Consider the following 224,778-nt stretch of genomic DNA (forward strand, 5'->3'; position numbering starts at 1 on the left):
GAGTTCCGCGCCGACGCCTATGTGCCGGCCTATGTGCGTCGCTATCCGTTCGTCTTCGCCGACGACAAGCAGAACCAGCGCCTGATCCTGTGCATCGACCGCGGCGCGTCGATCGTCGCCGAAGGCGGCCAGAACCCGCTGTTCGTCGACGGCCAGCCCAGCGACTACACGAACATGGCGATGGAGTTCTGCAACAACTTCGAGCAGGAGCGCCAGCGCACCGAGGGCTTCGTCGCCCTGGTCAAGGATCTGGACCTGCTGGACGTCCGCGAAGCCCACTTCACGCCGCGCAATCCCGACGGCACGCCGGGTCAGCCGCAGAAGCTGGCCGAATACTATGCGGTGTCGGAAGACAAGCTGCGCGCCCTGCCCGCCGAGAAGCTGGTCGAGCTGCGCGACAACGGCGCACTGGGCCAGATCTACGCCCACCTGGTGTCGTTGGTCGGTTGGGATCGCCTGATCGCCATGGCCGTGATGCGCCAGGCCCAGGCCCCGACCTCGGTCAACTAAGACCCAGTCTGTCGAAGATCGATCAACGCCCCGCCGGTTCGCCGGCGGGGCGTTTGTCGTTTCAGCGGCGCGAGAACAGCGCCCGGGTCAGGCAGGAAAAGACCAGACGCCCGGCCTCGTCCAGAAGGTCATGCGAGGCGATGACGATGCCCTTGGCGTCGCCGACCGGATCCTTGCCCATCACCGTCATGCGACCCCGCAGGAGTTCGCCCGCCGGCGGATTGCGCATATAGCGCAGCCCATCGACGGCTAAGACCTTGGTCTGGGCCCAGCCGCCGGATTTGTCGGCCGCAAGACGGCTCCACAGCACATAGACCATGGCGTCCGGCGCGCCGTAGGCCACGTCCCAGCCCGGCGAGAACCGCTCGATAAAGACGTCCAGCGCCCCCTGATCGACCGCACAGGCGCCGAGCGGCACGACCTGCCCCACCTCCAGGTCTTCGAAATGGATGTGCAGCGGATCGCTCATGCGCAGACCTTGGGTTCAGGCGGGTTCTTCGGAAACGCGAACCAGCAGCTTGCCGTCGTGATCGCCCGTGAACAAGCGATTCAACGATCCCACCGCGCCTTCCAGCCCGTCGTCGACGTGAACCTTCCACTTCACCCGGCCGTCCGCCAGCCACGGGCCCATCTCCGCCACCATTTCGCGGGCGCGCGGGGCGTAGTCCAGGACCAGGAAGCCCTGGACGTGCAGGCGATGGGTGATGATGCGCGCGAAGTTCGGCGAAGGCGGCGCCTTGGTCGCATTGTAGGAGGACACCAGGCCGCAGACCGCCATCCGGCCGTGGACCTTCAGCCGGTTGAACACCGCGATCATGATGTCGCCGCCGACATTCTCGAAGTTCAGATCGACGCCGTCGGGGGCCAGACGGTCCAGCGCCTTGCCGACATCCTCGTTCTTGTAATCGATGGCCGCGTCGAAGCCGAGTTCGTCGGTCAGCCAGGCGCACTTCTGCGGGCCGCCCGCGACGCCGATGACGCGACACCCGCGCTGTTTGGCGATCTGCCCTGCGATGGAGCCGACCGCGCCGGCGGCCGCCGAGATGACGATGGTCTCGCCTTCCTTGGCCTTCAACACATCGGTGACGCCGAAATAGGCGGTCAGGCCGGTCATGCCGAGCACGGACATATTGGCCGTCAACGGCAGGCCGGGCGCACGGTGGACCGGGCGAAGACCGCTTTCCTGCACGACCGCATAGTCGGCCCAGCCCCCCGAGGTCGGCATGACGACATCGCCGGCCTTGAAGCGGCTGGATCGCGAGGCTTCGACCACGCCCAGCGTCAGGCCGCGCATGACCTCGCCCAGGCCGACCGGCGGCAGATACCCCTCGGAATCGTTCATCCAGGTGCGATTGGTCGGGTCCAGCGACAGATAGACGGTGCGGACCAGCACCTCGGTCTCCTTCAGATCAGGGATGGCCGTATCGACCAGTTCCAGATCTCCGGGCTGGATCAGGCCTTTGGGGCGCTGGCGCAGCACCCATTGACGGTTCGTCTTGCCGCTTGTCGAAGCCATTGGCGTCTCTCCGTGCGTTTTCTTTGACCACCATCTTGGCCGCGACGGCGGCCTCGGTCGAGATGCGCGCCAAGAAAAAAGCGACCCTTGCGGATCGCTTTGAAGTAGCATCATCGAGAATGAGGCGCGGAGGCGGCATGATCAGCTTTCGCAGATCAAGTCGGGGGGCGTCGCCGCCTCCACGAACCGATAACGACGGCGTCTGAAACCGGTTCCCGACCTTGATCGCTTTTTTTGCGCTTTCGTACTTTGGCCCACCAATGCTGGCGCAAACCAAAGAAAAGGCCTCGATCCCGAGGGACCGAGGCCGATCTTGGCGCCGGACAAAGACCGCGTTTTTAAGCGGCTTCCTTCTGGCGTGACGGGTGGAAGAACAGCGCCTGGCTGATCGCCGCCTTCACCGTTTCCGGCTGGAAGGGCTTGGTGATCAGGAAGGTTGGCTCGGGACGTTCGCCGGTCAGCAGGCGTTCCGGGAAGGCGGTGATGAAGATCACCGGCACGTCCATGGTCTTCAGGATATCCTTGACCGCATCGATGCCCGACGAGCCGTCGGCCAACTGGATGTCGGCCAGAACCAGACCCGGCTTGTGGCGGGCGACGGCGTCGATCGCCTCGTCGTGCGTCGTCGCGGTGCCCGTGACGCGGTGGCCCAGTTCCGTCACCAGGCTTTGGATGTCGGCCGAGATGATGGCCTCGTCCTCGATGACCAGAACATCGGTAGCCAGTTCGGCGTCGATGTCGGCCTGGGCGTCGGCGATCAGACGCTCCACGTCGCGCGGATCGGCGGACAGGATTTGCGCAGCTTCCGAAGGGGTGAAGCCTTCAAGGGCGGTCAGCAGGAACGCCTGACGCGAGCGCGGCGCGATACGCAGCAGACGCTGCGAGGCGTCGCTGCCCGTGGTTTCCAGCGTGCCGGTTTCCAGCTGCGCGCCGGTCGAGGACCAGATGGCGTGGAAGACATGATAAAGGGCAACCCGCGGCGTCATATCGGCCGACAGTTGCTGCTCGCCGGCCGCCAGGGCCTCCAGAGCGACACGGACATAGTTGTCGCCCGTGGATTGATCGCCGGTCAGGGCGCGTGCGTAACGGCGCACATAAGGAAGATGCGGCGCGAGTCTGGCCAGAAGGCTCATTCAGATAGTCCCCGACAAATCATAGCCCAATCCCGCGGGGGAAGGGCGCTGTAGGCGGATTAAACGTCGCATTCGCACCACGGTTCCGCCGCTGCGAACAAGCTTTAGCATTAAAAGCCGTTCATGCAGGAACCCTGCAGGTCTGATGACGTTTGAGACCGACATCTTCTCATGATGACAGTTGGGTGGGCTTGGCTCTGTCTATGATCGATTCTCCAGACTCCTCTCGTGCCAAAGGCGACCCAAAGGGGGAGGCAGGGCTTGAAGAAGCTCGTCTTCGCCAGCAGGCTATCGGCGTCAAGCTGCGGCATATGTTCGACGAGGTCGTCAACGAACCCGTGCCCGATGAGTTTCTCGACATTCTAAAACGCGCCGACGCCAAGGCTTCGGACGACGCCGCATGAGCACCTCACGCCTGGGGGCCGCTCCCAAACCCGCCTCGGCCGATGACGAGGGCTTCAAGCGCGAACTGGTGCTGCTGATCCCGCATTTGCGCGCCTTCGCCCGGACCTTGACCGGCGACCCGACCGCGGCCGACGATCTGGCGCAGGACGCCATGATGAAGGCCTGGGACGCGCGCGCCAGCTATCAGATGGGCACGAACATGAAGGCCTGGACCTTCATGATCCTGCGCAATCAGTTCTATTCCGAAAAGCGCCGCTCGTGGCGTCAGTCGCAGCTGGATCAGGAAGCGGCTGAACGGACACTGGTCGCCGTGGACGATCCCGAGGCGCCCGTTGCTCTGGACGAGTTGCGTCAAGCCTTGAAGACCCTGCCCGAAGAGCAGCGCGAGGCCCTGATCCTGGTTGGCGCCGGCGGCTTCGCCTATGAAGAAGCGGCCGAAATCTGCGGTTGTGCGGTGGGCACGGTGAAGAGCCGCGTCAGCCGCGCACGCCGGGCCTTGCAAGCCACCTTGGAGCGGGGCGGTTACGGCCGTGACGGCAAGGCGGCAGGCGACGCCATGCGCACGATCCTGGGCGAGGCCGACAGGCTGGCCGGCGCCCGGAGCTGATCTGCGGTGAACGAGACGACCAGGGAGACCTCACGGTCGCGGCTCGGTCGCACGTGGCGCACGGATCGCTTTCAGGGCATCCGCTTTCGGCTGGGCGCGGCCATGGCCATGGCCTTGTTGCCGATCTTCGTGCTCAGTCTGATCCAGACCCAGGCGGACTTCCAAAGACAGGCCGACGACCGGCAGGTGGATCTTCAACTGGCGGCCGAACGTAGCGCCTCCAGCGCCAAGGCGCAGTTGGATAGCGCGCAGGTGCTGTTGCGCGCGCTCAGCCCCGATGCGGTCGGCCCCTATTGCGCGCCGCGCCTCACGGCGCTGGTCGGACGTCTGGAAGGCTATGAAGGTCTCTATCGCATCAGCCCGACGGGTGAGGCGGTCTGTGCCTCGGGCCGAACAGACGGCGTGAGATCCGGAGTCGCGCCCGCCGCACAGGCGACGTGGTTCCAGCGGCTGCGCAATGGCGAAGAACTGGTCGTCATGCGCGCCCCCGACGGCGCGGGCTATGAAGGCGCGCTGATCGTGGCCACCCGCGCTGAGCGACCGATGGGCCGGTTCGACGGCGCCATGGTCGCCGTGATCCCCTTCTCCGCCCTGCAGCCCGATGTCACCGATCCCGCCCTGCCCTCGGGTGCACAAGCGGCCCTGACCGACGGCGCCGGGCGCATTCTGACGGCCAGTGATCCGGACGTGTTCAAACTGTCGGCCGGAGACGACATCGCCGGCTGGGTGGCCCGCGCGCGCGACCAGGGATCGGCGGTGTTCGAGGCCAAGGATTCGCAGAACCGCCGCCGCGACTATGCGGGCGCGGCCCTTGCCGGCGGCGACCTTTACGCCCTGCTGTCGGCCCCGGCGCCCGGGTGGCTGTCCTGGGCGCGGCTCAACCCGATCGGCACCCTGCTATTGCCGCTGGGGGCGTGGCTAACAGCCTTCGCGGCGGTCATGCTGCTGTCTGAGCGCATCTTTATCCGCTGGTTGGATTATCTGGAGCGGGTCGCGGGCATTTACGCCAAGGGCCGGTTCTCGGTGCGTCCGCTGCAGGCGATGAATGCCCCGTCCGAGATCCGCACCATGGCGCGCACTCTGGATGAGATGGCCGAAGCCATCACCGTGCGTGACCGTGAACTGACTGACGCCCTGACGGAAAAAGACGCGCTGATGCGCGAAATCCATCACCGGGTGAAGAACAACCTTCAGATCATCTCGTCCCTGCTGTCGATGCAGCAGCGCGCCCTGACCGATGCGCCGGCTAAGGCGGCGCTGGGTGATACGCGCCAGCGCATCTCGGCCTTGGCCCTGATCTATCGCACCCTGTATCAGAGCAACGACATTCGCCATGCCGATGCGCGCGAGTTCCTGAACGAACTTGTGGGGCAACTGGTCGCCAGCGAGGCCGGGCGCGGACCGGTGGTCATCAGCTCGGTGGACGCCGATTCCCTGCACGTCGATCCCGACAAGCTGGCGCCCCTGGCGCTGTGGCTGGTCGAGGCGGTGACAAACGCCCAGAAGCACGCCTTCGCCGGCAGCGGCGGGGAGCTGAAGGTGCGCTTCCGCGTCCAAGGCGAGAAATCGGTTCTGGAAGTCGAGGACGACGGCCCCGGCGCCCAGGCCGGGGCCGAGGTCGGGGTGGGCCGCACCCTGATGAGCGCCTTCGCCAAACAGCTGCGCGGCGAGACCGAGTTCGTGACCCCGCCGGGAAGTGGGACCATCGCCCGCATGACCTTCGCCACCCCGGAAGCGCTCGCGCCCGTCGATCCGGCGGACAAGACGCCCGGAACCGCAGCGCTGGCGTCGCGTTGATGAGGCGAGACCGGCGGAGTTTCACCCCGGCCAACCCTGGAGCTTCCCCTATGCGCAAGATTTTCGTTCTGGTCGCCGCCGCCGCCGCCCTGACCACCGCCGCCTGCAACACCGTTGAAGGCGTGGGCCGCGACACCCAGGCCGCCGGCCAGGCCGTGACCGGCGCCGCCCAAGACGCCAAGAACTAATCGACGGCCGCAGCCCAGGCTGCAGCATTCGACCGGCAAGGCCCCGCATCGTCGGGGCCTTGTTCGTTTCAGGACCGCGACAGGAGCCATCCCGTGAACCACACCGCCCGCGACACCGGCCTTAAACTCTTGCGCCAGCACGCCCTGATCGCCGGCAAGGCCATTCCGGCCAACGACGGCGGCATCGCCGTCGATGATCCGGCGACAGGCGATGTGATCGGCCATGTCCCCGATCTGGGCGCCGCCGAAACCGAACAGGCCATCGCGGCGGCGAACGAGACGTTCAAGACCTGGTCGCGATCCGATCCGCACGCGCGTGCGGCCTTCCTGCGCAAATGGGCGGCGCTGATCGACGACAATCTTGAGGGTCTGGGCGCCCTGATGGCGCTGGAAAACGGCAAGCCGTTCGAGGAGGCCAAGGGCGAGGTCACCTATGCCAACGGCTTCCTGAAATGGTTCGCGGGTCAGGCCGAACGGTTGATCGGCGAGACCCAGGACAGTCCGCTGGGCCATCTGATCCTGACCTATCGAGAGGCGGTCGGGCCATGCGCCCTGATCACGCCCTGGAACTTCCCCGCCGCTATGCTGACGCGAAAGCTGGGGCCGGCGTTCGCGGCAGGCTGCACCGCCGTGGTCAAGCCGGCCAGCCAGACGCCCTTCACCGCCATCGCCCTGGCCGAACTGGCCTATGAAGCCGGCCTGCCGAAAGGCGCCCTGTCGATCGTCACCGGGGATGCCGCCACGATCGGCAAGGCGCTGACCGATAGCCCGGACATTCGCAAACTGTCCTTCACCGGTTCGACCGGCGTGGGCCGCAAGCTGGCCGAGCAATGCGCCGAAACGCTGAAGCGGGTGTCGATGGAGCTGGGCGGCGCGGCGCCCCTGATCGTCTTCGCCGACGCCGATTTGGATCTGGCGGTCGACGAAACCATCAAGGGCAAGTTCAGGAACTCGGGCCAGACCTGCGTCTGTCCGAACCGCGTCTATGTGGAGCGGTCGGTCGCCGAAACCTATGCCGAGAAACTGGCCGCCGAGGTGGCCAAGATCGTGGTCGGTCCCGCCTTCGACGACGGCGTGAAGGTCGGGCCGCTGATCGAGGACAAGGCCATCGACAAGGTCGAAAAACATGTGGCGGCGATCAAGGCCGACGGCGGCCGGGTCTTGACCGGCGGGTCGCGTCACGATCTGGGCGGCCGCTTCTTCCAGCCGACCGTGACCCTGGGCGGCGACGACGCCCTGTTCCGCGAGGAAGAGACGTTCGGCCCCATGATCCCCGTCTTCGCCTTCGACACCGAGGACGAGGCGCTGGAGAAGGCCAACGCCAGCGACTATGGCTTGGCCTCCTATCTGTTCACGCGCGATCTGGACCGCGCCATGCGATTCAGCCGGCGGATCGAGGCGGGGATGTGCGGGGTCAACACCGGACTGATCTCCACCGCCGTCGCGCCGTTCGGCGGGGTCAAGCAGTCGGGCTATGGCCGCGAAGGCTCGATCCACGGCATCGACGAATATGTGGATATCAAGACGGTGACGCTGGCGCTGAAATAGCGCCGGGTCGCCGTGCAAGGAAGGGCTGCTTGCTCTGCAACCGAAGTGGGCTAAGGTGCAACGATGTTGACCGCACTTCTCGCCGCCATGCTGGCCCAGACCGCTCCGGCTCCATCGTCGCCTCCCGTCGTCTGGGCCGAGCCCCCGAGGGTGGAAACGCCGCCCAAGGCGCTTGAAGCAGGGGCTTCGGGTTCGGTCGTGCTGCGATGCGTCTTCATGGAGAACGGCGCAGCCACGAACTGCGTCGTCGTTTCCGAAACACCTGCGGGCATGGGCTTTGGTCGCGAAGCCATCCGCGGCATCAGATCGGCGCGCGCTCAGCCAGGCCAGACCGGACCACGTGAAGTTAGACTGAACTTCTCCACGCGCTGATCCTGAGGTCACGCCTGTAATTCGCCGCGCTTCTGCGGCATAAGCCCGCGATGAAGTTCCTCGACCAGGCCAAGATCTATATCCGCTCCGGCAACGGCGGCGCGGGCTCCGTGTCGTTTCGACGCGAGAAATTCATCCCGAACGGCGGGCCGGACGGCGGCGACGGCGGCAAGGGCGGGGATGTCTGGATCGAGGCGGTCGACGGTCTGAACACCCTGATCGACTATCGCTATCAGCAGCATTTCAAGGCCCAGACCGGCCACCACGGCCAGGGGCGCCAGATGCACGGCGGCAAGGGCGAGGACGTGCATCTGAAGGTGCCCGTCGGCACCCAGGTGCTGGACGAGGACAAGGAAACGGTTCTGCTGGACATGGATACGCCAGGCAAGATGGAGCTGCTGCTGAAGGGCGGCAACGGCGGCTGGGGCAATGTACGCTTCAAGGGACCGACCAATCAGGCGCCGACCTACGCCAATCCTGGTCAGGAAGGGCAAGAGCGCTGGATCTGGCTGCGGCTGAAGCTGATCGCCGACATCGGTCTGGCGGGCCTGCCCAATGCCGGCAAGTCGACCTTCCTGTCGGCCGCAAGCGCCGCCAAGCCCAAGATCGCCGACTATCCGTTCACCACCCTGGCCCCGAACCTGGGGATGGTGGACCTGTCGCCGTCCGAGCGTTTCGTCATCGCCGACATTCCCGGTCTGATCGAGGGCGCCAGCGAAGGCGCGGGACTGGGCACGCGCTTCCTTGGTCACGTCGAACGCTCGGCCAGCCTGATCCACCTGATCGACGGCACCCAGGACGACGTGGTCGAGGCCTACCGTATCATTCGGGGGGAGCTTGAAGCCTATGGCGAGGGTCTGGCGGACAAGGCCGAGATCCTGGCCCTGAACAAGATCGACGCCCTGACGCCCGAGGCGCGCGAGGAGAAGGCCGCTGAACTGGAGGCCGTAGCCGGTCGCCGTCCCATGCTGGTGTCCGGCGTGTCGGGCGAGGGTGTGCCCGCCCTGCTGCGCGCCGCCTGGGCCGAGGTGAAGAAGACGCGCGGCGCCTTGGCCGGCGACAGCGACGCGGACCAGATCAGCGGCTGGCAGCCCTGATCAGGCCTCCGCTGCGGGTTCCGGTTTGGGTTTGCGGCGGGTCGATTTGGGCCTGTCGGTCGTCTTGCCCTCGTTCGCATAGGGCTCGCCGTCGCCCGACAGCAGGATCGCCATCCACCGCGAGCCCTTGAACTCGGCCAGGATCGCCATGGCCATGACCGCCAGCGGCGTCGACAGGAACATGCCGACCACGCCCCACAGCTTGCCCCAGAAGGCCAGGGCAAGCAGCACCACGACCGGGTCGATGTTCTGGTTGTCGCCCTGCATGCGCGGCTGGATGAAGTTGCCGACGACGAACAGGATGACCTGCAACCCCACCAGCAGGATGGCGGCGGGCCAGTAACTTTCGAACTGGACCAGGGCGAACAGCGGCGGCGCAAGGCCCGCGACGGCCCCGCCCAGCACGGGGATGAAGCCGACGATGAAGATGACGAAGGTCCAGAACTCGGCATTCTGAAGCCCGACCGCCCGCATCAGAATCCAGGCGACGACGCAGATCATCGCGCCGGTCACCGACTGCACCCAGATATAGCCCTCGACCCCGCCGCGCACGCGCTGGAACACCGCGACCGCCTCGTCGCGCTGGGCCTCGGACGGGAACATGGCGATGATCTTGCGCCGGAACCCAACCTGAGAGGCCAGGAGAAAGCCCAGATAGATCAGGACGAAAAAGGCGCCCGAGGCGATGCCCTGCACCTGGAAAGCCATGGAGGTCAGCCAGCCGCGCACATCGACGCCGTTGATCAAATCCTGCGCCGTGGGCGGATTGGCCAGACGCACCAGCCCATAGGCGTCGCGAATTATCTGATCGATGCGCGGGCCGATGTTCTGGGACACGCCGGACGCCTCGCCGAAGAAGCCCGCCGCCCCGTTCACGATGATGGCGATGGAGGCGAAGAAGGCCAGCACCACCAGCGTCAGGGCCGCGATCCCGGCCATGCGGCTGTTCAACGGCGTGCGCGCCTCGACCGACCGCTTCACCCCATCGATCATGATCAAGAGAAAGATGGCCATCGCCAGCGGCGTCAGAATGTCCCGCAGCCAGTAGATCGCCGCCCCGGCCGCCACCGTGGCGATGACGCCGAGAGCATTGCGAGCGGCGACCGAGGACGGCGTGGCGATGGGGTTTTTCATGACCGTGTTGTCGAACCGCCCGCCGTCGCCGTCAATCGCTGTTCCGAGCGCGCGGGGAACGCGCTAGACCTTTGCCGGAGCCCCATCGGAGACCCCAATGCCCGACGCCCTGCCCGGCCTGTTCCTCGGCCAGTCCGACGCCGCCCAGCCGGAAAACCTGTTGTTCAACCGCGCCAACCGCCACGGCGTCGTCGCCGGCGCGACCGGGACAGGCAAGACGGTCACGCTGCAGATCATGGCCCAGGGCTTTTCCGACGCCGGGGTGCCGGTCTTCTGCGCCGATGTGAAGGGCGACCTGTCGGGCATCTCCCAGGTGGGTGCGCCGAATGAGAAGCTGATCGCCCGCGCAGCCGAGATGGGCCTGACCCTGACGCCGCGCGCCGCCCCCACCGTCTTCTGGGACCTGTACGGGCAGAAGGGACATCCGATCCGCACCACCGTGTCGGAAATCGGCCCGGTGCTGATGGCGCGGATGCTGAACCTGAACGACGTGCAGGAGGGCGTGCTGACCGTCGTCTTCCACGTCGCGGACAAGGAAGGTCTGCTGCTGCTGGACCTCGACGATCTGAGAAGCCTGCTGGTCTATGTCGGTGAGAACGCCGAGCGGATCGGGCGCGAGGTCGGCAACGTCGCCCCCGCCTCCATCGCCGCCATCCAGCGCGCGCTGTTGCAGGTCGAGCAGCAGGGCGGCGACGCCTTCTTCGGCGAACCGGCGCTGAAGCTGGAAGACATGATCCGCGTCGGCCTGGACGGCCGGGGCCAGGTCAATGTGCTGGATTCGACCCGGCTGATGAACAGTCCGCGCCTGTATGCGGCCTTCCTGCTGTGGCTGCTGTCGGAGCTGTTCGAGCAGCTTCCCGAGGTGGGCGATCCGGAAAAGCCGCGCCTGGTCTTCTTCTTCGACGAGGCGCACTTGCTGTTCAACGACGCCCCGCGCGCCCTTTTGGAAAAGGTCGAACAGGTCGTGCGCCTGATCCGGTCAAAAGGCGTCGGGGTCTATTTCGTGACGCAAAATCCGGCCGATATCCCCGACAGCGTCTTGGCCCAGCTGGGCAACCGCATCCAGCACGCGCTTCGCGCCTATACACCGTCCGAGCAGAAGGGGCTGAAGGCCGCCTCGCAGAGTTTCCGAGCCAACGCCGCCTTCGACACGGCCGAGGCCATTCAGGGTCTGGGCGTGGGCGAGGCCCTGGTGTCCGTGCTGGACGAAAAGGGCGCGCCGACCATCGTGGCCCGCACCAAGATCCGCCCGCCGGCCTCGCGCCTGGGTCCCGCGACCGATACTGAGCGCGCCGCCGTCATGGCCGCCAGCCCGGTGCGGGGCCTTTACGAGCAGGTGCTGAACCGCAAATCCGCCGCCGAAATCCTGGCCAATCGCCACAGCGCCGCCGATCAGGCTGAAGTTCAGGCCAAGGCGCAGGCCGAGGCCGACAAGGCCGCCGCCATCCAGGCCAAGGCCGATCAGAAGGCCGCCGAAGCGCGGGCGAAGGCTCAGGCTCAAGCCGAAGCGCGGGCGTCGCGCGAGGCCGCGAAGCCTGCGCGTCGATCCACCCGCGAAACCCCGGTCGAGGCCCTGACCAAATCGGTCCTGCGCACGGCCGGGTCGACCCTGACCCGCGAGCTGATGCGCGGTCTGCTGGGCGGGTTGAAGCGGCGCTAGGTTCCGCTCGGGTCTTGCAACGGGGCGGGGGCGAGCGCATCTCCCGCCCATGTTCATCCAGACCGAACCCACGCCCAATCCGAACGTGCTGAAGTTCCTGCCCGGCCGCGATGTCTCGCCGACCGTCGCGCTGGAATACCGCACCATCGACGAGGCGACGGCCTCTCCGCTGGCTGAGGCCTTGTTCGAGCTGGAAGGCGTCGACGGCGTCTTCTTCGGCGCGGACTACGTTTCCGTCACCCGTCAGCCCCAGGGGCCGGAATGGTCGGAGATGAAGGCGCCGATCCTGGGCGTCGTCATGGATCACTTCGTCTCGGGTCAGGCGCTGACGCGCGGCGCCGGCGGCGAAAACGACGGCCATGCCGAGGACGACAGCGAGATCGTCGCCGAGATCAAGGCCCTGCTGGACAGCCGCATCCGACCCGCCGTAGCCCAGGACGGCGGCGACATCCTGTTCGATTCCTTTGACGAGGCGACCGGCGTGCTGAACCTGCGGATGCGCGGCGCCTGCGCCGGCTGCCCGTCGTCGTCGGCGACCTTGAAGGCCGGGGTCGAGCAGATGATGCGCCACTATGTGCCCGAGGTGACGCGGGTCGAGCAGACCCTCTGATCCGGACGCGGTGGCGGTTCTGCAACGCGCCGCCTAGAAGACGCCCATGAGACTTCTGGTGATCGATACGGCGCTCGGCGCCTGCACGGCGGCGGTGTTCGAGGACGATCGCGCGCTCGCCGTGCGCTTCGAGCCGATGACCAAGGGACATCAGGAACGGATCGGCAGCCTGGTGCGCGACGTCATGGCCGAGGCGGGCGGCGGTTTCGACAGCCTGGACCGGATCGGCGTCACGGTCGGACCGGGCTCGTTCACCGGTCTGCGCGTCGGTCTGGCCTTTGCTCAGGGTCTGGGCGCGGCGCTGGATCGGCCGGTCGTCGGTCTGTCGGCGCTGGACGCGCTCGCCGCCTCGCTCGCCAATCACGACGGCCCCATCGCGGCCCTGATCGATGCGCGGCGCGGTCAGGTTTATGCGCGCCTCTTCGCCGACGGTGGGCCGCTTGGCCCCGATGAAGCGTTGTCGGTGGAAGAGGCCGCGCGGCGGATCGCCGACATCGGACCGGGCGTCGCCTTGGTCGGCAATGGCGCAGCGGTCGTGACGCAGGCCTTTCCCCACCTGACCTTCGCGCATCTGGACGACCGGGTTGCGCCGTCGCCGGAAGCGCTGGCGCACCTGGCCGCCGTCGCCGATCCTGCGACCCAGCCGCCCCGTCCGCTCTATCTGCGCGCGCCCGACGCCACGCCGCCCAGCCGCCTGCCGGGTCAGCCACGCCAGCTCGCGTCATGACGGCGGCGGACCCCGCCTCACTCGCCGCCCTGCACGCCCAAGCCTTTGCCGCGCCGTGGGGCGCCGACACCTTCGCCGATCTGTTGTCGCAGCCAGGCGTGCTGGCGGTCAGCGAGTCCGACGGCTTCATCCTGATCCGGACCGTGGTCGACGAAGCGGAAATCCTGACCCTGGCCGTGGCGCCATCCGCGCGCCGCCACGGACTGGGGCGACGTCTGGTCGAGGCGGCGGCCGTCGCTGCGGTCCAGGCCGGCGCGACGCGGCTGTTCCTGGAGGTCGCCGACGACAATATCGCCGCGCGCGGCCTTTATGAGCGAACCGGTTTCGACCCGATCGGTCGCCGCAAAGCCTATTATGCGGGGGCCGACGGATCGCGGACCGATGCGGTGGTGATGAGTCGCGACCTCTGTGCGCCTGACGCCAACCTGACGCTTCCCTGATGCGATCCAAGCCCCTATTCTAGGCGCATGGACCGGATCGAAAAACTCTGCGCCGAGCGCGGCATGCGTATGACCGAACAGCGCCGGGTGATCGCCCGGGTGCTGTCCAACGCCGCGGACCACCCGGATGTCGAGGAGCTGTATCGCCGCGCCTCGGCCATCGATCCGCACATCTCCATCGCCACCGTCTATCGCACCGTGCGCCTGTTCGAAGAGGCGGGCGTGGTCGAGAAGCATGATTTCGGCGACGGCCGCAGCCGCTATGAAGAGGCCGGCGACGATCACCACGACCACCTGATCGACACCAAGTCGGGTGAGGTGATCGAATTCTTCGACGCCGAGATCGAGCGGCTGAAGAACGAGATCGCGGAGCGGCTGGGCTTCCAGCTGATCGGCCACAAGCTGGAGCTTTACGGTGTGGCCATCGAAGGCGCAGAGCCGTCCAAGCGCGAAGGTCTGATCTTCACCCGCCACGCGGCGCGCGTCGATCCCGCCGATGTGGATGCGGGCTGACGCTCGGCTTGTCGCGACGCTTGCGGGCGATCATAAGCCCACGATGACCGAGACCCTGGTTCCTCAAGTCGAGACGGCGCCCGAAAAGCGTCTGTTCATCAAGACCTACGGCTGTCAGATGAACGTCTATGACTCCGAGCGCATGGCCGATGTGCTGCGCCCGCTGGGTTATGGCGTCACCGACGACGTGAAGGCCGCCGACTTCGTCATCCTGAACACCTGCCACATCCGCGAAAAGGCGGCCGAGAAGATCTATTCCGAGCTCGGCAAGCTGCGCGAGATGCGCGACATCCGGCGCGAGACCGGCGGAGACCTGACCATCGCCGTCGCCGGCTGCGTCGCCCAGGCCGAGGGCGAGGAGATCATGCGTCGCCAGCCGGCCGTCGATATCGTCGTCGGTCCCCAGGCCTATCACCAGTTGCCCGAGCTTCTGACCCGCACGGCGCGGGCGCGGGGCGAGCGGATCGGCGCCGACTTCGCTCCCGACGACAAGTTCGACGCCCTGCCTGCGGCCCGCTTCACCGAGGGGCCGACCGCCTTCCTGACGGTGCAGGAGGGTTGCGACAAGTTCTGCACCTTCTGCGTCGTGCCCTATACGCGCGGCGCGGAGTGGTCGCGGCCGATGGCGGCGGTGCTGGAAGAGGCGCGGCAGTTGGCGGATCGAGGCGTGCGCGAGGTCACCCTGCTGGGCCAGAACGTCAACGCCTATGACGGCGAGCGGCCGGACGGGCGCAAGGCGACCCTGGCCGAACTGGCCTATGCCTTGGCCGAGATCCCCGGCCTGGACCGCATCCGCTATACGACCAGCCATCCCAACGACATGGCCGATGAGTTGATCGCCGCGCATGGCGATCTGGACGCCCTGATGCCCTATCTGCACCTTCCGGTTCAGGCGGGGTCGGATCGGATTTTGCGGGCGATGAACCGCAAACACGGGCGTCAGAAATATTTCGACCTGATCGACCGAATCCGCGCCGCGCGGCCGGATATCGCCATCGCGGGCGATTTCATTGTCGGCTTCCCGGGTGAGACGGATCGGGAGTTCGAGGACACGCTGGATCTGGTGCGGCGTGTGAACTACGCGGGGGCGTTCGCCTTCGCCTATTCGTCGCGGCCGGGCACGCCGGCGGCGGGCATGGGCAAACAGGTCGAGCCGGAAATCGTCAAGGATCGACTGCATCGTCTGATCGCCCTGCTGACGGAACAGCAGACTGCTTTCAACGCGGCGCAGGCCAACCGGACGCTGAACGTGCTGTTCGACAAGCCGGGACGGCACGGCCACCGTCGCCAAGCGATCGGTCGATCCCCATATCTTCAATCGGTCCACGTCGATGACGCGGATCATCTGATCGGGCAGATCGTTCCGGTCGAGATCATCGCCGGCCAGCAGAACAGTCTGTCGGGCCGGCTCATAGCAGACGGGCTCAAACAGCCGGGTCGCGCAGGCTCGGCGACAGCCCAAAGAGAAAAGGCCGCTTGATGGCGCGTGAGTCTGAATTCGTCCCCTTGAACGATGCCGAACTGCGGGCGGTCATCGGGCCGAACAGTCGCCACGTCGCCCTGATCGAAGACGCGTTCAAGGTGCTGGTCGAGGCCCCGGGCGGCGGGGTCTCCGTCAACGGCGGCGCACGCGACCGCACGGACGCCCGCCAGGTGATCGAGGATCTGGCCAAGCGCGCGGCCCTGGGCGCCGAAGTCACCGAGGCCGACGTCCGCGCGGCGCTGGGCCAGGCGCGCGGCGGTCGCGGCACGCCGGGCATGGCGGCGGCGGGCGTGTCGCTGCCGGGCGGCAAGCGCGGCGCCATCGTGCCCAAGACAAAGGCGCAGGCCGCCTATCTGGACATGCTGGGCCGGTGCGAACTGAGCTTCGGCGTCGGCCCGGCGGGCACCGGCAAGACCTTTTTGGCGGCGGCCTATGGCGCATCGCTGCTGCGGCGCGGGCAGGTGGACCGGCTGGTCATTACCCGCCCGGCGGTCGAGGCGGGCGAGAAGCTGGGCTTCCTGCCCGGCGACCTGAACGAAAAGGTCGATCCCTATCTGGCGCCGATCTGGGAGGCGCTGAATGACATTCTGGGCGCCGAGGACGTGCAGCGGCGTCGCGACAAGGGCGAGATCGAAGCCGCCCCGATCGCCTTCATGCGCGGCCGCACGCTCAGCCATGCCTTCGTCATTGTCGATGAAGCGCAGAACACCAGTCGTCTGCAGATGAAGATGGTGCTGACGCGCTTGGGCGAGGGCGCGCGGATGGTTGTGACGGGCGATCCGTCGCAGATCGACCTGCTGAACCCGCGCGATTCCGGTCTGGCCCACGCCCTGCGGATACTGGACGGGGTTCAGGGCGTCGGCATCCTGAAGTTCGAGGCGTCCGACGTGGTGCGTCACGCCATGGTCGAGCGGATCGTGCGCGCCTATGACGCCGACGCTGCGCGCGGACGCCCCGCCCCGGACCTCGAAGACCCCGCATGATCGAGATTGAAGTCGAGGCGGAGGCCTGGACCGGCGTCCTGCCGGACGTCGAGGCCATCGTGGAGCGCGCGGCGCAGGCCGCGCTTGGCACGGTGGAGGGCGATATCGTCGTCCTGCTGACTGACGACGCCGCCGTGCGCGAGCTGAACGGCCGGTTTCGCGACAAGGACAGGCCGACCAATGTCCTGTCCTTCCCGGCGCCGGAGAACGCCTTTCCGCATCTGGGCGACATCGTCCTGGCTTACGGCGTCTGTGCGACCGAGGCCGAAGCGCAGGGCAAGACCCTGGCCGATCATCTAAGCCATCTGGTCGTCCACGGCGTGCTGCACCTCTTGGGCCGCGACCACGAAGACGACGCCGAGGCCGAGGAGATGGAGGCTGAGGAGCGCGAAATCCTGGCCCAGATCGGCGTCGCGGACCCCTATCTCGCCAAGCAGGACTGATCCGATGTTCCCCGATGCCCTGCTGGACCGTTTCGCGGCCCCGATCCGCGCCCTCCCCGACAGGAAACGCGCCCTGACGTGGCGGCTGATCCGCATCGTTCTGGCGCTGCTGGCCGGCGCCGGGACGGCCTTCGCCCATCCGCCGTTCGGAGTGCTGATCGGGCTTTTGGGCTATCCGCTGCTTATGATCCTGTCGGAGCGGTCCGACACAGCGCGCGGCGCCTTCTGGATGGGGTGGCTGGCGGGGTTCGCCTATTTCTTCGTCGGCTGCTGGTGGGTGGCCGAGGCGTTTTTCATCAATCCTGAACAGGCGTGGATGGCGCCGTTTGCGGCCAGCCTGCTGCCGGCGGGCCTTGGGCTGTTCTGGGGAACGGCCTGCGCCCTCTATCGTCAGTTCGCGCCGCTGGGCGCCGTGCGGGTGCTGTTGTTCGCCGCCCTGTTCTGCGCCGCCGAATGGCTGCGCGGCCATGTGCTGACGGGCTTTCCCTGGAATCCGGCCGGCGCGACCTGGCGCGCGGGCGGCGGCATGTCCCAGTTCGCCTCGGTCGTCGGCGTCTATGGGCTGAGCCTTGTAACGGTCGCGGCCACGGCGGCCTTCGCGCCTTTGATCGGACCGGGAGACAAGCGCAGCCGCCTGATCTCTACGGGCTTGGGCGCCTTGGCCCTGATCGCCGTCGGCGGGTTCGGCGCTGTCAGATTGGCGCAATCGGATCTTCAGTTCACCGACACGGTCGTGCGCCTCGTTCAGGCCGATGTGAAGCAGGAAACCAAATGGTCGCCCGAGGCCTATCGCTCCATTGTCGATCGCTATGTCGCCCTGACCGGTCAGGCGGCGACGCGGACGCCCAATGTCGTGGTCTGGCCTGAAGGCGCCCTGCCCGCCTCGGCCAACGACGTTTTCGCGTCAGCCGACGCCCAAGCCATCGCGGGCGCCCTGCGTCCCGGACAGACCCTGCTGATGGGCCTGGCGCGCGCCGAGCCGGACCTGACCGCGCCTGAGGGCGCGCGCTATTACAACAGCCTGTTCGCCCTGGCCGACGAAGGCGGGGCGGGCCTGAGGGTCGCCGCCGTCTATGACAAGCACCGGCTGGTGCCGTTCGGCGAATACCTGCCCTTGGGGTCGATCATGACCTCCATCGGCCTGCGCAGCCTGGTGCATATGCCCAGCGACTTTTCCGCCGGACCGACGCCGGCCCCGATCTCTGTTCCCGGCGCCCCGCCAGCCCAGGTGCTGATCTGCTATGAGAGCCTCTATCCCGGCTTCACGCCCGGCGCGACCGGGCGGCCCGAGTGGATCGTCAATGCGTCAAACGACGCCTGGTTCGGCGCGACCTCGGGCCCGCGCCAGCACCTGAACCTGGCCAGCTATCGCGCGATCGAGACCGGTCTGCCCATCGCGCGGGCCACCCCGACCGGCATTTCGGCCATGATCGACCCGTGGGGACGAATCGTCGACGGGCAACGGCTGGACCCCGGCGTCATGGGCGTTATCGACGCCCCCCTGCCCCGTCCGACGGGCGTCACGCCCTACGGTCGATTCGGCGACCTTCTGTTCTTCATCGGCTTTGCGGCAGCGCTCGTCCTATCCTTGTGGCCGTTGATTTTACGATCTAGGGTTCGCTCGAACGGCGCAGCGATTTGAGCATTTCGGGGGACGTCATGGCGCGTGAAAAGGACGAGGATCCGCATCCTGTCGATCGCCATGTCGGCCGTCGCGTTCAGGAAAAGCGTCTGGACCTCGGTCTGACCCAGACCGCCCTCGCCAAGGCCGTCGGCGTCAGCTTTCAGCAGGTGCAAAAGTACGAGAAGGGCACGAACCGCGTCTCGGCCTCGAAACTGTTCGAAATGGCCGAGTTCATGAAGGTCGGCATCCCCTTCTTCTTCGACGGTTACAGCAGCGCGACGGTCGGCGTCGCCGAAGAGGCGACCGCCTTCGACCACGAGCACCGCCCGACCAAGACCAGCGTCGAGATCACCCGCCTGGCGCCGCGCCTGCCCGCGCGCAAGCAGAAGCTGATCCTGGACATGATGCGGGATATGCTGGGCGACGAAGACGCCCAGAACTGAGGTCTAGCCGACCGCGACGATCTCGGCCGACTGACCGGCCACCGTCACCTCGTCGCCGACCCTTTTGCCCATGACGGCGCGGGCGAGGGGCGAGACATGGCTGACCGAGCCTGCGGCCGGATCGGCCTCGTCTTCGCCGACGATGCGCCAGGTCTGGGCGCGCCCATCCTCGCGCTCGATGGAGACGGAACCCCCGAACCGCACGGCCCCATCGTCCTCGGTCGGCGCGATCAGTTGGGCCGAAGCGCGCCGTGCGGACCAGTAGCGGAGGTCCCGCGTCGCGCGCGCCATGGCGGTGCGGTCGCTCTCGATCGAGCCTTGCACCTGGGCGGCGGTATAGGCGGCGCGGGCCGAGGCCAGTTCGGCCTCGATCGCGGCCAGCCCCTCGGGCGTGACCAGATTGGGATGGGGCGAGATCGGGCGGTCCGCCAGGTCGGCGGCGGTGGCTTCCAGATCTTCTTCGCGGGTGAAGGCAACGCTCATGACACGGAACATAGCGACGACGACGCCTATAGCCAGCGCGGCCGCAAGCGCGCAAAGCCACGCCATGCAACAGTCGCCCAGTCTTACGACCTCTCGCACCGTTCATGTGATCGGCGCCGGTCCCGCCGGATTGATGGCGGCCGAACGGCTGGCGCAGGCAGGGGTGGCGGTCGTGGTGCACGACCGGATGCCGTCCGTGGCCCGCAAGCTGCTGATGGCCGGACGCGGCGGGCTGAACCTGACCCATTCGGAACCGCTGGACCGGTTCATGACGCGCTATGGTCCCGCCCAGCCGACGGCCGCCGCCTGGATCGATCGGTTCACGCCTGCCGACCTGACCGACTGGGTCGAGGCCCTGGGGCAGGAAACCTTCGTCGGCTCAAGCGGGCGGGTGTTTCCCAAGGCCATGAAGGCGTCGCCCCTGGTACGGGCCTGGCTCGCGCGGCTTGAGACGCAGGGGGTCGATATCCGCACGCGCTCGCGCTGGACTGGTTGGCGCGACGGCGCGCTGGCGTTCGAGACGCCGGAGGGCGAGAGGCTGGAACGACCCGACGCTGTGGTCCTGGCTTTGGGCGGCGCCAGCTGGCCGCGTCTGGGTTCGGACGGGGCCTGGGCGCCTTGGCTGGAAGCGCAGGGCGCGTCAGTGTCGCCTTTCCGACCGGCCAATGTCGGCTTCGATGTGACCTGGTCGGCGCTGTTCCGTGATCGGTTCGCGGGCCAGCCGCTGAAAGGCGTCGCTGTCACCCATGGCGACCGGACGGCGCGGGGCGAGGCGATGATCGCCCGCTACGGCATCGAGGGCGGCGCCATCTATGCGCTGTCCGCCGCGCTCAGGACGACGGTCGAGACGGAGGGGCGCGCCGAGATCCAGATCGACCTGAAGCCGGATGTGGCGGTCGGAAAACTGACCGACCGTCTGTCGAAGCCGCGCGGCAAGGCCAGCTTGTCGAACCATCTGCGCAAGGTTGTCGGACTGGAGTCGGCCGCCGTCGCCCTGCTGTATGAGGCGGCCCCCCTGCCCGCCTCGCCTCGGGCCTTGGCCGAACGGATCAAGGCCATGCCGCTGACCCTGAGCGGCGTTCAGGGACTCGAACGGGCGATTTCCTCGGCGGGCGGCGTGGTGTTGGACGGCGTGGACGAACGGCTGATGCTGGCGGCGCGACCGGGTGTCTTCGTCGCCGGCGAGATGCTGGATTGGGAGGCGCCGACAGGCGGCTATCTGCTTCAGGCCAGCTTCGCCTCCGCCGTCGTCGCAGCCGAGGGCGTCATCGACTGGCTCGACAGCCGGAACTGAGAAAGGCAGGGTCGCGTGGTTCGATCAGGAGTATCCGATGCGCCACGCCTTACCCGCCGTTTCCATCCTCGCATTGATGATGGCCTGGTCCCCGGTCCTGGCGCAGGAGACGGCGCCGAACATCGACGCCGCGCGGATGAATGAGTCGGTTCGGATTCTGGCGTCGGACGATTTCGAAGGCCGCGCCCCCGCCTCGGCCGGCGAGGAAAAGACGGTCGCCTGGCTAGTCGAACAGTTCAAAGCCGCGGGGGCCGAGGGCGGCGGGCCGGACGGCGCCTTCGTCCAAGTCGCTCATCTTTCGCGCACGCGCCAGGACGGTCCGGCGACCGTCGCCGCGACCGTTGGCGGCAAGACCATCAGCCTGGAGCGCGGTCCCGACGTTCTGGTGTCCAGCGACCGACCGACCAACCACATCACGGTGACCGACGCCCCCGTGGTCTTCGTCGGCTACGGCGCCACGGCGCCCGAGCGCCAGTGGGACGATTTCAAGGACGTGGACGTTCGCGGCAAGATCATCGTCGCCCTGGTCAACGATCCCGACTTCCAGGCGCCCGACGGCGACCCGGTCGCAGGCAAGTTCGACGGAAACGCCATGACCTTCTATGGCCGCTGGACCTACAAGTTCCAGGAGGCGGGTCGTCGCGGTGCCGCGGGCGTGCTGGTGGTGCATGAGACGGCCGGCGCGGGCTATCCCTGGTCGACGCTGCAGAACTCATCGGCCGCGCCCAAGTTCGACATCGTGCGCGCCAACCCCGACGCCGAGCGTGCTGCGTTCCAGGGCTGGATCCAGCGCGCCAAGGCGGAAGAGCTGTTCACCGCTGCCGGCCTTGATTTCGCGGCCCTGAAGGACAGCGCGCGCAGCGGCGATTTCAAGCCCGTCGTCCTGCCCGGCCTGACGATGAGCGTCGATTTCGGCCAGATCGCCGACAAGGTGGAGACCAAGAACGTCATCGCCCGCATTCCCGGCTCCGAACGCCCGGACGAAACCGTCATGTACGGCGCCCACTGGGACGGTTACGGCGTCGGCACGCCGAACGCCCAGGGCGACAAGATTTATAATGCGGCGGTGGACAATGCGACCGGCGTCGCGGCCTTGCTGGAACTGGTCCACGCCTTCGCCGAAGGTCCGCGCCCCAAACGGTCGGTCGTCTTCGCCGCCTGGTCGGGCGAGGAGGCGGGCCTCTTGGGCTCAACCTATTACGCCGCCAATCCAGTCTGGCCGCTGGAGACCTCGGTCGCCAACATCAACGTCGACAGCCTGCTGCCCGGGGCCGAGATCGACCCGAACGTCGTCGTCATCGGCAAGGGCAAGAATCAGTTGGACGACATTCTGGCGCGCCATGCGACCGAGACGAGCCGCACCCTGATCGCCGATCCGGCGCCCCAGGCCGGAGCCTTCTATCGTTCGGACCATTTCCCCCTGGCGCTGAAGGGCGTACCGGCCCTGTTCCCGGCGGCGGGCTTCACCGGCGCCAGCGCCGCCAGCCGCGACTACGTCCAGAACCGCTATCATCAGCCCACCGACGAATGGGACTCGACCTGGACGATGGACGCCGCCGCCGCCGATGTCGCCCTGATCTACGCGGTCGGTCGCGAACTGGCGGACGGCGACCAATGGCCGGAATGGAACGCCGGCGCCGAGTTCGGCCCGGCGCGGGATGCCTCGAAGGCTTCGCGGCGCTAGAGTTCCAGCTGAAGCTCGGGCGCGGCGGCGGTCGTCGCGGCGCCCAGCGGCAGATGCAGGATGAAGGCGGCGCCCTTGCCCGGCTCGCTTTCGACCTCGGCCCAGCCGCCGTGCAGTTCGACCAGGGCCTTCACCAAGGCCAGACCCACGCCGGGACCGCCGCGCTCGCGCCGCACGAAGCGGTCGAAAACGTGGGCCTGCAGATGATAGGGAATGCCGCGCCCGGTGTCGGACACCGTCAGGCGGATTTCGGACGGGCCGGTCTCGGCCTTCAGCTCCACCGCCCCGCCTTCGGACACGGCGCGCGCCGCATTCTCCAGCAGATGATCCAGCGCCTGGCCGATGCGGTGTTCGTCGGCGCGGATGGGTTTGAGATCGGCAGGACAGGAAACGGTGAGTGTGGCGCCGCGTCCCTCGACCCGCGCCCGAACCTTTTCGGCGGCCTGGCTCAGCAGGTCGCAGACCCGCAGATCGCCCAGCGACAGCTCCATCTCTCCGGCGTCGATCTGGGCCATGTCCAGCACGTCGTCGATGGAGCGGGCCAGTTGGCTGGCGGCGATGCGGATGGCGCCTGCGTGCTGGCGGCTGCGCTCGGGCAGGTCGCCCATCGTCTCCAGCAGTTCGGAATAACCGACGATGGTCGTCAGCGGCGTGCGCAGCTCATACGAGACGCTGCCCACGAACTCGCGCTTCAGCGCCTGGCTTTCGGCCAAGGCCTGTTCGCGCTGCACCAGCGCCTGCTCCAGCCCGCGTCGCGCGGTCACGTCCGAGAAGGCGACCAGGGTCGCGCCGTCCGGCAGGGGGCGGGTCTGCCAGGCGGCGACGCGACCGTCCACGGTCCGGCCCTCGCCGGAGATGGCGACGCGGCTTTCGGGGTCGGGATCGGCGACGCGCGCCTTCAGCCCCAGCCACAGGGCGGGATCGGGCAGCACGGCCTTGCACAGTTCGGCTAGGGCGTCGAAGTCCGAGGCCGTCGCGATCTTGTCCGCCGACAGGTTCCAGAAGGTCTCGAACGCCTCATTATGCAGCCGCAGTCGGCCGTCCGAGCCGAACACGGCGACCGCGTCGTTCAGCTTGTCCAGCGTCGCGCGCTGGACCTGGATCTGGGCGTTGAAGCGGCTGCGCAGCTTCAGCTCGTCGGTGATGTCCGAGAAGATCAGCAGAATGCCGCCCAGCGGGTGCGGCTGGCGCACGACGCGCAAGGTGCGCCCGTCCGGCAGGGACCAGCTGTCGTCGGGCGAAGCCTCTGACGCGCCATAGAACTCCAGCTCCCGCGCCTTCCAGCCGGCGTAGTCGACGACCTCGGGCAGGCTGCGACGCTGGCGCAGGCGGTCCAGCAGCTCCGCATGGGTCGGACGTTCGTCCAGCCAGGCCGCGTCGATGTCGAACAGGGTCTGGAAGGCGGTGTTGTGGAAGGCCAGCCGCTTCTGCGGGCCGAAGATCGCGACGGCGTCGGCCAGGTGGTTCAGCGTCTCGTCATGGGCGTCGACGTGGCGGCGCAGGGTGTCGCGCGTCTCTTCCGCCTCGGTCACCTCGATGGCGAAGGCGGTGACGGCGCCGCCGCCCGCCGGCTCGGCGATGATGCGCCAGGCGCGCCGCGCGCCCCCGCCGGTCGTCCAGCGGAAGCCCTCCTGTCGCACGCCCAGCCGCGCGGCCTCGGCGACCAGGGCGTCGGCGCCGCGGTCGAAAGACACGCCCTTTTCGACGGCGTCGTCAATGCTCTCCGCATTGGTCTCGTTCAGCCAGGCGCGGTTGGCCCAGGCCAGCTTGCCGGTCCCGTCCACGACCCAGGTCGGGGTGGGCGAGGCGTCGCCCAACAGGGCCAGGCCGCTTTCTGTCGCATCCGCCCCGGTCAAGGTGAAGCGCGACGCGGGCGACAGCCGCAGCCAGGCCGAACCGCCCGCCACCCGGCCCTCGATCCGCCAGGGCTCCACATCGTCCAGCGCGACCAGACCTTCGAACGCCTGACCTTCGTGAACCAGGGCGTCGATCAGCGCGCCGTGGGTGATCCGGAGTTTGTTCAGGACGGCCGCTCCGGCGTCGTCATCGTCGCCCGCCAGCCGCGCGATCAGTTCGGCCGAACCGATCGGCAGACCGGCCGCCTGCCCGTCCGGCGTCAGGGCCAGGCTGACGTCGTCGAAGGCGCGCAGCATGGCGTCATGGCGGCTGAGGTCGGCCAGGGCCTCGACCCGCTCGCGCTCGGCAACGACGGCGGTCTCGTGCAACCGCCCACGCAGCAGCAAGGCCCAGGCGCTGACGGCCATGGCCAGTCCGGCTGCGCCCGCTGTGGCGACATAGGCGATGTCGGCCTCGGCCATTCGTGTCCCTGGAGAAGAGTCTCAGCCCCGATTCGCTAACCATACTCCAAGCGCGCGAAAAAGCGGCAGTCTCGTGATCGCGTCATCGCGCCCCGTTGCGGCAGAGCGTCGGGGCGGCGATATCGCGGGCATGACCGACCCGATCGCCCCCTCCCTCGACGACTTCGCCCGCTTGGCGCAAGAGGCGTTCGACGCCCTGCCCGGACCGTTCAAACAGGCGGCGGGCGAGGTGGTCATCCGCATCGACGACTTCGCCGACGAGGCGACGCTGGCGGAGATGGAGATCGAGGATCCGTTCGAGCTGACGGGCCTGTATCATGGCGTGGACATCGGCCGGCGCGACAGCCTGGGCCCGGCGGCCGAGCCGTCGCGCGTCTTCCTCTATCGCCGCCCTATCCTGGACGAATGGTGCGAACGCGGCGACGTGGGGATCGGCGAACTGATCGCCCACGTCCTGATCCACGAGATCGGCCATCACCTCGGCCTGACGGACGACGACATCCACGCCATCGAGGACGACGCGGACTGAAGCCGAACTATTTGGTCGCCGGATAGGGCGTCGTCACCGCGCCAGAGATCATGCCGGGGATGGCCTCGCCCAGGCCCAGCAGGATGAACTGGATCGCCAGGGCGCACAGGATCAGGCCCAGCACCTTGACGATGATCGCCATGCCGACCTCGCCCAGCAGGCGGCTGAGCGACCCGGTCAGGGCGAAACAGACGAAGGACACCGCGCAAGCCGCCGCGATCGCCACCAGCGAACCCATGGTGCCGGCGTAGCCCAGCTTGGCCGCCTCGCCCGCCTGGATGATGACCGCCGAGATGGCGCCGGGGCCGATCATCAACGGAATGGCGAAGGGCACGACCAGGCGCTGGAAACGTCGACGGGCATAGCCCCGCACGTCCTTGGAATCGGCCAGCGCATCCTTGTCGGCGAACATGGCCAGGAAGTCGCCGCGGGCCATGTCCAGCCCCAGGAACAGCAGAAGTATGCCGCCCGCGATGCGGAACGCCGCCAGCGAAATGCCGAAGAACTGCAACAGGCCCAGGCCCGTGAACAGGAAGAAGGCCAGGAAAACGGCTGCGAAGGCGCAGATCAGGGCCGAGACCGAAATCCGCTGACGCAGGGTCGCCCCGGCCGTCGCGGCGGCGAAGATCGGCAGATTGCCGATCGGGTCCAGCAGGGCGAACAGGGTCACGAACAGGTTGACACCCAAATCGACTGCGTTCATCGCCTGCCCTCGCCCTCAATCCATCACGCCGCCCTGCCGACGCGCCCTCGTGTCCGGCATAGCCGCTCAGCGCGAGTCCGTCGATGACCGATCCCCAAACCCTCTCTGATCGTGCGCCCGACGAGCGGATCATCTGCGCCCTGGACGTGCCGACGACGGCCGAGGCGGCCGCCCTGGCCGAGCGGATCGGCGACGCGATCGGCTTCTATAAGGTCGGACTGCAACTGTTCGCGGTCGACGGCATGGCGCTGGCGCGTGAGTTGAAGGCGCAGGGGCGGAAGATCTTTTTGGACTGGAAGCTGCACGACATCGGCGCGACCGTGGAGAAGGCGACGGCCAATCTGGCGGGCGCCGACTGCGACCTGCTGACGGTCCATGCGCGGCCCCAGGTCATGGCGGCGGCGGCGCGCGGCGCGGCGGGCTCGAAGATGAAGGTGCTGGGGGTTACGGTCCTGACCAGCCTGACGGCCGAGGACCTGTCAGCCGACGACCACAGCCTGTCGCCGGCCGATTTGGTCGAGCGGCGGGTGCGTCAGGCGCTGGAGGCCGGGATCGACGGCGTCGTCTCCAGCCCGCATGAGGCGGCGCGTGCTCGTGCTCTGGCGGACGAGGCGGGCCGGCCCGACTTCCTGATCGTCACGCCCGGCGTGCGACCCGTCGGCGCCGCGCTGGACGATCAGGCGCGGGCGGCGACGCCCGAGGCGGCGCTTCAGGCCGGCGCAACCCATCTGGTGATCGGCCGGCCGATCACAGCGTCGAGCGATCCGCGCGCGGCCGCGCAAGCGATCGCACAGCAGATCGCCCTGATCTGAAACAGACCAGGGCGACCGTCCGTTTTCGGTTGTTCTCGCGCGAGGCGATCAGCCGCGCTCGCCCGGCTCCTGGGCGTAGCCGTGACGCGGCGGGGCGTGGGGCGCGGGCGCTTCAGGCGGCGGCAGGTCGCCGTAGTAGCCCGACGGCGGCGGCGGGGGCGGAGGAGGCGGCGGGGCCGTATTCACTTCCGGCGGCGCAACATAGACTTGGGCCGGAGCCACATTGACCGGCGCGGATTGCACATAGACCGGCGACTGATCGACATAGACCGGGCCGCCGACCTCGACCTGGGCGGGCGCGACATTGACCTGGGCCGGGGCGACCTGGATGTGTTGCGGACCGATATTGACGGGCGCCGACTGCACGTAGACCGGGGCCTGATCGACATAGACGGGCGGGCCGACATCGACCTGGGCCGGGGCCAGGTTGACCTGCGACGGAGCTACTTGGACGCGTTGCGGTCCGATGTTCACCGGCGGCGCCTGCACATAGATGGGCGGCTGTTCGATATAGGTGGGCGGTCCCATCTCGATCTGGGGCGGGGCCATGCTGACCTGCGAAGGTGCGACATAGATGCGCTGCGGCGCGATCTGGACGGGCGGCGCCTGGACATAGACCGGCGGCTGATCGACGTAGCTCTGCTCGTAACGCTGCTCATAGCGGTGTTCGTAGCGAACCGGCGGGCGAACGGGCGGACGGCAGTTGCAGTCGGCCGGACGGCCCGGATACGGACGCCAGCCGATGTAGTCACGGCCGAACCCATAGACCGGATAGCCGACCGGAGCGCTGACCGGAGGACGACCGACCAAAACCGAGGTCGCGCTGACGCCACCGACATAGCCGCCTCCGTAGTAGCCGTCCGAATAGCCGCCGCTTCCGACGTAGGTCGTACCGCCGCCGACATAGCCGCGCTGGAAGCTGGACGAACTGGAATAGGACCGGGCGCTGCTCGCCGAATAGCTGGAGGCGCTCGCATAGGCGTTGGCGTTGGCATAGGCGCCGCCGTTCACGTTCACATTGACGTTGTGGTTGGCGTTGTAGTTGCCGCCGCCATAGTGACCGCCGCCGCCGCATCCCCCGCCGCAGCCGCCGCCGGGATGGCCGCCGCCATAACCCCCGTGACCGGGACCACCGGCCAGAGCGGGCGCTGCGGAGAGCAGCAGAGCCGCCGACGCGGCGGTAAGTATCGACTGTATCGTCACGGGACAGACTCCTCTGAGTTGTCCCGTGACTGGCAAGTCCGGCGCCTGTTTCTTAAGGCGTGGTTAACCTTTGCGCCCGTTGCAGCAGGCTCGGCGGGTCAGAAATCGACCGCCAGCCCCTTCTTCTCCCAGTCGCCGAAACGTGTCGGTTCGGGGCCGGTCGGACCGCCGTATTCCGTGTCCGCCTGAAGGGTCGTTTCCACCGCGCGACGATCCGCCGCTTCCTGAAGCGCGCGGCGCGCGGCCTCGCTGAGCGGCCGTTCCGGCGTGGCGTGGGGCACGTCGGCATTGAAGACGGGCGCTGCACCCGGCGTTTCGTCGGCGTCATTCGGCGCCAGGGTGGGATGTTCGGTCACAGGGCGGCTCCCTTGAGGCTTGATGCGCCTTCTCTCAAATAGAGGCTCAAGCCCGGGACGCCAGACGGATCGGGAATGGAACCGCGATGAACCATCTGAAGACCTTCATTCTGTTGGCGGCGATGACGGCCCTGTTCGCAGGGGTCGGCTATCTGATCGGCGGCGCGACCGGCATGGCGATCGCCCTGCTGTTCGCGGGCGGGATGAATCTGTTCAGCTACTGGAACGCCGACAAGATCGTGCTGAAGATGTACCGGGCCCAGCCGGTCGACGAGCAGCATCCCAACGCCGTGGTCCGCAACTATGTCGCCGACGTGCGTCAGATGGCCCGCGATGCCGGCCTGCCCCAGCCGCAGGTCGCCATCATCCCCAATGATCAGCCCAATGCCTTCGCCACGGGCCGAAACCCCGAGAACGCCGCCGTCTGCGCCACCACCGGCCTGCTGGATATGCTGACGCGCGAGGAGGTGCGCGGGGTGATGGCGCATGAGCTGGCCCATGTGAAGAACCGCGACACCTTGATCATGACGGTGACGGCGACCATCGCGGGCGCCATCGCGGCGCTCGCCAACTTCGCCCTGTTCTTTGGCGGCAACGACCGCGAGCGGCCGGGCGGCATCATTGGCACAATCGCCCTGATGCTGCTGGCGCCCATGGCCGCCGGGCTGGTGCAGATGGCCATCAGCCGGGGCCGCGAATATGAGGCCGACCGCGTCGGCGCCGAGATCGCCGGCGATCCCCAGGCCCTGGCTTCGGCCCTGCAGAAGATCGACGCCTACGCCAGGCGGATCACCAATCAGACGGCCGAGCGCAATCCGGCCTCGGGTCAGATGTTCATCATCAATCCGCTGGCGGGCCGCGGCGCGGACAATCTGTTTTCGACCCATCCGGCGACGGGAAACCGCGTCCGGGCCTTGATGGAGCTGGGCGCGAAGATGGGCATGCAGTCCCGCGCCCGAACGCCGGACCTGACCCAGCCGCGACCGGCCGCCGGTTTCACGACCACCGGCGTCCCGACGACCCCAACGGAGCCGCGCGGCCCCTGGGGGTGACGATGCGGGCGAACATGGGGCTGATCGTCGCGGCCTGAACGCCGTTTGCGGTTTGCACTCCGCGACCGGATCACCTCAGATGCGCCCCTGTTCAGCCATCGGGCTTTCTTGGGGAATCCATGTCGCGTCTGCTCGCCTTCGTCTCCGCCGCCGCTCTTCTCGCCACGCCGGTCGCCGCCCAGTCGGTGGACCGCGTCGCCGTCAACGGCATCATCGACCAGGGGCTGAACCACAGCCAGGTGATGCAGACCGCCGCCTATCTGACCGACCGGATCGGCGGGCGGATGACCAACTCGCCCCAGATGCGCGAGGCCGAACGCTGGGCGCAGCAGCAATTCCGCGACTACGGTCTGTCCGACGTGCGCGCCGAAGGGTTCGAGTTCGGCCGAGGCTGGTCCATCGTCCGCTCCAGCGCCCGAATGACCGCGCCGCGCCCGCTGGATCTGCGCGCCATCCCGGTCGCCTGGACGCCCTCGACCGATGGCGTAATCAGCGGCGGCGTGATCGTGGCCCCGATCTCCAAGGTCGAGGACTTCGACAAATGGCGCGGCAAGCTGGCGGGCAAGATCGTCATGCTGTCCCAGCCGGGCACGGGATCGGAGCCGACAGAGCCGGCCTTCCGCCGCTGGACCAGCGCCGAACTGGCCGAGCGCAACACATATAATCAGCCTCAACATTCGCCGGCCGCCATCGAACGCTCGCTGAAGACCGTCAACTTCGCCAATCAGCTGGACGCCTTCCTGGCCGAACAGGGCGCCCTGGCCTGGGTGAAGATTTCCCAGCGTGACGGCGGCCTGCTGCATGGCACGGGCTACACCTATCAGGTCGGCGCCACGCCAAAGCTGGCCGGGATGGAGCTGGCGGCCGAGGATTATCGCCGTCTGGCGCGCCTCGCCCTGACCGACGCGCCGCCGACGCTGGAGCTGATGAGCGAGGTCCGCTTCCACGACGAGGACGTCAACGCCTACAACATCCTGGCCGACATCCCCGGCACGGCGCGCGGCGGCGAATACGTCATGGCCGGCGCCCATCTGGACAGCTGGGTCGCCTCGGACGGGGCTGTCGACAACGCCGCCGGCAGCGCGGTGGTCATGGAGGCCGCGCGCATCCTGAAGGCGCTCAACGTCAAGCCCAAGCGCACCATTCGGTTCGCCCTGTGGAACGGCGAGGAGCAAGGCATCCTGGGCTCGCTGGCCTATGTCGACCGTCATCTGGCGACGCGCGCGCCGTCGAACGATCCGGCGCTGGCGGGCCTGCCGGACAACCGCACCTGGCGCAGCCGCTGGCCGATCGAGCCGCGCGCCAGCTATCGCGATCTGGTCGCCTATTTCAATCTGGACAACGGCTCGGGCAAGATCCGCGGCATCAACGCCGAGGGCAATGTCGCCGCCGCTCCGATCTTCCAGGAATGGCTGGCGCCCTTCGCCAGCATGGGGGCGACGACGGTGTCGCTGCGCAACTCGGGCGGCACCGACCACGTCTATATGCAGACCGTCGGCGTGCCGGGATATCAGTTCATCCAGGACCCGCTCGACTATTCCAGCCGCCTGCACCACACCAGCATCGACAGCTATGACCACCTGAAGGCCGAGGACCTGCGTCAGGCGGCCGTCATCCTGGCCAGCTTCCTGCTGAACGCCGCCAACCGCGACGAGCCCCTGCCGCGCATGCCGCTGCCCACCCAGCCGACGCCGAGCGATCCGTTCGAATATCCCGCGGCGGACTGAAATTGACGACCCTCTCCCGGTGGGAGAGGGCTTGAGCACACGGCGGCGCAGCCGTCGTCCTTGTGCGAAAGGGTGAGGGTCGGCTGGTGCGATCTGGCCCACCATCCGACCCTCATCCGGCCGGGCTCCGCCCGGCCACCTTCTCCCACCGGGAGAAGGGCTTAGAAAATCACGCGCGCTCGACGCACAGGGCCACGCCCATGCCGCCGCCGATGCACAGGGTCGCCAGACCCTTCTTCGCGCCCGAGCGCTTCATCTCGAACAGCAGCGTCGTCAGGATGCGCGCGCCCGAGGCGCCGATGGGGTGGCCGATGGCGATGGCGCCGCCGTTGACGTTGACCTTGGCCGGGTCGAGACCCAGCTCCTTGACAACGCAAAGGCTCTGGGCGGCGAAGGCCTCGTTGGACTCGACCAGATCCAGATCCGCGACGCTCCAGCCCGCCTTCTCCAGCGCCTTCTTCGACGCCGGGATCGGGCCGGTCCCCATGATCGACGGATCGACGCCGGCGGTGGCGTAGGAGGCAATGCGGGCCAGCGGCTCCAGCCCGCGCGCCTTGGCCTCATCGGCGCTCATCAGCACCAGGGCGGCGGCGCCGTCGTTCAGCCCGGACGCATTGGCGGCGGTGACGCTGCCGTCCTTGGTGAAGGCCGGTTTGAGTTTCTGCATCAGCTCCAGCGTCGCGCCGTGGCGGATGTATTCGTCCTTGTCGACCGTCACATCGCCCTTGCGGCCGGGGATGACGACCGGCGTGATCTCGTCATCGAACTTGCCGGCGTTCTGGGCCGCCTCGGCCTTGTGCTGGCTGGCCAGCCCGAATTCGTCCTGCGCCTCGCGGCTGATGGACCATTTTTCGGCGATGTTCTCGGCCGTCTGACCCATGTGATAGCCGTTGAAGGCGTCCCACAGACCGTCCTTGACCATGGTGTCGACCAGGGCGACGTCGCCCATTTTGTGACCGTTGCGAAGCTGTTGGGCGTGCGGCGCCTGGCTCATGCTCTCCTGTCCACCGGCGACGACGATCTTGGCGTCGCCCAGAGCGATCTGCTGGGCGGCGATGGCGACGGCGCGAAGTCCCGAGCCGCAGATCTGGTTCAGGCTCCAGGCGGCGGCTTCCTTTCGAACGCCTGCGCCGACGGCGGCCTGTCGCGCAGGGCCCTGACCCGCGGCGGCCTGCAGCACATGACCCAGGATCACCTCATCGACTTCGTCGCCGGAAACACCGGCCCGTTCCAGCGCCGCCTTGATGGCGATCTCGCCGAGCTTGGACGCGGGAAGGGACGACAGGGCCCCCAGGAAGGAGCCGACCGGGGTGCGCGCGGCGGAAACGATGACGACGTCGGTCATGGGATTTCACTCTTTGGAGAATAACTCGGCGTGACCGTTTTGCCGCATTGCAGCGCGTTCGTCACCTGCGACGACATGGACAGGGCGCGATTCAGCCAATCGTCACCCTGTCGGCGCATTGTCGCGGAACGATAGAGGCGATCAACGGATTGGAAGGTCCATGCTGCGCACGCTGAAACGTCTTGTCACCCACCTCTGCACGCCGGACGAGCTGGACATGATCGAGCACTATCCGACGCGTGCGGAAAAGCTGGCGGATCTGTGGGTCCACGTCGTCGGCCTGATGCTGGCGGCGGTCGGCGGCATTATCCTGGCGGGTCTGGCCGGGGTCTATGCGGGGATCGGCGGCGTGATGGCGACCGCCATCTACGCCCTGTGCCTCGTCGGCATGCTGACGGCCTCGACCATCTACAACTGGACCAACCCCTGCGCCGCGCGCCCGGTGCTACGGCGACTGGACGAGGCGGCGATCTTCCTGATGATCGCTGGCAGCTATACCCCTTTCACGACCCAACGGTTCGAGGGTCTGTGGGCCATCGGCTTCACCACCCTGATCTGGACCCTGGCCTTCCTGGGCGCCGGGGTGAAGCTGTTCGCGCCGCGCATCTCGGACAAGTTCTGGAGCGGCGTCTATGTCGTCTTCGGCTGGCTGGCGGTCGCGGCCCTCAAGCCGATGGTCGAGACGGTGCATCCGATCGCCCTGGCCCTGCTCGTCATCGGCGGCCTGATCTACACCGCCGGCGTCTTCGTCTTCATCAGCCCGCGCGTGAAGTTCCGTCGCGCCATCTGGCACGGGTTCGTCGTCACCGGCGCGACCGTCCATTGGACGGCGGTGCTGGTCGGCGTCGTGCTGGCCCCGGCGATGAGCCACTGATCGATCGTCCGTTCCCGGCGGTTTGGCCCCCTCTGGCGCATCGCGTCGCAACGGAGGATAGTGACGCGTTGCAACATCGCGAGAACAAGCGTGGCTGACGAAAAGACCAAGGGTGGAAAGACCAGCGATAGCGCTCAGGTCGTCATCAAGAAGTATGCGAACCGCAGGCTCTACAACACGCGGACCAGCGCCTATGTGACGCTGGAAGATCTGGCGACCATGGTGCGCGAGGGGACGGAGTTCGTCGTCTATGACGCCAAGACCAACGACGACCTGACCCGCCAGATCCTGACCCAGATCATCTTCGAGGAAGAGAGCCGGGGCGAGGCCTTGCTGCCGGTTCAGTTCCTGCGCCAGCTCATCGGCTTCTACGGCGGTCAGATGCAGGGCGTCCTGCCCTCCTATCTGGAGATGTCCTTGGCCAACTTCGGTCGTCAGCAGGAGCAGTTCGCCAGTCAGATGGGCCGCGCCTTCGGAACCGGCGCGGGCGCGACCCTGATGGAGGACGCCGCACGCGCCAACATGGCGATGTTCGAGCGCGCCATGCAGATGTTCCCGGCCTTCACCTATCCCCGCGCCGAGCCGACGCCTGCCGCCTCGGATGACAAGGCCGAGCCGGCCCCGCCGCCCGAGGCGCCGGACGCCCTGGACGAAATGCGTCGCCAGATGGACGAGATGCGTCGTCAGATCGAAAAACTGGCGGGCGGCAAGAGCAAATGACCGACCGGATCCAGGCCGTCGGCGGACCGGACCGGGTGGATCGCCGCGAAGGCGAACGCCGCGAGCGCGAGCGGCGCGCCCGATCCGCCTCGCGCGCCCTGGTCCCCGTCGATCCGCCTGAGATGGTCGAACCCCAACCGGCCCCGGCAAGAGCTGCCGTCCTTCCGACGCCCGAGCCCGGCGCCGCCGCCTTCGTCGCCCAGCAGATGGGCCAGAGCGGGCAGAAACGCGGGCTGCGCGGCGGCCCGCCGGTGCTGGATGCAGCCCGCTCCGCCTACCTCGGAGCCGAATATTCGGGCGCGGCCGAGCGTCGTCCGAAAACGGGCAAGACCGCCAAGACCGACATCTGAGCTGATCCCGCTCGGGCGGCACGGGGCTTGCTGGGGGGCGAGGCAGAACGCTCTCAGCCGGACTCGCCCATGCCCGCCGTCTTCGCCCTCGCCGCCAAAGCCTTCGACGTCGCCGTCGTCGCCCTGATCTTCACTGCATTCTCTTAGGGCCTACCGCGCTTCGCGCTGCTTGAGGCCGTTGTCGGGGAGAGCCGTTGGGCTCAAGCCCCGCCGAAATCGAAATCCTTGCGCGACGCGATGATGGTCACGATGAACCCCGCCAGCACGTCCAGCAGGATCATGATCACGATCAGAAAGAAGGTCGAGGTCGCGAAACCCGGCAGCAGCAGGAACTCCACCAGCACGCCTATGAACAGGATCATCGACAGGGCGTGATTGATGATGGCGACCCGCTGGCTGGAGGTGGACTTCACCAACTCGAAGAACAGCAGGATCAGGCCGAGAAACAGGATCAGGTCGCCGGACCCGATCGTCCATTGCGCGCCCGAGGTCATGGTGACGGAAAACAGCGGATCGCGCAGCAGCACGTCCGCCTGCACCATCCCCGCCTCGCTCGGCGCGCCGAACAGCACCACGATATTGTAGAGCACCACCGGGATCAGCAGCAGCGGAATGGCGAGCAGCATGGACGGTCCTCTTCGCAGCCGGTCCAACGGCTACGCCTGTTCACCCTGATTTAGCGCCGTTTTCGAAACGCCGCCACAAAGGTTCAAGCCCTGGGAAATCCGCCTGCCCGGCTGAGCGCCGACGGCGCCGGCCGGCCGATGGCCTCGCCGATCCAGCCCGCCGTCGCGATCAGGGCGTCCAGGTCATAGCCGGTCTCGAACCCGCCCCGCGCCAGCATATAGACCAGATCCTCGGTGGCGATGTTTCCCGTGGCGCCCGGCGCGAACGGGCAGCCGCCGATGCCGCCGACAGACGCGTCCAGCACGTCGATCCCGGCCTCGACGCCGGCATAGGCGTTGGCGAGGCCGGTGTTGCGGGTGTCGTGGAAATGTAGACGCAGGGTCGCGTCGGGCGCGGCCGCCCTGGCCGCCTCGACCTTTTTCGTCACCGCCCAGGGATCGCCCGCGCCGATGGTGTCGGCCAGACCGATCTCGCCCACGCCCATCTCGCCGATGGCGCCGACCATGTCCGCGACCTGGTCGACGGAAACCTCGCCCTCGAACGGACAGCCCCAGACGCAGGAGATCATGGCCGACAGCGACGGCGCGCCCTCACTGGCCTCGGCGTTGTGGCGGCGGGCGACGATCTCGCCCAGCATGGCCAGTTGATCCTTCACCGCCAGGCCCTGGTTCTTCAGGCCGAAGCCGTCGGTGGCCGCGACCGAGACATTGACCTCGTCCACCCCGGTCGCCAGCGCCCGGTCATAGCCCTTGCCGTTTAACACCAGGCCGATGCGGCTGCGCCCCGCTTCATGCGGCAGGGCGGCCATGACCTCCTCGGCGCCGGCCATCTGCGGCACGTATTTGGGATGGACGAAGGAGACGGCCTCGATCCGCTTCGCCCCCGCCTGCTCGAGCCGCCGCACCAGATCGGCGCGGACGGCGGGCTCAAGCACCACCTTTTCGTTCTGCAGCCCATCGCGCGGCCCGACTTCGACGATCTGGATGAAGCGGCCCATCACTCGACTCCCACTGGGGCGGCGCCGTTACCGTTCCCGTTTCGGGGCGGCGGCGCATAGACGGTCAGGCTGACCGGATCGCCTGCCGAATAGTTGTAGCCGTTGACCGTCCCGACCGCGCGACCGGACACGCCCAGACGCGCCGCAGCTGCACGGAAGGCGTCGGCGTCGCGTCCCTCGACGATGGCGGGCCGCCCCTCGGCCAGGGCCTCAGCCGCGCCCTGGGCGTCGGTCAGATCGGTGTCGCGCCCGGTCAGGAAGACGAAGCTGGGTTCATGGAAGCCGGTGATCGCCACCGGCCCCGGCGTGCGCCCCTGACGCGGGTGCAGGTCGGCCGCCTCCAGCGCCTTTTCCAGCTGGGGCGCGATGGCCAGGGGCCGCAGCTGGCGGATCGTGCCCGACAGGGCCGCGTGCGCCACGATCCCGAAGGCCAGCGAGGCGACCAGCGCTGCGACCGGCGCGCGGTTCAGCAGCAGGAAGCCCCCCATCGCCCCCGCCGCCAGCGCCATGACCACCGTCAGCGCCGCCCAGGTCTGGGCCGTCGAGGTGCCATAGACGGTCAGTCCATAAACGGTGATGCCGATGATCAGCAGGGCCGCGAACGCGCCCAGGACCGCCCCGGTGATGCGCGAAACCTTGCCGATGGGTTGGGCCAGGGCGGCGGCCGCCAACAGGGCCAGCGCCCCAAAGGTCGGCAGGGTGTAGTGCCACAGCTTGGTCGGCGCCAGTTCGAACATCAGCCAGCCAGGCACCAGCCAGCAGACCAGGAACCGGATCGCCGGCTCGGCCCGCCGGCTCCAGCCCGTCGAGACGGCCGCGGGCAACAGCAGGGTCGAGGGGAAGAACAGCAGGGGCGCCAGCAGCAGATACATGCCGGGGAAGCCCGAATGGCTCTCATGCGCGCCGGCGATCTTGGGCGCCAGGTCCCCGCCGATGGCCTCGCGCCAGAAACCGCCGTCGGTGGCGATGGTGATGGCGATCGCCCATGGTCCGACCATCAGGGCGACCAGCGGCAGGCCCCAACCCCAGCCGAGGCGATACAGCCATTTGATGTTCCGATCCCAGATCGACAGGGCGATGATCGCCAGGGCCACGACCAGGAACCCGATCGGTCCCTTGATCAGGATCGAAAGCCCGATCCCGATCCAGAACAGCAGCTTGTGCGGCCGGATCGGTCGTTCGCCCGCCTTCGTCGCCATATAGATGCGCGCCAGCGCCGCCATGGCCAGGGTGGTCGCGCCGCACAGCATGGCGTCGGTCTTGGCGATCCCGGCCTCGGTCGAAAGCAGGAAGGTCGCCCCCATGATGGCTCCGCCGAAGAAGCCGACCCGGCCGCCCAGCATGGCCGAGCCGGCCCAGGCCACGGCCCAGGCCGCCAGCATGGCGCCCAGCAGGGAGGGGATGCGATAGGGCGCGATTTCACGGTCCTCGACATCCGAGGTCAGACCCGCGGCGAGCGCCTGCATCCAGTAGATGCCGACCGGCTTCTTCCAGCGCGGCTCGTCCTGATAGCGGATGTCGACATAGTCGCCGCTTTCCAGCATCTGGGACGTCGCCTGGGCGAACCGGCTCTCGTCGCGATCCAGCGGCGGCAGCAGCAGCAGTCCCGGCAGGCCGGCGATCAACGTCAGCAGAGCCGCGAGAACCGGCCCGCGCCAGCCGGCGATGCGGCCATCCAGATCGAAAGTCTTCATTCCAGACTCCTTACACGGCGACCACGCCTGCGTCAGCCGTCTCCCCTAAGCTCTCGTTATCCTCTATGGAGCGCCGATGACCCCCGAAACGCCCGAAATCTCCGTCGTCGTTCCCGTCCATGACGAGGCGGGCGCCGCCGTGCCCCTGGCGCGCGAGATCGCCGCCGCCTTCGCCGGCCGTTCGTACGAGATGATCTTCGTGGACGATGCGTCCAGGGACGCGACCTTGGCCGAGCTGAAGGCCGCCATGGCCGAACTGCCGGCGCTCCGCGTGCTGGCTCACGGGACCAATGCGGGCCAGAGCCGCGCGGTCCGCACCGGCGTCCTGGCCGCGCGCGCGCCGGTCGTGGTGACGATGGACGGCGACGGCCAAAACCCGCCCGCCGATGCGCCTCGCCTGGTCGATGCGCTTCTGTCCGCCCCCGGCGACGTGGGCCTGGTCGGCGGCCGTCGCGCCAAGCGTCAGGACACCGAGGCCAAACGCCAGGCCTCGATCTGGGCCAACCGCATCCGCCGCAAACTGCTGGGTGACGACGCCGACGACACCGGCTGCGGGCTGAAGGCCTTCCGCCGCGACGTCTTCCTGCGCCTCCCCTACTTCGATCACATCCACCGCTACCTGCCGGCGCTGATGATCCGCGAGGGGTTCAAGAACCAGTATCTCGACGTGGACCACCGCCACCGCGAGGTCGGTCGGTCGAAATACACCAATTGGGGCCGACTGCGGGCGTCGGTCTCGGACCTCTTGGGCGTCATGTGGTTGAAGACACGGTCCCGTAAGCCGGGCGCGATTTCGGAGTTCTAGAACGCTGTCTCCTCCCCACCTCGTGGGGAGGTGGCGCGATGCCTCTTGCCGTCGTGACGGAGGGGTTATCTCTGCGTGCAGCAGATCGCTGTCGGGACTTCAAGAGCCTCCACCACGCTACGCGCGGTCCCCCTCCCCGCTTCGCAGCGAGGATACGCAAACAAAAAGGGCGGGACCTTGCGGCCCCGCCCTTCTGCATTTCAGCGTCGGTCAGCTTGGACTTAGAAGTCCATGCCGCCCATGCCGCCCATGCCGCCCATGTCGGGGGCCGAGGCGCCGCCCGACTTCTTGGGGGCGTCGGCGACGGCGGCTTCCGTCGTGATCAGGATGCCGGCCACCGAAGCGGCGTCTTGCAGGGCCGTGCGGACAACCTTGGCCGGGTCGATGACGCCCATCTGCACCAGGTCGCCGTACTCTTCGGTCTGGGCGTTGAAGCCGAACGAAGCGTCGCCGTTTTCCAGCACCTTGCCGACCACGATCGAGCCTTCGACGCCGGAGTTTTCAGCGATCTGACGGATCGGAGCCTGCAGGGCGCGACGGATGATCGCGATGCCGGCGTTCTGGTCGGCATTGTCGCCCTTGACGTCGGCCAGGATCTTGGAGGCCTTCAGCAGGGCGATGCCGCCGCCCGGAACGATGCCTTCGTCAGCCGCGGCGCGCGTGGCGTTCAGGGCGTCGTCGACGCGGTCCTTCTTTTCCTTCACTTCGACTTCGGTCGAACCGCCGACGCGGAGAACCGCGACGCCGCCGGCCAGCTTGGCCAGACGTTCCTGCAGCTTTTCCTTGTCGTAGTCGGAGGTGGTGTCTTCGATCTGGCGCTTGATCTGGGCCACGCGGGCTTCGATCTCGTCCTTGCCGCCGACGCCTTCGACGATGGTGGTGTCGTCCTTGGTGATGGTGACCTTCTTGGCCTTGCCGAGCATGTCGATGGTGACGCTCTCAAGCTTGATGCCCAGGTCTTCCGAGATGACCTGGCCGCCCGTCAGGATGGCGATGTCTTCCAGCATGGCCTTGCGGCGATCGCCGAAGCCCGGAGCCTTGACGGCGGCGACGCGCAGGCCGCCACGCAGCTTGTTGACGACCAGGGTCGCCAGGGCTTCGCCTTCAATGTCCTCGGCGATGATCAGCAGCGGACGGCCCGACTGCACCACGGCTTCCAGGATCGGCAGCATGGCTTGCAGCGAAGTCAGCTTCTTCTCGAACAGCAGGATGAGCGGCTCTTCGAGTTGGGCCTCCATCTTGTCGGCGTTGGTGATGAAGTAAGGCGACAGGTAGCCGCGGTCGAACTGCATGCCTTCGACGACGTCGACGGTGGTGTCGGCGGTCTTGGCTTCCTCGACGGTGATGACGCCCTCGTTGCCGACCTTGGCCATCGCCTGGGCGATCAGCTCACCGATTTCCGAGTCGCCGTTGGCCGATATGGTGCCGACCTGGGCGATTTCCGAGTTGTTCGAAACGGGCTTGGAGTTCGACTTGATCTCTTCCAGCACCAGGCCGACGGCCTTGTCGATGCCGCGCTTCAGATCCATCGGGTTCATGCCGGCGGCGACGGCCTTCAGGCCCTCTTGCACGATGGCCTGAGCCAGAACGGTTGCGGTGGTGGTGCCGTCGCCCGCCTTGTCGTTCGTCTTCGAAGCGACTTCGCGGATCATCTGGGCGCCCATGTTCTCGAAGGCGTCTTCCAGCTCGATCTCTTTGGCGACCGACACGCCGTCCTTGGTCGAGCGCGGAGCGCCGAAGGACTTCTGGATCACGACGTTGCGGCCCTTGGGACCCAGCGTCACCTTGACGGCGTTGGCGAGCACGTTGACGCCGCGCAGCATCTTGTCGCGCGCGTCGGTGTTGAAGTGTACGATTTTAGCGGCCATGCGGGCAGCTCCTATCTATATGGATTGATTGAAGAACGTCGGACGTCGGGTGCTTAGGACAGCACGCCCAGGACGTCGGATTCCTTCATGATGATCAGGTCTTCGCCGTCGATCTTCACTTCCGTGCCGGACCACTTGCCGAACAGGATGCGGTCGCCGGCCTTCAACTCCAGAGCATTGACCTTGCCAGTGTCGTCGCGGGCGCCAGGGCCGACGGAAACGACTTCGCCTTCCTGCGGCTTTTCCTTGGCGGTGTCGGGGATGATGATGCCACCCTTGGTCTTGGATTCTTCTTCAACGCGCTTGACCAGCACGCGGTCGCCGAGCGGACGGAACGCCATCGGACTTCTCCCTGTAAAACCCCCGGATCGGGGCGTTTTTGAAACGGTGTGCGGCGCTCTCGCGATCGCCGTTTTGGCAGCCGACCAGCGAGAGTGCTAACGCGAGCGGGAGTTAGGCAGAGGCAGGGTCATCGTCAAGCGGCGGCGGTGGATCGCCGCGCGAATTCTCTGTGACAAATGAACCGAAAATGAATGCCGACCTCCGGGGTCGTTCAAACTGGGAGCGATAGAACGGCCTCAACGCTGGATGCCTTCCCGCCCCGGAAACGCAGATCGGCACAGAACGAAGGAGACCGAAATGTCCAAGCTGCTGAAGATCACTGCGGTCGCCGCCGCCCCCGTCGTGGCCCTGAGCCTGATGGCCGCCCCGGCCTCGGCCCAGTCGCGCGATCGCGACAATACCAGCCGCAACGCCCTCATCGGCGCGGCTGTCGGCGGCTTGGCCGGCGCCCTCTACGGCAACGGGGACGGTCGCTACATCGCCGGCGGCGCCTTGGCCGGTGCGGCCGTCGGAGCCGTAGCCTCCTCGAACCGCGGCTCGGGCTGCGAATATTACCGCGGCGGCCAATGCTACCGTAACCAGGGTCACTGGGAGCGCGAGCACGGTATCGACCGCAGCCGCTCCGGCTACGACTACCGCTACGACGGCCGCCGTTACGACTCGCGCTATGATCGCCGTTATGATCGCGGTTACGGCAATCGCTACGATCGTCGCTGGTAAGCGGCGAGAGTCTGCAAAAGGAAAGGCCCGACCGCCCGGTCGGGCCTTTTTCGCATTAGCCCATCAGGCGTTTCATCAGCGCCGACGTGGACGGATCGAGGTCCGTCGTCGGGCCGCCCGCGTCCACGTCCTTCAGGATCGCCTTGGCCAGCACCTTGCCCAGTTCGACGCCCCATTGGTCGAAGCTGTTGATGTCCCAGATTACGCCCTCGACGAAGGTCTTGTGCTCATACAGGGCCAGCAGCGCGCCCAGGCTTTCGGGCGTCAGCCGCTCCATGACGATGGCCGTCGACGGACGGTTGCCGGTGAAGGTGCGGTGGGACGCCAGACGCGTCGCCTCTTCCTCCGACAATCCTTGCGCCAACCCTTCGGCCTTGGCCGCCTCGGTCGTCTTGCCCAGCATCAGGGCTTGGCCCTGGGCCAGGGCGTTAGACCACAAAGGCGCTTCTGGGGGCGACTCGGGCGCGTCCGCATGAGTCTTGGCCACGATCACGAACTCGGCCGGCACGGTCTGCGGCCCTTGGTGGATCTGCTGGAAGAAGGCGTGCTGACCGTTCGTGCCCGGCTCACCGAACACGACGGGGCAGGTCTGGCGCGTCACAGGGGTTCCGTCGCGATGCACCCGCTTGCCGTTCGACTCCATCTCCAGCTGTTGCAGGAAGGACGGCAGGCGGCGCAGGGCGTGGGCGTAGGGGGCGACGGTGCGGGCGGGCCGGTTCAGGCCATCGACGTTGAACACCTGCGCCAGGGCCAGCAGGATCGGCGCGTTCCGCTCCAGCGGGGCCGACACGAAGTGGTCGTCCATCGCGGCGGCGCCCGCCAGCATCCGTTCGAACACGTCCCAGCCCAGGGCGATGCCGCACGACAAGCTAACCGCCGACCACAGGGAATAGCGCCCGCCGACCCAGTCCCGGAAGCCGAAGGTCCGACCGCAGCCGAAGGCCGCCGCCTTCTCCGGCGCCGCCGTCACCCCGATGAAGTGTTTCGTCATCCCCTCGGCCGGCAGCGACGCCGCCAGCCAGGCCTTAGCCGCCTCGGCGTTGGCCAGGGTTTCCTGCGTCGTGAAGGTCTTGGACACGACCACCACCAGGGTGGTTTCAGGATCGAGGCCCGTCAGCGCCTCGGCCATGTCGCGCGGGTCGATATTGGCGACGAAGCGCAGGTCGATGGCCGGGTCCAGCGGGCGCAGCGCATCCCAGACCACGCGCGGCCCCAGGTCTGACCCGCCGATGCCGACATGAACGATCGCCTCGAACGTCTTGCCCGTCGCGCCCGCCTCGGCGCCCGACCGTACTGCATCGGCATAGGCCTTCATGTCCGCCCGCACGGCGTCCACCTCGGCCGAGACCGGCTCGCCCAAGGCCTTGAAATCGGCGCCCGCCGCAGCGCGCAGAGCGGGGTGCAGGACCGCCCGGCCCTCGGTCAGATTGACGGCCTCGCCGGCGAACAGGGCCGCGCGCCGTCCTTCGACGTCAGACGCCCGCGCCAAGTCCAGACAGGCGTCGAAGGCGGCCCTGGTCCAGCTCTGTTTCGACAGGTCGAGATAAAGGCCCGCCGCCTCGACCGACATCCGCGCCAGCCGGTCGGGATCGGCGGCGAACTGATCCACGATCCGCGCGGTGGCGGCCTCGGCGGCGGCTTGGTCAAAGGCGGTCCAGGCGGCGTCGCGGGTCATCGTCGTCTCCATCGGGAATGACAGGGTAAACACTCGTTTACGGCTCGGGCGTATTCAGGTTCAACGTCCCAGCGGACGCTGAAACAGGAAGTCACCTCAATGTCCTGCGGCCTTGCTCTAACGATCGCCCTGGCGATGTCCAATCCCTCGGTGGCCCTGGCCGCCGAACAGCCGGCCGCCGCGCCCGGCGCGCCGGTCTCGGTGGCGGGCGAGCCGCTGTTCGCCGACATCATCTCGCGCTCGGCCAGCCTGAAGGCCGTGGTCGACGGCTGGGCCGCCGCCAAGGCCGCCGACGACGCCGCCTTCTTCACCAGCCAGGCCTTCACCAGCTTCAAGGCCCAGGCCGAGCAGTTGGCCGCTCTGGACATGCAGGGCCACCTGATCCTGAAGGAACGCGGCACCGACGGCGATCTGAAATGCATCCTGCGCGGCATTTCCGAGGACATGCCCAAGAAGGTTCAGGCCGTTCAGGCCGCCGCCAACCCGGCCGAACGCGCTACAGCCCTGTCGGAACTGTCCTATCTGCTGAACGACAACGTCGAAGTCATCACCGCCCCGCCCAAGCCGGAAGTCTGACGCCTTCTAGAGGGAGGCCAACGCCTCCAGTACGCCCTTGCCGTAGCGATCCAGCTTGGACTGACCGACGCCGGAAATGGCGCCCAGACTGTTCAGGTCGCCCGGCTCGGCGTGGGCGATCTCCAGCAGCGTCCGGTCCTGGAAGATGACATAGGGCGGGACGTGCTGTTCCGAGGCGCGGTCGCGGCGCCAGGCGCGCAAGGCCTCGAACCGGGCGCGGACGTCCGCGTCCATCGTCTCCAGCGCCGCATTGCGCCCTTCGCCCGATCGGTCACGACGACGCGGGGCGGTATCGGCCCTCAGAGGCGCGCGACGCACCTCGATCTGGCGCTCGCCGCGATAGACGGCGCGCACCGCCTCGGAATCGCCCAGCCCCACCAGCGGCTTGCCGTCGTTGGGGTCCTCGGCCAGCAGACCTTCAAACAGCAGGTGATCGACGATTTCGCGCCAGCTGTTCAGCGAAATCTCGCGCCCGATGCCCCAGGTGGACAGTTGCTGCTCCCACGGCTGCACGTCCTTGGTGCGGGCGGTCAGGTGATCGACCACGCGATTGCGTCCGAACCGGCCGCCCAGCCGCTGCACCGCCGCCAACGCCTTCTGGGCCGGGACGGTCGCGTCATAAAGCTGGGGCGGGTCGCCGCAGATGTCGCAGACGCCGCAAGGCTGGGCGTCATGCTCGCCGAAATATCGCCGCACGGCCTGGGCGCGACAGACGGCGCCGTCCAGCATGGCGAACAGCTGGCGGGTCTTCCTGACCTGAACCGATTTGACCTCCTCGGCCATCGGGCGGCTGTCCAGCCGACGCAAGGACCAGGCGATGTCGGACGGCCCATACAGGGTGATGCCCTCGGCCGGCTCGCCGTCGCGACCGCCCCGGCCGATTTCCTGCCAATAGGCCTCCAGGCTGCCCGGCGGATCGGCGTGGATGACGAAGCGCACATCGGCCTTGTCGACGCCCATGCCGAAGGCGATGGTGGCGACCATCACGGCGCCCTCTTCGGCCAGGAAGCGTTCCAGCCGGCGGTCGCGCTCCTTCGTATCCATGCCGGCGTGATAGGCAATGGCGTTGGTCCCGGCGTCGCGCAGCGCCTGGGCCACGCGGTCGCAGCCGTCGCGGCTGCCGCAATAGACCACGCCCGACTTGCCCCGCCGTTCGCGCACCAGTTCGATGACCCGCGCATCGGTCTTGGCCCGAGACGCGCTCTCCTTGCGCTCGGCCGACAGTTGCAGGTTCGGACGCGCGAAACTGTCGACGAAGACCGTCGCCTCTTCCAGCCGCAGCGAACGCAGGATGTCGTCGCGGGTGCGGGCGTCGGCGGTGGCGGTGACGGCGATGCGCGGCACGTCGGGGAACCGCTCGGCCAGCAGACCCAGGTTGCGATAGTCGGGCCGGAAGTCGTGACCCCATTGCGAGACGCAGTGCGCCTCGTCGATAGCGATAAGGCTCAGCGGCAGTTCCGCAAGCCGGTCCATCATGGCGCCCGCCGCCAAGCCTTCGGGCGAGACATAAAGCAGATCCAGCTCCCCCGACCGCGCCGCCGCCCAGATAGCAGAACGCTCGTCCAGCGACACGCCGGAATCCAGCCGCGCCGCCGCGACGCCCTGCTGCTTCAACGCCTCGACCTGATCGGTCATCAAGGCGATCAGCGGCGACACCACCAGCCCCAGGCCGGGGCGCAGGATGGCCGGGATTTGATAGCAGACGCTCTTGCCGCCGCCGGTCGGCAGGACCGCCAGCACATCGCCGCCCAACAGGATCTGCTCGACCACCTGCCCCTGCAGCCCCCGGAAGTCGGCGTGACCCCAGACGCGCGCCAGCAGCGCCCGCGCGTCGTTCAGGTCAGGGGTATCGGTCGAGGAGAACTGGGGGCGCGTGGCCGGCATCCTTAAGCTGTGCACTCTTTGTTCCCGAACAGAAGACGCCGCCGGCCGCGAAGGCGACCGGCGGCGGCGTCATAGGGAAAGGGTTTAGTGGGCGGGCGCTTCGGCGAACTGGCCGCCGACGCGGTAGCGCCACAGATAGGACGGGGCGATCGCCGCCATGCCGGCCGGATGGTCGATGCCCAGATCGCTGAAGCCGAGCGCATCGGCGGCGACCACATTGTCCTTCTCCAGCATCAACACCTGATCGCGCGTCAGCGGCGGGGTCAGGCCGACGAACCGGCTCAGTTGCAGCAGCGAACCCAAGGGCTTGGCGACGATGAAGGGCACCGAAACCAGCATCCGGTCGCGGCCCGTCTCGCGACGCACCAGCTCCAGCACTTCCCGGAAGGTGTACAGGCTCGGCCCGCCCAGTTCGTAGGTGCGGCCGGCGGCGTCCGCGCGGGTCACGCCGCGCGCGATGGCCTCGGCGACATCGCCGACATAGACCGGCTGGAACCGGGTTTCTCCGCCGCCGATCAGCGGCAGGGCCGGCGCCATCGTCGCCATGGCGGCGAAGCGATTGAGGAAGCTGTCGCCCGCGCCGAACACCAGCGACGGACGCAGAATCACCGCGTCCGGATAGACGCCGCGCACGGCCGCCTCGGCCTGGGCCTTGGTGCGACCATAGGCCGAAGGGCTGGCGGCGTCGGCGCCGATGGCCGAGATCTGGACCAGGCGCTCAACGCCCGCCGCCTTGGCGGCCTTGGCGATGGTCCTGGCCGCCTCGGTGTGAACGGCGTCGAAGCCGCGCTTGCCGCCTGCGTCATGCAGCACGCCGACCAGATTCACGACGGCGTCCGCGCCGCGCACGGCCTGCGCCACATCCGTCGGGTTGGTGATGTCGCAGCGCATGAACTGGATCTGGCCGGGATCGCCCAGCGGCTGGATTTCGATCGCCAGGACCGGGTTGCGCACGGCGACCCGGATGCGCCAGCCGCGACGCGCCAGGGCGCGCACCGCCTGCGACCCGATAAAGCCCGAACCTCCGAAGAGGGTCACGACGCCGGGGGCGAGGTCAGCCATGGGGAAAGCTCCAGTCGAAATCCGTTTCGGCGGGATAGACGATAGGGCGCCGCACCGCAACGCGGGCCTTCACGGTCACGCTGGCGTTCGACGCGCGGCCGCCCATCTGAGGCGGATGAAGCTTTTCACCATTGGCTACGAGGGCGCGACCCAGGCCGACGTCATCGCGCGACTGAAGACGGCCGGCGTGCAGACACTGGTCGATGTCCGCGCGGTCGCCGCATCCCGCCGCGCCGGCTTTTCCAAGACGATCCTGGGCGAGAGCCTGAAGGCCGAAGGGATCGACTATGTCCATCTGCGCGGGCTGGGCACGCCCAAGGCGGGACGTGACGCGGCGCGTAAGGGCCGTGTCGATGAGATGCGCGCCATCTTCGCCGAACACCTGGCCGAACCCCAGGCGCAGATCGAGTACGAGCGGCTGAAGGCGCTGGCGGTCGACAAACCCGTCGCCCTGCTATGCTTTGAGGCCGACCACGCCGGCTGCCACCGCGCCGTCCTGGCGGAACGACTGTCGGAGGAAACCGGCGTGGCGGTCGTGGACCTCTAGCCTTACGGCCGTCCGACCAGCTGATCGACCGAACCGCTGGTGACCGGGTGATACAGCGGCCGGGCCTCGGCGTAGATGCGCCGCGCGTTGCTGCGACCCCAGTCGCCCTCGTTCCACAGGGTCTGGAACAGCGGCAGGACGAACTTGCGACGGCCCTGGCTGGTCAGGAACTTCTCGGCCGTGGCGACCGACGGCTGATAGCGATGAGCCAGGGCGATCTGCAGCCAGGCGAAAGTCAGTTCGGCGTTGCCTTCGTTCGCCAGGTTCAGCGTGCGCTCCAGATCGGCCAACTGCGCAGTCGTCAGCCAGTCGGCGCCTGTCCGCAGACCCTCGGGCCGCCAGCCCAGGAAGCGCTGGCGCTGCTGGGTGTTCCAGTCCGCCCACGGAATGGCCGAGGCCGGTCCCTTGTCCTTGAAGAAGGCGACGGCGGCCGCATCCACCGGCTCGAAGGCATGAGACACCGGCGCGACGGCGTTGGACGGCAGGCCGGGCTGATAGACCCACGCGTCCATCTGCAACTGGCTTTCCAGCCCCGCGTCGCCCTTGATCAGGTTGTCGCGAATATCCTGAAGGAACATGGCCGTCGTCATCGGGCGATAGGCGTTGCGGTCGAAATAGCCGCGCAGCCAGGCGTCGAACCGATCGCGCCCGACGGTGCGTTCGATGGTCCGCAGGAACAGGGCGCCCTTTTCATAGGCGATGTCGTTCATGCCGTCGTCGGGATCGCGGCCCTTCAGGTCCAGATGCAGGCGGGTGTCCGCCGCCGGCAGAGACTTCAGCGTGTCCTGAAGGCTGTCCCAGCCCAGCACCTGCTCCTGCATGGCGCGGTCATGGCCATAGACCGACTCCATGATCCGGTTCTCGAAATAGACGGTGAAGCCCTCGTTCAGCCAGAAGTCGTTCCAGGTCGCATTGGTGACCAGATTGCCCGACCAGGAGTGCGCCAGTTCGTGCGCGACCAGCGACACCAGCGAGCGATCGCCGGCGATGATGGTCGGCGTGGCGAAGGTCAGTTTCGGATTTTCCATCCCGCCGAACGGGAAGGAGGGCGGCAGGACCAACAGGTCGTAGCGGCCCCAGCGATAGGGGCCGTACAGCTTCTCGGCCGCCGTCACCATCTGGGCGGTCGGTTCCAGTTCCCATTGGGCGGCGCGCAGGCGGCTGGGCTCGGTCCAGACCCCGGTGCGGCCGTCGAACGGTGCAAAGGCGATGTCGCCGACGCCCAGCGCGATCAGATAGGGCGGGATCGGATTGTCCATCCGGAAGCGCCACGTCTTCATACCGTTTGCGGCCCGCTCGCCGTTCGGCGTCAGGTGATCGGCGCTCATGACCACCGTCAGGTCTTCGGGCGCGGTGATGCGGGCCGAATAGGTCTGGCGGATGCCGGGGCTGTCCTGGGTCGGCACCCAGGTGCGGGTCAGGATCGCCTGGCCCTGGCTGAACAGATAGGGCTTCTGTCCGCCCGCCGTCTGGCTGGGGCTCAGCCATTGCAGCGCCGCCGCGTTCGGGCGGGTCGAATAGCGGATGGTGATCTTGCGCCGCTCATTGGCGGCGAAGGCCGGGAAATAGACCGTCAGCGGCTGTCCCAGGACGGCGTCATTGTCGCCGACGACATAGCGCAGCGGCTGGCCCGCCGCGTCGCGCACGTCCTGAATGTCCAGGTCGCGGATATCCAGCACGATCTCGTTGGCGCCCGGGATCGCCAGGATGTCCAGGGTCGCCGTGCCCGCCAGGGTCTTGGCGTTGAAGTCGGCGGTCAGGTCCAGAGCCACATCGACGACGCGGGCGATCTCGGGCCGGGCGTGGGTGTGGACGTCCACCGCTTCGGGACCGGGCGCCGGGGCGATGGCGGGCGGGGTCATGGCCGACCCTCCCGTCGTGGTAGAGCAGGCGCTCAGACCCATGGCGGCGGCCAGGGCGAGGGCGGAGACGAGACCGAGCGCTTTCAGCGTCATCGAGGTTTTCCTGGGCTGATCTTGACGATTGGCCCGGAGAACGCGCGGAAACGCGAAAAAGATCAAGCCTTGGCGGCGACCGGCGCGTGATGAGCCCGGAACAGCCGCCCCCGCTCGGCGAACAGCACCCAGCCCAAGGCGATCAAACCAAAGACGGTGAAGCCGACCGACATCGGAATGGTCGTGCCGTTGAACTGTTGGCCCACCGCAAAGCCCAGCAGCGAGCCGACGATGGTGGAGATGAAGCCCTGGATCGAGGCCGCCGTGCCCGCGATCTTGCCCATCGTCTCCATGGCCATCGATCCGAAATTGCCCGCGATCAGGCCGAAACAGAACATGGTCAGGGTCTGCAGCACCGCAAAGGTCCAGATCGATTCATGACCGCTGATCGCCACCCCCGCATGGATGGCGGCGATGCTGGTGAAGCCGATCAGGGCGGTGTGCGAAATCTTGCGCGAACCCAGCCTCACCACCAGACGCGCATTGACAATCGAGGCCACGGCGATGCCGCCCGCGATCAACGCGAACACCGCCGGAAACGCCGCCTCGGCGTGGAAGACGTCGGCGAAGATCTGCTGCGACGAGTTGATGAAGCCGAACAGGGCCCCGGTGATCGCCGTCATGGCCAGGGTGTAGCCGACGGCCGTGCGGTCGGTCAGGGCGATCTTGTAGGCCGAGGCCAGGCGTTTGACCTGGATCGGCAGGCGATCCTCGGGCTTCAGCGTCTCGGGCAGACGCAAAGACGCCCAGACGATCAGGCCGACCCCGATCAGGCCCAGCCCGGCGAAGATCCAGCGCCACGGCCCGACCAGCATGATCATCTGACCCAGCGACGGCGCCAGGATCGGCACGCCCAGGAAGACCAGGAAGCTGAACGACATGACCCGCGCCATGGTGCGCCCCTCATACCGGTCGCGCACGATGGAGACGGCCAGCACGCGGGTGCAGGCGCTGCCCAGACCCTGGCCGACGCGGGCCATGATCAGCGTCTCAAAGGTCGGCGCAAGGGTCGCCAGCAGGCTGAACATCACATAGACGCCGACGCCGAACAGCAGGACAGGCTTTCGCCCGAACCGATCCGCCAACGGACCGTAGAACAGCTGCGCCCCGCCGAAGCCCAGCAGATAGGCCGTCACCACCCATTGTCGGTCGTTGTCGGTCGCCACGTTCAGGTCGGCGCCGATGTGCGGCAGGGCCGGCAGCATGGAATCGATCGCCAGCGCATTCAGCGCCATCATCAGGGCGATGAGGCAGACGAACTCGACGAAGCCGAGCTCCTTCTTGGCGGGCGCTGACGCAAGGGAAGAAGACATTCGGGCCAGATGCGCCGTCACGCCCCGATCCGCAACCGCACGTCCGTCATAAATTGCTGCAATGCAGCGAAATCGGGTTTGAACGGGCGACGCCTCGCCAAAGCCGCGAAGCTTCGCTAGAGGAAGTCATGACAGAACAGATGACAGCACAGGCGGCGCTGGACCGCCTCGAAACCCTCTACACCCAATCCGTGACCAACCTGCGCGACGCCGTGCGGGATTTCGTCAATACCGGCGCGCGGCCCGATCCGGTCAAACGCGCCGAAGGGGTGTTCGCCTATCCCGAACTTCGCATCCGCTGGGACGGGGATCGCCCCCAGGACCTGGAGCCGCGCGCCTACGCCCGGCTGTCGAGACAGGGCAGCTATTCGACCACGATCACGCGGCCCGACCTTTTCCGCCCCTATCTGACCGAACAGCTGGGCCTGCTGGAGCAGGAATATAATGCGACCTTCGAGGTCGGCCTGTCCCGCCAGGAGATCCCCTTCCCCTATGTGACCGACGGGCTGGAGGTCGCGCTGGACCGGTCGATGACGGCGGCTCTTGCGCGCTGGTTCCCCACTACGGACCTGGCCCATATCGGCGACGAGATCGCCGACGGCCTGTTCGAAATGGGCGGCGACTTCCCCCTGTCGCACTTCGACGGCCTGCGGACCGACTTTTCGCTGGCGCGGCTGAAACACTACACCGGCACGCCGGTGGACGACGTTCAGTCCTATGTCCTGTTCACCAACTACAATCGCTATGTCGATGAGTTCGTGCGTTGGGCCATCGAGCAGCTTCGGACGCCCGGTTCGCCGTATCAGACCCTGTCCTGCGCCGGCGGCGTGGTGATCACCCGCGATACGCCCAACCCCGAGGCGGCGATCAGCGACACGGCCTGGAAGAAGCACCAGATGCCGGCCTATCACCTGACCGCGCCGGGCCATAAGGGCGTGACCCTGGTCAACATCGGCGTCGGCCCGTCCAACGCCAAGACGATCACGGATCACCTGGCGGTCACCCGTCCGCATGTCTGGCTGATGATCGGTCACTGCGGGGGCCTGCGCGCCAGTCAGACCATCGGCGACTATGTGCTGGCCCACGCCTATCTGCGCGACGATCACGTGCTGGACGCGGTGCTGCCGCCCGACATTCCGATCCCGTCGATCGCCGAGGTTCAGCGCGCGCTCTATGACGCCACCAAGTCGGTCAGCGGCATGCCGGGCGACGAGGTCAAACTTCGCCTGCGCACCGGCACCGTTGTCACCACCGACGACCGGAACTGGGAGCTGCGCTATTCCAAGTCGGCCCTGCGCTTCAACCAGTCCAGAGCCGTCGCCATCGACATGGAAAGCGCCACCATCGCGGCCCAGGGCTATCGCTTCCGCGTACCCTACGGGACGCTGCTTTGCGTGTCGGACAAGCCGCTGCACGGCGAGATCAAACTGCCGGGTCAGGCCAACCGCTTCTACGAAGGCTCGATCTCCGAACACCTGCAGATCGGCATCCAGGCGGTCGACCTGATGCGCAGCGAAGGCTCCAAGCTGCACTCGCGCAAACTGCGCGCCTTCGACGAGCCGCCGTTCCGGTGATCCCGGCCGTCTCCTCCCCACAGCGTGGGGAGGGGGACCGCGCGAAGCGGGGTGGAGGGGTTCTTAACGTCGCACCGGCGCTGCGATGCAGCAAGAAACCCCTCCGTCTCTCCGCTACGCTTCGAGCCACCTCCCCATGAAATGGGGAGGAGACAGGCTCAGACCGCCGCCTTCTCCAGCGCGCCGGGCTCGACCGGGCTGGGCGCGGTGGTCGCCTTGCGGGTGTCCTGACGGCGCGGCAGTCGCCACACCTGATGCGAGCGATAGCTCGTTCCATCCCAGGCCAGGGCCGTGACGGTGATCGTCTTGGCGTCCCAGTCGATCTGGTTGAAGCCAGGCGGCGCGCCGCGCTCGCGATGCGACAGCGTCCCGCAGCCGACGGCGTAGGAGCAGCGATCCGCCAGCGGGATCGGCATGGCGAACGGCACATGGACGTGGCCGGTCATGATCAGATCGACCCCCGCCTCGGCGAAGATCAGGGCCGCCTCGTCGCCGCGCTTGACGTCGCCGGTCATCGGCGTGCCGACCATCTCGATCAACGGATGGTGACAGGCCAGGATCCGCAGCGCGCCGATCGGCGCCTGACGCAGGGCCTCCGCCGCGCGCCGCGTCTGGTCCAGGTCGATGACCCCCTTCGACCAGTTGGGGCGCGCCTGCCAGCCGCGCGCGGTGACGACGCCGCGCACCATGACCGTGTCGCTGCGGAATTGGCCGTCGTGGGCGGGAAACCCGGTCTCGGTCTCGAAGGCGCGCCAGGGATGAAAGACCCGCGCGACGGCGTCCCAATAGGGCACGTCATGATTGCCCACGATAACAAAGCGCGGCTCGGGCATGGCCCGCATCCATTCGCCCGCCGCCTTGAACTCGTCGGGGAAACCCTTTTGCGTGATGTCGCCGGTGATCAGCACCAGATCGTTGGGCGTCGCGTGGGCGTATTCCAGAGCGGCCGCGCAGGCGCGCTTGTGCTCGCAGCCGAAATGAACGTCAGAGAACTGAAGAACGCGGCCCATCAGATACTGTCCTCGGCTGACGGCGGCTTGGGCGCCAGCGCCTTGAAAGCCTTGGGCACGAAGCGGATCACGGCCTCGGGCTTCAGCAGCAGCGGCTCGCCGTCGATGACAGCCGGGATCTTGGAACGCGCGCGCACCTCGATCCGCTTGGCCGGTCGGGTCGAGACGGCCGGATCGTGGCGCCAATCGCTGAACAGGGCGGTCGCGGCCAGGCGGAAGGCCTGGGTCGCATCGCTGGGGTCCATGGCGGCCGCTTCCAGTCCGATGGGGTCCTCCATCGCCTTGGAGATCATCGGGCTGATCAGCACCAGCGCCTCGGTGCGGCGTTTTTCTCCGCCGTCCAGGGCGAAGCGCAGGCGCCCCGAAAAGGCGCGCTTCAGGGCGCGACGGCCGTATTGCCAGGCCAGTTTGATCTTGCCGGTCCGCATCGCCTCGCGCGCCGGCGCCCACAGGGCCGGCGATCCCAGAATGGCGGCGCAGTAGAAATATTCGCCCTCAACCTCGCCGCCTGACACGGCCTGGGGCTCGCCCTCCTCCAGCGCCCGCTTCAGCGCCAGCTTCCAGTCGGCGGTGCCGTAAAGCGCCTTGGGCAACATGTTCATCGTACCGCCGGGCAGGGGCGCGATCATCGGACCATCCGGCTTGGCCTTCGACGCCACCGAGCGCGCCGTGCCGTCGCCGGCCAGAACGAAGATTACGTCCGGCTTGGCGGCGAAGGCGTCGGCGATGATCTGGTCGAAGTTGCCCCCTTCGAACGACACGACCTCGGCCCTGAGGTCATACTGCCCCAACAGGGCTTCGGCCTCGCCGGCGGCGCGTGGACCGACGCTGCCTGACAGCGGATTGACCAGCATCACGGCGTGCCGGATCTGCGCGTGGGGCGTCAACGCAGGCTGGTCGTCTGCGTCGGAGGGGGGTTGGGCGACATCGGTCATGGCGGCCGAACGCCTCGCGGGCGCCGTCGTTCCGCCCAAGCGTCACCATAGTTTCAGACCCAGCTTGTCTGTGCGGAACCTATGCCGCGAGGACACGTTTGCTGCCCACAGGGGCCAACACCCAGGGACAAAGGAATTCATCATGAAAAAGGCGATTATCGCGATTGCCGGCGCCGGCCTGCTGGCTTCGGCCTGCGCCAGCGACCCGTACGGCTATAACAACGGCACGAACGAAACTGTCCGCCAGGGCGCCATCGGCGCCGGCCTGGGCGCCGTCGCCGGCGCCATCATCGGCAACAACGTCGGCGGCGGCAACGCTGCGACCGGCGCCCTGATCGGCGGCGCCCTGGGCGGCACCGCCGGCGCCATCCGCGGCTCGAACCAGGACCGCAACAACCAGCAGCGCTACCGCGACAATCAAGGCCGTTACTACTACTGCTACGATAATCGCCAGGACGAGTGCTACTGGGACAACGGTCAGCGCCGTTATTGATCAGTGATCAAATGCCGGTCGCGAAGGTCCGCGACCGGCGCTAGGTTGAAGAGGCGGCCTGTCGGACGACGGGCCGCCTCTTTTGCGTAATGGGCCGGCCGAGCCGGAGGAGGGCTGAGATGAAGCGATCGATGGGTCTGGCTGTGGCGGCCGTGGGAATTCTGGCGGCGTGCGCGCCGATGCCCAAGCGCGAAGCGCTGGTGGTGGGCGAATCGCTGTGCGCGCCGGGGCGTTTCGATGTCTATTTCCTGGAGAACCAGGCGCGGCTGACGGAGCCGGCGGCGATGGTGCTGCACGCGGCGGCCGAGAAGGCCAAGGATTGCGACGTGCGCAAGGTGCGCGTGGTGGGCCTGGCCGACGCCACGGGAACGCCTGAAGCCAATCTGAACCTGTCGCAGCGGCGCGCACAGACGGTGGTTGCGGCGCTGACCCAGGCGGGCCTGCCGGCGCCGATCTTTGAGATGAACGCCGCAGGCGATGCGGGAGCCACGACCGCAGCCGGCAATGACGAACCGCTGCGGCGCCGTGCGGAAGTGATCTACGAGGCCTATCCGCGCTGATCGACGCGGGGGCGGGCGCAGCGATGGCGCGGGGACGCGTGACGCATTAGGTTGCGGCGCTCCCCTCGCCTGTCGGAACACGCGTTTGCGCCTCTTTGCTCTTCTCCTCGGCCTGCTGATTAGTTTGACGGGCGTTTCGGCGACCGTCGCCCAGCCGGTGCAGAGCCAACCCACGGGCGTCGTCGCCTTCGGGCCGCAGCGGACCGAACGGATCGAGGCCGAATTGGTCCCGATGTCGCAATGGGTCGCGCCTGGTTCGACGACCGTGGTGGCGGTGCGCCAGAAGATCGCGCCCGGCTGGCACACCTATTGGCGCAATCCCGGCGACAGCGGCGGTGCGACCAGCCTGATCTGGACCCTGCCCGCCGGGGTGACCGCCGAGCCGATCCTGTGGCCCCTGCCCAGCCGCCAGCGGCTGATGAGCCTTATGAACTATGGCTATTCGGGCGCGGTGCTCTTGCCCGTGCCGATCCATGTGCCGCCGACGGCGCGGCCGGGCGAAGTGCTGACCCTGACGACGGACGCGATGTTCCTGGTGTGCAGCGACCGTGAGTGCGTGCCCGAGCCGATGCCCCTGTCGCTGGCCCTGCCGGTGCGCGAGGGCGCAGCGCCCTTGGCCAAACCCTGGGGCGAGGAGATCGAGCGGCTGGTCGAAACCGCGCCGCGCCCGGCCGGGATCGAGGCGCGCGTCACGCGTCAGGGCGGCCAGCTGATTCTGACCGCCACCGGCGGGCCGCTCTCTGGTGACCAGGCGGGCGCCGACATCGGCCAAGTCTATTTCTATCCTTTCGACGGCGGGCGGATCGACCATGCGGCGGCCCAGTCGGGCCAGCGGGGGTCCAACGGCCTGACCCTGACGCTGACGGCCGGCAAGGATGCCACGCAGACGGCGCTGAGCGGGGTCCTGGCGACCGACAAGGGCGCGTGGGAGATCACGGCGGAGCCGGGCGTGCCTCTGGCGGGCGCCCAAGGCGGCGGGGCGCTGAAGCCGCTGGACGAAACCACGGCGACGCCGGCGAAGACCGGCGCTCTGGTCTTTCTTCAGGCGCTGGGCCTTGCGCTATTGGGCGGGCTGGTGCTGAACCTGATGCCGTGCGTCTTCCCGGTTCTGGCGATGAAGGCGGCGTCGCTTTCGGCGGCGGCGCATGATCCGGCGCGGGCGCGGCGCGACGGCCTGGCCTTCACAGCCGGGGTGCTGGTCAGCTTCCTGGTTCTGGCTGGCGTTCTGCTGGCGCTAAGGGGGGCGGGTCAGGCGATCGGCTGGGGGTTCCAGCTTCAGTCGCCGGGCGTGGTCGCGGCTCTGGCCCTGGTCATGCTGCTGGTCGGGCTGAACCTGTCGGGCGTCTTCCATGTGGGCGCCGGATTGCAGAACGCGGGGTCCGGCCCCCTGTCGCGCCTGCCCGGATCGGCGGGCGCCTTCTTCACCGGGGTGCTGGCCGTGGTCGTTGCAGCGCCCTGCACCGCGCCCTTCATGGCCGCAGCGCTCGGCGCGGCCCTGGTCCTGTCCTGGCCGATGGCGCTGGCCGTGTTCCTGATGCTGGGGCTGGGTCTGGCCCTGCCCTATCTGGCGATCAGCCTGTCGCCCGGCCTGCTGTCGCGCTTGCCGCGACCGGGCGTCTGGATGGAGCGGCTGAAGGGTCTGCTGGCCTTTCCCATGTATGGGGCGGCGCTGTGGCTGTTGTGGGTGTTCACGCGACAGGGCGGCGTCGACGCCTTGGGGCTGCTGCTGACGGCGGCGCTGCTGCTGGCCCTGACGGCCTGGCTGACAGGCCTGGCGCAAGCGGCGCGCCAGCGTGATGAACGTCCGATCCTGACCACGATCTGCGCGATCGTCGTCGGCGTTCTGGCGCTGGGCCTAGCAGGCGTTGCGGCCGGCGCAGCGCGGGATGCGGACGCCGCGCCGCAAGGCGACATCGGCTTGCTGGCGGCCCAGCCCTGGTCGGCGGCGGCGGTGAAGGCAGCGACCGCGTCCGGGCGCCCCGTGCTGGTCAATCTGACCGCCGACTGGTGCGTGACCTGCAAGATCAACGAACGCGCGGCCCTGTCTTCGCCTCGTGTCACCAAGGCGATGCGCGAAGCGAACGCCGCCTATCTGGTCGGCGACTGGACCCGGCGCGACGACGCCATCACGCGTGAGCTTCAGGCGCATGGGCGCTCGGGCGTGCCCCTGTATCTGCTTTATCGACCGGGTCGGGCCGAGCCGGAAATCCTGCCGCAACTGCTGACCGAGGGCGTGGTCGTGGATGCGCTGAAGGATTGAGCGTCAGCTCAGGAACCGCTGCACCGCCGCCAGGAACCGCTGCGGCTGTTGGATCATCACCTGGTGTTCGGCGCCTTCGATCCGCTCGAACCGGGCCGTGCGCGGCAAGCCTTCGAAGCCGTAGCGATACAGCCCCTCCAACCGGTTGCGGGGCGCGTCGGGATCGCGGGTCCAGCCATAGACGACAGTAACCGGGGCGGTGATCTGCGACAGGCGGGGCCGCAGATCGACGGTCAGGGCCTCATACAGACCCTGGGCCAGGACGCGCCGGTCGCCGCCCTGAAGCCCTAGCCCCTGGAACACCATGTCGCCGGCCAGCCCCATGTCCACGCCAAAGGCCGCGACCTGCGACTTCAGCGCCTGATCCCCGAACAGGAGCAGGGCCTGATAGCCCAGCCGGGCCAGGGGTTCGACCTGATCCGAAGTGGTGCGCGCGTCGATCAGGGACGGGAAGAAGGGGGAGGAATCGACCACCATGACGCGGCCGATCCGGTCGCCCATATCGGCGGCGACGCGCAGGGCGATCTGTCCGCCCAGCGAATGGCCGATCACGGCGGGACGGTCGATGCGCTGCTCGCGGACGTAGCGTTCGATCTCGCTGGCGGCGGGGCCGGCCAGACCGCCGCTGACATTGTCGCCGATCTGGGTCTCGCCAAAGCCGCGCAGGGTGACCAGATGCACCCGGTAACGGTCATCGAGCCGATCCGCCGTCGAACGCCAGGCCGAGCCGGTCGAGCCCAGGCCGGGGATGAAGATGATGTCCGCCCCCCGCCCGCGCGTCTCGACGATGATGCGGCTGGAGCTGAAGGCCGGAGCCTGAGCTTGGGTCTGGGATTGGGCCTGGACGGCGACCGGGGCGAGGACGAACAGGGTCGCAAGGAGCGAGGCGAAAAGGCGGATCATCATCCGCCCCTAACGCCCGATCACGGCGATCGGTTGACGCGTGCGTGCGACCTATCGCCCCTTGAACTCGGGTTTGCGCTTTTCGACGAAGGCGGACATGCCCTCCTTCTGGTCCTCGAAGGCGAACAGGGAGTGGAACAGGCGGCGTTCGAACTGGACGCCTTGGGTCAGGGTCGTCTCCAGCGCGGCGTTGACCATCTCCTTGTTGGCCATGATCGCCAGCGGGCTTTGCGAAGCGATCTTGGCGGCGATCTTGCGGGTTTCATCCAGCAGGGTGTCGTGCGGGAAGACACGCGAGGCGAGGCCCGACGCTAAAGCCTCCGCCGCATTCATCATCCGGGCGGTCAGGACCATGTCCATGGCCTTGGACTTGCCCACCAGACGGGTCAGGCGCTGGGAGCCGCCGATGCCCGGCGCGACGCCCAGGTTGATCTCGGGCTGGCCGAACTTCGCCCTGTCCGAGGCGACGATGAAGTCGCACAGCATGGCCAGTTCGCAGCCCCCGCCAAGGGCGAATCCGTTGACCGCGGCGATGATCGGCTTTCTGAACCGGGTGATGCGGTCGTGGCCGAGGGCGAAATAGTTGCCCGTGTACATCTGGGCATAGGTCTGGTCCGCCATCTCCTTGATGTCGGCGCCGGCGGCGAAGGCCTTTTCGCCCGAGCCGGTCAGGATCAGGCAGCGCACGCTGTCGTCCTGTTCGACGCTGTCGAGGAAGTCGGCCAGATCCTTGAACAGGGCCGAGTTCAGGGCGTTCAGCGCCTCGGGCCGGTTCAGGGTCACCACCGCATAGCCGTCGGCGTGGCGTTCGATCAGCAGGTTGGAATAGGCGTCGGCCATGGTCGGTCTCCTTTGACGGCGGTCATACAGGCGCGAGGCGGGGCCCGCTAGCGCAGCCGCTATCGTCGAGGCATCAGCGCCAGGGTCAGGGCGGCGCGCGCCAGTTCGACCACGACCACCATGCCCAGCAGAAGATTGGCGGCGATGACCTGACCCCGCGCGCCCGACAGGTCCAAGGTCCAGCCGAAGACGGACGACAGGGCGAGCATCAGCGCCGAGATCAGCACCAGGCCGACCAGCAGCATCAGGGCGACGTGACCCGCCTTCAGCGCCGCCTGAAGCGTCGGCCCCTCGTCCAGCACGCGCGCGCGGCGGCGGAACAACCGGGCGATCAGGCCGGTGGCGGCGGCCTCGGCGACGGCGGCGACGACCAGCGCGGCGACGAACCACCAGATAAGGTCGCCGAAGTCGCCGTCGCGCAGGCCCTGGACGAAGTGGACGAAATAGGCGCCCCAGACCAGGACGCCGACGATCAGACTGATCCACAGGTGGATTTTGCGCATGGGTCGGACCTCGAAGGCTTATCGCTTCTGGCAGGAGGGGCAGTAGAAGGTGGAACGGCCGCCCTGAACGATGCGGGCGACGACGCCGGTGCATTTGTCGCCACGGCAAGGCTCACCCTCGCGGCCATAGACGTCGAACCGGTGCTGGAAATAACCCTGGCCGCCCTCGGCGTTGGCGAAGTCGCGCAGGGTCGAGCCGCCCGCCGCGATGGCGTCGTTCAGGACGTTTCGAACCTCGGTCGCCAGACGCTCCAGCCGCGCCTTCGACACCGATCCGGCCGCGACCAGGGGCGAGATGCGGGCGCGGTACAGGGCCTCGCACACATAGATATTGCCCAGGCCGGCGACGATCCGCTGGTCCAGCAGACTGACCTTGATGTTCTGTTTCTTGCCCGCGAAGGCCTCGACCAGATGGGCGCCGGAAAAGCCGTTGCCCAGCGGCTCGGGCCCCAGGCCGGCGAACCACGGATGGCTATCGATCTGATCGCTGGAGATCAGGCCCATGAAGCCGAACCGGCGCGCGTCCGCGTATCCGATGCGGGTCGCCGCCCCATCGCGGATGGCGCAGCCGCTGAAATGTTCGTGCTTGCCGGCAATGGGCGCGGCCTCCTCGAACTCGCCCAGCAGGGTTCCGTCCAGGGTGAACCGGCCGGTCATGCCCAGGTGGGTGATCCAGGTCTCGCCGATCGAGAGCGGCATCAGCAGATATTTGGCCCGCCGGTCGATCCGCAGGACCGTCGCCCCCTCCAGCCGTTCGACGAAACGCTCGGGAAAGGGAAATCGCAGGTCGGGCCGGTTGATCCGGACCCGCGACAGCCGCGCGCCCTCCAGCACCGGCGTCAGGCCGCGTCGGACGGTTTCGACCTCGGGAAGTTCGGGCATGGCCCGGTCCTAGCCCGTCCGGGTCGCGGGGCCAAGCGGCGGGGGCGCTCGCATCTGACCGCGACCAGTTGCCGCCTGCGACAGAATGCGCTTACGTCCGCGCAAACGTGGGACCTCGCATATGACAGACGCCGCCGCCGCCCCCAAGGGTCGGCTAGAACTTACGCTCCGCGCCCTGGTGCTGGGCTGCCTGCTGGCGGTAATCTTCACCGCCGCCAACACCTACCTCGGCCTGCTTGTCGGCCTGACCTTCGCCTCGGCCATTCCGGCGGCGGTGATCTCGATGGCGGTGCTGCGGGCGTTCCGCACCTCGACCATCTGGGAAAATATGACCGTCCAGACCGTGGCCTCGGTCGGCGGGGCCATGAGCTCGATCATCTTCGTCCTGCCGGGCCTGGTGATGATCGGCTGGTGGCTGGAGTTTCCGTTCTGGCAATCAGTGGCGATCTGCATCCTGGGCGGCGTGCTGGGCGTGACCTTCTCGATCCCGCTGCGTCGGGCGCTGGTCGTCAATGGCGGCCTGCCCTACCCCGAAGGCGTCGCCGCCGCCGAGGTGCTGAAGGTCGGCTCGCGCGGGGCCGAGCAGACCGAAAGCGCGGTGCGCGAGAACAAGTCGGGCCTGTGGGTCGTGGTCGCCGGCGCTGTGGTGTCGTCGGGCTACGCCCTGCTGGTCGCGGGTCGGGTCTTCGCGGGCGAAGCGGCCAAGTTCTTCAAGCTGCCCGCCGCGCTGGGCGGCGGGGCGACGGGCATGGGCTTCGGCATGCAGTTCGCCCTGCTGGGCGCCGGGCATCTGATCGGCCTGACGGTCGGTCTGGCGCAGCTGTTCGGCCTGGTGCTGGCCTGGGCCATCGCCGTGCCGATCCTGACCAGCCCGGACACCATCGCTTGGCTGACGGCGCACGGCATCCCGTCGATCGCCTCGACCCTGCCCGCCGGCGCGCCGGCCGAGGAGCTGGCGACCACTGTCTGGGCGCGCGAAGTGCGGTTCATGGGCGCGGGCGTCATCGGCGTCGCCGCCATCTGGACCCTGATCAAACTGGCCGGTCCGCTGATCGGCGGCCTGACCTCGGCGCTGGCCGCCAACGCCAAACGCGCCCACGGCGAAGTGCTTGAGCGCACCGAACAGGACCTGCCGATCAAGTTGGTGGGCGGCGTTTCGGTCGCCTGCCTGGTCGGCATCGCCGGCCTCCTGGCCTGGTTCGCCCAGAGCGCCCCGGCCCTGGCGGGATCGACGCCGCTCTTGGTGATCGGCGGCCTGGTCTATGTGGTGCTGATCGGTTTCGCCGTGGCGGCCATCTGCGGCTATATGGCCGGTCTGATCGGCTCGTCGAACAGCCCCGTGTCGGGCGTCGGCATCCTGGCCATCGTCATCGCCTCCCTGTTGATGCTGGGCGTCATGGCCATCGCCGGCGTGCCGGCCGATCCGTCGATCATCGCCTTCGCCCTGATCGTGACGGCGGTCGTCTTCGCCGTCGCCGTCATCGCCAATGACAATCTTCAGGACCTGAAGACCGGCCAGCTGGTCGAGGCCACGCCGTGGCGCCAGCAGGTGGCGCTGATCGTCGGCGTCGGCGCCGGCGCCCTGGTGATCCCCTTCATCCTGAACCTGCTGAACCAGGCCTTCGGCTTCGAAGGCGGCCCGCCCGCCATCGTGGAAGGCGCCAAGACCCTGGCCGCGCCCCAAGCGACCCTGATCTCGGCCCTGGCGCGCGGCGTCATCGGCGGCGACCTGCGCTGGGACCTGATCGGTCTGGGCGCGGCGATCGGCGTGGTCATCATCGTGCTGGACGCGGTCGTGTCGAAGGCGACCAAGGGCAAGGTCAAGCTGCCGCCGCTGGCCGTCGGCATCGGCTTCTATCTGCCGGCTGCGGTCACCACCATGCTGGTCATCGGCGCCGTCGCCGGCTGGATCTACGACAAGGCGGTCTCATCCACCCGCTACGCCGACGTGGCGCGCCGGATGGGCGTGCTGCTGGCCTCGGGCCTGATCGTCGGCGAAAGCCTGTTCGGCGTCTTCACCGCCGGCGTCATCGTGGCGACCCGGGACGACGCGCCCTTCGCCATGCTGCCCGAGGGCTCGGCCTGGCCGGCCATGCTGGCGGGCATCGTCGGCTTCGCTGTCGCGGTGTTTGGCTTGTACGCCTGGACGCGGAGCCGGGCTTCGAAGGTCTAGCGACGAGGTTCGGTCAGAAAGAAAGGCCGCCCTTCGGGGCGGCCTTTTTGCATTTCAGGCGGCGTTGCGCGTCGCGACCATCATATAGTTGATGCCCGCATCGTCGGTCTCGCTCCATCGGTCGTGAAGCGGGTCGTAGTTCAGGCCATAGGGCCCCTCGACCGTCACCGGCTCTGTGGCCAGCATCGTGCGGATTTCATCGGGCTTCAGGAACTGGCGCCAGTCGTGGGTGCCGGCCGGCACCCAGCGCAGAATGTATTCCGCCGCCACCTTGCCCAGGGCCAGCGACTTCAGCGTGCGGTTCAGGGTGGCGACCATCATCACCCCGCCCGGCCGGACCAGGCGCGAACAGGCGCGCACGAAGCTTTCGGGATCGGCGACGTGTTCGATCACCTCCATCGTCAGGACCACGTCGAACGGCCCCGCGCCTTCCGCCTCGATCTGTTCGACCGTGGCGGCGCGATAGGCGATATCCAGGCCGACCATGTCGGCGTGCGCGCGGGCCGTGCCGATGTTTTCGGACGAGGCGTCGATGGCGGTGACGTCAAAGCCCATACGCCGCATCGGCTCGGCGATCAGTCCGCCGCCGCACCCCACGTCCAACAGGGTCAGACCTTCGAACGGCGCCCGCGCCTTGGGATCGCGGCCCAACCGCGTGCAAAGCTGGTCGCGGATCAACGCCAGCCGCGCGGGATTGAAGCGGTGCAGCGGCGCGAACGGCCCGTGCGCGTCCCACCATTCGGCCGCCTGGGCCGAGAAGCGCGCCACGTCGGCGGGGTCGATCGATGCGCCGAACGCCGTTTCGGACGAATTTTGCGAAAAACCATGCCCCTGTTGGGGTAGGCGAGACGGAGCGGCGCCGTTAGAAGCGGTCATGACGCGAGGGATGAACCTTCGCGCCCTTTCACGCAAGCAGGGGGCGGAACGCCACGATGACGCGGCCCGACACGACACGACTGGTGATGAAGTTCGGCGGCACCTCGATGGGCGACCTCGAACGCATTCGCCGTGCGGCGCGGATCGTCGCGGCCGAAGTGTCGGCGGGCAAACAGGTCGCCGTCGTCGTCTCCGCCATGGCGGGCAAGACCAACGAACTGGTCGCCTGGACCGACGGCGCCGGACCGGCCGCCGCGGGCCTGCCGCTCAGCGATGACGAATATGACGTGGTGGTCGCCTCGGGCGAACAGGTGACCTCGGGCCTGTTGGCCGCGACCCTGCGCAACATGGGCTTCAACGCGCGCTCGTGGATGGGCTGGCAGGTGCCGATCCTGACCGACGACGCCCACGCCCGCGCCCGCATCATCGATATCCCCGGCGAGAAGCTGGGCGCTGCGGTCGACGCCGGCGAGATCGCCATCGTGCCCGGCTTCCAGGGCGTGACGGCGGACGGCAAGATCACCACCCTGGGGCGCGGCGGTTCGGACACGTCGGCGGTCGCCGTGGCCGCGGCGCTGGGCTGCCCCTGCGACATCTATACCGACGTGGACGGCGTCTATACGACCGACCCGCGCATCGAGAACCGCGCGCGCCGCCTGGCCAAGGTGTCCTACGAAGAGATGCTGGAGATGGCGTCCCTGGGCGCCAAGGTGTTGCAGACCCGCTCGGTCGAGCTAGCCATGGCCAAACAGGTGCCGGTCCGCGTCCTTTCAAGCTTTATCGAACCCGACGCGAATGGCGTCATGCCCGACAAGGGTGGAACCCTGATCTGCGACGAGGAGGAGATCGTGGAAAAACGTATCGTGTCCGGTGTGACCATGAGCCGTGACGAGGCCCGCATCACCCTGCTGGGCCTGTCCGACCGGGTGGACGCCCCCGCCGACGTCTTCACGCGCCTGGCCGAGGCCAACGTCAACGTCGACATGATCGTGCAGAGCCAGTCGCGCACCGCCGGAACGGTCAACCTGACCTTCACGACCGGCCGTCGCGACGCCGTGCGCGCCGCCGACCTGATGACCGCCGCCAAGGAACAGCTCGGCTTCGAGGAAATCCGCGTCGACGAGGACGTGGCCAAGGTCTCGGTCGTCGGCGTGGGCATGCGCAGCCATGCGGGCGTCGCCCAGACCATGTTCAAGGCCCTGGCCGACAAGGGCGTGAAGTTCCAGGCGATCTCGACCTCCGAGATCAAGATCAGCGTACTGATCGACGCCGCCTACGCCGAGCTGGCCGTTCGCGCCCTGCATTCGGCCTATGGTCTGGACGCAGTATAGGTGATCTGAACAGGGCGCCTATATCCACGAAAAAGGCGCGGGAGACATGATGCCGGCAGGCGGCGCGATGACCAGAGGACCCCGGATCCTCCTGCGCCAGATCCGCGAGGCTCTGGGCGGGGCCGGCGCGGGCGCGACGCCGGCGCAGGACCGGCTGAACATGGTCGTCAAGATCATCGCCCGGTCGATGGTCGCCGAGGTCTGCTCCATCTATCTGCGTCGCGCGTCGGGCGAGCTCGAGCTGTTCGCCACCGAGGGTCTGAACCCCGACGCCGTGCACAACACCCGGCTGCGGCCCGGCGAGGGCCTGGTGGGCGAGGTGGCGCGGATGGCCCAGCCCATCAGCCTGTCGGACGCGCCGTCGCACCCGTCCTTCTCCTATCGCCCCGAGACTGGCGAAGACCCCTATCACGCCTTCCTGGGCGCCCCGCTGCTGCGCGGCGGTCGGGCCATCGGCGTCCTGGTCGTTCAGAACCGCACCGAGCGGCGCTATGACGAGGAAGAGGTCGAGGACATCCAGACCATCGCCATGGTCCTGTCCGAAACGGTGTCGTCGGGCGAACTGCTGGCCCAGGACGAACTGCGCGACGTGGAGCTGGCGCCGCACCGGCCCGAGCGGCTGAAGGGCCAGAAGTTCGCCGACGGCCTGGCTTTTGGCCATGTGGTTCTGCACGAGGCGCCGCTGGCGCCCGAGAAGTTGCTTTCCGATGACCCGGCGATGGAGGAGGCGCGGCTAAAGCTGGCGCTGGCCACGCTGAAGAGCGGCCTGGACGTCATGCTGGACAAGGGCCAGGGCCTGGCCGGTCCGTCGTTCGAGGTTCTGGAAACCTATCGGATGTTCGCCGACGACCGGGGCTGGAACCGGTCGCTGGAAGAGGCGGTGAGGAACGGTCTGACGGCCGAGGCGGCGGTGGACCGGGTCAGGAACGAACACCGCGCCCGCTTCGCCCAGGCGCGCGACCCCTATATCCGCGAACGGCTGCACGACTTCGAGGATCTGGCCAACCGGCTGCTGCGGGTGCTGGCGGGCGACAAGCCGGGCGAGCGCGAACTGCCCGACGACGCCATCCTGGTGGCGCGAAACCTGGGCCCCGCCGACCTGCTGGAATATCCGCGCGATAAGCTGAAGGGGCTGTTGCTGGAAGAGGGTTCGGCCGCCAGCCACGCCGCCATCGTTGCGCGCGCGCTGCAGATCCCGTGCGTCGGTCGTCTGATGGGCCTGCGCGACCGACTGTCGGAAGGCGACATGGTCATCGCCGACGGCGAGACCGGCGAGACCTATCTGCGCCCCCGTCCCGATATGCTGGAGGCGGTGCAGTCGCGCATGGCCGTGCGCGAACAGCGCCAGGCCGAGTTCGCCCAGCTGCGCGACGTGCCGGCCGTGACCCTGGACGGTCAGCGGATCACGGTTCTGACCAATGCGGGTCTGGCGGTCGATCTGGAAAACATGGTCGAGACGGGCGCCGAGGGCATCGGCCTGTTCCGCACCGAGTTCCAGTTCATGGTCTCGGACGAACTGCCCCGGCTGGACGCCCAGACGGCGCTCTACAAGCTGGTGCTGGACGCAGCGGGCGACAAACCCGTCACCTTCCGCACCCTTGACATCGGCGGCGACAAGGTCCTGCCCTATCTGGAGGCCGAGCGCGAAGAGAACCCCGCGCTGGGCCGCCGCGCCATCCGCCTGGGTCTGGACCGGCCGTCGCTGTTGCGGATGCAGCTGCGGGCGCTGCTGGCGGCGGGGGCGGGGCGCGAACTGCGCGTCATGTTCCCCATGATCGCCACGGTGGACGAATTCCGGGCCGCGCGCGAGCTGGTCGATATCGAATGCGCCTGGGCGCGGCGTCGCGGGCGCGCCTTGCCCGCCCTGCTGCGCGTCGGGGCGATGGTCGAATGCCCGTCCCTGTTGTGGCATCTGGACGCCCTGTTGCCGCTGACGGATTTCGTCTCCATCGGCACCAACGACCTGTTCCAGTACATGTACGCGGCCGACCGGACCAATCCGCTGGTGTCGGATCGCTACGACCCGCTGTCGCCGCCGACCCTGCGGGCGCTCCAGACCATCCAGAAGGCCTGCGCCGACACCGGCACGCCGGTCTCGATCTGCGGCGAACTGGCGGGACGGCCGCTGGAGGCCTTCGCCCTGATCGTGCTGGGCTTCACCCGACTGTCGGCGCCGGCGGGCGGTGTCGGGCCGGTCAAGCGGATGATCCTGTCGGCGGACCTGAATGCGGCCCGGCGCGGCATGGCCAATCTGCTGAACCTGTCCACGGGCTCGGTTCGAAACGAGATTGAATCCCTGGCGCGCAAGCTGAACGTCGCCGTCTGATCCCAGGCGTCTGGACGCTGGTGTCTGGACGCAAGGGCGGCGTTGCTGGTCGGCGCGCAATCGTCTATCTCGGGCCCTGTGAACGGCGCGTCGGCGCTGTGTTTCCCGGACATGGGGTCAGGCGTCATGACGCTGAATGCGGGGGTCGCCCCCGAGGCGATCGAAAGCATTGCGGACCGGCCGGATCCGACGGCCGCCTTCGTCGACGCCGCGACCCTGGGCGACGGTTTTCGGGCCGCCCGCGAGCGGTCGGGAAAGTCGCCGGCCGAACTGGCAGCAGAGACCAAGGTGCATCGCCGGTTCCTGACCGCCCTGGAGCAGAACGACTGGTCGTCCCTGCCCTCGCGCGTCTTCGCCCTGGGCTATGTAAGGGCCTACGCCTCGGCCCTTTCGCTCGACGAACAGACCGCCGTCGAGCGATTCAAGCGCGAGAGCCCGGACACCTCCGTGCCGCTGAAGGCGCCCATCGGCATCGCCTTCGAGGACGTGAAACGCCATTCGCCGCGCATCGTCGCTGGCATCGCCGCCGTGGTGGTCGCCGTGATCGGCTGGAACGTGTTCCAGCGCGCCAGCCTGCATCAGACCGCCCATCCGTCCGATATCGCCGCCGTGCCAAAGACATGGACCGGCGCGGCCGATCCGGATCCGCAGGTCGCGCTCAGCGCACCCATGTCCGCGCCGCCCGACCAGACGACGCCGGCCCTCTACATCACGCCGGGGCTGGAGGCCGAACTGACCGGGGTCGATCCGACCGATCCGGCCGTGATCGCCGCCGCCGCCAATCCGGAGCCGGTGCAGAAGGCGTTCAACCCGCGCGGGGCCGTCTATGGCGCCTCGGCCAACGCCTCGATGGTGGTGATCCAGGCCAAGACGGCCGGCGCCCTGGTCGTTCGGCTGGGCGACGGTCAGGCCCTGTTCGCGCGCCAGATGGCGCCGGGCGAGGCCTGGCGCGCGCCCATCGGCGTGGCGGCGACGGTGGACGTGTCCGACCCGGCGGCTTTCGACGTCTTCCTGAACGGCGAATACGGCGGACCGCTGGCCGGCGTGCTGACGCCGCTGGCGCAGTTGAACAGTCGCGCGGACCAGGCGGCCAAGGCGCTGGCCGCCAGCCAGGCGCGCGCCCAGGTCCAGGCTCAGGCCGCCCAGGCTCAGGCCGCTCAGGCCCGGACCCAGGCGGCCGCGACGCCCTCCCCCGCGCCCGCGCCCTCTTCACCCGCCCCTGCGCCGAACTGATGCGACGGCCGTGGTCCCGCCGTCATCAACGGCCTATATGATGCTCCCATGAGCGACCACACCCACGTCCGACCCTGGCGCCACATCGAGCGTCGCAAGAGCCACCAGATCCGCGTCGGCTCCGTCCTGGTGGGCGGCGACGCCCCGATCAGCGTCCAGTCGATGACCAATACGCCGACGACGGATGCGGCGGCGACCATCGACCAGATCCGTCAGTTGGAAGAGGCCGGCGCCGACATCGTGCGCGTCTCCTGCCCCGACGTGGAATCGACCGCCGCCTTCAGGACCATCGTGCGCGAGGCCAAGGTTCCCTTGGTCGCCGACATCCACTTCCACTACAAGCGCGGCATCGAGGCGGCCGAGGCGGGCGCCGCCTGCCTGCGCATCAATCCTGGCAACATCGGTTCGGCCGACCGCGTCCGCGACGTGATCCAGGCGGCCAAGGACAATGGCTGCTCGATGCGGATCGGCGTCAACGCCGGCTCGCTGGAAAAGGAACTGCTGGAAAAATACGGCGAGCCCTGCCCCGACGCCATGGTCGAGAGCGCGCTGAACCACGCGCGCATCCTGCAGGATCACGACTTCCACGAGTTCAAGATCTCGGTAAAGGCGTCCGACCCGTTCCTGACCGTCGCCGCCTATCAGCAGCTGGCGGAGGCGATCGACTGCCCGCTTCATCTGGGCGTGACCGAGGCGGGGCCGTTGCGCACCGGCACCATCAAGTCCGCCATCGGCCTGGGGTCGATGTTGTGGGCCGGGATCGGCGACACCATCCGCGTGTCCCTGGCCGCCGATCCCGTCGAGGAGATCAAGGTCGGCTTCGACATCCTGAAGTCGCTGGGTCTGCGCCACCGTGGGGTCAACATCATCGCCTGCCCGTCCTGCGCGCGTCAGGGCTTCAACGTCATCGAGACGGTGGCGGTGCTGGAAGAGAAGCTGGCCCATATCTCGACGCCCATGAGCCTGTCGGTGATCGGCTGCGTCGTGAACGGACCGGGCGAGGCCCTCTATACCGACATCGGCTTCACCGGCGGCGGCAAGGGCGCGGGCATGATCTATCTGAACGGCAAGATCGCCCACAAACAGGCCAACGACGGCATGATCGACCACATCGTCGATCTGGTGGAACAGAAGGCCGCCGAACTGGACGCCGCACGCGCGGCGGAGCTTCAGGCGGCCGAGTAGCGGTCGCTCCGCTCTGGTTGCAGAAACCGGGCGCGCGTCACAAACCTGTGATTGACGGCCGCGGGTCTGCGTGCGACCTGTGCGTCAGGTTCGGCCGGGGGGCCGTCCCGTTAATCCACTGAGGGGCCCATGATTTCCAAAAACGCCGCACGCCTTGGCGTGCGTCTACTCGCGCTTGCCGGCGTAGCGCTTTCGCTGCCTGCCTGCGCAACCGTCACGCGCGGCTCCAGCCAGCAGTTCACCGTCGAAAGCACGCCGCCCGGCGCTCAGGTCAGCACGTCGAACGGCTTTGAATGCCAGGCGACGCCTTGCACCTTCCGCATGCCGCGCAAGGACGGTTTCCGCATCACGGTCGCCAAGGAAGGCTATGTCTCGCAGACGCACGAGATCACCAGCAGCATTTCCGGCGCCGGCGGAACGGCCATGGCCGGCAACATTCTGGTCGGCGGCATCATCGGCGGGGCCATCGACGCCACGTCCGGCGCCATGAACGACCTGAAGCCCAATCCTTTGGTCGTCACCCTGCGCACGCCGGCTGAAGAGGCGGCGGCGGCCCGCACTCCGGCCCCGACCACCGGCGCGCCGGGCGGTCAGTAGCCGAAGACCCGCGATTGAACGTGAGACGGCGGCGGGTGCGAGCCCGCCGCCGTTTTTCGTTTCAGATCACCTTGAACAGCCGCAAGGCCTGATAGCCGGCGGACAGGAGCACCACAGCGCCGACGCCGTAGGTCAGGGCGCGGCGCGGGGCGATGCGGGCGATGACGCCGGCGAAGGGGGCGGCGATCAGGCCGCCGATGATCAGGCCCAGCACGGCCATGGCGTGGGTGGAGAAGCCCTCCGCCTCTTGCCAGTGTCCCGTCAGCAGGGCGACGAGGAAGGTCGCGGAGATGGCGGAGGTGACGAAGAACTCCGCCGTATTGGTGGTGCCGATCGAGACGCGCGGATCCTGGCCCGTGCCGACCAGGGTGGTGGTGACCGTGGGTCCCCAGCCGCCGCCGCCGATGGCGTCGAAGAAGCCGCCGACCAGACCCAGAGGGCCGGCGAACTTGCGCGGGAAGATCCGCTCACGTGTCTGACGCGTGGCGCGCCAGATGATCACGACGCCCATGATGGCCAGATAGGTGGTGATGAAAGGCTTCAGCAGATCCCCGTCGATGCTGGTCAGGACAAAGGCGCCGAGCCCGCCGCCGACGACGCCGCCGAGCGCCAGCGGCACGAACAGTTTCCAGTTCACATTCTTATTGACCGTATGGGACCCGGCCGACGCCGCCGTGGTGAAGACCTCGGCGGCGTGGACGCTGGCCGACGCCGTCGCGGGCGGCACGCCGAACGACAGCAGGACGGTCGAGGAAATCACGCCATAGGCCATGCCCAGCGCCCCATCCACGATCTGGGCCAGAAAACCGACGGCGAGGAAGAGCAGGAAATCTTGCATGGCGTCCTCTGCAATAGGAGGCGAACGGTGCGGGCTATCTCCCTAGTCGGTCAATAGGAGAAGAATTGACGGCGGCTTGCAGAAGAGTTCGCGCCTCGAAGACGGCGGCGATCGCGTCGCGACCGTCCTGAAGCACGGGCTGCAACGGACAGGTCTTGACATCCGGGCAGGTCTCGCACGGGCCGTAGGCGGTGCGCGAGGCGCAAGGCGCGAGGGCCAGCGGGCCTTCCAGCGCGCGGATGACGTCGGCGAAGCTGATGGCGTCGGCGGGCGCGCCCAGCGCATAGCCGCCCGCCCTGCCCCGCTTCGAAGCCAGCAAACCCTGACGACGCAGATCAAGCAGGATGGCCTCTAGGAACTTTCGCGGAGCCGCCGCCGCCTCGGCGATCTCGGCGATGGTCGCGGGGCCGCCGTCCGGCAGACTGGCCAGATGCACCATGGCGCGCAGGGCGTAGCGGGACCGGTTCGACAGCATGATCCGTGATCGCCCGCCTGAGCCCCAGACGCAAGCTGTGGGGAGCTCGATCCGATCCTCAGGCGAGCCGCGCCACCGCCTCCAGAATCTGCGCGCCGTTATAGGGTTTCAGCACCAGGGCCTCGGCCATGTCCGCATTCTTCGCTGCGGCGGCCACATCGCCGGAAATGAAGATGACCCGCACGGCCCAGCGGTCGGTCAGGACGCGGGCCAGTTCCACCCCGGTCATCTCGCCCGACAGATTGATGTCCAGCAGGGCCGCATCGATGCTGTGCAGCGCAGCGGCGGCCTCGGCGGCGGCGGCGCTGTGGAACGGGCCGACGACATTGTGGCCCGCCTCGGTCAGCAGTTCGGTCAGGGAGGCGGCGGCGTCGGGATCGTCCTCGACCACCAGCAGGGTCAGGGCCTCGACCTCGGCCGGCGCCGTGGCGTCAAGCGGCGCCTGACGCGTGACGACGGCGCGAAGGTCGCGCCAGACCTCGGTCGAGGGGCGGTCGGTGTCCAGATCATAGATGGCGGCCATGGCCTTCAGTTCGCGGGCGTCTTCGGGCGACAGGTCGCCGCCGGTCTCGGCCAGACGGCTGTCGTACAGGCGGCACAGGCGATCGACGCTTTCGGCGACCTCGGCGGCGTCCGGCTGCGACGGGGGCGGGCGATCGAACATGGCGTCCTCCTGACGGCTGGTCGGCCTCAACTAAGGGTTCGAACGGCTCGCGTCACCGCGACTGACGCCATCGTGACCCGGTTGTCATCGCCGATCACAAGCGCGGCGCCGGCGCTGGCCCACGCCCGACACGGCTTGCAATCGACACGACGCCCCCCGGCGGGTAAGGACGGCGCTCCGCTTTTTCTCAGGACATTTCCCTCTTGCGACTGCCCCAGGCCCGTCTCGATCAGGTGCTCGACCGTTTCCACGAGGTGGAGGCGCGCATGGGTTCGGCGACCGACGGCGCCGAGATCGTGCGGCTGTCCAAGGAGCACGCCGAGCTGAAGCCCGTCGTCGATGCGGTTCAGGGCCTGGCCCGGGCGCGCGCCGAAATGGCGGATCTGGAGGCCATGACGGCCGATCCGGAAATGGCGGCGATGGCCGAGGAGGAGCTGCGGGCGCTGACCGACAGGCTGCCCGATCTGGAACGCGAGGTCGCCCTGCTGCTGGCCCCGCGCGACGCCGACGAGAACGCCTCGGCCGTACTGGAAGTGCGCGCCGGCACCGGCGGGGACGAGGCGGCCCTGTTCGCTGGCGACCTGTTCCGCATGTATTCGCGCTACGCCTCCACGCGCGGCTGGCGGATCGAGCTGGATTCGGCGACCGAGGGCGACGCCGGCGGCTATAAGGAAATCATCGCCACGGTGACGGGCGAAGGCGTGTTCGGCCGGCTGAAGTTCGAGAGCGGCGTTCATCGGGTGCAGCGCGTGCCGACGACCGAGTCGCAGGGGCGCATCCACACCTCCGCGGCGACGGTGGCGGTCCTGCCCGAGGTCGAGGACGTGGAGATCGAAATCCACGACAAGGACATCCGCATCGACACCTTCCGCGCGTCAGGTTCGGGCGGTCAGCACGTCAATACGACCGATTCCGCCGTGCGCATCACCCACCTGCCCACCGGCATCATGGTGACGTCGTCGGAGAAGTCCCAGCACGTCAATCGCGACAAGGCGATGAAGAACCTGCGCGTGCGCCTGTACGACATGCAGCGCCAGGCCAAGGATCTGGCCCGCTCGGACAGCCGCAAGTCGCAGGTCGGGTCGGGCGACCGGTCGGAACGGATCCGCACCTACAACTATCCGCAAGGGCGCGTCAGCGATCACCGCATCAACCTGACCCTGCACAGCCTGCCCCAGATCATGGAAGGCGATATCGATCCGCTGCTGAACGCCCTGATCGCCGAGGACCAGGCGGCGCGTCTGGCCGACCTGGAAGCCGAGTTCGGCTGATCATCCCAGGACGCCGGTCAGCGGCAACCACAGCACCACGCCGGTGACGGCCGTGTAGGCGGCGAAGGCATGCACCGACTTCAACCGGCCGCTGGCCAGCGGGCTGTCGAGATCGGCGCGGTTGACCCACAGCAGATAGGCGGCCTGGATCGCCCAACCGGCGAGGAACGCGACCACGGCCCAGGCGCTGAGCGCCGCCAGCGCCACGCCCGACATCAGCACCACTACGCCGCCCAGGGCGATCACCCCGTCTGCGATCCGATCGTCTGCGGGAACGGCGATGACGCCGGACAGGGCCCGTTGCAGACGCCAGTTGAGCAAAGCCTGATACAAAAGCATCAGTCCGCCCAAGACGTAGAATACCCCGATTGCGCGCGCCGCCCACTCCATGTCCGAAATAAGGCGCCATTTTCGGCGGTTGTAATCAGGGAAAATGCGACGCCGATTCGGATCGTTAACGACCGGCGCAAATTAGACACAACCGTTGGTCTGCGAGCGCGCCCGCTAAGCTTTGGCGGCCAGGGCGCGCTGGACCACCGGACGCGCCTTCATGCGCTCGAAATGCGCCTGGACGCGAGGGAACTCGGCGATGTCCACGCCGTCGCTTTCCAGCCAGCCGGCGAAGGTGAACAGATAGGGGTCCGCGACCGTATAGGCGTCGCCCATCGCCCATTCGCCAGTCAGGTCCGCCTCGATCAGGGCGAAGCCGTCGCGCATGTTCTGCGTGACCTTGGCCGCCATCGACGCCTGAGCGGCGGCATCGTCGCTCCAGCGCGCGGCGCGGCGACCGTGGGCGTGGGCGACGTGGACGGTGGTGGCCAGATAGAGGTTGAACGCCTGCATCCGCGCAAAGGCGAAGGGATCGGTCGGCGCCAACAGGCCGGGCGGCGACAGGGCGGCGATGTGCGCCAGAATGGCCGGGCTTTCGGTCAGGACGCCCTGATCGGTCGCGAGCGCAGGAACGCGCCCCTTGGGATTGATCGCCAGATAGGTCGGCTCGCGTTGCTCGGCCTTGGCGAAGTCGACCAGACGAACCTCATAGGCAAGCCCGGACTCTTCCAGCGCGATATGGCTGGCCCGGCTGCAGGATCCGGTCGCGGTGTAGAGGGTCAGCATGGTCGCGCCTCGCAGCAAAGAAAAAGGCGGCGAGATCATCGCCGCCTTCCAGGAAATCAGAGGTCCAGCAGGGCCCGCGCCGGATCTTCCAGCAGTTCCTTGACCCGGACCAGGAAGGTCACGGCTTCCTTGCCGTCCACGATGCGGTGATCGTAGCTGAGGGCCAGGTACATCATCGGGCGGATCTTGACCTCGCCGTTGATGGCCATCGGGCGCTGGACGATGTTGTGCATGCCCAGGATGCCCGACTGCGGCGCATTCAGGATCGGCGTCGACATCAGCGAGCCATAGGTGCCGCCATTGGTGATGGTGAAGGTGCCGCCCTGCATCTGATCCATGGTCAGCGAGCCGTCACGCGCGGCCTTGCCCAGGGCGCCGATGCCCTTTTCGATGCCTGCGAGCGACAGGGTGTCGGCGTCGCGCAGGACCGGAACCACCAGACCCTTGTCCGTGCCGACGGCGACGCCGACGTCGTAGTGGTTCTTGTAGATGATGTCCGTGCCGTCGATCTCGGCGTTGACGGCCGGGATCTCATGCAGGGCCGCGACGACGGCCTTGGTGAAGAAGGACATGAAGCCCAGCTTCACGCCGTGGCGCTTTTCGAACACGTCCTTGTACTGGGCGCGCAGGGCCATGACGTTGGTCATGTCCACCTCGTTGAAGGTGGTCAGCTGGGCGGCCGTGTTCTGCGATTCCTTCAGGCGACGGGCGATGGTCTGACGCAGGCGCGTCATCTTCACCCGCTCCTCGCGCGGCTGGTCGGCGCGCGGGGCGGCCGGCGCAGCGGCGGCGGCGGGCGCAGCCGGAGCGGCCTGGCCGATGGCGGCGATGGCGTCGGCCTTGGTGATGTTGCCCTTCGGGCCCGTGGCGGCGATGGCCTTGGGGTCCAGATTGTTTTCGCCGACCACGCGCTGGACGGCGGGCGATAGGGTCTCGTTCTTGGAACCCGAAACCTGGGCCGATCCGGTGTTGGCCGGAGCGGCGGCAGGGGCATGAGCAGCAGCCGGCGCAGCGGCCGAGCCGGAACCCGAGATCGAGCCGATCTTCTGGCCGGGGGTGACGGTCGCGCCTTTATCGGCGGCGATGGTCAGGACGCCGTCAGCGGGGGCCGAAACCTCGACCGCGACCTTGTCGGTCTCGATCTCGACCAGCAGTTCGTCCTTCTTGACGGTATCGCCGTTCTTCTTGACCCACTTGCCCATTGAGCCTTCGGCGACGCTCTCGCCCATGACCGGCACGGTGATCTCGATCGCGGCGGCAGCGGCCGGAGCGGCGGCGGCAGGCGCCGCCTTGGTCTCGGCCTTGGCGGCCTTGGCGGGCGCAGCGGCCGGAGCGGCGGCGGCCGACGCGCCTTCCGTCACCGAACCCAGGACCGTGCCGGGCACGACGTTTTCGCCCTCGGCCGCCTTGATCTCGCCCAGCACGCCGTCGGCGGGCGAGACGACTTCCAGCGAGACCTTGTCGGTTTCCAGCTCGACCAGCAGCTCGTCCTTCTTGACCGGATCGCCGACCTTCTTGGTCCATTTGGCGATGGTGGCTTCGGTGACGGATTCACCGAGGGCGGGGGTCAGGATGTCGGCCATGTCAGGTCCAGCTCGTCTCTAGGTCGGTCTTTTATACGTGTATCAGGCGAAGGCTTCGGTGGTGAAGGCTTCCAGTTCCTTCAGGTGCCGGCTCATCAGACCAGCGGCGGTCGAGGCCGAGCCGGGACGGCCGACGTAGCGGGCGCGCTTGGCCTTCACGTCCAGCTTGTCCAGCGTCAACTCCAGCCACGGATCCACGAAGGTCCAGCCACCCATGTTCTTCGGCTCTTCCTGGCACCAGACCAGTTCGGCGTTGGGGAAGCGCGCCAGTTCCTTGCGCAGCGACTGGATCGGCCACGGATAGAACTGCTCCAGACGCAGGATGTAGACGTCGTCCACGGCCTGGCCGTCCTTGGCCTTCTTCTCGCGCGCGTCCAGCAGGTCGTAATAGACCTTGCCCGAGCACAGGATGACGCGTCGGATGTCCTTGTCCGCCTTGATCGTGATGCCGGCGATCTCGGGCCGCGTCTGGGCGTCGTCGTGCAGGACGCGGTGGAAGGCCGAGCCCTCCGCCAGGTCCGCCATGGACGAGACCGCCTTCTTGTGACGCAGCAGCGACTTGGGCGTCATCAGGATCAGCGGCTTGCGGAACGGCCGGTGCATCTGGCGACGCAGGATGTGGAAGTAGTTGGCCGGGGTGGTGCAGTTGGCGACCTGCATATTGTCTTCGGCGCACTGTTGCAGGAAGCGCTCCAGACGGGCCGAGGAGTGTTCGGGTCCCTGGCCTTCATAGCCGTGCGGCAGCAGCATGGTCAGGCCGCTCATGCGCAGCCATTTGCGTTCGCCCGAAGAGATGAACTGGTCGATCACCACCTGGGCGCCGTTCACGAAGTCGCCGAACTGGGCCTCCCACATGACCAGCGTATTGGGGTCGGCCAGCGAGTAGCCGTACTCGAAGCCCAGCACCGCCTCTTCAGACAGGGCCGAGTCGATGACTTCGAAATTGGCCTGGCCTTCGCGCAGGTTGTTCAGCGGGATGTAGCGCTCTTCGGTCGTCTGATCGATGATGCCAGAGTGACGCTGCGAGAAGGTGCCGCGCACCGAATCCTGACCCGACAGACGGATCGGGAAACCTTCATCGACCAGGCTGGCGAAGGCCAGGCTTTCGGCCGTGGCCCAGTCCAGGCCCTGGCCCGAGGTGATGGCTTCGCGGCGACCGTCGATGACGCGCTTCAGCGTCTTGTGCATGTCGACGCTGTTGGGGATCGTGGTCAGGCGGTGGCCCAGGTCGGTCAGCTTGGCCAGCGGCACGGCGGTGTCGCCGCGCAGCTCGTCCTTGGGCGACTGGAAGCCCTGCCACTGGCCGTCCAGCCAGTCGGCCTTTTCGGCGGACCAGGTCTTGCCGGCCTCGAATTGCTCGTCGAGGAATTTCTCGAACCGCTCGACCTCGGCGTCCACCTCGGCCTGGCTGATCACGCCTTCGGCCACCAGACGCTGCGAATACAGTTCGCGGGTCGAAGGCTGAGCGCGGATCTTCGAATACATCAGCGGCTGGGTGAAAGTGGGATCGTCGCCTTCGTTGTGGCCGAAGCGGCGGTAGCAGAACATGTCCACCACCACGTCCTTGTGGAACTTCTGGCGGTATTCGGTGGCCACCTTGGACGCGAAGACGACCGCTTCGGGGTCGTCGCCGTTCACGTGGAAGATCGGCGCCTGGACCATCAGAGCCACATCCGACGGATAGGGCGACGAGCGCGAGTTGCGCGGGCTGGTGGTGAAGCCGATCTGGTTATTGACGACGAAGTGCAGCGTGCCGCCGGTGCGGTAGCCCTTCAGTCCCATCAGGGCGAAGCATTCCGCGACCACGCCCTGGCCGGCGAAGGCGGCGTCGCCGTGGATCAGCAGCGGCACGACCTTGGAACGATCCAGCGCCCACTGCCCCTCGGGCACGCCCTCGTTGGCCTCGCGAATGTCGAACGCCTGTTTGGCGCGCGCCTTGCCCAGCACGACCGGGTTGACGATCTCGAGGTGGGACGGGTTGGCGGTCAGCGAGAGGTGGACGTGGTTGCCGTCGAACTCGCGGTTCGACGAGGCGCCCATGTGATATTTGACGTCGCCCGAGCCCTCGATGTCGCTTGGCACGGCCGAGCCGCCCTGGAACTCGTGGAAGATGACCTTGTAGGGCTTGCCCATCACGGCGGCGAGCACGTTCAGGCGGCCGCGGTGGGCCATGCCCAGCACGACCTCGTCGACGCCCAGCGAACCGCCGCGCTTGATGACCTGCTCCAGCGCCGGGACCATGGCCTCGCCGCCGTCCAGACCGAAACGCTTGGTGCCGGGGAAGCGCTTGTGCAGGAAGCGTTCGAAGCCTTCGGCCTCGACCAGCTTGGACAGGATGGCCAGCTTGCCTTCCTTGGAGAAGGCGTTCTGCTCGAACTTGTCAGCGCCCTCGAACCGCTGCTGCAGCCAGGATTTCTCTTCCGGCTCAGCGATGTGCATGAATTGGATGCCGACCGTGCCGCAGTAGGTGCGCTTCAGGATGTCCAGCACTTCGCGGATCGTGCCGGTCTGAAGACCCAGGACGCCGTCCAGAAAGATCGGGCGGTCCAGATCGGCGCCGGTGAAGCCGTAGAATTCCGGCGTCAGCTCGGGGTTCTCGACCGGCTGTTCGATGCCCAGCGGGTCCAACTTGGCCTGCAGGTGGCCCCGAACGCGATAGCTGCGGATCAGCATCAGGGCGCGGATGGAATCGTGGGCGGCGGCGCGGATCGCATCGGCCGAGACGTCGGCGGACGCGGCCTTGGGCGCAGCAGCCGGCGCAGCGCCAGGTTTTTTGGGATCAGGCTTTGGAGCCGGCCAACGGCCGTCGAAGACGCCGGTCTCCTCCGTCGGCTCGGTCGCCACGCCGCGGCCCCAGCTGCCGGCGCCGGCCGAAGCGGTCACCAGGGCGGCGTTGTCGCGCAGCTGGTCGAAGAAGGCTTTCCATTCGGCGGAAACGGAGCCGGGGTCTTTCGCCCACTTCTCCTGAAGCTCCTCGACGTAGGCCGCATTGGACCCGTAGAGGAATGAGGTCTCGGCAAAGACCTGGTTCAGCCGACCGGCATCGTCCGCCATCGTTTCGCAATCCCTGGGCCCCGACGGACACATCTCCGTGAGGGGCGCGCCCGTCATATAGGCGTCGTTTCCTGACGGGTCATGACCGAAACGGGGCAATTTGGTAGGAAATTGGTCGCAGGCCCAAGAAAAAACGCCCCCGGCCTGAGCCGAGGGCGTCCATCGATGCGTCACACGGCATTTTTGATGCCGAAAACGATCAGGCGGAGAGCATCAGCCCTTCAGCACTTCGACCAGGGTCTTGCCGAGGCGCGCGGGCGATTCCGACATGCGGATGCCGGCGGCTTCCATCGCCGCGATCTTGGATTCCGCATCGCCCTTGCCGCCCGAGACGACCGCGCCGGCGTGGCCCATGGTGCGGCCCTTCGGAGCGGTACGGCCCGCGATGAAACCGGCCATCGGCTTCTTGCGGCCCTTCTTGGCTTCGTCGATCAGGAACTGGGCGGCGTCTTCTTCCGCGCCGCCGCCGATTTCGCCGATCATGATGATCGAGGTGGTTTCCTCGTCGGCCAGGAACAGCTCCAGCACGTCGATGAACTCGGTGCCCTTGACCGGGTCGCCGCCGATGCCGACGGCCGTGGTCTGGCCCAGGCCTTCATTGGTGGTCTGGAACACGGCTTCATAGGTCAGGGTGCCCGAACGCGACACGATGCCGACCGAGCCCTTCTTGAAGATGTTGCCCGGCATGATGCCGATCTTGCACTCGTCCGGCGTCAGGATGCCGGGGCAGTTCGGGCCCAGCAGGCGCGACTTGGAGCCTTCCAGACGACGCTTGACCTTGACCATGTCCATCACCGGGATGCCCTCGGTGATGCAGGTGATGAAGGGGATTTCGGCGTCGATGGCTTCGATGATCGCAGCGGCCGCGCCCGACGGCGGGACGTAGATCACCGAGGCGTCGGCGCCCGTGGCGTCACGGGCTTCGGCGACCGAGGCGTAGATCGGCAGGCTCTCACCGTGCGATCCGGTCCAGTTCGTGCCGCCCTTGGAGGGATGCACGCCGGCGACCATCTGGGTGCCGTGATAGGCCAGGGCCTGTTCGGTGTGGAAGCCGCCGGTCTTGCCGGTCAGGCCCTGGACGATGATCTTGGTGTTCTTGTCGACGAGAATGGACATGAGGTCTCGCTGGTTGGGTTAGGCGGGAAGGAAAGGGTTTTCGACGCGGACCGACCCATAGGTCTGGCCGTGACCGAGGTCTTCGGAATAGAGGACGCGCGCGCCGATCTTTTCGGCGGCCGCGATGATCGCCCCATTCCAGTAGGACAGTTGGTAGCGGCGGGCATGGTCGATGCCCGCCAAGACCACGTCAGGCGTCACGGGCTGGCACGGCTTCAGGGCGATCACGCGGATCCATTCGCGCGCCTCGTCTGGCGTCAGCGGCGGTGCGCCCTTGCGTGTGGCGACGTTGTAGAATTCAGCCAGCACCTGCGCCGAGGTGCAATAGTCCTCGCTCAGAGCAATCTCGCGCGCGCGACCCCAGCGATGACCGGCGTGGTCCTGGCCAAGGGCGGCGTAAAGCAGGATGTTGGTGTCGAGAAAGACCTCAGAATTCGCGATCAAAACGACGATCCCCGCTATAGATTTCGTCGCGCTTCCCAGGCCGCCAGTCGCCCATTCGCCCCTTGGATTCATCGATCAATTTCAGCAGCGCTTCACGCGCCTCATCCTTGGACGTTTCCTGCTGGACCCACTGAGTCAGAAAGCCGCGCACCGCCTCGTTGACGGTCGTCCGCTTCATGGCGGCCAGCACCCGCACCTTGTCGAGCAGGGCGTCGTCGATGGCGAGGGTGATGTTGCGGGTCATGCTTGCGAGCGGGGGGGGCTTACACGGGTTATGTGGAGCACATAGGCCGTGGAGCGCTGGCGGGCAAGTCAGTCGCGAACCGACCTTGGATCGCGCGGGATGTCCACCAGCAGGCCCAGCCCGCGCAGGACCGCCTCCTGCAGGCGGTTCAGGCTGTAGAGTCTGGCGAACAAGGCGCGCTCTCCGCCGGTGTCGCGCGAGGCGGCATAGGTCGCCTGCTGACGACGGCGGCGACGCCCGATCTCGACCGTGTCGCCTGCGGCCAGGCGCCGATCCCACTTGGCCCGCCAGGCGTCCAGACTGATGGCGTCGTAGTGCAGCAGCCGCACGGGCCGGCCAGTGCGCGGATCGCGCGGTCGTGCGGCCTTCAGCGGAAACTCGTTCCGCTTGGCTTCGTGGATGCAGGGGGTGGCGCAGTCCAGTCCGCGCCGCAGCGCATATTTGCCCATGTGGTGGCCCAGCAGACCCCTCACGAAAAAGGCCCCCGCGCCCGGGTAGAGCAGATGGCCAAGCTCGGACCAGCCTGGCCCGCTGTAGGATTTGCGCGCCAGGACGGCGCCGTATTCGCGGTTCAGGTCGTCGCCGGCGCGCCACACCGCCTCGACCGTGGGAAAGATGGCCAGATCGCGCCCGGCGGGCACGGCCTGAAGCGCAGCGGCCAGATCGATCGGCCCGAAGATCAGCTCGTCGATATCCACGACCACCAGCCAGTCGGCCTTCAGGTCGCGATAGGCGTCGGCGTAGACGATGCGCTGGCGGGCCTCCACCGAGGCGGGACGACCGCCGCGCGTCGCCCAGAAGGCGTCGTCGCACAGGGTCAGCTCGTCGTCTGACAAGCCGACGGCCTTCGGGTGAGGGGCGGCGCAAGCGGGTCCGTCGAAATAGACCCGCACACGCTGGGCGCCCCTCGCCCGGTAATGATCGACGAAGACGCCGATATGCCGTTCCGGGGCCAGGGCCATGGCGACGACGTCGAAGCGTGTCATCGTCTCCAGACCCGGCCGCCGGCTATCGGCAGGTCAGCCGACCGCAGCGACGATCTTCTGGGCGGCGTCGTCGAGGTCGTCGGCGGCCTGGATGGTCAGGCCCGACTCGTTCAGGATTTTCTTGCCCAGCTCGGCGTTGGTGCCTTCCAGACGCACCACCAGCGGCACCTTCAGACCGACTTCCTTCACCGCGGCGACCACGCCCTCGGCGATGACGTCGCACTTCATGATGCCGCCGAAGATGTTGACCAGGATGCCCTGGACGTTCGGATCGGCGGTGATGATCTTGAAGGCCGCCGCGACCTTCTCCTTGCCGGCGCCGCCGCCGACGTCGCAGAAGTTGGCTGGCTCCTTGCCGTACAGCTTGATGATGTCCATCGTCGCCATGGCGAGCCCTGCGCCATTGACCATGCAGCCGATGTTGCCGTCCAGCGAGACGTAGGCGAGGTCCCATTTGGACGCTTCGATCTCCTTGGCGTCTTCTTCGGTTTCGTCGCGGAGTTCCTTGATGTCGTCGTGGCGGAACAGGGCGTTGCCGTCGAAGCTGACCTTGGCGTCCAGAACACGCAGATGGCCGTCCTTCATCACGATCAGGGGGTTCACCTCCAGCATGTCCATGTCCTTCTCGACGAAGGCCTTGTACAGGGCGGGGAACAGCGACTTGGCGTCTTCGGCCGCAGCGCCCGTCAGGCCGTAGGCGGCGGTGATGGCGGCGACGTCGGCGTCGGTCACGCCTGCGCTCGGGTCGATGACGATGTTCTGGATCTTCTCGGGCGTGTCGTGGGCGACGGTTTCGATATCCATGCCGCCTTCGGTCGAGACGACGAAGGCGATGCGGCCATAGGCGCGGTCGACCAGCAGCGAGCAGTACAGTTCACGCTCGATGTCAGCGCCGTCCTCGATGTAGAGGCGGTTGACCTGCTTGCCGGCGTCGCCCGTCTGGGCGGTGACCAGGGTGTTGCCCAGCATTTCCTTGGCGTGGGCGACGGCTTCCTCGACCGAGAAGGCCAGGCGAACGCCGCCCTTGGCGTCGGCCGGCAGTTCCTTGAACTTGCCCTTGCCGCGGCCGCCGGCGTGGATTTGCGACTTCACGACATAGAGCGGGCCGGGCAGCGACTTGGCGGCCGCCTCGACCTGATCGACCGACGTCACCGCGACGCCCTCGGCGACCGGGGCGCCGAAGCCTTTGAGGACCTGCTTGGCCTGATATTCGTGAATGTTCATGGGGGACCGTCGCAACCGCTGCTGGGAGAGTTGCGGGGCTTATAGGCCCCACCCCTTCGCAGGTGCAACCGTCCACAGCCCCCCTTTAGTCGACCCAGTCCTTCTTGAGGGTGCGCGACGCCCCGATCAGCAGGATCGCGGCCAGCACATAGAAGCCCATGCCGGTATAGATGGCCCAGCGCAGGCTTTCCTCTCCGAAGCGCGGGGCCAGCAGGTCGCTCATCCAGCCGAAATAGTAGAAGCCGACCGCGATCCCGAGCAGATTGTTCAGCAACAGGAACAGGGCGGAGGCCGTCGAGCGCATGGCCGCGGGCACCAGATGCTGGACCGCCGCCGTGATCGGACCCAGCCAGGCCAGGTTCAATCCGGTCGGCAACAGGAAGATCAAGAAGGCCAGGGTCAACTGCTGAACGTGGCTGCCGCCGCCGGGCAGAACCAGGCCGATCAGCCAGGGCGAGTTCATCGCCAGGATGAAGCACGGCGCCGAGATCAGGAAGGCGATGGCGGGCGTCAGCGGATAGGCGCCCTTGCCCTTCTTGGACAGCTTGTCGGCGATCATGCCGCCCAGCCAGATGCCCAGGATGCCGCCGATCAGGGCGATGCCGGAATAATAGATGCTGGTCTGTTTCAGGGTCAGGTCGAAGCTGCGCATGAAGAACAGCGGCAGCCAGCCCGCCACGCCATAGCCGCACACCGACGACGAGGCGGCGCCCAGGCCCAGCAGCCAGAAGCTGGGCTTCTTGATCACCACCGAGGCGGTGCGCCGCGCGATCATCAGCGATATGCCGATCACCACCGCCAGCAGGCCGCCGAAAGCGAGCACCAGCGGATTGCCCAGCGACATGCCCATCAGCCAGCTCAAGGCGCCGAGGATCAGCAGACCGGCGCCGAGACCCAGCATGATCTGGGCGGCGATCTTGCCGGCCCGGTCCGTGCCGACCGGCGCGGCCGCCAGGGCGGCGACCTGAGCCTCGGTCTTGATAGCGTCGGTTCCGCCGCGCCTGGGATCACGCACCGTCAGACGCAGCAGGGGCGCGACCAGCACGCCCAGCAGGCCGACCACGATGAAGGCGGTGCGCCAGCCGTACGTCGCCGCCAGCAGGCCGCCGACCAGGGTGCCCGCCGCCATTCCCAGAGGAATCCCGAAGGCGAAGGCCGCCATGGCCCGCGCGCGCTGATGCGGTGGGAAATAGTCGGCGATCAGCGAATAGGCCGGAGCCACGCCGCCCGCCTCGCCGATGCCCACGCCCATCCGGCACAGGAACAGCTGGCCGAACGACCCGGCCATGCCGCACAGGGCGGTGAAGCCCGACCAGACAGCCAGGGCGCCGGTCATGATCCAGACCCGGCTGAACCGGTCCGCCAGCCAGGCCAGGGGAATGGCCAGTGTCGAATAGACCGAGGCGAAGGCGATGCCGCCCAACAGCCCGAACTGGCTGTCGGACATGCCGAACTCTTCCTTCAACGGCGCGGCCAGGATGCCGATGATCTGGCGATCCAGAAAGTTCAGCATGTAGATCAGGATCAGGACCGCCAGCACATAGTAGCGGTAGCCAGGCCGCTCAGGCCGCTCAGGCCGCTCGGGCCGCGCCTCCTGGACCGTCAGCGTCTCCGTCGTCATCGGCGTTTCCCCTCGGCGTCTTGTTGTTCGTTGCGGCGAGCCTAGCCGCAAGTCCGGCCTGTGCAAAATAGGCCCCATGAAGCGAAAAAGGGCGGCGGCCCGGAGACCGCCGCCCCTCGTCGTCAGGCGTTATGGATGTGGATCAGAAGCGGTAAGTCAGGCGCGCCGAATAGGTAGTCGGCGGACCATAGAAGGCGCTGATCGAGTTGTTGTAGGTCGCGCCCGGGAAGCTGTAGCCGCCGACCTTGTAGCGGACGTCGGTCAGGTTGCGACCGAACAGGCCGACCTCCCACCGCCTGCTCGGCGCCGTCCAGACCACGCTGGCGTCAGCCAGGACGTAGCCCTTCTGATCCAGGATGGGATCGGGCGTGTCGAACAGGTGATAGTCCGAACGGTAGGACAGCGACGGGGTGACGCGGATTTCGCCGCCCAGGATGTCGCCGCGCCAGGTCATGCCGTAGTAGGCCGACCATTCCGGCGAGTTCTGCGGCTCGCGCGTGTTCGAGATATCGACGGGCGTGCCCGTGATGCGGGTGATGAACTCGTCGAACTCATTCTTCAGATAACCGACCGAGAAGTTGGCGGTGATGTCGCTGGTCAGATAGGCCGACCCTTCCAGCTCGAAGCCATAGATGGTTGAGGCGCCGGCGTTGTCGACGACCGAGGCGATGCCGACGGCGGGCGGCGTGGCCACCTGCTGGGTCGTGATCTGCTGGTCCTTGTAGTCCGAATAGAAGATCGCCGAGGCGAAGTTCATGCGGCGGTCGAAGGCCGAGCCCTTCAGGCCGACTTCATAGGTGGTGACCGTCTCGGGCTGATAGCCGTTGACCGTCTGGGGCACCAAGGCGGCGTCGCCGCGCATGTCCCAGCCGCCCGACTTGAAGCCTTGGCTGACCGAGGCGTAGCCGGTCATCTCGTCGCTGAAATCATACGAGATGCTGGCGCGCGGCGTGAACTTCTCGAAGGTGTCCGAGGCGGTATAGTTGGTGCGGGTCGCAAAGACGGCGCGCGGCGTGCCGCCGGTCAGCGGGCTGCGGGTGGCGCCGAGATAGAACTGGCGCAGGACGGCGGCGTCTTTGTCGTCGCGGGTGTAACGGCCGCCCAGCGACAGGTGCAGGCGATCGGTCAGGTCGTAGCTGAAGTCGCCGAAGATCGAGAAGGACTTGGTGTCCACCGATCCCGCCGCCGCAATCGACAGACCCAGGTTGCCGGCGATGGTGTCGAAGACGCCTGACGACGTGCCGTCCAGATAATAGACGCCGGCCACGCCGGACCAGCGCTCGCCGGTGAAGAGGGCCTGGAACTCCTGGCTGAACTGGTGGTCGGCGTAGATAGCCGGCACATCCAGGGTCGGGTTCGGCGTCTGGTCGAAGTCGATGATGGTGGCGGTGTCGCCCGAACGATAAGCCGAGATCGACTTCAGGGTCAGCATGTCGTTGACCCGGTATTCGCCGGTCAGGGCCACGCCCTCCGTCACGACCTTCTGCTCGCCGGTGATGCCGGCGTAGGTATCATATTTGCCGGCTGGCGCACGCCACAGGCCGTCGGTCGAGGTGACCTCACGGTGGCCGTGGCGGGGGCTGGAGTCGTCCTCGACCCGGTCCCAGGCCAGGCGGAAGAACAGGTTGTCGTTTGGCGTCCATTCCGCGCTGGCGCGATAGGCGGTGACGTCCTTGTCGTACTGGTCCTGACCGGTGTTCAGATTCTTTCCGTAGCCGTCGTGGTTATAGGTGGCGACCGCACCGCCGATGGCGAAGGTCTGGCCGACCGGGACCGAACCCGACAGCAGGAAGTTGTGCTCGTTATAGGCGCCGACCTCAGCGCGTGTGGTCAGGCTGGGATCCTGGCCCAGACGTTTCGTGACGTATTTAATCGCGCCGCCAATGGTGTTGCGACCGTAGAGGGTGCCTTGCGGTCCGCGCAGCACTTCGATGCGCGAGATGTCGAAGATGTCCAGCACGGCCCCCTGCGGACGGGCGACGTAGACGTCGTCGACATAGAGGCCGACCCCCGGCTCGAAGCCCCACAGCGGATCTTGCTGGCCAACGCCGCGGATGAAGCTGATCAGGGTGGAGTTGGAGCCGCGTGCGATCTGGACCGTGGCGTTCGGCGTCTGCTGCTGGAGCGCGGTGATGTTGACGGCGCCCGTCTGTTCCAGACGCTCGGCGCTGAGGGCGGACACGGCGATCGGCACATCCTTCAACTGCTCGTCGCGGCGGCGGGCGGTGACGACGATGTCGTCGACGGTCGCCGCGCTCTGGTCGGCGTTCGCCGCCTGAGCTGCGGCCTCCGCGTCCTGGGCAACCGTGGCCCCCGCAAGCACGCCCCACGCCGCGCCGGCCAGCAGCGCGCACTTCACATGACGGTTCATGATCCTAGACCCCTTTGTCGTTTCCAGCCCGATGGACGCTTTTATTCAGCGTTCAATGATTTTCACGGAACCTACCCGGTTTCGGCCGTCTGTCAAACACTGGACTTACGCAGCGTCACTTGGGTCGTCGACCGTGGCGCCGTTGCACCGCCGCGGTCGTGCGCCTAGCCTTGCCGGATGAGCAAGCCAGACGCCGCCGCCCCCCTTCCCCGCCCCGTCGCCGCCGCGCGTCGCAAGGCGGCGGGCGCTGCGCCGGCGCGACGCGGCCGCCCGCCCAAGACCGAGGCCAAGGCGGCGGGCGAGACGCGCGATCTGATCCTGGATGCGGCCGAGGACCTGTTTTCCAAACACGGCTTCTACGGCGTCACCATCCGCGAGGTGGCGCGCGAGGCGGGCGTGGATACGGCCCTGGTCCACTACTATTTCGGCGCCAAGCGCGAGCTGTTCGACGCCGTCTTCCTGCGCCGGGCCGAGGTCTGGAACGACGACCGCGTCGCCGCAATCGACCGCTATGCCGAGACGGCGGGCGACGACATGACGCTGGAGGGCTTGCTGGAAGCCTTCCTGCGGCCGCCGTTCGAATGGTCGTTGAAGGGCGGACCGGGCTGGAAACATTATTCCGCCCTGGTGGCACAGACCAACGCTAACCCCAGTTTCGGCGGCGAGACGATGGCGCGCTATTTCGACCCGGCCATCCACCGGCTGATCGAGCTGATCGCCAAGGTGCTGCCCGGCGCCAGCGAGGTCGACCTGTACTGGGGCTATCACAATCTATCGGGCGCCCTGACCCTGACGCTGGGCGAGACGGGACGTCTTGACCGGCTTTCGAACGGGCGGGCGCGATCGGGGGATTTGGACACGGCCGGCGACTATATGGTCCGGTTCGCGGCGGCCGGGTTCAGGGCCGTGGCGGGTCTGTCAGCACGCCAAGGCTGATCGCTCACGCTAGGGCCGGCGCACGCCCAGCTTTCGCCCGGCCGAAAATCATGGTCTCAAGGCCCGACCGACAGATGCCGAAAGCCGCCATGACGCCCCCTGCCGCCGACCGCCGCCGCACCTTTCTGCGCGGGCTCATCGTGGCCGCGCTAGGGGGCGTGTTTCTGGCGGTCACCGGTGCCTTCGGCAGCGCGGGCGCATCCTTGCCCCTGCGTCTCGTCTATTGGGTGCTGGTCATGGTGCTGGGCGGACTGTGGGGCCATCTGTGCGGCCTCGTGGTCAGCCGGTTTGTGGATTCGGATGAGCGGCCATGGCTGAGCATCGCGGTCATGGTTGTCGTGATCACCGGGCCGCTGTGCGTCATCGTCTGGGCGGCGACGGGACTGTTCTTCGCCCAGAAGCTCTATCCGCTGGCGGTGCTGCCGCAGCTGATCGTGCCCGTCGTGGTCATCACGACGGCGGTGACGACGTTGAACGTCTTTTTGGGGCGGGCCGTGCCGGTCCAGACCCATGCGGCGCCGCCTGAGACAGCGGCCCGCCCGGTTCGGTTTCTGGACCGTCTGCCCATCAAGCTGAAAGGCGCGACGATCCGGGCGGTGCAGGCTGAGGACCACTATCTGCGCATCCACACCGACCGGGGATCGGACCTGATCCTGATGCGGCTGTCGGACGCGGTGGAGGAACTGGAGGGGCTGGAGGGCGCCCAGACGCACCGCAGCTGGTGGGTGGCGCGCGAGGCGGTGCGCGCCGTCGAACGCGGCGACGGCCGCGCGACCCTGACGCTGGACGGCGGTCTGTCGGCGCCGGTCAGCCGCCGTTACGCCCGGATGCTGCGCGACGCCGAATGGTGGTGACGCTTCAGGGCGCGGGCTGGGTGGTCAGCATCGACGCAGGCGCGGCGCAGCCGGTCAACTCGTCGTCGCCGATCTCGACCTTGGCCGTCAGCGGATAGGTGCGGTCGCTCATGCCGTCCGAACATTCGGTGGCGATCAGCACGACGTTCAGCGCCTTGTTCAGATTGGTCGAGCTGGCGAAGGTCGCGACCGTGCCCTGGACCGTCGCGCCATGGTTCGGCGCGCGCTGGGTCGGCTGATCGACGCGGGTGTAGATCAGGGCGTCCGGCGTGATCTCCACCCCCCAGAAAGGTTCGGTCCCCAGCGCCCGCACCGGCTGGCCCAGATCGACGCCGCTTAGGGTGACGGCGGCCTGCGGCTGCGGCGCCGGCTTGGGCTTGGAATCCTCGCGGTCGTAACAGGCGCTGAGCGAGAGGCCGGCAAAGGCGATAACAAGCGGGGCGGCGGCGAGCGGAATGAGGCGCATGACGGCTCCTTTGGTTCGGGCGCAGGTGAGGTCCCCGCCGCCCTCGGTCAAGGGGCGCGGCTGGGTTATGCTGGTTCCATGTCGATTCGCCCCACCGCATTCGAGTTCTTCGCCGGGGGCGGCCTGGCGGGGCTGGGGCTGTCCGCCGCTGGCATCGACACCGTCTTCGCCAACGACATGGACGCGGCCAAGACGCGCGCCTTTAGAGCCAATCATCCGCATACCCCGTTTCGTCAGGGTGATGTCTGGACCCTGACCACCGAAGATCTGCCGGGGCGGGCCGACTTGGCCTGGGCCTCGTCGCCCTGTCAGGACGTCAGCCTGGCGGGCGCGCGCGGCGGGCTGGAGGCCGGGCGGTCGGGCGCCTTCTGGGGCTTCTGGCTGCTGATGCAGGGGCTGGCGGCCGAGGGACCCAGCCCGCGCGTGATCGTGCTGGAGAACGTCATCGGCCTGCTGACTTCCGGGCCAAGAACCGAAATGGGTCGGGATTTCGCGGCCGTCTGCACGGCGATGGTCGAGGCGGGCTATACGGTCGGCGCGCTGGAGATGGACGCCGCCCACTGGCTGCCCCAGTCGCGGCCGCGTCTGTTCGTGGTGGCCATTCAGGGCGAAGCCCCGCGCGCGGCGGGTCCGACCCAGCCCTTCCATTCAGCGCGTCTCATCGCCGCGCACGCGCGCCTGCCCGAGGCGGTGAAGGCCGCCTGGGCCTGGTGGTCGCTGCCTGCGCCGTCGCAGCGCAATCTGGACCTGGCGGCCATTCTGGAGCCGGACGACGCCGTCAACTGGCTGGATGATGCGGACGCCATCCTGGCCCTGGCCGCGCCGCTGCACCGCGCCCGGATCGCGTCGGCCCTGGCGTCTGGCCAGCGTTGCGTCGGCGCCGCCTATCGCCGAGTGCGGATCGAGAACGGCCGCAAGGTTCAGCGGCTCGAAATCCGGTTCGATGGTCTGGCCGGATGCCTGCGCACGCCGGCCGGCGGCTCGTCGCGGCAATATGTGGTGGTGTGCGATCAAGGCCGGGCGCGAGTTCGGCGTCTAACCGGGCGCGAGGCCGCGCGGCTGATGGGCGTGTCGGACGACTATCAGTTGCCGTCGAGCGAAAGCGCGGCGCTGAAGCTGATGGGCGATGCGGTCGCCGTGCCGGTGGTCAGAGCGCTGGCCGACGGGCTGTTGCTGCCGGCGCTGGTGGATCGACGCGCCGCCGCCTGACGCCGTCGCTGATCGCCAAGATAAACCACCCCCCGGGACATCGCCCGAGGGGTGGGAGAAGCGTGGCCCTAGCGCTGGACCCACTGGCCCTGGGCGTTGCGGTACCATTGGCCCGAGGAGATGCGGGGCAGCAGTTGGGCCTCGAACATCCGGGCCCCTGCGACATCCGCCGAAGTGCCCGCGTCGGCGGCGCTGCGGGCGTAGGCGGCGCGGCGGCCGGAGTTGGTGGCGTCGACGGCTGCGCGCAGGCTGGCGTCCGAGGTCGGGGTGCGGAAGCCCAGATAACCGTCGGCCTGCTCACCCACGGTGCCGGCGGCCTTGGCCTGGTCTATCTGCGCCTTCTGGGCGCTGGTCTGGGCGAGGGCGGCGCCCGCGACGCCCAGAGCCGCAACGGCGGCGCCGATGACGAAGAGTTTGCGGAAGGTCATGTCAGCCTGTCCCTTTCAGAGAGAAGCGGGAAATCAGAAGAGGTTGGGGTTCTGCTGCAACAGCTGCTGCAGCTCCTGGTCCAGCCGAACGCGCACGTCGGCGTCCAGCTTGGCGTAGATCTGGATCGGCGCGACCTCAAGACGGATGGTCGGGGCGCAGGCCGCGAGGGCGACGACGACGGCTCCAAAACCGAGGCCGGCCAGTTGGCGCTTGTGGATCATGACGTGGGCTCCGGTTCGGCCGAGGGTGATGTCTCTAATAGCACGCCGTCCAATGAACGCGCGCTGAATGGTGAAGTTCAATCGGCAGACGCCGGGACGGGCGCGGGCGTCGCATCCTGCTGACCCTGGCGAGCGCGATTGACGGCCAGCAGATCCGAGATCAGCTGGTTGGCGTTCAGGGTCGTGTCCAGCGTCAGATCGATCTGGGTGTTCGACGGCAACGGCAGTTTGCGATTCAGGAACTGGCGGCTGATCAGTTCGCCGATCGTCAGCCGAAGCTCCTGACGTTTGGGCGGATCGTGACGGCCGCGAATGTGGAACAGGACCGCCAGACGGCCGCCGTCCAGGCTGTTCACATCGGCGCTGAGCTGGTCGAAGGACAGATTTTCCATCGCCTGATAGGCCAGGTCCTCGACGACGTTCTCCGACACCTCGCCGCCCCCGCCGCTGGCGGCGACATCGGTCAGGACGTCCCGCTTGATCGACAGGCGGCCCGGCTGGACCGCCTCCAGCTTGCCGGCGGTGATCTTGAGGCCGCGCTTGGGGTCCATGATGAAGGGCAGGCGGCCGGAGACGACGGCGTCCAGCTGAACCTTGTCGTCAAAGCCGGTGTCGGCGACGATATCGCCCAGCTGTACCCGGTCCAGCACGATCACGCCGCTGTAGGGCTGGGTCGCGTCCAGCGGGACGGTGAAGGGCTCGACCGAGACGGTCCCGCCGCCGGCGACGACCTGTGCGCCGTCGATCAGCACCCCGGCCTCATTGACCGAGAAGGTCACATCCAGCGCCGTGACCGCCGTGCCGACGGCAAGGCTGTCGGCCGTCAGCTTCTGGTTCGGGGCGGTGATCAGGGGCGTCAGGCTGCTGAAGACGATGTCGCCGCGCAGGCCCTTCACGGCCCCGACCGGACTGACGAAATCCAGGCCTGGCGTGACCAGATGGCCGCTGGAGGTCGGTTCGGCGTCCTTGGTCCAGTCGAAACGCCCGTCGAAGCTCACGGCGCCCTCGACCGGCGACTGCAAGAAGTCCGCGGCGAGCGGGCTGAGCATCGCCGGCTGAAGCCCATGCTCGGCGAAGGTCACGTTCGGGGCGGTGATGACGATGCCGCCCGATCCGGTGCGGCCATCGTGCGCCAGGGTCAGGCGGCCGAGACCATAGGCGGCGGCCGCGCCCGTGCCCTTCAGATCGAATGCGCCGCTCCAACGTTCGTTGGCTAGCGTCGCAGATCCTGTCGCGGAAAGCGGTTCGAACCGTTCCGGCGTCAGGGCGTCGATCACGCGGGCGGCGGCCACATTGGCAGTCAGGCCGATGCCCGCCTTGGTCCCATCGACGGTGACACGGCCCGAGGCGTCGGCGAACCGCATGCCGAGGAATGGCGCCTGGGCCGAGACTTGGGCGAAGCCGCCCGCGACGCGCCAGACGCCGTCCTTCGACGTCAACAGCGGACCGCCCTGGGGACACAGCTTGCCGGCGACCTGATGGACGTCGTTCTCGTCCAACTCCAGCCGCTCGACGGTCAGGTCGACGCAGTCCGATGTCGCATAGGTCAGCCGGCCGGCGTTCAGGGCCAGGACGCCGCGCGTCCGGGCGTCGATGCCGCGCGCCAGATCGAAATCCAGTCGGGCGCGACCGTCCAGCGTCGCTTCGAACCCGCCTTCGGTCAGGCGCCAGTTCGGGATCGCGACGGACATTTCCGGCAGGCCCTTGCCGCGCGTTGCAGTCAGGGTCAGCGCCCCGCCGCCCAGCCGCCCCGGCTCGGCCTGATAGGCGCCGCCCTGACCCTGGGCCACCGTCAGGACGCCGCCGTTGGCGGGCGTCAGGGTCACGGGACGCGACAGGGAAACGGTCGTGCCGGCCGCGCCCGTGGCGAAGCGGATGGCGGGCGCGTTCAGGGCGAAGCGTCCCAGCGCACGCTTCATCTCGGCCAACTCGGCGATGTCATCGGGACCGACCGCGCCGAACAGGGGCCAGGCGCCGTCGGCGGCGCGCAGCGATCCGTTCGCCGCGATCTGAACCCCGCCGTCGCTGACCACGTCCAGATCCAGGTCGGCGCGGCCGCGCTTCAGCGCCAGGTCGCCGAAACCGAAACGGTCGAAGGTCGCGCTCAAAGGGCCTGTCGCCTCGAAGGCCACATCCTTGCCGCCCAAGGCTAGGTCGCGCGACGTCAACGACAATCCGCCGATTGTCGTCTGACCCGTCCGTCCCGAACCGGCGGTCAGGGCCAGCGGCCCCTGCACGCGCCAGCGCACGGCGTCGTCGCGCGACACCATCAGCTTGCCGCGCGTCGCCGTCGCGGCGACATCGGCGATGCGCAGGTCCGCGCCCTCGACGGCCGTCGCCTTCAGCGCGGTCGTGACATCGCCGTCCAGCCGGAAGGTTTCGATCCAGCCGGAGACGACGCCGTCGAACCGGGCGGCGACATCGGCGCTGCGGGCGCTGAGCGTCGGGGTTCCCAGGCGCTCGCCCGTCAGGCGGGCGTCCAGAACCGCCCGGCCGTCGCCGCGCCGCGTCTTCAGATCCGGATAGGGCAGATCGCCGGTCAGGGTCAGCGCAGCCCCCTGCCCTCGCGCGGCCGGTGTCGCGAAGCTGTCGGCCGCGGCCGACAGCTTGATCGCCATCCGGTCGCCGGTCGTAATCAGGTCCAGCAGGCCGGACAGCCCTTGGGCCTCCGTTTCGCCGCTCTTCAGCGCGGCCTTCGGCAGGCGCGCCGCCAGCCGCATCAGCTTGCCGTCGTCGATCCGGGCGTCAGCCAGCAGATCGACCGGCCCGTATTCCGTATTCAACCGCCCGCGGCCGCCCTCGACGATGACCAGGGGTCCGCGCGAATCCGGGCGCGGCGGTCCGCCGGTGAACTCCTTGATCAGCGGGTCCAGCGAGCCGAACGACAGCTTTCCGCCCTTCCAGCTGGCCCGGACGACCGGTCGCACCAGACGAATGCGGCTGGGGGTCACGCCCAGGCCGGACCTGGACCACGGCAGGGCGACGGCGTAATCGACCTCGGCCCGCTCGACCACGACATCCGGGTTCTTCGGATCGCCGATGCGGATGCGGCCGACGAAGCCGTCGATCTCGATCCGCTCCACCTCGACATCGGCCGGGATCCCACGCTGGTCCAGCCAGCCGACGAGGACGTTGCGCGCCACCGCGCGGCGATTGAGATAGATCAGGGCCGCCACCACGCCGACCAGCAGCGCCAGGATCAGAGCCCCAACGGCGACGGCGCGCAGGACGCGACTGGTCTTAGCCTGCGGCTTTGGCTTTGGCTTTGGCTCGGGCTTGGACGGTGTGTCGGTCAAACGGATCGATCGCGTGATTGAAACAGCGGGCCGCCCACCTTGGTCATCCTTGTCTTCAGCACAAGATCAAAGCGTGACGGTCGGCTTTCGGCGCCCGCTTCCTGCCGGTCAAGCTGGGCCAGATAACGGCGAATCGCCCGGTCAAGATCCCTGCGCCGTCGAGCTTTGTCTGACGCACGTTAACCGTTTGTAACGGTCTGCTTTCCAAAATGAGACAAGCACGGTATAGGACCGCCTTCGCGCCACGGGCGATACGGCGCGATCTTCGAGAACGAGTAAAGCTTTGGCGCCGAAGGCGTCGCAATACGACGGGGACCGATGGCTCAGTTCGACCCACGCCGCCAGCCGACGCGGCTCGCGCCGCACATGCTTACGGCGGCAGCTGCAATCTCGGTGGCGATGCTCGCCGGTCGAGCCTATCAACCCGCTCAGGCGGAAGAAGTTCCCGCGCTGACCTCGACGCAGATGGCGGCCATGGAAGCCCAGGCCTTCGCCGCTGCGAACGCGCCCGCCGGAATGACGGCGCCCGAGGCCGTCAACGTCCAGATCCGCCGCGGCGAAACCTTCGAGCAGGCCGTGCGCCGCACGGGAGTCGCCCCCGAAGAAGCCAGCGCGGTCGCCGCCACCGTCGCCAACGCCTTTGACCTGGCCGACCTGCGCGCCGGACTGAAATTCGAGACCGCCATCGCCAAGCCGCGCGACGGCCGCGGCGACGCCCGCCTGATCGGCCTGACCATGCGCACCGGCCCGGCGTCGCAGCTGACGGTGTCGCGCAGCTTCGACGGCGCCCTGCGCCTGCGCTCGCTGGAAGAAAAGGTCACCCACGAGACGGTCGTCCTGAAGGGCGATGTCGAGCGCAGCCTGTCCGCCAGCGCGCGTGAACTGGGCGCCACGGCCTCTATCGTCCGTTCGGCCAGCCGCCTGTTCGCCACCAAGTTCGACATGCAGCGCGACATTCGCGCCACAGACGAGTTCACCATGGTCTTCGACCGTGAAGTGACCGAGGCCGGCCGCACGGTTGACGTGGGCGACCTGATGTACGCCGAACTGCGCGGCGTGACCTTCTACCGCTTCAAGCCCGCCGGCGCGAAGGAGGCCCAGTTCTTCGACTCGAACGGCAAGAACCTGCGCTCGGCCATGATGCGCACGCCGCTGCAGAGCTTCCGCCGCGTGTCGTCCAACTTCGGCTTCCGCACCCACCCGATCTCGGGCTACAAGAAGATGCACCAGGGCATCGACTTCGCCGCCGGAACCGGCACGCCGGTCGTGGCCCCCGCCGATGGCGTGGTGGTCGAGGCGCGCCGCTGGGGCGGTTACGGCAACTGGCTGCGCATCCGCCACAACAACGGACTGGAAAGCGGCTATGGCCACCTGTCGCGCTATGGCTCGGGCATCCGCGCCGGCCAGCGGGTCAGCCAGGGTCAGATCGTCGCCTACGTCGGCTCGACCGGCGCCTCGACCGGTCCGCACCTTCACTATGAGCTGTGGCGCGGCGGCCAGCGGATCAATCCCGCCGGCGTGCGCACCCAGGAAGGCACCGAATTGGCCGGCGCCGACCTGACCGCCTTCCGCGCCGAAAAGGCCCGCATCGACCGCATCATCGCTTCGGGCGGTCAAAAGCGCCCGGCCGTGCAGCAGGCCTCTGCCGAAGGTCTGCGGCCCGCCCGCGTCTGATCCGGCAAAGGCCGTCAGCCGACCAGACGCGGCGTCGCGCGCCGCGGATCCGGGCAGGACAGGCCGTGCACCGTCACATCGGCCTCGCCCAGCTTCAGGCCCAAAAGGTCCAGCACGGGATTGAGCGCGCCGTCCAGCACCGGCCCCAGCGGCTCCAGCAGCTGACCTAACGCCTTGGTCAGGTCGCCGAGCCCCAGGCCCAGGCCGATCACGTTCACATCCACGTCCAACCGCCCCAGCAGGCTGGCGACCGCGCCGCTGGCGAAGCCGCGCGAGGCCATGGTCTTGGCGCGCTGATTGTCGATGTCGTCCGCGTCGAACCTGAGCGATCTGAAGCCGGCGTCCGCCGCCTCGACATCCGCCTTGCCGGTAATGCTGACCAGGCCCAGGACCGACAACAGGGTCGCGCGCTGAGGCGCCAACGGGCTTTTGAAGTCGCCCAGCCTGCCCTCGTCCACCACACCGATCGATGCGCGCGCCAGGCCCGGCCGCACATCGACCTCAACCTCGCGCGCCGGATCGCAGGACAGCGACTTCAGTCGCGCCTCGGACGCCGCCAGTTCGATCAGAATCGGCAGCTCAACCCGCGCCAGACCCGACAGGGATTGCGCCGTCCTGGCCCGCACATAGAGCCGGGCCTGGGCTGTGCGGATAATCGGTTGGCCGTCGGCCGTCACCGTCAGCCAGGGCGAGCGATTCGGCCGTTCGCCGATCGCCAGCCTGGTCTTCAGATCGGCCAGGCCCGCCGGGACGCCCAGGTTCAGCGCGATCTGCCGATCCCCACCCCCGACCTCCAGCATGCCCATGACCAGATCCATGGCCGAGACCGAGGCGTCCAGCCCCTCGCGGATCCCGTCCGGCGCGCGCGCCTCCAACCCGATCAGGTCGCCCAGCCTGACCTTCGTTCCGACCGAGGCCGAGGCCAGCTTGCCCAGCGCCCCGCCGTCCTGGCCACCCGCCACCCGCTCCAGCACCCTCAACGCACGGCCGGCGTCGACCTGGGTCGCCAGAAGCCGGTCATAGTCGCCAACTTGGACGCCCAGATCGGTCGCCAGGGCGTCGGTGAACTCAAGCAGATTGATGTCCAGATCGATCAGGCGACGATAGTCCATGACGCTGAGCGACACCTTGGACCCGGTCAGGCCGCCGATCAGTTGGTTGGCCACGCCGTCGTCCAGCCGCGCCAGCCGCGAGCCGATGGAGATCATGGCCTTCGGCGTCTCTCCCCCGATCGTCGCCGTGGCGCGGCGTGTGACGCGCACCAGATCTCTCCCCAGCAAGAGATGGGTGAAGAACATCGGCGCGCGGCTGGCGACCTCGACCCGCGCGGCGTTCGGCGTCGCCCCGCCCGGCGCGAACCGGTCGTTGCGCACCTTGGTCGGATCGGGCGAATAGACCCCCAAGGCCGTCGCCACCGTGACCGAGACGTCGGGCGCGACATTGGCCTCGACCGTCGCCAGGGCCGCGCGAGCGACCGCACCTTCTCCCTGCGCCAGATTTCGCACCGCCGACAGCGCCGCCAGATCGGCTGCGCCCTGGACGCGACGCGTATGCAGAACCAGAACCCCCAGGTCGATCACCGCCGCCGTGAACAGACACAACAGACCGCCCGCGACCGCCGCGATCACCGCCACCGCCCCACGACGTTCAGCGCTGAACTGGACCAGCAGACGAGGCAGGCGGGCGTTCATGAAGGGTCACCTACATGGATGACCGCAGAACGCCGAATAACGGAGGGCGGACGGGGCAACATCCCACCCAGCGCCATGACCAGGCTGTCGCTGGCGTCATAGACCACGACCACCCGCAAACGTCCTGAATCCTCGGTCACCTCGATGGTCGTGTGTTCCGGCTTCAGGGCCACGCCCTGAACGGCGTGGTTCACCTCGCGCCGGGCCAAGCCGTCGCGCTCAGCCGCATCCAGTCCCCCGATGGCCGCCCTCGCGCCCTCGGACGCCAGGGCCTGAACCGACTGGGCCATCAAGAACCAGCCGCCATAGACGACGATGCCGATCAGCAGCAGGACCAGGATCGGCCCCACCAACGCAAACTCCACCGCCGCCACGCCCTCGCGCCCGCGTCGCCTTGCAGAAGGAATGGTTCCGAACGTCCGCATGCCAACCTCACGATTGCTCGCATGGGTTGTATATCAGGCGCGGTTAAGCGTTCGTGTGGCCGGGTGCAGGCAGGCGTTTGAAGCCTTTTCGGGTCATGGCGCCCCAGGACTGGGTCTTGCGCAGGAACTGCCAAGTCCCGTGCAGGCGCCACAGATTGTTGATCTGGCGGTAGCCGAAGTTCTCCACCACGGCGACGATCGCCAAGATGACGAGGTGGCGGACCTTCGGGAAGCGCCGCAGTTCGCTTTCTTCTAGGGCCAGCGCCCCGACCGATATCACGACGCCGAAGGTGAAGCTGACAGCCAAGAAGGCCAGCAGATATTCCACCGACAGCAGCCCCAGCGTCCACAGCACGGGGATCAGGATATAGCCGATCATCTCGATGACAGGGCCGATGACATCCACAAAGAGGATGTGCCCGAAGCCGACGACCCCGACCCGTCCGAAGCCCGGTCGCCACATCATGTCGCCGTGGCGCTGGAAGGTCTCCAGCGCGCCGCGGTGCCAGCGAGCCCGCTGACGGCCCAGAACGCTGAGGCTTTCCGGCGCTTCGGTCCAGCAGACGGGCTCGGGAATGAAGGCGACGCGGTAGGGTCGCTTCTGCGATCGCATCAGCCGATGAAGCTTGACGACCAGCTCCATATCCTCACCCACCGTGCCGTGGGTGTAGCCCCCGACCTCAAGCACCGCGGAGCGGCGGAACAGGCCGAACGCGCCCGAGATGATCGTCAGGGTGCCGATCCGGCTCCAGGCCAGGCGAGCCATCAGGAAGGCCCGCAGATATTCGACTGTCTGCAACAGCGCCAACGGATTGGTCGGCAGGCCGATCTCGACGACGCGCCCATGATCGATGCGGCAGCCATTGGCGATGCGCACTGTTCCTCCGACGGCGACGGTCCGCACCGGATCGTCGACGAATGGCCGCACCGCCCGCAGCAGGGCGTCAGGCTCGAGCAGGGAGTCGGCGTCCATCGAGCAGACGATCGGGGCTCGCGCCACATTGATACCGGCGTTCAAGGCGTCGGCCTTGCCGCCATTCTGCTTGTCCACGACGACGAGCCGCGGCTGGCTCGGCGTCCCCCATATGCCGCGGATCGGTTGGTGGCCGATCTTCAGATCGTGGGCCCGCTCAATCGGCGCGAGCTCGAAGGCGTCGATCAGAACCGCCAAGGTCTCGTCCGCAGAGCCGTCGTTGATCACGACGATCTCGAAGTTCGGATATTGCAGCGCCAGAAGCGACCGCACGCTTTCGACGATGGTCAGGGCTTCATTATAGGCCGGCGCCAAGAGGGCGATGGGCGGCGAGGCCTCGGCGTAACGGCGCCAGAGCACGCCGACCGCCGGGGTCGAAGGGGTCTCGATCAGCGACGCCGCAGCAAGGACGAGCTGCAGCATGTAGATCACGTTCTGGAACAAGCCCGCCGCGATCACGAACAGCGCCACGAACGCGGCGATGGCTTCGATCGTCTCGTTCATGACGGGGCGACGCCAAGAACGGGCTCTGGCAGGAGCCTCGATGGCGTCAGGTCGAGGGGAACCGGCCCGATGGAGTGTTCAGGTTTGGGAAGCGGTAGGCCCAGCGTCTGCAGCGCCTCGGTCGCGCGAAACCGCACCCACCATTCGGCGTCGTTCAGGCAAGCCGTCAGCGACGGCGCCAATGCGCGGGCGCCCAGTTTGGCGGCGGTGGCGCAGGCTTCGGCGCGCACGTCCCAGGCGGGATCATGCAAAGCCGCCTCGACGGCCGCCGACGCAGCGGGATGCGCCAATTGACCGATTCCTCTGACGGCGGCGAGCCGGAGCGCGACATTGGGATCGCTTGTGGCGTCGATCAGGGCGGGCAGACAGCTATAGGCGCCGCTTCCGGCCAGCGCCTCGGCCAAGACGGCCCGCAAGGTCGGCGACCGGTCCGGGCTGTTGAAGACGGCGAGGGCCGCATCAGGATCGGCGCTGGCCAGACGGCGGAGGATGGGAAGGTATTGCAGGGATTCAGTCTCCCCCCGCTTTTCCAGGTCCACGACAACCGCCTCGATGGACGGCGCCGCGTCGATTTCGATCAGACTGCGAATGGCGGCGATCCGCACCTCCCCGTCCCGCGAGGCCATATACAGCGATGACAGGGCTGCTGTTGTGGCTTGCGATGGGAATGCGGCCAGAGCTTCGGCCGCCGCCAGCCTGCCGGTGCGGCTGCCCCGATTCAACCGATCACGCAGCGTCGCATCGACCTGCAGACGCGTGAGCGCCGCCACGAGGCGTTCTCGTTCCGCCCCCCTAACGAGGCCCATCACCTCCAGCAAGGACTCTGCAAGCAGTCGCGCCTGGTGCTGATAGTCGCGCAGACGGGCTTCCCCCTCGGCATCGCCGCCCATGATCTGCAGATAGGCGCGCGAAACCGACTTGCGACGCTCGGCGCGATTGGCCTGGGACCGTTCGCGAAACAGTCGGCTCAGGATCAGCCAGCTCATCCATGCCAGCGCCGCCGCCATCAGCAGCAGCGACGTCGTCCAGAGCTGGCCGAGAAGGGCCGTCATCAGAAGCGCAACCCGACGCCAAGGTCGACCGCGTCGCGATCATAGGCGGCGCGATCCTCATGCGTGCCGAACAGGCGCAGGGTCAGGCGTGAACCGATATCGACCTCGGCGCCGACGGTTCGCGCCTTCACATCGACCGTGGCGCCGTCAGACGATTCCGGCGCATCCGCGAACCCCGCGCTTAGACGCACAGCCGGTCCAAGGGCCCAAAGGCCGCGCACGGCGTATCCGTCGCGATGCTCTCCGCGCTCATCCCAGACGTTGATCCAGCGCCCCTGAACGGAAAGGCGGCGGTCGAACGCGGAAACCTCAAGCCCTGGCTGCACGGTCGAGACGGTTCCGACCCTGTATTGCGCCACGCCGGCGTCCGCGATCATCTGGATGTTGGGCGTCAGGGGTTTCGCCCCCCCGATCTTCAGCGCGGCCTGCGGACGGTGATCGGCATCGATGGCCCCGCCGACGGCGACATAGGCCGATCCGTCGCCCAGAGGCGCGGAATGCCTTGCCTCGAGATAGACGTCAGCATCGCCGAAACGCTCGCTGCGCTCGGCGAGCAGCTCAAGCGTCCGGCCGTCCTGAAAGCGCCGGGCGACCGAGATGCCTTGCTCGCGCCAGGGCGGGAGCGAACCGGAAAGCTCGCTGTGGGAGACGCGCACGTCCATCCGCCATACGGCGTCGGGTTGTTGCCGGATCTCGGAACGGACCGCAGCGATCTCCGCCGCCCTGCCGGGATCGGTGCGCGCGGCGTCGGCGAGGGCCGCATCGACGGCCGCCTTGTCGCCTTTCGCCACGGCGACGCGCGCGCGTCCGATATAGGCGTCGGTATAGTCTGGCGCCGCCGCGATCACCTGGTCGAAGGTCTTTTGGGCCTCGTTCAGACGACCGAGCGCCAGCAGGGACAGCCCCCTGTTCAGTCGCGCATCGACATTGTGCGGTTGTTCCGACAGCACACGATCGAACAGGTCCGCCGCCTCCTGATGGCGGCCGGCGAGACGCGCAGAGACTCCTCGGTCATAGAGATTTTCCGCCTGCGCGAAGACCGGCTCAGCCGACGCCAGAAGCAGGGCGGCTGTCGCCGCCGTCACCATTCGCATGAGACCTGTCCGCAGGAAGAAGACGGCTGATGCGTGCGATCAGCTCATCGGGGATAAAGGGCTTGACCAGATAGTCGGCCGCGCCAAGTTTCAACGCTCCCACGATGTCCTCCTCGCGTCGCAAGGATGTCAGCATGATAACGGGCACATCGGACGTTGCGGGATCGGCCCGCAGACGCCTCAACACCTCGAAGCCGTCGACCACCGGCATCATGCCGTCCAGGATGGCGAGGTCGGGCCGGAGCTCGCGAACCTGGGACAAGGCCGCCGCCCCGTCCTCGGCCGGGAACACCATATAGCCGGCCGCCGACAACTTGTGGACGAGCAGCTCACGCAGGAAGGCGTCGTCGTCTGCAATCAGGATTCTGTAGGCAGCCATCACTGGTCGACTCTCTCGATGATGTCAGAAGGTTGTATCCCAACTTCCTGAATCAGCCGTTCACGAATTCGCACGGACACGTCCAAAGCGAAATGAGACGGCCGAGGCAAGCGGCGCCGCGAGAATTGACCGCAGATTAATCGCATGGCGCGAATGTGGCGTTCTACTCGTCGTGAGGGGGCTATGATTCAGGCGTCAACTGTCCGCGTGCCTTCGAAAGATCGTATGAAGTTTCTGCTGACCCTCGCCGGCCTTGCTCTGCTGGCGAGCTTGCTGACGACCTTCGCCATCGTTCATGGCCGGTTCGGGGGGCCTGTTTCAGCCATATGGGCGCTTAACGCCCTATTCTTCGTCATAGCTTCGAAATCGCGGCGCAACAGGTGGCCAAGCCTGCTTGGCGCAATGTTCGTCGGCAATCTGGCCGCGTATCTCATCGCCGGCGATCCGTCCCTGCGCGCCCTCGTTTTCGCAGTGGCCAATGTGATCGAAGTCGTCGTCATGGTCGTTGCCCTTAATCGGCGGTCGAGGACAAGGCTGTTCCGGCGATCATCGATGCTGCGCTTCATCGGCTGGTCATTCATCGCCGTGCCCCTGTCGACCGCCATAGCGATCATGGCCCTGGCTTTGACCGGAAAGCATGTGGGAGAGCATGGCGCGGCGGTATGGTTCGCCGCCCATACACTGGGCTTGCTGTTCTTCACGCCCATGATCTGGGCCCTGTCGAACCGTCAGGCCAGATTGGATCTTCGCCGGAATGTCGGCTCAATGCTGCCGGACCTGGTTCTGGTCGGCGCGGTAACAGCCGGCGTTTTCGCCCAGTCGCGTTATCCGGTGCTGTTTCTCGTGCCGCCCGTCCTGGTTTTGGTCGCCTATCGACGCGGTCTGGCCGGCGCGGCCATCGGCCTGTTCATCGTCGGCGCCGTCGGCTTCGCCTTCACTCTGGGCGGGACCGGTCCGACGCGTCTGGTCGACAGTCACGTCTCGGAGCAGCTTCTGGTCCTGCAGGGGTTCCTGGTGGTCAATGCGCTGGCCGCTCTGACGGTCGGATCGGCGGCGTCGGAAAAGCGTCGCCTCATCGAGCGCCTCCAGCGTCACCGCGCGTCGCTCGCCAGACGCGCGCACAAGGAGCGTCTGCTGATCCAGCAAGCGCGGCTCGCCGAGCGCATGAGCCAGGTCGGCTACTGGACCCTCAATCCGTCGACAGGAGATGTTTACTGGTCGCCTGAAGTCTATCGCATCCACGGCGTAACGCCCGAGGAGTTCAACCCTCGTCTGGGCGATGCGCTTCAGTTCTACCCGGAAGGCGATCGTCAGCATGTGTCGGAAACCCTTCGCGTCGGCGTCGAGACCCAGTCCGCCTGGTCATTCGAAGCCGATCTGCAAAAGGCCGACGGCTCGCTGATCCGCGTGCGGTCCATGGCCGAAATGCAGATGAACGACGCCAATGAGGTCGAGACGATCTTCGGCGTGTTCAAGGATGTGACACGCGATCACGAGATGCTGGAAAAAGTGCGTGAGCAGGAAACGCTGTACCGGCTGCTCGCGGACAACTCATCCGACGTCATCGCTCGGTTCGGCACCGACAGCGTGTTCACCTATCTGTCGCCCTCCATCAAACCCCTCCTCGGCTATGACCCGGAAGACTTGATCGGCAAGTCGACGTCGCTGGTCGTTCATCCGGATGATTTCGAGCGCGTCCTGTCGGACTGGCGCCGGGGCCTGGCGTCGGGGCGGCCATTCTCCGTCGAATACCGGGGCGTACACCGGGACGGCACGATCAAATGGCTGGAGGCGCGGCCCTCCATCACCCGTGACGAAGACGGCCAGATCCTGGAGTTCATCGACAGCGTCCGTGACGTGACCGACCGGCATGCCCGCGAGGTCGAACTGGCGAAAGCGACCGAGGCGGCCAATGAGGCGACGCGGGCCAAGGGCGCGTTTCTTTCCAACATGAGTCATGAAATCCGGACGCCGCTGAACGGAATCATCGGCTTCTCAGATCTGCTGTCGGACGCGCAGACGGCGGAGGAACGCGCCCACTACATCGCCCGCATCCAGGGCGCAGGCCAGGCGCTGCTGCACGTGGTGAACGACATCCTCGACTTCTCCAAGATCGAGGCGGGCAAGATGACGGTCGAACGCGTGCCATACAGCCCGGCGGCGCTCAGCGCGGAAGTCGTCGAACTGGTCAGGGCGGCGAACGCCAGCTCGGACCTCGTCTTCACCCACGCCGTCGACCCTGATGTCGCAGCGGCCTATGTCGGCGATCCGGCCCGTATCCGTCAGGTCCTGCTCAACCTCGTCGGCAACGCGGCCAAGTTCACGCGCCAGGGTGCGGTGGACGTGCGGGTCGCGCGCGTCGATGGGCGGCTAGGCTTCATCATCAAGGATAACGGCCCCGGAATCGCTTCTGACAAACTGTCCCGCGTGTTCGAAGGGTTCTCTCAAGCCGATGAGTCGGTCGCCCGGACGTTCGGCGGAACAGGGCTGGGGCTGTCCATCAGTCGGTCGCTGGCGCGGCTGATGGACGGCGACATAAGCCTGACCAGCGTCTTGGGCCAAGGCACGGTCGCAACCCTGCTCGTGCCCTGGGTCGAAAGCGATCAGAAGCCTGTGACGGCCGCGCAAGGCGCTGCCTCTCTCAACAATGCCGCTCTGCGTGTCATGGTCGTCGACGACGTCGAGATCAATCGGGAGTTCGTCGAAATCGGCCTTGGCCGCGCAGGTCACAGTGTCGAAAGCCATGCGTCCGCCGAGTCCGCCCTGGCGGTCCTGAGCGCGGGCGCAAGCGTGGACGTGATCCTCATGGACGTCCAGATGCCGGGCACCGACGGGCTGACGGCCACGCGCGCGATCCGCAAGATGCCCGGGGCGGCGTCGAAGTTGCCCATCATCGGGCTGACGGCCAATGTCCTGCCTGAACAGGCGGCCGCCTGCCTGGCCGCCGGCATGGACGATCATTTCGGCAAGCCCATAGACATGGCGCGTCTTGTGGAACGCCTGGCGAAAGTCTCAAGCCGAAGAGACGCAACCGCTGTTTCGGCGCCCCAGGCGGCGCCCGCAGACCCCGCCATGGACGCCCTCGCGCGCCGCTATACCGCCCATCTTCACACCGTCGCGGAGGAACTGCGGCAGTTGATCGAGGATGGAGATCATCCCAAACTGGCCGCCCTGTCCCACTCGATCGCCGGGACTGCCGGAAGCCTGGGCTTCGGCGCCGTCTCCGACGCAGCCTTCGAACTGGAGGCGGCTTGCCGCCGGGTCGCCGACAGCAGTGGCGAAGCGACGTCAGTTGCTGGCGACGTCGAGAATTTGATAAGCGCCATATCGAGGTTGCCTGTCGGCGATGCGAGCCGATGAGAAGAGCAGGAGCGCGTGCGTGCAAGTCCCGGTGATCGTGCTGGAGGACGATCCGTTCTGGATGAACGAGATCAAACATATGTTGGACGCGCAGGGCGAGACCGTCCTGCAATCGACCTCCGTGGACGCCGCATTGAAGCTGCAGGCAGAGCACCCGGACGCCATGTTCATCGTCGACATCATCCTGCCCGAGCGAGATGGGATCGACTTCATCAAGACCGCGCGCGGCTTGAATCCGAAAGCCAAGATTCTGGCGATCAGCGGCGGCGGTCGGGTCGGCTCCGAGTTCTATCTGAAGCTCGCGGACGCCTTCGGCGCCGTGTGCACCCTGCAAAAGCCATTCGACGACGCCCAACTGTCGAAAGCCCTGGCCCGGCTAAGGGCGTCGGAGGCGCAAGCCTAAGGCCGACCCGCGCTGTCATATTGCGCCGGCTTCTTCGCCGATGGGCAGGCGCTTGGCCAAGGCGTGGCTGAGCACCACCGGTGGTGTGGCACGGACTGATGTTTGTGTTCGACGGCCAACCCGCCATCGCAAAAATCGTCTGGCAGCTAAGGGGATGAGCCGAACTAGGGTCGTTTATCCTGGCGATCCGGCTCTGCCGCATCGTCTGACATCCTAATGGGCGAGCGGCATGGCCAACTTGAATGCAGCGCCTTCGGTCGTGGGCTGAAGGTCGAGAGTGGCGTCGTTGGCCTCCAACAGGGCGCTAGCGATGGACAGGCCGAGGCCGGCTCCCCCTTCCCCCCGTCGCGTGGTGAAGAAGGGCTCGAAGATGCGACCGGCGTCGCCCGGCGCGACGCCTGGCCCGTTGTCCGCCAGGGTCACGACAAGTCGATCAGACTCCACCGCGGCGCTGATGTTGACGGCTGTCGCGCCCGCCTGTCGGCTGTTTTCCAGCAGCGTCGAGACCACCATCTCTATGGTCGATGCCGGAACCGCGACTCTCGGGGTTTCGTTCTCGAACGTCGCCGAGATCGCCAGGCGGCTTGACCTTGCATCGACCGCCTTGGCGATCGGAGGGCGCACATCGACCGAAAGCCCGGCTTGAGGACGCGCCATATCGGCGCGCGCCAGGTCGAGCAGGCGCGTCACAAGGGCTGAAAGACGGCGCGCGTCGGAAGCGATGTTGTCGAGGAACCGCCGACGCTGGGCGGGGTCCATCTCGTGGTCCTGGAGCAGTTCGACGGCCCCCTGTATCCCGGACAGCGGCGTCTTGAACTCATGGCTCACGGCGGCGGCGAAGTCGCGCAGATAGCGGGAGCGGCGATCGACGGCCTGGGCCATCCGCCCGAAATCCTCATAGAGGGTCTGGATTTCGACGGCGGCGGTGGCCGGCGCGGGGGGAAGCACGCCTCCCCCGCTGGCGACATCGCGTGTCGCCCGGCTGAGCGCCTCGATCGGCCGGGCGATGCCGCGCGAGACCAGAACCGCCAGCAAAGCGATCACTCCCAGCGTGCCGACGACGCCAAGCCCAATCTTGATCCGGTCCTGGTACAGACCTTTGAACAAGGCGCGGGGCGAGCGGGCCGCCACGACGACCCCTTCGACACGCCCGTTCACGAGAATCGGTCGGGCATGGTGGATGCGTAGGCCTGCTGCGCGACTGAGCCATTCCATGGAGTAGCGCGGGTGATAGGCGTCATTGCGGCGCAGAACCGTGCGGGGCTGACCCGCAAGCGCCGACCGCACTTCCGTCAGATCGGCGAGACCGCCGCCCCGTCCGTAGCCGAGAACGATCGTCCCGTTGCGATCGAGCAAGAGGATCGAGGCCAGGGTCGTGCGGCTGGTCTGCTCGATGACCGGACCCAACCGTGCGGCGACCTCGATCGCACCTGCATCCGGCGCGGCGGCGACGCGCGGTGAGGGTCGAGCCGGCAAGACCGGCGTGGAGCCCAGGTCGATCGTCGCGGGCTCCGGCCTATAGTAGCCGGGATCGTCGCGCCGGCCGGGATCGAGCGGAACCACAACGGCGCCAGGCCAATCCGACGCGGCGACGGCCGACAGGACGACAGCCTGGGCGACCAGTTCCGCCTCCGTCTGACGCACCAGGGTATTCTCATAGACCCGCAAGAAGATGGCGCTGAGCCCCGGCAGGATGCCGGCGAAGATCAGCACCGACAGCAGGATGGTTCGAAGCCTGAGCGCCGGCCAATGACGGCGCACAAAGGCGCGCAGGCGTGCGATCACGCCTCCCGCGCTCCGCGCGCGCCGAGACACGGGCCAAGCTGATAGCCGATACCCGGTCTGGTCTCAATCACGTCAGCCCCGCCCACCATGGCGAACTTGGCGCGCAGGTTGCGCACGTGGCTGTCGATCGTGCGGTCGGTCATGGCGAAGCCGGGGCCGTGGACGCGGTCGATGATGGCGTCCCGCGTGAAGACCCGGCGCGGCGCATCAGCCAGGGTGCGCACGATGCTGAACTCGGTCACGGTCAGCGGCACCTCGATATTGCGCCACGTCGCCCGCCAACCGTCCGCGTCCAGTCCGAGGCCGCCGAAGGCGAACTGGCCCGGCGTCGGCGGGGCCGGGTTCCGCGCGATACGGCGCAGGATGGCCGCGACCCGCGCCACCACCTCGCGCGGACTGAAGGGCTTGGTCACATAGTCGTCCGCGCCCAGTTCCATGCCCAGAATGCGGTCGATCTCGTCGTCGCGCGACGACAGGAACAGAACCGGCAGATCACCCTGGGCGCGGATTCGCCGGCAGACCTCGATCCCGTCCATGCGCGGCATGTTGATGTCCAGCACGACGAGGCTGGGCCTGCACAGGGCGATGTCGGCCAGAGCGGCCTCCCCGTCGGCGGCCTCCCGCGTCGCCAGACCCGCCTTCTGAAGCGCGAAGGTCAGCAGGTCGCGGATGTGGGGGTCGTCGTCGACCACCAGGACGGTGCTTTGCATGATGGCCATGTTCAGCGTTCCGCCAGAGAGGTCAACGGCACAGATGCGGGAGAGGCTATGGGCGCTGGGGCAGCGATCGGCGCTGTTTGGAGGAGCCGCCCGTCCCAACCCCGCGCGCCGGGTGCCGGCGCCGACAATGCGCCGTTCTGTCGCAGAGCATGGATACGATCCAGGCGACGCTGGTCGCGCCAGGTCCAGCCGCGCCAGTCGCCTTGTCGCCGCTGTACGTTCAGCAGGATGTCCTGACGGACGGCGGCGACCCGGTCGCGTAGGACGGCGTCGTCGAGGGCCGCTTCCAGTTCGACCAACGAGACGAGCGCGGGGGCGCCGAGCGTATGGAGATAGCCGAGGTCCACCGCGACCCCGCGACCTCCGACCTCCTTGGCATGTCGCACGTTCCACCCCGCCGCGACGGCGCCGAGATCGACGACGCTGACGACCGCCAACACGATCAGCGCAGCCAAGACGTTGGCGTTGATCAGCCAGTGCGCCGACTTGTCCGCCAGCATGCGCCAGCAGATCAGAACCAGTCCCACCGCGACCAACACCATCCAGATCATCGCGGCGATGCGGAAACGAGTCAGGGCGTAGGCTTCGATATAATCGGCGGTGCGCAGGAGGCTGGAAGCGACCAGGATCATATTCTGGGCGATCCAGACGAGCACCAGACGGCGAACGATCGGCTTACTTGCGGTATCGGAACCCGGCTGGAGGGCGACCAGCACAAACAAGCCGGCAAGCAGGGCGGTGACGATCAAGGGATAGGCGCCGCGATGGGCGTATTCAGCCAGACCCATGTCGCCGGGAAGCGGCGCGCCGCTCCACAGGAAGACGAGATCGAGGCTGTTCTGGAGCGCAAAGACCGCATTGAAGACGATCAGGGACAGGGTGATTGTGCGGGTCAGGAAGGCTGAAGGCTTTCCGATCTTCCGTTCAGGCAGGGCGACCAAAGGCTTGCGCCAGCGCGGCCGCAGCAAGCTCCGAACGCCGATGAAGACGGCGCACCAGAACAGGGCGCGAAGGGTGTTCTGGGGCGATAGAGACGGCAGAGCGAGGTTAGCGAGCGCGTTCGAGATGATCGGATTCGCCGCCGAGAACAGCGCGAGGAAGATCGCACCGCCGACCACGGGCATGATGAGAAGGCCGAGCAGGTTCAGGGCGGACATTCCCCCACGACCGCGCCTCAGTCGTGAGACCTTGAGCAGGTCGATTACGGGGCCAAACAGCGCGAAAAAACAGTGAAGCGCCAGTCTTTGAGTCCAGCCCCACGCGGTCTCCTTCGGCCCTACCCGGCTCGACAACGCCCCAAAGCTCATCGAGACGATGAATAGCGCCCACGCCGGCAAACCGGGGCGATCCACCAAAACAAGGGCGAAGGCCGCGCCGACAAGAACGAAGCCCAGGCCCCGGCGATCGCGAAGCACGTCTTTCCGACCAAAGAGCGCGCCGCCTAGGACCGCGAATGCAAACAGGCCAAGGCTTGTGCCGGGAGCATGGGCGAAGAACAGCAGGTCAGCGAAACCGACAAGGGCGGCGCCGACGGCGACCCTTACCCAAAACGATGATCGAAGCAGAGCGGGTCTGTGAAGCACTGGCGCCTCCCTTTCGGGAAGCACTTCTTTGCTATGGCCGTCGAGATCGATTGCGCCGCCGATGTATTGTCAGCCCAGACGGTATGCATATTCGATGCAGACCAAGCTGCGACGCTGGCTGAGTTGAGCCGTTGCAGCGGCCGGAAACGCCGGAGCCCCCACGAGCGCAGAGCATCTTACAGATGGGTGCAATGGCTGCACCGACCCAGGCTACGGTTCGAAATCAAAGCCTTAGATGTGAGTTGGGGGCGCTTTTCGCAGCGGATCCAGCGGCTGCGCTCGTACCGCAACCGTCCCAACTACTATCTAATCTAAGTAAATGGCGCACCCGGAGCGATTCGAACGCCCGACCCTCAGATTCGTAGTCTGATGAAATGGTTATTTATTACAGCGGCTTATCTTTTCTTGGCTGTAACAACTGGCCTTGGAATGGGTGTGGTCCTCAATGATTTCCAAACCTTCCAGTGATGGTGTTCCCGTGGCTGATTATAAAAGGGGTCAGGTCTTGTCCGACGGCTTCCATGCCTTCGCCGTTGCGACAAGCTCGCGGCCCAAGTCGCTACGAGCCGGGTCTTCAAACCGGATCTGTTCGCTACCAGCCGGCCAGCCAGCTCACCGGTGGACCGGATTCAGAGGCCGCCCGGGCCTGCCCTCGCGAGGTCATCGCGCGCGGCCTCGCGATCGATGTCGGCAAGATCGGCAAAGCCGAACCAGCCAACCCTCGGACACCGTTTAAGGCGAAGGCGGCCAAGATCGAAAAGCTGCAGGCGGCGCTAGCGGAACTGGACGAGCGCCGTCACACCGTGATGGCCGATTTCGACGAACAGCGGGCCGCGTTTGTCGCGAATCGAACTGGGTGACCGGTAGGATCGGTTCAACCGAGGCTGTTCCGAGGGTGGTGGAGCGGCAAAGTGCACCGCGCGTGATCAGCCTGACGCGTGGGGGGGGGGTAAAGGTTCCGCTCTCGGGCTTGTCCAGCGCCCAGAGCGAGCGCCGCACGGTGATGATCGACGCGACCTATCTGAAGGCGCACCGCACGGCTTCAAGCCTGCGGGTAAAAAAGGGGGTTTCGGGCGACTGATCGGACGCACGAAAGGCGGCATGAACACCAAGCCTCATGCCGTGACCGATGCGAACGGAAGGCCCATCAGCCTGTTCATGACGGCGGGCCAGGTCAGCGATTACACCGGCGCCGCAGCCCTGCTGGACAGCCTGCCCAGGGCGCAATGGCTGTTGGGCGACAGGGGCTACGACGCCGACTGGTTCAGGGACGCCTTGCAGGAAAAGGGGATCACGCCGTGCATCCCGGGCCGCAAAACCCGCACCGAGCCCATCCGTTACGACAAGCGTCGCTACAAGCGGCGAAACCGCATAGAAATCATGTTCGGACGCCTGAATGACTGGCGGCGGGTCGCAACCCGCTACGATCGCTGTCCGACCGTCTTCCTGTCCGCCATAGCCCTCGCCGCTACCGTGCTGTTCTGGCTATGAGTCCTGAGCCTAAGCCAGGCCGTTGTCTCGCAAGAAGCGCTTCATACTGACACCCTCTGTACCACGCCCAGTCCGAGGCGCTATTGTCGCTCCGATCTCGACACGCCCAATAGGCGGACCATCCTCGCCATCATCAAATCCGTCAGCATCTCAGCCGCGCGGGCGGTGACTGGCGAGCCCGCCTGACCGAAATAGCGGATCGATGCATCAAGGCGATCATCGCTCAGGCCGTCGATGGCCGCCTTGATATCCGTCCATTTGGATTGCCCAGGCGAAGGCTCTTCCACATCCAGGTGGCGAGCGAGCAGGAGAATCGCAGCAGTGTCTTGAGCCGACATTGACCTGTTCGATTAGTCTCGCAGGCTGGCCGGAACCTGGCCGCCATTCTCCGCAAGCTTTCGCCAGACCGCTTTGGACAGGGCGATGTTCTGTTCCGCCGAGCCATGAGCGCCAGCGTGCACGCCCAACTCCTCGGCGAGGTCCTTGCGGGCGTCGAGGCTGGAATCCAGGTCGAGTAGCTTGAGCAGATCGACGATCGATGTCCGCCAGTTTCCGCCGCCGCCCTTCATCTCGGCCATTTGGGAGAGGATCTGGTCCACATCGACCGGTTGAGGCGTGAAGGGAGTGGCGGGCGCCGCAGGAACGGGCTGTGCCGAGACTGGGGTGCTCGTGGGCGCTTGGGCCTGAGGCGTCGTCGGACGCGCCTTATGGCCGGTGATCTTGTCCCAAATTCTTCCGAAAAAGCTCATGACGTTTCCTCTGAAGGTGGATGGCCCGGGCGCTAGCCCCGGCCTGTGCGGTTAGCGCTGGACGACGACCAGTTCCGTGCGGCGGTTTTCAGCCAGTCCTCCGGCGGTGGCGTTGCTGCCGACGGGGTTGGTTTCCCCGCCTGAAAGCGCCTCGATACGGCGGGCATCCACGCCGGCTGCCGTCAGGGCGGAACGGACGATGTCGGCCCGGGCCTGGGCGAGGGTTCGGTTCGCGGCGTCGGAGCCGCGCGCGTCCGCATAGCCGTACAGGCGGATCTTGGCATTCGGGTAGCGGCTCAGAACAGCGGCGACGGCCGCGATCTCGGGACGATCCTGGGGCCGAATGGTGCTGCTGCCGGTGTCGAAGTTGACGCGCTCGAACGCGAAAGTGCGCGGGGCGGCGTCCGAGCCAGCGAGGTAGGCGTCCAGCCCCGAAACCCCAACGGAAGCATTTGTGGCGGGCATGACCGGCGTCTCGGTCGTCGGAGCTACGGCGGCGTCGTCAGTCGCTACGGGATCCAGGGCGGCGCGGTCGTCGCCACAGCGGGTCAGCATGAGTAGCAGCAGCAGGAGCACGACGGCTCCGATGATCCAGGGGAGGTATTTGCGCCAGGCCGGGGCCACTGGGGTCAGGCGAGGGTCGCGATCGCGGTTATCGGTCATGTCGAACTCGTCGTTAAATGGGGAAAAGAATGCGGCCGGCGATCTCGTCGATCGTCGGCCGCGGGTCTCACTGGGGCGGGGTCTTCGTGACCTTGTCGGCCCACGTCTGGGCCACCTTGCTGGCGGCGTCGCGCCCGCCGAGCCCGAAGGCTAGCGCTGCCGCCACCGCAGCCGCCCCCAGGATCAGGCCGAAGGCGAGAAGGACGATATCGTCGGCGATGCCCATGAAGCGAAGGCCCATGGCCGTCGCCAATGCGATCGTGGCCCAACGCACCAGGGTGGAGGCGAAGCCATCGGCGCCGCCCGTACCCTTGTTGATCAGGTTGGCGACGACACCGCCGATCAGCACGCCGGCGGTGATAATGATCCCGCCGACGATGACGTGTCCGGCCAGGGCCAGGATTTCCTGCAGCGTCACGGCGATCGTGCCGAACTGCAGAAGCTTGGCGGCCTCGACCGCCGTGAAGGCGACGATCGCCGCCATTGCGATCTTGCCCACGATGCTGGACGGCGTCATCGGCTTGGGCCCATCACTACTTAGAGCCCTTGCGGTGGCCGGTGTCACGTCACCGGCATAGGGAGCCGTGGTCGGCTTCGGCGCGGCCGGCGCCTGAGTCGTGGCGGTCAGAGCCGTCAGGCTCGAGATGCTGCGATCGAACCCAGTCGCCGGCAGGGTGCGTTCGATCAGCTGGGCGACCCAGCGACCGATGAACCAACCTACCGCCAAAACGATGGCAGCGGCGAGAACATGCGGGATCGCAGCCAAGACAGTCGACAGCACGGCAACCGCCGGAACCGTCAATGACTCGATGCCCAGCTGCTCCAGCGCCGCGATCGTGATGGGGATCAGAATCAGGACGAACACCAGGGTGCCGATCGCGGTGCTGACGCCAGTCGAGCCCGTCGCCTTGGTCAGGCCGGCCTTCTCAAGCCAGCGATCCGCGTTGGCGGCCTGCAGTGCAGCCTCGACGACACGCTTGGCCAAAGTCGCGACTACAAACCCAATGAAGAAGATCAGGACCGCGCCGAGGACGCTCGGCACGAAGGACGCGACCTGCGTGAGCAATGAGTTCAGGGGCGTGACGACCTGGCCCAGGTTCAGGACGCCGAGGGCGGCGACGACACCGAACAAGAGGATTAGCCAAAAGGCGACATCTCCCAGGCTGGCGCCGACCGAGTGCTTCGGGTTGTCACTGGTGCTCGCCTTGGCGGCGCCAGGAATACGATTGATCCCCTTCGCCAGGGCCCATTTCACGGCCTTGCCGATAAACCAAGCTGCGATGAGGATCAGCACAGCGCCGATCACCTTGGGCGCCCACTCATAGAGCAGCGCGTCCCATCCGATGAACTCGTAGTTTGTCGTTTGCATACATCCCTCAGGCCTGACGCTGATCGCGCGGGTTTCCAGTGGGCCTAACAAGATCGAGCCTGTTCTTGTTCCGGCGCTAACGAGAGGATTCGCCGAAACGGATGGTTGGCTCATCGCTAACGGGGCCGAAGCGGCTTTCCGAACGTCCGCACGACATCCAATCAACTCATCCAGCAGGAACATCCATGTCGACGCCAGAAGATCTGAAAGGCCTCTACACCGACGAGCTGAAAGACCTGTGGTCCGCCAACGACCAGATGCAGCGCGTGTTGAAGGAGATCGCCCCGAAAACCTCTGATCCTTCGCTTAGGCTCAGGACCCATTGATGACAGGCGCGCGATCTGATTCAGGCTCCTGAGGAGTCTGGATATGAGCGACCTGTATTGGCTGACGGACGAGCAGATGGCTCGGCTGGAGCCCTTCTTCCCCAAGAGCCACGGCAAGCTGCGCGTTGACGACCGCCGGGTGTTGAGCGGGATCATCTTCGTCAACCGCAACGGCCTGCGCTGGCGAGATGCGCCGGCGGCCTACGGGCCGCACAAGACCCTCTACAACCGCTGGAAGCGATGGAGTGAGGCTGGCGTCTTCATCCGGATGATGGAGGGCCTGTCCGGGGCTCAGACCGAACGCCGCACGGTCATGATAGACGCGACCTATCTGAAGGCGCACCGCACGGCTTCGAGCCTGCGGGTAAAAAGGGGGTCTCGGGCGACTGATCGGACGCACGAAAGGCGGCATGAACACCAAGCTTCACGCCGTGACCGATGCGAACGGAAGGCCCATCAGCCTGTTCATGACGGCGGGCCAGGTCAGCGATTACACCGGCGCCGCAGCCCTGCTGGACAGCCTGCCCAGGGCGCAATGGCTGTTGGGCGACAGGGGCTACGACGCCGACTGGTTCAGGGACGCCTTGCAGGAAAAGGGGATCACGCCGTGCATCCCGGGCCGCAAAACCCGCACCGAGCCCATCCGTTACGACAAGCGTCGCTACAAGCGGCGAAACCGCATAGAAATCATGTTCGGACGCCTGAAAGACTGGCGGCGGGTCGCAACCCGCTACGATCGCTGCCCGAACGTCTTCCTGTCCGCCATAGCCCTCGCCGCTACCGTGCTGTTCTGGCTATGAGACCTGAGCCTAAGCCAGGCACCAATCAGTCGCCGAATGTGCAGGTCTGACTCATCTGCGACGTTCGGAAAGTCCGCTTCTGGTCGTTCAACCGCCCCCCGACTCGGGGCTCGGAACCTTTTCTAGTGGGTGCAGCTTATGCGCAGACCTTCTAGGTGCCTGAGCCAGTAGCGATCTCGGCTTTGGCGATGTCGCCGAAGTTCCAATAAAGCTCAGCCGGCGCTTCGATCCGCAGGTCCAGAATATTGACACGAAGGATGGTCATCTCCGACGAGACCGGGGTGCGGCCGGTGAGAAGCGAGGAACGCGAGATTGTGTCGGCAAGCACACGGTTTCTACCGACGAAATTATAACGACGTTTTCTCAGTAGCGGGTGGGTTGAGTTTGTGGCTTACGAGTGAAGCATCCAGGTTTGTCGGGTCAGGTGGGGCGCTTGTCTACACCTTTGGGCTGCAAGTTAACGCTTTTTGGTAACCTGTTTGCCATTGATTTTTGAATGATAAAGGCAGGCGCATTCAAATGTGGGGTTGGTTCGGTCGCGGCCGAAAACTTTGAGAGACCTGGTCGTGAGAATAGAAACAAAACGTCTGTTGGACAGGTTGGGCCAGCCCGACTTCCAGTATCGCGAATATGAGAGTGCGGCATCGACGGGTGTCGAGCGCTGGCCGTTGTTCGAACTGGTCTCGCGCCAACTGCGGGCCAGTCACGCCCATTCCGCTTCAGACGCTTTGCCCGAGGCGCACGCGGTGAATGCGGTCGATAGTGGAAACTCGATCCAGGCCCTTGTCGGTCGGATCGCGACGGGACGCAATCAATGATCCGGGTCGCCATCACCTCTCTGCGCGGCGGCGCTGGCGTGACCGCGCTGGTTTCCGGCATGGCGCAGGCCGCCGCTGCCGAGGGATTGGACGTCACCTGCGTGGATGCGGATGATCAGGGTCTGTTGAAGCATCATCTCGGTCTCGCGTCCCTCTCGGACGACGGCGAGAACAGAAGCGCCAACGCACGCATCACGCTCCGGACAGGGCAGGACTGGAACGTCGTGAACGGTGCCGACCTGGCGATTTTCGACCTGCCGCGCGCTCGACCCGGTCTCCGTGACGACGTGATGGCAGACGCAGACGCCGTCGTGCTCGTAATGCCGGCGTCCGCGTCCGGTCTGGCGCTTGCGCCCAGCGTGAAAGCCTTCCTCTCGGCGGGTGAGAACCGTTTCCTGCTGATCAATTTCGCCGACAGTCGCGTGGCGTTGAAGACGGCCGCCGCAAGCTATCTGCAAGAGCAGTTCGGCGATCGGGTGATCGGGCAAGTTCGTCTGGACGAGTCGGTGGATGAGGCGCTCGCCGCTCTGGACACCCTGTCATCGACCTCGCCCTACAGCGCGGCCTGGTCCGACATTCGCGTCGCCTTCGTCAGCCTGCTCAACAAGATGAACAGCCTTCCTGTCGCTGCGGTGATGGCGAAGTGAGACGGTCCGTTTCCATACCGACGGCGGGCGACGGCCTGCGCTGGGCGGGACTGGCCCTGGCGACCTTGCTGGCCGCCGGTCTGGTCATCGCCGTGATCGTGACGCCGCTTGATTTGGGCGGGCAGTGGATTTTCGCCATCGGCATGATCGTGCCGATGGCTCTGTTGCAGTTCCGCGTGGCGCGTCGCGCGACCGTGGTCATCTGCCTGATCTCGCTGCTGGCCTCGACCCGCTACATCTGGTGGCGGGCGACCAATACGCTGACGTTCGATCACCTTTCGGAATACTTCCTGGGCGGCGGGCTGTTTCTGGCGGAGGTGTTCGCCTGGCTGATCCACCTCCTGGGCCTGCTGCAGATCCTTTGGCCGCTGCGTCGCCCGCCGGTCGCCCTCTCCGGCGCCGACGATGATCTGCCGACCGTCGACATCTACATTCCGACATACAACGAAGACCTGGCCATCGTTCAGAGCACCGTCTTCGCGGCGATGGCGGTCGATTATCCGGCCGACAAGGTCGGGGTCTATATTCTGGATGACGGCGGACGGCCCGAGTTCAGGCGGTTCGCCAAATATGCAGGTTGTGGATACCTGACCCGACCCGACAACGCCCATGCCAAGGCCGGTAATCTGAACGCCGCCCTGCCGCGCACCCAGGGCGAACTGATCTGCATCTTCGACTGCGACCACGTCACTACGCGCGCCTTTCTGCAGATGACGGTGGGCTGGTTCCAGCGGGATGCGGAGTTGGCTCTGCTGCAGACCCCGCACCATTTCTATTCGCGCGATCCGATCCAGCGCAACTTCACTATAATGGGCGAACTGCCGGGCGAGGGCGAGCTGTTCTATGACGTGGTGCAGGACGGCAACGACTTCTGGAACGCCTCGTTCTTCTGTGGATCCTGCGCCATCATTCGCCGCTCCGCCCTGGAGGAGGTCGGCGGGTTCGCCGGCGAGACCGTCACCGAGGACGCCCATACGGCCCTGAAGCTTCAGCGGCTGGGCTGGCGATCGGCCTATCTGAACATCAAGCTGTCGGCGGGTCTGGCGACCGAGAAGCTGGCTCTGCACATCGGTCAGCGCGCGCGATGGGCGCGGGGCATGTCGCAGATGCTCAGGATCGACAATCCGTTGCTGGGTCCGGGCCTGACCTTGCCGCAGCGGCTTTGCTACCTGAACGCCATGTTGCACTTCCAGTTTCCGCTGCCGCGCATCGTCTTCCTGACGTCGCCGCTTGCGTTCCTGCTGGCGGGTCAGAGCGTGATCCATGCGGCGGCGCCGATGATCTTCGCCTATGCGGCGCCACACCTGTTCGGCGCCATGATCGCCACGCACCGGGTGCAGGGCGGCAGTCGGCGGTTGTTCTGGAGCGAGATCTACGAGTCCCTGCTGGCCTTCCACCTGCTGCGGCCGACGCTGGAGACGCTGATCAATCCCAAACTGGGCAAGTTCAACGTGACGGCCAAGGGCGGCGTGATCGACAAACCCTTTTTCGACTATGGGAGCGTCATGCCGCACATGGTGGCGGCGGCGTTGCTGGCCGCCGGTCTTTGCGCCGGCTTCGGTCGTCTGGTGCTCGGAACTGCTGATGTCTGGACGGTGGTGATGAACATGGCCTGGTCGGTGTTCAGCCTGTTGATCCTGATCTCGGCGATCATGATCGGCCGCGAGTCCCGCCAGTCCCGGCACAGCGTCCGCGTCGAGGCCGCCTTGCCCGTCACTCTATTTTTCGACAATGGCGCGGTGATCGACGCCGTGACCGAAGACGCCTCCATCGGGGGTCTGGCGGTTCGGATTCCCAGCGACCTTGACCTGTCGAACCTGGCCGTAACGGAGGTCGAACTTCGCACGGGCGGTGAAAATCTGGTGCTGCCGGTAAAGGCGGCGGGGGCAGGGGCCGGCCTGCTGCGGATGCGGTTCCTGAAGCTATCGTTCGAACAACGTATGGGGCTCAGCGTCGCCGTCCTGGGGCGTTCCGACGCCTGGGAAACGGAAGATCGGAAGCTTGAAAATTCTATGGTGAAAGCAGCCTGATGACTGTCGGTCCCAAGTCAAATCTCCGTCGTCGGTCGGGCCTGGCGCGCGGCCTGAACGTTTCTGGTCTGGCGCTGATGCTTGTCATCTCGCCGGTCGCTGGCGCTACGGCGCAAACGACCAGCGCCATTCGCGGCGTCGACGGCGGCGTCCGATCCGACGCCATCGGATCCACGCCCCAAGTCTCGGCCGAGGTGCAGGCGCGGATGAAGACCGTGGCGACCGTGGATCTCCTAGGTCAGGGTCAGAGGCACGTTCGCGCCAGCCTGCGCGATCTTCAGGTCCGTCAGAACGTGCGTCTGCGCGGCGTCGATGGCGAGGTCGGCGTTCCGTTCGGCGGTCGCGCCGACGAAATCCTCAAGTCCGGCCAGCTGGTGCTCGATTTCGGCTATTCGCCTTCCATGCTTCCGGATCTCAGCAGCCTGACGGTGCTGATCAACGACGAGGTGGTTCGCAGCGTGCCCTTGCCCAAGGCGGGCGCGGACCGAACCCGGATCGAGGTGCCGATCGATCCATCCCTGATCGTGCCCGGCGACAACCGCCTCAACCTGCGCCTGATCGGCCACTACACCCGCGACTGCGAGGATCCGCTGCATTCGACTCTGTGGGCCAATGTCAGTAATGTTCGCTCGTATCTAGACTTGAACTTCCAGAAGGTCGGCGGCGCGCCGAACCTTCAAACCTATCCCGCGCCCTTCTATGACGCGCACGACATTGCGCCGCTGAGGCTGCCGTTCGTGTTCGGCGGCGAGCCCTCGAATGGCGATCTGGAAGCTGCGGCGGCGATGGCCAGCGCCTTTGGCGCAATGGCCAGCTATCGCGGTTTCAGCTTCCCGGCCTCGGTCGGCAGCTTGCCGGATGGCGATTCTATTGCCTTCATGACGCCCGACCACATGCTGCCAGAGCTGGCCCGGACCATCACCGGACCGTCGGCGGCGATCCTTCGCCATCCGCGCGATCCCTACAACACGGTCCTGTTGATCATGGGCCGCGACGCGACAGAACTGAAGCAGGCCGCAGCAGGGCTGGCCTATGCCCAGGGTAGTCTGAGCGGCGACTACGTCGACCTGTCGGGCGGCGCCGCCCCCGTTTATGGCCCGAACAGCGCGCCACGCTGGCTGACGATCGATCGTCCGGTCCGTCTCGGCGAGCTGGCCGAGACCAAGAACCTGACGGGGATGGGGCTTCAGCCCGGCCGTCTGGCCGCGACCTTCCGTCTGGCCCCCGATCTGTTCTTCTGGCCGGCGGAGGGGGGCAAGCTGAACGCCATCTATAACTATCCGCGCGGAGAGTGGATGGATCGTGAGCGGTCGCGGCTCGACGTGACGGTGAACGGCCAGTACGTCCGCTCGCTGCCGCTACAGACGCGCGAGTTCGGGTTCTGGGGCAAGGAGCTGGGTGTGACTTCGCATCGCTGAACAGCGACGGCGACCCTTCCGGCCTATACCCTGTTTGGCAAGAACGAACTGGGCTTCACCTACGACCTACAGGTCAGCGATCCCGGCGAATGCGTGGGGCAACTGCCCAAGAACGTCATGTCCTCCATCGATCCGGGCAGCACCCTGGACTTCAGCGGCGCTCACCACGCCACGCGTATGCCCAATCTTGCCCTCTTCACAGGCGGGGGCTTCCCATTTACGCGGATGCCCGACCTGGGCGAGACGGCGGTGCTGATGGGCGCCAATCCGTCGGCGGGCGAGATCGAGGCCTTCCTGAACCTGATGGGGCAGTTCGGGGATTCGACCGGCGCCGCCGCGACGCGCGTGGTCGTCATGCGGACCCTGCAACCCAGCCGGATGGCCGACAAAGACATCCTGGTGGTCGGAAGCGCCGATCTGGCGAGGAACGACCAGTTGTTCGAGGATGCGCCGGTGGGGTTCCGCAACGAACGCGTCGAAGTCGCGCGTTTGGCGCCGCTTGAGCGTTTCTTTGGTTGGTTCGCGCCTGAGCGTCGCGACAATCCCGAAGACATTGAAACGGCCGTCGGTCCCGCAAACGGCTTCGAGGGCCTGACCAGCTTCCCGTCGCCCTATTCGAAGGATCGCCATGTCGTGGCGGTTCTAAGCAGCCAGCCGGACGCCTTGCCGCAACTGACCAGTCTGCTGCCCACGGCCGATGCGAAGGCGCAGATCCGGGGTGATCTGGTCGTGCGCAGCGGCACGGAGTTCAAGGCCTATCAGGTGCGTTCGACGCACTGGCGCGGCGAACTTCCATGGTGGCTGGGCATCGGCTACTGGTTCGCGCAGCGGCCGTTCATGCTGGCGCTGGCGGCCATCCTGGCAGCAGTGCTGATCGGCTTCCCGCTTTATTATTCGCTCAAGGCACACGGTCGCAGACGACTGGCGGGCTCCGACCATGAATAGGCTGTGGCCCATGAAGTCTCTGTTGAAACTCTCGGTGGCGAGCGGCGTGGTCCTGCTGGCTCTGGTCGGGCCGATGAACGTCGCCTCCGCCCAAATCGGGTCGGGCGCGGTGGCGGACCTGGTTCGTCAGGGTGACTTCTGGCGTTCGCGCGGACGGGGCGACCTGGCGGCGCAGGCCTATAACCGGGCTTTGCAGCTCGACCCCGGCAATGCCGCCGCCCGACGCGGTCTGGCCGGTCCGGCCCAGGGCCCGGCGCCTGCGGCGCCCGCTCGTCCTGCGCCTTCGACGGGCGACAGTTCGACGACGCAGGCGGCTGCGCCGCGCCAGACCGCTCAACCTCGCGCCAGGACCTCGGCGGCCGATCGCGCCGGGCGAATGCGGGTCGCCGGCTATGCGGCGCTGGATCGCGGCGAGCTGGCCAGCGCGGCGACGCAATTTCAGCAGGCGCTGGCCATCAACGGCCGCGACACGGACGCCCTGGGCGGTCTCGGGGTGACCCGGCTGCGTCAGGAGCGGTTCAGCGAGGCGCGCGATCTTCTTGAACGCGCGTCCCAGGGCGCCGGCGCATCGCGCTGGACAGAAGCCTTGGCGTCCGCACGCTTCTTCGCCTTGCTGGGCGAGGCCGAAACGGCAGGGCAGGCCAACGACAGCCCCCGGTCCGAGGCGTTGCTGAACCAACTGCTCGCCAGCGCCGCAACGCCGGAGCAGAAGTCGCTCGTCGCGGTGCAACTGGGCGATCTGTTGATGCTCCAGTCGCGATACGCCGAGGCCCGCGCCGCCTATGCGCAGGCGGAAGGGACGAGCGCCGACGCCGCCTACAAGATCGCCAATGCCGAAGCCGCGCAAGCGGCCGCCGACGGCAATCCCCAGCGCGCCGAAACCGCTTATCGCGAGGCGCTTGAGCGGGGCGGCGGCGGCGATCCTTGGCTGCGCTACGCCTTCGCCGGTTTCCTGCTGGAACAGGGACGCGCCAGCGACGGCGCCGCCATCATCCAGCCGTTGCAAACCTCTACATCCGCCGAAAGCCTGTATGCGGCGGCCCTCTACTACAATCAGGCCGAACGGCCGGCCGAAGCCCTGCGTCTGTTGCGCCGTGTGCCCGAGGCGGGCCGCACCGCCGAGATGCGGTCGCTGGAGGCGGAGATCGGCCTGGTCGACGCCGAGAAACAGGCCCGCGCCCTGGCGGCATCGGGACGTGCCAACGAAGCCTTGGCCTTGCTGGACCGTCTGAACGTGCCCGGCGCGTCTGTCGGGCAGCAGATCCGTCTGGCCGGCGCCTATTATGCCTTGGGCTCCCACGACCGTGCGGCCTCGCTCGCGTCCGCCGCTGCAGCTCAGCCAGGCGGATCGGCGACCTCGGTCGAGCCGCTGGTTCGCTTGCTGGCGCAGACCGGACAGGACGAAACGGCGCTAGGCGTGATCCAGCGTGTGACGGGCGGTTCGACGACCTCAGCCGCTGCGCGTCGTCTCTATTCGATCCTCGCCGTCGCCAGCGCGGACCGTCTGCGCGAAGACGGCATGAGGGCGGAGGCGTTCGATGTGCTCCAGTCCGGCTGGAGCGTCGCACCCCAGGATCCGGCGATCCTGGTCTCGCTGGGCCGCCTCTATCAGGACGGCGACATGACCCAGGAGGCCGCCCAAGTCTTCGAACTGGCGCTTCAGCGCAAGCCCGGCGATCCCGACGCCCTGACCGGCCTGGCCGACACCGCGTCGGCTCAGGGCGATTTCGCCAAGGCGCGGCGGTCCTATCGCCTGCTGCTGCGTGACCGGCCGCAGGACGTCAACGCCTATCTGACGGGCGCGCGTGTCGAACAGGCTGCGGGCGACCGCCGTGCAGCGCGCAGGCTGCTGGAACAGGCCGATGCCTTGGGGCAACCGCGCGGACTGGCCGCCGGATCGGCCTTCACCGTCGCCAACCCCTTCCGAAACGCATCGCAGAACCGGACATCCGTGCCGATCAATCCGTTCGCGCCCGAGACCTTGCGCGGCGTCGGGCGCAGCAGCGACGGCGAGCCGGTCAGGACGCCCGTTCAGCAGGCCCTGGCCGAGCTGGAAAGCGACGACGCGCCGATGGTGGACGCTGCTGTCGAGGCGCGGGTCCGCTCGGGTGAAGACGGTCTCAGCCGCCTGAACGCCCTGACAACGACCATCAGCGCCTCGACGCCCGTGGGCCAGGGACGGATCGGTCTATCGGTCGCGCCCACGGTCATCGACGCCGGCGACCTGAACCGTTCCGCCAGCGCCCGTTTCGGCCGCAATGCGACGGCGGAAGCTCTGGCCATCGTGGCCCAGCAGCCGACGGTTCTGGCCACGCCCGACAGCCAATACGCCGCAGGCGTGGCCCTCTCGGCCTATTACGAAAGCCCGACGATCTCGGCCGACGTCGGCTCCACCCCGCTCGGGTTCGAGCGCAAGAACGTGCAGGCCGGCTTCACCTGGCGCCCGCGTCTGGGCGCGCATGGCGCCCTGAAGGTCTTTGCCGAACGTCGCCCCGTCACCGACAGCGTCCTGTCCTACGCCGGGGCCGTCGATCCGGTTTCAGGGCAAAGCTGGGGTTCGGTGATGAAGACCGGCGGCGGCATCGGCGCCAGCTGGGAGCAGGGGGGGACAGGCCTGTTCGGCGATGTCGCCTACCGCGCCTATGCCGGTCAGGGCGTAAGCGACAACAAGGCGCTGGAGCTGAACATCGGCGCCTATCGTCGCCTGTACGGCAGCGATGCTCTGAACGTCACAGCCGGGATTTCGCTGAACTATCAGGCGTTCGACCGCAACCTTTCTTACTTTACATTCGGCCACGGCGGTTATTTCAGCCCGCAGAGCTTCGTCAGCACGGCCTTCCCGATTGATGTGCGCTGGAAGCGTGGCGACTGGAGCATCAACGCCCAGTTCTCGCCGGGCTACCAGACCTATCAGCAGGATGCAGTCGCGCTCTATCCCGAAGATCCGACTGCCCAGGGGCAACTGACGGCGCTGAAACTGCTGAACAACGACGTCCGCGCCCAGTATGACAGCGAAAGCCGCAGCGGCTTCGCCTTCTCAGGCGGGGTCGAGGGCTGGCGCCAGATGGGCGCCACCGCCATCGGTCTGGACGCACGCATGAACACCTTCGGCAACTACGACGAATACCGTATGAACCTGAGGCTGAAGCAGGCCTTCGGAGCCGGTCAGTGATCCCAGCGGGCGTCGAGTCTCTGCTGGCGATGGCGATGTTGTCCGAGCTGCGCGACCAGCTCGGCGCGAGGTCGGACGAATTCCTCGTCACGGTCGGAGAGAAGATCGGCGATGTCTGCATCATGTCAGCGCAAGGCGACACCGGCTATCTGACGCGTTGGATGAACGGCATCTGGGCGGAGTTGGGCATGGGGTCCGTGACGCTGACCACCGGCGCGCGACGGCTTGAGATTACGCATCGCCTGCCTCAATTACCGCCCGAAAATGTGCTCTGGAGCGACGCCCTGCCGTTCATTGTAGAGGGCGTTTACCGCAGTTGGTTCCACCGAATGGACTCGCGCGGGGTTCTGGGACGGGGCTCAAGGTCGAAAGGCGAGCTGAAGTTTGTCTATTCAGATTGATCGGCGGACCCTGCTAGCCGTAGTAGGCCTAACGGCGTTCGCCCCCACCGCCTGCGCCGAAGACCTGAAGGGTTCCGACTGGCGCTCCTATAAGCAGCGGTTCGTCTCGCCCGACGGACGCGTGATCGACACTGGCAACGGTGACGTCAGCCATTCGGAAGGCCAGGGGTTCGGCATGATCCTGGCCTTCGCAGCCGAGGATCGGGCGACGTTCGCCTCAATGTGGTCGTGGACGAAGACGCATCTGTCCCGGACCGATACGGGCCTGTTGGCCTGGCGTTTCGATCCGTCCCAGAGCGATCCGGTCAAGGATCCCAACAACGCCACCGACGGCGACCTTCTGATCGCCTGGGCCCTGCTGCGGGCGGCGGGCGCGTGGAACGTGCCGGAATACGCCCAGGAGTCGCAAAGCTTGCGCGCGGCGATTTTGCGTGAAGCCTGCACCAGCCATGCCGGTCGGCGTGTCCTGTTGCCGGGGCGGCTGGGGTTCTTGGCCGACGACGTCGCAATCTTAAACCCGTCCTATTATGTGTGGCCGGCCCTGGATGCCTTCGCCCGGCTGGAGCCATTGTGGAATGATGTCATCAGCGATGGCGCGGACCTGATCGGCGTGGCCGCCTTTGGAACTTGGGGGCTTCCCACCGACTGGATCCAGCTCGACGCGGCAGGTTTGGTGCAGCCGGCCGCAGGACACCCGGCGCGGTTCGGTTTCGACGCCGTGCGCGTACCGCTCTATCTGCAAATGTCGGGCCGCACCGCGGAGTTGGGGCGGTTCAGCAGATACTGGCGCGAGACCGAAAAGGCCGGCGGCTGGCCCGCCTGGATCGATGTAACTAGCGGCGCCGTAGCGCCCTATGCCGCCTCCGACGGCGTCAAGGCGATCGCCTTCTCCACCCTGGATCGCAAGCCGTCGACGCCGCAATCGACCGAAGACTACTATTCCGAGACCCTAAGACGTCTCACAAATCTGCCTGTGAAATAGAGGCGAGCTGATTGCCAAGGTCGCGAGATGGCGTCGCCCGGGTCGATCTCAAGCAGCGGTCACTCGTCGGGCCGCTTTGGAACTCAGCGCATAGGCGGCGGTACGGCGGGAAGCCCGTCTAAACTGCATCAGCCCGAGGATCATTCAGGCAGCGCGCGCCGAACTGGGCGGCGCGCGTGGCGAGCGCCACTGACGTGATGGTGTGGACGACCTCCACCTGACCAGCTTTTCTGGGGTGTCGTCATCAGGGACGTCACGTCTAGGAGCGGTATCATGCAGACCATCGCTGTCGTCGGGCTCGATCTGGCGAAGACTGTTTTTCAGGTTCACGGAGTTGGGGCTGACGGCACTGTCGTCGTGAGGCGGCAACTGCGACGCGGCCAGGTCTTGGGCTTCTTCCAGTCGATCGGCCCCTGCCTCGTCGGCATTGAAGCGTGCGCCTCTGCCCACCATTGGGCGCGTGAGCTGATGGCGATCGGCCACGAGGTGCGGCTCATGCCGCCAGCGTATGTGAAGGCCTATGTGAAGCGCGGCAAGACCGACGCCGCCGACGCTGAGGCAATCGCCGAGGCCGTTACACGGCCGACCATGCGGTTCGTGGCCGTGAAGTCCAAGGCGCAGCAGGCTGTGTTGATGCTGCACAAGACCCGGGATCTCCTGGTTCGCCAGAGAACGATGCTGATCAACGCTCTGCGGGGCCACCTCGGAGAGTTCGGCATCATCGCCCCTCAAGGCCCGGCGGGGGTGCAGGCGGCTCTCAGGGCTCTTCGGGAAGAGGAACAGGATCTGCCCGATCTGGCGCGTGCCGCGCTGGGAGGCCTGGCAGACCAGCTTGACCATCTCGGCGCAGAGATCGGACGATTGGAACGCCGGATTCTTGAGTGGCACCGCCAGGATGAGACGAGCCGGCGGCTAGCGACCATCCCGGGCATCGGGCCGATCACCGCCAGCGCCATGGCCGCCAGCGCGCCGGATCCGACGCTGTTCAAATCAGGCCGGCAGTTTGCGGCTTGGTTGGGGCTCACCCCACGCGCCAACAGTAGTGGCGGAAAGGAACGCCAGGGCGGCATCAGCAAGATGGGCGACAGCTACCTTCGACGCCTTCTGGTCGTTGGGGCGACGGCTGTCCTGCGAATGGCCCGCCAGCGAGGACGCGAGGGCTGGGTGGGCAATCTGCTCGAACGCAAAAAGCCCAAGGTCGCCGCCGTAGCCTTGGCCAACAAGACCGCTCGCATCGCCTGGACCCTGATGGCGCGACAGGAGGACTACAGGCCCATGACGGCATAGAGATCGGCCCGGTCTTCACCAGGGACCGACGCCGCAGACGAAGAGTGGTGAGACGTGATGACGAACCGGCCGCAGCCGGGGACAGGTGAAACCCAGGGGGTCAGAGCGCCTTGAGCGCGTTGACGTGATTAGGGAGCCCGTCCGCGGACTTCATCAAGGCCAGCAGCGCACACAGCTGCATCAACAGGCCGAACACATGACTGCACTCGACCGAGCGCCAACGTCGTTTTCACTCTTGCGTCTGGGAGGTCGTCCACACATGACGTCCCTGATGACGACACCCCAGAAAAGCTGGTCAGGTGGAGGTCGTCCACACCATCACGTCATGATCGATGCTCGCATGACTGGAGACGAAACGGACTGTCCCGCTGCGCTTCTCGCTATGGGGAGAGCAGCGGGTCAGTTGGCTATGTTGCGTATCTGGCTTGTTGGCGAAGTATCATGTTCGGCGTCTGAATTCGCGAACCAACTTCATACCTTCGGATGACACCCCATGAGCGACGGCGATAATCAAAGAACGACCGTCTAGCCACGATCCCAAGTGCGGCATCTTGCTCAATATCTGTCTGCCTATGCAGAAGGCTAAGTCGACTTTGGTTTTCGCCCAGGCGTCATAGCCTTCAGTTTCGAGTAGCCCTCAGGTGGCCGTGTGAGGAACTCGGCGACGGTGACATCGAGAACCGAGGCTAGTTTGTCCAGCATGTCCACACTAGCGTTCCCAAGCTCTCTTTCGAGTTCGCTGATATAGGCCCGGTCAACACCTGCGTCGGCGGCGAGGCGTTCCTGCGATACGCCTCGCTCGGTCCTCAGCCGCCTCAGATTCCATGCGACCAGCGCGCGTCCGTTCATCAGCGCTAAGCGCCAGATTCAACCTCCATTAAACCACGGGGTATAGCCTACAGATTAAATCGTGAGGGCTGTGATGACCGAGAATGAGAAGGGCGTACTGGGCTGCATGGGATTGGTGGGCGCAGGCGTTTTAGTGTGGGCGAGCATCTATTACATCGGCTGGGGCATGGAAATTATGCGCGACCCTAAGGGCTACGCAGCGCGGCAGGAGGCCGCAGCCGCCGAATATGCCGCTGAACAAAAGCAGCAGGCTGATAAGGCGGCTGCTGAAGAGGCTGCCAAACAAGCGCGATATGCCGAAGCCGAACGGCGTGACGTCGAGCAGCGGGAAAAGGAAAATGCCTGCATTCGCGAGTTCGATTACGAAACCTGCCGGCGTATCTACAACCCGACGACAGAGGAGCTAGAGGCTCAGATCGCAATCTCGCAGCGGGCAAACCGGATCGCCGAAGCCTACAGGTAGCGGGAATCGGTCACGTGATTGCTCCCGATCCGACGACGGTAACATCCGCCTCGGGCGCAGACGCTCGTATCGGTTCGAACGTCGCCTGCGCATAAGCACCGGAAAATCGCGGCGGTCGACTGCTTGTCTGCTGCTCATAAAGCGCACGCCATTGTTCATCTGTGAGGTCACGGTCGTTCCACACCCATCCGCGATTGGTTTGACCCAGACGTATTGAGCGAACAGAGCCGTCCCTCCTGAATTGCGCCAAAGCTATGCGAGCGCGGGTCTCGTCGAGTTTAACCTCCAATGCCGTGGGTTCACGACCACGGTCATTGAAAGCACTGATCATTTCACTGAAAGGCAAGGGCCGATCCGCATCATCGAGCAGGCGCGCAATTATGGCAGTGTCGCGCCAGATTCCTTCTTCCTCCGCCGTGAGCGTCCGGTGCAAATCCACCCAAAACCGGAAGGTGGCGATCGGAAGTCCATGCACGTCCTCGGCACCACGCCCATGCATAATCTTCCGATCAAGCATGGCATGATCGACCAAGCGGCTGATCTCGCCTTCGACCATCACCCTGACGGCTCCCGCCCCCCGCCCGTCAGGCCTGCGGCCTTCGGCGTCGTATGGGCTCACAGTGATCTTGGAGATGAGGCCGCGCAGAATAGCCTTGGCGCGCGTGGCGTCGCGTTCATCGCCCGTCAGCGCCACCCCAAGATTCTGCAACAAGACAGCAATGCGTTGCGTCAGCACCTCCGTGGTGAGGCTTGCCGGTGCGGCAGGAGGCCCAGCACGCATCTCGCGATCGAGCCGATCCTTTTCAGCGCCGAGCGTGTTCAGATTGTCGTTTATCAGCGCTGCCGCATATCCGCTGGCGCCGGATTTGGCCTGCGAGATGAGGTTGTTAATCTCTCGCTCGACCTCGCCAAGGCGCAGTTTTGATCGTTCATACCTATCCCCACCTTCGGCACGCGCAGGCCCCTGTTCTCGCAGATATTCCGGGATAAACCATTCAACGATACTGGGGCGGGATAGACGTTGCGCCAATCCCTCCAAGACCACCTGTTCAAGGGCCTCTCGCCGAACGCGCCGTGCATTCGCACACGCTTTCATACGATGGGCGGTACAGCCCATGTTGGTCGCAACCTGGTTGAACGGCCCTCCGCACATGCCGCACCGGACCAGTCCGCTGAGCAGATAAGTCGGACGACGACGATCGCGCAATTTGGATGGCGGGCGCCTGGACAGACGCTCCTGGTTTCGGTCCCAGATGTCTTGAGGAACGATGCGCAGCCACGGCGCATCATGCTCGATCCGATCGGCCACATCATTCTTGCGTCTGGTTACTCGGCCGGTCTTTTCGTCATAAGATGTCTTCACCTTGCCATGAATGACCTTGCCGACAATGATCGGGTTGCGAAGCAGTCCTGACATTGACCGGCTTACGCCGATGATCGTGTTCGGGTGCCACATTTTCCCGCCCTCGGGCGTGGGGATTCCCTCCTTGGTTAACTCCACAGCGATTTGATGCGGGCTCTTTCCGGCATCAAAATCCTCGTTGACCCGAAGCACGACCCTGGACGTGACGGGGTCGATCTCGAGCCGCTTGATATGCGCACCTCGACTATTGAGTTTTGGGTTTCCGCTTTCATCCAGCTCATTGACGTGATGGAAGCCGTAGGGAGGCTCGCCCATGATTTTGCCACGCGTAGCCGCAGCCAGTCGCCCTCTGGTGGTACGCTCAGCGATCTTCTCGCTCTCCATCTCCGCTATCTCGGCGAAGAGCGAAAACTCCATCCGCGACATCACACCCTTGTCGTGCGTGTAGATCACAACATTGGCGTCCTTCAGGCGATAGTTGGCATGATGGAGCTCTCGCGCGTTGCGGCCCAAGCGATCCAGGTGAAACACGCAGATCACATCAGCCAACCCCGCTTCGGCGGCGGCCATTGCATCAAGGTATCCCGTCCGACGCGCAACTGACCGTCCGGACTTGGCCTTGTCTTGAAACTCGCCCACGACCACCCACCCGTGACGCTCGCAATCGGCTCGCAGTACGGCGATCTGGTCATCCGCAGACATCGGGTTTTGATGGCTGTCGGAAAACCGGCCAAGCAAGATGGCCCGCGACCCAGGCGGCGGCAGCGGCTTGTCAAACATGACGGTCACCTCCCTTTGCGTCACGCTGGGCAGCGAGACGAGCGAGGCTGAGCACCAGCGGCAGCAGCAAACGGTCCTCATCTGATAGCTCAGGATACATATCCCGTTCGCGTCGAACCTGTGCGCGGCGCCAGAGCTCCTCATCCAGACATCCCGAAGTCGGCGAGGCCGGCGAATATGTGCTGCATCGATCTGACATGCCTCAGCCCTCCTCGGACATCCGATCTTCCCCATCCACATTCGGATGGGGACTGGCAGATCGCACCATCTCAATCAGTCGGCGCATGACCTGGGACGGATCGCTGCCGACGGCCTTGTACTCGCCGTCGATGAGCCCGATCGCCATGCGTCCGTGGACGTCTATGACCAACTCCCTACGTCGCAGATTGAGCCGAAGAGAACGGGGCTTCCGCCTCGTTCTCCGGGCGAAAGAATGCACGCTGGCGAACAGCTGACGTTTGACCGCGCAACGTATCTGGCCAAGGCTATTCACGCTCACCTCCATTACCGACAGTCTGTTCTTCCTCGTAAGGCAGGGGGTAGGTGATGCCGTGCTCCACGAACTCGTCTGGGAGATCGACCCAACGGTCCAGACTTGGATCCTTTGCCAGCTCGGCACGCAGCCATTCGTCGCTGATCCAAGGACTGCGGCGCTCGACGGTGCCATCGCGGAGCTGAGCGCACAGGTAGAACACTTGAAACCTCGTCGGTCGCTCTCCGCTCATTGGTCGCCCTCGTAAAATCGAAACACCATCTTTCCGTCGACGCCGGTGGCGTCGAATGTCCCAAGCTCGGGCACTTTGACGCCCGCGCCAGCGACGCCGGCCTTCACGACCACTTCCACCAGCAGGTGGAGCACACGCTCCACGACCGCGTCGTTGAGTGCGAACGGCTCGGCATCGACGATCTCGCGGATGAGATCGATTGGCTGAAGGGCCTCGGACCCGACGAGCCGCGCCGACCCCCTCAGCACGATTTCACCCTTCGCGATCTCCGCTCGCTCGAACGCCTCGCGGGCGATCGGTTTGGGGATACTCGACTCCATCATTGCACCTCCTTATGCTTGGACTTCCTAAGCATGAGCGATAACGCTTCAGATGCAACGGATTAATTATCTGATTTTGTTGTCGAAAATAGCACTTGACACTCCTGGTCCGCTACGGCCGAAATTCATAAGCAAACCCATAAACATACAGCTTGCCTCGCGACATGAAGAGCCGTGACGGCCGGGTCGCGCACCCTCCGCGCGGCAAATCCTGACAACTTTCTTGCTTGATTAGGCAATCCGAGAGCAATAAATGATTGCCCCGTTCGGCGATTCGACGCCGTCAGCACGAGGCAGATCGTCATGGGCTCGCCCATCAGACTTCCCGCACAGACATGTTCCAGAAGCGCGAACAACGACCGCTTTCACGCGCTGGCCACCCAGTTGATAAGGATTGAAAGGCAGGCAGACGGACGGGTTAGAGCCGCTAGTCCCTGGCTTCCGGAACGGCCTAGGCACGATGCCGTCGAACGAAGTGTCCAGCGGCGGTCACCGAGTGATCCCAAATACATACCGGACGCCTGGCCGGCCCTGCTCAGCCAGGATGTGCTGTCGGCCTATACGGGGATGAGCAAAGAGACGCTCGGAGGCATCCTTACCGTCCGTCCGCTCGACCTTGGAGCACGATGCGTACGTTACAGGCGTTCAGACATCGACGCATGGCTGGAGACTCTCCCACAACGCGGCGAAACCCATGCGCCGCCCTCACCTCCGGACGCACAGGACGGCCTGCAGAGCGGGAGCCGCACAGAAGACGCCCTTGAGAGAGTCAGAGCTCGAACCGCCGGGCGTCGGTCGTGACGGACGAGCCCAGTCCGCCTATTCGATACGTCCAACGCAACCGTCGCAACGGCCAGACCTATCTGTACTTTCGAAAGGGCGCCTATCGTGAAGGCCCTCTCCTGTCGCCCGATGGCTCCGAGGCGTTGCGGGCGGAGGTCGCCGCCATCCTGCGCCGTATGGCGACGGCGGAGACTGCTGCAAAGACCCCTCGCCCCAATACGATCGGCGGCATGCTGTCCGCTTACAACAGGTCGGCCGAGTTCATCTCTAAAGCGCGCTCCACCCAGCGCGCCTACCAGGACTACATCGACGAGATGATCTCGGATCTCGGCGACGTCATGCTCTCCGATGTGTCCCAGGCATGGTTGCGGGCCCTGAGGGACGACTCGGCGCCGCGCGGACACCGGGCGGCGAACCTTCGCATGCAGGTGCTGAAAAACGCTCTAGCGCCGGCGATCGACGATCAGACCGATGACCGCATCTCCGGTGACCCCTTTCTAAAACTCGCAAAGGTCAAACGCCCGCACGCCCTCGGCGAGCCTCATCCGACCTGGACGGACGACGAAGTCTCTGCAGTGCTGGAGGAATGCCTCAGGCGCGGCCTTCCCGGACTAGCGCGGGCGGTAGGCCTTGGCCGGTATGCCGGCTTCAGACGCCAGACGATCTGCGCCCTCCCCAGGTCCGCTCGCGTCCCCACACGCGCCTCGGACGGCTCTGAGCACATCCGCCTTCTGTGGCTCACGGAGAAACGAAAGGTGGCCTGCGACAAGCGGGAGGATCCCCGCCTTACAGCCTTGATCGACAGCACGCCGGATCGAGGCCCTACAATCGCCTACAACGACCGTGGACAGCCCTTCCGCGAACGAGGGCTGAACCAGTCGCTGGATCGGGTTCTGTTGAGCCTAGCCAAGGCAGGAAAGGTTCGAGCCGGGGTCAACGCCAAAGGCGAGCTCACCTGTCCGCTGGACATCCACGGCCTACGACATGCGCGAGGCAATGAGATCGCCGAGTCGGGCGGCTCCGACGCCGAAATCATGAGCCACCTGGAACATGCGACCGATCGAGCGGCGCGAATCTATCGTCGCCAAGCCAGCCGTCGCCGCCTCGCGGATGCGGCCCAAGACCGGATCGATCAGTCTGTGCGCGCGATGTCGAAAAAAGACGCCTAACGCATCGGAAAACGATGCTGCGATCGCTCTGTAAAAAAGCCTGTAAAACCACTGTAAAAACAGCCGGCCGCTTCAGGTTTTGTGGGAACTCGCCTTGAGACCAAAAGATTGCCTTCAAAAGAGAAAGCAAGTGGCGCACCCGGAGCGATTCGAACGCCCGACCCTCAGATTCGTAGTCTGATGCTCTATCCAGCTGAGCTACGGGTGCGGCTGCCTTGCGGCGAGGGCGGGTCTTTAGCCGGTGGATCGGGCGGACGCAAGCGGGGGAATGCAGTTTCTGCATATGAAGCGGTTGGCGTGGCGGCTGCGACGGCTTAGGCCTGTCTGACGCTCCCCTGCTTTCGGATCTTCCATGCGTTCATTCCGTCGCCAGATCGCCGCTGTGCTGGTTCCCGTCCTCATGGCGGGATGCCAGACCGCGACAGCCAGCCAAGGCGCGCCCGCGCCGGCGACAGCGCCGCCGCAGGCCGTGTCGGCCGCATCGCCCGCTCGGGGCCCCTTTGTCGCGGCGGCGAATCCGCTGGCGGTCGAGGCGGGGATGGACGTGTTGCGGCGTGGGGGATCGGCCGTGGATGCGGCGGTGGCGATCCAGGCGGTGCTGGGTCTGGTGGAGCCGCAGTCGTCGGGCCTGGGGGGCGGGGCCTTCCTGATGAGCTATGACGCCGAAACCGGGACCGTCACGGCCTATGACGGGCGCGAGACCGCGCCGGCCTCGGCGACGCCCGAGCTGTTCTACGAAGACGGCAAGCCCCTGCCCATCATCGACGCAGTGCTGTCGGGCCGCTCGACCGGGGCGCCGGGGGCGGTGGCCATGCTGGCCATGGCGCAGAAGGACCACGGCAAGCTGGCCTGGCGCGATCTGTTCGGGGACGCCGAACGGCTGGCGCGCGACGGATTCACGGTCAGCCCGCGTCTGGCCGGCATGATCAATGGACGCAGTCCCCAGGCGCGGACGCGGTGGGCCAGCGCCTATTTCACCAAGCCGGACGGCACGCGGTATCGAGCCGGCGATACGCTGAAGAACCCCGCCTACGCCGACACGGTCGCGCGACTGGCGCAGCAAGGGCCTGGCGTCTTTTATGGCGGGCCGATCGGGGCAGACATCGCAGCGGCGGTTCGCGAAGGACCGCGTCCCGGCGGCCTGACCGAGGCGGACATCGCCGGCTATCGCCCTTTGCGCCGCGACGCCCTTTGCCGGCCGTATCAGGCCTATGTGGTCTGCGTGCCGCCGCCGCCGTCCAGCGGCGTGGCCCTGCTGCAATTCCTGGCGATGGCGGAGGACACGTCCGATCTGGACAAGGGCGCGCGGAGCCCCGAAGCCTGGGTGGCGTTCGGGCGGTTGCAGCGGTTGATGTACGCCGACCGGGACCGATACATCGGCGACAATGATTTCGTCGGCGTGCCGATCGCCGGCCTGCTGGATCCCGACTACGTCGCGTCGCGCGCGGCCCTGGCCCCGCAGGTGAACGGCCCGGTCGAGGCCGGCGCCCCGACGGGATCGCCGCCGCGTGGGGCCGACCAGACCGCCGAGCCGGGCGGCACCTCGCACATGGTCGTGGTGGACGCCTGGGGCAATGCGGTCAGCATGACCACGACAGTCGAGAGCATCTTCGGCAACGGACGGATGGTCCACGGCTTCTTCCTGAACAACCAGCTGACGGACTTCTCCTTCACACCGCTGGAGGACGGGCATCCGGCCGCCAATGCGGTGGCGGCGGGCAAGCGGCCGCGCTCGTCGATGACGCCGGTGCTGATTCTGGATCGTCAAGGGCGACTGGTCGGCGCCATCGGCTCGCCAGGCGGGTCCAGCATCCTGGCCTATGTCGCCAAGGCCCTGGTCGGGACGATGGACTGGGGCCTGTCGATGCAGGAGGCGATCGCCCTGCCCAATCTGGTGGTGCGGGGCGAGATGGTCGGGGCCGACACCGACCTGATCGCGCCCGATATCCGCGACGCCCTGGCGGCGGCGGGCATGGCCCTGAAGCCCAACGCCACCGAGACCTCGGGCCTGCATGGCGCGATCTGGCGCGACGGTCGCTGGGACGGCGGGGCCGATCCGCGTCGCGAGGGCGTGGCGGTCTCTGAGGTTCGCTGAAGGCTCAGCGGCCGGGACGGATCGAGAGCTGGAAGGCCAGCAGGCCTTCGCTGACGTCGGTGTCCAGGCCGTTCATGCCGCGCAGACCCTTGCCGGCGTCGATCTCGCGATAGACGACGCCGAACGAGGTCTGCATGTCGCCCTTGCGATAGGCCACGCCGATCGAGGCGTCGCCCAGGAAGCTGCCCTTGTCCTGGGTGTATCCCGAGCGGGCGTAGTCGCCGTCGCGCGTGCGGGCGAAATTGTAGCCCACGGCCCGGCCCGATCCGGCGGCATACAGATACCAGCGCGGCCGCTCTCCGAACCGTTCGCGGCCGTTTGGGGCCAGACGATCCAGACCCTCGCCGATCTTGAGCGTGACGCCGGCCTCGGCCGAACGGCCTTCGCTGCCGACGCCCAAGCCCGCGTGTGGCGTCAGGCTGACTTCCAGGCCCGAGGCGGTGTGGCCGCGCGCGCCGCGGAAACCGCGCACATAGCGCAGGTCATAGGCGTCGGGGTCCAGTTCGGCCCGATCGACGGGCGTCACCGGCAAGGGAGAGCCGTCGGCGCGGCGCAGACGGCCGGCCGTTTCCAGCGTCACCCGGTCGGTGAAGTCGGTGCGATCAATCCAGACGTCGTTGCGCGTGCTGGCGGACAGGCCGGATCGGTCGTCGGGACGGAAGGCGGTCGGGATTTCAATCTGAGCGCCGAACCGGGCGTCAGGGGCTACGCGGAAACTGGTCTGTTCAGTCAGGCGCGCCTCGATATCGGGCGAGGCGTCGAAGGCGTTGGGGGCCCAGGTCTGTGCACAGGCGGCGCTCGCGCCGGCCATCGCCAACACGCCCCCAAAGCCGACAATACAGGCCTTCAATCGCATCCGGTCTCCCCACCGATCCGCTGGACATACACTGCAACCCTCAGGCGCAGGAGTCCAACAGCTTTTGGTCATGGTTTCGTCGCTTTTGAACGAGGACGACCTGCCGGGGTTCCAAAACGAAAAAGGGCCCCGCTGTCGCGGAGCCCTTCGGGTCGGTTGGTGCAGATGACCCCTATTGGCAGGCCAGGCACTCGTCGTAGTCGGTCTTAGGCAGGGAGAAGAGATCGGGCTGGTTCGGATCGACCGCCTCTTCGGCCTTGTCCTCGGCGCCCGCGAAGGCGGCGCGCTGCACCGACTTGGAGCGCAGATAGTACAGCGACTTCACGCCGCGTTCCCACGCGGACCAGTGCAGCATGTGCAGGTCCCATTTGTTCACGTCGCCGGGGATGAACAGGTTCAGCGACTGGGCCTGGCAGATTTCCGGCGCGCGGTCGGCGGCCAGTTCGATCACCCAGCGCTGGTCCAGTTCAAAGGCGGTCTTGAACACGCCCTTCTCATCCTCGTTCAGGGCGTCGAGGTGCTGGACCGAACCTTCGTTCTCCAGAATAGAGCTCCACACCGCCTCGGTGTTGATGCCCTTTTCGTCGAGCAGGCGCTCCAGATAGGGGTTCTTGACCGCGAACGAGCCCGACAGGGTCTTGTGGGTGTAGATGTTGGCCGGGATCGGCTCGATGCCGGCCGACGTGCCGCCGCAGATGATCGAAATCGAGGCGGTGGGGGCGATCGCCAGCTTGTGGCTGAACCGCTCCATCACGCCGCGCTCCTCGGCGTCCAGGCACGGGCCCTTCTCTTCGGCCAGCAGGCGGCTGGCCTTGTCGGCCTCGCGGCGCAGATGCTTGAACAGACGCATGTTCCACGACTTGGCCATGGCGCTTTCGAAGGCCACGCCCTGCCCCTGCAGGAAGGAGTGGAAGCCCATCAGGCCCAGACCCACCGAACGCTCGCGCTTGGCCGAATAGACGGCGGCGGCCATGGCGGGCGGGGCGCGGCGGATGAAGTCCTCCAGCACATTGTCCAGGAACCGCATCAAATCCTCGACGAAGCGCGGCTCCTCGCGCCATTCCAGGAAGGTCTCGGCGTTGACCGACGACAGGCAGCATACGGCGGTCCGGTCCACGCCCAGGTGGTCGCGGCCGGTGTGCAGCATGATCTCGGCGCACAGGTTCGACTGTTTGACCTTCAGGCCCAGGTCGCGCTGGTGCGGCGCCATCTGGCGGTTCACCGTGTCCGAGAAGATCAGATAGGGCTCGCCGGTCTGCATGCGGATGTCGAGCAGCTTGGTCCACAGCGAACGCGCGTCGACGGTCTTCATGACCGCGCCGTCCTTGGGCGACTTCAGATCGAAGGTTCCGCCGACTTTGACGGCCTCCATGAATTCGTCGGTGACGTTGATGCCGTGGTGCAGGTTCAGGGACTTGCGATTGAAGTCGCCCGACGGTTTGCGGATCTCCAGGAACTCTTCGATTTCCGGGTGGTGGATGTCCAGATAGACGGCGGCCGAACCGCGGCGCAGCGAACCCTGGCTGATCGCCAGCGTCAGGCTGTCCATCACGCGGATGAAGGGGATGATGCCCGAGGTCTTGCCCGCGCCCTTCACCTTTTCGCCGATGGAGCGGACGCCGCCCCAATAGGTGCCGATGCCGCCGCCGTTGGAGGCCAGGGCCACGTTCTCGTTCCAGACGTTCTGGATGCCGTCCAGGCTATCGCCCACCGCGTTCAGGAAGCAGGAGATGGGCAGGCCGCGATCCGCGCCGCCATTCGACAGGACCGGGGTCGCCGGCATGAACCACAGGCGGCTCATATAGTCATACAGGCGCTGGGCGTGTTCGGCGTCGTCCGAGAAGGCGGTCGAGACCCGCGCGAACATGTCCTGATAGCTTTCGCCCGGCAGCAGATAGCGATCTTCCAGCGTCTTCTTGCCGAAGTCGGTGAGCAGATCGTCGCGCGCGCGGTCAACTTGGACCGATTTGACCACGGTCAGGTGGGGGCGTTCCGGCGTCGGCGTCGCCGCAACGCCTTGGAATTCCGTCGTCTTCAATGCCTCGCCGCCAGCCATGGTCATCTGCGTCCTGAACAAAAAAATCGTTTGAGCCGCCCGCGCCGCGACCACATCATCTTGTGGCCTCTGCGCTCCCCGAGCCCACATATAGGGCGCATATGCCTAATGACCCGTCAACGGGTTGACGCCGACCATTGTGGGCGAATCGGTCGGACAAGTCCCAGCCGTCTGGGGAAAAGCCCGCGTGCAAGCCAGCACGTCCGTTTTGCGCGCCTGCGACAGCGTGATCACGAACGCGTGATCGGAACGACTGCTCAGCTTGGCCGTTGGCTCGCCCATGACGCTTTCTGACTTACGCGCCTTTTTGATACGCGCCCTGACGGTCGCCCGCACGGAAATCGCCGCGCTTCTGGCCCTGCTGGTCGTCGCCGGCGGCGTTCTGACCTTCGCCGGCCTAGCCGATGAGATGACAGAGGGCGAGGGCCAGGCCTTCGATCTTCATGTTCTGGCGTTGATGCGGCCTTATGCCGACGATCCAGGCCGGCCGTGGGGGCCGTGGTGGCTAAAGGAGGCGGCGGCGGACATCACCTCGCTGGGCGGCATCTCCGTGCTGGGTCTGTTCGCCCTGATCGTGATCGTCTTCCTGCTGAGCCAGCGGAAATGGCTGTCGTCCCTGCTGCTGGTCATTGGCCTGGCCGGCGGCGTCGCGCTGTCGGAAGGCCTGAAGGCGGTGTTCGAACGCGCCCGCCCCCCTGCCGCCGCTCAGGCGGTGGAGACGATCAACGCCAGCTTCCCCTCCGGCCACGCCCTGCTATCCACCGTCTTCTATCTCAGCGTCGCCGTCATGCTGACCCGCGCCTTCCCGCGCGAGCGGTTCAAGGTCTTCGTGCTGGGCGTCGGCATTCTGCTGGCCCTGCTGGTCGGGCTGACGCGCATCTATCTGGGCGCCCACTGGGCCACCGACGTCTTCGCCGGCTGGGCGGTCGGCGCGGCCTGGGCCATGGCCCTGTGGCTGGTCGCCTATGGGGTGGCGCGCTGGCAGAAGCGTCACCGCGCGGCGCTGCAGGACGAAGCCTCCCCGATCGAAGCCGCCCCCGACCCGACCAAAGTCTAGGCCCGCGATCCGCCTCGCGGCAGGCTAGTCTGAAGACATGTCGGAGACGCACGCCATGGATCACGCCGCCCTCTATGCCGAACGCCTGAAAACCCCCAACCAGGCCGCCGCCCTGATCGTGTCGGGCGCCAAGGTCGCCATGGGCCTTGGCGTGTCCCAGCCGCCCGCCCTGCTCAGGGCCCTGGCCGAACGGGCCGCGCGCGGCGAGGTCGAGGATGTGAACCTGTATTATCTGCTCTCGACCGCCATCGCGGGGGACACGGTGCTGCGCTATGAACTGATGGACCGGATCCGCCCCTGGAGCCTGTTCCACAGCGCCATCGAACGCCGGCTTGAGCAGCGCGCACACGAGGAGGGTCGCCCCAACCCCGTGCAGTTCATCCCCACGGGCTTTCAGCAGTCGCCCCGCCTTCTGTGCGACGAGGTCAAGGTGGATGCCCTTATTTGCACCGTCTCGCCGATGGATGCGGACGGCTTCTTCTCGTTCGGCACCAACACCGACTATTCCAAGCCGGTGTCGCAGACGGCGAAGACTGTGATCGTCGAGGTCAATCCGCACATGCCGCGCGTGTTCGGCGACTGCACCGTCCATGTGTCCAAGGTCGCCGGCATCGTCGAACATGCCGCGCCCCTGCTGGTCGTGCCGCGCGCCGAGCCTCAGCCGGCGGACCTGGCCATCGGGCGGATCATCGCGGGCCTGGTCGAGGACGGGGCGACGCTTCAGATGGGGATCGGCGCCCTGCCCAACGCCGTCTGCGACGCCCTTATGGACCACCGCGATCTGGGCGTTCACACCGAGATGCTGACGCCCGGCCTGGTCGAGCTGATGCAGGCCGGCGTGGCGAACCATGCCCGCAAGACCCTGCATCCGGGCGTGGGCGTCTTCGCCTTCTCGATGGGCGATCTCAACACCTACGAATTCCTGGACGACAATCGCGGCATGGAGGCCCATCCGGTCTCCTATGTGAACGACCCGGCCGTGATCGCGCGCAATGCGAAGATGATCTCGGTCAACGCCACGCTTCAGATCGACCTGACCGGCGCCTGATGCTCGGAGTTCCTGAACGGGCGCCAGTTCACGGCCGCCGGGGGCCAGCTGGACTTCGTGCGCGGCGCCTATGGGTCGGAGGGCGGCAAGTCAATCATCGCCTGTCATTCCACGGCGGCGAAGGGGACGGCCTCTCGCATCGTCGCGCGTCTGGACGGGCCGGTCACCACGCCGCGCAACGACACCCACATCGTCGCCACCGAACACGGCTGGACCAATCTGAAGGGCAAGTCGTCCAGCGAACGCGCCCGCGCCCTGATCGCCTTGGCCGCGCCCGAGTTTCGCGACGGCCTGACAACAGCGGCGCGCGAGCAGGGCCTGATCTGACGCCCCGACAACTTGAACTACGGCTTGATCTTGGGCCTTCCGTCGGGACTTCTGGCGTTATGAAGACCGTCCGCCTTCTGGCCCTGTTGTCCCTGCTCGTCGCCGCGCCTGTCAGCGCGAGGGCCGCGCAAGGCGCCTATGCGACCGACGGCGACTGCGGCGGCCGACCCATGACCAGCGTGCGGATGGCGCCGGGCTATTGTCTGGGGCTTGTGTGGCAAGGGACCGGCGCCGACGGGCCCAGGATGCCGCGCGGCCTGCTGGCGCTATCGAACGGCGACTGGTTGGTGACGGACCTGGGCAACTGGTATCCGGGCAATGGCGCGATCTGGCGGCTGTCGTTCGGCTCCGACGGTGCGCCGCGCTGGCGACGGCTGGCTCAAGGCTTGAACATGCCGCACACGGCGGCGCGCGGGCCGGACGGGCGCATCTATGTGTCCGAGATGAACCGCATCCTGACGCTGGACCCCGACGCGGCCGATCCGGCGGCGACGGTGCGAACAATCATCGGCGATCTGCCCGACAACCGGCTGCACGCGAACCGCCACCCCCTGTCCAGCTTCGTCTCCGATGCCAACGGCGACCTGCTGGTCAATGTCGGCGCGCCCAGCGACCGCTGCGTGGATGCGCGAGGCCGGGCGCGCGCCAATGCGGCCGGCGCCTGCATCGACAGCGCGGCGACGGCCCAGGTTCGCCGTCATGCCTATCTGGGCAACGGCCGCTGGGCCGAGGACAGCACCGTCTTCGCTTCGGGCCTGCGGAACTCCATCGCCCTGGTCCGGCACCCGTCGGGCACGATCCTGCAAGGCGAGAACTCGGTCGACCTGACCACGCCCGACCATCCCTATGACGAGATCAATGTCCTGCGTCAGGGCGGCCATTACGGCTGGCCCTATTGCGTCGATCTGGCGACGCCCCTGCCGGGCTGGAGCGCGGGCCAGGCGCGATGCAGCCAGCGCGACCGCCCGGTCGCCCTGCTGCCGCCCCATGCCGCACCGCTGGATCTAATCTATTACGACGGGGCGATGTTCCCCGAACTGCGCGGCCGGCTGCTGATGAGCTGGCACGGCTATCGTCGCGCGGGCGGCCGGATCGTGGCGGCCGAGACGGATGGCGAGGGCCGCCCCCTGACCGATATCGGCGGCCGCTACGCCATCTATCCGCGCGGCGCCCTGTCCTATCCCGCCGGCGCGCCCAGCATACGCGGCAAGGTGCTGACGCCGGGCTGGGACACGGTCGCAGGCCGTCAGCCGCGCGGCGCGCCGGTCGTGCTGGCCGTCGCCGCCGACGGATCGATCTGGGTCACGGACGACCGAAACCGGGCGATCCTCAGGATCGCCCGGTCGGATAAGACGCCCTAGCTCTTGCGCGCGTCGCGCTTGGCCAGGACGCGCAGGCGAAGAGCGTTCAGCTTGATGAAGCCGGCCGCGTCCTTGTGGTCATAGGCCTGGACGCCTTCTTCGAAGGTCACCAGGTCCTGATCGTACAGGCTGTTGGGGCTTTCGCGGCCGATGACCGAGACATTGCCCTTGTACAGCTTGACCTTGACCGTGCCGGAGACGTTTTCCTGGCTCTTGTCGATGGCCGCCTGCAGCATCTCGCGCTCGGGCGAGAACCAGAAGCCGTTGTAGATCAGCTCGGCGTACTTCGGCATCAGCTGGTCCTTCAGGTGCATGGAGCCGCCGTCCAGGGTGATGCTTTCGATGCCGCGGTGCGCCGCGATCAGGATCGTGCCGCCAGGGGTCTCATAGACGCCGCGCGACTTCATGCCGACGAAGCGGTTCTCGACCATATCCAGGCGACCGATGCCGTTGTCGTGGCCATACTGGTTCAGGGCGGTCAGGATCGTGGCGGGCGACATGGCCTCGCCGTTGATCGAGACGGCGTCGCCCTTTTCGAAACCGATCTCGATGACGGTCGCCACGTCCGGCGCGTCCTCAGGCGCGATCGTGCGCTGGTGGACGAACTCGGGCGCCTCGACCGCCGGGTCTTCCAGAACCTTGCCCTCGGACGAGGAGTGCAAAAGGTTGGCGTCGACGCTGAAGGGCGCCTCGCCGCGCTTGTCCTTGGCGATGGGGATCTGGTTCTTTTCGGCAAAGTCCAGCAAGGCCTCGCGACTGCGGAACTCCCACTCGCGCCAAGGCGCGATGACGCGGATGTCGGGCTCCAGCGCGTAATAGCCCAGCTCGAACCGGACCTGATCGTTGCCCTTGCCGGTCGCGCCGTGACAGACGGCGTCGGCGCCGACCTGACGCGCGATCTCGATCTGGCGCTTGGAGATCAGAGGGCGGGCGATGGAGGTGCCCAGCAGATAGTCGCCTTCATACTGGGCGTTGGCGCGGAACATCGGGAAGACGAAGTCGCGCACGAACTCTTCGCGCAGGTCGTCGATGAAGATGTTCTCGGGTTTGATGCCCAGCTTCAGCGCCTTCTCGCGCGCCGGGCCCAACTCTTCGCCCTGGCCCAGATCGGCGGTGAAGGTCACGACCTCGGCGTTATATTCGGTCTGGAGCCACTTCAGGATGATCGAGGTGTCCAGCCCGCCCGAATAGGCGAGGACGACTTTCTTGACGGGCTTGTCGGCGGGGGCGGACATGGCGGCTCTTTCAGCAAGGGGCGGTCAGTCGGGGAGTTGACGCGCGCATAAGACCGGGGGTCCGGCGATGCAACCTTTTCCGGGTCGCGCGGGGGAGAACATGAACCTTTCGTCATGTTCCATTTGGTCGCGTTGCCAGGCGGCAGACCGGCGTTATGGTCCCCTCCAACTGCAATCCCGAGGATATCGCATGCGCCGCACTGGCTCTCTCGTCGCCGCCGCCGCCCTCCTGGCGGTCTCAACGCCGGTCTGGGCCTCCGTGGCGCCTGCTCCCGCCGCCCAAGTCTCTGGTCAGGCCGCCGCGCCCGCCATCCAGGCCGCGCCGGTGTCGCAGCTGATCAACGAAGTCGACATCCCCTACACCAAGTTCACCCTGGACAACGGCCTGACCGTCCTAGTCCATGAAGACCACAAGGCCCCCGTCGTCGCCGTCTCCGTCTGGTACAACGTCGGCTCCAAGGACGAGCCGGCCGGCAAGACTGGCTTCGCCCACCTGTTCGAACACCTGATGTTCGGCGGCTCGGAAAATGCGCCTGGCAGCTATTTCACGCCGATGCGCAACATGGGCGCGACCGACATGAACGGGACCACCTATTTCGACCGCACCAACTATTTCGAGACTGTCCCGACGCCGGCGCTGGAACAGGCCCTGTTCATGGAAAGCGACCGCATGGGCTACATGCTGGGCGCCATCAGCCAGGAAACGCTCGATCTGCAGCGCGGCGTCGTCCAGAACGAAAAGCGTCAGGGCGACAACCAGCCCTATGGCCTGAACCAGTACAAGCAGCTGGAGGCCCTGTTCCCCGAAGGCCACCCCTATCGCCACTCGACCATCGGTTCGATGGCCGACCTGGACGCCGCTTCGATGCAGACGGTGCGCGACTGGTTCACCTCCAACTATGGCCCCAACAACGCCGTTCTGGTGCTGGCCGGCGACATCACTCCCGCCAAGGCGCGTGAACTGACCGACAAATACTTCGGCCCGATCGCCAAGGGTCCGGTGAACAATCCCGCCCAGGCCCCGGTCCCGACCCTGTCCGCCCCGCTCAGCGAAACCACCCACGACCGCGTCTCGAACGCCCAGGTCGAGGTCAGCTGGGCCGTGCCCGGCATGCTGGACCCGGATTCGGTGCCGCTCAGCGTCGCCGCCTCCGTGCTGGGCGGCCTGGCCTCCTCGCGCCTGGACAATGAGCTGGTGCGCGGCGAACAGACCGCCGTCTCGGCCAGCGCCGGCAACAGCGCCTTCCATCGCGTCGGCATCTTCGAGATGAGCGCCACGATCAAGCCGGGCGAAGACCCCGCCGCCGTCGAGGCGCGCATGCGTGAAATCCTGAACGGCCTGATCGCGGACGGCCCGACCCAGGACGAGATCAACCGCGTCGTCACCCAATACGCCTCGCGCCGCATCCAGGGCCTGGAACAGGTCGGCGGCTTCGGCGGCAAGGCCACGGCGCTCGCCGAAGGCCAGCTCTATGCGGGCGATCCGGAGTTCTACAAGAAGCAGCTGGCCGCCTACGCCGCCGTCACGCCGGCCCAGGTCAAGGCGGCGATGCAGAAGTGGCTGACCCGTCCGGCCTATACGCTGACGACCCTGCCCGGCCAGCGCGAAGCCTATCAGGAGGCGGCCGCCGCGCCGTCCGGCGCCAACCGCACTCCGGCCCCGGAAATCGAGCGCAAGCCGCGCATGCCCAAGCCCGAGATCGGTCAGGTCGCCAACGTCGACTTCCCGGCCGTCGAGCGCACCCGCCTGTCGAACGGCATGGAGGTGATCTACGCCCAGCGCGACGCCACCCCGACGACGAAGATCGCGCTCGACTTCGACGCCGGTCTGGCCGCCGACGACCGCTCCAAACTGGGTCTGCAGACCCTGATGCTGGACCTGATGGACGAGGGCACCCGCACCCTGAACGCCACGCAGCTGGCCGAGGCGCAGGAAGCCCTGGGCGCAACCATCACCACCGGGGCGACGATGGACAGCTCGGTCGTCCAGCTCTCGGCGGTGACGCCGAACCTGAAGCCTTCGGTGGATCTGATGGCCGAGGTGGTGCGCAATCCCGCCTTCGCCCCGGCCGAGCTGGAGCGCCTTCGCGCCACCCGCCTGTCGCGCATCGCCGCCGAGCGTACCCAGCCGGCCGCCCTGGCCAGCCGCGCCCTGCCGGAACTGATGTACGGGCCGAACAGCCCCTATGGCCGTCCGTTCAGCGGCAATGGCGACGAGGCCAGCGTGAAGGCGATCACCGACGCCGACATCCGCGCCGACTACGCCAAGTGGATCCGCCCGGACAACGCCAAGCTGTTCGTCGTCTCCGACCGCCCCCTGGCCGAGCTGACGCCGATCCTGGACAGCGCTTTCGGTCAATGGGTGCCGCCCGCATCGGCCAAGGCCGTCAAGGACTTCTCGGCCCCGATCCCGGCCGCGACGCCCAAGATCGTGCTGATCGACCGTCCGCAATCGCCCCAGTCCTACATCATGGGCGGCGAGGTTCTGGGCCTGTCGGGCACCGACGACCTGTTGGTGCTGAATGCGGCGAACAATGTGCTCGGCAACGACTTCCTGTCGCGCATCAACTCGGACCTGCGTGAGACCAAGAGCTGGTCCTACGGCGTCAACGCCTCGGTCAATCCGTTTGCCGGACGCGTGCCCTATCTGGTCACCGCCCCGGTCCAGGCCGACAAGACCGGCCCGGCCATCGAAGCCCTGAACCAGCAGTTCAACGACTTCCTGTCGGGCGGCAAGGGCGTGACGCCCGAGGAGCTGCAACGCACGATCAATGGCAACACCCGCCGTCTGGCCGGCAGCTACGAGACCTCGGCCGCCGTCCTGGGCGCCATGCGCTCCAACGCCCTGCTGGGCCGTCCGGACGACTATCCGGAAACCATCGCGGCACGCACCAACGCCCTGACCGCAGTCCAGCTGGACGCCGCCGCCAAGGCCGCCATCGACCCGTCCAAGTTCGTCTGGGTCGTGGTCGGCGACGCCTCGGTGGTCAAGCCGCAACTGGACGCCCTGGGCATCCCTGTCGAGGTCCGCGCGGCGGCCCCCGCCGCCCAATAGGGCGACGACAAGCCGAAACGACGAAGGCCCGGAGAGCGATCTCCGGGCCTTTTCTTTTTGCCGTCATGCTCGGGCCTGACCCGATGATGAGGCCTTTAATCCAGCGTCGCGCCCGTCGTGCGCATGATCTCGGCGCGCAGTTCGGGCAGGCCGAGCCCCTTTTCCGACGAGGTCAAGGCTACCACCGGGAAGGCGGCGGGGCGTTTGGAGATCGCCTTCAGGGTCGCGGCCTGCACGGCCTCGCCCTCACCCTTCTTCAGCTTGTCGGCCTTGGTCAGGACGATCTGATAGCTGACGGCGGCCAGGTCCAGCGCATCCAGCGCCTCCGTATCCACCGATTTCAGCCCGTGGCGGCTGTCGATCAGCAGATAGACCCTCTTCAGCGTCACCCGGCCGCGCAGATAGTCGCGGCCCAGATCTTGGAACTTCTTGACCGTGGTCTTGGACGCCTTGGCCCAGCCATAGCCGGGCAGGTCGACCAGACGCATCCGGCCGTCCAAGTCGAAGAAGTTGACCTCGCGCGTGCGGCCCGGCTCGTTCGAGGCGCGGGCCAGCTTGTGCATGCCGACCAGCCCGTTGATCAGGCTGGACTTGCCCACGTTCGAGCGGCCCGCGAAGGCGATCTCGGGCAGATCCGGGTCGGGCAACTGCTCGATCTTGGCCGCGCCCATGACGAAGGTCGCAGGCCGCGCGAACAGGACGCGCGCCGCCTCGATGTCCTCGGGCGTGAACTCGGTCTCGTCGATCACGCCGGTGACTTCTTGAACCGGGCGAAGAAGGTATCGATCGGGTTCTCGGCCTTGTAGCGGTGCATGATCACATACTGCTGCAGGATGGTCAGGATGTTGGACCAGGCCCAGTAGATCAGCAGGCCCGCCGCGAACGGCGCCATGATGAAGGTGAACAGCAGCGGCATGAACTGGAAGATCTGGCGCTGGACCGGATCGGCCGCCGGCGGGTTCATCGCCGTCTGCAGCCACATCGTCAGACCATAGGCGATCGCCAGCAGACCCAGGTGCAGCGGGCCGGCCAACAGGCCGCCGATCAGCGGCGCCATCGCCGGATCCCACGGGATCAAGCCGAACAGGTTCCAGATCGACGACGGGTCGCGCGCCGACAGGTCATGGATGAAGCCCAGGAACGGCTGGTGACGCATTTCGATGGTTACGGTCAGCACCTTGTACAGGGCGTAGAAGACCGGGATCTGCAGCACCAGCGGAAGGCATCCGGCGACCGGATTGATCTTCTCGCGCTGATACAGGGCCATCGTCTCCTGCTGCTGCTTCTGCGGGTCGTCTTTGAACTTCTTCTTGATCTCCTCCATCTTGGGCTGGAGGTTCCGCATCTTGGACATCGAGGCGTAGGCGTTGTTGGCCAACGGGAACATCACCAGCTTGACGATGACGGTCAGGGCCAGAATGGCGACGCCGAAGCTGCCGACCAGGCCATAGACGTTCTCCAGGATCCAGAAGATCGGACGCGTGAGGAACCAGAACATGCCCCAGTCGATCGCATAGACGAAGCGCGGCAGGTTCAGGCTCTGCTCATAGGATTTCAGCACCTCGGCGCGCTTGACCCCGGCGAACAGGCGTTGGGTCTCGGTCGCGGTCGCGCCGGGCTGGATGGTGCGGGTCGTGCCCAAGACATTGGCTTCCAGCTGCTGGGCGCCGTTCAGGTCGCGCACGCGGAATTCGGTCTCGACCGCCTCGTTCTGCTGAGGCAGCAGGGCCGCTAGCCAGTATTTGTCGGTGATGCCCAGCCAGCCGCCGGTCGAGGCGTTCTCGATCCGCGGCTCCTTCAGCCAGTCCTTGTATTTCTTCTGTTCGGTCCGGTAGTCGCCCGGTTTGCCGAAGGTGCCGATCGCGCCCTCGTGGACGATGTGCGACGAGCCGGCTGCGGGCGGGACGCCCTGGCGCTGGACGCTGCCGTAGGGGGCGATGGTGATCGCCTGTGTGCCCAGGTTCTGGGCCGTGTCCTGCACCGAGAAGACGTATTTGTCATCGACCGAGATCACGCGGGTGAAGCGCAGGCCTTGGCCGTTGTCCCAGGTCAAGGTGACCGGCGTCGTCGGCGTCAGGGTCGAACCATTGGTCAGGCGCCAGACGGTGTTGGGGCCGGGCACGCCGCCGGCGACATTGGGGCCGGTCCAGCCGAACTGGGCGAAGTAGGCGTTCTGCATGCCCTGCGGGCGGAACAGCTCCACCGGCTGGGGCTTGTCCTGAACCTCGCGGTAGTCGGTCAGGAACAGGTCGTCGATCCGGCCGCCCTGAAGCGACAGCGACCCCTTCAGCGTGCCGGACTGAATCGGCACCCGCGCGGCGGTGCTCAGCGCCTGGCTGCGGTCGGTGACGAAGGTCGGCCCCTGCGGGCTCAGCGCCGTGCGCGCGGCGTTATCGGCGGTCTGCGACTGTTCGGCCTGGGCCTGCTGTTGCACGGCGCGACGCTCGGCCTGCGGACGCAGCACGGCGAAATAGTAGATCCCCATGATCAGGACCGAGCACACGATGAAGATGATCGTGTTGCGCGTGTTTTCGTTTTTCATGGATTCTGGCGGTCCTGGCCGGAGGGGGCGCGGGCGGGCGAGGGCTTGTGGGCCCCCCGATCATGTCGCGGTGTCGCCAGCCTTGTAAGCGTCGATTTCACGTCGTCAAGCAGACGGTCCCACGCACGCTCGGTCGTGCCCATGCGGGCGATGAAGACATAGTCGCTTCCGGGCACGCCATGCTGGGCCAGCATGGCCCGTGCGGCCTCGCGCAGACGGCGTTTGGCGCGGTTGCGCTGAACCGCCCCGCCGATCTTCTTGGTGGCGGTGAAGCCCAGACCGATGTGCGGCGAACCGTCGCCACGCTCAAGCCGTTGGATCACCACGGCGCCGCGCGCCTCGGAAACGCCTTTGGCGGCCGCCAGGAACTGGGGCCGCCGCAACAGACGCTTGATCTGTAAAAGGTCGCTCATGCGTCCAAAAGGTCCGGACGCGTAAGCCGCTTACGCCGTCAGGCGCTTGCGGCCCTTGGCGCGACGGCGCGCAACAATCTTCTGGCCGTTCTTGGTGGCCATCCGGCTGCGGAAGCCGTGACGGCGCTTGCGCACGAGTCGCGACGGCTGATAGGTCCGCTTCACGGTCGGCTCCTGACGTTAAAAGGTTGGGCGACGGGGCAAGAGGCGTCCGCCGCAGGAAGGGCGGGCGTATAAGTCGCATGTCCGCGTGAGTCAACGCTCGGACGGCATTTCGGGACGATGAAACGGATGGCGAAACGAACGGCGAAGGAATGGGCCCTGCGGCTGGCGCCGCTGGCGGCCATCGCCGGCCTTGTGGTCGCCTTCTTCGCCCTGGGCTGGAACCGCTATCTGTCGATGGATCTGATCCGCGAGCACGGGCTGAACCTGCAAGCCTATGCGCAACAGAACTGGTGGATCGCGCTGGTCGCCTTCATCGCTGTCTATGCCGTGGCGACCGCCTCGACCATTCCCGGACCCGTTTTCCTGACCCTGCTGGGCGGGATGATGTTCGGCCCCTATGTCGGCGCCCTGGCGCAGTCGATGGGGGCAACGATCGGTTCGGTCGTCATCTATTATGTCTATCGCACCTCGATCGGTTCGTGGCTGCGCGCCAAGTTCGAGGCCGACGCCGGCTTCATGGATCGGCTGGCCAAGGGCATCGACCGCAACGCCTTCACCACCCTGTTCACCCTGCGCGTGATCCCCAGCGTGCCCTTCGTCCTGGTCAACGCGACGGCGGGGATGATGGCGGTGCCGCTGAGACCCTACATCATCGCCACCTTCATCGGACTGCTGCCGTCCACCTTCATCTACACCTGGATCGGATCGCAGCTGGGCGGCCTGCTGCGCGCGGGCGTGCGGCCGGACCTGCCGATGCTGCTGCAACAGTTCTTCTGGCCTTTGATGGGCGTGGTCTTCCTGTCCCTGCTTCTGCCTATCGGCATCAAGCTGTTCCAGATGATCCGCGCCCGCCGGATCGGGGCGACGGCGGCATGAGCGCCCTGTTCGACCGGATCGCGGCGCGGCTGAACCTGACGCCGGACCAGGCCAGTCTCTGGCGCGAGCGCCTGACCCCGCGCGCGCCCGACGGCCTGTCGGCGCGGCTGCTGCTGCTGACCGTCGCCTTCACCCTGGCGGTCGAGGCCCTTATTCTGGGGCCGAATCTCGCGGCCTTCCATGAGCGCTGGCTGCGCGACCGGCTCCAGGCCGCCGAACTGGCCTCGGTCGGGGTCGAAGCCCTGCCCTATAGCGCGGTCGAGGACGACACGGCCGCCGAGCTGATGCGGATCGGCGGGGTTCAGGCGGTCGCCCTGACGGAGCAAGGCGTGCGCCGCCTGCTGCTTCAGGCCCCCAACCTGCCCCGCGCGCCCGAACTGATCGACCTGAGGCGTCAGGACAGCTGGTCGCGCCTGACCGACCCGTGGCGCACCCTGTTCGGACATCCGGACCGCTCGCTGAGGGTTCAGGCCAAGCCGCGCTATCGCTCGGGCGACTTCATTGAGATCGTCACCCCCGCCCAGCCGTTGAAGCTGGAACTGCGCGCCTTCCTGCTGAACAGCCTGCTGGTGTCCCTGCTGGTGTCGGTGACGGCGGGCGCGCTGCTGTATGGCGGTCTGGCCCTGCTGGTGCTGCGGCCGCTTCGTCGCGTCACCCGCTCGATGGAGCGGTTCGCCGCCGATCCCGAGAGCGAGGCCGAGGCGCCGTCCGATCGCCACGACGAGATCGGCCGCGTCGAGCGCGAACTCAGCCGGATGCAGGAGGAGGTGCGCCATTCCCTGCGCTCTCGCGCCCGTCTGGTCGCGCTGGGCGAGGCGGTGGCCAAGATCAACCACGACCTGCGCAACATGCTGACCTCGGCCCAGATGGCGTCGGAGCGGCTGGCGACCTCCGCCGACCCCCAGGTGGCCAAGGCCCTGCCCCGGCTGGAGCGCGCGCTCAGCCGCGCCGCCGGCCTGTCGCGCAATGTGCTGGAGTATGGAAAGAGCGAGGAGCCTGCCCCCCAGAAGACCCGCGTCGTCCTGACCAAGGCCCTGACCCTGGCGGCCGAGGACGCCGGGCTGGATCCCGACGGCGTGCGGCTGGTCAAACAGCTGCCGCCGCGGTTCGCCGTCGAAGCCGACCCGGATCAGCTGTATCGCATCCTGGTCAATCTGATGCGCAACGCCCGCCAGGCCATCGAGGCCGACCCCGCGCGTCCGCCCGAGCGCCGCGGCAAGGGCGCCATAACCGTCAGCGCCTTTGGTCAGGACGGCTTCTGCGTCGTGCGCATCGCCGACGACGGCCCCGGCATTCCGCCGCGTCTGGCCGAACGCCTGTTCGAACCCTTTGTCAGCTCAAAAAGCTCGGACGGCTCGGGCCTGGGCCTAACCATCTCGCGCGAGCTGGCCGCCCTTCACGGCGGCGACCTGCGGCTGGTCGAGACCGATGGCAAGGGCGCTGTGTTCGAGCTGCGCCTGCCGGGCTGAACCGCCCTATTCCAGACCGTCGTCCGACACGACGAAGGGCCGGTTCTCCGCCTTGGCCTGGGCCGCGAGTTCCTCCTGAACCAGATGCCAGCGCCGCAGCCGCTCATAGTCGATGGCGTGCTCGGGCGAGGCGTCCAGCCAATGGCGGAAGTCCTCGATCTGGAGCCGGGCGTCCGCGGCGGTCGTATCGGGCAGGGCCGGCACGTTCGGCAACTGGCGCGCGACATCCGCAGGAATGGGGAAGTCGCCGGACGCGGTGCTCAGGATCATCGATCTTCTCGGATAGGCTGCGGTCGGAGAGATCGACCATGACGCGAAGCCAAGCCTTTCGCCACCTTTTCATCGCTGCGGCGTTGTGCAGCAGGATCACAATGGCCAAGCTGCGCAGAACGCCACGGCCTCGGGAGAGACAGTCATGATCGTTCGCACCGCCGTCGCCGCCGCCCTGCTGGCCGCCGCCCTGACCGCGCCCGTCGCCGCCCAGACGACGGTGCCAACGACCGCCGACCCGTACCGCGATCAGCGCGCCCTGCCCGATCCGGCCGATCCCGCCAGCCGCGACGCCCTGCTGAAGGCGCGGGGCGAGGCCTATCATCGCGCCAGCGACGCCCAGCAGACCGAAGAGGAACTGCGCACCACCCGCGCTCTGAACGACGAGATCGCCGCCCAGAACGCGCTGGCCGACAAGACCGACGCCGACAACCGGCTGAACTACGACGCCGCCCTGGCCCGTCATCAGATCGAGGTCAGCCAGGCCGAGGAACAGGCGCGCGCCGCCGCCGAGACCGCCCGCTTGGCCCAGGAGAAATACGACCGCGACTACGCCGCCTGGCAGGAACAGGTGCGACTGTGCCGCACGGGCTTCCGCCCCGCCTGCACCGCCCGACCGGCGTGGGTCGCGCCGGCGCAATAAGCGCCATCAGTCCGCCCTAGTTTTCGCCTCGGCGATCAGCGCGTCGTCGATTTCGCGGGCGCGCACAGCGGCCGGGCGTGTCGTGATCCGTTCGGCATAGGCCGTGAAGGCCGGCCGTTCAGGCAGGCTCTTGAACATCAGCCCCCAGGCGATCTGACTGCCGACATAGACATCGGCGGCGCTGAACCGCTCGCCAAGGATCCACGGACTGCGATCCAGCGCATGTTCCAGCCCGTCGATCACCTGATCGAACGAGCCGTAGCCGACCATGGCCGACTTCTCGGGCGGCGGCAGTTGACCCAGCGACTTGGCCGTCACCGCCGCCTCGACCGGTCCGGCCGCGAAGAACATCCAGCGGTAATAAAGGCCGCGCAGCGGATCGTCCGTCGCCGGCGCCAGGCCGGCTTCAGGAAAGGCGTCGGCCAGATAGGCGCAAATGGCGGCGCATTCGGTCACGACGACGCCGCGATGGGCGATGGCCGGCACCTTGCCCATCGGATTGACCGCCAGATAGTCGGGCGACTTCATCGCCGGATAATCGACCATGACGGTGCGATAGGGCTGGCCTGCCTCCTCCAGCATCCAGCGGACGATGCGTCCGCGCGACATGGGATTGGTGTAGAAGACGATCTCTTCGCTCATGGCGTGCTCTCCCTTTCGGCAGAGCCTACGCCTGAACCGGCCGGGGTGTCAGCCCGCGACCAGGCTCATGTCGCGGCGCGCCATCATGCGGTCGAACTCGGTCCAGACGCCGTCGGCGCCGTGCCAGTTTCCTTGCGTCGCCGCCTTGGAATATTCGGTGGCGCGGGCCTCGAAGAAGTTGGCGTGTTCGACGCCGCTGAGCAGCGACTGCAGCCAGGGCAGCGGGTTTTCCGTCACCCCATAGACTTCCGGCAGCTTCAGCTGACGCAGGCGCCAGTCGGCGATGAAGCGGATGTACTGTTTGATGTCGTCCGGCGTCATGCCCTGGACCGACCCCATCTCGAAGGCCAGGTCGATGAACTTGTCCTCCATGTTCACCACCGTCTTGCAGCAGTCGACGATGTCGTCCGCGACCGACTTGGTGACGGCGCCCGTCTCCTTGTTGAAGGCGTGGTACAGCTTGATGATGCCTTCGCAGTGCAGGCTCTCGTCGCGCACCGACCAGGACACGATCTGGCCCATGCCCTTCATCTTGTTCTGGCGCGGGAAGTTCATCAGCATGGCGAAGGACGCGAACAGCTGAACGCCTTCCGAGAAGCCGCCGAACATGGCCAGGGTCCGGCAGATGTCGGCGTCCGAATCCACGCCGAACTGGCCCATATAGTCGTGCTTGTCCCGCATGGCCTCGTATTCCATGAAGGCGCCGAACTCGCTCTCGGGCATGCCGATGGTCTCGAGCAGCAGGGCGTAGGCCGCGATATGGATCGTCTCCATATTGCCGAAGGCGGCCAGCATCATCTTGACCTCGGTCGGTTTGAAGACCCGACCGTAGCGTTCCATGTAGTTGTCCTGAACCTCGATGTCCGCCTGGGTGAAGAAGCGGAAAATCTGGGTCAGCAGATTGCGTTCGTTGTCGTTCAGGGTCGAGGCCCAGTCCTTGACGTCCTCGCCCAGCGGCACCTCTTCGGGCATCCAGTGGACCTGCTGCTGCTTCTTCCACATGTCGAACGCCCACGGATAGCGGAACGGCTTGTAGGCGGCCGACGGGGTCAGAAGACCGGCGCGCTCGGGGAGGATGATCGGAGTGATGGCGTTCATCGAACTGGACCTGAGGGCGATTCTGAAGACGCATTCACCATGCGATTTGAAGGCGTCGGCGCCAAGTCAAAATAGGTCTATGTTGCGATCACAATTTATCGCGACCGCTAGATGTTGTGTCCGTGCCGCACATTTCTGGGGACGGCCCTGGGGATGAAGCCGCACCCGACGGCTCAGGCGGCTTGGGCGTCCAGGCGAGACGTCGCCGCGCTCAGCGTCTCGTCGATGGCGGCGTAAAGCTTGGCCTGGGTCACCGGCTTGGCCAGATGACCGTCCATGCCGGCGGACAGGCACCGTGCGGCGTCTTCGGGCATGGCCTCGGCGGTGACCGCCAGGATCGGCGTCTGGCTGGCGGGATCGGCAAGGGCGCGGATCGCGCGAGTTGCGGCAAGGCCGTCCATGACCGGCATGCGCACATCCATCAGGATTAGGTCGAAGGCCTCGGCCGAGGCGGCGTTCACCGCTTCGCGCCCGTCGCAGGCCTCGGCGGTGTCGCAGTCAGCGGCCTGCAGCATGATGCGCAGCAGATCGCGGTTCGCGGGGTGGTCGTCGACGATCAGAACCTTCATGCGACGGCTGTCCAGCGGTGCGCCGCTCTCCGTCTCGACCGGAACCACGACCGGCGCCTCGATCTCCAGGGTGAAGGTCGAGCCCTGCCACTGCACGCTGTCGACGGCGATGGTTCCGTTCAGCCGCTCCGCATGGCTTTTAGCCAGGGCCAGGCCGACGCCCGCCCCGTCATGCGCACGACTGGTCGAGGCGTCCGCCTGTTCGAACAGGCGGAAGACGCCCGCCAGGGTGGCGGCGTCCATGCCGCAGCCGCTGTCTGACACGGCGATCCGCAGCCGATCATCGCGCCGATCGACGCGCACGGTCACACCGCCCCGCATCGTGAACTTTGAGGCGTTCAGCGTCAGGTGGTGCAGGATTTGGCGCAGACGGCGCATGTCGGTCAGCACCCAGCCCTCGGCCTCCGGCGCGATGTGCAGGTCGAACGTCAGGCCACGGATTTCGGCCCACTCGCGCGCGGGCGCCACGGCGTCCTGGATCAAGGCGCGCAGATCGGCGGGCTTCAGCACGACCTCATCGCCGCCGCGCGAAATCTCCAGAAGATCCTCGACCAGACGCAGCATGGATTCGCCGCACTGACGCACCGCATTCACCTGGCGATGCCCCTCGGCGTCCAGATGGAGCGAGCGCGACAGCAGGTCAGCATAGCCGGTGACGCCGGTCAGGGGCGTGCGCATCTCGTGGCTCATGAGCGCCAGGAATCTCGACTTGGCCTCATCGGCGCGCTTGGCCCGCGCCAGGGCGTCCAGCGCCGCCGCCGTGCGCGCCCGCAGACGCGCCGTCAGCCGGCGACGCTCCGTCGACAAGGTAGTGATGGGCAGCACCGACCCCACGACGCACAGCAGGAACAGATGGAACACATTCATCTGGCGCATCACGGGCGGCAGGGCGGCCAGGATCGGATCGGGCGTCAGATGCGTCACCACGATCGGCCCATGCCCAGTCAGCGTGGCGGCCCCGCCGATCACAGCGACCATCATCACCGCAGCCGCCGTCAGCGGCGGGCCCAGCCGGAACGCCAGCAGGATGAGGGGCGGGAATATCGCGAACAGGACCGGCGCGGCGGTCTGAGAAAAAACGAAAAGCGTTACGCCGCCGACCAGAGTCATGATCGCGGTCGCCTCGACCAAGCTGGCCTTGGCGTCATCCCGGAAACGATGATTGCGCGCCAGCAGCAGCAGGGACGGCGTGACGATCATCATCGCCAGCAGTTCCATGTCGAACAGGTGGTGCATGCGGAAGCCAAGCGTGCCCGGCACATGCCATCTCATCAGAATGACGACGCCGCCCGCCAGCAGGGTGGAAAGCAGAACAGAAGGGGCGGCTGCGAAAAAGGCGAAGCGGAACAGCCGCCAGGGCCGGCGCATATCCAACGCGGCGCCGCAGAACCGACGCGCCAGCACAGCGGCGACGACGACCTGGGTCAGGTTCAGAATCACATTGGTGAACATCATCGGGCCAGGATCGCCGCGGAGGACGTTGCTGGTCAGATTGATAGCGGCGCAGGCGACCATCACGCCGATGGCCTGGCGGCGATGAAGCTGCAGCACAGCGGCCAGAAGCACCGCGTTCGCGGGCCACAGCACGGTCGCGCCGAATGCGTAAACGCTCCACTTGCTGATCGACAGACACAGAACGAACAGCGCCACATAGGTATAGGGCGACGGACCGGCCGCGCGGCCGGCCTCGTGGCGGAAAAGCCGCCAGCGCCCGCGTTCTGCGTTCACCAATTCCAGTCCCATGACGGAACAGTGACATGCAGGGGTTAAGGATCCCGTAGCGGCCCAGCTAGGTAGAATTGCGGAACCGCCGTTCAGCGTCGCCGTTTACTCGCCCTTGCCAGCGAAGGGCCCCAGCCGATGTCAGACGTGATCGCCGAACCGACCTTCGAGCCGCCGGCGGACGCCCTGGCCTTCTATGAAGAGAGCCTGCGCCTGCTGAAGGAGAGCGGCATCCCCTTCCTGCTGTCGGGCACCTATGCGGTCACGGCCTATACCGGGATCCGGCGTCCGACCAAGGATCTGGACGTCTTCTGCAAGCCCGGCGACTACCCCCGCATCCTGGCCTTCTTCCAGAAGCACGGCTACCGCACCGACGTCGAGGACGAGCGCTGGATCGCCAAGGTCTGGAAGGACGAGAAACACTTCTTCGACGTCATCTTCGCCATGTCCAACGGCACCATCGCCGTGTCCGACAGCTGGTTCAGCGAGGACCGGATCACTGTCTACGGCCATCAGGTCCAGATCACCCCGCCCACGGCTCTGATCCTGTCCAAGGTCTTCATTCAGGACCGCTATCGCTATGACGGGGCGGATGTGAACCACGTCATCCTGAAACAGTCCGACGCCATCGATTGGAAGAGCCTGCTGGACCAGATGGACCTCTATTGGGAGGTGCTGGCGGCGCATCTGCTGAACTTCCGCTTCGCCTATCCGACCGAGCGCGACCGGATTCCGCGCTGGCTGATGGAAGAGTTGGTCCAGCGACTGACGGCCCAGATCGACCTGCCGGCGCCGCGCGTGAAGGTCTGTCGCGGCCGGCTGTTCAGCCCGCGCGACTATGTCGCCGACGTCGCCGAATGGGGCTTTGGCGACGTGGTGGGCAAGGGGCTGGAGGAACGCCACGACCCCGTCAACCTGGGCCACTGAAAGGTAAGCCGCCATGACCGACGCCGTCCCCGATCCCCAGACCACCCAACCCGGCCTGGAGCCCGGCCCCGCCAAGACCCTGCGCGTCGCCGCCGTCGGCGACCTCCATGTCGGCGAGACCACCGAGCATCGCTACCGGGACCTGTTCGAGCGGGTGTCAGACGACGCCGATGTCCTGTGCCTGTGCGGCGACCTGACCAACTACGGCAAGACGCCCGAGGTCGAGCGGCTGCTTGAGGATCTCAAACTGTGCAAACTTCCGATGGTCGGCGTGCTGGGCAACCATGAGCACGAGTGCGGCCAGCCCGAGGTCGTCACCAAGATGCTGACCGACGCCGGGGTCAAGATGCTGACCGGCGAGGCCTATGAGATCGACGGCGTCGGTTTTGCGGGCGGCAAGGGATTCGTCGGCGGCTTCGGCCGCTATATGCTTTCCTCGTTCGGCGAGGCCTCGATCAAACGCTTCGTGCAGGAGGCCGTCGAGGACGCCAATCTGATCGAAAACTCGATCCGCATGCTGCGCACCGAACGCTCGGTCGTGCTGCTGCACTATGCGCCGGTCGTCGAGACGGTGATGGGCGAGCCGCCCGAAATCCATGCCTTCCTGGGCTCTTCGCGTTTGGCCGAGACCATCGACCGCTATGACAATGTTCGCCTGGTCGTGCACGGCCACGCCCATCGCGGCGGACCGGAGGGACGCACCACCAAGGGCACGCCCGTCTATAATGTCGCCCTGCCGGTGCTGAAGACCCTGGGCGACAAACCCTATCGGGTCTTTGAAATCTGACCGGACTGTAGGAGGGTGCGGCCGGGGCTGGGATGCAGCCTCATTCGGGGCCGCAAGGCGGCCCGTCGTGGAGTTTCCGATGCGCCTTCTGTCTTCCGCCGCGGCCGTCGCCGTCCTGGCCCTGACCACCCCCGCCTTCGCCGCCGGCCAAGCCGCCGCCCCTGCGCCGCAGGCCGCTCCGGCGCCCGCCCAAGAAGCGGACAGCCCCGAAGAGGCCGCCTTCGAAGCCAAGGCCGAGGCTTTCGGCGAACGCATGGAAGCCATGGCCGAAGAGATGCAGGCCGCAGCGGCGCAAGCTGACAAGACCAAGGCCAAGTCCGATCTCGACGCGTTGCAGGCCAAGTATCAGACCGAAGTCGACGCCTTCGCCGAGGAGGTCAACACCTTCGCCACCAGCCAGGGCGCGCCAGCCGAACAGATGGCCATGGCGATGCAGCAGATCAAAGGCATTCCGCTGAAGGCGCGCACCGAGATCGAAGCGGCCGCCGCAGCCCCCGCCCAACCGCAGTAAGCCGAGCCTTACCGCGATTTCACTTGAGACGGGGCGGCTGAGGGCGGAGTTTGCGCGGGTCATTCAACGGGAGCTGTCCCATGATCCGCCTGCTCAGCCTGACCGCCGCCCTGTCGCTCGCGCCCCTCTCCTCGGCCCTGGCCCAGACCCCTGCGCCTGCGCCCTCTCCGGCTTCCGCCGAAGCCGCCGAGGCCCGGATGGAAGCCGCCGCCGAGGCCTTCGAGGCGCGCATGGAGACCTTTGGCGAACGGGCCGAGGCGATTTCCGAAGACGAGAGCCTGAGCGAGGCCGAACGCGGTCGTCGCATCGCCGCCCTGTGGTCGGACTATGCACCCGATGTCGCCGCCTTCACCGCCGAGACGACGAAACACGCCACCGAAATGGCCGCCCAGGCGCTGAAGGACATCGACGTCGACGCCATTGTCGCTGAGGCGCTGAACGACCCCGAGGTCAAACAGGCGATGGAAGAGGGGATGCAGAAGGGCGCCGTCACCGCCGAGGGCATCGCCCGCAACAGCGCCTGGACCAATCCGACGCCCGAGCAGATGGAGACCTACAGCCTGGTCGCCCAATACGCGCTGGACCAGGCCGCCGACGCCGTCGTTGAGGACGAAGCGGCCGCCGAGGTTCCCGAAGCGCCCGAGGCCCCGGAAGCGCCCGAACCGCCGGCGCCCCCGGCCCGTCCGGCCGCCTAACATCGGCGTCTCCTCCCCATGAAATGGGGAGGGGGACCGCGCAGCGGTGGAGGGGCTCTTGAAGTCGCCCAGCCGTCTGTGAGGCGGTTAAGAACCCCTCCGTCACGGCGCAAGATGCGCCGCGCCACCTCCCCACGACGTGGGGAGAAGACAGAGCGCCTTGACCGCGCCCGGGTAAGCAGCGACATCGCGCCGCATGCCCGCCCTGCCCGTCGATCCGCACCTCTATTCGACCTTCCTCGGCGTCATGGCGGTGATGGCGATCACGCCCGGCCCGGCCAATCTGTTCGCCGTCGCGACCGGCGTTGAAAAGGGCCGCGCCTCGGCCCTGATCGGCGTCTTGGGCATGAACGCCGCGACGCTGGTGTGGTTCGGCGCGGCGGCCCTGGGTCTCGGCGCCCTGGTCAAGGCCTTTCCCGCCGCCTTCAAGGTCATCGCCGTGCTGGGCGCCCTCTACGTCGCCTGGCTGGGGATCAAGGCGTTGCGCGGCGCCTTCGCCACCGCCGCCGATCCGGATGAGGTCGTCGTCAAGAAGGGCCGCAGCGCCCTGATCGACGGGTTCGCCGTCCAGATCGCCAACCCCAAGGCCATCCTGTTCTTCACCGCCGTCCTGCCGCCCTTCATCGACGTGAACCGCCCGGTCGCGCCGCAGATGGCGATGTTCGCCATGGCGGCCATCGGCATGGATATGGTGTCGATGAGCACCTATGCCCTGTCCGGCGCCGCCCTGTCGCGCCGCATGCAGCAACCCCGCTTTCGCAAAGGCTTCGGCGTCTTCGTCGGCCTGCTGCTGATGGTCGCCGCCGTGCTGATCGTTCTTCGGCTCTAGACGCCGCCACGCTTCGTCATACAGTGGTCGGGAACGCCTTCGTTCATGCTCCGTTCAGCCGTCAGAGCGCCCGAATGGGCGATCAAGGAGTTTGATGTCATGAAAACCCTCCCCCTGAAGACCCTGGCGGTGACCGTCGCCGCCGGTCTGGCCCTGGCGGCCTGCGCCACCGCCACCCCGTACCAACCCGCAGGCTTCAACGGCCAACGTGGCGGCTATGCCGAGCAGCGCCTGGAGAACAACCGTTTCCGGGTCAGCTTCTCGGGCAATTCGCTGACCTCGCGCGAACAGGTCGAGCAGTCGTTGCTGCTGCGTTCGGCCGAACTGACGGTCGAGAGCGGCTATGACTGGTTCGCCACCGTCAACCGCGCCACCGACCGCGACACCCGCTTCGTCGGCACGCCCGATCCCTTCTATTCGGGCTATAATCGTTTCTACAGCCCCTACTGGGGTCCGTCGTGGCGCTATTACCGCAGCGGCTTCTGGAGCCCGTGGGATCGTTACGGCCCGTGGGGCGTCGACGACTTCGACGTCCGTCAGATCGACCGCTTCGAGGCCAACGCCGAAATCGTCCTGGGTCGCGGCCCCAAACCCGCCAACGACCCCAACGCCTTCGACGCCCGCGAGGTGATCCAGAACCTGGGTCCGCAGGTCACCCGCCCGGCGGCCTGATGATAAAAGCCCCTCTCCACGGCGTGGAGAGGGGTTTTTTCTTTCATCCCACGCGCGGCGACTTCAGCCGGCGCTTGTTGGAGTGGGTCGCCGGCGCCGTGCCCAGATCTTCCGGCACCTCGCCCTTGAAATAGTAGCGCTGCCAGGCCTCCTTGGCCGCATCCGGGTCGCCGCCGGCCAGACGCTGGTTGAAGTCGGTGCGGGCGCGGTTCCAGGCCTCGAACTGACCCTTCATCACCGGGTTGGATTCCAGCGTGCGGATGATCGGCTGGAACTGTTCGACCTTCTTGTGCTCGATCAGATTGATGAAGCAGAAGGGTTCGCCCTTCTCAAACGTGATCCGTCCCGGCCGGGTGAAGATCCAGTTCATCGTGAAGGGGAAGGGCAGCCAGTCCGTCTCGATCAGGCCGACCAGCGGCTGGATGCCGTCCTTCACATGGTTGGGCGACCCCGAGCACATCATCCCCCAGCCAGGCGGCGTGCGGAACAGATATTGCGGATGCATGGTCAGCACCCCGCGCGAGAAGTGCGAGGTGACGAAATGGGTCAGATCGTGCTGGGGCCGATCCGGCGTGATGACGATGTCTTCCTGGCGCGGACCGCCGTTCCACTCGGCCGAGAAGCCGAACGGGCACAGGATCTCCCACCCCGTCGTGTTGGCCATGTTCAGCGGCAGGCAGCGATAGGGGTGGCGGCTGATGAAGGCGTCCATCCAGTTGCGCGACTGGCGGCCGGGCACGAGGTCCGGCGGCCGGGCCGTCATCGGATAGCATTCCAGTTCCAGCGGGCGCGTGTTGACGGTATCGACCATGACCATTTCCTAACGCCCGAAACCCGACGGCTCAACCATGACTGACACACCCGCTTTCGACCGCGAGACCCTGACCGTCTGGCTGAAGGCGAACGGCGTGGATCACCTCACCCACGACCACCCGGCCGTCTTTCGGGTCGAGGAAGGGCTGGACCTCAAGGCCGACCTGCCCGGCGACCACACCAAGAACCTGTTCCTGAAGGATCACAAAGGCCGGCTGTGGCTGATCTCGGCGCGTCAGGACACGGTGATCGACCTGAAACGCGCCGCCGCCGTCATGGGGTCGGGCCGCCTGTCGTTCGGCAACGAGACGCTGATGTGGGAAACGCTGGGCGTCCGCCCCGGCTCGGTCACGGCGCTGGGCCTGATCAACGACGTCGACCGCCGCGTGACCTTCGTGCTGGACCAGCGCCTGTGGGACGACGACATCGTCAACTTCCACCCCCTGACCAATACGGCGACCACCGCCCTGGATCAGGCGGCCTTTCGGCGGGTGCTGGCGCTGCTGGGACGGGAGCCGGTGGTGGTGGATTTTGAGGCGCTGGTCTGATTGAGGCCGACGCCAGCACCATCGTACTTGGCTTGCGGCGTACAATTCGAAGTCGGAAGTTCATGAGTCCGTTTGACCTAGCGGGCGTCTAGGAGGCCTGATCCCTCAGGCGCTGACAGCTACAGTGGTTCACCCACGATTACGACGTGAGCTGGGGTGCCCAAAATCGGATAGAGGCGAATATAAACTGCTGTGTAGCCAGCGGCAGGACCGTCCTTCACAACCCCGATGCTTAGCTCCGTCATGTTTGCTGGACTGCTTTCATAATGGGGATTAACCGGCCCGCCCCCAACGTATTGCGCCAGGTCATCGTCGCGGCACAGGATCAAATCCGTGGTAAGGGGACGAAAAGCGTTCAGGCCTTTCTCGAAAACAGCATAGGCGTGAGCGGTCTTGACTAAAAATCGCAAGAAATCCTCGCGATTGATTGTGTCTATCTTGATGGCGACATGCTCCGCACCGGTTTCTTCGGCGACCGCTCTTGCAAGGCGCTTTGCGAGCGCCGTCTGAGTCTCACTATAAGAGATCGACGCCCACGGACGCCCTATATGCTCTTGTTCGGTGCGCATCTGTCCAAGGACACGGGGCGGTGCGAGTTGCCAGACACACAGGTTCAGGGGTGCCTCCTCAATCGCAAAGGTTCGACTACCCAAGTCTCGGATTTGTTGGCCGGACGTATCAACCTCTACAAAATGGATATCCTGATGCGTACGACGACCCTTAGGGTTGCTGGTCGGGGCGCCGATACGCGCTCTGAACACTCCGAGTTGTCCGCGCAGGATTCTCTGTTCGTATTTTTGGATCGTCTTTGCGCAAACTACGCAGCTCGCCTTCTTAAAGATCGCCGTGTTGCCGCCTAGGGCGTAGGGGATGACATGCTCATCAGTAAGCTCCCCCCGATCATTTCCACAGTAGATGCAGCGGCCAGGCGTGGGCTTCTTGACCGTATCCCGAAGTTCAAGGTTGTATGTATGCAACTTCATGATCTTTGATGTGTCAGTTTTCAGCCCAGAGTTGAAGGTCCTGTTCCAGAATTGCACGGCCCGCCCAACGTCCGCTTGACGATCCGCGCCGCCGCCCCATGTCGTAACCGACGGTCGATCAGACGCGCGGCGGGGGAAGTCAGACGAATTAGACGAATTAGACGGTGTTTTTCACGACTGCCGTCTGAAATCCCGGCGCGACCTTTTCCCGGCTTGATGCCGACGCATCCCGACGCCATCTGAACCGTTGAACCTGACCGATCTCTGCGCGGACCTCGCCCATGACCCTGCTCGACCCGACCCTGACCCCCGACGCCGCCGGCGACCTGATCAAGGAAGGCACCGACGCCTCCTTCATGACCGACGTCATCGAGGCGTCCAAGCATCAGCCGGTCATCGTCGACTTCTGGGCCACTTGGTGCGGGCCGTGCCGGACCCTGGGTCCGGCGCTGGAGAAAGCCGTGCGCGCCGCCAAGGGGGCGGTGAAGATGGTCAAGATCGATGTCGACGCCAACCCGGCCTATGCGGGCCAGCTGCGGGTGCAGTCGATCCCGACCGTCTACGCCTTCGTCAACGGCCAGCCGGTCGATGGCTTCCAAGGCGCTATTCCCGACAGCCAGATCAAGGCCTTCATCGACAAGCTGACCGGCGGTCAGGGCGGCTCGACCGAGACGGCGCAACTGCTGGAGCTGGGTGAGGAATCGCTGGGCCTGAACGACTTCGGCGGCGCGGCCCAGGCCTTCGCCCACGTCCTGTCGATCGAGCCCGAGAACGAAAAGGCCATCGCCGGCATGGCGCGGGTCTATCTGGCGGGCGGCGACCCCGAACAGGCGGCCCAGACCATCGCCATGGCGCCGCAGGATTCCAAGGAGCCGACGGTCCAGAGCGTGCGCGCCCAGCTGGCCCTGGCGTCTAAAGCCCCCACTGGCGATTTGGCGGGCGCCTCGGCCGAACTTGAGGCCAAGGTCGCCGCCGATCCGAACGATCATCAGGCGCGTTTCGACTTGGCCGAGGCCCAGAGCGCGGCCGGCGACTTCAAGGGCGCGGTCGACAATCTGCTGGCCATCATCCAGGCCGACCGCGAGTGGAACGATCAGGCGGCCCGCAAACAGTTGCTTGTCATCTTCGAGGCGGCGGGCCTGACCTCGGACGTGTCCAAGGATGGTCGCCGCCGCCTGTCGTCCATTCTGTTTTCGTAAGCGCGAAACCACCGGCCTCAAGCAGCGCGAAGCGCGATAGGCCCCAGGAGAAGTGATGCCTCAAGGCTATGTCCGCGCCCTCGACCTGCCCCAGGTGATCCCGGTGTTCCCGCTGGGCGGGACCATCCTGCTGCCGCGCGGACAGCTGCCGCTGAACATCTTCGAGCCGCGCTATCTGAACATGGTGGACGACGCCATGGCCGGCGACCGGATCATCGGCCTGGTCCAGCCCAAGGGCGGCACGCCGGCCCTGCCCGGCCTGTCGCCCGTCGGCTGCGCGGGTCGGATCACCAGTTTCGCCGAGACCTCCGACGGGCGCTATCTGATCACCCTGACCGGCGTGTCACGCTTCCGCATCGCCGCCGAAATGCCGTCCAAGACCCCCTACCGCCAGGTTCGCGCGGCGTTCGAGGCCTATGAGGACGATCTGGTCTCCCCGCCCGAGGAGCCGGACTTCGACCGCGACGCCTTCCTTGACGCCCTGCGCGCCTATATGGCCCACCGGCTTCTGGACATCGATTGGGAGACGGCCGAGACCGCGCCGATGGAGGCCCTGGTCAACAGCCTGTCGATGGCCCTGCCTTTCGAGCCGGCCGAGAAACAGGCGCTGCTGGAGGCCATGGGCCTGATGCCCCGCGCCGAGGCCCTGACCGCCCTGATGCGCATCGACGCCGCCGACGGCGGTGACGACGCCGCGCCGTCCATGCAATAAGCGGCCACGCTTTCAGGAATCCGCCATGAGTGACGCCTTCAACACCCCTGTCTCCGTCGATCCCCGCCTGCTCGAAGTGCTGGTCTGTCCGGTCACGCGGGGCAAACTGACCTACGACCGCGACGCCAACGAGTTGATCTCGGCGGGCGCCAAACTGGCCTATCCGATCCGCGAGGGCGTTCCGATCATGCTGGCCGAAGAAGCGCGTCAGATCGACTGAGCCGCCGCACCGACACCGAACATCCACTGGCCCGGAGCGCGGCGCGCTCAACGGGCCTCAAGTAGCGCGACGCGCGATAGGCCCAAGAACAATGACCCTCAGAGTCGCCATCCAGATGGACCCGATCGAGGCCGTCGACATCGCCGGGGACACCACCTTCCTGATGGCCGAGACGGCGCAGGCGCGCGGTCACAAACAGTGGGTCTATGACTTCCGCACCCTGGCGCTGGAAGAGGGCCGCCTCTACTGCCGCGCCCGCCCGATCACGGTGCGGCGCGAGGTCGGAAATCACGTCGATTTCGGCGATTGGGAAAAGCTGGATCTGGCCGAGGACGTGGACGTGATCCTGATGCGCCAGGATCCGCCGTTCGACATGGCCTATGTGACGGCCACCTATCTGCTGGAGACAGTCCATCCTCGGACCCTGGTGGTCAACGACCCGGCCCAGGTGCGGTCGGCCCCCGAAAAGCTGATGGTCACCGCCTTCCCCGGCCTGCAGCCGCCGACCCTGATCTCGGCCGACCCCGTCGCCCTGGACGCTTTCCACAAGAAGCATGGCGAAGTGGTTTTGAAGCCTCTGCACGGCAACGGCGGCTCGGGCGTGATCAAGCTGCGCGCCGACGACCCCAACCTGGACGCCCTGATCGAGATCCACGCCGCGGGCAGCCGCGATCCGCTGGTGATCCAGAAGTTCATTCCCGCCGTGTCCAAGGGCGACAAGCGCATCCTGCTGATCGACGGCGAACCCGTCGGCGCCATTAATCGCGTCCCGGCGGCGGGGGCGGTGCGCTCGAACCTGCATGTCGGCGGCACAGCCATGCCGGTCGCGCTGACGCCGCGCGACCTGGAAATCTGCGCCGCCATCGGCCCGACGCTGAGGGAACGCGGCCTGATCTTCGTCGGCATCGACGTGATCGGCGACTATCTGACCGAGATCAACGTCACCTCCCCCACCGGCGCCCAGCAGTTGAAGGCCTTCACCGGCATCGACGCCACGGCCCTGATGTGGGACGCCATCGAGGCCAAACGCGCCGCACAGGTTGCGTGATCGCCACTTGAATTAGATTTCGGTTCATGGTTCGTTCTTCCGCTCTGGTGGGAGAACGACATGGTCGCGCGGGTTGTCACGGTCGCCTTTGACGGGGTGGAAGCCCGGCGCGTGGACGTCGAGGTCCAGCTGATCGGCAATGACGGGCCGACCATCTTCAACATCGTGGGCCTGCCGGATAAGGCGGTGGCCGAAAGCAAGGAGCGGGTGCGCGGGGCCTTCGCCGGCATCGGTCTGGCCCTGCCCGCCAAGCGGATCATCGCCAACCTCGCGCCGGCCGACCTGCCCAAGGAGGGCAGCCATTTCGACCTGCCCATCGCCCTGGCCCTGATGGCGGCCATGGGGGTGATCGCCCCCGATGCGCTCGACGGCTGGGCCGCCATCGGCGAGCTGGGGCTGGACGGCCAGATCGCGCGGGTCGGCGGCGCCCTGCCCGCCGCCGTCGCCGCCGACGCCATGGGCCTGGGTCTGATCTGCCCCGAGGCGACGGGACCGGAGGCCGCCTGGGCCGGCGGCGCCCGCATCCTCGCGCCGCGCTCGCTGATCAGCCTGGTCAACCATTTCAAGGGAACCCAGGTGCTGCGCGCGCCCGAGCCCGGACCGCTGGCGGACGGCAAGGCCGTGCCCGACCTGCGCGAGGTCAAGGGTCAGGAAAGCGCCAAGCGCGCGCTGGAGATCGCCGCGGCCGGCGGCCACAACCTGCTGTTCATCGGCCCGCCGGGGTCGGGAAAGTCGATGATGGCGCAGCGTCTGCCGGGCCTCTTGCCGCCCCTGACCTCGCAGGAGTTGCTGGAGACCTCGATGGTCTGGTCGGTCGCCGGCCTGATCGAACGCGGCGCCCTGACCCGCGATCGCCCGTTCCGCAGCCCGCACCATTCCGCCTCGATGGCGGCCCTGACCGGCGGCGGCCTGCGCGCCAAGCCCGGCGAGGCGTCGCTGGCGCATAATGGCGTGCTGTTCCTGGACGAACTGCCGGAATACTCGGCCCAGGCCCTGGACTCGCTGCGGGCGCCGCTGGAGACCGGCGAGATCGTCGTCGCCCGCGCCAACGCCCACATTCGCTATCCCGCGCGGTTCCAGCTCGTGGCGGCGATGAACCCGTGCCGCTGCGGCATGGGCGGGGCTGGACGCGGGGCGTGCGGCAAGGCGCCGCGTTGTCAGCGCGACTATCAGAACCGCGTCTCGGGTCCGATGTTCGACCGGATCGACCTGACGGTGGAGACGCCGCCCGTCACCGCCGCCGACATGGCCCTGCCCCCGCCCGCCGAGGGCACGGCCGAGGCGCGGGCGCGCGTTGCGACCGCCCGCGCCATGCAGGAGGACCGGGTGCGCGAGGCCGGGCTGGACGCTGCACAAGGTCTGAACGCCCGCGCTTCCGGCGGCACGCTGGATCGGTTCGCCACGCCGGACGAGGCGGGCCGGATGCTGCTGATGCGGGCAGGCGAGGCCGGCGGACTGACCGCGCGCGGCTGGACACGCACCCTGCGTCTGGCGCGCACCATCGCCGACCTGGACGGCAGCACCGGCGTTCTGCGCCGCCACATCGCCGAGGCCCTGATCTACCGCCGCACCACCATCGGCGCCGAGGCGGATTTCGACCGCCGCGTGGCGCAGCGCCATGAAGGGTTCGGCCTACGCGAGGGCGACGACGAGCAGACGCCCTTCCTGCACGCGTGACGCGCCCGCGTCATGGTGGAGACATCCTTAACCGTCGACCTTTAGGCTCCGTGTCGTTGGGGAGACGGCCATGACGCGACGGACGGCGACGAAGCGGATTGAGGAGCGCACGAGCGCGCCTGTCGACCCCGCCCAGCAGTTCCTGCGGCTGATGAGCCACGAGATGCGCACGCCGCTGAACGGCGTCATTGGCATGATCAATCTGTTGCAACGCACCCGGCTGGACGGCGCCCAGCGCGCCTATGCCGAGAACGCGCGTCAGTCGGCCGAACATCTGCTGGGTCTGGTCAACGACCTGCTGGACTACGCCCGGCTGGAAGCCGGGGCGCTGGAGTTCGATCTGGCGCCCGTTGATCTGGAAGGTCTGGTGCGCGGCGTCGCCGAGTTACTGAGCCCGCGCGCCCACGACAAGGGGCTGGAGATCGTCTGGTCGGTCGCCGCCGACGCGCCCGACGTGCTGGCGGACGAAGGCCGGCTGCGGCAGGTGCTTTTCAACCTGGCGGGCAACGCCGTGAAGTTCACCGAAACCGGCGGCGTGCGCATTTCGGTCGAGCGCGTCGGCGGCAGCGCGGCGCGGCCGCGTCTGGCCTTCCTGGTCGACGACACCGGCCCCGGCGTCGCGCCCGAGGCGCGTACACGGATCTTCGAGGAATTCGGCCACGCCGACAGTTCCGACGCGGTCCGTCAGGATGGGGCGGGCCTGGGTCTGGCCGTCGTGCGTAAACTGGCCGCCGCCATGGACGGCTCGGTGAAGGTCGAAAGCCGGCCCGACGGCGCCGTAACCGGCGGGGGCGCCCGCTTCCGCTTCGAGGCCGCCTTCGCCGCCGTCGCGGTGGCGCGCGACAAGCCGTTGCGCGGCCAGACGGTCGCGGTGCGCGCCATCGACCCCTTCGTCCTGTCGGCGGCTCGCGCGCAGATCGAGGCCTCGGGCGGCGTCGTGGCGGATGCGGCCCCGGTGAGCCTGGTCGATCACGCCGACGCCCCGGCGGGCGCGCTGGCGGCCCTGCCTTCGAGCGGTCGCGGCATCGTCCTGCTGAAACCGGCCGAGCGCGATCTGATCGCGCGCTATCGGGCCGTTGGCTTCCACGGCTATCTGATCAAGCCCTTGCGTCGCGCGTCCCTGGCCGAGCGCGTCCTGGCCGCCATCGGCGCCGAGGCGCCCGACAAGTCCAGCGCCCACTGCGCCGCCCCGATCGAAGACGACCGCGTCGCCCCCGTGCAGTTCGCAGGCATCCGCGTCCTGCTGGCCGAGGACAATCCCGTCGGCGCGCTTCTGGCCCGCACCCTGTTGCGCCGCGAGGGCTGCACCGTCGAGACGGCCGCCACCGGCGACGAGGCCGTCGCGGCGCTGAAACGCGCGCGATACGACGTGGTCTTCATGGACATGCGGATGCCCGGCATGGATGGCCCCGCCGCCGCCCGCGCCATCCGCGCGGCGGGCGACACGACGCCGATCCTGGCCCTGACCGCCAACGCCTTCGCCGAGGACCGACGCGCCTGCCTGGAGGCCGGCATGAACGACCATATCGTCAAGCCGCTGGACGCCGAGGCCCTGCGCGCCGCGCTCGCCCGCTGGACGAAGCGCGACATCCGCGCCAAGGTCGGCTGAGTTACAGGCGCCCGCGTTTCCGGCCGCCGCGCCGGAGCCGTGCATGACCGAACAAGCCCATCCTCCCGTCAACGGCAAGCCCGCTGGCCGTTTCGGCGGCCTCGCCGTCTATGGCGAGCGGCGCGTCTTCATCATGCTGTTGCTGGGCTTTTCGGCGGGCCTGCCGAACCTGCTGATCTTCGACACCCTGACCACCTGGTTGCGAGAGAGCGGCCTGACGCTCGAAGTGATCGGCTTCTTCGCCTTGGCCACGCTCAGCTACTCGTTGAAATTCGTCTGGGCGCCGCTGATCGACCGAACCGCCGTGCCGCTCCTGACGCCTCTCCTTGGCCATCGGCGCGCCTGGATGCTGGTCACGCAGGGCGTGATCATCTTCGGTCTGTGGTCGATTTCGACACTGAACCCTTCCAACGCCTTGATCGCCGTAGCCGGATTCGCCGCCCTCGTCGGCTTCTTCGGCGCCACCCAAGACATCGTCATCGACGCCTGGCGGATCGAGGCGGCCGACGACAGTCGCCATGGCGCCATGGCCGCCGCCTATCAGCTGGGCTACCGCGTCGCCATGATCGTGGCCGGGGCCGTGCCGCTGGTGCTGGCCGATCTCTACAACTGGAACCTCTCTTACGCGGTGATGGCCGCGCTCATGGGTATCGGTATCGCCGGGGTGCTGTTTGCGCCGCGAGAGAAGGCGCACTCGATCCGAGCCATTCCGGTTGGAGACGTTCCCTCGCGACCAAAGCTGGAAATCTTCGAGTGGATCGCGCGTCTGGCGGTCATCGCCGTCGCCGCCATGTTCCTGGGTTCGGGCCTGACAGGACAGTCGGCGCCTTTGAACGCCTTGTTCGGGCTCTTCAGCCTCGGCCCGGACGGCAAGGCGGCGGTCGCAGCAGCGCTGGCGGCGAAGCCGGAGGGCGTCTATCTGCAGTTCGCTCTGGTGCTCATGGGCCTGGCCGTGATGGTCATGGCCTGCTGGCCGCTGCCGGGCACGAAGACGCGGCCGGGCGCCTATCTCGCCGGATCGTTCGGCCAGCCCCTCGCCGATTTCTACAGACGTTTCTCGGGCGTAGCGACGCTGATCCTAGCGCTGATCTGCGTCTATCGCCTGGCGGATTTCGTGCTGAACATCATGCCGCCCTTCTACATCGACCTCGGCTTTTCCAAGACGGAACTGGCCGAGGTGCGCAAGGTGTTTGGCGTGGTCATGACCAGTCTGGGCGTGATCATTGGCGGCTGGTCGGTCGCCAAGCTCGGCTTGATCCGCACCATGGTCATCGGCGCCTTCATGAGTCCTGTGTCCAACCTGATCTTCGCCTGGCTGGCGACCCAGGGACATAGCCTGTCGGCTCTGACCGTCGCCATCGGCGTAGATAACGTCTCCAGCGGATACGCCGGGACCGCCCTGATCGCCTATATGTCCAGCCTGACGTCGATCGGCTTTACCGCGACCCAGTACGCCCTATTCACCTCGCTGTACGCCCTGCCCGGCAAGCTGATTGCGACCCAATCGGGCCGGATCGTCGAGGCTTCGGCCCGAGCCGCCGAGGGGACCGGGCCTTTCGCTGGCCTGCGGGCGCTGTTCGCCAATCTGCAACCCGGCGTGTTGACCACCGGTGCGGCGACAAGTGGCGTCACCCCAGCGGCGTTGGGCGCGGGCTACGTCGCCTTCTTCCTGTATTCAGCGATCATCGGTGTCTTCGGGATCGTCTTGGCCTTCATCGTGGCTTCGAAGCAGACCTCGCTTCAGGCGCGCCAGAAGGCCGCGATCGAAGAAGAGGCTGCGATCGCGGCGACCGAGGGCCAGCCATCCTGAGGCTTCAGCGCTTCAGAAAACCGCCGATCATGTCGCCCAGGCCACCCGGCAGCTTGGCCAACAGATCATCGGCGCCGTCGATCTGACCGCCGGGGGTCAGGCGGTCGATGGCTTCGGGGAGTAGACCGGCCAGGGTCTCGCCGGCCTGTTCCGGGGTCACGCCCATCTTGGCGGCGATGTCGGCGATGGGACCGTGGCCGAGGACGGCCGTGATCTGCTCGGGCGAGATGTTGGCGTTCGGCCCCGTGCCGACCCAGGAGCCGATCACATCGCCCAAGCCCGCCTGACCGAACTTTTCCGCCAATCCGCCGACGCCGCCCTGACCCTTGAGCAGGTCGCTCAGACCGCCTGCGGCGTCGTCGCCGAGACCCTTCACCACATTGTCCAGAAAGCCCATCGCCGTCTCCTGATGATGGCGCACCGTAACACCGTCATGCGACGGATACGAGAAAGGCCCGCCGGGATCCGGCGGGCCCTTCAACATCAGCTTTTGAGAAAGCCTTAGTTCTTGGCGTCGTTCGCGCCTTGCGTGACGGCCGAACCGGCGGCCGAGACGTCGCGGCCGGCGCCGGCGATGGTGTTGCAGGCCGACACGGCCAGAGCGGCGGCGACGATGGACAGGGTGATGATCTTGCGCATGGTGTGAACCCTTGTTGGTATGGTCAAGTTTCGTCGAAACGCCGACCCTGAACTTGGGTTGCATCAAGCGACGCCGTATCGAAAAATTTGCTTTCGACGTGTCGGATCGCCGCAACGGCGGCGGCATTGATCGCTTGCGCCGCGCCCACGCGACCCTGAAGGTGCGCCCCTGTTTCACGAGGGGTTGTTCATGCGTCGTCTTCTGATCTCGTCCGCCGCCATGATGGCGGCGCTGTCCGCCGCGCCCGCGCTGGCGCAGACCTCCGCCCCCACACAGACAGTCGCGGCCGATAGCGAGGACGCGCGGCTGAACGCCTTCTTTGAACAGGCCTTCCAGGCGCGGATCGCGTTGAGCCCGCAACAGATGACGTCGCTGGGCATCAAGACCGACTACGACAAGCTGGACGATGTGTCGGACGCGGCCGCCGACCGGGCCCTGGCGCTTCAGGAGGCGCAGCTGGCGCAGATGAAGGCCCAGTTCGATCCGCAGAAGCTGGGGCCGCAGGCAGCGCTGTCGTGGCGGATGTTCGAATATGGCGTCCAGCAGGCGCGACTGTCGAACCAGTGGCGCGACTGGGGCTTTCAGTTCGCCGCCAACGGCAATCCGACCACCAGCCTGCCGGTCTTTCTGATCAACAATCACCGGGTCACAAGCGTGGCCGACGCCGAGGCCTATGTCGCGCGGATCAAGGCCGCCGAGACGCAGATGGATCAGGTGGCCGAGGAACTGCGTCAGCGCGCGGCGGCGGGCGTCGTCTCGCCCCGCTTCGTCTTCGCCCCGTCCATCGCCAACACCCGCAACGTCATAACCGGCGCGCCGTTCGACGATGGGGCGGACAATCCGGTCTGGGCCGATTTCAACAAGAAGGTCGCGGCGCTGGAGACCGATCAAGCGACGAAGGATCGGCTGCTGTCGGAAGCCCGCGCCGCCCTGACCGGCCCCTACAAGGCCGGGTTCGAGACTGTGCTGACGGCGCTGGCCGAGGTTCAGCCCAAGGCGGACAGCGATGCGGGCGTGTGGCGCCTGCCGCAGGGCGAGGCCTATTACAACGCCCGGCTCCAGCTCTCGACCACCACCGACCTGACCGCCGACCAGATCCATCAGATCGGTCTGGCCGAGGTCGCGCGCATCCAGGCCGAGATGGAGACAATCAAGACCCAGGTCGGCTTCACCGGCTCGCTGCAGGCGTTCTTCACCTTCCTGAAGATGGATCCACGGTTCCAGTATCCGAATACGCCCGAGGGCAAGGAGCAGTATCTGACCGACGCGCGCGGCTTCATCGCCCAGGTGATGGCGGCGGCGCCGCAGTGGTTCTCTACCCTGCCCAAAGCGGCATTGGAGGTGCGGGCGGTGGAGCCGTTTCGCGAGGCGACGGCGTCGATCGCCTTCTACAACTCGCCCGCGCCGGACGGATCGCGGCCGGGCATCTACTACGTCAATCTGTCGGACATGACACAGGTGCTGAAGCCCCAGATCGAGGGCATCAGCTATCACGAAGGCGCACCGGGCCACCACTTCCAGATCGCCTATGCGCAGGAGATCGAGGGCCTGCCGCGCTTCCGCCGGTTCGGCGGCTACGGCGCCTATGCGGAAGGATGGGGACTGTACGCCGAACAGCTGGGCAAGGAGATGGGCTTCTATCAGGACCCCTATTCCGACTTCGGCCGGCTCTCGACCGAGCTGTGGCGCGCGGTGCGTCTGGTGACCGACACCGGCCTGCACGCCAAGCGCTGGAGCCGGGAACAGGCGATGGACTATTTCCGCCAGAACTCCCTGCTGTCCGAGCGGGACATCGAAAAGGAGGTCGAGCGCTACATCACCAACCCCGGTCAGGCGACCAGCTACAAGATCGGCGAGCTGAAGATCGAGGAACTGCGCGACCGGGCCAGGACGGCGTTGGGCGGTCGGTTCGACATCAAGGACTTCCATGCGGTCGTGCTGGGCTCCGGCTCGGTGCCGCTGGACGTGCTGGAGGATCAGGTGGACAGCTGGATCGCGGCGGGCGGCGGGGCCCCGACGGCGTAAACACGCCCTTCTCCCTCCCCGCTCCGGGGAGGGATGTCGCGAAGCGACAGGGTGGGGACGGCGCGGCAGGGACGCACTTGCTGATGCCGGAAGGTATTGCCGAGGACATCGCCTCGCCGCCCCCACCCGGCTTCGCTGCGCTCAGCCACCCTCCCCGGAGCGGGGAGGGAGAGGTCTGGAGTCGGATTTTTCCGACTTTGTGTGTATGAGCCGCCGCCATGCCCTTTACCGCCACCGTCCTGACCATGTTTCCCGAGGCCTTTCCAGGCCCGCTCGGCGTGTCGCTGATTGGCACGGCCTGGCGCGAGAAGGGCTTGTGGAGCCTGGAAACGGTTGACATTCGCGCCTTTTCCACAGATACGCGCGGCTTCCTGGACGACACCCCTGCGGGTGGCGGCCCGGGAGCTGTGCTGAAGGCGGACGTTGTGGCTCGGGCGGTGGATAGCCTGCCGGGACCGAAACGGCCGCTTTTGTACATGAGCGCCAGGGGTCGGCCCCTGACCCAGGCGCGCGTCAAGGAATGGGCGAAAGCCGACGGGATCGTCGTGCTGTGCGGCCGTTTCGAGGGGGTGGATCAGCGGGTGCTGGACGCACGCGGGTTCGAGGAGGTCTCGGTCGGAGACGCGGTTCTCGCCGGCGGCGAGGCGGCGGCGATGGTCGCGATCGAGGCGTGCGTAAGACTGATCCCCGGCGTGCTCGGCTCAGGCGACAGCCTGTCGTCCGAAAGCTTCGAGGATGGGCTCTTGGAACACCCGCAGTACACGCGACCGCGGACGTTCGAGGGGCTTAAGATACCCGAGGTGCTGCTGTCGGGCGATCACAAGAAGATCGCGGGATGGCGTGAGGCGCAGCGGGCGACGACTACGCGGGAGCGGCGGCCGGACCTCTGGCAGGCGCATCTCGCCAATTCACAGCTAAAGGGCGCAAAGCCCGAGGAGAAATGACATGAACATCGTTCAACAGCTGGACGCCGAAGAAAAAGCCCGCGTCCTGGGCGAACGCAAAATCCCCGAATTCCAGCCCGGCGACACCCTGCGCGTCAACGTGAAGATCAAGGAAGGCGAGCGCGAGCGCGTTCAGGCCTTCGAAGGCGTCTGCATCGCCCGTGACGGCGGCGGCATCAGCGAAACCTTCACGGTCCGCAAGATCTCGTTCGGCGAAGGCGTCGAGCGCCGCTTCCCCATCCTGTCGCCGAACATCGAGTCGATCGAAGTGAAACGCCGCGGCGTCGTGCGTCGCGCCAAGCTCTATTACCTGCGCGATCGTCGCGGCAAGTCGGCCCGTATCGCCGAGCGCCAGACGGTTCGTCCCGCCAAGGGCGTCGTCGTTCCGGAAACCGGTTCGGCCGCCAAGACCGAAGAAGCCTAGTTTCAGGCTAGATGATCAAATGACGAAGGCCCCGGCGGTGACGCCGGGGCCTTTTTCAAATCCGTCAGTCCGGGATTACTGCGGGAACAAGGGGTTGGCCGCGTCGCGCTGGCCTTCCAGGCTGTGTTTCAGGGCTTCCATCTGCTCATGCTCGGTCTTGACCGCCGCATAGGCCCGCCGGATCGTCTCGCGCGTGGTGGCGGAAATGCCGGTGTCTTCCAGCGCCTTTTCATATTTGTTGGCGATGAATCCCTCGCCCGAATTGATCGAGCCGACAACGGAGTCGTCGTTGCGCAGCAGGGCGTGTTTCACATCCAGGAACGCGCGGTGCGCCTTGGCCAGGATCGATCCATCGGACTCGGGATCGCCGCCCAGGCCGCGCACGGCGGCCGACAGGTCGTCGACGACCTGCTGGCGTTCGCTGCTGCGACGCTCGAACAGGGTGCGGTAATGCGGGTCCTGCGTCTGTTCGGCGGCTTCGCGATAGCCGTCCGCGCTGTCCAGCGTCGTTTCGATCAGGCCGTTCAGGACCTTGATGTCGTGGGCGTTGGGGTTGCTCATCTCGTCCATTCCTTCCGCTATTGCGGTCAAACGGCGAAATGGTCCGGCGCGGCGAAGGTTGCCGCCTGCGACATCAAAGTTTGGTGCGAAGCGACCACAGCTCGGGGAAGCAGCGCTTGGTCAGGGTCGAGGCCAGATAGGCCGCGCCTTCGGTTCCGCCCGTGCCGCGACGCCGACCGATGATGCGTTCGACCGTGACGACATGTTTGTGCCGCCAGGTCAGCAGGGCGTCGTCCAGATCGACCAGCTTCTCGGCCAACTGATAAAGGACCCACCACCGTTCCGTGTCGCGATAGACCTCCAGCCAGGCCGCCTCGACGGCTTCGGACGGCGCATAGGGCTTGGTCACGTCGCGGTTCAGCACCTCGGCGGGCACCGGCAGACCGGCCTTGGCCAGTTGGGTCAGGGCGTCATCGTAAAGGCTAGGCGCCGCGATGGCGGCCTGAAGCGCGGCCAGGGCCTCGGGACGGTCTTCGTGGAACTTCAGGAAGCTGGCGTCCTTGAGGCCCAGCATGGCCTCGAAACGTCGGAACTGGTCGCTCTGGAAGCCGGACGATGACCCCAACGACCCCCGGAACCGCAGATAGTCCGACGGCGTCATCGTCGACAGAATGTCCCAGCTGTGGGTCATCACGGCCTGGATGCGGCTCACGCGCGCCAGGCTCTTGTAGGCCGGGACCAGGTCACCCGCGCGCACCATCGACTGGGCCAGGGCCGTCTCATGCAGGATTTGCTTGAGCCACAGTTCCTTGGTCTGATGGATGACGACGAACAGCATTTCGTCGTGCTGGTCCGACAGTGGGTGCTGCGTCGAAAGCAGGTCGTCCAACGCCAGATAGCCGGCGTAGGTGATATCGCTGGATTGGGTCATGCCCGCCTATCGCCCGCGATGGCGAGGGGTGCAAGCTTAGTGCTGGCCTTGCGCCGAGACGTTGGCGGCGATCTGACGACCGGCGTCGAAGGCGTCACGCGCGCCCTTGTAGATGAAGCCGTAGGTCGGATAGACGGTCGTGCCCAGGTCGTTGATCGGATTATACCAGACCTTGACCTGCGACCAGTCGTTGGAGGGCGAGACGTCGACGACGGTGACGTTCTCTTCGACCTTGCCGCGGCTGCCGCCCCAGTTGGCGTGCGTCACGCGCACGACGCGGTCAGTCAGGATGTCGGAGACGACGGCGACGTGGCCCCGGCTCATGCGGCCCTCGGGGCGGAAGACCAGAACCGAGCCGGTTTCCGGGGCCTTGCCGGTGCGGAAGTTGGCGGCGGCCTGACGCCACCAGGTCCAGGCGTCGCCGAAGATGTTGATGCCGGAGAACATGCGCGCGAAGGTCACGCACTGCCAATAGGGCTCATCAGCCTTTGCGGTGGAGGGAACGGCGCCCAGCGCAAAAAAACCGAGGGTCGCCGCAACCGCGGCGGCTTTGAGCCGTTTCGTCATGCTGGGGTATCCCGACCCGTCTTTGGAAGCGCCCTTTAGGCCACGGGATCACGCCCTGTCGCAAGTTGTTTCGGCATATCGCCGTGCTTCATATTTCCTTCTGAAATCTTGTCGTGACGCTTGGCGCGCTTGTCGGCCATGTCCCTCAGAGCCTTGCGCGCTGGGCGTTCAACGAGATGATAGGAAACGGCGGCGACAACCGGCAGAAGGGCCAGGATCGCCAACCACACGAAAATTTGAAGCTGCTTGTCCGGCGCGTCGAACAGTTTGGCGGCCAGACCGACCGCCAATAGCTTCCACGGCACACAGACCATATAGACCGAATAGCTGATCTCGCCGAGGTAGACGGCCGGCTTAGAGGCCAGCCATCCGGCGCGTTCGTTGGGCAGCGAGGCCAGCGACAGGATCAGGGCGCCGGCCAGCAGAACCGTGACGCCGTCCCACAGTCCGAGCGCGGCGCTGAGCACCATCAGGCCGAACGAGACGGCGGCGCACACCCACGGGGCCTTCAACGGCGCGCGGCGATAAACCAGATAGAGGGCGCACCCCAAGGCGAAGCACGGCACGATCCTGAGGGCGCCCCAGAGGATCGTCGCCTCGGTCAAGGCGAAGCCGGCCAGTTGCTCGAACACGAAATAGAGGATGACGAGGAAGGCCGCAGCCCCGACCACCCCCGCGATCGGCCGATGACGCAGGCGCCAGAAGACGAAGGCGAACAGCGGGAAGCAGAGGTAGGCGAACCACTCCGCCGAGATGGACCAGGACGGATGGTTCCAGCCCGCGACCGGCGCCAGCCCCCAGGCATGAACCATGAAGAGGTTGGCGGGCAGCGACGCCCAGCTCAGCACATTGGCGTCCACGCTCATGCCGGCGAACAAGGCGGCGGCCGCCAGCAGCCCCACGCCGATCAGGGTGGCGATATGCAGCGGATAGACGCGCGCGATCCGCGCCCACAGGAAGCCGCGATACGAGAACCGCTTCTCGCCCGCCGCCGCCAGATAGACGTGGCTGAGGATGAAGCCGGACAGGACGAAGAACAGCTCGACCCCTAGGTAGCCCTTGGCGACCAAGCCCGACTGACCCGCGCCCGCCAGGTTTTCCCAGAAGCTGTAGACCGCGACCCACATGGCGGCGCCGAAGCGCAGGGCGGTGATGGGGCGAAGATCGGCGGGCGTCTGGACGGGGGTCATGGTCTCACCTTGGCACGTCAGCCTTTTCGAACCATGAAGGCCCGCAAAGGTTGTGCCCGGGCGGCCCTACCCTGCCCACACGCCGTGGAAGCCAGCCGGCAGGGCCACGTCCGCCTGCCAGGTCGCAACCGGGCCGTCCTCGATCCGCGCCACGTCGAAGACGTGCAGTTCGGTGCGCCCATCCTTCAGATTGACCGACGGTCCGACCAGCCAGGCGTCCCGTTCCGCCGTCGCGCCAGGCTTGGGCACGAAGACCGCCTCCTCGACCACCTGATGCGCGCCGAACTCGAAGGCGTGCGAGCGACCGCTGTCCCAGTCGTGAACCGCCAGCCCCGTCGGCAGCGGACGGCCGCGAGTCTCGCCGGAGGTATGGGCGGTCAGGCCGCGCTTCAGTCCTGCACGACGCGGGTCCGCTTTCGGGAATTCGCCGACGACATGGCTGTAGGTCATGTCGGCCCGGCCGTCCGGCCGCAGGGTGATCAGCGCCAGTTTCGCCGGATCGCCCGGAACGACCCCATGCCCGTCCACCAGAACCCGCGCACCATCGACCGCGAAGCGCGGATCGCCGCTGGCCGCGACATCGAAGCGGATCGTGCCGTCGCGCTCGGCCCAGGCGTCGCCGAGGTGGAAGTGGAAGAAGCCCGGCAGTTCATAGAGGCGTCGCCTGGACAGGTCATCCTTGTCCAGCACCAAGACCTGCGTCCCCATCTCGGGTCGCCAGGCCAGGCCGGAGGTCACGGGCATGGCGCGGGTTTCGAACATCCAGGGCTGAAGCACCAGGATCACGTGTCGTTCGGTGGCGGTGAAGTCGTGCATATAGCTGGCGCGCGGCAGGGGCACGACTTGGGCGTCGCTCAGGCTGCGATCCGGGCGCAGATGCCAGATGACGGCCTGGCTGCCCGCTGACCCAACGTTCCAGATCGAGCCGTCGGGGGCGTAGCGCGGATGGGCCTGGAACGGCATGCCCTTCAGGTCGTCGCGCAGGGTGACGAAGTCGCGCGTCGATAGGTCCGACGCCGACAGGGCCAGGGGCGATCCCGCCTCCCACAGCGCCCAAACCTGATCGCCGGCGACCATGACGGCGGTGTTGGCGGCGTTGGCGTCGTCGTTCGAGCCGATGCGAGCCCGCCCGTCGCCCTTGGTGCCGAAGCCCGGCGTGACCACGGCGCCCAATTCCGTTTCGGTGCGGCGCTTGGGCGTGTCGGCGAACCGCGCCTCCAGCGTCGCCTGGCCGTCCTGGATGCGGAAGGCGCGCATCATGCCGTCGCCGTCGAACCAGTGGGTCGCCGACCCGCCTGGCCGCCGGAACTTGGCCGGTCCGTTGCGATACAGCGCGCCCTGCAGCCCCGCCGGCGCCCGGCCGTGGACCAGGCGCATCGTTTGGCGCGCGATGTCGCCTTCGACGTCCTGGGTCGCCAGCGCCCAGTCGGCCTTCGTCGCGGCGACGGCGTCCAGGGCGGCGGCGGCGCGCACCATTTCGGGCGTTGCCACGGCGGCCGAGAGGGCGGCGGCGCCCATAAGGAAGGAACGGCGTGAGGGGGTCATGATCCGGCTCCGGCTTTCGTCGCTTACTTCAGGTCGATCGACTGGGTCGTGGCGCCGGCGGCGGCGAACTTGGCGCGTTCCCACGAGGCCGGCCCCATATTGCCGACGGCGTTGTTGGAGAAGGCGAAGGGCTCGACCGGCATGCCGAAGGGATTGGTGTTCATCTTCCCGTCGCCGTTCAGGTCGTGGAAGGCGCGCACCGCATAGTCGCCGTCGGGCAGGCCGTCGAAGGTCACGCTGGTCTGGCCGGCGGCTGCATCCAGCATGGCGACCTTGGCCGGCTGGCCCTCGCCGCCGTAGTTGGCCTCGCTGTTGAAGACGGCGACCATGATCTGGCCATGGGGCGCCGCGCTCGGGAAGGCGACGGTCAGGTCGGCGGCGAAGGCGGGCGCGGCTGTCAGGGCGGCAGCGAGAGCGAGAACGGGAGCGATGGCGGCGACAGTCTTCATGACGGCGTGTCCTGTGTCAGGGAGAGGACCGACGACCGGCCCTCGACGACCGGACCGTGCCGTCGTCCCCTGCCCTTCACCACCGCTCTTGCGGCGATGCACCGTCGCCGTTCGCGAATGAACAGGCATGGGCGTTGGCGAAGCGCGAACGCACACCGCCGAACGCGTTGTGTCCGGCCTGCAAAAGAAAAGGCCCGGAACCTGAGTTCCGGGCCTTGGTCTCTTCGTGCTCGCGACGAGGAGCTAGTCCAGCGTGCGCTTGATCTCTTCGACCGTGAAGCACTCGATGTAGTCGCCTTCCTTGATGTCCTGGAAGCCCTGGAACTGCATGCCGCATTCCTGGCCGGCCGTGACCTCGTTGACCTCGTCCTTGAAGCGCTTGAGCGTGTTGAGCGTCCCCAGCTCCAGCACCACGACATCGTCGCGGATGATGCGGACGCGCGCGCCCTTGCGAACCACGCCTTCCGACACCCGGCAACCGGCGATCTTGCCGATCTTGGAGATGTCGAACACCTGAAGGACAGCGGCGTTGCCCAGGAAGGTTTCGCGCTGCAGCGGCGCCAGCATGCCGGACAGAACGCCTTTGATGTCGTCCAGCAGGTCGTAGATGATCGAATAGTAGCGGATCTCGACGCCTTCGCGTTCGGCCAGATCGCGCGCCTGTTTCGAAGCGCGGACATTGAAGCCGAGGATCGGCGCGCCGGCCGACTTGGCCAGGTTGACGTCGCTCTCGGTGATGCCGCCGGCGCCGGAATAGACCGTGCGGGCGCGCACCTCGTCGGTGCTCATCTTGTCCAGCGAACCCATGATGGCTTCGGCCGAACCCTGCACGTCCGCCTTGATGACGACCGGCAGTTCCGAGGCCTTCTTGGAGCCCAGCTTGGCCATCATGTCGACCAGCGAGACCGAGCCGCCCGAAACCTGGGCCTTTTCGCGCTTCACCCGCTGACGGTATTCGGTCAGCTCGCGGGCGCGAGCTTCGGATTCCACCACGGCGAAGACATCGCCCGGCGAGGGCGCCTCGTCCAGGCCGAGAATCTCGACCGGAACCGACGGACCGGCTTCGGTCAGCTGCTCGTTGCGCTCGTTCAGCAGGGCGCGAACCTTGCCCCATGATCCGCCGGCGACGACGATGTCGCCGCGCTTCAGCGTGCCGCGCTTGACCAGGACGGTGCCGACCGGACCGCGGCCCTTGTCCAGCTTGGCCTCGATGACCACACCCTCGGCCGAACGATCGGCGTTGGCGCGCAGGTCCATGACCTCGGCCTGGATCAGGATGGCTTCCAGCAGGCCGTCGAGGTTCATCCGCTCCTTGGCCGAAACCTCGATGATCTGGGTCTCGCCACCCAGGCTTTCGGCGATGACTTCGTACTGCAGCAGCTCGTTGACGACCTTCTGCGACGTCGCGCCGGGCTTATCCATCTTGTTGACCGCCACGATCAGGGGCGCGTTGGCGGCCTTGGCGTGTTGGATGGCTTCGATGGTCTGCGGCATGACGCCGTCGTCGGCGGCGACGACCAGGACCACGATGTCCGTCACATTGGCGCCGCGCGCCCGCATGGCCGAGAAGGCGGCGTGGCCCGGGGTGTCCAGGAAGGTGACCTTCTGGTCGTCCGGCAGGCGAACCTGATAGGCGCCGATGTGCTGGGTGATGCCGCCGGCTTCGCCGCCTGCGACGTCGGTCGTGCGCAGGGCGTCAAGCAGCGAGGTCTTGCCGTGGTCGACGTGGCCCATGATGGCCACGACCGGCGCGCGGGTGTCGGAGGCGTCCGCATCGTCGGCCTCGCCCAGGAAGCCGGTTTCGATGTCGGATTCCGAGACGCGCTTGACGGCCATGCCGAACTCTTCGGCCACCAGTTCGGCGGTGTCGGAATCGATCACGTCGTTGATCTTCATCATCAGGCCCTGCTTCATCAGGAACTTGATGATGTCGACGCCGCGTACGGCCATCCGGTTGGACAGTTCCTGCACGGTGATGACGTCGGGAATGACGACTTCGCGCGGACGGTTGGGCGCATCGGTCGAGCCGCCCTTGCGCTTTTCCTTCTCACGTTCGCGAGCACGGCGAACCGAGGCCAGCGAGCGCATCCGCTCGGCGGCGTCGCCGTCGCCGACCACGGACTGGATGGTCATGCGGCCTTCGCGGCGCTTGGGCTCGCCACGCGTGCGGCTGACGGCCTTGCCGGCGTCGGAGAAACGCTTCTCGCGATCGTCGTCGCGACCGGTCGGACGACCGAAGCCGGCGCCGGGCGCACGGGCCGGGCGCAGAACATTGGCCTCGGCCGGCGGGGCGTTCGGGGCGGCGCGACCGCCGGGGCCGGTGCGCGGGCCGCCGGGACGGGCGGCGCCGGGCGCCGGACGCGGGTTCAGGGCCGAATAGCGGACGGGCTCGGCCGGCTTGGCACCTTGCGGACGCTGACCGCCAGGGCCCGAACGGGCGCCCTGCGGACGGTCGCCTTGCGGGCGATCGCTCTGCGGGCGGTCTGAATAGGCGCGATCACCGCCGCCCATCGCCTGCTCGCGGGCCGACCGGCCGCCGAAGGCCGGACGCTCGGGTGCGGCGCGTTGGGGATTGCCGGGCTTGGGCACGCGCTGGCCGAAGTTGACCACCGGGCGAGCCGGAGCGGCCGGACGAGCGGGCGCAGCCGGGGCCGGAGTCGCAGGCGCCGGGGTCGGCGCGACAGGCGCAGGCGCGGCGGCGGCGGGCGTGGCCGGCTTGGGTGCGGGCTTGGCCGGCGCGACAGGCGCAGCCGCCGTCAGCTTGGCGGCTTCGGCGCGTGCGGCTTCTGCGGCGGCTTTGGCGGCGGCGGCTTCGTCACGGGCCGCCTGGGCGGCGCGCTCGGTGGCGGCGGCCTGCTCGCGGGCGGCGGCGTCTGCAGCGGCCTTGGCGGCGGCTTCAGCTGCGGCCTTGGCGGCGTTCGCCTGGGTGGCCAGGGCGATGGCGCGGCGACGCGCTTCCTGCTCCTCGGCCGACAGGGCGCCGCCGGCGGGTTGCGACGGACGCGGACCTTGCGGACGGGGGGCCTGAGCGGCCTGTTGAGGACGCGCGACATCGAAGCCCTGCGGACGTTGCGGCCCGCCGGCGCCGGCGCGGCGCTTGGTCTCGACCACCACCGTCTTGGATCGGCCATGGCTGAAGCTCTGCTTCACAGTGCCGGTCGGCACCGATCCCACAACGCGCGGCTTCAGGCTCAGCGGAGCGCGCGGCCCCGTCTGGGACGGCGTGCCGCCCGTGTTGCCCTGGCCTTGGTTGGTCTTGTCGTTTTCGTCGCTCATCCGGTCGCTTTACTCGGGGCGGAAAGGCCCGCCGTCCTCATCTAATACCCATGAACGACCGTGAGCCCGTCTCCGCCCTTGGAGACAGGCCCTCGGCCGCTAAAATCCTCAGCTCGCCCCTGTAAGGGGTGCTCCCGCCGATCCGTCCACGACACTGGAAACGTCCCAGTGAGGGGGGCGAAGCGGCCGAAATCCAGCCAGTCGTTCGACCTCGATGGTCCAGCGATCGGCGCGTCCGCCCGCAAGCAGGACGGCGTGTATCGCATTTTCCAGCCCAAGGGCCAAACTCAAATCGTCCGCCGTGAACGCGCCGCAGATCTTGGCGGTCTGATGACGGGCCAGGGCGAGGATCTTTCCGCGCCCGTCGGCCGAGCCATCGGCGGCTTCCAGCACCCAGGCGGCCTTGCCCGCACGCAGGCTCGCCGCGGTTTTCTCGAAGCCGGATATAAGAACGCCTTCGCGCCGGGCAAGACCCAGCTGGTCGAGACAGCGCCTTGCCAGCAGCCGTTCGACGACATCGGCCAGGTCGGCCGGGGCGGTCAATTTGGTCTTGGCCGCGCGGGTGAAGCCGTTTTTCTTGACCGCCGCCTCGACCGAGGCGCGGCTGGCTTCGACCCACAGGCCGCGTCCGGGCAGTTTCCTGCCCAGGTCGGGGACCACCTGGCCATCGGGCCCGGCGACGAAACGGATCAGGCGAGATTCGTCCATGACCTCGTGAGAGACGAGGTCCCGGCGTTCCCTATCGATCGTTGCGTCGCGCAAGCTCATATGTGGCCAGGTCTCCCATCACGCGTTCGACGGTTCGGCGTCGGACTCTTCGCCCTCGGCCGCGTCGTCTTCGGCAGGCGCATCGCCGAACACCTGGTCCGGATCGTATTCGCCCTCGGCGTAGTCGCCCTCTTCTTCGTAGTCTTCCGGCTCGGGCTGCGGCAGTTCCGAAGCGTCGATCCAGCCGGCCGCGACGCGCGCCTGCAGGATCAGCAGCTCGGCGTCTTCCTGCGCCAGGTTAAAGCTTTCCAGCACGCCGGGGACCTTCACCCGCTCGCCGTTCTTGACCTCATAGCCGCCGCGGATTTCGTCGGTGGCCAGGTCGGCCAGATCCTCGACCGTCTTCACGCCGCCTTCGCCCAGGGCGACGGCGATCGGCAGGGTGACGCCCGGCACCTGAAGCACGCCGTCCTCGACGCCCAGTTCGACGCGCTTGGCGTCCAGCTCGGCGGCCTTCTTGTCCAGATATTCGCGGGCGCGGGCCTGAAGCTCTTCAGCTGTCTCTTCGTCGAAGCCTTCGATCTCGGAGACTTCGTACGGATCGACATAGGCCAGATCTTCGACCGTGGCGAAGCCTTCGGTGACCAGCAGCTGGGCGATGACTTCGTCGACGTCCAGGGCTTCCTGGAACAGGCCGGTGCGCTCGGCGAACTCGCGCTGACGACGCTCGGAGTCCTGAGCCTCGGTGATGATGTCGATCTGCCAGCCGGTCAGTTGCGAGGCCAGACGGACGTTCTGGCCGCGACGGCCGATGGCCAGCGACAGCTGCTCGTCCGGCACGACCACTTCGACGCGGCCGGCTTCTTCGTCCAGCACGACCTTGGAGACTTCGGCCGGGGCCAGGGCGTTGACGATGAAGGTCGGCTCGTCCGGATTCCACTGGATGATGTCGATCTTCTCGCCCTGCAGTTCGGCGACGACCGCCTGAACGCGCGAGCCGCGCATACCGACGCAGGCGCCGACGGGATCGATGGAGCTGTCGTTCGACAGGACGGCCATCTTGGCGCGCGAACCCGAGTCACGGGCGGCGGCGCGGATCTCGATCACGCCGTCATAAACTTCCGGCACTTCCTGGGCGAACAGCTTGGCCATGAAGCCAGGGTGGGCGCGCGACAGCATGACCTGCGGGCCCTTGGCCTCGGGCCGGACGTCGTAGATGTAGGTGCGGATCCGGTCGCCGATGTTGAACACTTCGCGCGGGATGGACTGGTCGCGGCGCATGACGCCTTCGCCCCGGCCCAGATCGACGATGGTGTTGCCGTATTCGACACGCTTGACCGTGCCGTTGACGATCTCGCCGACGCGATCCTTGAACTCTTCGTACTGGTTGGCGCGCTCGGCCTCGCGGACCTTTCCGGTCACGACCTGGCGGGCCATCTGGGTCTGGACCCGACCGAACTCGAACGGCGGCAGGTTCTCGACGTATTCCTTGCCGACCACGGCCTCCGGATCGCGCTTGGAGGCGTCCTTCAGGCGCACCATGGCGCTGTCGTTGAACTCTTCCAGCTCGTCTTCCGGCATCCAGTCGTCCTCGACGATGGTGACGTGACGGGTCAGCAACAGTTCGCCGGTCTTGTGGTCGATCTTGGCGCGGATGTCGTGGTGCGCGCCGTAGCGCGACTTGGCGCCCTTCTGGATCGCTTCTTCGATCGCCTCGATGACGATCTCGCGCTCGATGTTCTTCTCGCGAGCGACGGCGTCGGCGATCTGCAGCAATTCGAGGCGGTTGGCGGAAATACCGGTGACGGCCATCAGGCGTTGTCCTCAGAAGGGGTCGTGGTGTCGGTTGTCAGGTCGGAGGCTTCCCCTTCGGGAAGGCCGTCGTCTTCGGGTTCGCCGCGTGCGGCGCGAATGGCGGCGCCCCGTTTCATCAGGGCGTCGGTCAGGACCAGCTTCGCGTCGCTCAGCCAGTCGAAGGGGATCAGGGCGGTGTCGTCCTCACCGTCCAGGTCGATCAGGACGTTGCCGTCTTCATAGCCGGCCAGCACGCCCTTGAACCGCTTGCGCCCCTCGATCATCCGGTCCGTTTCCAGACGCGCCTCCTCGCCCTCGAACAGGTCGAAGTCGATGGGACGGGTCAGGGGCCGGTCGATGCCGGGCGACGAAACCTCCAGCATATATTCGCCGGGGATGGGGTCGGCGGCGTCGAACACTTCCGACACCGCGCGGCTCAGCTTGGCGCATTGTTCGACCGAGATGTCGTGGTCGGACGGCCGCTCGGCCATGATCTGAAGGCGCTGGCGCTTGGAGCCCGTCATCAGGCGCACGCGCACGACATCCAGACCCAACGACTCCGCGATGGGGTCGATCAAGTCCAGCAGCTGGCGATCCTGGGCGGTTCTTGCGCGCAAGCGACGACGATCCAAAACAAAAGCGGCGGTCCGTCCGGGCCGCCGCTTGGAACGACGCCGTTGGACGCCGGTCTAACGATGTGAGCGCCCATATAGGCGCTTCACCTTCGCTTGTCAGCCCCTTTCGAGGCGGTCGCCCTCAGAACTCCTCCCAACCGTCTTCGACGGCTGCGGCTTGAGGCTTGGGTGCGGCGCCGCCTCGGCCGAGGACCTTCAGGGCGGCGGCCATGTGGCTGCTAGGCTTGACGACCGGCGCAGGGGTGCGAACCGGCGCGGGCGCGGCGGCGCGCGACGACGTCGAGCCCACGCGGAACTGGGCGACCGAGGCCTGCAGACTTTCCGCCTCCTGGGCCAGCGAATGGCTGGCGGCGGTCGACTGCTCGACCATGGCGGCGTTCTGCTGGGTGACCTGGTCCATCTGGTTGACGGCGGTGTTGACCTGGGCCAGGCCGACGGCCTGTTCCTGGGCCGAGGCGGCGATCTCGGTGATCAGGCTGTCGATTTCGGCGACGCGGTCCACGATCCGTTGCAGGGCCTCGCCTGTCTCTCCGACCAGTTTCACGCCTGCGCCGACTTGGCCGGTCGAGGCCGAGATCAGGGTCTTGATCTCCTTGGCGGCTTCGGCCGAACGCTGGGCCAGGGCGCGGACTTCGGAGGCGACCACCGCGAAGCCACGACCGGCCTCGCCGGCGCGCGCGGCCTCGACGCCGGCGTTCAAAGCCAGAAGGTTGGTCTGGAAGGCGATCTCGTCGATCACGCCGATGATCTGGTTGATCTGGGTGGACGAGCCCTCGATGGCGGTCATGGCATGGACGGCGTCGCGCACGATCACGCCGCTCTTTTCGGCGTCGCCGCGCGCGGCCTGGACCACGTCTGAAGCCTGGCGGGCGCCCGAGGCGGTCTTGTTCACCGTGGCGGTGATCTCATCCAGGGCGGCGGCGGTCTCTTCCAGTCCTGCCGCCTGCTGCTCGGTGCGGCGCGACAGGTCGTCGGCCGCCTGGCTGATCTCGCCGGCGCCCGAGCGGATGCCCGAGACATTGAAGATGACCACAGAGACCGCCTGCTGCAGCTGAGCGATCGCGGCGTTGAAATCGGTCTTAAGCCGCGCCGCCTTGGGCGCAAAGTCGGCCTCGATCCGATACGTCAGATCGCCATCGGCCATGGCCGACAGACCTTCGCCCAGGGCCTGAATCGTGATGCGATCGGCCTCGGCCTCGCGCGCCTTTTCGACCTCGCGCGCCATGCGCTCCTGTTCGCCGAGCGACCTTTGCGACACAGCCTCGGCTTCCAGCCGATCCTTCTCGATGGCGGCGTCGCGGAAGATGGCCAGGGCGGCGGCCATCTGGCCGATTTCGTCGCCGCGCGCCACGCCGGGGATGTCAGACCCTCTGTCGCCGTCGGCCAGACCGCGCATACGGCGGCCCAGGGCCACTACGGGCATGGACACCGACCGTCCGATGAACCAGCCGGCCGCCCCGGCGGCGCACGCGACCAACAGCGCCAGACCGCCCAGTGTCAGCGCCGCCTTGCCGACAGCGGCGGCGATCTGGTCGGTGTAGACGCCGGAGCCGATCACCCAGCCCCAAGGGGCAAACCCCTTCACATAGGAAATCTTCGGCGCTGGCTCTTCCTGACCGGGTTTGTCCCACTGGTAATCGACAAAGCCTTCACCGTCCTTCTGAACGACCGAGACGAATTCCTTGAACATGAGCACGCCGTCGGCGTCGGTCTTCGCGCTCAGGTCCGTGCCGTTGAGGGCCGGTTTCATCGGATGCATCACCATGGTGGGATGCATGTCGTTGATCCAGAAATAGTCGTCCTGGCCATAGCGCATGGCGCCGACTGCGACCTTTGCCGCATCCTGAGCCTGTTCGCGCGTCAGGCGCCCGGCCTGCTCTTCGGCCTGATAATGGGCGACGACGCTATAGGCGATCTCGACGGCCTTTTTGGTCCTGTCGGCGATGTCGTCGCGCATCACCTTGTTGACCTGAAACAGGCCCAGCCCGGTGACGATCAGCAGACCCGCTATGGTCACCAGCGTAAGAAGGTTGATCCGGCCGCCGATCGACAGGGTTTTCATGTGACGTTCCGATATTGAAGTCGAACCATCACATTTCGGCCAAGGATGTTAATTTTGGCGAAACGCCGCCGCTAGGTAGAAACCCGTAATGGCGGCACGTTGCGACAAGACGTCTTCGTCCCGTCGAAATCCGGCTTCTTCACGCGTCCTTTGTTTAACGGCGTACGAACTCCAGGAAGACCGGCGTCGTGTCGCCCAGCTTCTTTTCTTCGTAGCGGGTTACGACGTGATCGGCGGGCGGGACGAACCAGTCCTGGTCGGCTGGCCCCATTCGCTCCAGGCCCTCCGTGCGGTTCAGCCGCTCCAGCGCCCATTCGGCGTAATCCAGCCAATCGGTGACGAAGCGCAGGGCGCCGCCGGGCTTCAGGATGCGCGCGAAGGCCTGGGCCGTCTCGTCCTGCAGCAGGCGGCGCTTGTTGTGGCGCGCCTTGTGCCAGGGGTCGGGGAACAGGATCAGCACCCGGTCGACCGAGGCGTCCGGCAGGGCGTCCACCACGTCACGCGCATCGTCGGCGTGGATGCGGACATTCTTCAGATCGCCCTCCTCGACATGGCGCAGGGCCGAGGCGACCCCGTTCACGAAGGGCTCGCAGCCGATCACCAGGGCGTCGGGCCGCGTCGCCGCCTGGGCGGCCATATGCTCGCCGCCGCCGAAGCCGATCTCCAGCCAGACCTCGGTCGCCTCCGGCATCATCGTCTTGGGGTCCAGCGGCCCGGCGTTGGGATCGGGCACGGCGATCGCGGGCAGCAGGGTCTCCATCAGCGCCGCCTGGCGGGGCTTGATGGGGCGGGCCTTGATGCGGCCGAACGATCGCAGCGGGCGGTCGAGATGCGGGTTTTCGTCCTCGGGACGGTCATCGGCGTTCATGCGCCTGCCGTTAGCCGTCGCGGCTGCGGGCGTCCAGAAGACGAACGCCGAAACCTTTTGACGGTCGCGGCCGAACGCCCTTCTATGCCGGTCACAAGCGGCGTCGGGGCTGACGCATCGCGGGAGAGGGATTTCGATGATCGGACATCATCTGCGGGGCGTCAGCCTCGCGGCCATTACATGCGCCGTGCTGGGCCTGTCGGCCTGCGCCACCACCGGCTCGACCCCTGATGATACGGCCGCGAAACCGTCGAAGGAGCGGACCTTGGCCGCCGGTCTGGATCCCGCGACGACGCTGGATCCCTATCCCTCCACCTATCAGCCCATGCCGCGCGAGAACTTCGCCGTGGTCGGCGCCACCGTCCTGACCGGCACGGATCGCAAGATCGAGAACGGCGTGGTCGTGGTCACAGACGGCAAGATCGCCGCCGTCGGCGACGCCTCGACCCCCGTCCCTTCCGGCTATCGCGTCGTCGAGGCCCGCGGCCGTTATGTCACCCCCGGCGTCATCGACGTGCACAGCCACCTGGGCGTCTATCCGTCGCCCGGCGTTCAGGGAATGAGCGACGGCAACGAGGCGACCAATCCGAACACCGCCCAGGTCTGGGCCGAACACTCGCTGTGGCCCCAGGACCCTGGTTTCAACACCGCCCGCGCGGGCGGTGTGACGACGATGCATATCCTGCCCGGCTCGGCCAATCTGTTCGGCGGGCGCGGCGTGACCATCCGCAACGTGCCGTCGATCACCATGCAGGGCATGAAGTTCCCGGCCGCCCCCTATACGGTCAAGATGGCCTGTGGCGAGAACCCGTCGCGCGTCTATGGCGGCAGGAACCAGAGCCCGGCGACCGGCATGGGCAATATGGCCGGCTATCGCGCCGCCTTCATCGCCGCGCGCGAATACAAGGCCAAGTGGGACAAATGGCATGAGACGGGCGAGGGAACGGCCCCGACCCGCAATCTGCAGAACGAGACGCTGGCCGGCGTTCTGGACGGCTCAATCCTGATCCAGAACCACTGCTATCGCGCCGACGAAATGGCGCTGATGATGGATATGGCCAAGGAGTTCGGCTATCGCATCGCCACCTTCCACCACGCGACCGAGGCCTACAAGCTGGCGCCGCAACTGGCCGCCAACGGTATCTGCGCGGCCATGTGGACCGGCTGGTGGGGCTTCAAGATGGAGGCCTTGGACGCCATTGAGGAGAACGCCGCCCTGGTCGACGCCCAACAGGGATCGTGCGCCGTCATCCACTCAGACGACGCCGAACTGACCCAGCGGTTGAACCAGGAAGCCGCCGCCGCCCTTTCGGCCGGTCGCCGCGCCGGGTTGAACATTTCGGAAGAACACGCCATCGGCTGGTTCACCTCCAACGCCGCCAAGGCCATCGGCATCGCCGACCAGACCGGGTCGCTAACGCCGGGCCTGCGCGCCGATGTGGTGATCTGGAGCGCCGATCCCTTTTCCATCTACGCCCGCGCCGATCAGGTCTTCATCGACGGCGCCCTGACCTTCGACCGTTCCAACCCCGCCTATCAGCCGACCAGCGACTTCGAACTGGGTCAGCCGGGCTATGGCCTGACTGCCGCCAACGTCACGGAAGGAGCCCGCTGATGCGCCTGTCTCACATCCTCGCGGGCGCCGTCGCGGCCCTCTCTCTCGCCGTTCCTGCGATGGCGCAGGAAACCGTCGCCATCGTCGGCGGGCGCATCCTGACCGGAAACTCCGTGATCGAGAACGGCACGGTCGTGATCCGCGACGGCAAGATCGTCTCGGTGGGCTCAGGCGGAGCGCCGTCCGGCGCCCGCGTCATCGACGCGGCGGGCAAGACGGTCGCGCCCGGTTTCGTCGCCGTGGATTCCGGCCTGGCCGGGACCGAGGTCGGCTCGGTCAGCGGCACCAACGAACTGCGCAACAGCGCCAATACCCTCAGCGCCGCCTTCGACATCTCGTACGGTCTGGACCCCTGGTCCTTCACCCTGCCGGTCGCGCGGTTGGGCGGCATTACCCGTGCGATCGTCGTGCCCCAGCATCCCGGCTCGTCCGGCGGCCATGTGCATGAGGACGAGACGGCCGGCGCCGGCGACCGCGGCTATCAGACGCCGGGTCTATTCGCGGGTCAGGCGGCGATCATCAATCTGGGCCAAGGGTCCAACATCCTGGTCAAGCCGCGCGTAGCCATGGTCGCCCCCTTCGGCGAAGCGGGCGCAGGCATCGCCGGCGGTGCGCGCGGGGCGCAGTTCGTCCTATTCAAGGAGACGCTGTCGGAGGTCCGCCTCTATGCCCGCAACAAGTCGGCCTATGAGCGGGCGGGCCTGCGTGACCTAAGCCTGTCGCGCGCCGATCTTGAGGCTCTGATCCCCGTCGCCAACGGGACGATGCCGCTAATCGTCACCGTCCACCGCGCCTCGGACATTCAGCAGGTGCTGCGCCTGGCGCGCGAGGAAGGGATCAAGCTGATCCTGGACGGCGCCGAAGAGGGCTGGCTGGTCGCCGGCGACATCGCGTCTGCGGGCGTGCCGGTGCTGCTGAACCCCATCTCCAACCTGCCCAGCGATTTCGAGATGCGGGCGGCGCGGGCGGAGAATGCGGCGGCTCTGAACGCGGCGGGCGTCGTGATCGCCATCAAGGGCAACGAGGGCTCGACCCACCGCGCCCGCGAGGCCCGCTACAACGCCGGCAACGCCGTCTCGCACGGCCTGCCCTACGGCGCCGCCATCGCCGCCCTGACGGTCAATCCGGCGAAGATCTTCGGCATGGCCGGGCAGTTCGGCCAGATCGCGCCGGGCGCAGCGGGTGACGTCGTCGTCTGGTCCGGCGATCCGTTGGAGCCGCTCAGCCAGCCGTCCGCCGTCTTCGTCAATGGCGTCGAACAGCCCCTGACCAGCCGCCCGCTGATGCTGCGCGACCGCTATCGCCAGCAGACGCCGATGCCGCCGGCCTATCGCAACTGAGGACCGCTTTGGTCTGAACGGAAAGGGCGGGGCCGGACGGTCCCGCCCTTTTTCATTGGCCGCGTCCGCGCTAGGTCAGGCCCATGCCCACCGTGCTCTACATCGACGCCGACGCCTGCCCCGTGAAGGAAGAGGTGTATCGCGTCGCACGCCGCTATGGGCTGAAGACCTATGTCGTCTCCAACACCTGGATGCAGGTTCCGCGTGAGCCGCTGATCGAACAGGTGGTGGTGGACGCCGGCCCCGACATCGCCGACGACTGGATCGCTGAGCGGGCGGGCGTAGGCGACGTGGTCATCACCGCCGATATCCCCTTGGCGGACCGCTGTCTGAAGTCGGGCGCACAGGCGCTGAAGTCGAACGGCCAGCCCTTCACCCCGGACTCCATCGGCTCGGCCCTTGCCGGACGGATGGTGGGCGAGCATCTGCGGTCGATGGGCGTGGCCACATCCGGTCCGCCGCCGTTCTCGGCCGCTGACCGTTCGCGTTTCTTGCAGGCGTTGGATCAGGCGGTGGTCAAGGCGCGCAAGGCGGCGACATGACCACTGTCATCCCCGAGGACGAGCTGGAGTTTCACTTCTACCGCGCGGGCGGTCCTGGCGGGCAGAACGTCAACAAGGTGTCGACCGCCGTTCAGATGCGGTTCGATGTGAAGAACTCGCCGTCGCTGACCGATCCGGTCAAGGCGCGGCTGATGAAGCTGGCCGGCAGCCGGCTGACGCTGGAAGGCGTGATCCTGATCACCGCCGTGCGTCACCGCACCCAGGAGCGCAATCGCGCCGACGCCATCGACCGGCTTCAGGCCATGGTCGACGAGGCCTCGATCCGTCCCGTCTATCGCGTGCCGACCCGGCCGACCAAGGCGTCCAAGGAACGCCGCCTCAAGGCCAAGACGACCCGCGCCTCGATCAAGTCGGGGCGCGGCAAGCCTTCGCTGGACTGACGATCAGCTCTCGGCCGGGCGGAACAGCAGGGCGGCGATCTTGTCCTCGGCGTCGAAGCCGATCAGCCATTCGGTAACCTGATTGTCGAAGGTGACCTTGAACATTTGGGCCTCGCCTTCCTGTTTGACGTATTCGACCGTCTTGACGGCGCCGAAGCCCTTGATCAGCGGGACCACCTGGGCCTCCTGCTGACGGATCTGGGTTCCGAGACCCGTCGTGAAATCCGAATAGTCGAAGCCGGTCCCCTGGGCGCCGGCGATCACGGCGCGCAAAGCCTCTTCGGAACGCGCGATGTCGGGAGCTTGGGCGGCGGACGCCGTTGCGGGCGCAGCGGCGGGGCGGGCTTGAGGCGCTGCGGCTTGAGCCGGGCGGTCGAAGGCGTTCGGCACAGCGCCGGCGGCGGCCTGAGCCAAGGCGGGCACGGGCGCCAGCAGCACGGCGGCTGCAATAGCGGTCTTCATCAAGGTCGGCTTCATAGCGAAAGCTCCGGTCAGGTCAGATAGGGCCAGAGCGAAAGGCCCAGAGCCGTCAGGGCCGCGATAACCGCGACCGTGACTGAAGCCGCCACCCAAGCCGGAGTTCCCGACTTTTCGATGACCACGGCCGCCGGGCGCGGCGGCTCCTGAACCAGGCGCGAGATGGCGCGGGCGGCGGCGATCATTTCGTTGATCGCATCGCGCGCCTGGGCCTGCGGTCCCAGTTCGCGGCGGATCCAGCGTTCGACCACCGGCTGGGCGGCCTTCCACAGATCGTGATCGGGTTGCAGCCGGCGCGCCACGCCCTCGACCGAGACCATGGTCTTTTGCAGCAGGATCAGTTCGGGCCGCAGCCGCATGTCGAACAGGGCGGTGATCTCGAACAACTGGCCCAGGAGCCGGCCCATCGACACCTGGCTGGCGGCACGGCCGATCACCGGCTCACCGACGGCGCGCAGGGCCTGTGCGAAGGTCTCGACCGAGTGGTGCGGCGGGACGTAGCCGGCCTCGAAATGCACGCGCGAAATCCGGTCGTAGTCGCGGCTGATGAAGCCCCACAGAATCTCGGCCAGATAGCGCCGCTCCGCCGGTCCCAATCGCCCGACGATGCCAAAGTCGATCGCCGTCAGATGAGCCGGCGCGCTGGCGAACAGATTGCCCTCGTGCAGGTCGGCGTGGAACACCCCATGGTCCAACGCCTGGACCAGGAAGGCACGCACGACATTGTCGGCCAGCTGATCCTTGTCCAATCCCGGCAGGTCCGTAAGCGCCGGATCCGTCATGGGCACGCCTTGCGCCCATTCCAGCGTCAGCACGCGCTTGCCCACCCCGTCCCAGATCACGGCCGGCGCGGACATGTATCCGTCCTTGGCCAGCACCTCGGCCATCTCGCTGGCTGCGGCGGCCTCCAGCCGCATGTCCAACTCCAGATCCAGGGAATTGGCGATGGTCTCGACAAAGGCCGACGGCTCCAGCCGCCGCGCCATCGGCACGAGCCGCCAGACGAGCCGCGCGGCCAGCCGCATTGAATCCAGGCCATTGGCGACCCGCCGCTCGACCCCCGGCCGCAGCACCTTGACCGCCACGGCCCGCCCGTCGGCCAGGGTCGCGCGGTGCGCCTGGGCCAGGGAGGCGGCGGCGACCGGCGGGCTGAGATCGATGAACAGACTTTCGGCCGGACGACCCAGCGACCTCTCGATCTCGCGACGGGCCTCTTCCAGAGAGAAGGGCGGCAGGGCGTCCTTCAACCGGCCAAGATCGCGCGCGAACTCCAGCCCGAAGATGTCGGCGCGCGTCGCCAGGACCTGGCCCAGTTTGATCGCCACAGGGCCCAGATGTTCGAACGCCTTGCCCAGCCTCTGGCCCGGCCGCCCCTGACGCCCAGCGCGACCTGAGAACAGTTGCACGAACCGTGCGAACGGCCGCGTCCAGGCCGGCAGCAGATGGGTCACCTCGCGCGGGATCAGGGCGTCATGACGCGCCAGGACCCACAGCCAGCCCAGCAGGCGCAGGAAGGACGCAACCGGGTTCTGGACCGCGACCGTCGCGGGCGGCGGCGGGGCCGTGCGATAGATCCGGCTGGTCAGATCGCCCACCCGTGATGGATGGCGGCGATCCCGCCCGACAGATTGGTCACGGACACGCGTCGGAAGCCGGCGTCCTCGATCATGCCCTTGAACGTATCCTGATCGGGGAAGCGACGGATGCTCTCGACCAGATACTGATAGCTGTCGCGATCCTTGGCGACCCAGCCGCCGATGCGCGGAATGGCGTGGAAGGACCAGGCGTCATAGACCTTGCGGATCGGCGTGGTCGTGGGGCGCGAAAACTCCAGGCACAGGAACCGACCGCCCGGCTTCAGCACCCGGCGCGCCTCGGCCAGGGCCTTGTCGATATGGGCCACGTTGCGGATGCCGAAACTGATCGAATAGGCGTCGACCGAGGCGTCCGGCAGCGGCAGGTTCATGGCGTCGCCGACGCTCCACTGCATCTCCGGTTCGCCGCCCTTGTGGACGCCCGCCAGGATCATCTCGGCGTTGTAGTCCAGTACGATGACATTGGCGTCCTCGCCGCCGCGCCGCTCCTGGGCGGCGCGGGCCATCTTGGAATAGCGACGCGCCATGTCGCCGGTGCCGCCCGCGACGTCCAGAATGGTCTCGCCGGGACGCGGGTTCAGCTTGGCGGCGGCGATGTCCTTCCAGATGCGGTGGACGCCGACGCTCATCAGGTCGTTCATCACATCGTAGTTGGAGGCGACGGAATCGAAGACCCCGCGCACCATTTTCACCTTCTCGCGCGCATCCACGTCGCGAAAGCCGAAGGAAGAACGATCACCCGACGAATGCGGGCCGTGGGAGGAGGCGTCGGTCATAGTCGTCGTCTAGCGCGTCGCAGCGCCCCCGTCATCCGATGAGACACCCGATCAGGCCGCTTCGGGCTGCGGCAGTTTCAAATCCTTCATCACGTCGCGCATCAGGCCGTAACAGCCGCACGACGCCGCCTCCAGGCCGTCGCGATCCAGCACCTTGACCCAGCCCCGACCCCGCTGGATCAGAGACTTGCCCTCCAGCACCGTGCCGACCTCGGACACAGTGGCGCGACGTACGCCCAGCATGCCGGCGATATCGGCCTGCGTCAGGTCGATCCGGTCATCCTCGGCCCGGTCGTGGAGCATCAACAGCCAACGGGCCAACCGTTCGTCCAGCCGGTGCTGGGCATTGCAGGCGGCCGCCTGCTGCACCTGCGCCATCAAGCCTTCGGTGAAACGCGACAGGGCCGAGCGCAGCGTCTCGCTGTGTTCCAGCGCATCGCCGAACACCTCGGCCGAGCAATGGGCCGCGATCCCGTCGCGTTGGGAAATGGCCCGACTGGCGGCGCGGGCGTTGAACGGTCCGCAGGTCACGCCGATCAGGCCTTCACGCCCGATGGCGGCCGTCTCCACCATCTTGTCATCCGGCAGGATGGTCATCAGCGACACCACGCCCTTGATCGGAAACCAGACCTGATCGACCGCCTCGCCGGCGTCATAGAGCATCTGGCCGCGCGTGATCTCGCGCTCTTTCAAATGCGGTTCGATCCGCTTGCGGTCGGCCGCATCCAGAGCGGCGATCCAGAGATTTTCCATCCTAACCCCGCTGGCGACCGATGACGCCGAAGAGCGACGATCGCTGCTCGATCAATGCACAAGCTTGACCATGGGTTCCCTAGATGGATCCGCGCGGCTTCGCCGCTTGCCGCCATCCATCAGGCGCCCTACGCCAAAGAAAAAGAGGAAACGCGATGACCGACACACGGCTTGACGTAGCGGAAACGCTGAAGGATTTGCCCACCTGGCGCGCGTATGACGGCGATCGCCCGGCCATCACGCGGACGCTGAAGTTCGCGGATTTCAACGCCGCCTTTGGCTTCATGACCCGCGTCGCCCTGATGGCCGACAAGATGGACCACCATCCCGAATGGTCGAATGTCTACGACCGCGTCGAGATCCTGCTCACCACCCACGACGCCGATGGCGTGACGGACAAGGACGTGACCCTGGCCCGCTTCATTGACGACGCCGCCGCCGGCATGGGGGTGAAGTCGTGAGCGGCGCCGCGCATCCCGGCCGCGTCGCCGGCAAGACCGCCCTGATCACCGGCGCGGCCGGCGGTCTGGGTGAAGCCATGGCCTTCATGCTGGCCCGCGAAGGCGCCCGCGTCGCCGTCACCGACATCGACGCCGCACGCGCTCAAGCCTTGGCGAGCCGGATCAATGCGGAAGTTCCGGACGCCGCCTTCGCCTATGCCCACGACGTGGCCAGCGAGGCGGAATGGGAAGGCGTGATCGCCGCCGCCGTCGCCGATCTCGGCGGCCTGTCGGTGCTGGTCAACAACGCCGGCGTCGGCGGCCCCCTGGCCTTCGTCGAACAGGACACGATCGAGAACTGGCAGCGTCAGTACGAGATCAATCTGCGCTCCATCATGCTGGGCGCCAAACACGCCATGCCGCATCTGCGCGCCTCGGCTCCGGCCTCGATCATCAACATCTCCTCGATCGCAGGGCTCGCGGCGGCCCCCGGCATGGGCGCCTATAACGCCACCAAGGCGGCGGTCTGGATGTACACCAAGACCCTGGCGCTTGAGGCCGCGAAGGCCGAATGGAACGTGCGCTGCAACTCGGTCCACCCTGTCTTCATCAAGACGCCGATCCTGGATCCCTTCATCGCCATGGCCGGCGGCGACGAGGACAAGGCGCACGAGCGCCTCGCGCGGGGTATTCCTCTGAAGCGGATCGGCGAACCCGACGACGTCGCCTATTGCGTCCTCTATCTGGCGTCCGACGAATCCAAGTTCGTCACGGGGTCCGAGTTCAAGATCGACGGCGGCATGACGGCGCAGTAGGGCGCGAGCGCCCTACTACTTTCTTTTTGGGGCTATCGCGCTTCGCGCTGCTTGAGGCTGTTGGCCTTCCTTGTCGGTGATTGATGGCGGCCATCCGGTCGTCATCCGCGCATTCGGGATTGAGGCCGCCTGCGCCATGCTGTAAGCGGCCTGTTCCGGCGTCGCGCCGGCCGACGCACCCGTAGCTCAGCTGGATAGAGTGCTGCCCTCCGAAGGCAGAGGTCACAGGTTCGAATCCTGTCGGGTGCGCCACTTTGCAAAGACGAGCGAGGCCCGCTCAAAGGGAGCTGTGCAGACTTTGCCTCTGCTTGTGCGGGACGTCCGTCGCCGTCGCGCCCCGCTTTTGCGCATCATGAATCCCGTTTTGCCTAGAATTGTTTCGACAGCGATACGAAGGTGCGCCAGCCTTTGTCCGGTTCGTTGTAGGGCGCGCGTGACAGGGGTTTGGCGAATTCGATACGGAGGGTGGTCTTGCGGTCGAAGGTGATCCGCGAGCCGAAACCGGCTGAGGACAGGTGTTCCGACCAATCCCTGCCGGGAGTCTTGTTCCAGACCTTGGCGGTGTCGAAGAAGGCGAAGGCCTGGGCGAAGGAAATCAGGTCGCCCTTCGGGTCATAGCCGACCCGAGCCTCGATCATGCCGGCGACGGCCTTGTCGCCGCTGGTCGCGCCATAGTTATACGCCCGGCCATAGGTCGGACCGCCCACGAAGAACTCTTCGGAGCTGAGCAGGGAATCGTCCGACCACTGTCCTGCGGCCTCCACATAGACGCCGACATATTTGCTCAGGTCTCGGTAACCGCTGACCTGGGCGTTGACCTTCACGAATTCGCCGGTCGCATCATAGCGCGTGTTCAGCGGAGACCGCTGGGTCGTCGCCCCAAAAGCGTCGAGGCCCTTGGACAGCTGAATCGAGCCTGCGACCCAGCCTGGGCTATAGCGACGTTGCGCCGCCACCGAGACGCGCGCCACGGTCAAGGTCTCGTCGGAGCGGCCGGTCGCAGAGTAGTTTTGTTCGACGCGGCGCACATCCAGTCCGGCGTTCAGCCAGAGGTTCTTGTCTCGCGAACGGATGAGGGGGTGCGAAAGAGTGACGGAGGCCATGCGGCTGCTGCCGCCGATCCAGCCCGAGGCATTCTGGATCGGCGCGTCCGTCTCATAACCCGAGACGCCGAAACGAAGGCGGCCTCCACCCGGCGCAACGACGGAGTAGGACGCATCAACATAGGTCAGTTCCTTGGGCCGCTCCGGAACGGTCAGGACGCCCAGCGTCATCTGATCGCCTTGCGTGAAGGTCGAGTTGCGGGCGCCGGACAGGTAGACCTGCCACGGGCCTTGGTTTTCGGAACCGCGATTGTCGACATAGACGCCGGCGCTGCCCGAGGTCATTTGCGTCTCGACCACAAGCCGGTGTTGCGCCGGGTCGCCGATGACGGGTTCGATGCGACTGGTCAGCTTGATCCCCGGAACGTCGGACGCCAGCGACAGACGGCGATCCAGTTCGCCGATGGTCAGGGGGCGTTGGTTCACCAACGGCTTCAGGATCGGTTCGACCGCCCGGGCGCCCTCACCGGTCAGTTGCAGTTCCGATATATAGCCCTCGAACACCACGATGCGGGCGGCGCCGATCGTCGGATCGGTCTCGGCGACCACGGCGCGGGTCAGAAAATAGCCGTCGTTGCGATAGCGGGCCGTAATCGCATTCGCGGATTGCACCAAATCATCGACCGAGACGCGGCGCGCCAGCTGCTGGTCATAGGTGTCGGCCAGATCGGCGAGAGGATAGGCGCTGACACCCTGGATCAACATGCTGGTCAGGACAAGGCAACCGGCGCAGCCGCCGTCTGCTGAGGCGCTCGGCTCCGCATCGGCGCGAACCTGGCCCGCCGCCGCCACGGTCAGCACCGCGACCATACCGAAGAGGATCGCCGCCGTCCTTAACCATGCAGTATTGAAAATGTGACGCACGCGGTTCTCCAACTAGAGAACGTCATCTACGCAACGGGACTGAAAATCCTGTTAATATAGCGAGTTAAGAGCTTGGCAGGCATGCACTGATATCAGGTCGGGCAAAATATCATGTCAGGATCCTGTGATGGCTCATCGGTACGCGGTCTTCTTCGCCGTCCTATTCTTCTTCGTGCGTTACCCTACTCAGGCGCTTGCTGATGAATGGCGGGTCCGAGAAGTCTCTGGCGTTGTTCGCGTGGCCATACCCGCGCGTCCCGTCGCCAACGGCTCGGTCGGGCTGGTATTACCGACGGGAACCAGCGTCACCACGGGCGGAAACGGCCGTGCGCTGATCACGAATGGGCAGCAACGGGTCGTGGTAGGACCGAACAGTCGCACCACCCTCGCGCCGGAAGCTGGAGGCATGACACGGGTCTTGCAGGACCTGGGCTCGGCCCTGTTCCAGGTCGACCGGCAACGCCAACCCCACTTCCGCGTGGAGACGCCGCTGTTGGCCGCCGTCGTCAAGGGGACGACGTTTACAGTGACCGTCGATCCCATGGGCGACCGTGTGCATGTGGCCGAAGGTCTTGTAGAAGTGCGCTCCAACAGCGGCAATGCGGTCAGCGACGTCGCAGCGGGCGCGACCGCCCTGGTTCCCCGCCAGCAACCGACCAGTGTCGAGGTTTCGGCGCCGGCTGCAGCCGTTCCCTCCGAAACAGCGCCGGTGGCGGCGCCGAGCCTCGATTATGAGACCCTGACTGACGGGCTGGTCCAGAACCCGCCAGCGACCACGCCCGCAGCGACCTCGACAACCGCCGCGACGGCCGTCACGCCGACCCCGTCTACATCGCCTGCAAGCAGCGGTGCAGGCACATCCACAACGACAACCGCGACATCTAACGCACCCGGTGCAAGCGGATCGACGCCGCCATCCAACGGAAGCGCTATTGGAACGCCAGGCACGGTCGGAGCGCCCGGCGGCGGGAACGGCGCAGCCGTCGGTGCGGGCAACCCCGGCAACGGCAATCCCGGCAACGGCAACCCCGGTTCGGGCAACCCTGGAAGCGGCAATCCTGGTTCGGGCAATCCCGGCAACGGAAACCCCGGCTCCGGTAATCCGGGCAACGGCAATCCCGGTTCGGGCAACCCTGGCGCAGGTGATCCCGGCAACGGCAACCCTGGCTCAGGCAACCCTGGAAACGGCAATCCTGGTTCGGGCAATCCCGGCAACGGAAACCCTGGCTCAGGCAACCCTGGAAACGGCAACCCCGGTTCGGGCAACCCTGGTGCCGGTAATCCTGGAAACGGCAATCCTGGTTCGGGCAATCCCGGTAACGGAAACCCCGGCTCCGGTAATCCGGGCAACGGCAATCCCGGTTCGGGAAACCCTGGCGCAGGTGATCCCGGCAACGGCAACCCTGGCTCAGGCAACCCTGGAAACGGCAACCCCGGTTCGGGCAATCCCGGCAACGGAAACCCCGGCGCCGGTAATCCGGGCAACGGCAATCCCGGTTCGGGAAACCCTGGAAACGGCAACCCCGGCTCGGGCAATCCTGGAAACGGCAATCCTGGTTCGGGCAATCCCGGCAACGGAAACCCCGGCGCCGGTAATCCGGGCAACGGAAACCCCGGCTCGGGCAATCCCGGAAACGGCAATCCTGGTTCGGGCAATCCTGGAAACGGCAATCCTGGTTCGGGCAATCCCGGCAACGGAAACCCCGGCTCGGGCAATCCCGGAAACGGCAACCCCGGCTCCGGTAATCCCGGCAACGGCAACCCTGGTTCGGGCAATCCCGGCAACGGAAACCCCGGCTCCGGTAATCCGGGCAACGGCAATCCCGGTTCCGGCGATCCGGGCAAGGGCAACCCCGGTTCGGGCAATCCTGGAAACGGCAATCCCGGTTCCGGCGATCCGGGCAAGGGCGAACCTGGTTCGGGCAATCCTGGAAACGGCAACCCCGGCTCCGGCAATCCGGGCAACGGCAATCCCGGTTCGGGCAACCCAGGCGCCGGTGATCCCGGCAACGGCAACCCTGGCTCAGGCAACCCTGGAAACGGCAACCCCGGTTCGGGCAATCCTGGAAACGGCAACCCGGGCTCCGGCGATCCGGGCAACGGAAACCCCGGCTCCGGCAATCCGGGCAAGGGCGAACCTGGCTCGGGCAATCCCGGAAACGGCAACCCCGGCTCCGGTAATCCGGGCAACGGCAATCCTGGTTCGGGCAACCCTGGAAAGCCCGGTCTTCCCAGCGTCCCTGGGATTCCCAGCATCCCCGGTGTTCCGAGCATCCCCGGCATTCCCAGCGTCCCTGGTGTTCCCAGCTTCCCCGGCATGCCGGGTAACGGCAATCCCGGCTCCGGTGATCCGGGCAAGGGTGGTCCAGGGCCTCAGAAGCCGTGACCATGCGCGCTGATCTTGCTCGGCGTCGGCGTCAGCTGTCTGCGGTCATCTGGTGCGGATTGATCCTGCTGGCGACGGCGATGGGCATGCTGGCTAACGCTTATCGGCCCATCGACGACGTCGTCGCCTCTGCGCGGTTCTCGATCCTGCCGAGGGCCGCCAGCCAGACGCTGACGGTCGTGGAGATCGACTCCAGGAGCCTGACTGCCGCCAAAGCCTGGCCCTGGGATCGGCGGCGATATGCTCAAGCGATCGACAATCTGATGGCGGCAGGGGCGACCCTGGTGGCTGTCGACGTCGATTTCAGCGCGCCGTCGAATCCGGCCTCGGATCAGGCGCTGGCGGCTGCGGTGTCGCGTCACCCTGGTCAGGTGGCTTTGGCGACGTTCGAGCAGATGGAGTCTTACGGCGCCGGTGAGACGCGCAGATCAGGCAATCGTCCGATCGGGCCTTTGCTGAACGATGCTCTGCTCGCCTCGGTCAATGTGCCGGTCGATGCAGATGGACGCGTACGCCACTATTCTTACGGCGCTTCGGACGAGGCGCCGCCATCGGTCGCGGCCCTGCTGGCAGACGCTCCGGCACGTCAGGGCGCCTTCACCGTCGATTTTGGGATCAAGCAGAAGTCGATCCCGCATCTCAGTTTCGAGGACGTCTATCGCGGCCGCTTCGACCCTTCGCTCGTGCGGGGGAAAAAGATCCTCCTGGGGGCCACGGCGCTGGAGCTGGGCGACGAGTTCGCCACGCCTATCGGGCTCTTGCCCGGCGTCATCATTCACGCCCTCGCCTATGAGAGCATCGCTGACGGACGGGCCTTGATGAGCCTCAGCCCGCTGGCCCTGCTGATCCTTTGTGTGGTCCTTATCGCTGCGCTCCAGCCTGCCAGAAGCGGGGGAACGGCGCTGCGGCGGCTGGTTATGCGCCATGTCGCGATCGCCGCCCTGATCATTGTCCTGCCGGTCCTGCTCCAGGCCTGGGCGCCAATCAGCATCGACATCGCCGCCCTTCTCGGGACGCAGATTCTGATGGCGATCTGGGCGACGCGGGTCGAACTCTCCCGTCAGGCCCAGGCCATCATCCAGGCGCGCGAGGCGAGCCTGCTTCATCTAGCCATGCACGAGCCCGAGACGGGGCTTCCCAATCGCCGCGCCCTGTTGACGGACATCGATGAGACGATCGCCAAAGCTGAACTCAGTGTCGCTGTGTTCGCCGTCGGCGTGGATCGTCATGCGGAGATGCGAGGGGTCGTCGGTTACGACGTCGCCAACACGCTGATGGTCCAGCTTGCCGAGCGTCTGGCCGAGCTCGCCGATGTCGACTTGGTCGCGCAGATTTCGTCGTCGGTGCTCGCCTTTGCGCGCGCCGATCTGTCCGCCGATCTACAAGTCGCCCTAGCCCGATCGCTTCGCGCCGTGGAGACGACCTTTGTCGTCGAGGGCCAGCCGCTGGATCTGTTCGTTCGCATCGGCAGCGCGTCTCAAGAGCCCGGCTCGGCCAGCGGCGACGCCCTGATCGAGCGGGCGACGACGGCCCTCAATCAGGCCGATCTCTCGGAAGATCGTACGGTGCTTTATGACAAGGCGACCTTCGTCGATCCCGACAACAACCTCGCCCTGATGTCCGAGCTTCGCGACGCCCTGCGCACGAATGAGGTCAGTCTGCATTACCAGCCCAAGCGCAAGACGTCGGACGGCACGACGGCGTCTGTCGAGGCGCTCTGCCGCTGGCATCATCCGGTTCGCGGCCGGATCGGGCCGGACCTGTTCATCCCCATCGCCGAACAGACGGGCCAGATCCGGGCCCTGACGGAGTGGAGCATCGTCAAGGCGATCGAGGATCAGGCGGCAATGCGGGCCAGGGGCGTTCATATAGCGATCGCCCTGAACGTCTCGGGACGTCTCCTCGTAGACCAAGCGTTCCGGACGCGCGCGCTTCAGCTGATCGAGGGCTGCGACGCCGATCTGATCTTCGAAATCACCGAAACCGCCGTCATCGAGAACCCGAAGATCGCGGCCCAGGCGATCGCGGCCTATCGGGCCGCCGGGGTGAGGATTTCGATCGACGACTACGGAGCAGGTCTGTCTTCGCTCAGCTATCTGAAGATGCTGAACGCCGACGAGTTGAAGATCGACCGATCCCTGATCCTCGATGTGGTCGAGAGCGCGCGCGATCGCCTGATCATCAAGTCAACGGTCGATCTGGCGCATGGGCTGGGGATGACAGTGGTCTCCGAAGGCGTTGAAACTGCAGAAGTCTTCGACACCCTGGCCGCCCTGGGATGCGATACGATCCAGGGCTATTGGGTCTCAAGGCCGCTGCCGTTTGCGGACTTGGTGGATTTCATGTTGCGCAGCGACGCAGAATCCAGGCTGGCGCTAGCGCGTTAATCGGCAGAGGACGATGGCGCGGGTCGTAAGCGTTGGAGGCGGCGCGCTTCTCGTTTGCACCTCGTCGAGCTGAGTTGTTCCGTGGCCGCTGGCCGCTGGCCGCAGGTTGCTACGGCTCGGCCTCTGTCAGCATTCTAAAGTCCAGCGCTGCACGTCTCCGCATACAGGCTGTGCCAGCCTCCCCTCTCAGCGCATCATGTTCTTCCAGCGTCGCCGACTGACGCTTCTTAACGACAGGGGCGGCCATCACCCCGATATAAAATCGTCGTCGGGTTCTTGATTGCATAAAGCCTATGTGACGTTATCTCGTAACAAGTCACTTCCTCCCAGGCTGAGAGTTTTTCCATGCGTCCCTCAAGCGTCTCGCGATCCCTGCTCATGGCGGCGGCAGGCTCCACGATTCTGGCAGGCGCCGCCGCCGCGCAGTCCGCTCCGCAAGCCCCGGCGGAGTTGGGCGATATCATCGTCACCGGCGCACCCTATGGCATCAGCCAGCGGGCCTCGGTGATCGCGACGGACGTCGTGGACGAACAGACCCTGGCCACGGCGCCGGCGGCCTCGCTCGGCGATATGCTGAGCGGGCGTCCGGGCATCCGTTCGACCGACTTTGCGCCTGGCGCCAGCCGGCCCGTCATTCGCGGCCTCAGCGGGCCGCGCGTCCAGGTGCTGACCAACGGTATCGGCCTGATCGACGCGAGCTCTGTCTCGCCCGACCACGCCGTGGCCACCGATCCGGCCGAGGCCAATCGTATCGAGATCATCCGCGGGCCCGCGACCCTGGTCTATGGCGGCTCGGCCATCGGCGGCGTGGTCAATGTTCTGGACGATCGCATCCCCACCGAAATCCCCGAGGGCGGCGTGTCCGGCGTGGTCTCCACCCAGGCTTCCAGCGTCGATGACGGCCGCAGCGCCTTCGGACGCGTGACCGTCGGCGGTGGAAACTTCGCCTTCAACGTCGATGGGGTGAAGCGCAAGACCGACGACTATGACATCCCCGCCCCGGCCATTTCCGCCAGGCGCGCCGCCGCCGAAGGCCTTGCGCGCGAGGACACCGGAACCCAGCCCAACAGCTATACCGACCTGGAAGCCTGGGGCGTCGGCGGTTCCTACATCGGCGACAAGGGCTTCGCCGGCGTCTCCTATAAGAACACCGACAGCGAATACGGCACGGTCGCCGAGGAATCGGTCTTCATCAAGCTGAACCAGAAGCGGTGGGACGCGCGCGGCGAATACCGTTTCGACAGCGGGCCCTTCTCGGCCCTTCGCGGCTCCTACGGCCATGCCGACTACACCCACACCGAGTTCGAGGCCGTGGGCGAGCCGGGCACGATCTTCAACTCCGATGGCTGGGAAGGCCGTGCGGACTTGGTCCAGCGCGAACGCAACGGCTGGAACGGCGCCGTCGGGGTTCAGGCCCTGTCGCGTAACTTCGAAGCGATCGGCGAGGAGGCCTTCGTGCCCAGCGTCAAAATCGACGAACTGGGCCTCTATACAGTGCAGCGTCTGGACCTCGGCAACCATGGCTTCGAGGGCGGCCTGCGCTATGACCGGCGCGAACTCAGCGGCACGCCCATCGGGGGCGCAAGCGAAGTCACGCGCGAGTTCGACAACTGGTCGGCGTCCGCCGCCGCCTTCATCCGCCCGACCGCGGGCCTGTTCCTGGGCCTCAGCCTGGCCCACAATGAACGCGCGCCCAGCGAGGTCGAACTGTTCGCCGACGGCGTCCACATCGCCACCGCCGCCTACGAGACCGGCGACCTGACGCTGAACTCCGAGAAGGTGACGACGCTGGAGGGGACCGCCCACTATGACCGCGGCCGATTCACCGGCGACCTGCACGTCTATCACTCTTGGTATAACGGCTTCATCGACGAACGGCCGACGGGCGACCAGTTCTATTTCGAGGAAGAGGACGAGTTCTTCCCCATCTATCGGTTCGTCCAGACCGACGCGAAATTCTATGGCTTCGAGCTGGAAGGCGCCTATGCGCTTTGGCAGGACGGCGATCGCAAACTGTCGCTGGAAGGCGCGGCCGACTATGTCCACGCCCAGACGGGCTTCGGTCCGGCCGCGCGGATCCCGCCCTACTCCGTGACCGGACGTCTGGCTTGGACATCGACCAGGTTCGACGCCAGCGCCGAGGTTCGCCACGTCGGAGAACAGGACCGCGTCGCCAACGCGTTCGAACTGCCGACCGAAGACTACACCCTAGTCAACGCTTCGGTCGCGGTCCGCCCCTTCGCCCAGCAGAACGTCACCCTGTTCGCCGAGGCGCGGAACCTGACGGACGAGGAAGCCCGCGAACACGTGTCCTTCCTCAAGGATATCGCCCCTCTGCCGGGGCGCAACCTTCGGGTCGGCGTCGCCTACCGCTTCTGACGAACATCGAGAGCCTTCGGCGCAGCCTTGGTTGCGCCGAAGGCTCACACGCGTCGGCGAACGCGAACCGCCTCCGTGCGTTGATCGCCCATGACCGACAAAGAACCCCGCAAAGTCCCGATTGGCTACGAAGACCGGCCCGACAAGCCGACACGCGGCGCCTTTCGCATCACGGCCCTCGCCATAGCGGCCGCAGCCGTCGTCTTCCTGACGCTGATCGCTGTCGTCGTCATACGAAGCGGCGGGATTTAGTCGCGTTCCCGCAGCGGGCCGAGTTGCTGTTAAGAACAGCTCGCTCGGTCTCTCCCTGAGACGCCTAAACTTTTCGCAATAGGCGTGCCTGGCGTCAGCAAAGCGCAGTGAGTAGCCATCACTGACCGCTAAAGCACCACCTACGAAGCGTGTTTGAATATACGCTTCCTGATCGCTCACTTCATGCGGTCTCGCCTTTGGTGGACGTGATCTCCATGCATGACAGGCCAGTCGCTTCGCTGTTCACCTCGCTCAAATCTAGAAGGCGATGCTTTCTGAGGCTATAAGGATATCCTTATGTGTTTCTTGACTTCGGCGCCGGGTGCGCGTCTCATGAAAAGGTCGAGGTTCTGCGCGTCGCTTCCGGGCGATGCGGAGCTAAGAGGGAAGCCGGTGTGATGCCGGCGCTGCCCCCGCAACTGTGAGCGGCGAGCCGAAGGTCCATTTCGTGTCACTGACGTCTTCGGACGTTGGGAAGGCCGGACCTGAAGCCGTGACCCGTGAGCCAGGAGACCTGCCCCGACAGATAACGTCCTCCGGCGGGGTGTCCGGTCAGGCCGCATGAACGCCGCGACGGGACGACTGCGCGCGAGCGGTCGCGCGTCCCTGTCCGCTGTCTCGCCACAGCATCAACGGCAGAGACCATGGCGAGCAGCGACTTCACCTTCAGGATCAAGCGGACTGCGCTCGACGAAGACTATCGTCCCGCCGAGACGACCAGGATCACCACCAATTTCGCCAATCTGGCGCGAGGCGAGAGCCGCCGAGACAATCTGCGCAACACCCTGCGGATGATCGACAATCGCTTCAACTCGCTGGCGCATCACGACAATCCGAGGGGCGATCGCTACGCGCTGGAGCTTCAAATCGTCTCGGTCGAGATGAGCCTTTGCTCGGAGCGCGACGACGCCTTTCCCCTGATCGAAATCCTTCAAACGACGATCATCGACAGGGAGACGCGCCGGCGGATCGATGGGATCGTGGGCAATAATTTCTCCTCCTACGTTCGCGACTACGACTTCAGCGTGGTTCTGCCCGAACACCTGAAGGCGCATCCGAACGGCGGCGTGCCGGACGATTTCGGCGATCTGCACGGCAAGCTGTTCCGGCACTTTCTGGCGTCGGGCGCCTATCGCGACAACTTCGCCAAGCCGCCGATCATCTGCCTCAGCGTCTCAAGCAACAAGACCTATCATCGCACCGGCTTCGACCATCCCGTGTTGGGCCTGGAATACGCCAACGACGCCTTCTCGCCGACCGACCGGTATTTTGAGAAGATGGGGATGAAGGTTCGCTACTTCATGCCACCGGGCAGCGTGGCGCCGTTCGCCCTGTACCATATCGGCGACCTGACCGGCGGCTACACCGACCTCGAACTGGCCAGCACCATCGCCACGATGGAGACCTTCCAGAAGATCTATCGGCCCGAAATCTACAACGCCAACTCCCCGGCGACCGAGCAGTATCAGCCCAGCCTGAAGGCGCAGGACTATTCGCTGACCCGCATCGTCTACGACCGCGACGAGCGTAGTCGGCTGGCCGTCGAGCAGGGCCGTTTCGTCGAGGAGCGGTTCATCAAGCCGCACCGCGCCCGTCTCGATCAATGGTCGGCCGCCTTCGCCGCCGCCTGATCAGTTTCCAGATTTCAGAGCCTCCCCGCATGAAAACCCTTCTCCCGACCTCGACCGCCGGCAGCCTGCCCAAACCCGTCTGGCTGGCCGAGCCCGAGACGCTCTGGTCGCCCTGGAAGCTGCAAGGCGATGAACTGATCGAGGCCAAACAGGACGCCCTGCGCCTGTCGCTCGACGATCAACGCCGGGCCGGCATCGACATCGTCAGCGACGGCGAACAGACCCGCCAGCATTTCGTCACGACCTTCATCGAACACCTCGACGGCGTCGATTTCGAGAACCGCAAGACCATGCGAATCCGCAATCGCTATGACGCCAGCGTCCCGGTGGTCGTGGGCGCCGTCAGCCGTCCGAAATCGGTCTTCGTCGAGGACGCCAAGTTCCTGCGAGCCCAGACCGACCAGCCGATCAAATGGGCCCTGCCAGGGCCGATGACGATGATCGACACCCTGTATGACGACCATTACGGCAGCCGCGAAAAACTGGCCTGGGAGTTCGCCAAAATCCTCAATGAGGAGGCCCGCGAACTGGAGGCCGCCGGCGTCGACATCGTCCAGTTCGACGAGCCCGCCTTCAACGTCTTCTTCGACGAGGTGAACGACTGGGGCGTGGCGACCCTGGAGAAGGCGGCCGAGGGACTGAGGTGCGAAACGGCGGTCCACATCTGCTACGGCTACGGCATCAAGGCCAACACCGACTGGAAGAAGACGCTCGGCTCGGAATGGCGGCAGTACGAAGAGGCCTTCCCCAAGCTTCGGACCTCCAGCATCGACATCATCTCGCTCGAAGCCCAGAACGCGCGCGTGCCGATGGATCTGATCGAACTGATCCGGGGCAAGAAGGTGATGGTCGGCGCCATCGATGTCGCAACCGACACGATCGAAACGCCCGAAGAGGTGGCCGACACGCTGCGTAAGGCGCTTCAGTTCGTGGACGCCGACAAACTCTATCCGGCCACCAACTGCGGCATGGCGCCCCTGTCGCGCCGGGTCGCCAACGGCAAGCTGCGCGCCTTGAGCGCCGGCGCCGAGATCGTGCGCGAGGAAATGTCCCGCGACCTCTACTACGGCGCGGAAAGGTCCAAGTCGTGAGGGTTCGCCTGATCGACATGGTGTTCCCCGGCGACGCCAATCACCATGGCACCCTGTTCGGCGGGGTTGGTCTGGCCCATCTCGACAAGGTCGCCTTTCTGGCCGCGAGCCGTCATGCACGACGGGCCGTGGTGACGGCCGGATGCGAACGAATCGACTTCGCCGCCCCGGCCCGGATCGGCGAGATGGTCGAGGCGGTCGGCCGCGTCGTTCGGATCGGGCGGTCCTCGCTGGGCGTCGAAGTCGAATTGCACGCCGAAAGCCTGTTGACCGGCGAGCGCCGCCTGTGCACGCGCGGAGCCTTCAACATGGTCTCCTTGAGGCCGGCGGGCGATGATCATCCATTGGCGCCGCTCGATGAGGCAGGCGAAGCGGACGACGGCTGGCTCAGGACCGCAGAGATGGTCTTTCCCGGCACGACCAACCACTACGGCACCCTGTTCGGCGGCGACGCGCTCAAGCTCATGGGCAAGGCCGCCTTCGTCACGGCGACCCGCCATGCGCGCGAAGTCATGGTCATGGCCGCGACCAACCGCATCGATTTCAAGGCCCCGATCGACGGCGGCGACATGGTCGAACTGGTTTCGCGCGTGAAGATGGTCGGGCGCAACTCCCTCTCGGTCGAGGTGCAACTCTGGGCCGAACGCCTCCTGACAGGAGAAAGGCGACGCTCGGCCACGGCCGAGTTCGTCATGGTGGCCGTCGATAGCAACGGGCGGCCGATACCTGCGAAGGCCCTAAACCTCGTCGACGACGTCAAAGCGACCGGCTGAGATCTCCGCCGTCGTGCGGCAGTCGAGCTTCGGTGTAAATCATCCCCCGTCCCGCCTGGAGACATTGCTGAGACGTCGGTCCGCGAGCCTGCGGAAACGACATCTCAGCACCTGCGGATCAGAACCGCTTGGTCAGTTGCACGCCGTAGGTGCGCGGCTCGTTGACGAAGGCGGTCAGGTTGTTGAAGTCGATGGCGCCGATCACATTCTCTTCGTCCGTCAAGTTGCGGACGTAGGCGGCGGCCTCGATACCGCGCGACAGATCACGCCAGCCTGCGCGCAGCCCACCTTCGAAATGCGTGTCCTGCATGAACTCGACCGATTCATAGAGGAACAGGTTGAAGTTCTTCTGCATGACCCAGTCGGTCGAGGCAAACAGCTCCGTGTCAGCCCCCAGCGGCCTGACGTAGTTCAGCGTCAGGTTGGCGGTGTATTCCGGCGCCTGGGGGAAGGGATTGCCGTCGATGGCGGCGCGACGGGTGGCGCCCACCATGACGATGGGATCGGTCACGGTGCAGTTGGAGCCGCAGACGGCGACCAGCAGGTCCTTGTCCTTGATCTCGGTATGGTTCCAGGCGCCGCCGGCCGCCAGGCTGAAGCCCGCGCCCAGATCGATGTCTCCGTCCAGCTCCAGGCCGTATCCCTCGCCCTTCTTGGCGTTGATCAGGCGGTTGGAGTTGTCCGCGCCGCCGATGGCGGTGAACTGCATGTCGCTGACTTCATAGACATAGGCGGTGGCGTTGAAGCGCGCCCGGCCGTCCATCATCCGCGCCTTCAGACCCGTTTCGTAGGACATGACGGTTTCGGAGTTCGCCGTCGTCAGGACCGGCAGGTTGCGGCCCTGGATCGACGGGCCGCGATAGCCCTTGGCCACGCGGGCGAACAGGTTCAGGTCGTCGTTCACCTGATAGACCGCGCTGACGTCCCCGCTGACCTGCTGGTCCCCGACCGACACGGCGCCCTGGCCGCCAACGGGCGTTCCGACCACGATCCGGCCGTTGTAGTGGCGATTGTCATCGGTGTAGCGCAGACCCGCCGTCACCTTCAGCGCCTCGGTCACCTTGTAGCTGCCTTGGCCGAAGATCGACCAGGAATCGGATTTCTGCACGATATCGGTGATCTTGGTTGGGATCAGACCGCCAACGCCGTTGAACGTGCCGCTGACCAGGTTGAAGCGCTCGTCCCAATAGAAGGCCCCCACCTGCCAGCCGACCCGCCCGTCGCCGTTCGAGGCCAGGCGAAGCTCGTAGGTGTTCTGCAGCAGGTCGCTGGACAGGGTGCCGGTCTCGGAGTTGAACGGGGTCTTGTAGGAAGCGGTCGCCGGGGCGGTGGCCACGCCGCCGTCGATATCGCCGTCGCCCTGGGACCAGCCCTGATAAGAGCCGACTATGCCGGTCAGGGTCGCGGGACCGAAGTCATAGGCCACCCTCAACGATTCGGACGTCGTCTTCTGCTTCTGGAAGTTGTTGCGGCCGCCGTCGTAATAGACGGTGTCGCGGTCGAAGTTGTCGTTCAGCTTGTTGGAGCCCTTGGTCAGGGCGTTGGCGCGGTTCATTGTGCCCGTGCCGTCATAATCGCGGGCCTGCAGCGTCAGCAGGGTCGATAGCCGATCAGTCGGCGTCCAGGCGACATGGACGCGCGCGGCCAGATCGTCGAAGCCCCCCAGATCATCCTTGTCGGGATTGGCGAACGACGGATTATAGGCATTGTTCACCCAGTCGTCGCGATGGTTCCACAGGATGGCGCCGCGCACCTGAAGCGTGTCCGACGCCGGAAGGGTGACGGCCGCCTCGGCCCGGGTCGAACCCAGGTTGCCATAGGTCACCGAGCCGAAGCCGGTGAAGTCGTCCGACGGCTTGACGGTGTCGATCTTGACCACGCCTGCGGGCGTGTTGCGGCCGAACAGCGTACCCTGCGGACCGCGCAGCACTTCCAGCTGCTGCACGTCGAACAGGGGGAAGCCCTTCAGATAGACGCTCTCCAGCACGACGTCGTCCAGCACGACCGACACCGGCTGCGAGGCGGTGAAGTCGAAATCCACATTGCCCAGGCCGCGAATGTAGAAGCGCGGCGCGTAACGGCCGTTGGAGCTCTCGACCTGCAGGCTGGGCACGCGGCCCGACAGCGACAGGATGTCGGCGCCGCCGGCCGAAACCTCCTGCAGCGTCTGGGTGTTCAGGGCGGTGACGGCGAACGGCACGTCGCGGATGTTCTCGCTGCGGCGCTGGGCCGTGACCACGATGTCGTCGACGCCGGAGGGCTCAACGGCGGAGTCCGTCGTTTGGGCGAGAACCGAGCCTGCGCTCAACAGGGCGATGCCGCTGACGGTGGCGGCCAGAAGGGCTTGGCGAAGCATGGTCGAGATTTCCTTGGCGACAGGGGGAGGACTTGTCGCGCGACGCCGTAAAGCTTCACAGCCATTGCCGCCAGTGCAGAGCGGACCTGTTTCTTGAACCTTTGAAGACGCGGCCACACCCGTGTGACAATCTGTCTTTGGGCGGGGGCTGCAGGGTGCGGCGCCATTGTGCCGGGGCGCCCGAAATGCGAACCTGAACAGCTGCGTGAGTTCGCTCCGCACGTCCTCCTCGACATCGTTTGGATCGCGTATGCCTCTCGTCACGCTCTCCCGTCGCCGGCTGCTTCAACTCGCCGGGGCGACGGCGATCACGCCAGGGCTGATCGGCATGAAGCCTGCGCAGGTGATCGGCCGCGTGCTCGCCGTGTCGGACATGCACTCGGCCTATGAGCGAACCGCGCAGTTGCTGGGCGCCTTCGAGACCGAAGTCCGCGCCAACCCGGTCCCGCACGTCATCGCCATTGACGGCGACATCTTCGAACACGGAAATGTCGTCGCCGCGCGGTCTGGCGGCGTGGTCGACTGGGCCTTTCTGGCGGCCTTGCCGGCCATCGCGCCCACCGTGTTCAACCTGGGCAATCACGACAACGACTTGACCCCCGACCTGGCTGACGTCGTTGCGCGCTTGAAGGGTCTGGGGATCCATGTTGTCAGCAACATCGGCGATACGCGCACGGGCTCCGGCTATGCAGACCCGTCCGCGAGCCTGCCTTTCGGCCGCCGTTCGCTGCGGGTCGTAGGCCTGGCGACCAATGCGCTGACCACCTATCCCAAGGCGTCTCGCGAGCAGTTGTCGATCCCCGCCGCCGCCGACTGGGCGAGCGCCAATCTCGCCGGGGCTCTGGCCGGGGGCGATCTGGTCATGGTCATGAGCCACGCCGGGGTGACCGCGGACCGGGATATCCTGCCGCTGCTGCCGGACGGCAGCCTGATGATCGGCGGTCACAACCATCTGCTGTTCCAGCACAGACAGGGCCGCAGCGCCTATGTCCACACCGGTTCCTGGACTGCGGCCTATACGGCAGCCGAGTTTCTGTCAGACGGCTCGGTCACGGCCCAGTCGCGCGCCGTCGCGCGGGACGCCCCCGCCTCTCCTGCGTTGGCGGACCTGATCGCCGCGACTCTCGCCGCCAATCTGACCGACGAGGAACGAACCATTCTCGGAAAAAGCCCTCGCGCCCTTTCGCTGGGCGATACGGGTCGGCGTGTCGCCGCCGGACTGGCCCAGGCGGCCGGCGCCGACGCCGGCTTTATCGGCCACACCACCCTGGGGACCGGCGTCCCCGCCGGGCCGGTCAGCCGCTATGATTTTGATTCCATCGTCCGCTTTGACGGCAAGCTGATGATCGCCACGGTGTCACGCGCAGAGTTGGAACGCGTCATGGCTCGCGCCAATCAGGACCGCGCAATGCCCCTGGCCGACCGTAACGGTGACTTCCTCTATGCGGCGGTGGTTTCACCGAAAGCCGATCACGTTCGCATCGCCACAACCCACTGGTGCGCTATGAACCAAGGGGAATATTTCGGCGTAACGGGCCTTCGTTTCGAAGCGGTCGCTGAAGGGACCGTGAAACGCGCTGCAGCCGCCGCGCTCTTGAAGGTTTGAGCGCGCAGCCGCCACATACCTGGCCGCTGCCTGCAACCTGCCGGTTGGGCGGGGCAGATTTCACACGATGCCTTTGTAGCGGCGCCGATTTTGCTGCGTTTCACGCCTTTGTACGAGGGATACGGTTCGCAAATCGAGGGTAGATGTTGGGCAGCAAAAAGCCGCTGGATCGATGATCCCGCGGCTTTTTGTTATTTTGGGTGCGGGAGTAGGATTTGAACCTACGACCTTCAGGTTATGAGCCTGACGAGCTACCGGGCTGCTCCATCCCGCGGCAAACGGTAGTGTATCGAGAAGGAAGAACGGATCGAGAAGGACCGCGATTGCGGTTTTTGTTCATCATCGGCTGTCCGCCTGGTAGACCCGGCGGCGACCTACTCTCCCGCGCCTTGAGACGAAGTACCATTGGCTCTGGAGGGCTTAACGACCGAGTTCGGAATGGGATCGGGTGGGGAACCTCCGACATAGCCACCAGGTCAACCAGGGGGACAGCGGATGATGAGAAGACATTGTCTGAGATTGCTCTGGTCAAGGAGCAATCATCGAATGAGTTTTGCTGAGAAACGATCAAACCGATCGGATTATTAGTACCAGTAAGCTTCATGGGTCGCCCCACTTCCACACCTGGCCTATCAACGTGGTAGTCTTCCACGATCCTCAGCGAAGCCTTGTTTTGAGGTTAGTTTCCCGCTTAGATGCTTTCAGCGGTTATCTATTCCATACTTAGCTACCCTGCTGCACAGCTGGCGCCATGACAGGTACACCAGAGGTATGTCCATCCCGGTCCTCTCGTACTAGGGACAGATCCTCTCAAGCTTCGAACACCCACGGCAGATAGGGACCAAACTGTCTCACGACGTTCTGAACCCAGCTCACGTACCACTTTAAATGGCGAACAGCCATACCCTTGGGACCTGCTCCAGCCCCAGGATGTGATGAGCCGACATCGAGGTGCCAAACTTTGCCGTCGATATGGACTCTTGGGCAAAATCAGCCTGTTATCCCTAGAGTACCTTTTATCCGTTGAGCGATGGCCCTTCCACTCGGGACCACCGGATCACTATGGCCGACTTTCGTCTCTGCTCGACTTGTCAGTCTCGCAGTCAGGCGGGCTTATGCCATTGCACTCGACGACCGATTTCCGACCGGTCTGAGCCCACCATCGCGCGCCTCCGTTACACTTTAGGAGGCGACCGCCCCAGTCAAACTACCCACCACGCCATGTCCCGGGACCGGATAACGGCCCTCGGTTAGACGTCAACGACAGTAAGGGTGGTATTTCAAGGACGACTCCACCAGAGCTGGCGCCCCGGTTTCATAGTCTCCCACCTATCCTACACATACGGTCGCTAACGCCAAGGCGAAGCTATAGTAAAGGTTCATAGGGTCTTTCCGTCTGACCGCGGGAACCCCGCATCTTCACGGGGAATTCAATTTCACTGAGCCTATGCTGGAGACAGTGGGGAAGTCGTTACGCCATTCGTGCAGGTCGGAACTTACCCGACAAGGAATTTCGCTACCTTAGGACCGTTATAGTTACGGCCGCCGTTTACCTGGGCTTCAGTTCGACGCTTTCACATCTCCCTTTAACCTTCAGGCACCGGGCAGGCGTCAGACCCTATACGTCGCATTGCTGCTTCGCAGAGCCCTGTGTTTTTGCTAAACAGTCGCTACCCCCTGGCTTGTGCCACTCAGTCCTGCTTGCGCAAGGTGAGTCACGCTTATTCCGAAGTTACGCGTGCAATTTGCCGAGTTCCTTCAGCATAGTTCTCTCAAACGCCTTGGTATGCTCTACCTGACCACCTGTGTCGGTTTCGGGTACGGTCTCTGCTGGAGTTATTTCCTGGGACAACGCCCCCGCACACACAATCCAATAAGTGGGTACGAGTTAAGCCATCCGTCACTTCCAGCTGGTGCAGGAATATTTACCTGCTTCCCATCGACTACGCTTTTCAGCCTCGCCTTAGGGGCCGACTAACCCTGCGCAGATTAGCTTTACGCAGGAACCCTTGGTCTTTCGGCGAGAGTGTCTCTCACACTCTTATCGTTACTCATGTCAGCATTCTCACTTCCGATACCTCCAGCCAGGCTCACGCCTGACCTTCACCGGCCTACGGAACGCTCCGCTACCGCTTGCAGTAAACTGCAAACCCATATCTTCGGCGCACGGCTTGAGCCCCGTTACATTTTCCGCGCAGGATCGCTTGATCAGTGAGCTGTTACGCTTTCTTTAAAGGATGGCTGCTTCTAAGCCAACCTCCTGATTGTCAAAGCAATCCCACATCGTTTCCCACTTAGCCGTGACTTGGGGGCCTTAGATGATGGTTAGGGTTGTTTCCCTTTTCACGACGGACGTTAGCACCCGCCGTGTGTCTGCCCGATAGTTCTCTTGGGTATTCGGAGTTTGGTTAGTATTGGTACCGCTCGCGCAGCCCGCAACCATCCAGTGCTCTACCCCCCAAGGAATTCGTCGGACGCTCTACCTAAATAGATTTCGCGGAGAACCAGCTATGTCCAGGTTTGATTGGCCTTTCACCCCTATCCACAAGTCATCCCAGAATTTTTCAACATTCACGGGTTCGGTCCTCCAGTTGGTGTTACCCAACCTTCAACCTGCTCATGGATAGATCACCTGGTTTCGGGTCGTCATACGTCGAACTTAGCGCCCTATTCAGACTCGCTTTCGCTGCGCCTACACCTAACGGCTTAAGCTTGCTCGACACATGAAGTCGCTGACCCATTATACAAAAGGTACGCCGTCACCGCGCTTGGCGGCTCCGACTGCTTGTAGGCTTCCGATTTCAGGATCTGTTTCACTCCCCTTGTCGGGGTGCTTTTCACCTTTCCCTCACGGTACTTGTTCACTATCGGTCGTAGAGGAGTACTTAGGCTTGGAGGGTGGTCCCCCCATGTTCAGACAGGATTTCACGTGTCCCGCCCTACTCGAGTCTCTTGCTGTTTGATGACTACGGGGCTTTCACCCACTATGGCCGACCTTTCCAGATCGTTCGTCTTTATTTCACAAGAGCACTGGCCTGGTCCCGGTTCGCTCGCCACTACTACGGGAGTCTCGGTTGATGTCCTTTCCTCCGGGTACTGAGATGTTTCAGTTCCCCGGGTTCGCTTAATGAAGCCTATGTATTCAGCTCATTATACCTTTCAACAATCCGCCAATCGCTGCCCCGAAGAGCAGAGTTGGAAGACTGTAAAGGTGGGTTTCCCCATTCGGAAATAACCGGATCAAAGGGTGCTAGCGCCTCCCCGGTTCTTATCGCAGCTTGCCACGTCCTTCATCGCCTCTCTACGCCAAGGCATCCGTCAGAAGCCCTTCAACGTTTGATCGTTTCTCAGCAAAACTCATGCTTGGTTTATTCCGCCCGACTGGAAAGATGCCGGGGGACCAAGCCTGATTTTTGTCAGACAATGTCTTCTTCTCGAACAGAGACCTCAAAGCTCAGGGGAGCCGGTCACGTTCTTCCTTTACGATATCAATGCCAGCCGGCGAGCGCCGACGGGCAATTCTTGATGCGATCACAAGATCCTGGTGGAGCCAGACGGAGTCGAACCGACGACATCCTGCTTGCAAAGCAGGCGCTCTACCAACTGAGCTATGGCCCCATTCCATCAGGAATAGTGCGAAGCCCAGGAGAGCTGTCGGCGATGCCGTCTTGAGGCTGAGAACCCCCAGCGAACCAGAAGTCCTGGTAGGCCCGGGCAGACTCGAACTGCCGACCTTACGCTTATCAGGCGTACGCTCTAACCACCTGAGCTACGGGCCTATGGCAGCGACAGCCGGGTCATAGACACCCAGGCTCGCGATCGCGTCACCAACTCAACGACCCGTATGGTCGAGGCGTCGATGACGAAAGTGGAAAGAGAAACGGAGACGGCGGCGTTCCGCCGTTTGTGCCTAGCGCTATCGCATTGCTGCTTGAGCGCATCAGCTATTGGAGCCTCAATAGACAGTCTCGTGAGAGACGGCCTGGAGAAGCATCCTTAGAAAGGAGGTGATCCAGCCGCAGGTTCCCCTACGGCTACCTTGTTACGACTTCACCCCAGTCGCTGACCCTACCGTGGTCGCCTGCCTCCTTGCGGTCAGCGCAGCGCCTTCGGGTAGAACCAACTCCCATGGTGTGACGGGCGGTGTGTACAAGGCCCGGGAACGTATTCACCGCGGCATGCTGATCCGCGATTACTAGCGATTCCAACTTCATGCCCTCGAGTTGCAGAGGACAATCCGAACTGAGACGACTTTTAAGGATTAACCCTCTGTAGTCGCCATTGTAGCACGTGTGTAGCCCACCCTGTAAGGGCCATGAGGACTTGACGTCATCCCCACCTTCCTCCGGCTTAGCACCGGCAGTCCCATTAGAGTTCCCAACTAAATGATGGCAACTAATGGCGAGGGTTGCGCTCGTTGCGGGACTTAACCCAACATCTCACGACACGAGCTGACGACAGCCATGCAGCACCTGTGTCCTAGTCCCCGAAGGGAAAGCCAGATCTCTCTGGCGGTCCAGGCATGTCAAAAGGTGGTAAGGTTCTGCGCGTTGCTTCGAATTAAACCACATGCTCCACCGCTTGTGCGGGCCCCCGTCAATTCCTTTGAGTTTTAATCTTGCGACCGTACTCCCCAGGCGGATTGCTTAATGCGTTAGCTGCGTCACCGAAATGCATGCATCCCGACAACTAGCAATCATCGTTTACGGCGTGGACTACCAGGGTATCTAATCCTGTTTGCTCCCCACGCTTTCGAGCCTCAGCGTCAGTAATGAGCCAGTGTGTCGCCTTCGCCACTGGTGTTCTTCCGAATATCTACGAATTTCACCTCTACACTCGGAGTTCCACACACCTCTCTCATACTCAAGACACCCAGTATCAAAGGCAATTCCGAGGTTGAGCCCCGGGATTTCACCCCTGACTTAAATGTCCGCCTACGCTCCCTTTACGCCCAGTAATTCCGAGCAACGCTAGCCCCCTTCGTATTACCGCGGCTGCTGGCACGAAGTTAGCCGGGGCTTCTTCTCCGGGTACCGTCATTATCGTCCCCGGTGAAAGAATTTTACAATCCTAAGACCTTCATCATTCACGCGGCATGGCTGCGTCAGGCTTTCGCCCATTGCGCAAGATTCCCCACTGCTGCCTCCCGTAGGAGTTTGGGCCGTGTCTCAGTCCCAATGTGGCTGATCATCCTCTCAGACCAGCTACTGATCGTCGCCTTGGTGAGCCTTTACCTCACCAACTAGCTAATCAGACGCGGGCCGCTCTAAAGGCGATAAATCTTTCCCCCGAAGGGCACATTCGGTATTAGCACAAGTTTCCCTGAGTTATTCCGAACCTAAAGGCACGTTCCCACGTGTTACTCACCCGTCCGCCACTAACTCCGAAGAGTTCGTTCGACTTGCATGTGTTAGGCCTGCCGCCAGCGTTCGCTCTGAGCCAGGATCAAACTCTCAGGTTGAGTTGACTTCTGACCTAAGCATCGGACCGACCGAAGTCGTCCTTGGCATTAGTTCTACGTATTTTATTGACGAGTTCCCACGTCATCGATCCGAAGACCGACGCATGGTATCTTTTCAAAAAGACCGCAGATAGTCAGTGTCGTATGATGACCTCTAGGGTCATCGCAAGAACACCGCCGCCTGCGTTTCTCTTTCCAAATCAACAATGTCAAAGACCTGGAACCTCCGAAGAGGTCCGACCGTTTAGCGCCGTGTCGTCGGCGGAGGCGGCGATTTAGAGAACCGCAAACCCCGTGTCAACCGCTCTTTTCAGAGATCTTTCGGAGAGAAGAGCGAACCCTTCAGACCGCAAGAAACCACCGGAGGAAAGCGAGGCCTACCTCTAAAAACCCGTCGGCGATTCGATTGGAGCGCGGAACCTAGTGAAACCAACCGATGAAAGCAAGAAGTTTTTCAACTCTTTCTTCCGTGGGACCTTGGAGATTTTCATCCCCGCCGCCCCGTCGGCCAGCCCGTTTCCGAGCGAGGCGGCTCTATACGGAGAGGCGGATTTGTCAGCAAGCGGATTCTGACAGTCCGGGGGAAGTTTCTCGCAGACTCATGATCGTCGATCAAGAATCGCAGTCTTCAAGTCTAGCTGGGGTCCGCAAATCCAGGCGTTTCGCCTTCTCATGCCCCGCCGAGACGCGACATCAGCTCTGGATCCTGCTCTGAGGCCGCGACCTCATCATCGAAGGCGCGTTGGGCGCCCGGCTCTTCCGAGAAGATCGCAGGCTCGGACAGCCGCAGGCTTGAGACCCTATAGACATCGCCCTTCTGCTCGAGCGTGACGCCGCTACGGGCGTGGAGGATGCGGGCGTCCATCGTCATTGGGCTGGTCTCCTGTTCCGATGCAGAACGCACCAATCGGCCGGATGGCTCTCCTCAATCGCCAGAAAGACCGTCGACGAGGCGCGAGCGCAGCTCTTCGTCATCCAGTCCCTGCACGACGATCATTTTCGAGCGCGACTGTCCGCCGCGTCCCACGCTGATCGACGACTTCGGCACGCCAAGGCTTTTGGCCAGCAGCCGGATTAGGGCGTCGTTGGCCTCTCCCTCGATCGGACGGGCGCGGACGCGCACCTTGAGCACGCGTCGTCCCTCGGCGTCGGCCGCCCAGCCATCAATGCGATCGGCCGCAGCGCCGGGCTGCAGCCTTATGGGCAAGTTCGCCATGCCGTCCTCTACGGGCAAGAAAAAGGGCGCGGCTCCGATCGGCGCCGCGCCCTGTTCCGTATCGATTCGACCTGGGCCTCAGCCCAGGGCGGCCATCAGTTCCGGCACCACCGTCTTGTAGTCGCCGACCAGACCATAGTCCGCGACCTGGAAGATCGGGGCGTCCGCATCCTTGTTGATGGCGACGATGGTCTTGGAGTCCTTCATCCCGGCCAGGTGCTGAATGGCGCCCGAGATGCCGATGGCGATGTAGAGCGCCGGGGCGACCACCTTGCCGGTCTGACCGACCTGATAGTCGTTGGGCGCATAGCCGGCGTCGACCGCTGCGCGCGAGGCGCCGATGGCGGCGCCCAGCTTGTCGGCGAGCGGCTCCATCACGGCATGGAACTCGTCCGCCGAGCCCAGGGCGCGACCGCCCGAGACGATGATCTTGGCGGCGCCCAGTTCGGGCCGGTCCGACTTGACCATTTCTTCGGACACGAAGGCCGTCTTGGGCGCATCGGCGCCGGCGACGCTCTCGACCGGGGCCGAACCGCCCTCAGCCGCGGCGGCGAAGGCGGTCGGGCGCACCGTGATCACCTTCTTGGCGTCGGCAGACTGGATCGTCTCCAGCGCATTGCCGGCATAGATGGGGCGCACGAAGGTGTCGGCCGACACCACCTCGATGATGTCCGAGATCGGCGCGACGTCCAGCTTGGCGGCCAGACGCGGGGCGAAGTTCTTCCCGTCCGTGGTCGCAGGCGTCAGGATGGCGTCGTAGCTCCCGGCCAGCGGCAGGACGGTCGCCTCGACCGCCTCAGCCAGCATCTTGCCCAGACCGGCGCTATCAGCCAGCAGCACCTTGCGGACGCCCGCGATCTTGGCGGCGCTATCGGCGGCGGCCTGCGCCCCCTGCCCCAGGACCAGGACGTCCACATCGGACGACAGGCCCAGCGCGGCTGTCACGGTCTTGTGGGTGGTGTCGCGAACGGTCGAACCGTCGTGATCGGCGATGACGAGGACAGCCATATTACAGCGCTCCCGCAGACTTGAGCTTGGAAACCAGTTCGGCCGCATCGGCCACCTTGACGCCGGCCGACCGTTTGGGCGGCTCGGTGACCTTGATGACCTTCAGACGGTCGGCGACATCGACGCCGTAATCGGCGACCGCCTTCATGGCGATCTCCTTCTTCTTGGCCTTCATGATGTTCGGCAGGGAGGCGTAGCGCGGCGTGTTCAGCCGCAGGTCCACCGTCACCACCGCCGGCAGTTCGGCGGCGATCGTCTGCAGGCCGCCATCGACCTCGCGCGTGACCGTGGCTTTTCCGCCGTCGATCGCCAGTTTCCCGGCGAAGGTCGCCTGGGGCCAGTCCAGCAGGGCGGCCAGCATCTGGCCGACCGCA

The 224,778-nt window shown here is 66.4% G+C and carries 199 protein-coding genes, 5 tRNA genes, 3 rRNA genes, 3 pseudogenes and 1 riboswitch (2 of these 211 running past the window's edge); of the genes and pseudogenes, 103 read left to right on the forward strand and 107 right to left on the reverse strand.

The window, feature by feature from the left end:
• Positions 1-510 carry the 3' portion of a SapC family protein gene (locus tag JX001_RS00560; RefSeq protein WP_205681875.1) on the forward strand. It extends 273 nt beyond the left edge of the window, so the window shows 510 of its 783 coding nt (coding positions 274-783); its start codon lies beyond the left edge, outside the window; it ends in the stop codon at positions 508-510.
• A gap of 61 nt (positions 511-571) precedes the next feature.
• Here the strand turns inward: JX001_RS00560 and JX001_RS00565 are convergent, their stop codons facing one another.
• The 3 genes from JX001_RS00565 to phyR form a co-directional block, all read right to left on the reverse strand.
• On the reverse strand, positions 572-979 hold the full coding sequence (locus tag JX001_RS00565; RefSeq protein WP_205681877.1) for a hotdog family protein: 408 nt from the start codon (positions 977-979) through the stop codon (positions 572-574).
• A 15-nt stretch (positions 980-994) separates the two neighbouring features.
• The gene (locus JX001_RS00570) at positions 995-2,026 is read right to left on the reverse strand and encodes an NADP-dependent oxidoreductase (RefSeq protein WP_205681879.1); all 1,032 of its coding nucleotides are present in this window, start codon (positions 2,024-2,026) and stop codon (positions 995-997) included.
• A gap of 338 nt (positions 2,027-2,364) precedes the next feature.
• Positions 2,365-3,159, reverse strand: coding sequence for an anti-anti sigma factor/receiver protein PhyR (phyR, locus tag JX001_RS00575; RefSeq protein ID WP_026108480.1), 795 nt, complete (start codon positions 3,157-3,159; stop codon positions 2,365-2,367).
• 203 nt (positions 3,160-3,362) lie between these two features.
• Between phyR and nepR the strand changes: the two genes are divergently transcribed.
• The 7 genes from nepR to obgE all read left to right on the forward strand — a co-directional run bounded on the left by nepR (position 3,363) and on the right by obgE (position 9,173).
• Positions 3,363-3,563 carry an anti-sigma T factor NepR gene (gene nepR, locus JX001_RS00580; protein WP_205681881.1) on the forward strand — a complete coding sequence of 67 codons (201 nt, stop codon included), beginning with the start codon at positions 3,363-3,365 and terminating at the stop codon, positions 3,561-3,563.
• Positions 3,560-4,171 carry a sigma-70 family RNA polymerase sigma factor gene (locus tag JX001_RS00585; RefSeq protein WP_184279631.1) on the forward strand — a complete coding sequence of 204 codons (612 nt, stop codon included), beginning with the start codon at positions 3,560-3,562 and terminating at the stop codon, positions 4,169-4,171. Before nepR ends, JX001_RS00585 begins: the two co-directional genes overlap by 4 nt.
• Before the next feature lie 102 nt (positions 4,172-4,273).
• Positions 4,274-5,968 (forward strand): sensor histidine kinase PhyK, encoded by a 1,695-nt coding sequence (gene phyK, locus JX001_RS00590; RefSeq protein WP_205683018.1) that lies wholly within the window; start codon positions 4,274-4,276, stop codon positions 5,966-5,968.
• Positions 5,969-6,018: 50 nt separating this feature from the next.
• A complete protein-coding gene (locus tag JX001_RS00595; RefSeq protein ID WP_017505506.1) occupies positions 6,019-6,156 on the forward strand; it encodes an entericidin A/B family lipoprotein in 138 nt (45 codons plus the stop codon).
• A gap of 93 nt (positions 6,157-6,249) precedes the next feature.
• Positions 6,250-7,704: an NAD-dependent succinate-semialdehyde dehydrogenase gene (locus JX001_RS00600; RefSeq protein WP_205681882.1), complete on the forward strand. Its 1,455-nt coding sequence runs from the start codon at positions 6,250-6,252 to the stop codon at positions 7,702-7,704.
• Between the two features lie 63 nt (positions 7,705-7,767).
• Entirely contained in the window at positions 7,768-8,076 is a 309-nt protein-coding gene (locus JX001_RS00605) for a TonB family protein (protein WP_205681883.1), read from the forward strand.
• A gap of 50 nt (positions 8,077-8,126) precedes the next feature.
• Positions 8,127-9,173, forward strand: a complete 1,047-nt coding sequence (obgE, locus tag JX001_RS00610) for a GTPase ObgE (RefSeq protein WP_205681884.1) — start codon at positions 8,127-8,129, stop codon at positions 9,171-9,173.
• Here obgE and JX001_RS00615 read toward each other — a convergent pair whose 3' ends face one another.
• On the reverse strand, positions 9,174-10,307 hold the full coding sequence (locus tag JX001_RS00615; RefSeq protein ID WP_205681885.1) for an AI-2E family transporter: 1,134 nt from the start codon (positions 10,305-10,307) through the stop codon (positions 9,174-9,176).
• A gap of 97 nt (positions 10,308-10,404) precedes the next feature.
• Here JX001_RS00615 and JX001_RS00620 point away from each other — a divergent pair, with 97 nt between their 5' ends.
• Genes JX001_RS00620 through JX001_RS00665 form a run of 10 tightly spaced genes read left to right on the forward strand, consistent with a single transcriptional unit; the run spans position 10,405 to position 19,233 of the window.
• A complete protein-coding gene (locus JX001_RS00620) occupies positions 10,405-11,967 on the forward strand; it encodes a helicase HerA-like domain-containing protein (RefSeq protein WP_205681886.1) in 1,563 nt (520 codons plus the stop codon).
• Between the two features lie 49 nt (positions 11,968-12,016).
• On the forward strand, positions 12,017-12,577 hold the full coding sequence (locus JX001_RS00625) for a NifU family protein (RefSeq protein ID WP_205681887.1): 561 nt from the start codon (positions 12,017-12,019) through the stop codon (positions 12,575-12,577).
• Between the two features lie 46 nt (positions 12,578-12,623).
• The gene (gene tsaB / locus JX001_RS00630) at positions 12,624-13,304 is read left to right on the forward strand and encodes a tRNA (adenosine(37)-N6)-threonylcarbamoyltransferase complex dimerization subunit type 1 TsaB (RefSeq protein WP_205681888.1); all 681 of its coding nucleotides are present in this window, start codon (positions 12,624-12,626) and stop codon (positions 13,302-13,304) included.
• A complete protein-coding gene (gene rimI, locus JX001_RS00635; protein WP_205681889.1) occupies positions 13,301-13,744 on the forward strand; it encodes a ribosomal protein S18-alanine N-acetyltransferase in 444 nt (147 codons plus the stop codon). The genes tsaB and rimI overlap by 4 nt, the downstream gene beginning before the upstream one ends.
• Positions 13,745-13,771: 27 nt before the next feature.
• Positions 13,772-14,257 carry a Fur family transcriptional regulator gene (locus tag JX001_RS00640; RefSeq protein WP_017505496.1) on the forward strand — a complete coding sequence of 162 codons (486 nt, stop codon included), beginning with the start codon at positions 13,772-13,774 and terminating at the stop codon, positions 14,255-14,257.
• A 43-nt stretch (positions 14,258-14,300) separates the two neighbouring features.
• A complete protein-coding gene (gene miaB / locus JX001_RS00645; RefSeq protein ID WP_241004697.1) occupies positions 14,301-15,737 on the forward strand; it encodes a tRNA (N6-isopentenyl adenosine(37)-C2)-methylthiotransferase MiaB in 1,437 nt (478 codons plus the stop codon).
• Positions 15,737-16,723 (forward strand): PhoH family protein, encoded by a 987-nt coding sequence (locus JX001_RS00650; protein WP_055754567.1) that lies wholly within the window; start codon positions 15,737-15,739, stop codon positions 16,721-16,723. Before miaB ends, JX001_RS00650 begins: the two co-directional genes overlap by 1 nt.
• Positions 16,720-17,166 (forward strand): rRNA maturation RNase YbeY, encoded by a 447-nt coding sequence (gene ybeY / locus JX001_RS00655; RefSeq protein WP_205681890.1) that lies wholly within the window; start codon positions 16,720-16,722, stop codon positions 17,164-17,166. The genes JX001_RS00650 and ybeY overlap by 4 nt, the downstream gene beginning before the upstream one ends.
• Before the next feature lie 4 nt (positions 17,167-17,170).
• Positions 17,171-18,808: an apolipoprotein N-acyltransferase gene (gene lnt, locus JX001_RS00660; protein WP_205681891.1), complete on the forward strand. Its 1,638-nt coding sequence runs from the start codon at positions 17,171-17,173 to the stop codon at positions 18,806-18,808.
• Positions 18,809-18,825: 17 nt separating this feature from the next.
• Positions 18,826-19,233 (forward strand): helix-turn-helix domain-containing protein, encoded by a 408-nt coding sequence (locus JX001_RS00665; protein WP_205683019.1) that lies wholly within the window; start codon positions 18,826-18,828, stop codon positions 19,231-19,233.
• A gap of 3 nt (positions 19,234-19,236) precedes the next feature.
• On the opposite strand, the gene greA is transcribed toward JX001_RS00665, so the two are convergent.
• The gene (gene greA, locus JX001_RS00670; protein ID WP_026108478.1) at positions 19,237-19,716 is read right to left on the reverse strand and encodes a transcription elongation factor GreA; all 480 of its coding nucleotides are present in this window, start codon (positions 19,714-19,716) and stop codon (positions 19,237-19,239) included.
• Between the two features lie 64 nt (positions 19,717-19,780).
• Here greA and JX001_RS00675 point away from each other — a divergent pair, with 64 nt between their 5' ends.
• Both JX001_RS00675 and JX001_RS00680 read left to right on the forward strand, forming a co-directional pair.
• Positions 19,781-21,010 (forward strand): TIGR03862 family flavoprotein, encoded by a 1,230-nt coding sequence (locus JX001_RS00675; RefSeq protein ID WP_205681892.1) that lies wholly within the window; start codon positions 19,781-19,783, stop codon positions 21,008-21,010.
• Positions 21,011-21,047: 37 nt separating this feature from the next.
• Positions 21,048-22,694, forward strand: a complete 1,647-nt coding sequence (locus tag JX001_RS00680; protein WP_205681893.1) for a M28 family metallopeptidase — start codon at positions 21,048-21,050, stop codon at positions 22,692-22,694.
• Here the strand turns inward: JX001_RS00680 and JX001_RS00685 are convergent.
• Positions 22,691-25,012, reverse strand: a complete 2,322-nt coding sequence (locus JX001_RS00685) for a sensor histidine kinase (protein ID WP_205681894.1) — start codon at positions 25,010-25,012, stop codon at positions 22,691-22,693. The genes JX001_RS00680 and JX001_RS00685 overlap by 4 nt on opposite strands.
• A 130-nt stretch (positions 25,013-25,142) precedes the next feature.
• On the opposite strand from JX001_RS00685, the gene JX001_RS00690 reads away from it, so the two are divergent.
• A complete protein-coding gene (locus JX001_RS00690; protein ID WP_055808848.1) occupies positions 25,143-25,541 on the forward strand; it encodes a metallopeptidase family protein in 399 nt (132 codons plus the stop codon).
• A gap of 7 nt (positions 25,542-25,548) precedes the next feature.
• Here JX001_RS00690 and JX001_RS00695 read toward each other — a convergent pair whose 3' ends face one another.
• Entirely contained in the window at positions 25,549-26,244 is a 696-nt protein-coding gene (locus tag JX001_RS00695) for a MarC family protein (protein WP_017505485.1), read from the reverse strand.
• A gap of 83 nt (positions 26,245-26,327) precedes the next feature.
• Between JX001_RS00695 and pyrF the strand changes: the two genes are divergently transcribed.
• Entirely contained in the window at positions 26,328-27,056 is a 729-nt protein-coding gene (gene pyrF, locus JX001_RS00700; RefSeq protein WP_205681895.1) for an orotidine-5'-phosphate decarboxylase, read from the forward strand.
• Between the two features lie 48 nt (positions 27,057-27,104).
• On the opposite strand, the gene JX001_RS00705 is transcribed toward pyrF, so the two are convergent.
• A complete protein-coding gene (locus JX001_RS00705; protein ID WP_205681896.1) occupies positions 27,105-28,259 on the reverse strand; it encodes a ribosomal eL19 family protein in 1,155 nt (384 codons plus the stop codon).
• A gap of 98 nt (positions 28,260-28,357) precedes the next feature.
• Positions 28,358-28,615 (reverse strand): DUF1674 domain-containing protein, encoded by a 258-nt coding sequence (locus JX001_RS00710; RefSeq protein WP_205681897.1) that lies wholly within the window; start codon positions 28,613-28,615, stop codon positions 28,358-28,360.
• A gap of 86 nt (positions 28,616-28,701) precedes the next feature.
• Here JX001_RS00710 and htpX point away from each other — a divergent pair, with 86 nt between their 5' ends.
• Positions 28,702-29,667 (forward strand): zinc metalloprotease HtpX, encoded by a 966-nt coding sequence (gene htpX, locus JX001_RS00715; RefSeq protein ID WP_205681898.1) that lies wholly within the window; start codon positions 28,702-28,704, stop codon positions 29,665-29,667.
• Positions 29,668-29,786: 119 nt separating this feature from the next.
• Positions 29,787-31,394 carry a M20/M25/M40 family metallo-hydrolase gene (locus JX001_RS00720; protein WP_205681899.1) on the forward strand — a complete coding sequence of 536 codons (1,608 nt, stop codon included), beginning with the start codon at positions 29,787-29,789 and terminating at the stop codon, positions 31,392-31,394.
• 169 nt (positions 31,395-31,563) lie between these two features.
• On the opposite strand, the gene JX001_RS00725 is transcribed toward JX001_RS00720, so the two are convergent.
• Positions 31,564-32,739 carry an acetyl-CoA C-acetyltransferase gene (locus JX001_RS00725; RefSeq protein ID WP_205681900.1) on the reverse strand — a complete coding sequence of 392 codons (1,176 nt, stop codon included), beginning with the start codon at positions 32,737-32,739 and terminating at the stop codon, positions 31,564-31,566.
• 160 nt (positions 32,740-32,899) lie between these two features.
• Between JX001_RS00725 and trhA the strand changes: the two genes are divergently transcribed.
• The 3 genes from trhA (at position 32,900) to JX001_RS00740 (ending at position 34,683) form a co-directional block, all read left to right on the forward strand.
• On the forward strand, positions 32,900-33,613 hold the full coding sequence (gene trhA, locus JX001_RS00730; protein ID WP_205681901.1) for a PAQR family membrane homeostasis protein TrhA: 714 nt from the start codon (positions 32,900-32,902) through the stop codon (positions 33,611-33,613).
• Between the two features lie 90 nt (positions 33,614-33,703).
• On the forward strand, positions 33,704-34,333 hold the full coding sequence (gene phaR, locus JX001_RS00735; RefSeq protein WP_205681902.1) for a polyhydroxyalkanoate synthesis repressor PhaR: 630 nt from the start codon (positions 33,704-33,706) through the stop codon (positions 34,331-34,333).
• Positions 34,330-34,683, forward strand: coding sequence for a hypothetical protein (locus JX001_RS00740; protein ID WP_205681903.1), 354 nt, complete (start codon positions 34,330-34,332; stop codon positions 34,681-34,683). Before phaR ends, JX001_RS00740 begins: the two co-directional genes overlap by 4 nt.
• Positions 34,684-34,883: 200 nt before the next feature.
• Here JX001_RS00740 and JX001_RS00745 read toward each other — a convergent pair whose 3' ends face one another.
• The 3 genes from JX001_RS00745 to JX001_RS00755 all read right to left on the reverse strand — a co-directional run bounded on the left by JX001_RS00745 (position 34,884) and on the right by JX001_RS00755 (position 38,001).
• Positions 34,884-35,309, reverse strand: coding sequence for a hypothetical protein (locus tag JX001_RS00745; protein ID WP_205681904.1), 426 nt, complete (start codon positions 35,307-35,309; stop codon positions 34,884-34,886).
• Between the two features lie 83 nt (positions 35,310-35,392).
• The gene (locus JX001_RS00750; RefSeq protein WP_205681905.1) at positions 35,393-36,307 is read right to left on the reverse strand and encodes a hydroxymethylglutaryl-CoA lyase; all 915 of its coding nucleotides are present in this window, start codon (positions 36,305-36,307) and stop codon (positions 35,393-35,395) included.
• Entirely contained in the window at positions 36,307-38,001 is a 1,695-nt protein-coding gene (locus JX001_RS00755; RefSeq protein ID WP_205681906.1) for an ArnT family glycosyltransferase, read from the reverse strand. The genes JX001_RS00750 and JX001_RS00755 overlap by 1 nt, the downstream gene beginning before the upstream one ends.
• A gap of 76 nt (positions 38,002-38,077) precedes the next feature.
• Here JX001_RS00755 and JX001_RS00760 point away from each other — a divergent pair, with 76 nt between their 5' ends.
• Positions 38,078-38,806 carry a glycosyltransferase family 2 protein gene (locus JX001_RS00760; RefSeq protein ID WP_205681907.1) on the forward strand — a complete coding sequence of 243 codons (729 nt, stop codon included), beginning with the start codon at positions 38,078-38,080 and terminating at the stop codon, positions 38,804-38,806.
• Between the two features lie 221 nt (positions 38,807-39,027).
• Here the strand turns inward: JX001_RS00760 and groL are convergent, their stop codons facing one another.
• Positions 39,028-40,674 carry a chaperonin GroEL gene (gene groL / locus JX001_RS00765; RefSeq protein WP_055754584.1) on the reverse strand — a complete coding sequence of 549 codons (1,647 nt, stop codon included), beginning with the start codon at positions 40,672-40,674 and terminating at the stop codon, positions 39,028-39,030.
• Positions 40,675-40,727: 53 nt separating this feature from the next.
• Positions 40,728-41,015, reverse strand: coding sequence for a co-chaperone GroES (gene groES / locus JX001_RS00770; RefSeq protein ID WP_055808823.1), 288 nt, complete (start codon positions 41,013-41,015; stop codon positions 40,728-40,730).
• A 298-nt stretch (positions 41,016-41,313) separates the two neighbouring features.
• Here groES and JX001_RS00775 point away from each other — a divergent pair, with 298 nt between their 5' ends.
• Positions 41,314-41,736: a YMGG-like glycine zipper-containing protein gene (locus JX001_RS00775; protein ID WP_205681908.1), complete on the forward strand. Its 423-nt coding sequence runs from the start codon at positions 41,314-41,316 to the stop codon at positions 41,734-41,736.
• A gap of 55 nt (positions 41,737-41,791) precedes the next feature.
• On the opposite strand, the gene pgi is transcribed toward JX001_RS00775, so the two are convergent.
• The gene (gene pgi / locus JX001_RS00780; protein ID WP_205681909.1) at positions 41,792-43,411 is read right to left on the reverse strand and encodes a glucose-6-phosphate isomerase; all 1,620 of its coding nucleotides are present in this window, start codon (positions 43,409-43,411) and stop codon (positions 41,792-41,794) included.
• A 99-nt stretch (positions 43,412-43,510) separates the two neighbouring features.
• Between pgi and JX001_RS00785 the strand changes: the two genes are divergently transcribed.
• Positions 43,511-43,987 carry a hypothetical protein gene (locus tag JX001_RS00785; RefSeq protein WP_205681910.1) on the forward strand — a complete coding sequence of 159 codons (477 nt, stop codon included), beginning with the start codon at positions 43,511-43,513 and terminating at the stop codon, positions 43,985-43,987.
• 6 nt (positions 43,988-43,993) lie between these two features.
• On the opposite strand, the gene recQ is transcribed toward JX001_RS00785, so the two are convergent.
• Together recQ and JX001_RS00795 are read right to left on the reverse strand one after the other, a co-directional pair.
• The gene (gene recQ, locus JX001_RS00790; protein ID WP_205681911.1) at positions 43,994-45,871 is read right to left on the reverse strand and encodes a DNA helicase RecQ; all 1,878 of its coding nucleotides are present in this window, start codon (positions 45,869-45,871) and stop codon (positions 43,994-43,996) included.
• An 84-nt stretch (positions 45,872-45,955) separates the two neighbouring features.
• The gene (locus tag JX001_RS00795; RefSeq protein ID WP_205681912.1) at positions 45,956-46,933 is read right to left on the reverse strand and encodes a complex I NDUFA9 subunit family protein; all 978 of its coding nucleotides are present in this window, start codon (positions 46,931-46,933) and stop codon (positions 45,956-45,958) included.
• 115 nt (positions 46,934-47,048) lie between these two features.
• Here JX001_RS00795 and JX001_RS00800 point away from each other — a divergent pair, with 115 nt between their 5' ends.
• Positions 47,049-47,480, forward strand: a complete 432-nt coding sequence (locus tag JX001_RS00800; protein WP_205681913.1) for a DUF488 domain-containing protein — start codon at positions 47,049-47,051, stop codon at positions 47,478-47,480.
• A gap of 2 nt (positions 47,481-47,482) precedes the next feature.
• Here JX001_RS00800 and JX001_RS00805 read toward each other — a convergent pair whose 3' ends face one another.
• Positions 47,483-49,435 carry a M1 family metallopeptidase gene (locus tag JX001_RS00805; RefSeq protein WP_205681914.1) on the reverse strand — a complete coding sequence of 651 codons (1,953 nt, stop codon included), beginning with the start codon at positions 49,433-49,435 and terminating at the stop codon, positions 47,483-47,485.
• 62 nt (positions 49,436-49,497) lie between these two features.
• Positions 49,498-50,748, reverse strand: coding sequence for a multidrug effflux MFS transporter (locus JX001_RS00810; RefSeq protein WP_205681915.1), 1,251 nt, complete (start codon positions 50,746-50,748; stop codon positions 49,498-49,500).
• Positions 50,749-50,876: 128 nt separating this feature from the next.
• Here JX001_RS00810 and JX001_RS00815 point away from each other — a divergent pair, with 128 nt between their 5' ends.
• Complete coding sequence (locus JX001_RS00815; RefSeq protein ID WP_055754590.1) at positions 50,877-52,322, forward strand: AMP nucleosidase; 1,446 nt, start codon at positions 50,877-50,879, stop codon at positions 52,320-52,322.
• Between the two features lie 158 nt (positions 52,323-52,480).
• Here JX001_RS00815 and JX001_RS00820 read toward each other — a convergent pair whose 3' ends face one another.
• Positions 52,481-53,332 (reverse strand): metallophosphoesterase family protein, encoded by an 852-nt coding sequence (locus tag JX001_RS00820; protein ID WP_112862864.1) that lies wholly within the window; start codon positions 53,330-53,332, stop codon positions 52,481-52,483.
• A complete protein-coding gene (locus JX001_RS00825; RefSeq protein WP_205681916.1) occupies positions 53,332-54,267 on the reverse strand; it encodes a diacylglycerol/lipid kinase family protein in 936 nt (311 codons plus the stop codon). The genes JX001_RS00820 and JX001_RS00825 overlap by 1 nt, the downstream gene beginning before the upstream one ends.
• 142 nt (positions 54,268-54,409) lie before the next feature.
• On the opposite strand from JX001_RS00825, the gene JX001_RS00830 reads away from it, so the two are divergent.
• The 3 genes from JX001_RS00830 (at position 54,410) to JX001_RS00840 (ending at position 57,580) form a co-directional block, all read left to right on the forward strand.
• On the forward strand, positions 54,410-54,760 hold the full coding sequence (locus JX001_RS00830; protein ID WP_205681917.1) for a YMGG-like glycine zipper-containing protein: 351 nt from the start codon (positions 54,410-54,412) through the stop codon (positions 54,758-54,760).
• 119 nt (positions 54,761-54,879) lie between these two features.
• A complete protein-coding gene (locus JX001_RS00835) occupies positions 54,880-55,320 on the forward strand; it encodes an OmpA family protein (RefSeq protein WP_205681918.1) in 441 nt (146 codons plus the stop codon).
• Positions 55,321-55,405: 85 nt separating this feature from the next.
• A complete protein-coding gene (locus JX001_RS00840; RefSeq protein ID WP_350354482.1) occupies positions 55,406-57,580 on the forward strand; it encodes a protein-disulfide reductase DsbD family protein in 2,175 nt (724 codons plus the stop codon).
• 3 nt (positions 57,581-57,583) lie between these two features.
• On the opposite strand, the gene JX001_RS00845 is transcribed toward JX001_RS00840, so the two are convergent.
• From JX001_RS00845 to mutM, 4 genes are read right to left on the reverse strand one after another with little or no spacing between them, the layout of a single operon-like run.
• Positions 57,584-58,486 (reverse strand): alpha/beta fold hydrolase, encoded by a 903-nt coding sequence (locus JX001_RS00845; RefSeq protein WP_205681919.1) that lies wholly within the window; start codon positions 58,484-58,486, stop codon positions 57,584-57,586.
• A gap of 48 nt (positions 58,487-58,534) precedes the next feature.
• The gene (locus tag JX001_RS00850) at positions 58,535-59,323 is read right to left on the reverse strand and encodes an enoyl-CoA hydratase-related protein (RefSeq protein WP_205681920.1); all 789 of its coding nucleotides are present in this window, start codon (positions 59,321-59,323) and stop codon (positions 58,535-58,537) included.
• 59 nt (positions 59,324-59,382) lie between these two features.
• Positions 59,383-59,826, reverse strand: coding sequence for a hypothetical protein (locus JX001_RS00855; RefSeq protein WP_205681921.1), 444 nt, complete (start codon positions 59,824-59,826; stop codon positions 59,383-59,385).
• Positions 59,827-59,844: 18 nt separating this feature from the next.
• Positions 59,845-60,708 carry a bifunctional DNA-formamidopyrimidine glycosylase/DNA-(apurinic or apyrimidinic site) lyase gene (gene mutM, locus JX001_RS00860; RefSeq protein WP_205681922.1) on the reverse strand — a complete coding sequence of 288 codons (864 nt, stop codon included), beginning with the start codon at positions 60,706-60,708 and terminating at the stop codon, positions 59,845-59,847.
• Positions 60,709-60,829: 121 nt separating this feature from the next.
• Between mutM and JX001_RS00865 the strand changes: the two genes are divergently transcribed.
• Positions 60,830-62,881 (forward strand): OPT family oligopeptide transporter, encoded by a 2,052-nt coding sequence (locus JX001_RS00865; RefSeq protein WP_174085447.1) that lies wholly within the window; start codon positions 60,830-60,832, stop codon positions 62,879-62,881.
• A gap of 54 nt (positions 62,882-62,935) precedes the next feature.
• On the opposite strand, the gene ubiG is transcribed toward JX001_RS00865, so the two are convergent.
• Positions 62,936-63,757, reverse strand: a complete 822-nt coding sequence (gene ubiG / locus JX001_RS00870; RefSeq protein ID WP_205681923.1) for a bifunctional 2-polyprenyl-6-hydroxyphenol methylase/3-demethylubiquinol 3-O-methyltransferase UbiG — start codon at positions 63,755-63,757, stop codon at positions 62,936-62,938.
• A 56-nt stretch (positions 63,758-63,813) separates the two neighbouring features.
• Between ubiG and JX001_RS00875 the strand changes: the two genes are divergently transcribed.
• The 5 genes from JX001_RS00875 (at position 63,814) to JX001_RS00895 (ending at position 70,429) form a co-directional block, all read left to right on the forward strand.
• Positions 63,814-65,088 carry an aspartate kinase gene (locus JX001_RS00875; protein ID WP_017505449.1) on the forward strand — a complete coding sequence of 425 codons (1,275 nt, stop codon included), beginning with the start codon at positions 63,814-63,816 and terminating at the stop codon, positions 65,086-65,088.
• 67 nt (positions 65,089-65,155) lie between these two features.
• The gene (gene ptsP, locus JX001_RS00880; RefSeq protein ID WP_434082623.1) at positions 65,156-67,414 is read left to right on the forward strand and encodes a phosphoenolpyruvate--protein phosphotransferase; all 2,259 of its coding nucleotides are present in this window, start codon (positions 65,156-65,158) and stop codon (positions 67,412-67,414) included.
• 126 nt (positions 67,415-67,540) lie between these two features.
• A complete protein-coding gene (locus JX001_RS00885) occupies positions 67,541-68,647 on the forward strand; it encodes a helix-turn-helix domain-containing protein (RefSeq protein ID WP_205681924.1) in 1,107 nt (368 codons plus the stop codon).
• Positions 68,648-68,695: 48 nt separating this feature from the next.
• Positions 68,696-69,832: a flavodoxin-dependent (E)-4-hydroxy-3-methylbut-2-enyl-diphosphate synthase gene (gene ispG / locus JX001_RS00890; protein ID WP_205681925.1), complete on the forward strand. Its 1,137-nt coding sequence runs from the start codon at positions 68,696-68,698 to the stop codon at positions 69,830-69,832.
• A gap of 129 nt (positions 69,833-69,961) precedes the next feature.
• Positions 69,962-70,429, forward strand: a complete 468-nt coding sequence (locus tag JX001_RS00895) for a PEGA domain-containing protein (protein ID WP_205681926.1) — start codon at positions 69,962-69,964, stop codon at positions 70,427-70,429.
• 61 nt (positions 70,430-70,490) lie between these two features.
• Here the strand turns inward: JX001_RS00895 and JX001_RS00900 are convergent, their stop codons facing one another.
• The 3 genes from JX001_RS00900 to JX001_RS00910 are packed head-to-tail and all read right to left on the reverse strand — an operon-like array spanning position 70,491 to position 72,406.
• A complete protein-coding gene (locus JX001_RS00900; protein ID WP_112862877.1) occupies positions 70,491-71,267 on the reverse strand; it encodes a sulfite exporter TauE/SafE family protein in 777 nt (258 codons plus the stop codon).
• A gap of 34 nt (positions 71,268-71,301) precedes the next feature.
• Complete coding sequence (locus JX001_RS00905; protein ID WP_205681927.1) at positions 71,302-71,742, reverse strand: RrF2 family transcriptional regulator; 441 nt, start codon at positions 71,740-71,742, stop codon at positions 71,302-71,304.
• A 58-nt stretch (positions 71,743-71,800) separates the two neighbouring features.
• Positions 71,801-72,406: a response regulator gene (locus JX001_RS00910; RefSeq protein ID WP_205681928.1), complete on the reverse strand. Its 606-nt coding sequence runs from the start codon at positions 72,404-72,406 to the stop codon at positions 71,801-71,803.
• 203 nt (positions 72,407-72,609) lie between these two features.
• Between JX001_RS00910 and prfA the strand changes: the two genes are divergently transcribed.
• The gene (gene prfA / locus JX001_RS00915) at positions 72,610-73,677 is read left to right on the forward strand and encodes a peptide chain release factor 1 (protein WP_165114443.1); all 1,068 of its coding nucleotides are present in this window, start codon (positions 72,610-72,612) and stop codon (positions 73,675-73,677) included.
• Here prfA and JX001_RS00920 read toward each other — a convergent pair whose 3' ends face one another.
• From JX001_RS00920 to JX001_RS00970, 11 genes are all read right to left on the reverse strand, one after another.
• Positions 73,678-74,016, reverse strand: a complete 339-nt coding sequence (locus JX001_RS00920) for a hypothetical protein (protein ID WP_205681929.1) — start codon at positions 74,014-74,016, stop codon at positions 73,678-73,680.
• A gap of 165 nt (positions 74,017-74,181) precedes the next feature.
• Positions 74,182-74,832, reverse strand: a complete 651-nt coding sequence (locus JX001_RS00925) for a glutathione S-transferase family protein (RefSeq protein ID WP_241004698.1) — start codon at positions 74,830-74,832, stop codon at positions 74,182-74,184.
• Between the two features lie 17 nt (positions 74,833-74,849).
• Positions 74,850-76,376 carry a 2-oxoglutarate dehydrogenase complex dihydrolipoyllysine-residue succinyltransferase gene (gene odhB, locus JX001_RS00930; protein WP_205681930.1) on the reverse strand — a complete coding sequence of 509 codons (1,527 nt, stop codon included), beginning with the start codon at positions 76,374-76,376 and terminating at the stop codon, positions 74,850-74,852.
• A gap of 42 nt (positions 76,377-76,418) precedes the next feature.
• Positions 76,419-79,430 (reverse strand): 2-oxoglutarate dehydrogenase E1 component, encoded by a 3,012-nt coding sequence (locus tag JX001_RS00935; RefSeq protein ID WP_205681931.1) that lies wholly within the window; start codon positions 79,428-79,430, stop codon positions 76,419-76,421.
• A gap of 213 nt (positions 79,431-79,643) precedes the next feature.
• The gene (gene sucD / locus JX001_RS00940) at positions 79,644-80,546 is read right to left on the reverse strand and encodes a succinate--CoA ligase subunit alpha (protein ID WP_017506566.1); all 903 of its coding nucleotides are present in this window, start codon (positions 80,544-80,546) and stop codon (positions 79,644-79,646) included.
• An 18-nt stretch (positions 80,547-80,564) separates the two neighbouring features.
• Positions 80,565-80,990: a PIN domain-containing protein gene (locus JX001_RS00945; RefSeq protein ID WP_205681932.1), complete on the reverse strand. Its 426-nt coding sequence runs from the start codon at positions 80,988-80,990 to the stop codon at positions 80,565-80,567.
• Complete coding sequence (locus tag JX001_RS00950; protein ID WP_017506564.1) at positions 80,974-81,234, reverse strand: hypothetical protein; 261 nt, start codon at positions 81,232-81,234, stop codon at positions 80,974-80,976. The genes JX001_RS00945 and JX001_RS00950 overlap by 17 nt, the downstream gene beginning before the upstream one ends.
• 68 nt (positions 81,235-81,302) lie before the next feature.
• Entirely contained in the window at positions 81,303-82,220 is a 918-nt protein-coding gene (locus tag JX001_RS00955; RefSeq protein ID WP_205681933.1) for a hypothetical protein, read from the reverse strand.
• Between the two features lie 33 nt (positions 82,221-82,253).
• Complete coding sequence (gene sucC, locus JX001_RS00960; RefSeq protein ID WP_017506562.1) at positions 82,254-83,444, reverse strand: ADP-forming succinate--CoA ligase subunit beta; 1,191 nt, start codon at positions 83,442-83,444, stop codon at positions 82,254-82,256.
• 85 nt (positions 83,445-83,529) lie between these two features.
• Complete coding sequence (locus tag JX001_RS00965; protein ID WP_205681934.1) at positions 83,530-85,065, reverse strand: spinster family MFS transporter; 1,536 nt, start codon at positions 85,063-85,065, stop codon at positions 83,530-83,532.
• A gap of 142 nt (positions 85,066-85,207) precedes the next feature.
• On the reverse strand, positions 85,208-87,436 hold the full coding sequence (locus JX001_RS00970; protein WP_205681935.1) for a TonB-dependent receptor: 2,229 nt from the start codon (positions 87,434-87,436) through the stop codon (positions 85,208-85,210).
• Positions 87,437-87,613: 177 nt separating this feature from the next.
• On the opposite strand from JX001_RS00970, the gene JX001_RS00975 reads away from it, so the two are divergent.
• Together JX001_RS00975 and JX001_RS00980 are read left to right on the forward strand one after the other, a co-directional pair.
• Positions 87,614-88,372, forward strand: coding sequence for a TetR/AcrR family transcriptional regulator (locus tag JX001_RS00975; protein ID WP_205681936.1), 759 nt, complete (start codon positions 87,614-87,616; stop codon positions 88,370-88,372).
• A 74-nt stretch (positions 88,373-88,446) separates the two neighbouring features.
• Positions 88,447-89,226 (forward strand): LytTR family DNA-binding domain-containing protein, encoded by a 780-nt coding sequence (locus JX001_RS00980; RefSeq protein ID WP_241004699.1) that lies wholly within the window; start codon positions 88,447-88,449, stop codon positions 89,224-89,226.
• Positions 89,227-89,230: 4 nt separating this feature from the next.
• Here the strand turns inward: JX001_RS00980 and JX001_RS00985 are convergent, their stop codons facing one another.
• Positions 89,231-89,692: a COG3650 family protein gene (locus JX001_RS00985; protein WP_205681937.1), complete on the reverse strand. Its 462-nt coding sequence runs from the start codon at positions 89,690-89,692 to the stop codon at positions 89,231-89,233.
• Between the two features lie 78 nt (positions 89,693-89,770).
• Between JX001_RS00985 and JX001_RS00990 the strand changes: the two genes are divergently transcribed.
• Positions 89,771-90,901, forward strand: a complete 1,131-nt coding sequence (locus JX001_RS00990; RefSeq protein WP_205681938.1) for a DNA cytosine methyltransferase — start codon at positions 89,771-89,773, stop codon at positions 90,899-90,901.
• A gap of 68 nt (positions 90,902-90,969) precedes the next feature.
• On the opposite strand, the gene JX001_RS00995 is transcribed toward JX001_RS00990, so the two are convergent.
• From JX001_RS00995 to JX001_RS01005, 3 genes are all read right to left on the reverse strand, one after another.
• On the reverse strand, positions 90,970-91,329 hold the full coding sequence (locus JX001_RS00995; protein ID WP_112862893.1) for a DUF1318 domain-containing protein: 360 nt from the start codon (positions 91,327-91,329) through the stop codon (positions 90,970-90,972).
• Positions 91,330-91,362: 33 nt separating this feature from the next.
• Positions 91,363-91,551 carry a YnbE family lipoprotein gene (locus tag JX001_RS01000; protein WP_055754620.1) on the reverse strand — a complete coding sequence of 63 codons (189 nt, stop codon included), beginning with the start codon at positions 91,549-91,551 and terminating at the stop codon, positions 91,363-91,365.
• 77 nt (positions 91,552-91,628) lie between these two features.
• Positions 91,629-94,847, reverse strand: coding sequence for an intermembrane phospholipid transport protein YdbH family protein (locus JX001_RS01005; protein WP_241004700.1), 3,219 nt, complete (start codon positions 94,845-94,847; stop codon positions 91,629-91,631).
• Positions 94,848-95,165: 318 nt separating this feature from the next.
• Between JX001_RS01005 and JX001_RS01010 the strand changes: the two genes are divergently transcribed.
• Positions 95,166-96,521 (forward strand): M23 family metallopeptidase, encoded by a 1,356-nt coding sequence (locus tag JX001_RS01010; RefSeq protein ID WP_205681939.1) that lies wholly within the window; start codon positions 95,166-95,168, stop codon positions 96,519-96,521.
• A gap of 14 nt (positions 96,522-96,535) precedes the next feature.
• Here the strand turns inward: JX001_RS01010 and JX001_RS01015 are convergent, their stop codons facing one another.
• The 6 genes from JX001_RS01015 to JX001_RS01040 are packed head-to-tail and all read right to left on the reverse strand — an operon-like array spanning position 96,536 to position 102,639.
• On the reverse strand, positions 96,536-98,212 hold the full coding sequence (locus tag JX001_RS01015; protein WP_205681940.1) for a TadG family pilus assembly protein: 1,677 nt from the start codon (positions 98,210-98,212) through the stop codon (positions 96,536-96,538).
• Positions 98,209-98,637, reverse strand: a complete 429-nt coding sequence (locus JX001_RS01020; protein ID WP_205681941.1) for a TadE/TadG family type IV pilus assembly protein — start codon at positions 98,635-98,637, stop codon at positions 98,209-98,211. The genes JX001_RS01015 and JX001_RS01020 overlap by 4 nt, the downstream gene beginning before the upstream one ends.
• Positions 98,638-98,680: 43 nt before the next feature.
• Entirely contained in the window at positions 98,681-100,114 is a 1,434-nt protein-coding gene (locus JX001_RS01025) for a glycosyltransferase family 2 protein (protein WP_205681942.1), read from the reverse strand.
• On the reverse strand, positions 100,111-101,166 hold the full coding sequence (locus tag JX001_RS01030; protein WP_205681943.1) for a HEAT repeat domain-containing protein: 1,056 nt from the start codon (positions 101,164-101,166) through the stop codon (positions 100,111-100,113). Before JX001_RS01030 ends, JX001_RS01025 begins: the two co-directional genes overlap by 4 nt.
• A complete protein-coding gene (locus JX001_RS01035) occupies positions 101,166-102,260 on the reverse strand; it encodes a YaiO family outer membrane beta-barrel protein (protein ID WP_205681944.1) in 1,095 nt (364 codons plus the stop codon). Before JX001_RS01035 ends, JX001_RS01030 begins: the two co-directional genes overlap by 1 nt.
• Positions 102,211-102,639 carry a response regulator transcription factor gene (locus JX001_RS01040; protein ID WP_205681945.1) on the reverse strand — a complete coding sequence of 143 codons (429 nt, stop codon included), beginning with the start codon at positions 102,637-102,639 and terminating at the stop codon, positions 102,211-102,213. The genes JX001_RS01035 and JX001_RS01040 overlap by 50 nt, the downstream gene beginning before the upstream one ends.
• Positions 102,640-102,864: 225 nt before the next feature.
• Between JX001_RS01040 and JX001_RS01045 the strand changes: the two genes are divergently transcribed.
• The gene (locus JX001_RS01045) at positions 102,865-105,999 is read left to right on the forward strand and encodes a PAS domain-containing protein (RefSeq protein ID WP_205681946.1); all 3,135 of its coding nucleotides are present in this window, start codon (positions 102,865-102,867) and stop codon (positions 105,997-105,999) included.
• Positions 106,000-106,018: 19 nt separating this feature from the next.
• Positions 106,019-106,402: a response regulator gene (locus JX001_RS01050; protein WP_205681947.1), complete on the forward strand. Its 384-nt coding sequence runs from the start codon at positions 106,019-106,021 to the stop codon at positions 106,400-106,402.
• A 213-nt stretch (positions 106,403-106,615) separates the two neighbouring features.
• Here the strand turns inward: JX001_RS01050 and JX001_RS01055 are convergent, their stop codons facing one another.
• The 3 genes from JX001_RS01055 to JX001_RS01065 are packed head-to-tail and all read right to left on the reverse strand — an operon-like array spanning position 106,616 to position 110,213.
• On the reverse strand, positions 106,616-108,187 hold the full coding sequence (locus JX001_RS01055) for a sensor histidine kinase (protein ID WP_205681948.1): 1,572 nt from the start codon (positions 108,185-108,187) through the stop codon (positions 106,616-106,618).
• Positions 108,184-108,906, reverse strand: a complete 723-nt coding sequence (locus JX001_RS01060; RefSeq protein WP_205681949.1) for a response regulator transcription factor — start codon at positions 108,904-108,906, stop codon at positions 108,184-108,186. Before JX001_RS01060 ends, JX001_RS01055 begins: the two co-directional genes overlap by 4 nt.
• A gap of 2 nt (positions 108,907-108,908) precedes the next feature.
• Positions 108,909-110,213, reverse strand: a complete 1,305-nt coding sequence (locus JX001_RS01065; RefSeq protein WP_350354488.1) for a DUF4153 domain-containing protein — start codon at positions 110,211-110,213, stop codon at positions 108,909-108,911.
• Positions 110,214-111,010: 797 nt separating this feature from the next.
• Here JX001_RS01065 and JX001_RS01070 point away from each other — a divergent pair.
• Positions 111,011-111,349: a hypothetical protein gene (locus JX001_RS01070; protein WP_205681951.1), complete on the forward strand. Its 339-nt coding sequence runs from the start codon at positions 111,011-111,013 to the stop codon at positions 111,347-111,349.
• Positions 111,350-111,483: 134 nt separating this feature from the next.
• Positions 111,484-111,980: pseudogene (locus tag JX001_RS01075) on the forward strand (IS5 family transposase); the annotation flags it as partial.
• Between the two features lie 80 nt (positions 111,981-112,060).
• Here JX001_RS01075 and JX001_RS01080 read toward each other — a convergent pair.
• From JX001_RS01080 to JX001_RS01095, 4 genes are all read right to left on the reverse strand, one after another.
• Positions 112,061-112,318 carry a hypothetical protein gene (locus tag JX001_RS01080; RefSeq protein WP_017506865.1) on the reverse strand — a complete coding sequence of 86 codons (258 nt, stop codon included), beginning with the start codon at positions 112,316-112,318 and terminating at the stop codon, positions 112,061-112,063.
• A gap of 12 nt (positions 112,319-112,330) precedes the next feature.
• Positions 112,331-112,729: a DUF3597 domain-containing protein gene (locus JX001_RS01085; protein ID WP_185225542.1), complete on the reverse strand. Its 399-nt coding sequence runs from the start codon at positions 112,727-112,729 to the stop codon at positions 112,331-112,333.
• Positions 112,730-112,780: 51 nt separating this feature from the next.
• Positions 112,781-113,392: an OmpA family protein gene (locus JX001_RS01090; protein ID WP_205681952.1), complete on the reverse strand. Its 612-nt coding sequence runs from the start codon at positions 113,390-113,392 to the stop codon at positions 112,781-112,783.
• 67 nt (positions 113,393-113,459) lie between these two features.
• Positions 113,460-114,944 carry a mechanosensitive ion channel gene (locus tag JX001_RS01095; protein WP_235968998.1) on the reverse strand — a complete coding sequence of 495 codons (1,485 nt, stop codon included), beginning with the start codon at positions 114,942-114,944 and terminating at the stop codon, positions 113,460-113,462.
• A gap of 2 nt (positions 114,945-114,946) precedes the next feature.
• Here JX001_RS01095 and JX001_RS01100 point away from each other — a divergent pair, with 2 nt between their 5' ends.
• The 11 genes and pseudogenes from JX001_RS01100 (at position 114,947) to JX001_RS01150 (ending at position 127,587) form a co-directional block, all read left to right on the forward strand.
• Positions 114,947-115,087, forward strand: a complete 141-nt coding sequence (locus JX001_RS01100; RefSeq protein WP_185225540.1) for a ferritin family protein — start codon at positions 114,947-114,949, stop codon at positions 115,085-115,087.
• Between the two features lie 43 nt (positions 115,088-115,130).
• Positions 115,131-115,887 (forward strand): IS5 family transposase gene (locus tag JX001_RS01105; protein WP_205681953.1). Its coding sequence is split into 2 segments (ribosomal slippage): positions 115,131-115,456 and positions 115,455-115,887, totalling 759 coding nucleotides; the frame shifts between segments, so codons are not numbered across the junction.
• 566 nt (positions 115,888-116,453) lie between these two features.
• The gene (locus tag JX001_RS01110) at positions 116,454-116,705 is read left to right on the forward strand and encodes a hypothetical protein (protein ID WP_205681954.1); all 252 of its coding nucleotides are present in this window, start codon (positions 116,454-116,456) and stop codon (positions 116,703-116,705) included.
• Between the two features lie 59 nt (positions 116,706-116,764).
• Positions 116,765-117,352, forward strand: a complete 588-nt coding sequence (locus tag JX001_RS01115) for a hypothetical protein (protein ID WP_241004701.1) — start codon at positions 116,765-116,767, stop codon at positions 117,350-117,352.
• On the forward strand, positions 117,349-119,382 hold the full coding sequence (bcsA, locus tag JX001_RS01120) for a UDP-forming cellulose synthase catalytic subunit (protein ID WP_205681955.1): 2,034 nt from the start codon (positions 117,349-117,351) through the stop codon (positions 119,380-119,382). Before JX001_RS01115 ends, bcsA begins: the two co-directional genes overlap by 4 nt.
• Before the next feature lie 206 nt (positions 119,383-119,588).
• Positions 119,589-120,884, forward strand: a pseudogene (locus JX001_RS16520) (cellulose biosynthesis cyclic di-GMP-binding regulatory protein BcsB); the annotation flags it as partial.
• 33 nt (positions 120,885-120,917) lie between these two features.
• Positions 120,918-121,745, forward strand: coding sequence for a hypothetical protein (locus JX001_RS16525; protein ID WP_491523254.1), 828 nt, complete (start codon positions 120,918-120,920; stop codon positions 121,743-121,745).
• A 10-nt stretch (positions 121,746-121,755) separates the two neighbouring features.
• Positions 121,756-124,917 (forward strand): cellulose biosynthesis protein BcsC, encoded by a 3,162-nt coding sequence (locus JX001_RS01135; RefSeq protein ID WP_205681957.1) that lies wholly within the window; start codon positions 121,756-121,758, stop codon positions 124,915-124,917.
• Positions 124,914-125,318, forward strand: coding sequence for a cellulose biosynthesis protein BcsD (bcsD, locus tag JX001_RS01140; RefSeq protein ID WP_205681958.1), 405 nt, complete (start codon positions 124,914-124,916; stop codon positions 125,316-125,318). The genes JX001_RS01135 and bcsD overlap by 4 nt, the downstream gene beginning before the upstream one ends.
• Entirely contained in the window at positions 125,302-126,300 is a 999-nt protein-coding gene (locus JX001_RS01145; RefSeq protein ID WP_205681959.1) for a family 8 glycosyl hydrolase, read from the forward strand. Before bcsD ends, JX001_RS01145 begins: the two co-directional genes overlap by 17 nt.
• Before the next feature lie 273 nt (positions 126,301-126,573).
• Complete coding sequence (locus JX001_RS01150; RefSeq protein ID WP_205681960.1) at positions 126,574-127,587, forward strand: IS110 family RNA-guided transposase; 1,014 nt, start codon at positions 126,574-126,576, stop codon at positions 127,585-127,587.
• Between the two features lie 582 nt (positions 127,588-128,169).
• Here JX001_RS01150 and JX001_RS01155 read toward each other — a convergent pair.
• Positions 128,170-128,436, reverse strand: a complete 267-nt coding sequence (locus tag JX001_RS01155) for a helix-turn-helix domain-containing protein (protein WP_185225533.1) — start codon at positions 128,434-128,436, stop codon at positions 128,170-128,172.
• A gap of 73 nt (positions 128,437-128,509) precedes the next feature.
• On the opposite strand from JX001_RS01155, the gene JX001_RS01160 reads away from it, so the two are divergent.
• The gene (locus JX001_RS01160) at positions 128,510-128,899 is read left to right on the forward strand and encodes a hypothetical protein (protein WP_205681961.1); all 390 of its coding nucleotides are present in this window, start codon (positions 128,510-128,512) and stop codon (positions 128,897-128,899) included.
• 10 nt (positions 128,900-128,909) lie between these two features.
• On the opposite strand, the gene JX001_RS01165 is transcribed toward JX001_RS01160, so the two are convergent.
• From JX001_RS01165 to JX001_RS01180, 4 genes are all read right to left on the reverse strand, one after another.
• Positions 128,910-131,042, reverse strand: coding sequence for a recombinase family protein (locus tag JX001_RS01165; protein ID WP_205681962.1), 2,133 nt, complete (start codon positions 131,040-131,042; stop codon positions 128,910-128,912).
• A gap of 202 nt (positions 131,043-131,244) precedes the next feature.
• Positions 131,245-131,388: a hypothetical protein gene (locus JX001_RS01170; RefSeq protein WP_185225530.1), complete on the reverse strand. Its 144-nt coding sequence runs from the start codon at positions 131,386-131,388 to the stop codon at positions 131,245-131,247.
• A 139-nt stretch (positions 131,389-131,527) separates the two neighbouring features.
• Positions 131,528-131,737: a hypothetical protein gene (locus tag JX001_RS01175; protein WP_185225529.1), complete on the reverse strand. Its 210-nt coding sequence runs from the start codon at positions 131,735-131,737 to the stop codon at positions 131,528-131,530.
• Positions 131,738-131,763: 26 nt separating this feature from the next.
• Entirely contained in the window at positions 131,764-132,090 is a 327-nt protein-coding gene (locus tag JX001_RS01180) for a hypothetical protein (RefSeq protein WP_185225528.1), read from the reverse strand.
• A 1,010-nt stretch (positions 132,091-133,100) separates the two neighbouring features.
• Between JX001_RS01180 and JX001_RS01185 the strand changes: the two genes are divergently transcribed.
• Positions 133,101-134,039, forward strand: coding sequence for a site-specific integrase (locus JX001_RS01185; protein WP_241004702.1), 939 nt, complete (start codon positions 133,101-133,103; stop codon positions 134,037-134,039).
• Positions 134,040-134,170: 131 nt separating this feature from the next.
• On the opposite strand, the gene JX001_RS01190 is transcribed toward JX001_RS01185, so the two are convergent.
• A tRNA-Arg gene (locus tag JX001_RS01190) sits at positions 134,171-134,247 on the reverse strand.
• A gap of 144 nt (positions 134,248-134,391) precedes the next feature.
• On the opposite strand from JX001_RS01190, the gene JX001_RS01195 reads away from it, so the two are divergent.
• Positions 134,392-136,134, forward strand: coding sequence for a gamma-glutamyltransferase family protein (locus JX001_RS01195; RefSeq protein ID WP_205681964.1), 1,743 nt, complete (start codon positions 134,392-134,394; stop codon positions 136,132-136,134).
• Between the two features lie 4 nt (positions 136,135-136,138).
• On the opposite strand, the gene JX001_RS01200 is transcribed toward JX001_RS01195, so the two are convergent.
• On the reverse strand, positions 136,139-136,990 hold the full coding sequence (locus JX001_RS01200; RefSeq protein ID WP_241004703.1) for a lipid A-modifier LpxR family protein: 852 nt from the start codon (positions 136,988-136,990) through the stop codon (positions 136,139-136,141).
• Positions 136,991-137,162: 172 nt separating this feature from the next.
• Positions 137,163-139,046 (reverse strand): ribonucleoside-diphosphate reductase subunit alpha, encoded by a 1,884-nt coding sequence (locus tag JX001_RS01205; RefSeq protein ID WP_434082633.1) that lies wholly within the window; start codon positions 139,044-139,046, stop codon positions 137,163-137,165.
• A gap of 280 nt (positions 139,047-139,326) precedes the next feature.
• On the opposite strand from JX001_RS01205, the gene JX001_RS01210 reads away from it, so the two are divergent.
• From JX001_RS01210 to JX001_RS01220, 3 genes and pseudogenes are all read left to right on the forward strand, one after another.
• Positions 139,327-140,103: a phosphatase PAP2 family protein gene (locus JX001_RS01210; protein WP_066625164.1), complete on the forward strand. Its 777-nt coding sequence runs from the start codon at positions 139,327-139,329 to the stop codon at positions 140,101-140,103.
• 55 nt (positions 140,104-140,158) lie between these two features.
• Positions 140,159-141,478 (forward strand): annotated as a pseudogene (locus JX001_RS01215) (acetyl-CoA hydrolase/transferase family protein).
• 59 nt (positions 141,479-141,537) lie between these two features.
• Positions 141,538-142,839: a PQQ-dependent sugar dehydrogenase gene (locus tag JX001_RS01220; RefSeq protein ID WP_205681966.1), complete on the forward strand. Its 1,302-nt coding sequence runs from the start codon at positions 141,538-141,540 to the stop codon at positions 142,837-142,839.
• On the opposite strand, the gene JX001_RS01225 is transcribed toward JX001_RS01220, so the two are convergent.
• A complete protein-coding gene (locus JX001_RS01225; RefSeq protein ID WP_205681967.1) occupies positions 142,836-144,074 on the reverse strand; it encodes an argininosuccinate synthase in 1,239 nt (412 codons plus the stop codon). The genes JX001_RS01220 and JX001_RS01225 overlap by 4 nt on opposite strands.
• A 190-nt stretch (positions 144,075-144,264) precedes the next feature.
• Between JX001_RS01225 and JX001_RS01230 the strand changes: the two genes are divergently transcribed.
• Positions 144,265-147,129 (forward strand): M16 family metallopeptidase, encoded by a 2,865-nt coding sequence (locus JX001_RS01230; RefSeq protein WP_205681968.1) that lies wholly within the window; start codon positions 144,265-144,267, stop codon positions 147,127-147,129.
• A 95-nt stretch (positions 147,130-147,224) separates the two neighbouring features.
• Here JX001_RS01230 and yihA read toward each other — a convergent pair whose 3' ends face one another.
• Genes yihA through rpmH form a run of 4 tightly spaced genes read right to left on the reverse strand, consistent with a single transcriptional unit; the run spans position 147,225 to position 150,249 of the window.
• Positions 147,225-147,878 carry a ribosome biogenesis GTP-binding protein YihA/YsxC gene (gene yihA, locus JX001_RS01235; RefSeq protein ID WP_055809369.1) on the reverse strand — a complete coding sequence of 218 codons (654 nt, stop codon included), beginning with the start codon at positions 147,876-147,878 and terminating at the stop codon, positions 147,225-147,227.
• Positions 147,875-149,671: a membrane protein insertase YidC gene (gene yidC / locus JX001_RS01240; RefSeq protein ID WP_205681969.1), complete on the reverse strand. Its 1,797-nt coding sequence runs from the start codon at positions 149,669-149,671 to the stop codon at positions 147,875-147,877. The genes yihA and yidC overlap by 4 nt, the downstream gene beginning before the upstream one ends.
• Entirely contained in the window at positions 149,668-150,084 is a 417-nt protein-coding gene (gene rnpA, locus JX001_RS01245) for a ribonuclease P protein component (RefSeq protein ID WP_091752382.1), read from the reverse strand. Before rnpA ends, yidC begins: the two co-directional genes overlap by 4 nt.
• Positions 150,085-150,114: 30 nt before the next feature.
• Positions 150,115-150,249: a 50S ribosomal protein L34 gene (rpmH, locus tag JX001_RS01250; protein ID WP_003164000.1), complete on the reverse strand. Its 135-nt coding sequence runs from the start codon at positions 150,247-150,249 to the stop codon at positions 150,115-150,117.
• 126 nt (positions 150,250-150,375) lie between these two features.
• On the opposite strand from rpmH, the gene JX001_RS01255 reads away from it, so the two are divergent.
• Both JX001_RS01255 and JX001_RS01260 read left to right on the forward strand, forming a co-directional pair.
• Complete coding sequence (locus JX001_RS01255) at positions 150,376-151,125, forward strand: TVP38/TMEM64 family protein (protein ID WP_205681970.1); 750 nt, start codon at positions 150,376-150,378, stop codon at positions 151,123-151,125.
• Positions 151,122-152,594, forward strand: coding sequence for a sensor histidine kinase (locus JX001_RS01260; protein ID WP_205681971.1), 1,473 nt, complete (start codon positions 151,122-151,124; stop codon positions 152,592-152,594). Before JX001_RS01255 ends, JX001_RS01260 begins: the two co-directional genes overlap by 4 nt.
• A 6-nt stretch (positions 152,595-152,600) precedes the next feature.
• On the opposite strand, the gene JX001_RS01265 is transcribed toward JX001_RS01260, so the two are convergent.
• Positions 152,601-152,864 (reverse strand): hypothetical protein, encoded by a 264-nt coding sequence (locus JX001_RS01265; RefSeq protein ID WP_039246564.1) that lies wholly within the window; start codon positions 152,862-152,864, stop codon positions 152,601-152,603.
• A 145-nt stretch (positions 152,865-153,009) separates the two neighbouring features.
• On the opposite strand from JX001_RS01265, the gene JX001_RS01270 reads away from it, so the two are divergent.
• Positions 153,010-153,507: a hypothetical protein gene (locus tag JX001_RS01270; RefSeq protein ID WP_205681972.1), complete on the forward strand. Its 498-nt coding sequence runs from the start codon at positions 153,010-153,012 to the stop codon at positions 153,505-153,507.
• Positions 153,508-153,513: 6 nt separating this feature from the next.
• Here the strand turns inward: JX001_RS01270 and JX001_RS01275 are convergent, their stop codons facing one another.
• From JX001_RS01275 to JX001_RS01285, 3 genes are all read right to left on the reverse strand, one after another.
• A complete protein-coding gene (locus JX001_RS01275; protein WP_205681973.1) occupies positions 153,514-154,149 on the reverse strand; it encodes a glutathione S-transferase family protein in 636 nt (211 codons plus the stop codon).
• 48 nt (positions 154,150-154,197) lie between these two features.
• The gene (locus JX001_RS01280) at positions 154,198-155,247 is read right to left on the reverse strand and encodes a ribonucleotide-diphosphate reductase subunit beta (protein WP_153923976.1); all 1,050 of its coding nucleotides are present in this window, start codon (positions 155,245-155,247) and stop codon (positions 154,198-154,200) included.
• Between the two features lie 173 nt (positions 155,248-155,420).
• A complete protein-coding gene (locus tag JX001_RS01285) occupies positions 155,421-157,544 on the reverse strand; it encodes a hybrid sensor histidine kinase/response regulator (protein ID WP_241004704.1) in 2,124 nt (707 codons plus the stop codon).
• A gap of 132 nt (positions 157,545-157,676) precedes the next feature.
• On the opposite strand from JX001_RS01285, the gene JX001_RS01290 reads away from it, so the two are divergent.
• The 6 genes from JX001_RS01290 (at position 157,677) to JX001_RS01315 (ending at position 161,959) form a co-directional block, all read left to right on the forward strand.
• Positions 157,677-158,465, forward strand: coding sequence for a nucleotidyltransferase family protein (locus tag JX001_RS01290; protein WP_055754649.1), 789 nt, complete (start codon positions 157,677-157,679; stop codon positions 158,463-158,465).
• 13 nt (positions 158,466-158,478) lie between these two features.
• Positions 158,479-159,252 carry a metallophosphoesterase family protein gene (locus JX001_RS01295; protein ID WP_205681975.1) on the forward strand — a complete coding sequence of 258 codons (774 nt, stop codon included), beginning with the start codon at positions 158,479-158,481 and terminating at the stop codon, positions 159,250-159,252.
• Positions 159,253-159,331: 79 nt separating this feature from the next.
• Complete coding sequence (locus tag JX001_RS01300) at positions 159,332-159,763, forward strand: hypothetical protein (RefSeq protein WP_205681976.1); 432 nt, start codon at positions 159,332-159,334, stop codon at positions 159,761-159,763.
• Positions 159,764-159,843: 80 nt separating this feature from the next.
• The gene (locus tag JX001_RS01305; RefSeq protein WP_205681977.1) at positions 159,844-160,458 is read left to right on the forward strand and encodes a hypothetical protein; all 615 of its coding nucleotides are present in this window, start codon (positions 159,844-159,846) and stop codon (positions 160,456-160,458) included.
• A gap of 196 nt (positions 160,459-160,654) precedes the next feature.
• Positions 160,655-161,287, forward strand: a complete 633-nt coding sequence (locus tag JX001_RS01310) for a LysE family translocator (RefSeq protein ID WP_045810913.1) — start codon at positions 160,655-160,657, stop codon at positions 161,285-161,287.
• A 99-nt stretch (positions 161,288-161,386) separates the two neighbouring features.
• Positions 161,387-161,959: a CC0125/CC1285 family lipoprotein gene (locus JX001_RS01315; RefSeq protein ID WP_205681978.1), complete on the forward strand. Its 573-nt coding sequence runs from the start codon at positions 161,387-161,389 to the stop codon at positions 161,957-161,959.
• A gap of 43 nt (positions 161,960-162,002) precedes the next feature.
• Here JX001_RS01315 and JX001_RS01320 read toward each other — a convergent pair whose 3' ends face one another.
• A complete protein-coding gene (locus JX001_RS01320; protein WP_241004705.1) occupies positions 162,003-162,770 on the reverse strand; it encodes a DUF6065 family protein in 768 nt (255 codons plus the stop codon).
• 37 nt (positions 162,771-162,807) lie between these two features.
• On the opposite strand from JX001_RS01320, the gene JX001_RS01325 reads away from it, so the two are divergent.
• Positions 162,808-163,320 (forward strand): prolyl-tRNA synthetase associated domain-containing protein, encoded by a 513-nt coding sequence (locus JX001_RS01325; RefSeq protein ID WP_205681979.1) that lies wholly within the window; start codon positions 162,808-162,810, stop codon positions 163,318-163,320.
• A gap of 119 nt (positions 163,321-163,439) precedes the next feature.
• Here JX001_RS01325 and JX001_RS01330 read toward each other — a convergent pair whose 3' ends face one another.
• Positions 163,440-164,360, reverse strand: coding sequence for an HNH endonuclease (locus JX001_RS01330; RefSeq protein ID WP_205681980.1), 921 nt, complete (start codon positions 164,358-164,360; stop codon positions 163,440-163,442).
• A gap of 224 nt (positions 164,361-164,584) precedes the next feature.
• Here JX001_RS01330 and trxA point away from each other — a divergent pair, with 224 nt between their 5' ends.
• The 7 genes from trxA (at position 164,585) to JX001_RS01365 (ending at position 172,578) form a co-directional block, all read left to right on the forward strand.
• Complete coding sequence (gene trxA, locus JX001_RS01335) at positions 164,585-165,502, forward strand: thioredoxin (RefSeq protein ID WP_205681981.1); 918 nt, start codon at positions 164,585-164,587, stop codon at positions 165,500-165,502.
• Positions 165,503-165,557: 55 nt separating this feature from the next.
• A complete protein-coding gene (locus JX001_RS01340) occupies positions 165,558-166,214 on the forward strand; it encodes an LON peptidase substrate-binding domain-containing protein (RefSeq protein WP_026108391.1) in 657 nt (218 codons plus the stop codon).
• Between the two features lie 25 nt (positions 166,215-166,239).
• A complete protein-coding gene (locus JX001_RS01345; RefSeq protein WP_017505027.1) occupies positions 166,240-166,434 on the forward strand; it encodes a Trm112 family protein in 195 nt (64 codons plus the stop codon).
• A gap of 91 nt (positions 166,435-166,525) precedes the next feature.
• Positions 166,526-167,482 carry a glutathione synthase gene (gene gshB / locus JX001_RS01350; RefSeq protein WP_205681982.1) on the forward strand — a complete coding sequence of 319 codons (957 nt, stop codon included), beginning with the start codon at positions 166,526-166,528 and terminating at the stop codon, positions 167,480-167,482.
• Positions 167,483-167,542: 60 nt separating this feature from the next.
• Positions 167,543-169,159: a YifB family Mg chelatase-like AAA ATPase gene (locus JX001_RS01355; protein WP_205681983.1), complete on the forward strand. Its 1,617-nt coding sequence runs from the start codon at positions 167,543-167,545 to the stop codon at positions 169,157-169,159.
• 70 nt (positions 169,160-169,229) lie between these two features.
• Positions 169,230-170,768, forward strand: a complete 1,539-nt coding sequence (locus JX001_RS01360; protein ID WP_205681984.1) for a response regulator — start codon at positions 169,230-169,232, stop codon at positions 170,766-170,768.
• A 43-nt stretch (positions 170,769-170,811) separates the two neighbouring features.
• A complete protein-coding gene (locus JX001_RS01365; protein ID WP_205681985.1) occupies positions 170,812-172,578 on the forward strand; it encodes an AmpG family muropeptide MFS transporter in 1,767 nt (588 codons plus the stop codon).
• A 4-nt stretch (positions 172,579-172,582) separates the two neighbouring features.
• On the opposite strand, the gene JX001_RS01370 is transcribed toward JX001_RS01365, so the two are convergent.
• Positions 172,583-172,975: a YidB family protein gene (locus JX001_RS01370; RefSeq protein ID WP_165118477.1), complete on the reverse strand. Its 393-nt coding sequence runs from the start codon at positions 172,973-172,975 to the stop codon at positions 172,583-172,585.
• A gap of 104 nt (positions 172,976-173,079) precedes the next feature.
• The gene (locus JX001_RS01375; protein ID WP_039247129.1) at positions 173,080-173,217 is read right to left on the reverse strand and encodes an entericidin A/B family lipoprotein; all 138 of its coding nucleotides are present in this window, start codon (positions 173,215-173,217) and stop codon (positions 173,080-173,082) included.
• A 190-nt stretch (positions 173,218-173,407) separates the two neighbouring features.
• Between JX001_RS01375 and JX001_RS01380 the strand changes: the two genes are divergently transcribed.
• The 3 genes from JX001_RS01380 to rplS all read left to right on the forward strand — a co-directional run bounded on the left by JX001_RS01380 (position 173,408) and on the right by rplS (position 176,611).
• The gene (locus JX001_RS01380) at positions 173,408-175,243 is read left to right on the forward strand and encodes a DUF885 domain-containing protein (RefSeq protein WP_205681986.1); all 1,836 of its coding nucleotides are present in this window, start codon (positions 173,408-173,410) and stop codon (positions 175,241-175,243) included.
• Positions 175,244-175,461: 218 nt separating this feature from the next.
• Positions 175,462-176,187 (forward strand): tRNA (guanosine(37)-N1)-methyltransferase TrmD, encoded by a 726-nt coding sequence (gene trmD, locus JX001_RS01385; protein ID WP_205681987.1) that lies wholly within the window; start codon positions 175,462-175,464, stop codon positions 176,185-176,187.
• Between the two features lies 1 nt (position 176,188).
• A complete protein-coding gene (gene rplS, locus JX001_RS01390) occupies positions 176,189-176,611 on the forward strand; it encodes a 50S ribosomal protein L19 (protein WP_017505017.1) in 423 nt (140 codons plus the stop codon).
• A 75-nt stretch (positions 176,612-176,686) separates the two neighbouring features.
• On the opposite strand, the gene JX001_RS01395 is transcribed toward rplS, so the two are convergent.
• The 12 genes from JX001_RS01395 to trmB form a co-directional block, all read right to left on the reverse strand.
• On the reverse strand, positions 176,687-177,172 hold the full coding sequence (locus JX001_RS01395) for a PA2169 family four-helix-bundle protein (RefSeq protein ID WP_039247171.1): 486 nt from the start codon (positions 177,170-177,172) through the stop codon (positions 176,687-176,689).
• Positions 177,173-177,245: 73 nt separating this feature from the next.
• Entirely contained in the window at positions 177,246-178,043 is a 798-nt protein-coding gene (locus tag JX001_RS01400) for a tryptophan 2,3-dioxygenase (RefSeq protein WP_205681988.1), read from the reverse strand.
• Between the two features lie 36 nt (positions 178,044-178,079).
• Positions 178,080-178,610: a CHAP domain-containing protein gene (locus tag JX001_RS01405; RefSeq protein ID WP_055754667.1), complete on the reverse strand. Its 531-nt coding sequence runs from the start codon at positions 178,608-178,610 to the stop codon at positions 178,080-178,082.
• Positions 178,611-178,645: 35 nt separating this feature from the next.
• Positions 178,646-179,800, reverse strand: coding sequence for an acyltransferase family protein (locus JX001_RS01410; RefSeq protein WP_205681989.1), 1,155 nt, complete (start codon positions 179,798-179,800; stop codon positions 178,646-178,648).
• Positions 179,801-179,866: 66 nt separating this feature from the next.
• Positions 179,867-181,345, reverse strand: a complete 1,479-nt coding sequence (locus tag JX001_RS01415; protein WP_205681990.1) for a carotenoid oxygenase family protein — start codon at positions 181,343-181,345, stop codon at positions 179,867-179,869.
• Positions 181,346-181,368: 23 nt separating this feature from the next.
• Entirely contained in the window at positions 181,369-181,794 is a 426-nt protein-coding gene (locus JX001_RS01420) for a DUF2141 domain-containing protein (protein ID WP_205681991.1), read from the reverse strand.
• 243 nt (positions 181,795-182,037) lie between these two features.
• Positions 182,038-185,070, reverse strand: a complete 3,033-nt coding sequence (infB, locus tag JX001_RS01425) for a translation initiation factor IF-2 (RefSeq protein WP_205681992.1) — start codon at positions 185,068-185,070, stop codon at positions 182,038-182,040.
• 108 nt (positions 185,071-185,178) lie between these two features.
• The gene (locus JX001_RS01430; protein WP_205681993.1) at positions 185,179-185,838 is read right to left on the reverse strand and encodes an RNA-binding protein; all 660 of its coding nucleotides are present in this window, start codon (positions 185,836-185,838) and stop codon (positions 185,179-185,181) included.
• An 18-nt stretch (positions 185,839-185,856) separates the two neighbouring features.
• The gene (gene nusA / locus JX001_RS01435) at positions 185,857-187,590 is read right to left on the reverse strand and encodes a transcription termination factor NusA (protein WP_205681994.1); all 1,734 of its coding nucleotides are present in this window, start codon (positions 187,588-187,590) and stop codon (positions 185,857-185,859) included.
• Positions 187,590-188,189, reverse strand: a complete 600-nt coding sequence (rimP, locus tag JX001_RS01440; protein ID WP_066555243.1) for a ribosome maturation factor RimP — start codon at positions 188,187-188,189, stop codon at positions 187,590-187,592. The genes nusA and rimP overlap by 1 nt, the downstream gene beginning before the upstream one ends.
• A gap of 139 nt (positions 188,190-188,328) precedes the next feature.
• Positions 188,329-190,269 carry a methyl-accepting chemotaxis protein gene (locus tag JX001_RS01445; RefSeq protein WP_205681995.1) on the reverse strand — a complete coding sequence of 647 codons (1,941 nt, stop codon included), beginning with the start codon at positions 190,267-190,269 and terminating at the stop codon, positions 188,329-188,331.
• Between the two features lie 154 nt (positions 190,270-190,423).
• Positions 190,424-191,137 (reverse strand): tRNA (guanosine(46)-N7)-methyltransferase TrmB, encoded by a 714-nt coding sequence (gene trmB / locus JX001_RS01450; protein WP_205681996.1) that lies wholly within the window; start codon positions 191,135-191,137, stop codon positions 190,424-190,426.
• A gap of 136 nt (positions 191,138-191,273) precedes the next feature.
• Between trmB and JX001_RS01455 the strand changes: the two genes are divergently transcribed.
• From JX001_RS01455 to arfB, 4 genes are all read left to right on the forward strand, one after another.
• On the forward strand, positions 191,274-192,752 hold the full coding sequence (locus JX001_RS01455) for an amidohydrolase (protein ID WP_205681997.1): 1,479 nt from the start codon (positions 191,274-191,276) through the stop codon (positions 192,750-192,752).
• Positions 192,752-194,092 carry an amidohydrolase family protein gene (locus JX001_RS01460; RefSeq protein WP_205681998.1) on the forward strand — a complete coding sequence of 447 codons (1,341 nt, stop codon included), beginning with the start codon at positions 192,752-192,754 and terminating at the stop codon, positions 194,090-194,092. Before JX001_RS01455 ends, JX001_RS01460 begins: the two co-directional genes overlap by 1 nt.
• An 83-nt stretch (positions 194,093-194,175) precedes the next feature.
• Entirely contained in the window at positions 194,176-194,634 is a 459-nt protein-coding gene (locus tag JX001_RS01465) for a YaiI/YqxD family protein (RefSeq protein ID WP_055809473.1), read from the forward strand.
• Positions 194,631-195,035 carry an alternative ribosome rescue aminoacyl-tRNA hydrolase ArfB gene (arfB, locus tag JX001_RS01470; protein WP_055809476.1) on the forward strand — a complete coding sequence of 135 codons (405 nt, stop codon included), beginning with the start codon at positions 194,631-194,633 and terminating at the stop codon, positions 195,033-195,035. Before JX001_RS01465 ends, arfB begins: the two co-directional genes overlap by 4 nt.
• A 3-nt stretch (positions 195,036-195,038) precedes the next feature.
• Here the strand turns inward: arfB and JX001_RS01475 are convergent, their stop codons facing one another.
• The 4 genes from JX001_RS01475 to JX001_RS01490 are packed head-to-tail and all read right to left on the reverse strand — an operon-like array spanning position 195,039 to position 198,636.
• Positions 195,039-195,512, reverse strand: coding sequence for a hypothetical protein (locus JX001_RS01475; RefSeq protein WP_241004706.1), 474 nt, complete (start codon positions 195,510-195,512; stop codon positions 195,039-195,041).
• Positions 195,513-195,526: 14 nt separating this feature from the next.
• Entirely contained in the window at positions 195,527-197,107 is a 1,581-nt protein-coding gene (ubiB, locus tag JX001_RS01480; RefSeq protein ID WP_205681999.1) for a 2-polyprenylphenol 6-hydroxylase, read from the reverse strand.
• The gene (locus JX001_RS01485) at positions 197,095-197,883 is read right to left on the reverse strand and encodes a class I SAM-dependent methyltransferase (RefSeq protein WP_205682000.1); all 789 of its coding nucleotides are present in this window, start codon (positions 197,881-197,883) and stop codon (positions 197,095-197,097) included. The genes ubiB and JX001_RS01485 overlap by 13 nt, the downstream gene beginning before the upstream one ends.
• A 51-nt stretch (positions 197,884-197,934) precedes the next feature.
• On the reverse strand, positions 197,935-198,636 hold the full coding sequence (locus JX001_RS01490; protein ID WP_199060756.1) for a Crp/Fnr family transcriptional regulator: 702 nt from the start codon (positions 198,634-198,636) through the stop codon (positions 197,935-197,937).
• A gap of 155 nt (positions 198,637-198,791) precedes the next feature.
• On the opposite strand from JX001_RS01490, the gene JX001_RS01495 reads away from it, so the two are divergent.
• From JX001_RS01495 to JX001_RS01505, 3 genes are all read left to right on the forward strand, one after another.
• Positions 198,792-199,097, forward strand: a complete 306-nt coding sequence (locus tag JX001_RS01495; RefSeq protein WP_205682001.1) for a 4a-hydroxytetrahydrobiopterin dehydratase — start codon at positions 198,792-198,794, stop codon at positions 199,095-199,097.
• Entirely contained in the window at positions 199,094-199,891 is a 798-nt protein-coding gene (locus tag JX001_RS01500) for an SDR family oxidoreductase (protein WP_205682002.1), read from the forward strand. The genes JX001_RS01495 and JX001_RS01500 overlap by 4 nt, the downstream gene beginning before the upstream one ends.
• Positions 199,892-200,066: 175 nt before the next feature.
• Positions 200,067-200,143: transfer RNA gene (locus tag JX001_RS01505), tRNA-Arg, on the forward strand.
• A gap of 116 nt (positions 200,144-200,259) precedes the next feature.
• Here the strand turns inward: JX001_RS01505 and JX001_RS01510 are convergent.
• Positions 200,260-201,858, reverse strand: a complete 1,599-nt coding sequence (locus JX001_RS01510; protein WP_205682003.1) for a ShlB/FhaC/HecB family hemolysin secretion/activation protein — start codon at positions 201,856-201,858, stop codon at positions 200,260-200,262.
• 127 nt (positions 201,859-201,985) lie between these two features.
• Here JX001_RS01510 and JX001_RS01515 point away from each other — a divergent pair, with 127 nt between their 5' ends.
• The 7 genes from JX001_RS01515 to JX001_RS01545 all read left to right on the forward strand — a co-directional run bounded on the left by JX001_RS01515 (position 201,986) and on the right by JX001_RS01545 (position 212,757).
• The gene (locus tag JX001_RS01515) at positions 201,986-204,244 is read left to right on the forward strand and encodes a FecR domain-containing protein (RefSeq protein ID WP_205682004.1); all 2,259 of its coding nucleotides are present in this window, start codon (positions 201,986-201,988) and stop codon (positions 204,242-204,244) included.
• A 2-nt stretch (positions 204,245-204,246) separates the two neighbouring features.
• A complete protein-coding gene (locus JX001_RS01520) occupies positions 204,247-206,631 on the forward strand; it encodes a putative bifunctional diguanylate cyclase/phosphodiesterase (protein ID WP_205682005.1) in 2,385 nt (794 codons plus the stop codon).
• Between the two features lie 345 nt (positions 206,632-206,976).
• The gene (locus JX001_RS01525; protein WP_205682006.1) at positions 206,977-209,010 is read left to right on the forward strand and encodes a TonB-dependent receptor; all 2,034 of its coding nucleotides are present in this window, start codon (positions 206,977-206,979) and stop codon (positions 209,008-209,010) included.
• Positions 209,011-209,100: 90 nt separating this feature from the next.
• Complete coding sequence (locus tag JX001_RS01530; protein ID WP_156363283.1) at positions 209,101-209,262, forward strand: hypothetical protein; 162 nt, start codon at positions 209,101-209,103, stop codon at positions 209,260-209,262.
• Between the two features lie 328 nt (positions 209,263-209,590).
• Positions 209,591-209,798: riboswitch (cobalamin riboswitch) on the forward strand.
• A gap of 108 nt (positions 209,799-209,906) precedes the next feature.
• The gene (locus JX001_RS01535; protein WP_205682007.1) at positions 209,907-210,893 is read left to right on the forward strand and encodes a DUF1852 domain-containing protein; all 987 of its coding nucleotides are present in this window, start codon (positions 209,907-209,909) and stop codon (positions 210,891-210,893) included.
• Positions 210,894-210,922: 29 nt separating this feature from the next.
• Positions 210,923-211,984 (forward strand): methionine synthase, encoded by a 1,062-nt coding sequence (locus JX001_RS01540; RefSeq protein ID WP_205682008.1) that lies wholly within the window; start codon positions 210,923-210,925, stop codon positions 211,982-211,984.
• Positions 211,981-212,757: an acyl-CoA thioesterase gene (locus JX001_RS01545; protein ID WP_241004707.1), complete on the forward strand. Its 777-nt coding sequence runs from the start codon at positions 211,981-211,983 to the stop codon at positions 212,755-212,757. Before JX001_RS01540 ends, JX001_RS01545 begins: the two co-directional genes overlap by 4 nt.
• Positions 212,758-212,875: 118 nt before the next feature.
• Here JX001_RS01545 and JX001_RS01550 read toward each other — a convergent pair whose 3' ends face one another.
• Positions 212,876-215,113, reverse strand: a complete 2,238-nt coding sequence (locus tag JX001_RS01550) for a TonB-dependent receptor (RefSeq protein WP_205682009.1) — start codon at positions 215,111-215,113, stop codon at positions 212,876-212,878.
• Between the two features lie 250 nt (positions 215,114-215,363).
• Between JX001_RS01550 and JX001_RS01555 the strand changes: the two genes are divergently transcribed.
• Positions 215,364-216,719 (forward strand): metallophosphoesterase, encoded by a 1,356-nt coding sequence (locus tag JX001_RS01555; RefSeq protein ID WP_205682010.1) that lies wholly within the window; start codon positions 215,364-215,366, stop codon positions 216,717-216,719.
• Positions 216,720-216,916: 197 nt separating this feature from the next.
• Here the strand turns inward: JX001_RS01555 and JX001_RS01560 are convergent.
• The 10 genes from JX001_RS01560 to JX001_RS01605 form a co-directional block, all read right to left on the reverse strand.
• A tRNA-Met gene (locus JX001_RS01560) sits at positions 216,917-216,993 on the reverse strand.
• A gap of 87 nt (positions 216,994-217,080) precedes the next feature.
• A 5S ribosomal RNA gene (gene rrf / locus JX001_RS01565) occupies positions 217,081-217,195 on the reverse strand.
• Between the two features lie 87 nt (positions 217,196-217,282).
• A 23S ribosomal RNA gene (locus JX001_RS01570) occupies positions 217,283-220,061 on the reverse strand.
• A gap of 200 nt (positions 220,062-220,261) precedes the next feature.
• Positions 220,262-220,337: transfer RNA gene (locus JX001_RS01575), tRNA-Ala, on the reverse strand.
• 84 nt (positions 220,338-220,421) lie between these two features.
• A tRNA-Ile gene (locus tag JX001_RS01580) sits at positions 220,422-220,498 on the reverse strand.
• A gap of 221 nt (positions 220,499-220,719) precedes the next feature.
• Positions 220,720-222,180: ribosomal RNA gene (locus tag JX001_RS01585) — 16S ribosomal RNA — on the reverse strand.
• The 16S, 23S and 5S rRNA genes sit together here with 3 tRNA genes alongside, the layout of an rRNA operon.
• Positions 222,181-222,850: 670 nt before the next feature.
• Complete coding sequence (locus tag JX001_RS01590) at positions 222,851-223,051, reverse strand: hypothetical protein (protein ID WP_205682011.1); 201 nt, start codon at positions 223,049-223,051, stop codon at positions 222,851-222,853.
• Positions 223,052-223,105: 54 nt separating this feature from the next.
• Entirely contained in the window at positions 223,106-223,396 is a 291-nt protein-coding gene (locus tag JX001_RS01595; protein WP_205682012.1) for a DUF167 domain-containing protein, read from the reverse strand.
• A gap of 78 nt (positions 223,397-223,474) precedes the next feature.
• Complete coding sequence (locus tag JX001_RS01600; protein ID WP_205682013.1) at positions 223,475-224,404, reverse strand: electron transfer flavoprotein subunit alpha/FixB family protein; 930 nt, start codon at positions 224,402-224,404, stop codon at positions 223,475-223,477.
• Between the two features lies 1 nt (position 224,405).
• Positions 224,406-224,778, reverse strand: the final stretch of a protein-coding gene (locus JX001_RS01605; protein WP_112863023.1) for an electron transfer flavoprotein subunit beta/FixA family protein. It continues 392 nt past the right edge of the window; 373 of the gene's 765 nt are visible here — the last part of the coding sequence; its start codon lies off the right edge, out of view — the gene reads right to left on this strand; its stop codon occupies positions 224,406-224,408.

The organism is Brevundimonas fontaquae (assembly GCF_017086445.1).
GTDB lineage: Bacteria > Pseudomonadota > Alphaproteobacteria > Caulobacterales > Caulobacteraceae > Brevundimonas > Brevundimonas fontaquae.

What these genes read in the sequence shown, in the direction of transcription:
- JX001_RS01555 (WP_205682010.1), top strand. Translation starts at nt 215,364, where the DNA reads ATGCCTCTCGTCACGCTCTCCCGTCGCCGGCTGCTTCAACTCGCCGGG.
- JX001_RS01595 (WP_205682012.1), bottom strand. Translation starts at nt 223,396, where the DNA reads ATGGCGAACTTGCCCATAAGGCTGCAGCCCGGCGCTGCGGCCGATCGC.
- JX001_RS01380 (WP_205681986.1), top strand. Translation starts at nt 173,408, where the DNA reads ATGCGTCGTCTTCTGATCTCGTCCGCCGCCATGATGGCGGCGCTGTCC.
- JX001_RS00885 (WP_205681924.1), top strand. Translation starts at nt 67,541, where the DNA reads ATGACGCTGAATGCGGGGGTCGCCCCCGAGGCGATCGAAAGCATTGCG.
- JX001_RS00690 (WP_055808848.1), top strand. Translation starts at nt 25,143, where the DNA reads ATGACCGACCCGATCGCCCCCTCCCTCGACGACTTCGCCCGCTTGGCG.
- JX001_RS00815 (WP_055754590.1), top strand. Translation starts at nt 50,877, where the DNA reads ATGACAGAACAGATGACAGCACAGGCGGCGCTGGACCGCCTCGAAACC.
- JX001_RS01040 (WP_205681945.1), bottom strand. Translation starts at nt 102,639, where the DNA reads ATGGCTGCCTACAGAATCCTGATTGCAGACGACGACGCCTTCCTGCGT.
- JX001_RS00570 (WP_205681879.1), bottom strand. Translation starts at nt 2,026, where the DNA reads ATGGCTTCGACAAGCGGCAAGACGAACCGTCAATGGGTGCTGCGCCAG.
- JX001_RS01115 (WP_241004701.1), top strand. Translation starts at nt 116,765, where the DNA reads ATGGCGCAGGCCGCCGCTGCCGAGGGATTGGACGTCACCTGCGTGGAT.
- JX001_RS00800 (WP_205681913.1), top strand. Translation starts at nt 47,049, where the DNA reads ATGAAGCTTTTCACCATTGGCTACGAGGGCGCGACCCAGGCCGACGTC.
- JX001_RS01220 (WP_205681966.1), top strand. Translation starts at nt 141,538, where the DNA reads ATGAAGACCGTCCGCCTTCTGGCCCTGTTGTCCCTGCTCGTCGCCGCG.
- JX001_RS01200 (WP_241004703.1), bottom strand. Translation starts at nt 136,990, where the DNA reads ATGCGATTGAAGGCCTGTATTGTCGGCTTTGGGGGCGTGTTGGCGATG.
- JX001_RS00720 (WP_205681899.1), top strand. Translation starts at nt 29,787, where the DNA reads ATGTCGCGTCTGCTCGCCTTCGTCTCCGCCGCCGCTCTTCTCGCCACG.
- trhA (WP_205681901.1), top strand. Translation starts at nt 32,900, where the DNA reads ATGCTGCGCACGCTGAAACGTCTTGTCACCCACCTCTGCACGCCGGAC.
- JX001_RS00905 (WP_205681927.1), bottom strand. Translation starts at nt 71,742, where the DNA reads ATGCTGTCGAACCGGTCCCGCTACGCCCTGCGCGCCATGGTGCATCTG.
- JX001_RS01540 (WP_205682008.1), top strand. Translation starts at nt 210,923, where the DNA reads ATGAAAACCCTTCTCCCGACCTCGACCGCCGGCAGCCTGCCCAAACCC.
- JX001_RS01310 (WP_045810913.1), top strand. Translation starts at nt 160,655, where the DNA reads ATGCCCGCCCTGCCCGTCGATCCGCACCTCTATTCGACCTTCCTCGGC.
- JX001_RS01295 (WP_205681975.1), top strand. Translation starts at nt 158,479, where the DNA reads ATGACCGACGCCGTCCCCGATCCCCAGACCACCCAACCCGGCCTGGAG.
- JX001_RS01420 (WP_205681991.1), bottom strand. Translation starts at nt 181,794, where the DNA reads ATGAAGACTGTCGCCGCCATCGCTCCCGTTCTCGCTCTCGCTGCCGCC.
- JX001_RS01180 (WP_185225528.1), bottom strand. Translation starts at nt 132,090, where the DNA reads ATGATGGAGTCGAGTATCCCCAAACCGATCGCCCGCGAGGCGTTCGAG.
- JX001_RS01015 (WP_205681940.1), bottom strand. Translation starts at nt 98,212, where the DNA reads ATGAACGCCCGCCTGCCTCGTCTGCTGGTCCAGTTCAGCGCTGAACGT.
- JX001_RS01465 (WP_055809473.1), top strand. Translation starts at nt 194,176, where the DNA reads ATGCCCACCGTGCTCTACATCGACGCCGACGCCTGCCCCGTGAAGGAA.
- JX001_RS00650 (WP_055754567.1), top strand. Translation starts at nt 15,737, where the DNA reads ATGGCGCGTGAGTCTGAATTCGTCCCCTTGAACGATGCCGAACTGCGG.
- JX001_RS00775 (WP_205681908.1), top strand. Translation starts at nt 41,314, where the DNA reads ATGTCCAAGCTGCTGAAGATCACTGCGGTCGCCGCCGCCCCCGTCGTG.
- JX001_RS00695 (WP_017505485.1), bottom strand. Translation starts at nt 26,244, where the DNA reads ATGAACGCAGTCGATTTGGGTGTCAACCTGTTCGTGACCCTGTTCGCC.
- groES (WP_055808823.1), bottom strand. Translation starts at nt 41,015, where the DNA reads ATGGCGTTCCGTCCGCTCGGCGACCGCGTGCTGGTCAAGCGCGTTGAA.
- JX001_RS01085 (WP_185225542.1), bottom strand. Translation starts at nt 112,729, where the DNA reads ATGAGCTTTTTCGGAAGAATTTGGGACAAGATCACCGGCCATAAGGCG.
- JX001_RS00680 (WP_205681893.1), top strand. Translation starts at nt 21,048, where the DNA reads ATGCGCCACGCCTTACCCGCCGTTTCCATCCTCGCATTGATGATGGCC.
- JX001_RS01370 (WP_165118477.1), bottom strand. Translation starts at nt 172,975, where the DNA reads ATGGGCTTTCTGGACAATGTGGTGAAGGGTCTCGGCGACGACGCCGCA.
- JX001_RS01600 (WP_205682013.1), bottom strand. Translation starts at nt 224,404, where the DNA reads ATGGCTGTCCTCGTCATCGCCGATCACGACGGTTCGACCGTTCGCGAC.
- JX001_RS00565 (WP_205681877.1), bottom strand. Translation starts at nt 979, where the DNA reads ATGAGCGATCCGCTGCACATCCATTTCGAAGACCTGGAGGTGGGGCAG.
- JX001_RS01290 (WP_055754649.1), top strand. Translation starts at nt 157,677, where the DNA reads ATGTCAGACGTGATCGCCGAACCGACCTTCGAGCCGCCGGCGGACGCC.
- miaB (WP_241004697.1), top strand. Translation starts at nt 14,301, where the DNA reads ATGACCGAGACCCTGGTTCCTCAAGTCGAGACGGCGCCCGAAAAGCGT.
- JX001_RS01205 (WP_434082633.1), bottom strand. Translation starts at nt 139,046, where the DNA reads ATGGCTGGCGGCGAGGCATTGAAGACGACGGAATTCCAAGGCGTTGCG.
- JX001_RS00975 (WP_205681936.1), top strand. Translation starts at nt 87,614, where the DNA reads ATGAGCAAGCCAGACGCCGCCGCCCCCCTTCCCCGCCCCGTCGCCGCC.
- JX001_RS00935 (WP_205681931.1), bottom strand. Translation starts at nt 79,430, where the DNA reads ATGGCGGACGATGCCGGTCGGCTGAACCAGGTCTTTGCCGAGACCTCA.
- nepR (WP_205681881.1), top strand. Translation starts at nt 3,363, where the DNA reads ATGATCGATTCTCCAGACTCCTCTCGTGCCAAAGGCGACCCAAAGGGG.
- JX001_RS00640 (WP_017505496.1), top strand. Translation starts at nt 13,772, where the DNA reads ATGGACCGGATCGAAAAACTCTGCGCCGAGCGCGGCATGCGTATGACC.
- ptsP (WP_434082623.1), top strand. Translation starts at nt 65,156, where the DNA reads ATGACCAGAGGACCCCGGATCCTCCTGCGCCAGATCCGCGAGGCTCTG.
- JX001_RS00955 (WP_205681933.1), bottom strand. Translation starts at nt 82,220, where the DNA reads ATGACACGCTTCGACGTCGTCGCCATGGCCCTGGCCCCGGAACGGCAT.
- JX001_RS01210 (WP_066625164.1), top strand. Translation starts at nt 139,327, where the DNA reads ATGACGCTTTCTGACTTACGCGCCTTTTTGATACGCGCCCTGACGGTC.
- JX001_RS01365 (WP_205681985.1), top strand. Translation starts at nt 170,812, where the DNA reads ATGACCGAACAAGCCCATCCTCCCGTCAACGGCAAGCCCGCTGGCCGT.
- JX001_RS01060 (WP_205681949.1), bottom strand. Translation starts at nt 108,906, where the DNA reads ATGGCCATCATGCAAAGCACCGTCCTGGTGGTCGACGACGACCCCCAC.
- JX001_RS00980 (WP_241004699.1), top strand. Translation starts at nt 88,447, where the DNA reads ATGCCGAAAGCCGCCATGACGCCCCCTGCCGCCGACCGCCGCCGCACC.
- JX001_RS01490 (WP_199060756.1), bottom strand. Translation starts at nt 198,636, where the DNA reads ATGGAAAATCTCTGGATCGCCGCTCTGGATGCGGCCGACCGCAAGCGG.
- JX001_RS01025 (WP_205681942.1), bottom strand. Translation starts at nt 100,114, where the DNA reads ATGAACGAGACGATCGAAGCCATCGCCGCGTTCGTGGCGCTGTTCGTG.
- JX001_RS00835 (WP_205681918.1), top strand. Translation starts at nt 54,880, where the DNA reads ATGAAGCGATCGATGGGTCTGGCTGTGGCGGCCGTGGGAATTCTGGCG.
- JX001_RS01550 (WP_205682009.1), bottom strand. Translation starts at nt 215,113, where the DNA reads ATGCTTCGCCAAGCCCTTCTGGCCGCCACCGTCAGCGGCATCGCCCTG.
- phyK (WP_205683018.1), top strand. Translation starts at nt 4,274, where the DNA reads ATGGCCATGGCCTTGTTGCCGATCTTCGTGCTCAGTCTGATCCAGACC.
- JX001_RS00900 (WP_112862877.1), bottom strand. Translation starts at nt 71,267, where the DNA reads ATGCAAGATTTCCTGCTCTTCCTCGCCGTCGGTTTTCTGGCCCAGATC.
- JX001_RS01080 (WP_017506865.1), bottom strand. Translation starts at nt 112,318, where the DNA reads ATGTCGGCTCAAGACACTGCTGCGATTCTCCTGCTCGCTCGCCACCTG.
- mutM (WP_205681922.1), bottom strand. Translation starts at nt 60,708, where the DNA reads ATGCCCGAACTTCCCGAGGTCGAAACCGTCCGACGCGGCCTGACGCCG.
- JX001_RS01325 (WP_205681979.1), top strand. Translation starts at nt 162,808, where the DNA reads ATGACTGACACACCCGCTTTCGACCGCGAGACCCTGACCGTCTGGCTG.
- JX001_RS01000 (WP_055754620.1), bottom strand. Translation starts at nt 91,551, where the DNA reads ATGATCCACAAGCGCCAACTGGCCGGCCTCGGTTTTGGAGCCGTCGTC.
- JX001_RS00755 (WP_205681906.1), bottom strand. Translation starts at nt 38,001, where the DNA reads ATGAAGACTTTCGATCTGGATGGCCGCATCGCCGGCTGGCGCGGGCCG.
- JX001_RS01265 (WP_039246564.1), bottom strand. Translation starts at nt 152,864, where the DNA reads ATGATCCTGAGCACCGCGTCCGGCGACTTCCCCATTCCTGCGGATGTC.
- JX001_RS00875 (WP_017505449.1), top strand. Translation starts at nt 63,814, where the DNA reads ATGACGCGGCCCGACACGACACGACTGGTGATGAAGTTCGGCGGCACC.
- JX001_RS01430 (WP_205681993.1), bottom strand. Translation starts at nt 185,838, where the DNA reads ATGAGCTTGCGCGACGCAACGATCGATAGGGAACGCCGGGACCTCGTC.
- JX001_RS01340 (WP_026108391.1), top strand. Translation starts at nt 165,558, where the DNA reads ATGCCTCAAGGCTATGTCCGCGCCCTCGACCTGCCCCAGGTGATCCCG.
- JX001_RS00950 (WP_017506564.1), bottom strand. Translation starts at nt 81,234, where the DNA reads ATGACCCGCAACATCACCCTCGCCATCGACGACGCCCTGCTCGACAAG.
- JX001_RS01495 (WP_205682001.1), top strand. Translation starts at nt 198,792, where the DNA reads ATGACCGACACACGGCTTGACGTAGCGGAAACGCTGAAGGATTTGCCC.
- JX001_RS01160 (WP_205681961.1), top strand. Translation starts at nt 128,510, where the DNA reads ATGACCGAGAATGAGAAGGGCGTACTGGGCTGCATGGGATTGGTGGGC.
- arfB (WP_055809476.1), top strand. Translation starts at nt 194,631, where the DNA reads ATGACCACTGTCATCCCCGAGGACGAGCTGGAGTTTCACTTCTACCGC.
- JX001_RS16525 (WP_491523254.1), top strand. Translation starts at nt 120,918, where the DNA reads ATGTCCTCCATCGATCCGGGCAGCACCCTGGACTTCAGCGGCGCTCAC.
- JX001_RS01185 (WP_241004702.1), top strand. Translation starts at nt 133,101, where the DNA reads ATGCTGTCCGCTTACAACAGGTCGGCCGAGTTCATCTCTAAAGCGCGC.
- JX001_RS01230 (WP_205681968.1), top strand. Translation starts at nt 144,265, where the DNA reads ATGCGCCGCACTGGCTCTCTCGTCGCCGCCGCCGCCCTCCTGGCGGTC.
- JX001_RS01030 (WP_205681943.1), bottom strand. Translation starts at nt 101,166, where the DNA reads ATGACGGCCCTTCTCGGCCAGCTCTGGACGACGTCGCTGCTGCTGATG.
- JX001_RS01355 (WP_205681983.1), top strand. Translation starts at nt 167,543, where the DNA reads ATGGTCGCGCGGGTTGTCACGGTCGCCTTTGACGGGGTGGAAGCCCGG.
- JX001_RS00825 (WP_205681916.1), bottom strand. Translation starts at nt 54,267, where the DNA reads ATGACCGATGTCGCCCAACCCCCCTCCGACGCAGACGACCAGCCTGCG.
- JX001_RS01415 (WP_205681990.1), bottom strand. Translation starts at nt 181,345, where the DNA reads ATGACCCCCTCACGCCGTTCCTTCCTTATGGGCGCCGCCGCCCTCTCG.
- htpX (WP_205681898.1), top strand. Translation starts at nt 28,702, where the DNA reads ATGAACCATCTGAAGACCTTCATTCTGTTGGCGGCGATGACGGCCCTG.
- JX001_RS01515 (WP_205682004.1), top strand. Translation starts at nt 201,986, where the DNA reads ATGGCTCATCGGTACGCGGTCTTCTTCGCCGTCCTATTCTTCTTCGTG.
- JX001_RS01165 (WP_205681962.1), bottom strand. Translation starts at nt 131,042, where the DNA reads ATGTTTGACAAGCCGCTGCCGCCGCCTGGGTCGCGGGCCATCTTGCTT.
- JX001_RS01535 (WP_205682007.1), top strand. Translation starts at nt 209,907, where the DNA reads ATGGCGAGCAGCGACTTCACCTTCAGGATCAAGCGGACTGCGCTCGAC.
- JX001_RS00995 (WP_112862893.1), bottom strand. Translation starts at nt 91,329, where the DNA reads ATGACCTTCCGCAAACTCTTCGTCATCGGCGCCGCCGTTGCGGCTCTG.
- JX001_RS01300 (WP_205681976.1), top strand. Translation starts at nt 159,332, where the DNA reads ATGCGCCTTCTGTCTTCCGCCGCGGCCGTCGCCGTCCTGGCCCTGACC.
- JX001_RS00795 (WP_205681912.1), bottom strand. Translation starts at nt 46,933, where the DNA reads ATGGCTGACCTCGCCCCCGGCGTCGTGACCCTCTTCGGAGGTTCGGGC.
- JX001_RS01445 (WP_205681995.1), bottom strand. Translation starts at nt 190,269, where the DNA reads ATGAAAACCCTGTCGATCGGCGGCCGGATCAACCTTCTTACGCTGGTG.
- JX001_RS01460 (WP_205681998.1), top strand. Translation starts at nt 192,752, where the DNA reads ATGCGCCTGTCTCACATCCTCGCGGGCGCCGTCGCGGCCCTCTCTCTC.
- JX001_RS00925 (WP_241004698.1), bottom strand. Translation starts at nt 74,832, where the DNA reads ATGATCTCGCCGCCTTTTTCTTTGCTGCGAGGCGCGACCATGCTGACC.
- JX001_RS00785 (WP_205681910.1), top strand. Translation starts at nt 43,511, where the DNA reads ATGTCCTGCGGCCTTGCTCTAACGATCGCCCTGGCGATGTCCAATCCC.
- JX001_RS00820 (WP_112862864.1), bottom strand. Translation starts at nt 53,332, where the DNA reads ATGGGCCGCGTTCTTCAGTTCTCTGACGTTCATTTCGGCTGCGAGCAC.
- JX001_RS01345 (WP_017505027.1), top strand. Translation starts at nt 166,240, where the DNA reads ATGAGTGACGCCTTCAACACCCCTGTCTCCGTCGATCCCCGCCTGCTC.
- JX001_RS01155 (WP_185225533.1), bottom strand. Translation starts at nt 128,436, where the DNA reads ATGAACGGACGCGCGCTGGTCGCATGGAATCTGAGGCGGCTGAGGACC.
- JX001_RS00585 (WP_184279631.1), top strand. Translation starts at nt 3,560, where the DNA reads ATGAGCACCTCACGCCTGGGGGCCGCTCCCAAACCCGCCTCGGCCGAT.
- JX001_RS00805 (WP_205681914.1), bottom strand. Translation starts at nt 49,435, where the DNA reads ATGACGCTGAAAGCGCTCGGTCTCGTCTCCGCCCTCGCCCTGGCCGCC.
- obgE (WP_205681884.1), top strand. Translation starts at nt 8,127, where the DNA reads ATGAAGTTCCTCGACCAGGCCAAGATCTATATCCGCTCCGGCAACGGC.
- JX001_RS01095 (WP_235968998.1), bottom strand. Translation starts at nt 114,944, where the DNA reads ATGTTCCTGCTGGATGAGTTGATTGGATGTCGTGCGGACGTTCGGAAA.
- JX001_RS01255 (WP_205681970.1), top strand. Translation starts at nt 150,376, where the DNA reads ATGGCGAAACGAACGGCGAAGGAATGGGCCCTGCGGCTGGCGCCGCTG.
- greA (WP_026108478.1), bottom strand. Translation starts at nt 19,716, where the DNA reads ATGAGCGTTGCCTTCACCCGCGAAGAAGATCTGGAAGCCACCGCCGCC.
- JX001_RS01525 (WP_205682006.1), top strand. Translation starts at nt 206,977, where the DNA reads ATGCGTCCCTCAAGCGTCTCGCGATCCCTGCTCATGGCGGCGGCAGGC.
- JX001_RS00810 (WP_205681915.1), bottom strand. Translation starts at nt 50,748, where the DNA reads ATGTCTTCTTCCCTTGCGTCAGCGCCCGCCAAGAAGGAGCTCGGCTTC.
- JX001_RS01010 (WP_205681939.1), top strand. Translation starts at nt 95,166, where the DNA reads ATGGCTCAGTTCGACCCACGCCGCCAGCCGACGCGGCTCGCGCCGCAC.
- JX001_RS00620 (WP_205681886.1), top strand. Translation starts at nt 10,405, where the DNA reads ATGCCCGACGCCCTGCCCGGCCTGTTCCTCGGCCAGTCCGACGCCGCC.
- JX001_RS01170 (WP_185225530.1), bottom strand. Translation starts at nt 131,388, where the DNA reads ATGGCGATCGGGCTCATCGACGGCGAGTACAAGGCCGTCGGCAGCGAT.
- JX001_RS00760 (WP_205681907.1), top strand. Translation starts at nt 38,078, where the DNA reads ATGACCCCCGAAACGCCCGAAATCTCCGTCGTCGTTCCCGTCCATGAC.
- trxA (WP_205681981.1), top strand. Translation starts at nt 164,585, where the DNA reads ATGACCCTGCTCGACCCGACCCTGACCCCCGACGCCGCCGGCGACCTG.
- JX001_RS01400 (WP_205681988.1), bottom strand. Translation starts at nt 178,043, where the DNA reads ATGACCCAATCCAGCGATATCACCTACGCCGGCTATCTGGCGTTGGAC.
- phyR (WP_026108480.1), bottom strand. Translation starts at nt 3,159, where the DNA reads ATGAGCCTTCTGGCCAGACTCGCGCCGCATCTTCCTTATGTGCGCCGT.
- JX001_RS00625 (WP_205681887.1), top strand. Translation starts at nt 12,017, where the DNA reads ATGTTCATCCAGACCGAACCCACGCCCAATCCGAACGTGCTGAAGTTC.
- sucC (WP_017506562.1), bottom strand. Translation starts at nt 83,444, where the DNA reads ATGAACATTCACGAATATCAGGCCAAGCAGGTCCTCAAAGGCTTCGGC.
- JX001_RS00725 (WP_205681900.1), bottom strand. Translation starts at nt 32,739, where the DNA reads ATGACCGACGTCGTCATCGTTTCCGCCGCGCGCACCCCGGTCGGCTCC.
- lnt (WP_205681891.1), top strand. Translation starts at nt 17,171, where the DNA reads ATGTTCCCCGATGCCCTGCTGGACCGTTTCGCGGCCCCGATCCGCGCC.
- JX001_RS00740 (WP_205681903.1), top strand. Translation starts at nt 34,330, where the DNA reads ATGACCGACCGGATCCAGGCCGTCGGCGGACCGGACCGGGTGGATCGC.
- trmD (WP_205681987.1), top strand. Translation starts at nt 175,462, where the DNA reads ATGCCCTTTACCGCCACCGTCCTGACCATGTTTCCCGAGGCCTTTCCA.
- pgi (WP_205681909.1), bottom strand. Translation starts at nt 43,411, where the DNA reads ATGACCCGCGACGCCGCCTGGACCGCCTTTGACCAAGCCGCCGCCGAG.
- JX001_RS01195 (WP_205681964.1), top strand. Translation starts at nt 134,392, where the DNA reads ATGCGTTCATTCCGTCGCCAGATCGCCGCTGTGCTGGTTCCCGTCCTC.
- yidC (WP_205681969.1), bottom strand. Translation starts at nt 149,671, where the DNA reads ATGAAAAACGAAAACACGCGCAACACGATCATCTTCATCGTGTGCTCG.
- nusA (WP_205681994.1), bottom strand. Translation starts at nt 187,590, where the DNA reads ATGGCCGTCACCGGTATTTCCGCCAACCGCCTCGAATTGCTGCAGATC.
- trmB (WP_205681996.1), bottom strand. Translation starts at nt 191,137, where the DNA reads ATGAACGCCGATGACCGTCCCGAGGACGAAAACCCGCATCTCGACCGC.
- JX001_RS01375 (WP_039247129.1), bottom strand. Translation starts at nt 173,217, where the DNA reads ATGCGCAAGATCATCACCCTGTCCATCGTCGCCGCCGCTCTGGCCGTG.
- JX001_RS00830 (WP_205681917.1), top strand. Translation starts at nt 54,410, where the DNA reads ATGAAAAAGGCGATTATCGCGATTGCCGGCGCCGGCCTGCTGGCTTCG.
- ubiG (WP_205681923.1), bottom strand. Translation starts at nt 63,757, where the DNA reads ATGACCGCTTCTAACGGCGCCGCTCCGTCTCGCCTACCCCAACAGGGG.
- rimI (WP_205681889.1), top strand. Translation starts at nt 13,301, where the DNA reads ATGACGGCGGCGGACCCCGCCTCACTCGCCGCCCTGCACGCCCAAGCC.
- JX001_RS01590 (WP_205682011.1), bottom strand. Translation starts at nt 223,051, where the DNA reads ATGACGATGGACGCCCGCATCCTCCACGCCCGTAGCGGCGTCACGCTC.
- JX001_RS01485 (WP_205682000.1), bottom strand. Translation starts at nt 197,883, where the DNA reads ATGACCGACGCCTCCTCCCACGGCCCGCATTCGTCGGGTGATCGTTCT.
- JX001_RS00990 (WP_205681938.1), top strand. Translation starts at nt 89,771, where the DNA reads ATGTCGATTCGCCCCACCGCATTCGAGTTCTTCGCCGGGGGCGGCCTG.
- JX001_RS01455 (WP_205681997.1), top strand. Translation starts at nt 191,274, where the DNA reads ATGATCGGACATCATCTGCGGGGCGTCAGCCTCGCGGCCATTACATGC.
- rnpA (WP_091752382.1), bottom strand. Translation starts at nt 150,084, where the DNA reads ATGAGCGACCTTTTACAGATCAAGCGTCTGTTGCGGCGGCCCCAGTTC.
- JX001_RS01225 (WP_205681967.1), bottom strand. Translation starts at nt 144,074, where the DNA reads ATGTCCGCCCCCGCCGACAAGCCCGTCAAGAAAGTCGTCCTCGCCTAT.
- JX001_RS01150 (WP_205681960.1), top strand. Translation starts at nt 126,574, where the DNA reads ATGCAGACCATCGCTGTCGTCGGGCTCGATCTGGCGAAGACTGTTTTT.
- JX001_RS01275 (WP_205681973.1), bottom strand. Translation starts at nt 154,149, where the DNA reads ATGAGCGAAGAGATCGTCTTCTACACCAATCCCATGTCGCGCGGACGC.
- ispG (WP_205681925.1), top strand. Translation starts at nt 68,696, where the DNA reads ATGAGCGACCACACCCACGTCCGACCCTGGCGCCACATCGAGCGTCGC.
- JX001_RS00685 (WP_205681894.1), bottom strand. Translation starts at nt 25,012, where the DNA reads ATGGCCGAGGCCGACATCGCCTATGTCGCCACAGCGGGCGCAGCCGGA.
- JX001_RS01090 (WP_205681952.1), bottom strand. Translation starts at nt 113,392, where the DNA reads ATGACCGATAACCGCGATCGCGACCCTCGCCTGACCCCAGTGGCCCCG.
- JX001_RS01280 (WP_153923976.1), bottom strand. Translation starts at nt 155,247, where the DNA reads ATGAACGCCATCACTCCGATCATCCTCCCCGAGCGCGCCGGTCTTCTG.
- JX001_RS00865 (WP_174085447.1), top strand. Translation starts at nt 60,830, where the DNA reads ATGACAGACGCCGCCGCCGCCCCCAAGGGTCGGCTAGAACTTACGCTC.
- JX001_RS01530 (WP_156363283.1), top strand. Translation starts at nt 209,101, where the DNA reads ATGACCGACAAAGAACCCCGCAAAGTCCCGATTGGCTACGAAGACCGG.
- tsaB (WP_205681888.1), top strand. Translation starts at nt 12,624, where the DNA reads ATGAGACTTCTGGTGATCGATACGGCGCTCGGCGCCTGCACGGCGGCG.
- JX001_RS00895 (WP_205681926.1), top strand. Translation starts at nt 69,962, where the DNA reads ATGATTTCCAAAAACGCCGCACGCCTTGGCGTGCGTCTACTCGCGCTT.
- JX001_RS01410 (WP_205681989.1), bottom strand. Translation starts at nt 179,800, where the DNA reads ATGACCCCCGTCCAGACGCCCGCCGATCTTCGCCCCATCACCGCCCTG.
- JX001_RS00615 (WP_205681885.1), bottom strand. Translation starts at nt 10,307, where the DNA reads ATGAAAAACCCCATCGCCACGCCGTCCTCGGTCGCCGCTCGCAATGCT.
- JX001_RS01320 (WP_241004705.1), bottom strand. Translation starts at nt 162,770, where the DNA reads ATGGTCGATACCGTCAACACGCGCCCGCTGGAACTGGAATGCTATCCG.
- JX001_RS01315 (WP_205681978.1), top strand. Translation starts at nt 161,387, where the DNA reads ATGAAAACCCTCCCCCTGAAGACCCTGGCGGTGACCGTCGCCGCCGGT.
- JX001_RS01520 (WP_205682005.1), top strand. Translation starts at nt 204,247, where the DNA reads ATGCGCGCTGATCTTGCTCGGCGTCGGCGTCAGCTGTCTGCGGTCATC.
- JX001_RS01405 (WP_055754667.1), bottom strand. Translation starts at nt 178,610, where the DNA reads ATGACGAAACGGCTCAAAGCCGCCGCGGTTGCGGCGACCCTCGGTTTT.
- groL (WP_055754584.1), bottom strand. Translation starts at nt 40,674, where the DNA reads ATGGCCGCTAAAATCGTACACTTCAACACCGACGCGCGCGACAAGATG.
- JX001_RS01020 (WP_205681941.1), bottom strand. Translation starts at nt 98,637, where the DNA reads ATGCGGACGTTCGGAACCATTCCTTCTGCAAGGCGACGCGGGCGCGAG.
- JX001_RS01100 (WP_185225540.1), top strand. Translation starts at nt 114,947, where the DNA reads ATGTCGACGCCAGAAGATCTGAAAGGCCTCTACACCGACGAGCTGAAA.
- JX001_RS00595 (WP_017505506.1), top strand. Translation starts at nt 6,019, where the DNA reads ATGCGCAAGATTTTCGTTCTGGTCGCCGCCGCCGCCGCCCTGACCACC.
- JX001_RS00745 (WP_205681904.1), bottom strand. Translation starts at nt 35,309, where the DNA reads ATGCTGCTCGCCATTCCGCTGCTGCTGATCCCGGTGGTGCTCTACAAT.
- JX001_RS01035 (WP_205681944.1), bottom strand. Translation starts at nt 102,260, where the DNA reads ATGCGAATGGTGACGGCGGCGACAGCCGCCCTGCTTCTGGCGTCGGCT.
- JX001_RS00750 (WP_205681905.1), bottom strand. Translation starts at nt 36,307, where the DNA reads ATGGGCCGCTTCATCCAGATCGTCGAAGTCGGGCCGCGCGATGGGCTG.
- odhB (WP_205681930.1), bottom strand. Translation starts at nt 76,376, where the DNA reads ATGGCCGACATCCTGACCCCCGCCCTCGGTGAATCCGTCACCGAAGCC.
- JX001_RS00965 (WP_205681934.1), bottom strand. Translation starts at nt 85,065, where the DNA reads ATGACGACGGAGACGCTGACGGTCCAGGAGGCGCGGCCCGAGCGGCCT.
- gshB (WP_205681982.1), top strand. Translation starts at nt 166,526, where the DNA reads ATGACCCTCAGAGTCGCCATCCAGATGGACCCGATCGAGGCCGTCGAC.
- JX001_RS00985 (WP_205681937.1), bottom strand. Translation starts at nt 89,692, where the DNA reads ATGCGCCTCATTCCGCTCGCCGCCGCCCCGCTTGTTATCGCCTTTGCC.
- JX001_RS01070 (WP_205681951.1), top strand. Translation starts at nt 111,011, where the DNA reads ATGCCTTCGCCGTTGCGACAAGCTCGCGGCCCAAGTCGCTACGAGCCG.
- JX001_RS01270 (WP_205681972.1), top strand. Translation starts at nt 153,010, where the DNA reads ATGATCGTTCGCACCGCCGTCGCCGCCGCCCTGCTGGCCGCCGCCCTG.
- sucD (WP_017506566.1), bottom strand. Translation starts at nt 80,546, where the DNA reads ATGTCCATTCTCGTCGACAAGAACACCAAGATCATCGTCCAGGGCCTG.
- JX001_RS00675 (WP_205681892.1), top strand. Translation starts at nt 19,781, where the DNA reads ATGCAACAGTCGCCCAGTCTTACGACCTCTCGCACCGTTCATGTGATC.
- JX001_RS01065 (WP_350354488.1), bottom strand. Translation starts at nt 110,213, where the DNA reads ATGAGCTTTGGGGCGTTGTCGAGCCGGGTAGGGCCGAAGGAGACCGCG.
- recQ (WP_205681911.1), bottom strand. Translation starts at nt 45,871, where the DNA reads ATGCCGGCCACGCGCCCCCAGTTCTCCTCGACCGATACCCCTGACCTG.
- JX001_RS00665 (WP_205683019.1), top strand. Translation starts at nt 18,826, where the DNA reads ATGGCGCGTGAAAAGGACGAGGATCCGCATCCTGTCGATCGCCATGTC.
- JX001_RS00605 (WP_205681883.1), top strand. Translation starts at nt 7,768, where the DNA reads ATGTTGACCGCACTTCTCGCCGCCATGCTGGCCCAGACCGCTCCGGCT.
- JX001_RS01475 (WP_241004706.1), bottom strand. Translation starts at nt 195,512, where the DNA reads ATGAAGCCGACCTTGATGAAGACCGCTATTGCAGCCGCCGTGCTGCTG.
- JX001_RS01135 (WP_205681957.1), top strand. Translation starts at nt 121,756, where the DNA reads ATGAAGTCTCTGTTGAAACTCTCGGTGGCGAGCGGCGTGGTCCTGCTG.
- rplS (WP_017505017.1), top strand. Translation starts at nt 176,189, where the DNA reads ATGAACATCGTTCAACAGCTGGACGCCGAAGAAAAAGCCCGCGTCCTG.
- JX001_RS00910 (WP_205681928.1), bottom strand. Translation starts at nt 72,406, where the DNA reads ATGTTCGATCGCCCGCCCCCGTCGCAGCCGGACGCCGCCGAGGTCGCC.
- ybeY (WP_205681890.1), top strand. Translation starts at nt 16,720, where the DNA reads ATGATCGAGATTGAAGTCGAGGCGGAGGCCTGGACCGGCGTCCTGCCG.
- JX001_RS01260 (WP_205681971.1), top strand. Translation starts at nt 151,122, where the DNA reads ATGAGCGCCCTGTTCGACCGGATCGCGGCGCGGCTGAACCTGACGCCG.
- JX001_RS00970 (WP_205681935.1), bottom strand. Translation starts at nt 87,436, where the DNA reads ATGAACCGTCATGTGAAGTGCGCGCTGCTGGCCGGCGCGGCGTGGGGC.
- infB (WP_205681992.1), bottom strand. Translation starts at nt 185,070, where the DNA reads ATGAGCGACGAAAACGACAAGACCAACCAAGGCCAGGGCAACACGGGC.
- JX001_RS00920 (WP_205681929.1), bottom strand. Translation starts at nt 74,016, where the DNA reads ATGCTTTTGTATCAGGCTTTGCTCAACTGGCGTCTGCAACGGGCCCTG.
- JX001_RS01305 (WP_205681977.1), top strand. Translation starts at nt 159,844, where the DNA reads ATGATCCGCCTGCTCAGCCTGACCGCCGCCCTGTCGCTCGCGCCCCTC.
- JX001_RS01360 (WP_205681984.1), top strand. Translation starts at nt 169,230, where the DNA reads ATGACGCGACGGACGGCGACGAAGCGGATTGAGGAGCGCACGAGCGCG.
- JX001_RS00855 (WP_205681921.1), bottom strand. Translation starts at nt 59,826, where the DNA reads ATGCGCAAAATCCACCTGTGGATCAGTCTGATCGTCGGCGTCCTGGTC.
- JX001_RS00850 (WP_205681920.1), bottom strand. Translation starts at nt 59,323, where the DNA reads ATGGCCGACGCCTATTCCAACCTGCTGATCGAACGCCACGCCGACGGC.
- pyrF (WP_205681895.1), top strand. Translation starts at nt 26,328, where the DNA reads ATGACCGATCCCCAAACCCTCTCTGATCGTGCGCCCGACGAGCGGATC.
- JX001_RS00845 (WP_205681919.1), bottom strand. Translation starts at nt 58,486, where the DNA reads ATGATGATCCGCCTTTTCGCCTCGCTCCTTGCGACCCTGTTCGTCCTC.
- JX001_RS01395 (WP_039247171.1), bottom strand. Translation starts at nt 177,172, where the DNA reads ATGAGCAACCCCAACGCCCACGACATCAAGGTCCTGAACGGCCTGATC.
- JX001_RS01045 (WP_205681946.1), top strand. Translation starts at nt 102,865, where the DNA reads ATGAAGTTTCTGCTGACCCTCGCCGGCCTTGCTCTGCTGGCGAGCTTG.